General features: G+C 61.7%; 217 protein-coding genes, 1 tRNA gene and 2 pseudogenes (2 of these 220 running past the window's edge). 86 read left to right on the forward strand and 134 right to left on the reverse strand.

Annotated elements, in window-relative coordinates; all coding sequences use genetic code 11:
* Both KI612_RS14560 and KI612_RS14565 read right to left on the reverse strand, forming a co-directional pair.
* Nucleotides 1-124, reverse strand: the start of a protein-coding gene (locus KI612_RS14560; protein WP_226440791.1) for an efflux RND transporter periplasmic adaptor subunit. The gene continues 1094 nt to the left of window position 1, outside the view; 124 of the gene's 1218 nt are visible here — the first part of the coding sequence; it begins with the start codon at nucleotides 122-124; its stop codon lies beyond the left edge, outside the window.
* Nucleotides 121-1521 carry a TolC family protein gene (locus tag KI612_RS14565; RefSeq protein WP_226440792.1) on the reverse strand — a complete coding sequence of 467 codons (1401 nt, stop codon included), beginning with the start codon at nucleotides 1519-1521 and terminating at the stop codon, nucleotides 121-123. The genes KI612_RS14560 and KI612_RS14565 overlap by 4 nt, the downstream gene beginning before the upstream one ends.
* 96 nt (nucleotides 1522-1617) lie before the next feature.
* On the opposite strand from KI612_RS14565, the gene KI612_RS14570 reads away from it, so the two are divergent.
* From KI612_RS14570 to KI612_RS14600, 7 genes are all read left to right on the forward strand, one after another.
* Nucleotides 1618-2661 (forward strand): quinone-dependent dihydroorotate dehydrogenase, encoded by a 1044-nt coding sequence (locus tag KI612_RS14570; protein ID WP_226440793.1) that lies wholly within the window; start codon nucleotides 1618-1620, stop codon nucleotides 2659-2661.
* 72 nt (nucleotides 2662-2733) lie between these two features.
* Nucleotides 2734-3318 carry an electron transport complex subunit RsxA gene (gene rsxA / locus KI612_RS14575; protein ID WP_226440794.1) on the forward strand — a complete coding sequence of 195 codons (585 nt, stop codon included), beginning with the start codon at nucleotides 2734-2736 and terminating at the stop codon, nucleotides 3316-3318.
* The gene (gene rsxB / locus KI612_RS14580) at nucleotides 3318-3878 is read left to right on the forward strand and encodes an electron transport complex subunit RsxB (RefSeq protein ID WP_264180391.1); all 561 of its coding nucleotides are present in this window, start codon (nucleotides 3318-3320) and stop codon (nucleotides 3876-3878) included. The genes rsxA and rsxB overlap by 1 nt, the downstream gene beginning before the upstream one ends.
* Nucleotides 3878-5674, forward strand: a complete 1797-nt coding sequence (rsxC, locus tag KI612_RS14585; RefSeq protein ID WP_226440795.1) for an electron transport complex subunit RsxC — start codon at nucleotides 3878-3880, stop codon at nucleotides 5672-5674. Before rsxB ends, rsxC begins: the two co-directional genes overlap by 1 nt.
* A 69-nt stretch (nucleotides 5675-5743) precedes the next feature.
* Nucleotides 5744-6709 (forward strand): RnfABCDGE type electron transport complex subunit D, encoded by a 966-nt coding sequence (locus tag KI612_RS14590; protein ID WP_404818103.1) that lies wholly within the window; start codon nucleotides 5744-5746, stop codon nucleotides 6707-6709.
* Nucleotides 6706-7368, forward strand: coding sequence for an electron transport complex subunit RsxG (gene rsxG, locus KI612_RS14595; protein WP_226440797.1), 663 nt, complete (start codon nucleotides 6706-6708; stop codon nucleotides 7366-7368). Before KI612_RS14590 ends, rsxG begins: the two co-directional genes overlap by 4 nt.
* A complete protein-coding gene (locus tag KI612_RS14600; protein ID WP_226440798.1) occupies nucleotides 7365-8054 on the forward strand; it encodes an electron transport complex subunit E in 690 nt (229 codons plus the stop codon). Before rsxG ends, KI612_RS14600 begins: the two co-directional genes overlap by 4 nt.
* Before the next feature lie 160 nt (nucleotides 8055-8214).
* Here the strand turns inward: KI612_RS14600 and KI612_RS14605 are convergent, their stop codons facing one another.
* Genes KI612_RS14605 through KI612_RS14615 form a run of 3 tightly spaced genes read right to left on the reverse strand, consistent with a single transcriptional unit; the run spans nucleotide 8215 to nucleotide 12793 of the window.
* Nucleotides 8215-10767 carry an EAL domain-containing protein gene (locus KI612_RS14605; protein WP_226440799.1) on the reverse strand — a complete coding sequence of 851 codons (2553 nt, stop codon included), beginning with the start codon at nucleotides 10765-10767 and terminating at the stop codon, nucleotides 8215-8217.
* The gene (locus KI612_RS14610) at nucleotides 10764-11795 is read right to left on the reverse strand and encodes a cytochrome-c peroxidase (protein WP_226440800.1); all 1032 of its coding nucleotides are present in this window, start codon (nucleotides 11793-11795) and stop codon (nucleotides 10764-10766) included. Before KI612_RS14610 ends, KI612_RS14605 begins: the two co-directional genes overlap by 4 nt.
* A gap of 38 nt (nucleotides 11796-11833) precedes the next feature.
* Entirely contained in the window at nucleotides 11834-12793 is a 960-nt protein-coding gene (locus KI612_RS14615; protein ID WP_226440801.1) for a sensor domain-containing diguanylate cyclase, read from the reverse strand.
* A gap of 90 nt (nucleotides 12794-12883) precedes the next feature.
* On the opposite strand from KI612_RS14615, the gene nth reads away from it, so the two are divergent.
* The 4 genes from nth to KI612_RS14635 are packed head-to-tail and all read left to right on the forward strand — an operon-like array spanning nucleotide 12884 to nucleotide 15666.
* Nucleotides 12884-13516 carry an endonuclease III gene (nth, locus tag KI612_RS14620; protein ID WP_226440802.1) on the forward strand — a complete coding sequence of 211 codons (633 nt, stop codon included), beginning with the start codon at nucleotides 12884-12886 and terminating at the stop codon, nucleotides 13514-13516.
* Nucleotides 13513-14532 carry an FIST C-terminal domain-containing protein gene (locus KI612_RS14625; RefSeq protein WP_226440803.1) on the forward strand — a complete coding sequence of 340 codons (1020 nt, stop codon included), beginning with the start codon at nucleotides 13513-13515 and terminating at the stop codon, nucleotides 14530-14532. The genes nth and KI612_RS14625 overlap by 4 nt, the downstream gene beginning before the upstream one ends.
* On the forward strand, nucleotides 14525-14956 hold the full coding sequence (locus KI612_RS14630; RefSeq protein WP_226444260.1) for a DUF1841 family protein: 432 nt from the start codon (nucleotides 14525-14527) through the stop codon (nucleotides 14954-14956). The genes KI612_RS14625 and KI612_RS14630 overlap by 8 nt, the downstream gene beginning before the upstream one ends.
* 53 nt (nucleotides 14957-15009) lie before the next feature.
* Nucleotides 15010-15666 carry a FecR family protein gene (locus KI612_RS14635; RefSeq protein ID WP_226440804.1) on the forward strand — a complete coding sequence of 219 codons (657 nt, stop codon included), beginning with the start codon at nucleotides 15010-15012 and terminating at the stop codon, nucleotides 15664-15666.
* Here KI612_RS14635 and KI612_RS14640 read toward each other — a convergent pair.
* A complete protein-coding gene (locus tag KI612_RS14640) occupies nucleotides 15663-16436 on the reverse strand; it encodes an oxygen-binding di-iron domain-containing protein (protein WP_226440805.1) in 774 nt (257 codons plus the stop codon). The two genes, KI612_RS14635 and KI612_RS14640, sit on opposite strands and share 4 nt — an antisense overlap.
* A 76-nt stretch (nucleotides 16437-16512) precedes the next feature.
* Nucleotides 16513-18297 carry a GspE/PulE family protein gene (locus KI612_RS14645; protein WP_226440806.1) on the reverse strand — a complete coding sequence of 595 codons (1785 nt, stop codon included), beginning with the start codon at nucleotides 18295-18297 and terminating at the stop codon, nucleotides 16513-16515.
* A 135-nt stretch (nucleotides 18298-18432) separates the two neighbouring features.
* On the opposite strand from KI612_RS14645, the gene KI612_RS14650 reads away from it, so the two are divergent.
* The gene (locus KI612_RS14650; protein WP_226440807.1) at nucleotides 18433-18984 is read left to right on the forward strand and encodes a hypothetical protein; all 552 of its coding nucleotides are present in this window, start codon (nucleotides 18433-18435) and stop codon (nucleotides 18982-18984) included.
* A 66-nt stretch (nucleotides 18985-19050) separates the two neighbouring features.
* On the opposite strand, the gene KI612_RS14655 is transcribed toward KI612_RS14650, so the two are convergent.
* Nucleotides 19051-19272 carry a DUF3820 family protein gene (locus KI612_RS14655; protein ID WP_226440808.1) on the reverse strand — a complete coding sequence of 74 codons (222 nt, stop codon included), beginning with the start codon at nucleotides 19270-19272 and terminating at the stop codon, nucleotides 19051-19053.
* A 50-nt stretch (nucleotides 19273-19322) separates the two neighbouring features.
* On the reverse strand, nucleotides 19323-20075 hold the full coding sequence (locus KI612_RS14660; RefSeq protein ID WP_226440809.1) for a sulfite exporter TauE/SafE family protein: 753 nt from the start codon (nucleotides 20073-20075) through the stop codon (nucleotides 19323-19325).
* 104 nt (nucleotides 20076-20179) lie between these two features.
* Between KI612_RS14660 and KI612_RS14665 the strand changes: the two genes are divergently transcribed.
* The 3 genes from KI612_RS14665 (at nucleotide 20180) to KI612_RS14675 (ending at nucleotide 23468) form a co-directional block, all read left to right on the forward strand.
* Nucleotides 20180-21103 carry a LysR family transcriptional regulator gene (locus tag KI612_RS14665; RefSeq protein WP_226440810.1) on the forward strand — a complete coding sequence of 308 codons (924 nt, stop codon included), beginning with the start codon at nucleotides 20180-20182 and terminating at the stop codon, nucleotides 21101-21103.
* Between the two features lie 67 nt (nucleotides 21104-21170).
* Nucleotides 21171-22403: a DUF2252 domain-containing protein gene (locus KI612_RS14670; RefSeq protein WP_226440811.1), complete on the forward strand. Its 1233-nt coding sequence runs from the start codon at nucleotides 21171-21173 to the stop codon at nucleotides 22401-22403.
* Nucleotides 22404-22508: 105 nt separating this feature from the next.
* Nucleotides 22509-23468, forward strand: a complete 960-nt coding sequence (locus KI612_RS14675; RefSeq protein ID WP_226440812.1) for a cation diffusion facilitator family transporter — start codon at nucleotides 22509-22511, stop codon at nucleotides 23466-23468.
* A gap of 8 nt (nucleotides 23469-23476) precedes the next feature.
* Here the strand turns inward: KI612_RS14675 and KI612_RS14680 are convergent, their stop codons facing one another.
* The 8 genes from KI612_RS14680 to KI612_RS14715 form a co-directional block, all read right to left on the reverse strand.
* A complete protein-coding gene (locus KI612_RS14680) occupies nucleotides 23477-25477 on the reverse strand; it encodes a TonB-dependent receptor plug domain-containing protein (protein WP_226440813.1) in 2001 nt (666 codons plus the stop codon).
* Nucleotides 25468-27459 (reverse strand): ATP-binding protein, encoded by a 1992-nt coding sequence (locus tag KI612_RS14685; RefSeq protein WP_226440814.1) that lies wholly within the window; start codon nucleotides 27457-27459, stop codon nucleotides 25468-25470. Before KI612_RS14685 ends, KI612_RS14680 begins: the two co-directional genes overlap by 10 nt.
* Nucleotides 27456-27962 carry a YfiR family protein gene (locus tag KI612_RS14690; RefSeq protein WP_226440815.1) on the reverse strand — a complete coding sequence of 169 codons (507 nt, stop codon included), beginning with the start codon at nucleotides 27960-27962 and terminating at the stop codon, nucleotides 27456-27458. Before KI612_RS14690 ends, KI612_RS14685 begins: the two co-directional genes overlap by 4 nt.
* A 44-nt stretch (nucleotides 27963-28006) precedes the next feature.
* Nucleotides 28007-30025, reverse strand: a complete 2019-nt coding sequence (locus KI612_RS14695) for a TonB-dependent receptor plug domain-containing protein (RefSeq protein WP_226440816.1) — start codon at nucleotides 30023-30025, stop codon at nucleotides 28007-28009.
* A gap of 236 nt (nucleotides 30026-30261) precedes the next feature.
* Nucleotides 30262-32172 carry a molecular chaperone HtpG gene (gene htpG / locus KI612_RS14700; protein ID WP_226440817.1) on the reverse strand — a complete coding sequence of 637 codons (1911 nt, stop codon included), beginning with the start codon at nucleotides 32170-32172 and terminating at the stop codon, nucleotides 30262-30264.
* Nucleotides 32173-32274: 102 nt separating this feature from the next.
* On the reverse strand, nucleotides 32275-32772 hold the full coding sequence (locus tag KI612_RS14705; protein WP_226440818.1) for an ankyrin repeat domain-containing protein: 498 nt from the start codon (nucleotides 32770-32772) through the stop codon (nucleotides 32275-32277).
* A 117-nt stretch (nucleotides 32773-32889) separates the two neighbouring features.
* The gene (gene greB / locus KI612_RS14710; protein ID WP_226440819.1) at nucleotides 32890-33450 is read right to left on the reverse strand and encodes a transcription elongation factor GreB; all 561 of its coding nucleotides are present in this window, start codon (nucleotides 33448-33450) and stop codon (nucleotides 32890-32892) included.
* Nucleotides 33450-33758: a hypothetical protein gene (locus KI612_RS14715; RefSeq protein ID WP_226440820.1), complete on the reverse strand. Its 309-nt coding sequence runs from the start codon at nucleotides 33756-33758 to the stop codon at nucleotides 33450-33452. The genes greB and KI612_RS14715 overlap by 1 nt, the downstream gene beginning before the upstream one ends.
* A gap of 69 nt (nucleotides 33759-33827) precedes the next feature.
* On the opposite strand from KI612_RS14715, the gene KI612_RS14720 reads away from it, so the two are divergent.
* Nucleotides 33828-34049, forward strand: a complete 222-nt coding sequence (locus tag KI612_RS14720) for a YdcH family protein (RefSeq protein WP_226440821.1) — start codon at nucleotides 33828-33830, stop codon at nucleotides 34047-34049.
* Here KI612_RS14720 and KI612_RS14725 read toward each other — a convergent pair.
* Genes KI612_RS14725 through KI612_RS14735 form a run of 3 tightly spaced genes read right to left on the reverse strand, consistent with a single transcriptional unit; the run spans nucleotide 34046 to nucleotide 35864 of the window.
* Nucleotides 34046-34201 (reverse strand): hypothetical protein, encoded by a 156-nt coding sequence (locus KI612_RS14725; protein WP_226440822.1) that lies wholly within the window; start codon nucleotides 34199-34201, stop codon nucleotides 34046-34048. The genes KI612_RS14720 and KI612_RS14725 overlap by 4 nt on opposite strands.
* A 2-nt stretch (nucleotides 34202-34203) precedes the next feature.
* Nucleotides 34204-35211 (reverse strand): inorganic phosphate transporter, encoded by a 1008-nt coding sequence (locus KI612_RS14730; protein ID WP_226440823.1) that lies wholly within the window; start codon nucleotides 35209-35211, stop codon nucleotides 34204-34206.
* A 14-nt stretch (nucleotides 35212-35225) separates the two neighbouring features.
* Complete coding sequence (locus KI612_RS14735; RefSeq protein ID WP_226440824.1) at nucleotides 35226-35864, reverse strand: DUF47 domain-containing protein; 639 nt, start codon at nucleotides 35862-35864, stop codon at nucleotides 35226-35228.
* A 105-nt stretch (nucleotides 35865-35969) separates the two neighbouring features.
* Here KI612_RS14735 and KI612_RS14740 point away from each other — a divergent pair, with 105 nt between their 5' ends.
* From KI612_RS14740 to KI612_RS14750, 3 genes are read left to right on the forward strand one after another with little or no spacing between them, the layout of a single operon-like run.
* Nucleotides 35970-36302, forward strand: a complete 333-nt coding sequence (locus KI612_RS14740) for a hypothetical protein (protein WP_226440825.1) — start codon at nucleotides 35970-35972, stop codon at nucleotides 36300-36302.
* Between the two features lie 28 nt (nucleotides 36303-36330).
* On the forward strand, nucleotides 36331-37377 hold the full coding sequence (locus KI612_RS14745; protein WP_226440826.1) for an aldo/keto reductase: 1047 nt from the start codon (nucleotides 36331-36333) through the stop codon (nucleotides 37375-37377).
* A complete protein-coding gene (locus tag KI612_RS14750; RefSeq protein WP_226440827.1) occupies nucleotides 37374-38171 on the forward strand; it encodes a ferritin-like domain-containing protein in 798 nt (265 codons plus the stop codon). Before KI612_RS14745 ends, KI612_RS14750 begins: the two co-directional genes overlap by 4 nt.
* Here KI612_RS14750 and KI612_RS14755 read toward each other — a convergent pair.
* Complete coding sequence (locus tag KI612_RS14755; protein WP_226440828.1) at nucleotides 38168-40999, reverse strand: response regulator; 2832 nt, start codon at nucleotides 40997-40999, stop codon at nucleotides 38168-38170. The two genes, KI612_RS14750 and KI612_RS14755, sit on opposite strands and share 4 nt — an antisense overlap.
* 422 nt (nucleotides 41000-41421) lie before the next feature.
* On the opposite strand from KI612_RS14755, the gene KI612_RS14760 reads away from it, so the two are divergent.
* From KI612_RS14760 to KI612_RS14845, 18 genes are all read left to right on the forward strand, one after another.
* Nucleotides 41422-43278, forward strand: coding sequence for a DEAD/DEAH box helicase (locus KI612_RS14760; RefSeq protein ID WP_226440829.1), 1857 nt, complete (start codon nucleotides 41422-41424; stop codon nucleotides 43276-43278).
* A gap of 295 nt (nucleotides 43279-43573) precedes the next feature.
* Entirely contained in the window at nucleotides 43574-44023 is a 450-nt protein-coding gene (locus KI612_RS14765; RefSeq protein ID WP_226440830.1) for a hypothetical protein, read from the forward strand.
* 206 nt (nucleotides 44024-44229) lie between these two features.
* Nucleotides 44230-44961 carry a DUF2325 domain-containing protein gene (locus tag KI612_RS14770; RefSeq protein WP_226440831.1) on the forward strand — a complete coding sequence of 244 codons (732 nt, stop codon included), beginning with the start codon at nucleotides 44230-44232 and terminating at the stop codon, nucleotides 44959-44961.
* 88 nt (nucleotides 44962-45049) lie between these two features.
* On the forward strand, nucleotides 45050-45226 hold the full coding sequence (hemP, locus tag KI612_RS14775) for a hemin uptake protein HemP (protein ID WP_226440832.1): 177 nt from the start codon (nucleotides 45050-45052) through the stop codon (nucleotides 45224-45226).
* Between the two features lie 114 nt (nucleotides 45227-45340).
* Nucleotides 45341-45970, forward strand: coding sequence for an energy transducer TonB (locus KI612_RS14780; protein ID WP_226440833.1), 630 nt, complete (start codon nucleotides 45341-45343; stop codon nucleotides 45968-45970).
* A 1-nt stretch (nucleotide 45971) separates the two neighbouring features.
* The gene (locus KI612_RS19910) at nucleotides 45972-46727 is read left to right on the forward strand and encodes a MotA/TolQ/ExbB proton channel family protein (RefSeq protein WP_319002953.1); all 756 of its coding nucleotides are present in this window, start codon (nucleotides 45972-45974) and stop codon (nucleotides 46725-46727) included.
* 2 nt (nucleotides 46728-46729) lie between these two features.
* Nucleotides 46730-47149 carry an ExbD/TolR family protein gene (locus KI612_RS14790; RefSeq protein WP_226440834.1) on the forward strand — a complete coding sequence of 140 codons (420 nt, stop codon included), beginning with the start codon at nucleotides 46730-46732 and terminating at the stop codon, nucleotides 47147-47149.
* Nucleotides 47150-47278: 129 nt separating this feature from the next.
* Nucleotides 47279-47824: an iron transporter gene (locus KI612_RS14795; protein ID WP_226440835.1), complete on the forward strand. Its 546-nt coding sequence runs from the start codon at nucleotides 47279-47281 to the stop codon at nucleotides 47822-47824.
* 2 nt (nucleotides 47825-47826) lie between these two features.
* A complete protein-coding gene (locus KI612_RS14800; RefSeq protein ID WP_226440836.1) occupies nucleotides 47827-49302 on the forward strand; it encodes a carbohydrate porin in 1476 nt (491 codons plus the stop codon).
* A 9-nt stretch (nucleotides 49303-49311) separates the two neighbouring features.
* The gene (locus tag KI612_RS14805; RefSeq protein ID WP_226440837.1) at nucleotides 49312-49644 is read left to right on the forward strand and encodes a cupredoxin domain-containing protein; all 333 of its coding nucleotides are present in this window, start codon (nucleotides 49312-49314) and stop codon (nucleotides 49642-49644) included.
* Nucleotides 49645-49677: 33 nt separating this feature from the next.
* Nucleotides 49678-50481 carry an FTR1 family iron permease gene (locus KI612_RS14810; RefSeq protein WP_226440838.1) on the forward strand — a complete coding sequence of 268 codons (804 nt, stop codon included), beginning with the start codon at nucleotides 49678-49680 and terminating at the stop codon, nucleotides 50479-50481.
* Entirely contained in the window at nucleotides 50474-51886 is a 1413-nt protein-coding gene (locus tag KI612_RS14815; RefSeq protein WP_226440839.1) for a 4Fe-4S binding protein, read from the forward strand. The genes KI612_RS14810 and KI612_RS14815 overlap by 8 nt, the downstream gene beginning before the upstream one ends.
* A 74-nt stretch (nucleotides 51887-51960) precedes the next feature.
* The gene (gene feoB / locus KI612_RS14820) at nucleotides 51961-53907 is read left to right on the forward strand and encodes a ferrous iron transport protein B (protein ID WP_226440840.1); all 1947 of its coding nucleotides are present in this window, start codon (nucleotides 51961-51963) and stop codon (nucleotides 53905-53907) included.
* Between the two features lie 4 nt (nucleotides 53908-53911).
* Nucleotides 53912-54169 (forward strand): ferrous iron transport protein A, encoded by a 258-nt coding sequence (locus KI612_RS14825; protein ID WP_226440841.1) that lies wholly within the window; start codon nucleotides 53912-53914, stop codon nucleotides 54167-54169.
* Nucleotides 54170-54241: 72 nt separating this feature from the next.
* Nucleotides 54242-54727, forward strand: a complete 486-nt coding sequence (gene bfr, locus KI612_RS14830; RefSeq protein WP_226440842.1) for a bacterioferritin — start codon at nucleotides 54242-54244, stop codon at nucleotides 54725-54727.
* A gap of 9 nt (nucleotides 54728-54736) precedes the next feature.
* Nucleotides 54737-55219 carry a bacterioferritin gene (bfr, locus tag KI612_RS14835; protein WP_226440843.1) on the forward strand — a complete coding sequence of 161 codons (483 nt, stop codon included), beginning with the start codon at nucleotides 54737-54739 and terminating at the stop codon, nucleotides 55217-55219.
* 215 nt (nucleotides 55220-55434) lie between these two features.
* Nucleotides 55435-58017 carry an ATP-binding protein gene (locus KI612_RS14840; protein ID WP_226440844.1) on the forward strand — a complete coding sequence of 861 codons (2583 nt, stop codon included), beginning with the start codon at nucleotides 55435-55437 and terminating at the stop codon, nucleotides 58015-58017.
* An 88-nt stretch (nucleotides 58018-58105) separates the two neighbouring features.
* Nucleotides 58106-59212, forward strand: coding sequence for a YeeE/YedE family protein (locus KI612_RS14845; RefSeq protein ID WP_226440845.1), 1107 nt, complete (start codon nucleotides 58106-58108; stop codon nucleotides 59210-59212).
* Between the two features lie 9 nt (nucleotides 59213-59221).
* Here KI612_RS14845 and KI612_RS14850 read toward each other — a convergent pair whose 3' ends face one another.
* The 9 genes from KI612_RS14850 to KI612_RS14890 form a co-directional block, all read right to left on the reverse strand.
* Nucleotides 59222-59782: a rhodanese-like domain-containing protein gene (locus tag KI612_RS14850; protein WP_226440846.1), complete on the reverse strand. Its 561-nt coding sequence runs from the start codon at nucleotides 59780-59782 to the stop codon at nucleotides 59222-59224.
* A 53-nt stretch (nucleotides 59783-59835) separates the two neighbouring features.
* The gene (gene soxB / locus KI612_RS14855) at nucleotides 59836-61557 is read right to left on the reverse strand and encodes a thiosulfohydrolase SoxB (protein WP_226440847.1); all 1722 of its coding nucleotides are present in this window, start codon (nucleotides 61555-61557) and stop codon (nucleotides 59836-59838) included.
* Between the two features lie 75 nt (nucleotides 61558-61632).
* On the reverse strand, nucleotides 61633-62268 hold the full coding sequence (gene soxX, locus KI612_RS14860) for a sulfur oxidation c-type cytochrome SoxX (RefSeq protein ID WP_226440848.1): 636 nt from the start codon (nucleotides 62266-62268) through the stop codon (nucleotides 61633-61635).
* A gap of 13 nt (nucleotides 62269-62281) precedes the next feature.
* On the reverse strand, nucleotides 62282-63097 hold the full coding sequence (gene soxA, locus KI612_RS14865; RefSeq protein WP_226440849.1) for a sulfur oxidation c-type cytochrome SoxA: 816 nt from the start codon (nucleotides 63095-63097) through the stop codon (nucleotides 62282-62284).
* 69 nt (nucleotides 63098-63166) lie between these two features.
* A complete protein-coding gene (gene soxZ / locus KI612_RS14870; protein ID WP_226440850.1) occupies nucleotides 63167-63478 on the reverse strand; it encodes a thiosulfate oxidation carrier complex protein SoxZ in 312 nt (103 codons plus the stop codon).
* Nucleotides 63479-63629: 151 nt separating this feature from the next.
* A complete protein-coding gene (gene soxY, locus KI612_RS14875) occupies nucleotides 63630-64097 on the reverse strand; it encodes a thiosulfate oxidation carrier protein SoxY (protein ID WP_226440851.1) in 468 nt (155 codons plus the stop codon).
* A gap of 23 nt (nucleotides 64098-64120) precedes the next feature.
* Nucleotides 64121-65167 carry a c-type cytochrome gene (locus tag KI612_RS14880; protein WP_226440852.1) on the reverse strand — a complete coding sequence of 349 codons (1047 nt, stop codon included), beginning with the start codon at nucleotides 65165-65167 and terminating at the stop codon, nucleotides 64121-64123.
* Nucleotides 65151-66497, reverse strand: a complete 1347-nt coding sequence (gene soxC, locus KI612_RS14885) for a sulfite dehydrogenase (protein WP_226440853.1) — start codon at nucleotides 66495-66497, stop codon at nucleotides 65151-65153. Before soxC ends, KI612_RS14880 begins: the two co-directional genes overlap by 17 nt.
* Nucleotides 66498-66527: 30 nt before the next feature.
* A complete protein-coding gene (locus tag KI612_RS14890; protein WP_226440854.1) occupies nucleotides 66528-66863 on the reverse strand; it encodes an ArsR/SmtB family transcription factor in 336 nt (111 codons plus the stop codon).
* Between the two features lie 184 nt (nucleotides 66864-67047).
* Between KI612_RS14890 and KI612_RS14895 the strand changes: the two genes are divergently transcribed.
* A complete protein-coding gene (locus tag KI612_RS14895; RefSeq protein WP_226440855.1) occupies nucleotides 67048-67350 on the forward strand; it encodes a c-type cytochrome in 303 nt (100 codons plus the stop codon).
* A gap of 12 nt (nucleotides 67351-67362) precedes the next feature.
* Nucleotides 67363-68640: an NAD(P)/FAD-dependent oxidoreductase gene (locus KI612_RS14900; protein ID WP_226440856.1), complete on the forward strand. Its 1278-nt coding sequence runs from the start codon at nucleotides 67363-67365 to the stop codon at nucleotides 68638-68640.
* Nucleotides 68641-68705: 65 nt separating this feature from the next.
* On the opposite strand, the gene KI612_RS14905 is transcribed toward KI612_RS14900, so the two are convergent.
* Nucleotides 68706-69323, reverse strand: coding sequence for a c-type cytochrome (locus KI612_RS14905; RefSeq protein ID WP_319002954.1), 618 nt, complete (start codon nucleotides 69321-69323; stop codon nucleotides 68706-68708).
* A 159-nt stretch (nucleotides 69324-69482) separates the two neighbouring features.
* Between KI612_RS14905 and KI612_RS14910 the strand changes: the two genes are divergently transcribed.
* The 4 genes from KI612_RS14910 to KI612_RS14925 all read left to right on the forward strand — a co-directional run bounded on the left by KI612_RS14910 (nucleotide 69483) and on the right by KI612_RS14925 (nucleotide 71672).
* Complete coding sequence (locus tag KI612_RS14910; RefSeq protein ID WP_226440857.1) at nucleotides 69483-70493, forward strand: MBL fold metallo-hydrolase; 1011 nt, start codon at nucleotides 69483-69485, stop codon at nucleotides 70491-70493.
* 43 nt (nucleotides 70494-70536) lie between these two features.
* A complete protein-coding gene (locus tag KI612_RS14915; RefSeq protein WP_226440858.1) occupies nucleotides 70537-70851 on the forward strand; it encodes a cytochrome c in 315 nt (104 codons plus the stop codon).
* Complete coding sequence (locus KI612_RS14920; protein ID WP_226440859.1) at nucleotides 70841-71329, forward strand: thioredoxin domain-containing protein; 489 nt, start codon at nucleotides 70841-70843, stop codon at nucleotides 71327-71329. Before KI612_RS14915 ends, KI612_RS14920 begins: the two co-directional genes overlap by 11 nt.
* A 139-nt stretch (nucleotides 71330-71468) precedes the next feature.
* Nucleotides 71469-71672, forward strand: a complete 204-nt coding sequence (locus KI612_RS14925; protein WP_226440860.1) for a (2Fe-2S)-binding protein — start codon at nucleotides 71469-71471, stop codon at nucleotides 71670-71672.
* Nucleotides 71673-71766: 94 nt separating this feature from the next.
* Here KI612_RS14925 and selD read toward each other — a convergent pair whose 3' ends face one another.
* The 7 genes from selD to hemN form a co-directional block, all read right to left on the reverse strand.
* Nucleotides 71767-72813, reverse strand: a complete 1047-nt coding sequence (gene selD, locus KI612_RS14930) for a selenide, water dikinase SelD (RefSeq protein WP_226440861.1) — start codon at nucleotides 72811-72813, stop codon at nucleotides 71767-71769.
* A gap of 61 nt (nucleotides 72814-72874) precedes the next feature.
* A complete protein-coding gene (locus KI612_RS14935; RefSeq protein WP_404818056.1) occupies nucleotides 72875-73084 on the reverse strand; it encodes a heavy-metal-associated domain-containing protein in 210 nt (69 codons plus the stop codon).
* A complete protein-coding gene (locus KI612_RS14940) occupies nucleotides 73081-74790 on the reverse strand; it encodes a putative bifunctional diguanylate cyclase/phosphodiesterase (RefSeq protein ID WP_226440862.1) in 1710 nt (569 codons plus the stop codon). Before KI612_RS14940 ends, KI612_RS14935 begins: the two co-directional genes overlap by 4 nt.
* Nucleotides 74791-74858: 68 nt before the next feature.
* Nucleotides 74859-77021 (reverse strand): heavy metal translocating P-type ATPase, encoded by a 2163-nt coding sequence (locus KI612_RS14945; RefSeq protein WP_226440863.1) that lies wholly within the window; start codon nucleotides 77019-77021, stop codon nucleotides 74859-74861.
* Complete coding sequence (locus KI612_RS14950) at nucleotides 77018-77449, reverse strand: universal stress protein (protein ID WP_226440864.1); 432 nt, start codon at nucleotides 77447-77449, stop codon at nucleotides 77018-77020. The genes KI612_RS14945 and KI612_RS14950 overlap by 4 nt, the downstream gene beginning before the upstream one ends.
* A gap of 8 nt (nucleotides 77450-77457) precedes the next feature.
* Nucleotides 77458-78129, reverse strand: a complete 672-nt coding sequence (locus KI612_RS14955) for a sulfite exporter TauE/SafE family protein (protein ID WP_226440865.1) — start codon at nucleotides 78127-78129, stop codon at nucleotides 77458-77460.
* 63 nt (nucleotides 78130-78192) lie between these two features.
* A complete protein-coding gene (gene hemN / locus KI612_RS14960) occupies nucleotides 78193-79596 on the reverse strand; it encodes an oxygen-independent coproporphyrinogen III oxidase (protein WP_226440866.1) in 1404 nt (467 codons plus the stop codon).
* 85 nt (nucleotides 79597-79681) lie between these two features.
* Between hemN and fnr the strand changes: the two genes are divergently transcribed.
* Entirely contained in the window at nucleotides 79682-80422 is a 741-nt protein-coding gene (fnr, locus tag KI612_RS14965) for a fumarate/nitrate reduction transcriptional regulator Fnr (protein ID WP_226440867.1), read from the forward strand.
* Between the two features lie 175 nt (nucleotides 80423-80597).
* Nucleotides 80598-82829, forward strand: coding sequence for a TonB-dependent receptor (locus KI612_RS14970; RefSeq protein ID WP_226440868.1), 2232 nt, complete (start codon nucleotides 80598-80600; stop codon nucleotides 82827-82829).
* A 115-nt stretch (nucleotides 82830-82944) separates the two neighbouring features.
* Here the strand turns inward: KI612_RS14970 and KI612_RS14975 are convergent, their stop codons facing one another.
* Together KI612_RS14975 and KI612_RS14980 are read right to left on the reverse strand one after the other, a co-directional pair.
* Nucleotides 82945-83490 (reverse strand): response regulator transcription factor, encoded by a 546-nt coding sequence (locus KI612_RS14975; RefSeq protein WP_226440869.1) that lies wholly within the window; start codon nucleotides 83488-83490, stop codon nucleotides 82945-82947.
* Complete coding sequence (locus KI612_RS14980) at nucleotides 83480-84754, reverse strand: ATP-binding protein (protein WP_226440870.1); 1275 nt, start codon at nucleotides 84752-84754, stop codon at nucleotides 83480-83482. The genes KI612_RS14975 and KI612_RS14980 overlap by 11 nt, the downstream gene beginning before the upstream one ends.
* 153 nt (nucleotides 84755-84907) lie before the next feature.
* On the opposite strand from KI612_RS14980, the gene cydP reads away from it, so the two are divergent.
* Genes cydP through cydX form a run of 5 tightly spaced genes read left to right on the forward strand, consistent with a single transcriptional unit; the run spans nucleotide 84908 to nucleotide 89210 of the window.
* Nucleotides 84908-85267 carry a cytochrome oxidase putative small subunit CydP gene (gene cydP / locus KI612_RS14985; RefSeq protein ID WP_226440871.1) on the forward strand — a complete coding sequence of 120 codons (360 nt, stop codon included), beginning with the start codon at nucleotides 84908-84910 and terminating at the stop codon, nucleotides 85265-85267.
* A gap of 39 nt (nucleotides 85268-85306) precedes the next feature.
* A complete protein-coding gene (locus tag KI612_RS14990; RefSeq protein ID WP_226440294.1) occupies nucleotides 85307-86344 on the forward strand; it encodes an IS630 family transposase in 1038 nt (345 codons plus the stop codon).
* A gap of 30 nt (nucleotides 86345-86374) precedes the next feature.
* Entirely contained in the window at nucleotides 86375-87946 is a 1572-nt protein-coding gene (locus KI612_RS14995; protein ID WP_226440872.1) for a cytochrome ubiquinol oxidase subunit I, read from the forward strand.
* Nucleotides 87947-87956: 10 nt separating this feature from the next.
* Nucleotides 87957-89096, forward strand: coding sequence for a cytochrome d ubiquinol oxidase subunit II (gene cydB / locus KI612_RS15000; protein ID WP_226440873.1), 1140 nt, complete (start codon nucleotides 87957-87959; stop codon nucleotides 89094-89096).
* A gap of 15 nt (nucleotides 89097-89111) precedes the next feature.
* Entirely contained in the window at nucleotides 89112-89210 is a 99-nt protein-coding gene (gene cydX / locus KI612_RS15005) for a cytochrome bd-I oxidase subunit CydX (protein WP_226440874.1), read from the forward strand.
* Between the two features lie 119 nt (nucleotides 89211-89329).
* Here the strand turns inward: cydX and KI612_RS15010 are convergent, their stop codons facing one another.
* From KI612_RS15010 to KI612_RS15020, 3 genes are all read right to left on the reverse strand, one after another.
* Nucleotides 89330-90940 (reverse strand): methyl-accepting chemotaxis protein, encoded by a 1611-nt coding sequence (locus KI612_RS15010; protein ID WP_226440875.1) that lies wholly within the window; start codon nucleotides 90938-90940, stop codon nucleotides 89330-89332.
* Nucleotides 90941-91163: 223 nt separating this feature from the next.
* Nucleotides 91164-91808 carry a response regulator gene (locus KI612_RS15015; RefSeq protein WP_226440876.1) on the reverse strand — a complete coding sequence of 215 codons (645 nt, stop codon included), beginning with the start codon at nucleotides 91806-91808 and terminating at the stop codon, nucleotides 91164-91166.
* Nucleotides 91809-91821: 13 nt separating this feature from the next.
* Entirely contained in the window at nucleotides 91822-93273 is a 1452-nt protein-coding gene (locus tag KI612_RS15020) for a PAS domain-containing sensor histidine kinase (protein ID WP_264180720.1), read from the reverse strand.
* A 412-nt stretch (nucleotides 93274-93685) separates the two neighbouring features.
* On the opposite strand from KI612_RS15020, the gene exaC reads away from it, so the two are divergent.
* The 4 genes from exaC (at nucleotide 93686) to KI612_RS15040 (ending at nucleotide 96876) form a co-directional block, all read left to right on the forward strand.
* A complete protein-coding gene (gene exaC, locus KI612_RS15025; protein ID WP_226440878.1) occupies nucleotides 93686-95206 on the forward strand; it encodes an acetaldehyde dehydrogenase ExaC in 1521 nt (506 codons plus the stop codon).
* 101 nt (nucleotides 95207-95307) lie between these two features.
* On the forward strand, nucleotides 95308-95679 hold the full coding sequence (locus tag KI612_RS15030) for a DUF779 domain-containing protein (protein ID WP_226440879.1): 372 nt from the start codon (nucleotides 95308-95310) through the stop codon (nucleotides 95677-95679).
* 16 nt (nucleotides 95680-95695) lie between these two features.
* Nucleotides 95696-96022, forward strand: coding sequence for a c-type cytochrome (locus KI612_RS15035; protein ID WP_226440880.1), 327 nt, complete (start codon nucleotides 95696-95698; stop codon nucleotides 96020-96022).
* A gap of 422 nt (nucleotides 96023-96444) precedes the next feature.
* Nucleotides 96445-96876, forward strand: coding sequence for a hypothetical protein (locus KI612_RS15040; protein ID WP_226440881.1), 432 nt, complete (start codon nucleotides 96445-96447; stop codon nucleotides 96874-96876).
* A 195-nt stretch (nucleotides 96877-97071) separates the two neighbouring features.
* Here the strand turns inward: KI612_RS15040 and KI612_RS15045 are convergent, their stop codons facing one another.
* Both KI612_RS15045 and KI612_RS15050 read right to left on the reverse strand, forming a co-directional pair.
* Nucleotides 97072-98598, reverse strand: coding sequence for a transposase (locus KI612_RS15045; RefSeq protein ID WP_226440882.1), 1527 nt, complete (start codon nucleotides 98596-98598; stop codon nucleotides 97072-97074).
* A 1279-nt stretch (nucleotides 98599-99877) separates the two neighbouring features.
* A complete protein-coding gene (locus KI612_RS15050) occupies nucleotides 99878-100903 on the reverse strand; it encodes an IS110 family RNA-guided transposase (RefSeq protein WP_226440883.1) in 1026 nt (341 codons plus the stop codon).
* 126 nt (nucleotides 100904-101029) lie between these two features.
* Here KI612_RS15050 and KI612_RS15055 point away from each other — a divergent pair, with 126 nt between their 5' ends.
* From KI612_RS15055 to KI612_RS15065, 3 genes are all read left to right on the forward strand, one after another.
* Nucleotides 101030-101458: a hypothetical protein gene (locus KI612_RS15055; RefSeq protein ID WP_226440884.1), complete on the forward strand. Its 429-nt coding sequence runs from the start codon at nucleotides 101030-101032 to the stop codon at nucleotides 101456-101458.
* 89 nt (nucleotides 101459-101547) lie between these two features.
* On the forward strand, nucleotides 101548-101985 hold the full coding sequence (locus KI612_RS15060; RefSeq protein ID WP_226440885.1) for a T6SS immunity protein Tdi1 domain-containing protein: 438 nt from the start codon (nucleotides 101548-101550) through the stop codon (nucleotides 101983-101985).
* A gap of 318 nt (nucleotides 101986-102303) precedes the next feature.
* Entirely contained in the window at nucleotides 102304-103776 is a 1473-nt protein-coding gene (locus tag KI612_RS15065) for an IS1182 family transposase (RefSeq protein WP_226440886.1), read from the forward strand.
* Nucleotides 103777-103895: 119 nt separating this feature from the next.
* On the opposite strand, the gene KI612_RS15070 is transcribed toward KI612_RS15065, so the two are convergent.
* From KI612_RS15070 to KI612_RS15125, 12 genes and pseudogenes are all read right to left on the reverse strand, one after another.
* On the reverse strand, nucleotides 103896-104759 hold the full coding sequence (locus KI612_RS15070) for an alpha/beta fold hydrolase (RefSeq protein WP_226440887.1): 864 nt from the start codon (nucleotides 104757-104759) through the stop codon (nucleotides 103896-103898).
* Nucleotides 104760-104788: 29 nt separating this feature from the next.
* Nucleotides 104789-105373, reverse strand: a complete 585-nt coding sequence (locus KI612_RS15075) for a hemerythrin domain-containing protein (protein WP_226440888.1) — start codon at nucleotides 105371-105373, stop codon at nucleotides 104789-104791.
* A gap of 19 nt (nucleotides 105374-105392) precedes the next feature.
* Complete coding sequence (locus tag KI612_RS15080) at nucleotides 105393-106139, reverse strand: ABC transporter ATP-binding protein (RefSeq protein ID WP_226440889.1); 747 nt, start codon at nucleotides 106137-106139, stop codon at nucleotides 105393-105395.
* A gap of 216 nt (nucleotides 106140-106355) precedes the next feature.
* Nucleotides 106356-108149 (reverse strand): branched-chain amino acid ABC transporter ATP-binding protein/permease, encoded by a 1794-nt coding sequence (locus KI612_RS15085; protein WP_226444265.1) that lies wholly within the window; start codon nucleotides 108147-108149, stop codon nucleotides 106356-106358.
* A gap of 39 nt (nucleotides 108150-108188) precedes the next feature.
* A pseudogene (locus KI612_RS15090) lies at nucleotides 108189-109217 on the reverse strand (branched-chain amino acid ABC transporter permease); the annotation flags it as partial.
* Nucleotides 109218-109329: 112 nt separating this feature from the next.
* On the reverse strand, nucleotides 109330-110361 hold the full coding sequence (dmpG, locus tag KI612_RS15095) for a 4-hydroxy-2-oxovalerate aldolase (protein WP_226440890.1): 1032 nt from the start codon (nucleotides 110359-110361) through the stop codon (nucleotides 109330-109332).
* Between the two features lie 27 nt (nucleotides 110362-110388).
* Nucleotides 110389-111336, reverse strand: coding sequence for an acetaldehyde dehydrogenase (acetylating) (locus KI612_RS15100; protein ID WP_226440891.1), 948 nt, complete (start codon nucleotides 111334-111336; stop codon nucleotides 110389-110391).
* A gap of 26 nt (nucleotides 111337-111362) precedes the next feature.
* A complete protein-coding gene (mhpD, locus tag KI612_RS15105) occupies nucleotides 111363-112154 on the reverse strand; it encodes a 2-keto-4-pentenoate hydratase (protein WP_226440892.1) in 792 nt (263 codons plus the stop codon).
* A complete protein-coding gene (locus KI612_RS15110; protein WP_226440893.1) occupies nucleotides 112154-113287 on the reverse strand; it encodes an ABC transporter substrate-binding protein in 1134 nt (377 codons plus the stop codon). The genes mhpD and KI612_RS15110 overlap by 1 nt, the downstream gene beginning before the upstream one ends.
* Nucleotides 113288-113319: 32 nt before the next feature.
* On the reverse strand, nucleotides 113320-113871 hold the full coding sequence (locus KI612_RS15115) for a flavin reductase family protein (RefSeq protein WP_226440894.1): 552 nt from the start codon (nucleotides 113869-113871) through the stop codon (nucleotides 113320-113322).
* 7 nt (nucleotides 113872-113878) lie between these two features.
* Nucleotides 113879-115093, reverse strand: a complete 1215-nt coding sequence (locus KI612_RS15120) for an acyl-CoA dehydrogenase family protein (RefSeq protein ID WP_226440895.1) — start codon at nucleotides 115091-115093, stop codon at nucleotides 113879-113881.
* Between the two features lie 51 nt (nucleotides 115094-115144).
* A complete protein-coding gene (locus KI612_RS15125) occupies nucleotides 115145-116083 on the reverse strand; it encodes a 3-carboxyethylcatechol 2,3-dioxygenase (protein WP_226440896.1) in 939 nt (312 codons plus the stop codon).
* Nucleotides 116084-116374: 291 nt separating this feature from the next.
* Here KI612_RS15125 and KI612_RS15130 point away from each other — a divergent pair, with 291 nt between their 5' ends.
* Nucleotides 116375-117226 carry a DNA-binding transcriptional regulator gene (locus KI612_RS15130; protein ID WP_226440897.1) on the forward strand — a complete coding sequence of 284 codons (852 nt, stop codon included), beginning with the start codon at nucleotides 116375-116377 and terminating at the stop codon, nucleotides 117224-117226.
* Here the strand turns inward: KI612_RS15130 and KI612_RS15135 are convergent.
* The gene (locus KI612_RS15135; protein WP_226440898.1) at nucleotides 117216-117902 is read right to left on the reverse strand and encodes a 2-phosphosulfolactate phosphatase; all 687 of its coding nucleotides are present in this window, start codon (nucleotides 117900-117902) and stop codon (nucleotides 117216-117218) included. The two genes, KI612_RS15130 and KI612_RS15135, sit on opposite strands and share 11 nt — an antisense overlap.
* A 168-nt stretch (nucleotides 117903-118070) precedes the next feature.
* Between KI612_RS15135 and KI612_RS15140 the strand changes: the two genes are divergently transcribed.
* The 3 genes from KI612_RS15140 (at nucleotide 118071) to KI612_RS15150 (ending at nucleotide 120123) form a co-directional block, all read left to right on the forward strand.
* The gene (locus KI612_RS15140) at nucleotides 118071-118637 is read left to right on the forward strand and encodes a rhodanese-like domain-containing protein (protein WP_226440899.1); all 567 of its coding nucleotides are present in this window, start codon (nucleotides 118071-118073) and stop codon (nucleotides 118635-118637) included.
* Nucleotides 118638-118915: 278 nt separating this feature from the next.
* Entirely contained in the window at nucleotides 118916-119482 is a 567-nt protein-coding gene (locus KI612_RS15145) for a hypothetical protein (RefSeq protein WP_226440900.1), read from the forward strand.
* Nucleotides 119455-120123, forward strand: coding sequence for a carbonic anhydrase (locus KI612_RS15150; protein WP_226440901.1), 669 nt, complete (start codon nucleotides 119455-119457; stop codon nucleotides 120121-120123). The genes KI612_RS15145 and KI612_RS15150 overlap by 28 nt, the downstream gene beginning before the upstream one ends.
* A 28-nt stretch (nucleotides 120124-120151) precedes the next feature.
* Here the strand turns inward: KI612_RS15150 and KI612_RS15155 are convergent, their stop codons facing one another.
* The 4 genes from KI612_RS15155 to pedF are packed head-to-tail and all read right to left on the reverse strand — an operon-like array spanning nucleotide 120152 to nucleotide 122883.
* Nucleotides 120152-120685, reverse strand: coding sequence for a cytochrome b (locus tag KI612_RS15155; RefSeq protein WP_226440902.1), 534 nt, complete (start codon nucleotides 120683-120685; stop codon nucleotides 120152-120154).
* Nucleotides 120682-121608: a beta-propeller fold lactonase family protein gene (locus KI612_RS15160; RefSeq protein ID WP_226440903.1), complete on the reverse strand. Its 927-nt coding sequence runs from the start codon at nucleotides 121606-121608 to the stop codon at nucleotides 120682-120684. The genes KI612_RS15155 and KI612_RS15160 overlap by 4 nt, the downstream gene beginning before the upstream one ends.
* An 8-nt stretch (nucleotides 121609-121616) precedes the next feature.
* Nucleotides 121617-122465, reverse strand: a complete 849-nt coding sequence (locus KI612_RS15165; protein WP_226440904.1) for a substrate-binding periplasmic protein — start codon at nucleotides 122463-122465, stop codon at nucleotides 121617-121619.
* Nucleotides 122455-122883, reverse strand: a complete 429-nt coding sequence (pedF, locus tag KI612_RS15170; RefSeq protein WP_226440905.1) for a cytochrome c-550 PedF — start codon at nucleotides 122881-122883, stop codon at nucleotides 122455-122457. The genes KI612_RS15165 and pedF overlap by 11 nt, the downstream gene beginning before the upstream one ends.
* Nucleotides 122884-123117: 234 nt before the next feature.
* On the opposite strand from pedF, the gene KI612_RS15175 reads away from it, so the two are divergent.
* Nucleotides 123118-125130, forward strand: a complete 2013-nt coding sequence (locus KI612_RS15175; RefSeq protein ID WP_226440906.1) for a sigma-54-dependent Fis family transcriptional regulator — start codon at nucleotides 123118-123120, stop codon at nucleotides 125128-125130.
* A 21-nt stretch (nucleotides 125131-125151) separates the two neighbouring features.
* Here KI612_RS15175 and KI612_RS15180 read toward each other — a convergent pair whose 3' ends face one another.
* Nucleotides 125152-125652, reverse strand: a complete 501-nt coding sequence (locus KI612_RS15180) for a DUF302 domain-containing protein (RefSeq protein WP_226440907.1) — start codon at nucleotides 125650-125652, stop codon at nucleotides 125152-125154.
* On the reverse strand, nucleotides 125642-127786 hold the full coding sequence (locus tag KI612_RS15185; RefSeq protein ID WP_226440908.1) for a TonB-dependent receptor family protein: 2145 nt from the start codon (nucleotides 127784-127786) through the stop codon (nucleotides 125642-125644). Before KI612_RS15185 ends, KI612_RS15180 begins: the two co-directional genes overlap by 11 nt.
* 256 nt (nucleotides 127787-128042) lie before the next feature.
* Here KI612_RS15185 and KI612_RS15190 point away from each other — a divergent pair, with 256 nt between their 5' ends.
* From KI612_RS15190 to KI612_RS15210, 5 genes are all read left to right on the forward strand, one after another.
* Nucleotides 128043-128495, forward strand: coding sequence for a DUF3465 domain-containing protein (locus tag KI612_RS15190; RefSeq protein ID WP_226440909.1), 453 nt, complete (start codon nucleotides 128043-128045; stop codon nucleotides 128493-128495).
* Nucleotides 128496-128612: 117 nt separating this feature from the next.
* Nucleotides 128613-129137, forward strand: coding sequence for a superoxide dismutase family protein (locus KI612_RS15195; protein ID WP_226440910.1), 525 nt, complete (start codon nucleotides 128613-128615; stop codon nucleotides 129135-129137).
* Nucleotides 129138-129290: 153 nt separating this feature from the next.
* Entirely contained in the window at nucleotides 129291-129617 is a 327-nt protein-coding gene (locus tag KI612_RS15200; RefSeq protein WP_226440911.1) for a thioredoxin family protein, read from the forward strand.
* A 437-nt stretch (nucleotides 129618-130054) separates the two neighbouring features.
* On the forward strand, nucleotides 130055-130891 hold the full coding sequence (locus tag KI612_RS15205; protein WP_226440912.1) for a PhnD/SsuA/transferrin family substrate-binding protein: 837 nt from the start codon (nucleotides 130055-130057) through the stop codon (nucleotides 130889-130891).
* A gap of 20 nt (nucleotides 130892-130911) precedes the next feature.
* Nucleotides 130912-133263, forward strand: coding sequence for a hybrid sensor histidine kinase/response regulator (locus tag KI612_RS15210; RefSeq protein WP_226440913.1), 2352 nt, complete (start codon nucleotides 130912-130914; stop codon nucleotides 133261-133263).
* A gap of 71 nt (nucleotides 133264-133334) precedes the next feature.
* Here KI612_RS15210 and KI612_RS15215 read toward each other — a convergent pair.
* Nucleotides 133335-133508 (reverse strand): annotated as a pseudogene (locus tag KI612_RS15215) (response regulator transcription factor); the annotation flags it as partial.
* A gap of 67 nt (nucleotides 133509-133575) precedes the next feature.
* On the opposite strand from KI612_RS15215, the gene KI612_RS15220 reads away from it, so the two are divergent.
* Nucleotides 133576-134613, forward strand: coding sequence for an IS630 family transposase (locus KI612_RS15220; RefSeq protein ID WP_226440294.1), 1038 nt, complete (start codon nucleotides 133576-133578; stop codon nucleotides 134611-134613).
* A 101-nt stretch (nucleotides 134614-134714) separates the two neighbouring features.
* On the opposite strand, the gene KI612_RS15225 is transcribed toward KI612_RS15220, so the two are convergent.
* The 10 genes from KI612_RS15225 to KI612_RS15270 all read right to left on the reverse strand — a co-directional run bounded on the left by KI612_RS15225 (nucleotide 134715) and on the right by KI612_RS15270 (nucleotide 146737).
* Nucleotides 134715-135974 (reverse strand): VWA domain-containing protein, encoded by a 1260-nt coding sequence (locus KI612_RS15225; protein WP_226440914.1) that lies wholly within the window; start codon nucleotides 135972-135974, stop codon nucleotides 134715-134717.
* 227 nt (nucleotides 135975-136201) lie between these two features.
* On the reverse strand, nucleotides 136202-137743 hold the full coding sequence (locus KI612_RS15230) for an AAA family ATPase (protein ID WP_226440915.1): 1542 nt from the start codon (nucleotides 137741-137743) through the stop codon (nucleotides 136202-136204).
* Between the two features lie 70 nt (nucleotides 137744-137813).
* On the reverse strand, nucleotides 137814-138650 hold the full coding sequence (locus KI612_RS15235; protein ID WP_226440916.1) for an NYN domain-containing protein: 837 nt from the start codon (nucleotides 138648-138650) through the stop codon (nucleotides 137814-137816).
* A 280-nt stretch (nucleotides 138651-138930) separates the two neighbouring features.
* Nucleotides 138931-139863 carry an alpha/beta fold hydrolase gene (locus tag KI612_RS15240; protein ID WP_226440917.1) on the reverse strand — a complete coding sequence of 311 codons (933 nt, stop codon included), beginning with the start codon at nucleotides 139861-139863 and terminating at the stop codon, nucleotides 138931-138933.
* Nucleotides 139864-139865: 2 nt separating this feature from the next.
* Complete coding sequence (locus KI612_RS15245) at nucleotides 139866-140513, reverse strand: response regulator (protein WP_226440918.1); 648 nt, start codon at nucleotides 140511-140513, stop codon at nucleotides 139866-139868.
* Nucleotides 140510-141874, reverse strand: coding sequence for a HAMP domain-containing sensor histidine kinase (locus KI612_RS15250; protein WP_226440919.1), 1365 nt, complete (start codon nucleotides 141872-141874; stop codon nucleotides 140510-140512). Before KI612_RS15250 ends, KI612_RS15245 begins: the two co-directional genes overlap by 4 nt.
* A 2-nt stretch (nucleotides 141875-141876) precedes the next feature.
* A complete protein-coding gene (locus KI612_RS15255; RefSeq protein WP_226440920.1) occupies nucleotides 141877-144180 on the reverse strand; it encodes a TonB-dependent receptor in 2304 nt (767 codons plus the stop codon).
* A complete protein-coding gene (locus KI612_RS15260; protein WP_226440921.1) occupies nucleotides 144177-144944 on the reverse strand; it encodes an energy transducer TonB in 768 nt (255 codons plus the stop codon). The genes KI612_RS15255 and KI612_RS15260 overlap by 4 nt, the downstream gene beginning before the upstream one ends.
* Nucleotides 144945-145022: 78 nt before the next feature.
* Complete coding sequence (locus KI612_RS15265; protein WP_226440922.1) at nucleotides 145023-145961, reverse strand: quinoprotein relay system zinc metallohydrolase 1; 939 nt, start codon at nucleotides 145959-145961, stop codon at nucleotides 145023-145025.
* Complete coding sequence (locus KI612_RS15270) at nucleotides 145958-146737, reverse strand: quinoprotein dehydrogenase-associated SoxYZ-like carrier (protein WP_226440923.1); 780 nt, start codon at nucleotides 146735-146737, stop codon at nucleotides 145958-145960. Before KI612_RS15270 ends, KI612_RS15265 begins: the two co-directional genes overlap by 4 nt.
* A 414-nt stretch (nucleotides 146738-147151) precedes the next feature.
* Here KI612_RS15270 and KI612_RS15275 point away from each other — a divergent pair, with 414 nt between their 5' ends.
* The 3 genes from KI612_RS15275 to KI612_RS15285 all read left to right on the forward strand — a co-directional run bounded on the left by KI612_RS15275 (nucleotide 147152) and on the right by KI612_RS15285 (nucleotide 150764).
* Nucleotides 147152-148936: a PQQ-dependent methanol/ethanol family dehydrogenase gene (locus tag KI612_RS15275; RefSeq protein ID WP_319002956.1), complete on the forward strand. Its 1785-nt coding sequence runs from the start codon at nucleotides 147152-147154 to the stop codon at nucleotides 148934-148936.
* Nucleotides 148937-149182: 246 nt separating this feature from the next.
* Complete coding sequence (locus KI612_RS15280) at nucleotides 149183-149521, forward strand: helix-turn-helix domain-containing protein (protein WP_226440924.1); 339 nt, start codon at nucleotides 149183-149185, stop codon at nucleotides 149519-149521.
* The gene (locus KI612_RS15285; RefSeq protein ID WP_226440925.1) at nucleotides 149502-150764 is read left to right on the forward strand and encodes a type II toxin-antitoxin system HipA family toxin; all 1263 of its coding nucleotides are present in this window, start codon (nucleotides 149502-149504) and stop codon (nucleotides 150762-150764) included. Before KI612_RS15280 ends, KI612_RS15285 begins: the two co-directional genes overlap by 20 nt.
* 75 nt (nucleotides 150765-150839) lie before the next feature.
* On the opposite strand, the gene KI612_RS15290 is transcribed toward KI612_RS15285, so the two are convergent.
* From KI612_RS15290 to KI612_RS15300, 3 genes are all read right to left on the reverse strand, one after another.
* Nucleotides 150840-151301 carry a c-type cytochrome gene (locus tag KI612_RS15290; RefSeq protein ID WP_226440926.1) on the reverse strand — a complete coding sequence of 154 codons (462 nt, stop codon included), beginning with the start codon at nucleotides 151299-151301 and terminating at the stop codon, nucleotides 150840-150842.
* A 5-nt stretch (nucleotides 151302-151306) separates the two neighbouring features.
* The gene (locus KI612_RS15295) at nucleotides 151307-151876 is read right to left on the reverse strand and encodes a pentapeptide repeat-containing protein (RefSeq protein WP_226440927.1); all 570 of its coding nucleotides are present in this window, start codon (nucleotides 151874-151876) and stop codon (nucleotides 151307-151309) included.
* Nucleotides 151877-152000: 124 nt separating this feature from the next.
* On the reverse strand, nucleotides 152001-153869 hold the full coding sequence (locus tag KI612_RS15300; protein ID WP_226440928.1) for a methanol/ethanol family PQQ-dependent dehydrogenase: 1869 nt from the start codon (nucleotides 153867-153869) through the stop codon (nucleotides 152001-152003).
* A gap of 206 nt (nucleotides 153870-154075) precedes the next feature.
* Between KI612_RS15300 and KI612_RS15305 the strand changes: the two genes are divergently transcribed.
* From KI612_RS15305 to KI612_RS15315, 3 genes are read left to right on the forward strand one after another with little or no spacing between them, the layout of a single operon-like run.
* Nucleotides 154076-155359 (forward strand): sensor histidine kinase, encoded by a 1284-nt coding sequence (locus KI612_RS15305; RefSeq protein WP_226440929.1) that lies wholly within the window; start codon nucleotides 154076-154078, stop codon nucleotides 155357-155359.
* A 28-nt stretch (nucleotides 155360-155387) separates the two neighbouring features.
* The gene (locus KI612_RS15310; protein WP_226440930.1) at nucleotides 155388-156035 is read left to right on the forward strand and encodes a response regulator; all 648 of its coding nucleotides are present in this window, start codon (nucleotides 155388-155390) and stop codon (nucleotides 156033-156035) included.
* A 32-nt stretch (nucleotides 156036-156067) separates the two neighbouring features.
* Nucleotides 156068-156919: a cache domain-containing protein gene (locus KI612_RS15315; RefSeq protein WP_226440931.1), complete on the forward strand. Its 852-nt coding sequence runs from the start codon at nucleotides 156068-156070 to the stop codon at nucleotides 156917-156919.
* An 83-nt stretch (nucleotides 156920-157002) separates the two neighbouring features.
* Here KI612_RS15315 and KI612_RS15320 read toward each other — a convergent pair whose 3' ends face one another.
* The 9 genes from KI612_RS15320 to KI612_RS15360 all read right to left on the reverse strand — a co-directional run bounded on the left by KI612_RS15320 (nucleotide 157003) and on the right by KI612_RS15360 (nucleotide 165869).
* Complete coding sequence (locus KI612_RS15320; RefSeq protein ID WP_226440932.1) at nucleotides 157003-158610, reverse strand: methyl-accepting chemotaxis protein; 1608 nt, start codon at nucleotides 158608-158610, stop codon at nucleotides 157003-157005.
* Between the two features lie 127 nt (nucleotides 158611-158737).
* The gene (locus tag KI612_RS15325; RefSeq protein WP_226440933.1) at nucleotides 158738-159118 is read right to left on the reverse strand and encodes a SirB2 family protein; all 381 of its coding nucleotides are present in this window, start codon (nucleotides 159116-159118) and stop codon (nucleotides 158738-158740) included.
* Nucleotides 159115-160410, reverse strand: coding sequence for a hypothetical protein (locus KI612_RS15330; RefSeq protein WP_226440934.1), 1296 nt, complete (start codon nucleotides 160408-160410; stop codon nucleotides 159115-159117). The genes KI612_RS15325 and KI612_RS15330 overlap by 4 nt, the downstream gene beginning before the upstream one ends.
* A gap of 26 nt (nucleotides 160411-160436) precedes the next feature.
* Nucleotides 160437-160676, reverse strand: coding sequence for a DUF2249 domain-containing protein (locus tag KI612_RS15335; RefSeq protein WP_226440935.1), 240 nt, complete (start codon nucleotides 160674-160676; stop codon nucleotides 160437-160439).
* On the reverse strand, nucleotides 160673-161119 hold the full coding sequence (locus KI612_RS15340) for a hemerythrin domain-containing protein (RefSeq protein ID WP_226440936.1): 447 nt from the start codon (nucleotides 161117-161119) through the stop codon (nucleotides 160673-160675). Before KI612_RS15340 ends, KI612_RS15335 begins: the two co-directional genes overlap by 4 nt.
* Nucleotides 161120-161199: 80 nt before the next feature.
* Nucleotides 161200-161940 carry an oxygen-binding di-iron domain-containing protein gene (locus KI612_RS15345; protein WP_226440937.1) on the reverse strand — a complete coding sequence of 247 codons (741 nt, stop codon included), beginning with the start codon at nucleotides 161938-161940 and terminating at the stop codon, nucleotides 161200-161202.
* A 20-nt stretch (nucleotides 161941-161960) separates the two neighbouring features.
* Nucleotides 161961-162581 carry a chemotaxis protein gene (locus tag KI612_RS15350; RefSeq protein WP_226440938.1) on the reverse strand — a complete coding sequence of 207 codons (621 nt, stop codon included), beginning with the start codon at nucleotides 162579-162581 and terminating at the stop codon, nucleotides 161961-161963.
* A gap of 88 nt (nucleotides 162582-162669) precedes the next feature.
* Nucleotides 162670-164418, reverse strand: coding sequence for a PHA/PHB synthase family protein (locus KI612_RS15355; protein WP_226440939.1), 1749 nt, complete (start codon nucleotides 164416-164418; stop codon nucleotides 162670-162672).
* A 41-nt stretch (nucleotides 164419-164459) separates the two neighbouring features.
* Nucleotides 164460-165869: an MBL fold metallo-hydrolase RNA specificity domain-containing protein gene (locus KI612_RS15360; protein ID WP_226440940.1), complete on the reverse strand. Its 1410-nt coding sequence runs from the start codon at nucleotides 165867-165869 to the stop codon at nucleotides 164460-164462.
* 84 nt (nucleotides 165870-165953) lie between these two features.
* Here KI612_RS15360 and KI612_RS15365 point away from each other — a divergent pair, with 84 nt between their 5' ends.
* Both KI612_RS15365 and KI612_RS15370 read left to right on the forward strand, forming a co-directional pair.
* A complete protein-coding gene (locus KI612_RS15365; RefSeq protein WP_226440941.1) occupies nucleotides 165954-166397 on the forward strand; it encodes a universal stress protein in 444 nt (147 codons plus the stop codon).
* Between the two features lie 94 nt (nucleotides 166398-166491).
* On the forward strand, nucleotides 166492-169581 hold the full coding sequence (locus KI612_RS15370) for an ATP-binding protein (protein WP_226440942.1): 3090 nt from the start codon (nucleotides 166492-166494) through the stop codon (nucleotides 169579-169581).
* Nucleotides 169582-169602: 21 nt separating this feature from the next.
* On the opposite strand, the gene KI612_RS15375 is transcribed toward KI612_RS15370, so the two are convergent.
* The 8 genes from KI612_RS15375 to KI612_RS15410 form a co-directional block, all read right to left on the reverse strand.
* The gene (locus tag KI612_RS15375) at nucleotides 169603-169878 is read right to left on the reverse strand and encodes a hypothetical protein (RefSeq protein WP_226440943.1); all 276 of its coding nucleotides are present in this window, start codon (nucleotides 169876-169878) and stop codon (nucleotides 169603-169605) included.
* 439 nt (nucleotides 169879-170317) lie between these two features.
* Nucleotides 170318-170668 carry a DUF3147 family protein gene (locus KI612_RS15380; RefSeq protein WP_226440944.1) on the reverse strand — a complete coding sequence of 117 codons (351 nt, stop codon included), beginning with the start codon at nucleotides 170666-170668 and terminating at the stop codon, nucleotides 170318-170320.
* A 34-nt stretch (nucleotides 170669-170702) separates the two neighbouring features.
* Nucleotides 170703-172037: an ATP-binding protein gene (locus tag KI612_RS15385; RefSeq protein ID WP_226440945.1), complete on the reverse strand. Its 1335-nt coding sequence runs from the start codon at nucleotides 172035-172037 to the stop codon at nucleotides 170703-170705.
* Nucleotides 172034-172759 carry a response regulator gene (locus KI612_RS15390; protein ID WP_226440946.1) on the reverse strand — a complete coding sequence of 242 codons (726 nt, stop codon included), beginning with the start codon at nucleotides 172757-172759 and terminating at the stop codon, nucleotides 172034-172036. Before KI612_RS15390 ends, KI612_RS15385 begins: the two co-directional genes overlap by 4 nt.
* A 10-nt stretch (nucleotides 172760-172769) precedes the next feature.
* The gene (locus tag KI612_RS15395; protein ID WP_226440947.1) at nucleotides 172770-173528 is read right to left on the reverse strand and encodes an ABC transporter ATP-binding protein; all 759 of its coding nucleotides are present in this window, start codon (nucleotides 173526-173528) and stop codon (nucleotides 172770-172772) included.
* Between the two features lies 1 nt (nucleotide 173529).
* Complete coding sequence (locus KI612_RS15400) at nucleotides 173530-174723, reverse strand: ABC transporter permease (protein WP_226440948.1); 1194 nt, start codon at nucleotides 174721-174723, stop codon at nucleotides 173530-173532.
* On the reverse strand, nucleotides 174720-175901 hold the full coding sequence (locus KI612_RS15405; RefSeq protein WP_226440949.1) for an efflux RND transporter periplasmic adaptor subunit: 1182 nt from the start codon (nucleotides 175899-175901) through the stop codon (nucleotides 174720-174722). The genes KI612_RS15400 and KI612_RS15405 overlap by 4 nt, the downstream gene beginning before the upstream one ends.
* Before the next feature lie 31 nt (nucleotides 175902-175932).
* Complete coding sequence (locus tag KI612_RS15410) at nucleotides 175933-176442, reverse strand: cytochrome b (protein ID WP_226440950.1); 510 nt, start codon at nucleotides 176440-176442, stop codon at nucleotides 175933-175935.
* Nucleotides 176443-176641: 199 nt separating this feature from the next.
* Between KI612_RS15410 and KI612_RS15415 the strand changes: the two genes are divergently transcribed.
* On the forward strand, nucleotides 176642-177142 hold the full coding sequence (locus KI612_RS15415) for a Spy/CpxP family protein refolding chaperone (RefSeq protein WP_226440951.1): 501 nt from the start codon (nucleotides 176642-176644) through the stop codon (nucleotides 177140-177142).
* A 498-nt stretch (nucleotides 177143-177640) separates the two neighbouring features.
* The gene (locus tag KI612_RS15420) at nucleotides 177641-177838 is read left to right on the forward strand and encodes a hypothetical protein (protein WP_226440952.1); all 198 of its coding nucleotides are present in this window, start codon (nucleotides 177641-177643) and stop codon (nucleotides 177836-177838) included.
* Nucleotides 177839-177889: 51 nt separating this feature from the next.
* Here KI612_RS15420 and KI612_RS15425 read toward each other — a convergent pair whose 3' ends face one another.
* From KI612_RS15425 to KI612_RS15470, 10 genes are all read right to left on the reverse strand, one after another.
* Entirely contained in the window at nucleotides 177890-179023 is a 1134-nt protein-coding gene (locus tag KI612_RS15425; protein ID WP_226440953.1) for an ABC transporter permease, read from the reverse strand.
* Between the two features lie 2 nt (nucleotides 179024-179025).
* Nucleotides 179026-181815 carry a ribosome-associated ATPase/putative transporter RbbA gene (rbbA, locus tag KI612_RS15430; RefSeq protein ID WP_226440954.1) on the reverse strand — a complete coding sequence of 930 codons (2790 nt, stop codon included), beginning with the start codon at nucleotides 181813-181815 and terminating at the stop codon, nucleotides 179026-179028.
* Between the two features lie 6 nt (nucleotides 181816-181821).
* Nucleotides 181822-182808: an HlyD family secretion protein gene (locus KI612_RS15435; RefSeq protein WP_226440955.1), complete on the reverse strand. Its 987-nt coding sequence runs from the start codon at nucleotides 182806-182808 to the stop codon at nucleotides 181822-181824.
* Between the two features lie 113 nt (nucleotides 182809-182921).
* Nucleotides 182922-183446: a hypothetical protein gene (locus KI612_RS15440; RefSeq protein ID WP_226440956.1), complete on the reverse strand. Its 525-nt coding sequence runs from the start codon at nucleotides 183444-183446 to the stop codon at nucleotides 182922-182924.
* On the reverse strand, nucleotides 183443-184012 hold the full coding sequence (locus KI612_RS15445) for a hydrogenase maturation protease (RefSeq protein WP_226440957.1): 570 nt from the start codon (nucleotides 184010-184012) through the stop codon (nucleotides 183443-183445). Before KI612_RS15445 ends, KI612_RS15440 begins: the two co-directional genes overlap by 4 nt.
* Nucleotides 184009-185472, reverse strand: a complete 1464-nt coding sequence (locus tag KI612_RS15450; protein ID WP_226440958.1) for a Ni/Fe hydrogenase subunit alpha — start codon at nucleotides 185470-185472, stop codon at nucleotides 184009-184011. The genes KI612_RS15445 and KI612_RS15450 overlap by 4 nt, the downstream gene beginning before the upstream one ends.
* 13 nt (nucleotides 185473-185485) lie before the next feature.
* On the reverse strand, nucleotides 185486-186037 hold the full coding sequence (locus KI612_RS15455; protein ID WP_226440959.1) for an NADH-quinone oxidoreductase subunit B family protein: 552 nt from the start codon (nucleotides 186035-186037) through the stop codon (nucleotides 185486-185488).
* A gap of 1 nt (nucleotide 186038) precedes the next feature.
* Nucleotides 186039-186833, reverse strand: coding sequence for a 2Fe-2S iron-sulfur cluster-binding protein (locus KI612_RS15460; RefSeq protein WP_226440960.1), 795 nt, complete (start codon nucleotides 186831-186833; stop codon nucleotides 186039-186041).
* Nucleotides 186834-186835: 2 nt separating this feature from the next.
* Entirely contained in the window at nucleotides 186836-188632 is a 1797-nt protein-coding gene (locus tag KI612_RS15465) for an NADH-ubiquinone oxidoreductase-F iron-sulfur binding region domain-containing protein (protein ID WP_226440961.1), read from the reverse strand.
* A gap of 70 nt (nucleotides 188633-188702) precedes the next feature.
* Entirely contained in the window at nucleotides 188703-188891 is a 189-nt protein-coding gene (locus tag KI612_RS15470; RefSeq protein ID WP_226440962.1) for a hypothetical protein, read from the reverse strand.
* On the opposite strand from KI612_RS15470, the gene fabI reads away from it, so the two are divergent.
* The 6 genes from fabI (at nucleotide 188890) to KI612_RS15500 (ending at nucleotide 196757) form a co-directional block, all read left to right on the forward strand.
* Nucleotides 188890-189693, forward strand: a complete 804-nt coding sequence (gene fabI, locus KI612_RS15475) for an enoyl-ACP reductase FabI (RefSeq protein WP_226440963.1) — start codon at nucleotides 188890-188892, stop codon at nucleotides 189691-189693. The two genes, KI612_RS15470 and fabI, sit on opposite strands and share 2 nt — an antisense overlap.
* A gap of 89 nt (nucleotides 189694-189782) precedes the next feature.
* On the forward strand, nucleotides 189783-190361 hold the full coding sequence (locus KI612_RS15480) for a hypothetical protein (RefSeq protein ID WP_226440964.1): 579 nt from the start codon (nucleotides 189783-189785) through the stop codon (nucleotides 190359-190361).
* Between the two features lie 52 nt (nucleotides 190362-190413).
* A complete protein-coding gene (locus tag KI612_RS15485) occupies nucleotides 190414-190902 on the forward strand; it encodes a hypothetical protein (protein ID WP_226440965.1) in 489 nt (162 codons plus the stop codon).
* A gap of 145 nt (nucleotides 190903-191047) precedes the next feature.
* The gene (locus tag KI612_RS15490; protein ID WP_226440966.1) at nucleotides 191048-192466 is read left to right on the forward strand and encodes a bifunctional enoyl-CoA hydratase/phosphate acetyltransferase; all 1419 of its coding nucleotides are present in this window, start codon (nucleotides 191048-191050) and stop codon (nucleotides 192464-192466) included.
* 1 nt (nucleotide 192467) lies between these two features.
* Nucleotides 192468-193643 carry an acetate/propionate family kinase gene (locus KI612_RS15495; protein ID WP_226440967.1) on the forward strand — a complete coding sequence of 392 codons (1176 nt, stop codon included), beginning with the start codon at nucleotides 192468-192470 and terminating at the stop codon, nucleotides 193641-193643.
* A gap of 231 nt (nucleotides 193644-193874) precedes the next feature.
* The gene (locus KI612_RS15500) at nucleotides 193875-196757 is read left to right on the forward strand and encodes an adenosylcobalamin-dependent ribonucleoside-diphosphate reductase (protein WP_404818104.1); all 2883 of its coding nucleotides are present in this window, start codon (nucleotides 193875-193877) and stop codon (nucleotides 196755-196757) included.
* A gap of 123 nt (nucleotides 196758-196880) precedes the next feature.
* On the opposite strand, the gene KI612_RS15505 is transcribed toward KI612_RS15500, so the two are convergent.
* From KI612_RS15505 to rlmE, 22 genes are all read right to left on the reverse strand, one after another.
* Entirely contained in the window at nucleotides 196881-197423 is a 543-nt protein-coding gene (locus tag KI612_RS15505) for an NUDIX domain-containing protein (protein ID WP_226440969.1), read from the reverse strand.
* Nucleotides 197424-197487: 64 nt separating this feature from the next.
* Nucleotides 197488-198966, reverse strand: coding sequence for an NADH-quinone oxidoreductase subunit NuoN (gene nuoN, locus KI612_RS15510; RefSeq protein WP_226440970.1), 1479 nt, complete (start codon nucleotides 198964-198966; stop codon nucleotides 197488-197490).
* A 12-nt stretch (nucleotides 198967-198978) separates the two neighbouring features.
* Nucleotides 198979-200460: an NADH-quinone oxidoreductase subunit M gene (locus KI612_RS15515; protein ID WP_226440971.1), complete on the reverse strand. Its 1482-nt coding sequence runs from the start codon at nucleotides 200458-200460 to the stop codon at nucleotides 198979-198981.
* A gap of 31 nt (nucleotides 200461-200491) precedes the next feature.
* The gene (gene nuoL / locus KI612_RS15520) at nucleotides 200492-202573 is read right to left on the reverse strand and encodes an NADH-quinone oxidoreductase subunit L (protein ID WP_226440972.1); all 2082 of its coding nucleotides are present in this window, start codon (nucleotides 202571-202573) and stop codon (nucleotides 200492-200494) included.
* A gap of 2 nt (nucleotides 202574-202575) precedes the next feature.
* Complete coding sequence (nuoK, locus tag KI612_RS15525) at nucleotides 202576-202887, reverse strand: NADH-quinone oxidoreductase subunit NuoK (protein WP_203467144.1); 312 nt, start codon at nucleotides 202885-202887, stop codon at nucleotides 202576-202578.
* A gap of 14 nt (nucleotides 202888-202901) precedes the next feature.
* Nucleotides 202902-203498, reverse strand: coding sequence for an NADH-quinone oxidoreductase subunit J (locus KI612_RS15530; RefSeq protein WP_226440973.1), 597 nt, complete (start codon nucleotides 203496-203498; stop codon nucleotides 202902-202904).
* A 12-nt stretch (nucleotides 203499-203510) separates the two neighbouring features.
* Nucleotides 203511-203999, reverse strand: a complete 489-nt coding sequence (nuoI, locus tag KI612_RS15535) for an NADH-quinone oxidoreductase subunit NuoI (RefSeq protein ID WP_226440974.1) — start codon at nucleotides 203997-203999, stop codon at nucleotides 203511-203513.
* A 10-nt stretch (nucleotides 204000-204009) separates the two neighbouring features.
* Nucleotides 204010-205059: an NADH-quinone oxidoreductase subunit NuoH gene (gene nuoH / locus KI612_RS15540; protein ID WP_226440975.1), complete on the reverse strand. Its 1050-nt coding sequence runs from the start codon at nucleotides 205057-205059 to the stop codon at nucleotides 204010-204012.
* Complete coding sequence (nuoG, locus tag KI612_RS15545) at nucleotides 205060-207390, reverse strand: NADH-quinone oxidoreductase subunit NuoG (protein ID WP_226440976.1); 2331 nt, start codon at nucleotides 207388-207390, stop codon at nucleotides 205060-205062.
* Nucleotides 207391-207441: 51 nt separating this feature from the next.
* Nucleotides 207442-208770 carry an NADH-quinone oxidoreductase subunit NuoF gene (gene nuoF, locus KI612_RS15550; protein ID WP_226440977.1) on the reverse strand — a complete coding sequence of 443 codons (1329 nt, stop codon included), beginning with the start codon at nucleotides 208768-208770 and terminating at the stop codon, nucleotides 207442-207444.
* Nucleotides 208770-209243 (reverse strand): NADH-quinone oxidoreductase subunit NuoE, encoded by a 474-nt coding sequence (nuoE, locus tag KI612_RS15555; protein WP_226440978.1) that lies wholly within the window; start codon nucleotides 209241-209243, stop codon nucleotides 208770-208772. Before nuoE ends, nuoF begins: the two co-directional genes overlap by 1 nt.
* On the reverse strand, nucleotides 209243-210496 hold the full coding sequence (locus tag KI612_RS15560) for an NADH-quinone oxidoreductase subunit D (protein ID WP_226440979.1): 1254 nt from the start codon (nucleotides 210494-210496) through the stop codon (nucleotides 209243-209245). Before KI612_RS15560 ends, nuoE begins: the two co-directional genes overlap by 1 nt.
* Complete coding sequence (locus KI612_RS15565; RefSeq protein ID WP_226440980.1) at nucleotides 210489-211094, reverse strand: NADH-quinone oxidoreductase subunit C; 606 nt, start codon at nucleotides 211092-211094, stop codon at nucleotides 210489-210491. Before KI612_RS15565 ends, KI612_RS15560 begins: the two co-directional genes overlap by 8 nt.
* 18 nt (nucleotides 211095-211112) lie before the next feature.
* Complete coding sequence (locus KI612_RS15570; protein ID WP_226440981.1) at nucleotides 211113-211589, reverse strand: NuoB/complex I 20 kDa subunit family protein; 477 nt, start codon at nucleotides 211587-211589, stop codon at nucleotides 211113-211115.
* 3 nt (nucleotides 211590-211592) lie between these two features.
* Nucleotides 211593-211964, reverse strand: a complete 372-nt coding sequence (gene ndhC / locus KI612_RS15575; protein ID WP_226440982.1) for an NADH-quinone oxidoreductase subunit A — start codon at nucleotides 211962-211964, stop codon at nucleotides 211593-211595.
* A gap of 64 nt (nucleotides 211965-212028) precedes the next feature.
* A tRNA-Leu gene (locus KI612_RS15580) sits at nucleotides 212029-212113 on the reverse strand.
* A 52-nt stretch (nucleotides 212114-212165) separates the two neighbouring features.
* Entirely contained in the window at nucleotides 212166-212537 is a 372-nt protein-coding gene (secG, locus tag KI612_RS15585; RefSeq protein ID WP_404818057.1) for a preprotein translocase subunit SecG, read from the reverse strand.
* An 11-nt stretch (nucleotides 212538-212548) separates the two neighbouring features.
* A complete protein-coding gene (gene tpiA, locus KI612_RS15590) occupies nucleotides 212549-213298 on the reverse strand; it encodes a triose-phosphate isomerase (protein WP_226440984.1) in 750 nt (249 codons plus the stop codon).
* A gap of 76 nt (nucleotides 213299-213374) precedes the next feature.
* Entirely contained in the window at nucleotides 213375-214733 is a 1359-nt protein-coding gene (gene glmM, locus KI612_RS15595) for a phosphoglucosamine mutase (RefSeq protein WP_226440985.1), read from the reverse strand.
* The gene (gene folP, locus KI612_RS15600) at nucleotides 214726-215565 is read right to left on the reverse strand and encodes a dihydropteroate synthase (RefSeq protein ID WP_226440986.1); all 840 of its coding nucleotides are present in this window, start codon (nucleotides 215563-215565) and stop codon (nucleotides 214726-214728) included. Before folP ends, glmM begins: the two co-directional genes overlap by 8 nt.
* Before the next feature lie 56 nt (nucleotides 215566-215621).
* Nucleotides 215622-217502 (reverse strand): ATP-dependent zinc metalloprotease FtsH, encoded by a 1881-nt coding sequence (gene ftsH, locus KI612_RS15605; protein WP_319002957.1) that lies wholly within the window; start codon nucleotides 217500-217502, stop codon nucleotides 215622-215624.
* A 55-nt stretch (nucleotides 217503-217557) separates the two neighbouring features.
* The gene (rlmE, locus tag KI612_RS15610; protein WP_226440987.1) at nucleotides 217558-218175 is read right to left on the reverse strand and encodes a 23S rRNA (uridine(2552)-2'-O)-methyltransferase RlmE; all 618 of its coding nucleotides are present in this window, start codon (nucleotides 218173-218175) and stop codon (nucleotides 217558-217560) included.
* A gap of 31 nt (nucleotides 218176-218206) precedes the next feature.
* Here rlmE and KI612_RS15615 point away from each other — a divergent pair, with 31 nt between their 5' ends.
* The gene (locus KI612_RS15615) at nucleotides 218207-218569 is read left to right on the forward strand and encodes a YhbY family RNA-binding protein (protein ID WP_226440988.1); all 363 of its coding nucleotides are present in this window, start codon (nucleotides 218207-218209) and stop codon (nucleotides 218567-218569) included.
* Here the strand turns inward: KI612_RS15615 and KI612_RS15620 are convergent, their stop codons facing one another.
* The 7 genes from KI612_RS15620 to KI612_RS15650 form a co-directional block, all read right to left on the reverse strand.
* Nucleotides 218570-219031 (reverse strand): DUF4149 domain-containing protein, encoded by a 462-nt coding sequence (locus KI612_RS15620; RefSeq protein WP_226440989.1) that lies wholly within the window; start codon nucleotides 219029-219031, stop codon nucleotides 218570-218572.
* 3 nt (nucleotides 219032-219034) lie between these two features.
* The gene (gene greA / locus KI612_RS15625) at nucleotides 219035-219511 is read right to left on the reverse strand and encodes a transcription elongation factor GreA (RefSeq protein ID WP_226440990.1); all 477 of its coding nucleotides are present in this window, start codon (nucleotides 219509-219511) and stop codon (nucleotides 219035-219037) included.
* Nucleotides 219512-219580: 69 nt separating this feature from the next.
* Entirely contained in the window at nucleotides 219581-222787 is a 3207-nt protein-coding gene (carB, locus tag KI612_RS15630; protein ID WP_226440991.1) for a carbamoyl-phosphate synthase large subunit, read from the reverse strand.
* Nucleotides 222788-222808: 21 nt separating this feature from the next.
* Complete coding sequence (gene carA / locus KI612_RS15635) at nucleotides 222809-223957, reverse strand: glutamine-hydrolyzing carbamoyl-phosphate synthase small subunit (protein WP_226444270.1); 1149 nt, start codon at nucleotides 223955-223957, stop codon at nucleotides 222809-222811.
* A gap of 124 nt (nucleotides 223958-224081) precedes the next feature.
* Entirely contained in the window at nucleotides 224082-226634 is a 2553-nt protein-coding gene (locus KI612_RS15640; RefSeq protein ID WP_226440992.1) for a PAS domain-containing hybrid sensor histidine kinase/response regulator, read from the reverse strand.
* A gap of 5 nt (nucleotides 226635-226639) precedes the next feature.
* Nucleotides 226640-227446, reverse strand: coding sequence for a 4-hydroxy-tetrahydrodipicolinate reductase (gene dapB / locus KI612_RS15645; RefSeq protein ID WP_226440993.1), 807 nt, complete (start codon nucleotides 227444-227446; stop codon nucleotides 226640-226642).
* A 3-nt stretch (nucleotides 227447-227449) separates the two neighbouring features.
* Complete coding sequence (locus KI612_RS15650) at nucleotides 227450-227932, reverse strand: outer membrane protein assembly factor BamE (protein WP_226440994.1); 483 nt, start codon at nucleotides 227930-227932, stop codon at nucleotides 227450-227452.
* Nucleotides 227933-228027: 95 nt separating this feature from the next.
* Here KI612_RS15650 and fur point away from each other — a divergent pair, with 95 nt between their 5' ends.
* Nucleotides 228028-228207 carry the beginning of a ferric iron uptake transcriptional regulator gene (gene fur, locus KI612_RS15655; protein WP_226440995.1) on the forward strand. 264 nt of this gene lie beyond the right edge of the window, so the window shows 180 of its 444 coding nt (coding positions 1-180); the start codon lies at nucleotides 228028-228030; its stop codon lies off the right edge, out of view.

Consider the following 228207-nt stretch of genomic DNA (forward strand, 5'->3'; position numbering starts at 1 on the left):
CCGTGCCGAGCTTGTAGCGCTGCTCCGGGTTCTGCGCCGCGCGCTGGTTGGCGTACCAGATGCCGCCGCCGATCAGGCCGGCCAGCACGGTGGTCGCGAGGATGATCTTGCCGATACGTTTCATGGTCTTCCTTCAACTGCCGCCGAACCTTGCAGCAGCGTGTAATCCAGGGCGCCCATGGCTTGTGCCAGGGAAGCGCGATAAACATTCCAGTCCAGCGTCGCCTGGATGCGTTGCAGACGGGCGCTGGCCAGCGCGCTCTGCGCCGTCAGCAGGTCGAGCACGGTGCCGACGCCGGCCTTGTAGCGGCCAAGCGCGACGCGTTCCGACTGCTCGGCACTGGCGACCAGATCGCTCGTGGTGAGCAGGCTCTGCGTCGCCGTGGTCAGGCTCTGGTAGGCCTTCCAGACATCGAGCGCGATCTGCGCATTGAGGCGGTCACGCTGTGCCGCCCGGGCGTCGGCCTGGGCCGCCGCCGAACGCACGCTGTAGGTGGTCTGGAAACCGGTGAATAAAGGCACGTTGACCGTCAGGCCGATGTTGCCGCCCTGCGTCACGACGCCGCCGACGTCCTGCCAGGTCGGGCCGGTCGCCAGGCTCACGGTCGGCCGGCCGAGCGCACGCGCGTAGCCGACATTGGCCTCGGCGGCGCGGAACTGCGCCTCGGCCGCCTTGAGATCGGGACGGCGGGCGCGCGCCTCGGCGATCAGCGCGTCGACATCCTTCTGGAAGGCCGTTTCCGGCGCCAGGGCAGGCAGCGCGGCGAGAACGATTTTCTGTTGCGCATCGAAACCGAGCGCATTGGCCAGCGCGCCCTGCGCATTGCGCGCGTCGCCCTCGGCCCGGATGCGGTTGAGGGTGGCCTGCGCCAGGGCCGTCTTCGCCTGCAGGCGGTCGGCCGGGGTGCCGGCACCCACCTGGTAACGCGAGTCGGCCGCCTTGAAGGCTTCGCTGGCGGCACGCTCGGCCTCGCCGGCGGAAAACACCGCCGCCTGCGTCGCCTGCGCCGTGTAGTAGGTCTGCAACGCGGCGAGGAAGAGGCTTTGCACCGTCGCGTCCTGCGTTGCCAGCGCGGCGTTGAGCAACTGGCGGGCGTAATCGACATTGGCCGAACGCTGGCCGAAATCGAAAAGCAGCCAGGACAGGGTCAGGGCAGCGGAATTCTGGTTGTAGTCGCGCGCCTCGGTAAAAATCCGGCTGGCGCTCGCCTTGCCCGTGACACCCGGCAGCCAGGCTGACTGCGCGACGCCGAGCTGCGCCGCCTGGGCGCGGCTGTTGGCCCATATTTCGCGCGTCTGCGGATTGTTGCAAAGCGCCAGATCGACCGCGTCGATGGCAGCCAGCGCCGTCGCCGGCAGATCAGTCGCGCAAGGCGCGCCGCCGACCCGGCCGGCCAGCATCGGCGAAGGCTTGAGCGGCAACAAGGCATCGGTTGCAAACGGATCATCCAGCCCTGCCGCCGATGCCGGCGTGGCAAGAGAAAGCAGGAAGGCAGGCAGCAGAAGGGGAATGAATCGCATGCCGGCCAGTTTACCTCCCCTTGCGCCATAAAATCTGTTTCCGTTTGTTTCCGTACGCTGCCGCCAAGCCACCGCCTTGCGGTAAAATCGCGGGCTATGCTCTATCCCATCCTGCGCAAATTCTTTTTCTCCCTCGACGCCGAAACCGCTCACGGTATCGGCATGAGCGGCATCTCCTTCCTCGGCGCCACCGGCCTGTCCGGGCTGCTTGCCAAACCGGTCGCCGCCGATCCGGTCGAAGTCATGGGCCTCAAGTTTCCCAACCGGGTCGGCCTCGCCGCCGGACTGGACAAGAACGGCGACTACATCGACGGCCTGGCAGCACTGGGCTTCGGTTCCATCGAAATCGGCACGATCACGCCACGGCCGCAGGACGGCAACCCGAAACCGCGCATGTTCCGCGTCCCGGAGGCGCAGGGCATCATCAACCGCATGGGCTTCAACAATGCCGGCGTCGACAAGCTGCTCGCCAATGTACGCGCCGCCGAATTCCCGAAAAAGGGCGGCATCCTCGGCATCAACATCGGCAAGAACGCCACGACGCCGATCGACCAGGCCGCCAACGACTACCTGATCTGCCTGGAAAAGGTTTACAACGACGCCAGCTACATCACCGTCAATATCTCCTCGCCGAACACCAAGAACCTGCGCGAACTGCAGAAGGATGACGCCCTAGACGACCTGCTGGCGCAACTCAAGGCGAAGCAGGAGCAACTGGTGCAGAACTACGGCAAATATGTGCCGATGGCGCTGAAAATCGCGCCCGATCTCGATGATGTCCAGATCACCGCGATTGCCGATGCGCTGCGCCGGCACCGCATGGACGGCGTGATCGCCACCAACACCACGTTGTCGCGCGAAGGCGTCGAAAACCTGCCGAACGGCAACGAAACCGGCGGCCTTTCCGGCGCGCCGGTCTTCAAGAAGTCGACCGAAGTACTCAGAAAGCTCTCAGTCGCGCTGGCCGGCGAACTGCCGATCATCGGCGTCGGCGGCATCCTGAGCGGCCAGGACGCCGTCGCCAAGATCGAGGCCGGTGCCAGCCTGGTCCAGGTGTACAGCGGTTTTATCTATCGCGGACCGGAGCTGGTCAGCGAAACGGCGGCTGCCCTGGCCAGACTTCAGAAGAAATCCTTATAAGACCCTGCCCGGCACGCGGTTGTCCGCGCGCCGGCAAAGCCCGATAATGCGTGCTTCACGCCCAGAAAAATCATGAGCCACTACCTATTCATCCTCGTCGGCGCGGTGCTGGTCAACAACGTCGTCCTGGTGAAAATCCTCGGCCTCTGCCCCTTCATGGGCGTTTCCAAGAAACTGGAAACCGCTTACGGCATGGGCGCCGCGACCACTTTCGTGCTGACCGTGGCGACCGGTGCCAGCTACATCATCGATCACTTCCTGCTCATGCCTTTCGGGCTGGAATATCTGCGCACGCTGTCCTTCATCGTCACCATCGCCGCCATCGTCCAGCTGACCGAAATGGTCATCGCCAAGACCTCGCCGGCCCTGCAGCAGACGCTGGGCATCTACCTGCCGCTGATCACCACCAACTGCGCCGTGCTCGGCGTGCCGCTGATCAACATCTCGAACGGCTACAACTTCGTCGATTCGCTGCTCTTCGGTGCCGGCAGCGCCGTCGGCTTCTCGCTGGTGCTGATTCTCTTCGCCGGCATCCGCGAACGCATTGAAGGCGCCGATGTGCCCATCCACTTCCGTGGCGTTGCCATCGCCATGGTCACCGCCGGCCTGATGGCGCTCGCTTTCATGGGCTTCGCCGGCCTGGACAAGTACCAATAATGGACATCCTGCTCGCCATCGCCATCATGGCCCTCGGCGCCGTCGTGCTCGGCGCCCTGCTCGGCTTTGCCTCGATCAAGTTCAAGGTCGAGGGCGACCCGCTGATCGAGAAGATCGAAGCCATCCTGCCGCAGACCCAGTGCGGCCAGTGCGGCTACCCGGGCTGCAAGCCCTACGCCGAAGCCATCGCCAATGGCGATGAAATCAACAAGTGCCCGCCGGGCGGCACGGAAGGCGTGCAGCGCCTGGCCGACCTGCTCGGCCGCGAGGTCAAGCCGCTCGACGCCGAGGAAAAGCCGAAGTCGGTCGCCATCATCGACGAGAACACCTGCATCGGCTGCACGCTGTGCATCCAGGCCTGCCCGGTCGACGCCATTGTCGGTGCCGCCAAGCAGATGCATACCATCATCGCGCCACTGTGTACCGGCTGCGAACTCTGCCTGCCGCCCTGCCCGGTCGAATGCATCCGGATCGAGCCGATCGGCGAAAACATCGACAACTGGAAGTGGAAATATCCGGTCGTTGAAATCAAGGCTGCGGCCACCCAAAAGGCCGCCTGATGCTGATGAACCTGTTCAAATTCAAGGGTGGCGTCAAGCCGCCGACCAACAAGACGCAATCCGTGACCCTGCCGATTGCCCAGGCGCCCTTGCCTTCGCGCCTCGTCGTGCCGCTCCACCAGAGCATTGGTGGCGTGCCGCAACCGGTCGTCCAGGCTGGCGACAAGGTCCTGAAAGGCCAGCTGATCGGTGAGGCCGACGGCTGGATCTCGGCCGCCGTGCACGCCCCGACCTCGGGCACCGTACTCGAAGTCGCGATGCATGTGCAGCCGCACCCGTCCGGCCTCGACGCCATGTGCGTCGTCATCGAGCCGGATGGCAAGGATGAATGGATTGCGCACCAACCCTTCGACTACGCCAACGCCGCCCCCGAGGCAGTGCGCGAATACCTGCAGCAGTCGGGCGTGGTCGGCCTGGGCGGTGCGGTGTTCCCGACCCACGGCAAGCTGACACCGTCGAAAACCGTGCCGATGGAAGAGCTGGTCATCAACGGCGCCGAGTGCGAGCCTTTCATCACCTGCGACGACCTGCTGATGCGCGAACGCGCCGAGGAAGTCGTGCGCGGCATCGGCATTTTCCGCGACCTGCTGCAACCGAAGAAGGTGCTGATCGGCATCGAGGACAACAAGCCGGAAGCCGCCGCCGCGATGCGCGCAGCGGTCGACGCGCTGGGCGAGGCATTTTTGGTCGTGCCGGTGCCGACGCTGTATCCGGCGGGCGGCGCCAAGCAGCTGATCCGCGTCCTGACCGGCAAGGAAGTCCCGGCCAGCAAGCGCTCGACCGATCTCGGCGTGCAGTGTTTCAACGTCGCCACCGCCTACACCGCCTGGCGCGCCATTGCGTACGGCGAGCCGGTCGTCTCGCGCCTGGTCACGCTGTCCGGCAACGTGCATGCGCCGCGCAATTACGAAGTGCTGATCGGCACACCGATGGGCGAACTGCTGCAACTCGCGCAGCCGCACCCGGACACCGACGGCATCGTCATGGGCGGCCCGATGATGGGTTTCCTGGTACCCGACGCCAAGGTCCCGGTGGTCAAGGCGACCAACTGCCTAATCGCGCATTCCGACCGGATTTTCCCGCCCAAGGCGCCGGAAATGCCGTGCATCCGCTGCGGCGCCTGTGCCCAGGCCTGCCCGCACGAACTGCAACCCTTCGAGATGTATTGGTTCTCGCGCGCCAAGAACTTCGGCAAGACGCAGGAATATCACATCTTCGACTGCATCGAATGTGGTTGCTGCTCCTTCGTCTGCCCGTCGCGCATTCCGCTCGTCCAGTATTTCCGTTTCGCGAAGAGCGAGATCTGGGCGCGCGAACGCGAGAAGAAGGCGGCCGACACCGCCAAGGAGCGTTTCGAATTCAAGCAGCTACGCGAAGAACGCGAAAAAGCGGAAAAGGCCGAGAAGCTGGCCAAGGCCGCCGCTGCCCAGGCCGCCAAGAAAGCCGCGGAAGCGGCCGCTGCTGCCGCAGCCGAAAGCACGCCCCCGGCCGCTGCGACGGCACCGGCCGGCGAAACCGCGCCGTCGGCTGACGCCACCCCGACCGTCGCGGTCGACGCCGCCCAGGAGGCCAAAAAGGCCGCCATCGCCGCTGCCATGGCCCGTGCCAAGGCGCAGCGCGAAGCCGCCCAGCCCAGGAACACCGAAGCCGTAAGCACCGAACAGCAGCAGGCGATGGACGAAATCGAGTCGCGCCGGCTAGCAGCAACGGCAGGGTCGGGGATCGAGGATCGAGGATCGAGCGACCCCGAGCCCGCCTCCGAGCCCCAGCCCCGCCCACTCGATCCTAACAACTAATTCCTGGATCCTAAAAAAGTGTTCCCTCCCGCCCCCTATCTGCTCAAGGACGTCAGCGTCAGCCAGGTCATGACCCAGGTCTGCATCGCGCTGGTCCCGGGCATTGCCGCCTATGCCTGGCTGGTTGGCCCGGCCATCCTGGTCCAGATCGTCATTGCCTCGCTTGCCGCCTTGCTCGCCGAAGCACTGATGCTGCGCATCCAGGGCAAGCCGCTGGCGATGTTCCTGTCGGACGGTTCGGCCGTCGTCACCGCCTGGCTGATCGCCCTCGCCTTCCCGCCGCTCGCGCCGTGGTGGCTGGTCGTTACCGGCACGGTGTTCGCCATCGTCGTCGCCAAGCAACTCTATGGCGGCCTCGGACAGAATCCGTTCAACCCGGCGATGATCGCCTTCGCCGTCTGCATCGTCGCCTTCCCGGCCCTGATGTCGCAGTGGCCGAGCGTCGGCCTGCAACTCTCGCTGGTCGACCAGATGAACGTCATCCTCGGCTTCATGCCGCGCGTCGACGCCCTGTCCGGTGCGACGCCGCTCGATGCCATGAAAACAGCCCTCAAGCTTGGCGAAGGTTCGGTTGACGTCGCCCACCTGCTGGCCAACCAGGACATCTACAGCAACTTCGCCGGGCGCGGCTGGGAATGGGTCGCCGTCGGCTACCTGGCGGGCGGCCTCTGGCTGTTCCAGCGCAAGCTGATCACCTGGCATGTGCCGACCGCCTTCATCGGCGCCCTGGTCGCGATTTCCGGTGCACTCTGGCTGTACAACCCGGCCCAGTTCGCCAGCCCGCTCTTCCACCTGTTCTCGGGTGCCGCCATGCTCGGCGCCTTCTTCATCGCCACCGACCCGGTATCGGGCTGCACGACGCCGCGCGGCAAACTGATCTTCGGCGCCGGCTGCGGCCTGCTCGCCTATATCATCCGCGTCTTCGGCGGCTATCCGGACGGCGTTGCCTTTGCCGTGCTGCTGATGAACCTGAGTGCGCCGGTCATCGATCTGCTCACCCAGCCGCCCATCTTCGGCATGAAGGACAAGGCATGAGCACCGTCAAGCAATTCTCCGCCACCGGCATGGCCGTGCGTACGGCCGCCATCCTGTTCATTTTCGTGATCGTTTTCACCGGCCTGCTTTCCGGCGCCTACCTGTGGACCAAGCCGGCGATCGAGGCGTCGGCGGCCGAAGAAAAGATGAAACTGGCCGACGAAGTCCTGCCGCGCAGCGAGTACGACAATGCGCTGCTCGCCGATGCGCTGACCCTGCCGCCGACGCCGGAACTCGGCCTGGCCGATCCGACGACGCTGTACCGCGCCCGTCTCGGCAAACAACCGGTTGCCCTGGTCTTTGAAGCCGTCGCGCCGGACGGCTATGCCGGCAAGGTGCGGCTGATCATCGCGGTGCGTGCCGATGGCCGCGTCGCTGGCGTGCGCGTCACGCAGCACAAGGAAACACCGGGTCTGGGCGATTACGTCGAGATCAAGAAGGACAAGAACAAGGCCCGGCCGTGGATCACCCAGTTCAACGGCATGGCGCTGGCGACAGCGGTCGACCGTGACTGGAAGGTCAAAAAGGACGGCGGCAGCATCGATTACTACGCCGGCGCCACGGTCACCCCGCGCGCCGTCGCCAAAGCCGTACTCAAGGCCGTCAAATGGGCCGAAGCCAACCGCGACCAACTGTTCGCCGAGGGAGCCGCCAAATGATCACGCGTGAAGAATTCAAGACCATCGCCGGCAACGGCATCTGGAAACAGAACACCTCGATCGCCCAGATCCTTGGCCTCTGCCCGCTGCTGGCAGTCACGACCAATGCGGTCAATGGCATCATGCTGTCGCTGGCCACCATCCTGGTCATGGCGATTTCCAATCTGGCGGTCGCTTCGCTGCGCAATTTCATTCCGCACGAAATCCGCATCCCGGTCTTCATCCTGATCGTCGCCGCACTGGTCACCGTCGTCGACCTGCTGTTCAACGCCAACCTGCATGAGCTTTACCTGGTGCTCGGCATCTTCATCCCGCTGATCGTCACCAACTGCATCGTGCTTGCCCGTGTCGAAGCTTTCGCCGCCAAGAATCCGCCGCTGCAATCGACCTTCGACGGCATCTTCATGGGCGTCGGCATGCTGTGGACACTGGCCCTGCTCGGTGCCATGCGCGAATTCATCGGCAACGGCACCATCCTCGGCGGTATCGACATGGTGTTTTCCGGCCTGCAGCCGATCCAGGTGCTGCCGGAAAACTACCCCGGCTTCCTGCTCGCCCTGCTGCCTCCCGGCGCCTTCATCCTGCTCGGCTGCATGATTGCCTGGAAAAACTGGATGAATGCCCGTGCCGCCGCCCGTGCCCAGGCCAAGCCGCCCGCCCCGGTCGCTACTGCTGGCTGCTGCTAGAACGACGCGCCAGGAATCAGGGCGGGCCAGCGCAAGCCGCTGCTTCCGGCGTCGCCTTGGTCTCCCTCCCCTGAAAAGGGGAGGGCTGGGGAGGGGTTCAGGACCAGGCGAAGCGATGCCGATGCCCGAACAATGAGCATTCAAAGATCGCCGACAGCGTCTAGGACGCCGCAGCCAGCAAGCTCTGGATTTGCCCCGCGGCTTGCGGTCGACCGTACAAAAAGCCCTGAAACTGGTCGCAACCATGTGCCAACAGATAATCGCGCTGCACCTCGGTTTCTACCCCTTCGGCAATCACTGACAGATCGAGTTCGTGCGCCATCGCAATCATGGCCGCCACCAGCTTGACGGTGCCACCCGGTGCGCCGATTTCACAGACGAAGGAGCGGTCGATTTTCAGTGACTGCACCGGAAACTGATTGAGATAGCTGAGCGACGAGTAACCGGTGCCGAAGTCGTCGATCGCCACATCGACCCGCATGCCGTGCAGGGCATGCAGCACCCGCGCCGCATTGCCGGCATTGCGCATGAGCAGCGACTCGGTCAGTTCAAGCGCCAGCATCTCGGGCGGCAATTGGTGACGCTGCAAGGCATCAGCCACCAGGGTCGGCACATCCTGCTGCGCAAACTGGTGCGCCGACAGATTGACGGCCACGGGGACTGCCTGCAAACCGGCATCGAGCCAGGCGCGCTGTTGCCGGCAGACTTCGTCCAGCGCCCACTCGCCCATGGCGCAGATCAGACCGCTTTCTTCGGCAAGCGGGATGAAGCGGGTCGGCGGAATCAAGCCGTGTTCGGGATGCTGCCAGCGCATCAGCGCCTCGACCCCGATCAGGCGACCACTCTGCGCCTCGACCTTGGGCTGGTAGAACATCGTCAGCTCCTTGCGCTCCAGCGCACCGCGCAAATCATTCTCGAGCAGCAGTTCACCGAGCGAAGTCTTGTTGGCGCCGGCCGAATAGAAGCGCGCCGTATTGCGACCTTCCTCCTTGGCCCGGTACATCGCCGCATCGGCCTTGCGCAGCAGTTCGGAAACACTCTGCCCGTCCCCCGGCCAGAGCGCGATGCCGGCACTGCCGGTCACGGTCAGGGCGTGGCCGGCAAGCAGATAGGGCTGACCGAGCACGGTCAGCAACTTGTGCGCAACATGCATGGCGTACTGCAATTGCTCGACCTCGGGCAGCACGACGACGAACTCGTCGCCGCCCAGACGCGACAGCGTATCGGTTTCACGCAACACGCCGAGACCGCGCCCGGCTGCCTGGATCAGCAGGTTGTCGCCAACCTCGTGCCCGAGGGTGTCGTTGATGTTCTTGAAGCGGTCGAGATCAACGAAGATGACCGCAACCTGCAGATCGGCCCGGCGCGACTTGGCGATCGCCTGGGCAATCCGGTCTTCGAGCAGAATCCGGTTGGGCAGTCCGGTCAGCGCATCATGGTGCGCGAGGTGATGGATGCGCGCCTCGTTTTCCTTGCGCTCGGAAATATCGGTGAAGATGCCGATATAGTTGCTCGCCTTCCCGGCGGCATCGCGCACCGCCGCGACCGACAGCCATTCCGGGTAGATGCCGCCATCCTTGCGGCGATTCCAGATTTCGCCATGCCACTGTCCGCGCTTGAGCAGCTCCGACCACATCTGGCGGTAGTACTCACGCCCCTGCCGCCCCGAGTTGAGCAGGGCGGGGGTCTTGCCGAGCACCTCGTCCGCGCGGTAACCGGTAATCTGGCAAAAAGCAGGGTTGACCGCGAGGATTTTCGATTCGGCATCGGTAATCGTCATCCCCTCGGCAGCGCTGGTAAACACCTGGGCATACAGGCGCAGCCCTTCCTCGGCCTGGCGCTGCGCCTCATAACGCTGCAACAGATCACGCCGGTCACGGTTGATCCGTTCAATGGCATACATCACGTAGAGCACCAGCAGCATCGAGACGGCATAGAGCAATTGCCGGTAATAGCCGGCGAGTCGTTGCGAGGCCTCGTGGCCGTCGGTGTAGAGCCGGGTCAGCTCCTCGCTCAGGCGAGCCGTCGGCGAATTCATGATGCGAAAAGCCAGGCGGTCAACTTCCGGACGCCGCCCGATGATCACCCGCGCGTGCACCAGCAGGTGCGCCGGCGACAATTCGCCGAATGCCGGCAGCTCCAGCTTCTGGATGCGGGCAAGCTCCTGCTTCAGTTTATCGACATCCTCGCGCTCCGGCCCCTGGCCGAAAGTCAGCACGGAACGGACAAAATGATCAAGTTCAGGCGGTCGACCGGCGCCGAGCTTCTCCAGATAGGTCTCGGCAGCCAGCGGAAAGTAATGCAGCGAATTGCGCAGGACGGAGTTGCTGCGCTGGAACTGGTCGATGTCCTCTTCCTTGAGCTGTTGTGCGGCACGCAATTCAGCGAGCTTGCTGTTCAGTTGCGGCAGGTCATCCGCCGGCACCCAGGCCGGGAAACGCCCGATAGTCGGCTGTTCACTGCGGATTTCCTGAACCAGCCGGACCAGCGGATCGTAGTTGTGCATCAGGTCGGAATAGCTGCCGAGCACGGCGACATTGAGTTCGACATCGGCCTGCTGCACACGGCGCAGCGACTGCATGTAGGCATAGTGGCCTTCCGGCGAGACTTCGCCGGCGCGCAGGAAAAGCCAGGTCAGCAGGGCAATCAGGGCAACGAAGCCCAGACTCAGCCCGAGCCACAATCCACAGCGGCAACGCCTGATCAGCTTCATTTGAGCAGGACTCCCTGCCACTCGCCATTCAGCGTCCCGAGGAAGGCAACGAGCGCTTCGACGTCCTGATCCGACAGCTCACGCCCGAGCTGGTAACGCCCCATGATCCTGACCGCCTTGTCCAGCGTTGTCGCCGAACCATCATGAAAATACGGCGCGGTCAGCGCGACGTTGCGCAGGCTGGGCACCTTGAAGACATGTCGATCCTCTTCGCGCTGCGTGACGTTGTAACGGCCAAAATCGCTCTCGGTGAGTGGTCGACCGCTGAAGTAGTCACCCAGCACGCCAAACTTCTGGTACATGTTGCCGCCGATGAGCGCCCCCTGATGGCAGCTGACACAACCGAGCTCGCGAAAGCGCCGGTAGCCCTCGATCTCCAGCCCGGTCAGCACTTCGCGGTGCCCCTGCAAGTAGCGGTCGAAGCGGGAATTGACGGTGACCAGCGAACGTTCGAAAGTGGCGATCGCATCGGCAAGATTGGCGGCCGTCAGGCCATCCGGATAGGCCAGGGTGAATTCCCTGACGAACGCCCCATCCTGGCCGAGCCGGGCCAGCACATCGCTCCAGTTGCTGCCCATCTCGATCGGATTATGGATCGGACCGGCCGCCTGCTCTTCGAGGCTGGCAGCACGTCCGTCCCAGAACAGGACGAAGCTCAGGCCACTGTTGAATACCGTTGGCGTATTGATGCTGCCGACCGCACCACCGATGCCCAGCGCAAAACGCCGGCCATCGGCACCGCCGCGCGTGTAGTCGTGGCAGGAAGCGCAGGCCACCGTGTTGTCGCCCGACAGGCGCTTGTCTTCGAACAGGCGCCGCCCCAGCGCAACCCGCTCAGCCGGCAAGTCCGGAACCTGCAAAGGCAGGATAGGCCGGGTCGTGTCCAGATTGGCCAGCGAAATGCTGCTCGACGGCCGCACCGGCAATCCGGCAGGGGAATCCCAAGGCGAGCTATACCAGATGACGCCCCCCAGACCGGAAAGCAGCAGCACGATGAGCAAAAACCGGTGAAGCGACGAGAGTTTCATGCCCCCATTATCCTTGAAGCCATCCCCTGTAGCCAGAATCAGGTAGCCAGAACTACCCGGTTTCGCCCCTGCGCCTTGGCCACGTAACAGGCCGCATCAGCCCGGTTGATCAAGGCATTTTCACTCTCCTCGCCCCGGTATTCTGCCACCCCGATACTAACCGTACACACCGCCTGATCACCCGGCGCGTTTCTGCCCGCAATGGACAAACGCAAGCGCTCGGCGAGCAACACTGCGGCCTCCTGCCCAACCTCGGGCAGGAGAACGACAAATTCCTCGCCACCATAACGGAAGGCCAGGTCCGAAGCGCGCAGGGACAGACTGATCAGGCGCGCCAGTGTCTGCAGCACGAGATCGCCCTCAAGATGCCCGCGGCTGTCGTTGATCTTTTTGAAATGATCACAATCGATGACCAGCAGCGACAGTGGCCGTCCATGCCGGGCACACCGGCCGATTTCCCCCGGCAGGCACTGGTGCAGGCGACGCCGGTTGAACAGGCCGGTCAGCGGATCGGTCACGCTGAGCAGGCGGTAGCGCTCTTCGCTCTCGCGCAGGGCATCCTCGGCACGATGGCGCTCGGTGACGTCCTGCAAGGTCTCGATGGCACCGATCAATTCGCCGCTGGCATTACGCAAGGGCGCTGCCGTGAAATACAACCAGCGCCCCCCTTCACCGCAGGCCGGGAAAAAGTCCTCGGCCTCGAAAGCCCCATCGATCAAGGCCGAACGCCTGAATTTGCCATGATAAAACTCGTCGACCGTTCCTTCGAGCGCATCGCTGACAATGAGGTCGGCCATGATCGGGCGCGGCTGCGGATAGAAGGCACGCCATTGCTCGGTACGACCGATCATTTCTGCGGCCGGCACGCCGGTCAGCACCGCACAGGCGCGATTCCAGTGCGTCACCCGGTGCTGCGCATCGATAACGATGCTGGCAACCGGATTCCCCTCTACAATCTGGGAGAGGATGAGATTATCACCGGGGATTGTCGTCGCCACAGGAACGCCATCCTTCTCTGTCGGTTAGAATGTTTTTGATCAATATCCGCCTTTAGTCATAGTCTGACAATCCTGCAGCGCAGCAATTCCGTGAATAAAGCCCAAACCGAAACCTTTTACGCCCGCCTCGCCGCCAGCAATCCGGCACCGACCACCGAGCTGCATTACAGCAGCCCGTTCCAGTTGCTGATTGCCGTCATCCTGTCGGCCCAGGCCACCGATGTCGGCGTCAACAAGGCGACGGCCCGGCTTTTCCCGGTCGCACCGACGCCGGACAAGATGGCCGCGCTCGGTATCGAAGGCCTGACCGAGTACATCAAGACCATCGGCCTGTTCCGGACCAAGGCGAAGAACGTCATCAACACCTGCCATATCCTGCTCGAACAGCATGCCGGTGAAGTGCCGCAGGAGCGCGCCGCCCTCGAAGCCCTGCCCGGCGTCGGCCGCAAGACCGCCAACGTCGTGCTCAATACCGCCTTCGGGCAGCCGACCATCGCCGTGGACACGCACATCTTCCGGCTTGGCAATCGCACCGGCCTCGCCCCCGGCAAGACCGTGCTCGATGTCGAACAGAAACTGCTGCGTGTCACCCCCGAGCAATTCAAGAAGGACGCACATCACTGGCTGATCCTGCATGGTCGCTATGTCTGCAAGGCGCGCAAGCCGGAATGCGGCATCTGCGTCGTCGCCGACCTGTGCCGCTTCAAGGGCAAGAGCACATGAAAGCCGGCAGCGGTCTGGCCCGAGGCCCGCGCCCGGCCCCCGAGCTGGCGGCAGAAGCCGTGCAACAGGCGCTGGCCGCGGCCGGACTGGAACGGACGGCCAGCGTTTGCCTGTTCCTGACCCGCGACTTCATTCGCCATGCCCAGCCGGCCGTACTCGCTGCCGCCCGCGCCGCCGGCTCGCTGCAGGTTTTCGGCTGCACGGCGAATGGCCTGTTTACCGAAAATGGCTGGCTGCTCGACCAGGCGGGCGCCGCTGCCCTGGTTTTCGCCAATCCAGCGTCGGGTGGCGATGCCGATGTACCGCTCATTTCCTTCAGCGGCCAGGGCGGCCTGCACTTTGACTGGCAAACGCCCCCCTCCCGCGCCGGCCTGTTCGACAGCGACGCGGCAGTCTGGTCGCATGCCCGCGTTGCCGAAGACGGCCGCGCCACAACCCGTCTCACCGGCTTGCACAGCCACCTCGCGCTATCGAGCGGACTGCGCCTGCTCAGCCAGCCACATGCGGTCACCGCCAGCCGCGGCCTCGATCTCTGCCAACTGGCCGGCCAGAACGCCGGCGACAGCCTGTTGCGCAGCTTGCCGGCCGAATTGCGCGAACATCCTCCATTGCACCAGATCGTCGCACTGCGTCAGCGAAACGAACCCGGCCTCGGCATTCTTGCGCTCAATGCCGATGCCTCGTTGACCCTGACCGAAGCACTCCAGGAAGGCGAAAAAATCAGCTGGGCGATCCGCCAGCCGATGGCGGCCGAACAGGACATGCGCGAGGTGCTCGGCGCAGCGGTCGACACCGGCTGCAAGCCTGATTTCGCGCTGATGTTTTCCTGCATCGGGCGCGGTCCGCTGTTTTACGGCAACGATGACCGCGACCTCCTTGCCTTCCGCGAACAGTTTCCCGGCACGCCGCTGCTCGGCGCCTACGGCAGCGGCCAGATCGCACCGACCGGCAATGGCAACCGCCTGTTCCAGAATTCCGCCATCACCCTACTATTTGCAGGTACCCATGCTGTTTAATCCCTCCCGTGAGCAAGTCCGCCGCTTTTTCTGCGATGCCTGGAAGAAACACCAGGAACGCCTGCCGCTGGTCGGCGCCGAAGTCGCTGCCGCCGATCTTGCCGCGCGCCACCCGGAGTACCATGCCCTGCTCAGCGACAGCGAAGGCGCCCTGGAGCAGGAATGGACGCCGGAAGACGGCCAGATGAACCCCTTCCTGCACCTGTCGCTGCACCTCGCCATCCACGAACAGGTCAGCATCGACCAGCCGCCCGGCATCCGCGCCGCTTTCGAGACACTGCGCATCCGTCTCGATCCGCATGCCGCCGAACACGTGCTGCTCGAATGCCTGGGCGAAACCATCTGGCAGGCGCAGCGTCAGGGCGGACAAATGGATGCGCTGGCCTACGTCGACGCGGTGCGCCGCAAATCGACGCCGTTTTAACCACCATGGATGCAAAGGCTGGCCCTTGGGCCGACCGCAGGAAAGGGGAGAAAATGCAACGCCGCCAACTACTCAAGCGCCTGGCCATGCTGGCCGTAGCCGAACGACTGGGCAGCCTGCGTGCCGCCTGGGCCGCCGGCATCTCCCCGGCCACGCCCGGCCTGCAACGCTTCAGCGGCCAGGTCACGGTCAATGGTCAGCCGGCCAAGGCTGGCATGCCAATCAACCCCGGCGACACGATTGCCACCGGCCCCGGCAGCGAAGCCATCTATGTCATCGGCAAGGATGCCTACCTGCAGCGCGACCGCTCGGTGGTCAGCATCAGTGGCGATGTGCTGAAGGCCGGCCTGCGCGTGATTACCGGCAAACTGCTCGCGGTGTTCGGCAAGGGCGACAAGCGCATCGAAACCGCTACCGCTACCATCGGCATTCGCGGCACCGGCTGCTATATCGAGAGCGCGCCCGACAAGGTGTATTTCTGCCTGTGCTACGGCAAGGCGGACATTGCCTCGCTACACGATCCGGCCCATGTGGAAAGCATCGAAACCCGTTACCACGACCACCCGGTTTATCTGCATGCCAATGGCAGCCAGATGATGGTGCCGGCGACCGTCATCAATCACACCGACAATGAGCTCTACCTGCTGGAAAGTCTGGTTGGCCGGGTCCCGCCCTTCTACGGCCAGGCCCAGCCCTACTCCCAGGCTTAAGCGGGAATCGTGTAGTTGTTCTGGGTCATCAGGTCGACACCGCATTCCAGCGTCTCGACCCAGGTGATGAAGTCATTCACCACATTCTTGCCGACAAAACGCGAGCCGTGCTGCGGCACGATCTGCTCGATGTCGAGCTGACGCACCATGTTGCCCCAGAAGCGGCCGATCTTGCGCGACACGATGTAGCGCCGGTGAAAGCCTTCCATGTACTTGATGTGGCTGTCGAAATCGGTCACCGGCTGGGCAGCCTGTTCATGCGGCACCAGCGAGGCACCAAGGTCGCCCGAGAAGAGGATCTTGGAAACCGGATCGTAAAACTGGAAGTTGCCTTCGGCATGCAGGAAGTGGGCCGGCAGCGCGATGATCTTGCACTGGCCGAGCGGAATCCGGACGCCCTGGTCGGGAATGCCGATGATCCGGTCGGAAACGTCCTTGCCCGTCGTGAAGTGCGGCACGAAACGTGTCCACAGGCTGGAGATCAGGACCTTGCAGTGCGAGGCGACGAACCACTTGTTCACCGAGGCAATGATGTCCGGATCGGGGTGCGAGGCGAGGATGTAATCGAGATCCTTGGACGAGAAGTATTGCTGCATGTCCATCAGCAGGCCGCCGTAGGTCATGTTGCCGCCCGGATCGATCAAGGCGCCGTGACCGTGGTCGGCAATCAGGAACTGATTGCACTGGACCGCACCGGCGGCCGAGTCATCGACCAGATCGTAAAACGCATGCACGATGTGCTTGCCATCGTTGAACAGCTCGACTGCCATAAACCCCCCCATTTGCAAGCAGGTATTATCGCCATACTGTTACTGTTTGACTACTGCCAGTGTCGCTTTCTTGTAACTAAGTGTCATCAGCCGGCGGTGCCACCTTGATGATTTCTTCCAGCGAGGTGACCCCCTGCGCCACTTTCAGGGCACCAGAAATGCGCAAGGGGCGCATGCCTTCGCGGTAAGCCTGTTCACGTATCTTGGCGATTTCCATCCCGGGCTTGATCATGCGCCGCACTTCCTGCGAATTGAGCAGGATTTCATAGAGCCCGACCCGGCCGCTGTAGCCGGTCATCCGGCATTCGAGGCAGCCGACCGGCTGATGCACATGCGTCGGCTCGGCCGACTTCCACGGCGCCACCAGGCCGCGCCAGGCGCTGCGCTGCTCATCACTGAGCGGCACCTGTTTCTTGCAGTGCGGACAGAGCGTACGCACCAGGCGCTGCGCCATGACCCCAAGCAGGGTCGAATTGATCAGGTAGGGCGGCACGCCGAGATCGAGCAGACGCGTAATCGCCGACGGCGCATCGTTGGTGTGCAGCGTCGAGAGCACGAGGTGACCGGTCAACGCTGCCTGGATGGCCATTTCCGCCGTTTCCAGGTCGCGGATTTCGCCAATCATCACGATGTCCGGATCCTGCCGCATCAAGGCGCGCACGCCGTCGGCAAAGCCGAGTTCGATGCCGTGATTGACCTGCATCTGGTTGAAGGCGCCCTCGACCATTTCGATCGGATCCTCGATCGTGCACACGTTCACTTCCGGCGTCGCCAGTTGCTTGAGGGTCGTGTACAGCGTCGTCGTCTTGCCCGAACCGGTCGGGCCGGTGACCAGGATGATACCGTTCGGCGCCGCCGTCATCTGCTTCCAGCGGGTCTGATCCTCCTCCGAGAAACCGAGCGAGCGGAAATCGCGGACCAGCACTTCCGGATCGAAAATGCGCATCACCAGCTTTTCGCCAAAGGCCGTGGGCAAAGTAGACAAACGCAATTCGACTTCCTGGCCGGACGGCGTGCGCGTCTTGACGCGACCGTCCTGCGGCCGCCGCTTCTCGATCACGTCCATGCGGCCGAGCAGCTTGATGCGACTGGTCATCGCGTTCATGACCGTCATCGGAATCTGGTACACCTGCTGCAGCACGCCGTCGATGCGGAAACGCACGATACCGATGTCGCGCCGCGGCTCGATGTGGATATCGGAAGCACGCTGATCGAAGGCGTACTGCCACAGCCAGTCGACGATATGCACGATGTGCTGGTCGTTGGCGTCGTACTGGCGGTTGCCCTTGCCGAGTTCGACAAGCTGTTCGAAGCTCGACAGCCCGGATGTGATCTCGCCCTTGGCGGCGGCCTTCTTGACCGACTTGGCGAGACTGAAGAATTCGACTAGATAGCGCGAGATGTCATCCGGATTCGCCATGACACGGCGGATTTCCTTGCGCAGGATGGGCTTGAGCTCTTCAACCCACTCCTTGACGAAGGGTTCGGCGGTGGCGACAACGATTTCCCGCGTCGTCACCTGCACCGGCAGGATGCCGAAACGTGCCGCGTAGGCGCTGGACATCACTTCGGCGACGCCGGTGAAGTCGATTTTCAACGGATCGATATGCAGGTAATCCAGGCCGCAGCGCCCGGCCAGCCATTCGGTCAGCACTTCCAGCGAGAGCAGCCGTGGCTCCTTGGTGCTGCGCCATTTCTGGTCGGCGATGACGACCAGCGGGTGAACGCGGGCGCCGTGCAGGCGGCGTTCGACTTTCAGCGCCTCGGCCGGCCCCGCCTCGACCAGACCATCCATCACCATCATGTCGAGCACCTCGGAGAGGGCCAGACGATGCTCGTGGGCAAATGCAGTTGTATTCATGGCGGGCAATATAACGCGACTCGTAAAGCTTTGTAAGCGAGCCGCGATCTGTTTGCATTCATTTACAAGCCGGCCGAACCGGCCGCCGCCGCTTGCCTACAATCAAGCCATCACCACCGCACAAGGAGTCGCACCATGAAAACCCGTCTGTTCGTGATCGCCAGCTCGCTGATCGCCTCTCTGCTCGCCATGCCCGCCATGGCCCAGTCGACGCCCGCGCCGGCCGCCGCCGAGAACAGCATCTCCGCTGCGCCGGCCGGCCCCGGCATGATGGGTCAGGGCGCCCGGCAGAACCGGGCACGGCCACCACGCGACTGCCAGCAATCGCCCAATCCGGCTGCCTGCAACGCCCAGCGCGAAGCCCGCAGCAAGGCCATGGAAGCCTGCAAGGACAGCGCCGGTCCGCAACGCCGCGCCTGCATGCGCGAACAGCGGGCGAACTTCGATTGCAGCAAGAGTGCCAACCCGCAGCAATGCGAAGCCCACAAGGCAGCAGCCAAGGCCTGTCAGGGCCAGAGTGGGCCGGCGGCAAGACGCTGCATGCAGGAAAAGATGCCACCGGTCGACTGCAGCAAGTCGCCCAATCCGCAACGTTGCGAACAGCATCAGAAGGCGCGTGAAGTCTGCAAGGACAAGCTCGGCCCCGACCACAAGAGCTGCTTGCGCGAACAATTCAAGACGAAATAAACCCGCTGCTTGCGGCAAGGCAATTTGGCCTGTTCCAGACGGTCGACCGTCCGGAACAGGCCATTTTCATTCGCGTCGTTTGCTACGCAGCGGCGTCAGCAGATAGGACAGGCCGTTGTGGTCGATTTCCTGCATCAGTGCCAGCAGGCGACCGATTTCACCGGGCGGAAAGCCTTCGCGTGCAAACCAGTTGAGGTAGTTGCCGGGCAGGTCGGCGATCAGCTTGCCGGCATGCTTGCCGAAAGGCATCGTGCGCGTCACCAGCAGGAGCAGGTCTTCGGGTTGCATGGCAGGAGCGGCGAAAGAGAGCGGGCCGCCATTGTGCCAAAAAGTTCGCCTCAGCCGTGCACGATCATCCAGCCGCCGGTCGCCAGCAGCATCAGCGAAAATGCCGCCCGCAACCTGCGTTCGGGCAGGCGATGCGCCAGACGTACGCCGAGCGACACGGTCAAGGCACCGCCGGCGGCAAGCAGGACGCCGGTTTGCCAGTCGACCAGGCCGGCCTGCGAAAAGGTGAACAAGGCCACCGCCGAGCTCGGCGTTACCAGTGCCAGCGCGTAGCCCTGGGCGAGTGCCTGGCTCTGCCGGAAAAACCCGACCAGGATGGGCGGCACGATCATGCCGCCGCCGATACTGATCAAGCCCTGGCAGGAACCGCCGATCAGGCCGACCAGCGGAATCAGCTTTTCGGGCAGCGCCAGTTGCCAGCGACCGCGCCCGGCGCGCATCTGCCACAGGCTGTGCAGCGCCAGCCAAAGCAGGAAGGCCCCGAAATAGCGGCGCAACTGGGCGGAAGCGAGATTGCTCGCGTAATGCGCGAGCAGCGCCGTGGCCGTCACTGCACACAAGACCAGCAAGGCAGTGCGCAGGCGCGGCAGCGGCTGGCGCTGGCTGTAACGCCACAGCGCAATCGCCAGATTGGGCACCATCATGACCAGCGCCGTCCCCTGTGCCAGCTTCTGGTCCATGCCGAAGAGGCCGGTCAGCACCGGAATGGCGATGATGCCGCCGCCAATGCCGAAGACTCCGCCGGCAAAACCGAGTGCGGCACCAAGCGCGACAGGAATGAGAAAGGCCAGTACGAGGCTCATGGTCCAACCCGAAATCAATGAGCAGCCATCTTACTGCTTTGAAAAAAACGACCAATGGCGCCGGATTCACTTTATTCTTGCGTCAAACACAACAATCAAAAGCCATGTCCGACGATCTCGCCTTCTTCCCCCTCCTTGTCCAGCACGGCAGCCTGGCCCGCGCTGCGCGCGAACTCGGTTTGAGCCCGGCTGCCGTCAGTCGCCGCCTGAGTCAGCTGGAACAGCGTCTCGGCGTGCGCCTGCTGGCGCGCACCACGCGGCGCATGAGCCTGACGCCGGAAGGCGAGCTTTACCTGAGCGAAAGCCGGCGCATCCTCGGCGAAATCGAAACCCTGGAACAGGCGCTCAGCCTGACCCGGGCCGAGCCGCGCGGCCTGCTGCGCATCCACGCCACCTTCGGCTTCGGTCGCCGCCAGCTGGGACCGGCCGTTTCCGAATTCGCCCGCCGCCACCCGGCCATCGATATCCAGTTGCTGCTCACTGACCAGCCGATGATGCCCGGCGACCAGAATTTCGACATCGCCATCCGCTTTGGCGAGCCGCCCGACGCGCGCCTGCTCGCGCGCAAGCTCGCCACCAACCATCGCGTGCTCTGCGCCGCGCCGTCCTACCTGGCGCAACGCAGCTTGCCGACCAGCCCGGAGGATCTGGCCGGGCACGACTGCATCGTCATCCGCGAAGGTGATGCCGCCTTCGGTACCTGGACGCTGTGCGCCGGCAAGCAATGCCGCAAGGTCAAGGTGCGCGGCAAATTCAGCACCAACCACGGCGAGGTTGCCGCCGACTGGGCGCTGGCCGGCCACGGCATCCTGCTGCGCTCCCTCTGGGATATTGCCGGCGACCTGCGCGATGGCCGCCTGATCCGCGTCCTGCCCGACTGGTCGGGCAGCCCGGCCGACATCTACGCCCTCTACCCGCAGCGCCTGCACCTGTCAGCCAAGGTGCGCGTCTTCCTCGATTTTCTCGACGCGCATTTCGCCGCCTACCGCAATCCGCCGGACAATGCCGCCGCAGTGGCCTGGCGATGAGACCGACAACAGACAATTGTCACGACTTCGGCGTATGGTTTGCCTCTTCGATGCCCAAGCCGATGCCATGACCCAAACCTCCACCCTGTCTGCTGCCGAGATCATCGCCGGCCTGCGCGCCACCAACGCCGGGCGCAACCCGGAACTGCTGGCGATGAAATACGCCAGGATGCAGCAAAGCCCGTTCGTCTTCCTGCGCGGCGCCTGCCACTTGTTCTACGCCGCCCTGCCCGACACGGCGCTGTTCCGCCAGGCACCGCTGACCTGGGCCTGTGGCGATCTGCACTTCGAGAATTTCGGCAGCTACAAGGGCGACAACCGGCAGGTCTATTTCGACATCAACGACTACGACGAAGGCGCCCTCGCCCCCGCCAGCTGGGATCTCGTCCGGCTGCTGAGCAGCATCCGCTGCGGCGCCGACGATCTGAAACTCACGCCCGCAGCGGCAAAACAGGTCAGCCGTGACTGCCTCGACGCCTATTGCCGCGCGCTCGGCCGCGGCAAGCCGCGCTGGGTCGAGCGGGAAACGGCGAGCGGCATGATCAGCGAGCTGTTTGCAAAATTGCAGAACCAGAAGCGGGCCGATTTTCTCGACAAACGCACCACGCTCAAGGGCAAGCATCGCCAGCTCAAGCTCGACGGCATCAAGGCGCTGCCGGCATCGGCGGCAGAGCGGAAAAAGGTCGAACACTTCATGCAGCAGTTTGCCGCCACCCGGAGCACGCCGGAGTTTTTCGAGGTCATCGATGTCGCCCGCCGCATTGCCGGCACCGGCAGCCTCGGCGTCGAACGCTATGTCGTGCTGATCGAAGGCAAGGGCTCGCCGGACAGCAACTACCTGCTCGACATCAAGGAGGCGCGGCCTTCATCGCTGAGCGCACCGCTCGCCGACCGCGGCATCAAGCAACCGGACTGGCCCGATGCAGCCGGCCGGATCGCGACGATCCAGCAGCGCCTGCAGGCGATCGACCACGCCTTCCTGCAGGCCGTGAGTCTGGCCGGACAGGCCTGCATCCTGCGCGACCTGCAACCGAGCGAAGACCGGGTTGCCATCACCGCCTGGGGGAAAAAGCTGGAGAACCTGAGTGAAGTCGTGGCCAGCATGGGCGAAATACTCGCCTGGGACCAACTGCGGGCCGCCGGACGTTCAGGCTCGGCCAATGCCGATGCCCTGATCGCCTTTGCCGCCCGCGCCGACTGGCAAAACGAAATGCTGGCCGCTGCCGAGGAAATGAACCGGCAGAATCAGGCGCAATGGGAAATCTTCGGCAAAGCCCTGACGGATGGCCAACTGGCTTGATGGACACGACTCTGGCCGCTTAAAATGCGGCGCCGCATGACGCAACCATGCCTCCGGCCGTGCCTTCTGTACTCGCCAGGCACTACGATGGATACGCTATAGAACATGAACGATCTCCAGAACATGGCCGAGCTCGACAACGACGAAGAGACGCCGGAACGCGAGCGGGCCAGCAAGCGCTCGACCTGGATCAGCGTCGTCGTCAATGTCTTTCTGACCCTGAGCCAGGTCATTGCCGGTTTCATTTCCGGTTCACAAGGCCTGATCGCCGACGGTATCCACTCGCTGTCCGACCTGGTCGCCGATTTCGTCGTGCTGCTCGCCATCCACCACAGCAAGAAGGAAGCCGACGACGACCACCATTACGGTCACCAGCGCTATGAAAATGCCGCTTCGCTGGTCCTCGGCAGCCTGCTCCTGGCGGTCGGCGGCGGCATGATCTGGGCCGCGGCGCACAAGCTGCAGACCCCGGAAAGCATCCCGACCGTGCATGTCATCGCCTTGTGGGTTGCGCTTGGCGCCCTGCTTGCCAAGGAACTGCTCTTTCGCTACATGCTGGCGGTGGCCGAGCGCGTGCGTTCCAGCATGCTCGTCGCCAATGCCTGGCATGCGCGCTCCGATGCCGCTTCGTCGCTGGTCGTCGCGCTCGGCATCGGCGGCAACCTGCTCGGTTTCCCACTGCTCGACCCGATTGCCGCACTGATCGTCGGCTTCATGGTCGCGCGCATGGGCTGGACTTTCACCTGGAACGCCCTGCACGACCTGACCGACCGCGCCGCCACCGAGGAACAGGTGGCCGGCATCGCTGCCGAAATCCTCGCCACGCCCGGCGTTCTCGGCCTGCACGACCTGAAGACGCGCAAGACGGGCGACATGATCCTGGCCGACGTACATCTCGAAATCGACGGCCAGCTGACCGTCACCGAAGGCCACGACATCGCTCATCGGGCCCGCCTCAATGTGATGGCGCGGCATCCGGTGCTCTACCTGATGACGCACGTCGACCCGGCTCCGGGAACGGCAAAAAACAGCGAATTTGAAGCGTCGACCGCTAGCCGGGCCTGAGCGCCCGCTTAAAAGCGGACAGTCAATTTCAGCCGGAAACTGCGTCCCAGTTGCGGCATGCGGTCGCGCTCGCCGGCCAGCGTCGTTTCCAGCGCCACCGGATCGGCGTAGCGGTGATCGAACAGGTTGTAGATGCCGAGCGAGGCATCCCAGGCCTGGCCGAGCGGGCGATAACTCAGGTTGAGATTGGCGATGCCGTACGCAGGCACCCAGCTATCGTCCTTGCCGGTTCGCCGGCGACTGAGCATCTGCCCTTCCAGACCGGCCAGCCAGCCGCTCGCACCCAGAGGCAGCGCCAGATTGGCATGCAGGACATGGCGCGGCACATTTTCCAGGGCGCCGTCGCTCAAGCGCATCTGCTGCAAGGTGTAGCCGGCCCGCAACTGGGCATTGCCCGGCCAGCGCTGCTGGAACTCCAGTTCCAGGCCGCGCCCGTCGATCGCGGGGTAATTGACATACTGCCCGCTGCTCGCGGCAATACCGACCAGATCCTGGACGCGGAAAAAATACAGCGAACTGCTGAACCGGCTGTGCGGGCCCAGCCGCTGATCCCACGAGAACTCCAGGGAACGCATGCGTTCCGGTTGCAATTCGGGATTGCCAACGGCAAAGGTCGCCGGCCGGTAATACTTCTGGTACACGGTCGGGTCGCTGAAAGCCGTGGCGTAAAGCATCTTGAAAATGCCGCCGCGTTCGTTCTGATGTACCAGCCCGAGGCGCGGACTCCAGTGCGCGGCGGTCGTCGAGGACTTGTCGAGGCGCGTGCCGAGGGTCAGATAGGTCGCCGCACCGACGAGTATTTCGTCCTGCAGATAAAGGCTGCCCTGCTCGCTCTGGCGGCGATCATTCAGGCAGGCTTGCGTACCGACGCCAAAACAGCCGTAGCCCTGATCGTCGTTGATCTGATCCTGCCGCACGTTCGCCTTGTACTCGATCCCGGCAATCCAGCGATGCCCTTGCCAGGCGGTACTCAGCAAGCGGCTTTCCCAGCCCCACCACTGGCCGGTAGCACGATCGCGGTTGAGCACCCGCGGCGGATAGTCGTAAGGGAAATCGCCCTTGTATTCGTACTGCCCGGCGTAGAGACGCGCATGCAGGGAGGTCGCGCGGCTGATCTGCCAGTCCTTGCCGACTTCGGCCAGCGTGTAGTTGTCGGCTTCCCGGTGAGCGCCATCATTGAACAGGGTTTCGAAGGAGCCGGTCGGTACCGAGCGGTCACGTACCGAGTGAATCAGCGTTGCCCGCCAGTCCTCGCTGCGGTAGCGCAAGAAAAACTTGCCGGAATTTTCACCGCCCACCCCGCGCAGCGTCGCGTCATAGCCCGCCGCGGCATTTTCGGGCAAATCCAGAGGTCGACCGCTGACACTGCTCCCGGTATAGGAGAGCAGGAAATCACCGCCCGATTCGCTGCGTTTTCCCCAGCTGATCCGTCCTTCGCCAGCCCGGCCGCTGCCGGCACTGGCTGACACTTCCATTCCCTGCAGGCTGCTGCCGGCCCGGGTGACGACATTGATCACGCCCAGCGCCGAGTCGCCACCATAAACCGAGGCACTCGGCCCGCGGATGACATCGATTTGTTCGATCAAATCGATGTCGACCGGAAAGGCACTATCCACACTGGCACTGCCGTAGATATTTTCATTGACGGCAATGCCATCGACCAGCAACTGCATCCGGTTACGGTAATCACCAGGTGCCGCAATGCCACGCACGCCAACGTAGGCATAGGTGTGATCATTGCTCACGGTGTAGCCGTTCAGGCTGCGCAAGGCATCGGCCAGGGTGCGCCAGCCAAAGGCACGAATATCGGCACGCGTCAGCGTGGAAACCGCAGAAGGCGTGAATTCGGCGCTAACGGCAAATTTCGGAGTCTGGATGACTGGCATCTGCAGCAGTTCCTCGAACGGCAAGTCGACCAGATCCTCAGACTGCGCCCAGGCCGGCCCGCCCCCGCCCAGTAATGCAAGGATGCAGGCCGAAGGCAGCAAGCGACGATGTTTCAGCTGCAAACGGCCGTTCCTTCCATCCCGGCCTTTTCCTGCCGCCCGACACGCAACCATTTGAGCAGCGTGGCATAAAGCACCGCAGGATCAACCGGCTTGGCAACGAAGTCATTCATGCCGGCATCCATGCACACCGCCTGATCCTCAAGGAAGGCGTTGGCGGTCATCGCGATGATCGGCAGCGTGGCGCAACCTGGCAGGCCGCGAATCCGGCGGGTTGCGGCAACGCCATCCATTTCCGGCATCATCATGTCCATCAGGATCAGATCGTAGGTACCGGCCTTGACCATTTCGACCGCCTGCACACCGTCTTCGGCCACGTCGACAGCAAAGCCGATTGGCTGCTGCAGCAACTCAAGCGCCACTTCCTGATTCACCCAGTCATCTTCGGCCAGCAAGATGCGGGCATCGGCAAACTCGCTGCGCAGCAGTTGCTCGGCATCCGCGCCAGCCACAGGCGGCAAGCTCGTCTCGCGCGGCAGATCGGGCAGCACCGGCAGGCGAATCGCAAACGAGAAGACGCTGCCGACCCCCGGCGTACTCGTCACCAGCACCGTCCCGCCCATCAATTGCACCAGACGCTGACAAATTGGCAAACCGAGGCCGGTGCCACCAAACTTTCGCGTCATCGAGCCATCGGCTTGCTCGAAGGGATTGAAAATCTTCTGCAGCGCCTCCGGTTGTATGCCTATCCCGGTATCGCGCACGGAAAAACCGACCAGAACCTCGCCGGCAAACTCTTCCTGAAGGCGGATCGAGAGCACGATACTGCCACGCTCGGTAAACTTGATCGCATTGCTGACCAAATTGAGCAATATCTGCTGCAGACGCAGGGGGTCGCCCAGCAACTGGCGCCTCGCCAGACGCGGATCGACATCGTGGGTGAGTTGTAGCGCCGCAGCTTCCGCCTTCGAAACGATAAGACTGTCGAGATTGGACAGCAACGCTTCGATCGAGAATGGTGTCCGCTCAATGACCATCCGTTCGGCATCGATTTTCGACAAGTCGAGAATGTCGTTGAGCAGACTCAGCAAATGATTGGCCGCATTGGAAATCTTGCCCAGCTTGTCGAGTTGTCCGGCATCCTGATTACTGCGACCGAGCATGTAGGACAGGCCGATGATCGCATTCATCGGCGTACGCAATTCGTGACTCATGTTGGCGAGGAAGGTGCTCTTGGCACGATTGGCCGCTTCGGCCCCCTCCTTGGCCACGGATAGGGCCAGGGTGCGTTGCTGGACAGTCTCCTCGAGATGTTCGCGGTACTTGGCCAACTCCTCATGCCGATCGGCAATTTCGCCCAGCATGGTGTTGAAGGCATCGGCCAGCTGACCGATTTCGTCATCCGAGTACTTGTCTGCCCGCTTCGAGTAATCCTTGGATTCGGCAACCCGTCGCGCCGTTTCGGTCAACGAACCGAGCGCCGCCAGCAAGGAAACCTGCATGCGTTTGGCAATCAGGAAGGCGACGGCAAAGGCGGCGAACAAGCCGACCAGGAAGAGCAATGCACTCCAGCCGATTTCCTGCCAGACCCTGCCCAGACTAGCGGTCAACGCGACCGAACCGATGATGCCGTCGCGCGTACGGATCGGCACGACCACGGTGATTGACGAAAAATCGCGGTATGCCGTCGGCTCCTCATGAATCCGTTCGCCCAGCCTGACCTGCTCGATTGCCTGACCACCATTGCGATCGAAGGAATAGCTGAACGTGTCACGCAATCCCAGCAGGCGGGCCGCCTGGATATCCGGGTGCTGCTGCAGCGAGCTGAACAGGCGCTCGGCACCACGCATGTCCTGAAACTCGACAACTGCCGATGCGTTGAAGGCAATCACTTCTGCCATCGAAAACAGCTCGTCCTGCTTGCTTTCCCGCCGCTGCTCGACCTCCAGCCCGATCGACATCAGGAAGGTCAACAGCAGCCCCACCCCGACCGAAGTCGCGATAATCAGTGCCAGACGATGGCGGATGGTCTTGATCTGCATCATTTCGTCGCTCCGACCACTACCCGGGCCAAGCGCATCAATTGCGAACTGGGCTTCAGGCCGGCTGCACCGACGGCCACCACATTGATATCGAACTGCAAGCGTCCCTCGGCCCTGACCAGGGCGATGGCGCCACCATGACGTGTAAATATCTCGGCATCGCTGACTGTCAGTACCGGCAAGCGCTCAACCCAGCGCAGGACGGCACCGTAGCGCGCCTCTTCGCTATCGGGAATGAACAACAGCTGACAATCGCCCATCTGGTCCGGCCCGGTAACCCGCCGTATGCGCAACTCGCGTCCGGCAATGCTGCGCGCCTCGTAAGGCGCCAGATAGCCACCGAGGGTATCACGGCCGAACAGGCAGATCGTTGCCGTCGGAGTCGCTTCCGGCCAATCGACATACTTCAGGAAATTGACCAGATAGGCCGCCTTTAGCTGGCTCTCGTTGTTGGCCTGGGCGCAAGCATGGCTCCACGGCTGCAAGGCCAGGAGAAGCGGTAGCAACAGACGCCAGGAAAGAGAATGCCAACGGGCTGCCATATGTCCGGTCAGAACTTCCAGCGAGTGGAAAGAAATACCGAGGGACCGACCTTGACCGGCACCGAAGCGACATAGTCGGAGACATATTCAATGCGACTGGGGCCGATCAGATTGCGGCCGCTCAGCACCAGCTCAAGATCCTTGCCAATTTTCTGGGCATAACGCAAATCGAGCGTCAAATAGCCCGAAACCTTAGTCAGGTCGGTATAGGGCGCATTGATCCGCTGGTAACCACCGGAGGCACGCAACCAGGCATCAAATTGCCGGTCCGGCGCAATATTCCACTGCGAGCGAAGCGAGCCATGATGATGCGGCGTGCTCTGTTCGGTATGCTTGCTATCGGCCTGAACGGCTGCATCGGCGGCTTCATCCATCTGGATCCGCGTCCATGCATAGGACAACTGCAGACGCCAGACCGGCAATACCTGCCAGTCGGCACTCAGTTCGGCGCCACTAACCCAGCCGGCCGAGCAGTTGCAGATATTGACGTTCTGAATGACGGTCGGAAAGCCGCTGGCATCAACCGCCCCCAGCGTAGACGAAATACGGTCACTGTAACGGTAGCGGTAAACCGAGGCATCGACATTGAAACCGGACGACAACTGGGTGCGATAGCCCAGTTCAAGACCTTCCATCTTTTCCGCCCGGAGCGTCCGTGTATCGGGAATGACGCGGGTAAACACAGAGGGCATCCCGGGCTGGAAATTGGTCAGCATCGTGACATTGTTTTCACCCTGCGACGGCATGCGCGGCGCCCGCGCATATTTGGCCCACAGTGTATCAACCCGTGACGGCGTCCAGATCAGCGTCGCACTGGGCGCGAAAGTACTGCCCCCGATGTTGGTATTGTCCCAGCGCACGCCAAGCCCCAGCTGGAGTTTTTCGGGAATCAGCGTCCAGTCATCCTGAACGAAGATCCCGCTGGTACGCTGCGCGACATCGTAATTGCGCAGGGAAATCAGGCTGCCTGGCGTCTGTGCGCTGCTCGACGACGTGCGGTGACTAATGCCCCAGAGCAGGTCATGGGCAGCAAAGGTATAACGCCCCTGATAATCGAGATCATAGGTTTTGCGCTCTTCGCGGAAATACTTTTCGAGCTCGATTGACGACGAGTTCAGCGAAAGCTGCAGCGACGACTCGATACCTGCCGCGGTCAGCCAGCGGTAGCGACCGGCCAGAACCTGACTGGCATCGGATTGCCGACTGTTTTCGGCAAGCACGCCGCCCGGCAGAGCCGGCACCCGGATCAGATCGCCCAGCACGGAACGCGTCGCATTGAACCACACTGCCAGATCGCTGCCACCACCCAGCCGGTGGTCGAGACGCATGTCGAGGAGACTGCTCTCCTGGTGATCCTCACTGTCAGCCCCCGTCGCAAACTGCTTCGAAGGCTCGGCATGACGCCCCTGAACGGAAGCCCGCCAGGTCGTGTTTTCATCAAGCACGCCGCCATAGCGACCATACAGACCGAGCTTGCCCTGGGTTCCTATGGTCGTTTCGACAAAGCCACCGGACTGCTGTGCCGAGTGCTTGCTGATGATGTTGATCACGCCATTGACCGCGTTGACGCCCCAGATCGCTGCGCCGGGACCGCGAATGACTTCGATACGCTCGATATCGTTGAGCGCGATGACATCGTGCTCCCACATCACCCCGGAAAAGGTCTGGTGATAGATGCTGCGGCCATCGACCAACACCTGCAGCTTGTTGGCAAAACGGCCGTTGAAGCCGCGCGCCGTCACCGCATAGCGGCCATTGTCGATCTGCGCCACCTCGATACCGGGCACCATGCGCAAGACGTCGGGCAATGCGAGCGCACCGGAACGGGCAACATCATCCGACGAGATGACAAAAGCGGCAGCCGGCACACTGGCCAGGTTCTGCGTCTTGCGCGCAACCGAGGTGATCTCGGTTTTGGTCAGGTCTTCGAGACTGAGTTCCTCGACCACATCAGCGCACCACCCCTGTGTCGCGCCCCCGATCTGGAATGCCACCAGCAGCGCGGCATGCTTGAATATTTTGTTCATCGCTGTTCCATGCGGAGCGAAGACCAACTCCGAGAAATACCGCTTTTTATGTACTGCCGATATTGCGACGGGCAATGCAATTGCGCAAGTAAAAATATGAAAAAGGTCATAACCAGGGCTTCCCATGTTGCCTTCTTTGCAATAGAAAAGGCCGCCGGAATATCCGGCGGCCTTTTCTGCCCTGAACGGGCGTTGACCGTACAGCGCGGCCCTGGCGGACCGTCGCCGCGCGCCCCTTACTTGCCCGAGAGAGCCATCATCAGGTCATTGATGCGCTTGACGAAACCGGCCGGATCGTCGAGTTGACCGCCTTCGGCGAGCGCGGCCTGTTCGAACAGCAGGGCCGCCCAGTCGTCGAAACGGGCTTCTTCGTATTTCAGGCGCTGCACGACGACGTGCTGCGGATTGATTTCGAGAATCGGCTTGGCATTCGGCATCTGCTGCCCGGCCGCCTTCATCAGGCGGGCCAGGTTGCCGGACGGATCGTGCTCGTCGGCGACCAGGCAGGACGGCGAATCGGTCAGGCGGTGCGTGACGCGCACGTCCTTGACCTTGTCGCCGAGCGAAGCCTTGACCTTCTCGATCAGCTCCTTGTACTCGTCGGCGGCCTTTTCGGCTTCCTTCTTCTCTTCCTCGTCGTCCAGCTTGCCGAGATCGAGGCCGCCCTTGGCGACCGACTGCAAAGCCTTGCCGTCGAACTCGGTGAGGTGACCGACCACCCACTCATCGACACGATCCGACAGCAGCAGCACTTCGATGCCCTTCTTGCGGAAGATTTCGAGATGCGGGCTGTTCTTGGCGGCGTTGAAGGTGTCGGCCGTGACGTAGTAGATCTTTTCCTGACCTTCCTTCATGCGGCCGATGTAGTCGGCAAGCGACACGGTCTGCTCGGCGGTGTCGGCATGCGTCGAGGCGAAGCGCAGCAGGCCGGCGATCTTTTCCTTGTTGGCGTGGTCTTCGCCGACGCCTTCCTTGAGCACGTTGCCGAAGGCGCCCCAGAAGGTGGCGTATTTTTCCTTGTCGTTCTCGGCGAGATCCTCGAGCATACCGAGCACCTTGCGCGTGCAGCCGCTGCGGATGCCGTCGATGTCCTTGCTCTGCTGCAGGATTTCACGCGAGACGTTGAGCGGCAGGTCGGCCGAGTCGACGATACCGCGCACGAAGCGCATGTAGAGCGGCATCAGCTGTTCGGCATCGTCCATGATGAAGACGCGGCGCACGTAGAGCTTGATGCCGTGGCGGGCGTTGCGATCCCACAGGTCGAACGGGGCGCGCGCCGGGATGTAGAGCAGCTGCGTGTATTCCTGCTTGCCTTCGACGCGGGCGTGGGTCCAGGCCAGCGGATCTTCGAAGTCATGCGCGACGTGCTTGTAGAACTCCTTGTACTGCTCGTCGGTGATGTCGGACTTGCCGCGCACCCACAGCGCATTCGCCTGGTTGACGGTTTCGTCTTCGCCAGTCGCGACCTGCTCGCCCTTTTCCTGGTTCCACTCTTCCTTTTCCATGACGATGGGCAGGGTGATGTGGTCGGAATACTTGCGGATGATGGATTTGAGCTTCCAGCCGCCGAGGAATTCGTCCTCGCCTTCGCGCAGGTGCAGCGTGACGTCGGTACCGCGCGTCGCCTTTTCGACCATCTCGACGGTGTAATCGCCCTCGCCGCCCGATTCCCAGCACACGGCCTGGTTGGCTTCGAGGCCGGCGCGGCGCGAAACCACGGTGACCTTGTCGGCGATGATGAAGGAAGAATAGAAACCGACACCGAACTGGCCGATCAGGTGCGCATCCTTGGCCTGGTCGCCGGTCAGCGCGGTGAAGAATTCCTTGGTGCCGGACTTGGCGATGGTGCCGAGGTGGGCGACCGCCTCATCGCGCGACAGGCCGATGCCGTTGTCGGAAATGGTGATGGTGCGTGCGGCCTTGTCGAAGGAGACGCGGATCTTCAGATCGCTGTCGTCACCGTACAGGGCGCTGTTGTTGAGCGCTTCGAAGCGCAGCTTGTCGCAGGCGTCGGAGGCGTTGGACACCAGCTCGCGCAGGAAAATCTCCTTGTTGCTGTACAAGGAGTGGATCATCAGTTGCAGCAGTTGTTTTACTTCAGCCTGGAATCCCAGGGTTTCGCGATTTGCAGTTGCGGACTCGGACATGCTTGAACTCCCAATCAAACCAAATAGGTCAGCGGGAGATGGGGGCTGCTAGAGGGAATTCAAGAGGCCGGCGAAAAAACGCCGAAAACGGGCGTCGACCGCTCAGCGCATGTCTTGCGCGGCGCGCAGGGCATCGGCTTCGAGCACCATGGTATCGGTGCCGACACAGCGCAGCATTTCGATTTCCTCGACCACCGGATGCTCGGCACTGTGGCCGGCCGGTGCGGCACGCAGACCGGCGCGCTGCGCCACCCATTGCGCCAGGATGATTTCCTGCTCGCTCAGACCGCATTCCATGCCGGCCGGCAATTCGGCGCCGAGTTCGAGCAGGGTGCGCACGACTTCCGTGCGCTTGCCGCGGATCGCCATGTTGAGCGGCGAAGTCGGCAGGGCGTTGTCGTCCAGATTGACCTTGGCGCCACGCGCGACGAGCTCGCGCACGATCTCGGGCAAGCCCATGAAACAGGCAATCCCCATCGGCAAGCCGGGATCGCCCTGGCCGTCATGCAGTTCGACGCCGGCCCCGGCATCAAGCGCGGCCTTGACCTTGCTCAGCCGGCCGGTACGAATTGCCGCAATCAGTGTAAGTTGCCCGCTCATCAAATGCCCTGTACTGGAAAAATCTTCACTGCCGCCGATTGTAAACCTGCTGCCGGCGGTGCTGCGTCAGATCGACGTAAAGTCCTGTGAAGGAATGTAGCCTGTACGACCAGGCAATCAGGTGATGGTTTCATAAACCACTTCGATGATATCGAGTTCCCGCACCCCGAGCGGACTCTGGAAACGCACGCTGTCGCCCTCACGCGCCTTGATCAGCGCCCGCGCCAGCGGCGAAATCCAGCTGATGCGCCCCTTGGCAACATCCATCTCGTCCACACCGACAATGGTGTAGGTATTCTCGACACCGTCAGCATCGGCCACGGTAACCCGCGCCCCGAAGAAAATCTGGTCGTTGTCGCCCTGGCGCAAGGGATCGACAACTTCCGCATTTTCCAGGCGCTTGGTCAGGAAGCGGATGCGCCGGTCGATCTCGCGCAGGCGCCGCTTGCCGTAGATATAGTCGCCATTTTCCGAACGATCACCGTTCGATGCTGCCCAGGCGACAACTTCGACGACATGCGGCCGCTCGCGCTTGACCAGGTGTTCCAGCTCATCCTTCTGGCGCTGATGCCCGGCCGGCGAAATGTAGTTGCGCGTCCCGGCCGGCAGTTTCAGCGAAGGGGAAAGCCCTTCCTCGTCATCATCGCCATCGCTTTCCCGGACAAACGCCTTGTTCATCAATAACCGATGCTGTAATGCTCGACGTCGACGCGGATCAGGTCGCGCCCGAGGATGGCGGCGGTGTAGCGGACAAACTGCTCGGCCCAGGTGCCACGATCGCGGAAACGTCCTTCGCCGGCATACTTGGCGACGCTGAGAATGCGGTCCACAGCGAGGATCTTGCCGGTCGGCGTTGCCACGTCACATTCGAGCACCGTGAACTCGTGATCGAACCATTTGCGCGCGTCATCCGCCGCTGCCACACCATTGACCTTGAAATCGTACTGATTGTCCTTGCCGAACGAAACGATGACCAGTTGTTGCATTCCTCTCTCCTCTTGTGTGTTCTTCAGGTTATTCTAGCAAAACATAGTATGCCGTCAGGAGACATCCGCATGTCGAATCAACCGCTGAGTGACGAAGAGTTTTGCAGCATTCGCACCCAGTTGCATGAACTGCAGGTGGAACATCGCGACCTCGATCTGGTGATCGTTCATCTGATCGAAAATCCGCCACCTGACGACCTGCTGATCCGTCGCCTGAAAAAACGCAAACTGGCGTTGAAGGACCGCATCATACTGCTCGAGGGAATGCTGGTACCGGATATTCCGGCTTAATTACCGGCGCTGTCCTTTTCCGGCGAAATGCGGAAGAAGATCCAGTAAACCCCGCCTATGGCCCCGGCAACGGCAATTTCCCACAGGAAGGGAAATTGCCAGACCAGGCCAGCCAGGACTACCAGCAACAGCAGGTAAGCGAGAACTTTCAAGTTCAGAGGATCAGGCGGCCGACGTACCAGGCGATGGCGGCCATCAGGGCGCTGCACGGGATGGTCAGGATCCACGCCCAGACGATGCCGCCGGCCACACCCCAGCGCACCCGACGGGCACCACGCGTCGAGCCGACGCCGGCAATCGCGCCGGTAATCGTGTGCGTCGTGGACACCGGCACACCCAGCGCCGTCGCCATGAACAGGGTAATGGCGCCACCGCTGTTGGCACAGAAGCCGCGCGGCTGGTTGAGCTTGGTGATGCGGTTGCCCATGGTCTTGACGATGCGCCAGCCACCGAACATTGTCCCCAACCCCATGGCCGAATAGCACGAGAAGACGACCCAGCTCGGAATGTGGTCATGCGAAGTCGACATGCCGGCGGCGATCAGCAGCATCCAGATGATGCCTATCGTCTTCTGGGCGTCGTTACCGCCATGCCCCAGGCTGTAGGCTGCCGCGGAAAGCAGCTGGAAGCGGCGAAAATACTTGTCCACCTTGCGTGGTGCCATATCGCGGCAAATCCACGAAACGATCACCATCAAGGCGCCGCCAATCAGGAAGCCAAGGAGTGGCGCGATGAAGATGAAGGCAATGATTTTGAGCACGCCGGAAGAGATCAGGCCGCCGATCCCGGCCTTGGCGATCGCCGCACCGACCAGGCCGCCGACCAGGGCATGCGAGGAAGACGAGGGAATGCCGTAATACCAGGTGATGATGTTCCAGATGATGGCGCCGACCAGCGCTCCGAAAATGATGTAGTGGTCGACGATGCTCGGATCGATGGTGCCTTTGCCTATCGTGCCGGCCACCTTCAGTTCGAACAGGAAATAAGCGAGAAAATTGAAGGCTGCGGCCCAGATCACCGCCTGATGCGGCTTGAGGACGCGCGTCGAAACAATGGTGGCAATCGAATTTGCCGCATCGTGAAAGCCGTTCATGAAATCGAACAGCAGGGCCACGACCACCAGGGTGACGACGACCCCGAAACTGATTTGTACGGTATCCATACCGAGCTGCCCGCTCAGGAGTTTTCGAGAACGATGGCCTCAATCGTGCCGGCAACGTCCTTGCAACGATCACTGACCGATTCAAGGATTTCGTAGATTTCCTTGAGCTTGACGACCTGGCGCACATCCGGCTCCTCGCGGAAGAGCTTGGACATGGCCTCGCGCAACATGCGGTCGGCGTCCGACTCAAGATGGTCGATTTCGTGACAGATACGCAGGATTTCCGGCGCATTGTCCATGCTGTGCAGCAGTTTGACGACGGCCTGCACACGGCTGCAGCACTGCTCGGTCACACCGGCCAGCAGGCGCGCCTCGGGCGGAACGCTATGTACGTCATACAGGGAAACCGACTCGGCGACGTCCTGGATGATGTCGAGAATGTCGTCCATGCCATTGATCAGCTGATGGATCTCGTCGCGATCGAAAGGGGTGATGAACGAAGTATGCAGCTGGGCCAGCGTGCTGTGCGTGATTTCATCGGCCTGGCGCTCGATGTTGTCGATGTCTTCAGCGTGCTTGCCAGCTTGCTCCGGGACTTCAACCAGAGCGTCGATCAGGCCGGAAAGTGCCTTGCCGCCTTGCACGATCAGCTCCGCATGGGCATTGAAAAGATCGAAATACTTGCCCTCTTTGGGCATCAGCCGTCCGAACATGACAATCCTGTTAAGTAATTATTACAGGCCGGCATTCTAGCACGCGGCACCTGCCAACCCGAGGGCAACAGCGCATTTGCACGAGGCTTGCCGCTAAAATGCGGCATGATTTGCCACACACTGCCTGCCGATGCCTTCGGCGACCACTTCGAACTCTCGGCGCTACCGCTGCCGCGACCAGCCGACGGTTACGCCGTGCAGCGCCTCGACACCGACACCCTGCTCGACCGCGCCAGCGGCCGTTTCCTGCCCGTACGCAATCCCGAATTGCAGGCGCTGTTCACCAGTTTCGCCGCTGCCCATGCCGCAGCTACCGCCTGGGTACTCGCCAACTGCGCGAACCCTGTCGAGCATCAGCTGGCCATCGTACCGGCCGGCTTCGACCCCGTTCTGCAGCGCCATGTGCTGATCTACGGCGTGCTCTGCGGTCAACCCTGATTTTCGTGCCATTTTCCGGAGAATGACCATGTCCCCGTTTACCACCCGCCCCCTCGGCCGCAGCGACCTGCTCGTCCCCGACGTCTGCCTCGGCACGATGACCTTCGGTGAGCAGACCGGCGAAGCCGACGCACACGCCCAGCTCGACTACGCGCTGGCCGCCGGCGTCAATTTCATTGATACCGCCGAAATGTATGCCGTGCCGGCCCGCCCGGAAACCAGCGGCGCTTCGGAGAAAATCGTCGGCCGCTGGCTGGCCCGGCAGCAGCGCGACAAGGTCATTGTCGCTACCAAGGTGGCCGGCCCGGCGCGCAGCATGAGCTGGATCCGCAACGGCCCGCTCGCCCTCGACCGCGCCAATATCCGCGCCGCCATCGAAGGCTCGCTGCGCCGCCTGCAGACCGATTACATCGACCTTTACCAACTGCACTGGCCGGAGCGCAACCAGCCGATGTTCGGCCAGTGGCAGTTCGACCCGGCCGGCGAACGCGGCGCCACGCCGATCCGCGAGCAGCTCGAAGCGCTTGCCGAGCTGGTCCGCGAAGGCAAGATCCGCCAGATCGGCGTTTCCAACGAACACCCGTGGGGCATCATGCAATTCACCCGGCTCGCCGACGAACTCGGCCTGCCGCACATCGTCGCGACGCAAAATGCCTACCACCTGATGAACCGTGTCTTCGAAACCGGCCTGACCGAGGTTTGCCACCGCGAACAGGTCGGCCTGCTCGCCTACTCGCCGCTCGCCTTCGGCCACCTCAGCGGCAAATATCTCGACAACCCGGCGGCCAGCGGTCGACTCACGCAATGGCCGGCTTTTGGCCAGCGCTACACCAAGCCGAACGTCATCCCGGCCGTCACCGCCTACGTCGAACTGGCCCGCCGCCACGGCCTGACGCCGACGCAGCTGGCGCTCGGCTTCGTGCGTTCGCGCTGGTTCGTCGCCAGCACCATCATCGGCGCCTCGTCGCTGGAGCAACTCAAGGAAACCCTGCCGGCGACGCAGACGCCGATTTCCGCCGAACTGCTCGGCGAAATCGACGCCATCCACCTGCGCTACACCAACCCGGCACCATGAGCGCTTCCTTATATGCAGCCTTGGCCACGGCGCTGGCCGCGACGGAAATCGACGAAAAAATCGCGTTGACCGTACAGCTCGCCGCCGACTGGCAGGCCGGCCGCCTCGACTGGCTGGATGCCGGCCCGGTCGAACTCGTTTGCGGCCGACCGGCCAAACCGGAACTGGTACCGCCGCTGCGCGCCCCGCAGCGCAACACGAAAAGCCCGGAAGGCCGCGCCCGCCTGCTGCACGCCATCGTGCATATCGAATTCACGGCGATCAATCTGGCGCTCGACCATGCTGCCCGCTTCCGCGGCCTGCCGCAGCAGTATTACGCCGACTGGATCGGCGTCGCCGCCGAAGAGGCCGGGCACTTCAATCTGCTGCGCCAGCGCCTGCGCGAACTCGGCCACGACTACGGCGACTTTCCGGCGCATGCCGGGCTCTGGCACATGGCAGAAAAAACCACCGGTGACGTGCTCGCCCGCATGGCGCTGGTGCCGCGCCTGCTCGAAGCGCGCGGCCTGGACGCGACACCGCCTATCCAGCGCAAGCTGGAAGCGGCCGGCGACGAGACATCGGCCCGCCTGCTCGATACCATCCTGCGCGACGAAATCGGCCACGTCGGCCTCGGCGACCAGTGGTTCCGCCATCTTTGCAAGGAACGCGGACTCGAACCGGAAATCACTTATCGGCAGCTGTTGACCGATCTGGAAGCGCCCTGGCCACAGGCACCGCTCAACGAAGCGGCACGCCTCGCCGCCGGCTTCAGTTCAGAAGAATTGAGCGCACTACTCGCCGCCCGCCCTTAACGCGGCGGCAACCACTGCAGGAGTGCCGCGAACAGCAGATCCGGATTGACCGGCTTGGCGACGTGCGCGTTCATCCCCGCCGCGAAGCAGAGTTCGACATCCTCGCCAAAGGCATTGGCAGTCAACGCGAGGATCGGTACCGCTTCATAGCCGGGCAGCTGACGAATGCGACGGGTCGCTTCCGGACCGTCCATCACCGGCATCTGCATGTCCATCAAAATCAGATCGAAATGTTGCTTCTGGACGATGTCGACCGCCTGGGCGCCATCGACCGCAATTTCAAAGGCCAGATTGACACTTGCCAGCAACTCGATCGCCACCTCGCGATTGATCTCGTTGTCCTCGACCACCAGTACGCGCTGGCCGGCATACCCGGCGATCAAGCGTCGCTCGACCTCACCCTCCTCTGTGGCAGACGGCGAAGAGCCGGTCCCGGCAAGATGACGCAGACTCTCGTAAAGCACGCTGGCTGAAACCGGCTTGGCAAGCACAGCCTGGAATCCGGCCTGCTTCCAGCACTCGCCATCGAGCTGATTGTCGTAGGCGGTCACCAGCAGATGCGCCGGACGATGGCGCAGCGGCATGCAGGCCAGCGCCTGCGCCGCGGCAATGCCATCCATGCCGGGCATGCGCCAGTCAAACAGCACGGTGAAAAACGGATCACCCGCGCAATCGGCTTCCTCGATCATCTGCAAGGCCTGCGCCCCGCCGTCCGCCTGGGCAACCCGCAGCGCCATCCGTTGCAGGAGATCGCTCAACACCTGACGCGCCTCGGCATGATCATCAACCACCAGCACCCGCTTGCCGGCCAGGGAAGCCAGGGGCAACTGCGCCACCGACCCGTCGGCAGCACGCCCGAGCCGGGCGGTAAACCAGAACACGCTGCCTTTGCCCGGCGTGCTGTCGACACCGATCTCGCCTCCCATCATCGCCACCAGCCGCCGGCTGATCGCCAGCCCCAGACCGGTGCCGCCATATTTGCGCGTCGTCGAACTGTCGGCCTGCTCGAAGGCAGAAAAAAGGCGCGGAATCGCCGCCGGATCGATTCCGATACCGGTATCGCGCACCTCGAAGCGCGCCAGGACGTAATCGCCATTCTCTTCGACCACATCGCCCCGCACGACAACCGAGCCATGCTCGGTGAACTTCACGGCATTGCCGGCAAAATTGATCAGGATCTGCCCCAGACGCAACTGGTCGCCCTGAAATACGCCCGCCAGCGCAGGCGCCAGATCACAGACCAGCTCCAGGCCCTTGGCGCTGGCGCGCTCGACCACCATGCCGGCAACCGACGCAAACACCTTTTGCATCTCGAAGCTGCTGTATTCAAGATGCAGATGGCCGGCCTCGATCTTGGAAATATCGAGAATGTCGTTGATCACCGACAACAGATGGTGGGCGGCATCGCTGATCTTGCGCAAACGCTCGACCTGGGTGGCATCACTCAATTCCTTCTGCAACAGATGCGTCAGCCCGACTATGGCATTCATCGGCGTCCGGATCTCGTGACTCATGTTGGCAAGAAAAGCGCTTTTCGAACGACTGGCCTGCTCGGCGATGTCGCGCGCCAGAGCCAGCGCATCGTTGGCATCTGCCAGGTCACGGGTGCGCTGCCCGACTTTCTGATCGAGTTCTTCGGCCCAGTGACGCAGCGCCGAGGTTTGCTCGCCTATCGTGTCGAGCAGGCTGTCAAAAAGCTGGGCAAGGCGCACCAATTCATCATCACCCGGCAAAGCGCCAATGCGGGCATCGGCATTGCCTGCGCCGACGGCACGCATGGCCTGCTCGATACGCCCGAGCGGATTCAGGACACTGCGTGCCAGGCGCCACGAAATCCAGGTTGCCAAAGCCGAGACAACAATCAGCGAGGTCAGCAATATGCCCAAGGCCCACCAGCGAAACGACTCGAAAGGCGCCTCCGGAATGCCGACATAGAGCATCCCGACCCGCTGGCCGGAAAAATCGAGTAGCGGCTCATACGCGGTAAGCGCCCAGTGATCGACCACGAAAGCCCGCTGCACCCAGGTTTCGCCACGATCAAAGACGGCCTCCTTGACCTGCTGCGAGACGCGGGTTCCGACTGCGCGTTCGCCATTCGTCTGACGCACACTGGTCGCAATCCGCACATCACCGAGAAACAGCGTCACCGTGCCACGCACCCCGAGTTGGCGCAAACCACCCGCCGTGATGGTTTCAGTCAATTCATCGACAAATGTTTCGCCGCGGTTCAACAACCGGCCACCGACCACGGTCGCGATCACTTTCCCGGACTCGTCACGCATCGGCGCTGCCGCAACGAGCACCAGACCACGCGCCTCATCCTTGCGTTCGCTCGGTGCCGCCATCGGCGTCGCCAGCAAATCGAGATGTGCACGGCCCGGCAAATCGGCAGAAAGCATGGCCAGCTGCTCGGCCGGCAATACTTCCAGCCCCACGTCGGCCCTGGCCTCCCGCTCGACATGACGCAAGACACTCAGACTGGCGTAGGGCGTGCCGGCCGCGGAGCCGTCGCCGGCTGCCAGCACCTTGCCCTGGGTATCGAGAATGGCGAGAAAGTCGAAGCGGACATTTTCCTGGCGAGAAGCCAGCACCTCGTCCAGCCCGACATCGGTCGCCTCGGCCCGCACCAGACGACGCATCCTTCGCGAGTCAGCCAGACTGCGCGTCATGGTCAGTGCTTCGACCTCGACGTGCGCAAGCTGACTGTGCGCCATCGCCAGGTCCCCAACCACCTTGTGGGTCAGAAAGCGATCGAAATAGGCATTGCCGAACACCAGCAGGATGCCCCCCAGCACCGGTGCCGCGAGCAGGGGCAAGAAGGCAAGCACCCACAAGCGCCACCTCAGCGACACAGGCCGAAAGCGTCCAGCTACGGTCAACTTCCTTGCAATTGCAAAAATGGTGCTCTTCCCTCGGTTCCTTCCCGCTGCCAAATCGCTGGAAAGTTATTTTATGCTGACAGAAATGATGCGCCGAAGCGCTCAAATAGGCAATTAGCGGTCGACTGTGGAAACTAGCCATTTCCGAGCGAGCCAAAATAGAGTAAACTAATAATATCAATGCGTTGATCCATTGCCCGCAGGGCCCCCGAGCAGCTACCGCTTCATCCCTCGTTTGCAGTTCACTTACAGGTCGCACCATTGAATCGCCCCCTAGGCATAGCTGCGTCAGGGGAACTCAGGCCGCCCGACCATCGGGCATACACGCCGCAAGCCAATAAAAGCAAGCAGCGGCGTCGAAAGGAAACAGCATGACATCACCCGCTGAAAGCTTTGCCGATCTCGGCTTAAGCCCCACGCTACTCCAGACACTGATCGAAATCGGCTACGAAACCCCGTCGCCCATCCAGGCCCAGTGCATTCCCATCCTGCTCGAAGGTCACGACCTGATCGGCATGGCCCAGACCGGCACCGGCAAGACCGCTGCCTTCGCCCTGCCGCTGATGGAACAGATCGACGTCAAGTTGATGAAGCCGCAGGCGCTGATCCTGACCCCGACGCGCGAACTGGCCATCCAGGTTGCCGAGGCGCTGCAAAGCTACGCCAAGAACCTGCCCGGCTTCCACGTCCTGCCGATCTACGGCGGCCAGAGCTACACCATCCAGCTCAAGCAACTGTCGCGCGGCGCCCACGTCATCGTCGGCACGCCGGGTCGCGTCATGGACCACCTCGAGCGCAAGACGCTCAACCTCGACAACCTGAAGACCATGGTTCTCGACGAAGCCGACGAAATGCTGCGCATGGGCTTCATCGACGACGTCGAATGGATTCTCGAACGCACCCCGGAAAAGCACCAGACCGCACTGTTCTCGGCCACCATGCCGGAACAGATTCGCCGCGTCGCCCAGAAATACCTGGTCGAACCGCGCGAAATCAAGATCAAGTCGGCCACTGCCACCGTCGCCGCCATCCGTCAGGTGTACTGGCAGGTTTCCGGCATGCACAAGCTGGATGCCCTGACCCGCATCCTCGAAGTTGAAGAAGACTTCGACGCCGCCATCATCTTCGTGCGCACCAAGACCGCGACCGTCGAACTGGCTGACAAGCTCTCCGCCCGCGGTTATGCCGCTGCCGCCCTGAACGGCGACCTCAACCAGCAGATGCGCGAACGCGTCATCGAGCAGTTGAAGTCCGGCGCCCTGGACATCGTCATCGCTACCGACGTTGCCGCCCGCGGCATCGACGTGCCGCGCGTCAGCCACGTCGTGAACTACGACATCCCGTACGACACCGAAGCCTATGTGCACCGCATCGGTCGTACCGGCCGTGCCGGCCGCACCGGCAACGCCATCCTGTTCGTCGCCCCGCGTGAAATCCGCATGCTGCGCACGATCGAGCGCGCCACCCGTTCGCCGATCGCACCGCTGACGTTGCCGAGCCGCGCCGACGTCACCAACAAGCGCGTTACCGACTTCAAGCAAAAGGTCGTTGAAGTGCTCAATGCCGAAGGCCTCGATTTCTTCTCGAACATCGTCTCGCAAATTGCTGAAGAGCAGAATGTCGGCGCCGAAGAAGTGGCTGCCGCACTGGCCATGATGGCCCAGGAAGGCAAGCCGCTGCAGATCGCCGGTGAAGATCCGCGTCCGGCCCCGGCCCCTGCTTTCGACAACCGTGACAGCCGCGCCCGTCCGGGCAGCTTTGGCGAGCGCGACCGTGCGCCGCGTCCGCAAGGTGACCGTCCGCGCTTTGAAGACCGTGGCGACAAGCCGCGCTTCGAGGATCGCGGCGAGCGGCCGCGCCGCGAAGAACGCCCGACCCGCTCGGCACCGAGCGGCGACATGGTGCGTTACCGCATCGATGTGGGTCGCGACCATGGCGTCCAGGTCAAGGACATCGTCGGCGCCATCGCCAACGAAGCCGGTATCGAAAGCCGCTTCATCGGCCGCATCGCACTGTACGACGAGTCGAGCACCGTTGAACTGCCGGCCGGCATGCCCGCCGAAGCGTCCAACGCATTGAAGCGCACCCGCGTCCGCGGCGTGCCGATCAACCTGCGTCAGGACGAAGGTCGGACGGACGGTGGCTTCAGCGGCGAACGCAAGTTCGACGGTGAGCGCAAGTTCGATGGTGACCGCAGCAAGTTCAAGAAAAAGCCCGGCACGTACTGATCTTCAAACGCCCTACCCAGAAAAAGCCACGGCCCGCGCCGTGGCTTTTTTGTTTTCTCCGGCGACAAACCTGCCTTGCGAGCAGCGCAAGCAAAAACCCAATTCGCATCAATAACAATAATTCTTGTTTACATCAAGAAATAGCACGTCTATGATGAGAACCATTATCAACAACCTGGACGAAATACGTGGCAGACGCCGTATCCATGATGTCTGCAGACCTCATTCTCCAGCATTTCCCAACCCGCTGTTCATACCAATCACCACCGTCCGAGCCAGAAAAGAGAGGTATCGCATGCTTGCACCACTAAAGAATCGCGCCCTGCTTGAACGCGATCAGGCCGGCCCCCAAACCGACCTGAGCTACCTGACACCGGCTGATCGTCAGTATCTGCAGCATCTTGAGGCAGAAAACGAATCGTTCCGGCTCGCTCTACGCCAGGCCCGGCGCAGCCAGCGTCGCAGCGCCAGCCTGGCGGCTCGCCAGGTCGTCGCCCAACTCAACGAAATCAACCGCCTTGCCGACCTCAATTCGCACCTGAAAAAACGGCTGGAAGCCTTCGAGTCCGGCCAGGTCATCATTGAACTGGGGCGCAAACTCGTTGAACTGAGCGAAGCCAACGACTCCTTGAACACGACCGCACAACGTGTCTGGTTTCTTGAAAAGACCATCTGCGCCGCCCATGCCGAATGTGAACGCCTTTATCGCGAACGTGACGAAGCCAGGTTCGCCGGTCACGGCTAAGAAGAAATCTCATCCCGTAACAGCCAGCCAACCGGAAGCCCGGCCAGCCAGCGATATTCTCGCCAGGAGCCGACATGCCCGGAGCCGCCAAAACCTCGCTCGCCGCAAGCAACGCGACGCGCACCGCCCCCTCCACCCCAGCCTCTGGGCAAAAAAGGCCGCCCGGACAGGTCGACCGTAGCCGACCACCCAACGAAGTCTTGACCTTGAACGCCCTGCTGCGCGACAACGCGCAATTGCGCCGGCAATTGCATACCGCACTTGCCGAGAACGAAGCTCAACGCGCCGAGAAATCGCGGGAAACCGCCCGACTCGGCGAACGCGTCACCGAGTTGCGGGCCGAGCTGGCCGGACACGAAGCGGCGGCTGCCAAGCTGGCCGGCCAGTTGCACACCCTGCAGCAAAGCCTGCCCGACCTCCGGGAGCGTCAGATCCTGGCCCGCCGAGCGACCGACGCCGAGGCACGCGCCAACGCCTTGAGCGCACGCCTGGCAGAACAGGAATCAGCGGCCGAGCACTGGCGACGACGTTACCTGAGCGCCCAAAAACAGCTCGCATTGGCGCCGGAACAGATCCCCGGGCTGCCAGCAGCTGACGATGAAGCGACAGCTCTGACCGGCAAGTGCATTCTCTGCATCGGCACGCACAGCAGCGCAACCGAAGCCTACCGCGGCATCGTCGAAGGACGCGGCGGCCGTTTTCTGCAACAGCATGCCGAGCAGCTTGAAAACCCGAAGGACATCGCCGCCGCGCTGAGCTCTGCCGATCTCGTCATCTGCCAGGCCGACAGCATCAGCCGCCAAGATTGCCGGCGGTTGCACGCCCAGTGTCGGCAAAGCGACACGCCATGCATTTTTCTTCAGAAGCCAGGCCCTGCCGGCTTTGGCCGCATCGTCAGCGCCGCCTTTGCGCCAGGCGAACGCATCACGCTACGCTAAAGCCACACCCTGATCATGGACAAGTTGTTGACATCGATTCTCAATTACCGAATAATAAGATCCATTCTCGTTTGCATTCGGAACCACGATGAACACCTTGTCCAAGACTCCGCCCTCCCCGCCCCAGGCTGAAAGCAGCGATAACCGCCCACGCCTCGAAAGCGAGCAGATCCTGCGCGGCAGCAACACGGCCGAAATCGAGCATGCCGGGCAGCGTTACCTGCTGCGGGTAACCCGCGAAAACAAGCTGATCCTGACCAAATAAGCCTCTCCGTTGTAAACCTCTCGTTCCCGTAGCCAGCAAGCTTACCGCCAGCGAGCCAAGGGTTTTTTCCCGCAAGGCGGCTGGTTCAACCTGAAAAACGCCATGAGTTACGTCTTGTCACGCCCTTCCCCTTTCCAGCGCAGCGGTCTGCTCGGTGTCGTCATTGGCCTGCATGTCGGCATCTTTTTGCTGATTCTGGCAGCCAAAACGATCGCGCCGCAGATCATGGAAATGCCACTCGTGGTCGACCTGCTGCAGGCCCCGGAAATGGAAAAGCCGCCAGAGGCCAAACCGCTGCCGGTCGTCAAGCCGCAACCGGTCAAGCAACGCCCGACCCCCACCCCGAAAACACCAACCCCGGCCATCGAGACGACGACCAGCACGGTCGCCGCGCCAAGCGCCCCGGCCGTCGCCGCCCCTGATCCCAAACCGGCACCCGCCGCACCCGCCGCCGAGCCGGTCAGCCAGGCCCGCTTCGATGCCGACTACCTGCGCAACCCGGCCCCGGCCTATCCGCCGCTGGCGCGCCGCATGGGCGAGGAAGGCAAGGTCATCCTGCGCGTTTCGGTCAATCCGCAAGGCACCGCCGACAGCGTCGAGATCAGGACCTCGTCGGGCAGCCCGCGCCTCGACGAAGCCGCCCAGAAAACCGTACGCAACTGGAAATTCATACCGGCCAAGCGTGGCGATGCCGCCATTCAGAGCTGGGTCCTGGTCCCCATTATTTTCAAATTGGAGCAATAACATGCAGGAAACCCTCCCTGATACCGCCGCCAACGCCTTTGGCTTCGCCCATCTGTGGGCGAGCGGCGACCTCATCTCGCACAGTGTCGCGATCATCCTCGCCCTGATGTCGATTGCCAGCTGGTACCTGATCCTGGCCAAGGCCTGGGACTGGTGGACGGTACGCCGCGCCGCCCGTGCCGTCGGCAAGTTCTGGACAGCCACCAGCTTTGCCGAAGGCATCGAACGCCTGCGTGAAGCCGGCAGCGAAAGCCCCTACGCCCAACTTGCCGAACAGGCCAATTGCTGCAACCACGAATGCGAAGCCGTTACCGGCCGCCTCGCCTCGCGCTTCGACCCGGCCGAACAGATGGAACGCGCCCTGCGCCAGCAACTGTCGAGCACCCAGGCAAGCATGGAAAACGGCCTGACCCTGCTCGCCACGACCGGCGCCACCGCGCCCTTCGTCGGCCTGTTCGGCACGGTGTGGGGCATTTACCACGCCCTGGTCGCGATCGGCCTGTCCGGCCAGGCCGCCCTGGAAAAGGTCGCCGGCCCGGTTGGCGAGGCGCTGATCATGACCGCCGCCGGCCTCGCCGTCGCGCTGCCCGCGGTCTTTGCCTACAACGCCTTTGCCCGCGCCAACCGCGTCATCCTGGCCGACCTCGACGCCTTTGCGCACGACCTGCATGCCTTCTTTACGGTCGGCAAGCCCTTCGTCGCCAACAGCGCCCAGATCCACCCGATGCGCGCCCGCGCTGCCGCCGAGGTCGCGTAATCATGGCCATGGGCAGCTTCAACGCGCAGAACCACCAGGCACCGACGGCGGAAATCAACATGACGCCGCTGGTCGACGTGATGCTGGTCCTGCTCATCATCTTCATCATCACCGCACCGCTCATGACGCATTCGGTCAAGGTCGAGCTGCCGCGCGCCTCGAGCACGCCGACGCCGGAAAAACCGATGACGTTGCAAGTCGCGATCAACGCCGACAACGCCGTTTTTGTCGGTTCCGAGGCGGTCGACCGGTCGGCGCTCGAACAGAAGTTCCGCGACGCCGTCGCCCAGGATGCCAATGTCGAGATGCACCTCAAGGCCGACAAGGCGACGCGTTACGAGTCGGTCGCCGAAACGATGAGCGCCGCGCGGCGCGCCGGCCTGACCAAGATCGGCTTCGTCACCCAGCCCGGAAACGAATAGCCCGAAAAACCCTTTCTTACCCTTCGCAATTTCAAACCATCCCTCAAGCCAGCCAGCCAGAACGCCAGCCAGCCCTCCCGGGAAGCCAGCTTAATGGTCAGCCAGCCAGAGACACTCAGGAGTCCTGTCATGCTGTCCCCGAAACACATCCTCTCTGCCCTGCTGCTGTCCGCTGCCCTGGCTACCCCGGCCCTTGCCCTCGAATACCCGATCGGCGTGCCGCAACAGCGCGCCGGCATGGAAATCGCCGCCGTCTATCTGCAACCGGTCGAAATGGAACCGGAAGGCATGATGAAGAAGGCGACCGACTCCGACATCCACCTCGAGGCCGACATCCACGCCCTGGCCAACAACCCGAATGGTTTCGAGGAAGGCGCCTGGATGCCTTACCTCATGGTCAAGTTCGAAGTCTCCAAGATCGGCGGCGACTACAAGGTAGCCGGTGATTTCATGCCGATGGTCGCCAACGATGGCCCGCACTACGGCGACAACGTCAAACTCGCCGGTCCGGGCAAGTACAAGGTGAAGTACACCATCCTGCCGCCGTCGGCCAACCCGCACGCCCATTTCGGCCGCCATACCGACCGCGCCACCGGCGTGCGCCCGTGGTTCAAGCCCTTTGAAGTCGAGTACGAATTCACCTACGTCGGCATCGGCAAAAAAGGCGGGTACTAAGCATGAAACTGAGCCAATTGTCTGCCGCGCTGGTCGCGGCAGGGCTAGCCCTGCCCGCCTTCGCCGCGCCCGATAGCGCGACCCTGCAAAAACTGCTCGAGCGCATGGAAAAGCTGGAAGCGCGCAACGCCGAGCTGGAAAAAAAGGTCAAGACCCTCGAAGGCGAGAGCGAAGAAATCGCCAAGGGCCTCGACAGCCCGCGCCTGTCGCAGTACGAGCCGGAACTGACGGTACGCCTCAAGGCCGTTGAAAAGGACGCGCTGGAAATGAAGAAGGCCGCCCGGATCGCCGAAGGCCTCGAAGGGATCAAGGTCAGCGCTTCGCTGGCCACGGTCGGCCAGCATGCGAGCGGCCTGCCGCAAGGCATCGAGAACGGCAGCAGCCAGCTCAATTACCGCGCCGACGTCTCGGTCGAACTGCCGCTCGCCCCGGTCGGCGACATCGAGCACAAGCTGTTCGCCCATCTGCGCATGGGCCAGGGTCTGGGCCTGAACTCGGCCTTCTCGAATCTCGGCTTTTTCTCGAGTGCACCGAATGCGCTGGCCTTCCGCGCCTCCGGCGCCAGCCCGGACGACTCGGTAACCATCCTCGGCCAGGCCTGGTACCAGGCCGCGATCCCGCTGCCCTTCCTCGGCTTCAAGCCGTATTCGCGCGAAACGCTGGAACTGACCTTCGGCAAGATGGACATTTTCGGCTTCTTCGACCAGAACGCTGCCGCCGGCGACGAATCGAAGCAGTTCCTCAATTCCGTCTTCGTGCATAACCCGATGCTCGATGCGGCCGGCGAAGTCGGTGTCGATGCCAACGGCTTCCAGCCCGGTTTCGTCGCCTCCTACCTGAACTACGTCGACAAGACCCAACCCTGGCGCCTGTCGATCGGCCTGTTCGGCGCCGGCGACAAGGGTGCCAACTACCAGCGTAGTCTGTCTTCACCGCTGCTCATGGTGCAGGCCGAAAAGCAGTTGAAATTGTTTGGCGGCCTGACCGGCAATTACCGCATCTATGGCTGGAACCGCAAGGAAGGCGTCGATTTCGACGGCGTCACGACCAGCAAGCACACCGGTATCGGCGCCTCGGTCGACCAACGCATCGGCGACGGCGTGCGGGTCTTTGCCCGTTACGGCAAGCTGGTCAATGGCGAACTGCCGTTCAACCAGGCGGCTACGGCCGGCGCCGAATTCTCGGGCAGCTACTGGGGCCGCGGCGCCGACGCCATCGGCATTGCCGGCGCCTGGCTGCAAGCGGGTAAGGGCTATCGCAACAGCACGGCGACCGCCTACTACGACAACGACAACCTGTTGCCGGCCTACAGTTTCACGCCGAAGGGGGCCGAAAAGGTCGTCGAAATCTACTACCGCTACCGCCTGTCGCCGCAGTTCGAACTCTCGCCAGACTTCCAGTACGTCAGCAACGGCGGCGGCAATGCCGACGCCAAGTCGGTCAAGGTCTTCGCCTTGCGCGCCAATATTGCCTACTAAGGAAACACGATGAAACACGCTCTCCATTCCGTGGTTTTTGCCCTTTTTCTCGCGTCGACCGCTGCGCTGGCCGACGACATGCCCACGTACAAGCTGCTCATGAAGGATGGGCGTTTCTATCCGGAAACGCTGGAAGTGCCCGCCCTGACCCGCTTTCGCCTGGAAGTCAAAAACGAGGGACCGGGCGCCACGGAATTCGAGAGTCTCGAATTGAAGAAGGAACTGGTGCTCGCTCCCGGCGTGACGCGCAACCTGGTTTTCTATCCGATGAAGCCCGGCACCTACAAGTTCTTCGACGACTTCCACCCGGAAACCGGCCAGGGCCGGATCGTCGCCAAGTAAATCGACCAACAAGACAACACAACGGAGTTCAGCATGGGTAACGCCTTTTTCGTGGTCTGGCGGGAAAGCCTGGAAGCTTTCCTGATCGCCGGCATCCTCTACGCCTGGCTGAAAGCCAACGACGACAGCGGCAGTGGCCGCCGCGCCCTCTTTCTCGGGCTGGCCGCCGGTGCCGGGCTGGCCATGCTGCTCGGCTGGGCGCTGCTGACCGTCCAGGACGAACTGACCGGCGAAGCCCTCGACATGTTCCAGACGGCGACGCTCTTCGTCGCGGCCGGCCTGATCACCCAGATGGTGCTCTGGATGCGCAAACACGGGCGGCAGATGAAGGCCAGGCTGCATGCCGATCTCGCCGCCGCGGCCGAAAAATCGGGGCATCTCGGCGTCGCCGTCGTCGCTGCGCTGGCGGTGGCCCGCGAAGGCGCCGAAACGGTGATCTTCCTCTACGGCATGGCCCAGGAAGGCGACCTGAATGCGCTCCTGCTCGGCGCCCTCGCCGGCTTTGCCGGGGCCGGCGCCACCGCCTGGCTGGCCGCCAAGAGCCTGGCCCGCCTGAACATCGGCCTGCTCCTGCGCCTCTCTTCGATCCTGTTGCTGATCCTCGCCTCGGCCCTGCTCATTGCCGCCATCGACCGCCTGCTCGGCGCCGGCTGGCTGCCGCCGCTGCTCGACCCGGTCTGGGACAGTTCAGCCCTGCTCGACGACGGCACCAAGGCCGGCAAGCTGATTGCCGACTTCTCCGGCTACCGCGCCCGCCCGGCGCTGACTTCGCTGATCGCCTGGGCAAGCTACTGGGGCGTCGTCATCTTCGTCTGGCGGAGAAGCGGCCGTGGTTGAACATGCCATCGCTTTCCATGCCAGCCGGCCAACGCCGGACCAACCGGCCGCCAGCGGTCGACTCGCAAAAATCGGCCTTTTCCTGCGCCGTCACCGCAAGCTGATCATCAGCGTGCAGTGGCTCATCGTCGTACTCTACGCGGCAATGGTGATCATCCCGGCCTTTTTGCCACTGCCGCCGGAAGACGCGCATATCTGGGACAACCTCCGGCTGTTTGCGCAATTCTGTTTCTGGGGCCTGTGGTGGCCGGGCGTGATGATCGCCACGGTGACCATGGGCCGCGTCTGGTGCGGCCTGTTCTGCCCGGAAGGCGCCATTTCCGAATGGGTCAGCCAGTATGGCCGGGGCAAGGCGCTGCCGCGCTGGCTCAAATGGACCGGCTGGCCCTTCGTCGCCTTCGTGCTGACCACGGTTTACGGCCAACTGGTCAGCGTCTACGAATATCCGCAGGCGGCGTTGCTGGTGCTCGGCGGTTCGACCATCGCCGCCATCGTCATCGGCCTTCTCTACGGCCGCGAAAAGCGCATCTGGTGCCGCTACCTGTGCCCGGCCTCCGGCGTCTTCGCCGTGCTGGCCAAGATCGCGCCGGTACACTACAAGGTTGACCGCGAGGCATGGGATCGTTACCAGGGCGATTTCGAGCCGGTCAATTGCGCCCCGCTGCTCGACGTCCGGCGCATGACCAGCGCCTCCGAATGCCACGGCTGCGGGCGCTGCGCCGGCCAGCGCGATGCCGTCACCTTCTCGGCCCGCTCGCCCTTCGCCGAAGTCCTCGACCTCGACGCGCCGGCCCGCACGCCGGATGCACTAACCCTCGTCTACGGCGTGCTCGGCGTCGCCACTGCCGCCTTCCAGTGGACACTCAGCCCCTGGCTGCTCGCCATCAAGCTGGCCGCCGCCGACTGGCTGGTCGAACACGACCATTTCGCCCTGCTCGACAACGACGTGCCCTGGTGGCTGCTGACGCATTACCCGGAAGCCAGCGACATGTTCACCTGGCTGGACGGCGCACTGGTCCTCGGCTACCTGCTCATCGGCGGTTTCCTGCTCGGCAGTGCGCTGCTCGTCGGCCCGGCGCTCGCCGCCCGGTTGCTCAAAACGCCGGTACTGAGCTGGCAACGCTTCGTCCTCGCGCTGACCCCGCTCGCGGCCGCCAGCGTCATTCTCGGTCTGTCGATGCTCACTGTGACCCATCTCAAGGCCGAGCATTTCTGGCTGGGCTGGTTGCCGTATTTCCGCATCAGCCTGCTCAGCGCCGGCTGCCTCGGCAGCCTGTGGCTGGCCTTGGGCTTGGTCCGCAAAGCGACAGCCGGCTTCCCGAAAAGCACACTTGCCTTCATTGCCATGTTGCTGCCGGCCGGCCTGATGGCAACGGTATGGACGCTGGTTTTCTTCATCTGGTGAGGATTACGGCGTAAAGTGGCGGTCGACCGGGGAAACCCCCGGTTGGCCGCCCCAACCTGAATGTCTCCGCAAACGTGAATACTTCTCTTTCGCCCGCCAACGCCATCCTGCTCGTCGGCCATCCCAACGTCGGCAAATCGGTCCTTTTTCACCGGTTGACCGGTGCCTACGTCAATGTTTCCAACTACCCGGGAACCACCGTCGAAGTCACCCGTGCCAATACCCGCTTCGATCGCGCAGCCGTGCTCCTCGACACCCCGGGCGTACTTGCCCTGCCCTCGCGCAGCGATGACGAACGGGCGACGATGCGCGCCCTGCTGCACGAGAACTCGCGCTGCCTGGTCCAGGTCGGCGACGCCAAGAACCTGCGTCGCACCCTGACCCTGACCGCACTGCTCGCCGAACTCGGCGTGCCCATGGTGCTGGCGCTTAACATGCACGACGAAGCCGCCGCGCGTGGCGTGACCGTCGACATCTCCGCACTTTCCGAAGAACTCGGCATCCCGGTCCTCGCCACCGTGGCCACCGGCGGCGAAGGCATCGGCGAACTGACCGGCAGCCTGGCCAATGCCCGCAAGCCGCAAGCCCTGTTGCGCTACGACGCCGATTTCGAAGCCGAAATCGCCGCCATGGCCGACTCCATCACGCGCCTTGCCCCGCACCCCAAACTGGCTGCCCGCGGCCTGGCCATTCTTTTCCTCGGCGGCGACTCGGCCGTTGCCGACTGGCTCAGGGAAGCCGCCGGCGAACATTTCGCCGAACTCGAACAACGCTGTCGCGCAGCCGCCGAACGTACCGACGGCGATCTGCCGACCCTGCTCGCCCGCGAACGTACCGAAGCGGCCGACGCGCTCGCCGCCAGCGTCATCCAGCGCGCCGTCAGGAGCAGCCCGCTGCTGTCGCAGCGCCTCGGCCAGTACGTCGTGCATCCGGTCTGGGGCGTGCCCATCCTGCTCGGCGTGCTCTACGCCGTTTACCAGTTCGTCGGCGTTTTTGGCGCAACCACGCTGGTCGGTCTGCTCGAGGAGGACCTTTTCGAAGGCATCCTCAACCCGGCCTTCACCAACTTCGTCAATGCGACGGTCAGCCAGGCCTGGCTCTCCGATTTGCTGGTCGGCCAGTACGGTTTATGGACCATGGGCATGACCTACGCGCTGGCGCTGATCCTGCCCATCGTCACCACCTTCTTTTTCGCCTTCGGCGTCCTTGAGGATTCCGGCTACCTGCCGCGCCTGACCGTGATTGCCAACCGGCTGTTCGCGCTGATCGGCCTCAACGGCCGTGCCGTGCTGCCGATGGTGCTGGGTCTGGGCTGCGTCACCATGGCGACGCTGACCACGCGCATCCTGCATTCGCCGCGCGAACGCATGATCACCATCTTTCTGCTCGCGCTGGCCATTCCCTGTTCGGCCCAGTTGGGCGTCGTGCTCGGCATGCTCGGCGGCGTCTCCTTTACCGCCGTGCTGGTCTGGGCGCTGGCCATGGTTGCCATCCTGCTGCTCTCCGGCTTCCTTGCCGCCAAGCTGATCCCCGGCCGGCGCATCCCGCTGGTCACCGAACTGCCGCCGATGCGCCTGCCGATCATCGGCAACGTACTGAAGAAAACCGGGGGCCGCCTGAAGTGGTATCTGCTCGAAGTCATCCCGCTCTTCCTGCTCGGCACCTTCATCATGTATGCGCTGGACAAGAGCGGCGGCCTGCCGGCCATCATCGAAGCCGGCGAACCGCTGGTTTCCGGCTGGCTCGGCCTGCCGAAAGAGGCTTCGGCCGCTTTCGTGATGGGTTTCCTGCGCCGCGACTTCGGGGCCACCGGCCTGTTCGCCATGGCGCACACGCTGAGTCCGATCCAGGCGGTGGTCGGCATGATCACCATCACCCTGTTCGTTCCCTGCTTCGCCAGTCTGATGATGATGGTCAAGGAACAGGGAGCAAAAGTCGCGCTCGGCATGGTCGCCGTCATCGTCCCCTTCGCCTTCTTCGTCGGCGGCCTGTTCAACATCCTCCTGCATGCTGTCTGGTAAGCCCATGAGTCCGAAACACGAAGCCCGCCTGCCCCTCGCCTTCATCACGCCGGGTAGTGAAGTCCGCCTGGTTGCCCTGGGCGACGAGATCGACCCGCTTCAGCGCGAACAGCTGACCGCCTACGGCCTGGCTGAAAGCCGGCCGATTCGGGTGCTGCAACAGAAGCCGATGACCGTCATTCTCGCCGACGAAGTGGAACTCGCCCTGGAACATGCTGTCGCACGCTACATCTGGGTGGAAAAGGACGCCTCACCAGACTAGAATGGCCGCTCAGGCAAGCCAGCCGATATCCGCCAGCCAGCCGCCAGCTTCCAACGAACTCCGGAGAATGCAATGAAGGGCGACAAGAAAATCATCGACATCCTGAATGACCTGCTGGCCGGCGAACTGACCGCCGTCGATCAGTACCTGATCCACGGCGAAATGTATGCTGACATGGGACTGGGCCAACTGGCCGAAAAATCCATTCACGAATCTGACCACGAACGCCAGCACGCCCGCGCGATCATCCAGCGCATCCTCTTCCTCGAAGGCAAGCCGGACCTTTCCAGACGCGATGCCCTGAAAATCGGCAAAAACGTGCCGGAAATGCTCAAATCCGACCTCAACGTCGAGTACAAGGTTGACGGCGAACTCAAGAAAGCCATCGCCGCCTGTGAAAAGGCCCAGGACTACGTGACCCGCGACATGCTGGCCGTGCAGCTCGAGGACACCGAGATGGATCACGCCTATTTCCTCGAAAAACAATTGAAGCTGATCGAACTGGTCGGCCTCCAGAATTACCAGCAGAGCCAGATGGGCTCGGGCACCCCGGCTTAAGGAGCAGGCATGAAAGGCGACAAGAAAGTCATCGAAGCCCTGAACAAGGTGCTGAAGAACGAGCTGACCTCGATCAACCAGTATTTCCTGCATGCCCGCATGTTCCGCAACTGGGGCCTGGAAAAACTCAACGACTACCAGTACAAGCAGTCAATCCGCGTCATGAAGGAAGCCGACGAAATCATCGAACGCGTTCTTTTCCTCGAGGGCCTGCCCAATCTGCAGAATCTCGGCAAGCTGCTGATCGGCGAAAACGTGGTCGAATGCCTGGCCGGCGACCTCAAGTACGAGCGTGAAATCCAGCGCCCGCTGCTGATCGAGGCCATCGCCCTGTGCGAAGAACTGCAGGATTACGTCAGCCGCGACCTGCTTGAGGACCTGCTCGAACACTGCGAGGAAGCGATTGACTGGCTGGAAACGCAACAGACGCTGATCAAGGATGTCACCCTGCCGAATTATCTGCAGGCCCATATGGAGCCGGGTGGCGACTAAGCATCCGACCAAGTTTCAGTTCAAGCCGCAGCATCGACTGCGGCTTTTTTTCGCCCGAAAACCGCATGTCATGCACTGAACGGGAAGCGGTGGCAAGACAACGGAAAATACCTGCAAACAGGTAGATTCGAGTGGAGTAGAATCACGCGAAAAGTACAGGGGATGCGACACAGCCAGTGTCGCGATGACAAGAAAACAGCACCGGACCCGGACTCGTGAGTCTCGCCACAACGCTCTCCAAGCATTTGCAAACCTTGCTGGTTGTGGGCCTCGTTTTCTCTAACATCCTCGTCTTCGCCCTGTCTGGATTCTCGCTGCAGCAAAGCCGGCAGCAACACCAGTTGCGCGCCGAAGACCTGACCCGCAATATCGCCAGCGCACTCGATCTCAATTTATCCGGCAGCATCGACCGGATCGACCTGTCCCTGCGTACCGTCGCCGACGAACTTGAGCGTCAGCTGGCCGGCAAGGGCATCGATGAAGCAGCGATGAATGCCTTTCTCGCCCGCCAGGAAGAGCGTTTACCGATAACCGAAGCCTTTCGTGTCGCCAACGCAGATGGACAGGTCATCCTCGGCAAGGGGGTCAGCAAGGCAAACCCCGTCAGCTGGGCTGACCGCGACTATTTCATTTATCACCGCGACCATGCGGATCGCCGACTGCAGATTTCCAAGCCGCGCCTGGGGCGCGTCGCCAAGCAATATATCGTCGGCTTCGCCCAACGCTACAACTATCCGGATGGACGCTTTGCCGGCGTCATCTCGGCCCCCGTAGCGGTCGACCATTTTTTGCAGCTGATTTCCCAGTTCAAGATCGGCGACGGTGGCACGATTTCATTGCGTGATATCGATCTCGGCCTGATCACAAGGATTCCGGCCATTCCCGACAAGCCGGCCGGCCAGATCGGCAACAAGGTCATCGCCCCCGAATTCCAGCGTCTCGCCGAATCAGGCACGACACAGGCCACCTTTCACACCCAGGCCAGCGGCGACGGCCATCAGCGCATTGTCACCTTCCGTCGCCTCGACAAGGTGCCGATGCTGGCCATTATCGGCATCGACAAAGAGGAGTACCTGACGGAATGGATGAGCGAGGTTTATCAAACCTCCGCCATCGCCGCCAGTTTCCTTCTGCTTTCGCTCGCATTGGGCGGTTTGGCCTTGCATTTCCTCAAACGCACAACGCGTGAGAGCCGGCGCAACCAGCTTTATCTGCAACGCGCCAGCGACGGCATTCACATCCTCGACAGAAAGCTTCGCCTGATCGAAGCAAATGACCGCTTCTGCCAGATGCTCGGCTACAGGCGGGATGAACTGATCGGGACCAGCGTCACCCTGTGGGATGCCCAATGGCCGGAAAGCATCCTGCAGGAAAAAATATGGCAGGGACTATCCCCGGATTCAACACCGATCACGCTGGAAACTCGCCACCGACAGAGAAACGGCGACGTCATCGACGTCGAAGTGAATATGAGCCGGTTCACTGTGGACGGTGAAAGCTATCTGTATGCCGCAGCACGCGACATCAGCAAGCGCAAGGCTGATGAAAGCGAACTGGAACGGCATCGCCACCATCTCGAAGAACTGGTGACCGAACGGACCGAGCAACTTGCCGCCGCCAAGGAGGCGGCAGAAACCGCGAGCATTGCCAAGAGCGCCTTCCTCGCCAACATGTCGCACGAAATCCGGACGCCGCTCAATGCCATCACCGGCATGGCCCATCTGATCCGCCGGGCCGGACTTTCGGAAGAACAAGCCCAACGTCTGGGCAAACTCGAGGCTGCAAGCACTCATCTGCTCGACATCATCAATGCCATCCTCGACATTTCCAAGATCGAAGCCGGGAAATTTATTCTGGAAGAAACGGCCGTCCGGGTCGAAAGCCTGCTCGGCAATGTCACCTCGATGCTGCACGAACGCGCCCAGGCCAAGCGTCTATACCTGCGCACGGCGACCCATGACCTGCCGCATCATCTGCTCGGTGACCCAACCCGCCTGCAGCAGGCCCTGCTCAACTTCGCCAGCAATGCCATCAAGTTCACCGATCACGGCGGCGTCAGCATCAAGGTCAGCCTGACCGAAGAAGATGCGGACAGCGCCCTGCTCCGTTTCGAGGTCAGCGACACCGGCATCGGCATCGCGCCCGACATTCTGCCCAAGCTGTTCTCGACCTTCGAACAAGCCGACAATACGACCACTCGCAAATATGGCGGCACTGGCCTGGGCCTCGCCATCACCCGCAAACTCGCCCGCCTGATGGGCGGCGATGCTGGCGCCAGCAGCATACCCGGCGAGGGCAGTACCTTCTGGTTCACCGCCCGCCTGAAAAAGAGCCACGCCGTCACCGCCTCCGGCGAGTTCTCCGAACCCGAAATGGCCGAGGAGCATCTCAAACGGGATTACGCCGGCTGCCGTGTCCTGCTTGCCGAAGACGAACCAATCAACCGCGAGATCACCCTGATGATGCTCGACGAAACCGGCCTGCTCATCGATATTGCCGAAGATGGTTCCGTCGCCGTCGATCTGGCCCGCGTCCACCACTATGACCTGATCCTGATGGACATGCAGATGCCCAACATGGACGGTCTGGAAGCCACGCGGCGCATTCGTGCCCTGCCCGAAAATGCGACAACCCCGATCCTGGCGATGACGGCCAATGCCTTTGCCGAAGACAAGGCACGCTGCTTTGCGGCCGGCATGAACGAGTTCATTGCCAAGCCGGTCAACCCGGAAGAACTCTTCGCCACCATGCTGACCTGGCTGGCCCGCAGCGACGCGCCTATGCGGCACAACTGCTAAACTCCAAACCTGCCGGCTACACTGACTCGGTGCAGCAAACGGAATCAGGTCGTGTCAGCCGGTCGACTATCCAAACGGAACGAAATTCATGAATCTTGAGAGCCTGATCGAATTTTTTGGCGAGAAAACCAGCATCGCGCTGGCCGGTCTGCTGATCGGTCTGTTCTTCGGCATCTTCGCCCAGCGTTCGAAATTCTGCATGCGTTCCGCCGTCGTCGAGTTCTGGAATCGCCAGGGTACGGCCAAGCTTGCCGTCTGGCTTTTCGCCTTTTCGGCGGCGGTCATCGGCACCCAGCTTTGCATCACGCTGGGCTGGCTTGACGTCAGCCAGGCACGCCAGCTCGCAGCAGCCGGCAGCCTTTCCGGGGCCATCATCGGCGGCTTGTTGTTCGGCATCGGCATGATCCTCGCCCGTGGCTGTTCCAGCCGCATGCTGGTGCTGGCCGCCAACGGCAACCTGCGCGCCCTGCTCACCGGGCTGATCTTTGCCGTCGCCGCGCAGGCTTCGCTGAACGGCCTGCTCTCACCTGTGCGCACCTGGCTGTCCGGCTTGTGGACCATAGAAGGCGGAGCCAGCCGCGATCTGCTGGCCACGACCCACCTCGGGCACAACGGCGGCATCGTCTTCGGTCTGGTCTGGCTGGCTGCCGCCATTGTTTTTGCCCGCCGTGCCGGGATCAGCCGCCGCGAGTGGCTGTGCGGCAGCGGCGTCGGCCTGAGCATCGCGCTGGCCTGGCTGACCACGCACCTGATCGGCAGCCAGTCCTTCGAAATCGTTCCGGTACAAAGCCTGAGTTTCACCGGTCCGTCCGCCGACATGCTGATGCTGGTCTTGTCACCGCCCGGCCAGCCCTGGGATTTCGATATCGGTCTGGTGCCCGGCGTCGTCCTCGGCTCCTTCCTGGCGGCCTTGTGGGGCGGCGAGTTGAAACTCGAAGGATTCCAGGATGGCCGCAGCATGCGGCGCTATATCGCCGGCGCAATCTGCATGGGCTTCGGCGGCATGCTGGCTGGCGGCTGTGCCGTCGGGGCCGGCGTCTCCGGCGCCGCGATCTTCGCCCTGACCGCCTGGCTGGCATTGGCCGGCATGTGGCTGGGCGGCGGCCTGGCCAATGCGCTCATCGACCGCCCGCAACTGCAAGAAAAAACGGCCACACCCGAAACAGGCATGGCCGATGCGGCAGTACAGCCCTGAGCCGGAAGCTCAGCGCGGGAAATACATCTTTGCCCGGTCGAGTTTGTAAGTCCACGGCAAATTGGCGTTTTTCCAGCCGTTGACCGCGCGCTGGCCGGATTTCGCACCATCCTTCGCCAGGTCGCCCTCGAAGCCTTCGGCAATGCCATAAACCCTGCTGTAACCCGCCATCTGCAAACGATCCTGCGCTTTCGAACTACGATCGCCGGAGCGGCAGATCAGGATGATCGTCGCATCCTTGCCCAGATTCATCTCCTTGAGACGACGCTCCAGCTCGGGCACAAACTCCTGGTTCGGCTCAAGCTTGTACATCGCCCGCTTGTCGTCCCAGTCGCTCATCAACTCCTGATGTTCGACATACGGAACCAGCGCATCGGCATCCCCCGGCCAGCCGACATACATCGCCTCGGCCCGGGTGCGAATATCGAAGAAGGCAACGCCCTTCGGATTCGCTTTCTTCATGTCGTAAGCCTGCTGCGGCGTCAGGTAGAGCACCAGCTTGCTCTTTTTGACTTCCGGCAACTTGTCCCAATCGACACTGCCCGGCGCCCAGTCGGCGGCGAGAGCCATGCTTGAGACCGCAAAAAGGCCAACGAGCAGTCCCTGTCTGAGCAAGCCTCGCATCATGCAATCCCCGGATTGCCGGCCGCGCCTTTCAGCGTCGGCAGATTGAGATTGACCGGCTTGACCGTCTTGATGTCGCGCAGATACTTGGCGACCACATCCCAGATCGGTTCGCCGGCATTCTTCGCCTCTTCGGAAACCGGCGCCCAGCCGGCAACCTTGTAGGTCTTGGCCGGATCGATCAGCTTGCCCTTGAGCATCATGTTCTGGATACGGCTACCCATTTTCGCAGTCGGATCGCAGGTCCATTGCAGGCCGCCGACACGCACCATGTCGCCGCCCTGCTGATAGTACGGATCGGGGTTGAACAGGTTGTCGCAGACGTCTTCGAGCACCGTCTTGATCATCTCGCCGCTCATGTTGCTCACCGTCGTCCACGGATAGGTGATCGCCGTCTGGTCGAGCACGTGTTCCATCAGGATCGGCTGTCCCGGCAGCAGCGAGGTGCCCCAGCGGAAGCCCGGCGAGAAGGCGATTTCGGCATCCTTGACCTTGAGCAGCGAGTCGAGGATGAGCTGGTCGAAAGTACCGTTGAAGTTGCCACGGCGATAGAGCAGGCCCTCAGTGACGGCCAGCTTTTCGTTGAGCTTGGACAGGTAGGGCGCGCGTGCCTTGTCGATCAGCGCCTGCATGTCGCGGTCGGCCGGCAGCAGGTTGGCGAAGACGGGCAGCAGCTTGTAGCGGTAATCGGCAATCTTGCCGTTCTTGACGTCGAAATCGAGCACGCCAAGGTATTTGCCGTTCGAGCCGGCATTGGTGACCAGCGTCTGGCCGCCGGCGTTCTTGACGACGACCGGGGCCGGCATGCCGTCATGGGTGTGGCCACCGAGGATGGCGTCGATGCCCTTGATGCGCGAAGCCATCTTCAAATCGACGTCCATGCCGTTGTGCGAGAGCACGACGACGACCTGCGCCCCGGCAGCGCGGGCTTCGTCGACGGTCTTCTGCATGTTCTCTTCCTGGATGCCGAAGCTCCAGTTCGGCGTCTGCCAGCGCGGGTTGGCGATCGGCGTATAGGGGAAGGCCTGGCCGATGATGGCCACCGGCACGCCATTCATGTTCTTCATGACGAAGGGCTTGAAGACGGCGTCGCCGAAGTCGGTGGTCTTGACGTTCTGGGCAACGATGTCGATGTGGCCGGCGAAGTCCTTTTCCTCGATTTCCTTGACGCGAGCCTCGCCGTAGGTCGATTCCCAGTGCAGGGTCATGACATTGACGCCGAGCGCCTTGCAGGCATCGACCATGTCCTGCGCATTGCTCCACAGCGCCGTGCCGGACCCCTGCCAGGTGTCGCCGCCGTCAAGCAGCAGCGCACCGGGACGATTGGCTTTCATGCGCTTGACCAGCGTCGCCAGGTGGGCAAAGCCGCCGACCTTGCCGTAGGTCTCGGCGGCTTTTTCGAAATTCAGATAGGTGTAGGCGTGCGCCTCGATGCTGTTCGGCTTGAAGCCGAAATGCTTCAACAGCTTGTCACCGACCAGGTGCGGCACCTTGCCGAACTGGTCGCCGAAGCCGAGATTGACGTTCGGCTCGCGGAAATAGATGGGCAGCAACTGGGCATGGCAGTCGGTGATGTGGAGCAGGCTGACATTGCCGAATTTCGGCAGGTCGTACAGCTTGGCAGCGCCCTTCTCAGCCAGGGCAAAATCACTGTGCAGGCTCATGCCACCCGCAGCAGCGACGGCCATGACCTGCAAAAACTCGCGACGATTCATGCTCATGTTGTGTTCCTTGAATTTTGTTTTACGACGTAAAAAATGCCCGGCCGGGTCACCGGCCGGGCCAATCACGCAAACTCAGTCCTTGTTGACCGGCGATTCCGGATCGATCAGGAAGGCCACGATATGGGTGATCTGCTCCGGCGTCAGCCAGCTGTGCAGCCCGAAACGCGGCATATTGGTACAGGCGGTGAAGGCATTCGAGTTGTAGATCTTGTCGTAGGTGTACTTGATGATCTCTTCCGAATTGCCGCGGACCTTGCCGAACTGCTGCAGGCTGGGGCCGATCGTGCCGTAGGCCAGTTCCTTCTTGGCGAGTTGGTGACAGGCGTAGCAGTTGCCGCCACGTACGCGCCCGGCCGGATCCGGCTGGATGAAGCCGATGTGGCCGCCGGTACCGACCGCGGCCAGCTTCTCGCCTTCCTTCCAGTCGCCGATCAGCTTGCCGTCAACCGGATAGCGGATGGTCGCGGCGTTCAGCTTTTCCAGCTTTTCGCCAATCTTGCGCGGCGGGTTGTCGCGGTAGATACCGCAGGTTTTCATCGTTTCGTCCTGGTCCAGACGCTTCATCCAGTATTTCGGATTCTCGGCCTTGAACGAACTGCGGAACATCTGTTCGGCCTCGCCGGCAAACTTGCCGCCGGGTGCTTCGGCCAGGGCAGCAAAGGAGAGCGTAGCGGTCAACGCAGAAAAAAGGGCAATTTTCAGTTTCATGGTCATCCCCTTTTCAGCGCTTGATTCCCGGCGTTTCCATGACGGTGCCGGTCGCAGTTTTTTGCAGGTAGGTTTCGAGGGCGATCACCGAATCCGCGAGATACTCCGGCTCCGGCCAGCGCGCCTGGCGCATGCAGTCGATCAGGCGGCGCTGCATGGTCCACACCGCGCCTTGCGACACCCGGTAGGACGGCCAGGTCTTCATCGCCGTACCGGCGCCGTCCTTGGTCGTCAGGTTGCCCAGGTCCTGCAGGCGGATGCGTTTGCCTTCCTGGCCGTGACAGATGGCGCAGGAGAAATCCTGCGGCCCGGAACGGCGATAGAAGATGTATTCGCCCATCTTCGCCATCTTCGCTTCGGCCGGATGCGTCGCCGGCACGTTGATCGGCTTGCCGTTCGACTTGGCGCCGATGAAGGTGACCAGGGCCTCGATATCGGACTCCTTGCCCGGCTTCGAATACCACTGCTTGGTCACCTCGGCCTGCGTGAAACCTTGCAGCGTGACCATGCAATGCACGAGGCGGGACTCGACGTCCATCACCTTGTTGGTGTCCTTGAAGTATTTCGGCAACTGGGCGTAAGCGCCATCGAGCTTGCCTGGCCCGAGGCCGAGGTCGCACTGCTCCAGCGAAGCATTCTTCGGACCGCGCTTTTCGCTCCACAGGCTTTCGCCCTTGACTTCGAGCAGGTCGGCAGGATTGCCGTCGGCCAGCGCCTCACGGTACTTGGCCAGTTCGTCGGCGACCTTGCTGTCCTGGGCGAACAGCGGGCCGGCAAATGTTGCGGCAACGGCGAGCGCGGCCAGCGATTGAATCGAGCGATGAATCATTTCATCTCCTCCGGGGAAAGACGGCCGGCAGCATCCGGTCTACGCCATCTGGCTGCCGTTTTGCAAAAATCAGGCGACAACCGTTTCGTCGCTACGCGTATCGCCCTTGTTGTCCTTCCAGCTGACAACGATCTTGTCGCCCTTGGCGCCGCCCTTGAACTTGAAGGCCAGGTACGGGTTCTTCGAGACGGACGGACCAAACTCGCTGTTCAGCACGACCTTGTCATTGTGCTTGGCGACCAGTTCGGTAATGAACCAGGCCGGCACGACAGCACCAGCCGCATCCTTGCGCTGACCGGTTTCCATTTCGTGGCTGACCAGCACTTTGACTTCGGTAACGCCGTCCTTGTTGGCGGCGCGGATTTTCATCGGATTGCCCATGTTTCTATCTCCTAAATTCAGTAAGTGTCAAAAACGGGAAACGAAGCGTAGCGAGCGATGACAGGACGAGGCGCGTTTGCGAGACAGTGCAATCTGCACGGCGAGCAAGCGCAACGAAGTCATGTCGAGCGCAGTAGCTTCGGCCTCGTTTTTAGCCGCCGCAGCCGCCCAGGGTGACCTTGATTTCCTTGGTCGCCATGAAGAACTTGCCGTCCGACTTGACCAGCGCGTACACGTTCGAGGTCTGGCCCATCTTGACGCGGGTCTGGACGTTGGCTTCGGTGCCTTCCGGCAGCATGAAGCTGGCGGCCAGTGCGTTCGGGTTCTTTTCGATCAGGATGGCGACCATCGTCACGTTGGGCAGCGAGGAAGCCACGCCAACCGGCACGACGGCGCCGTTTTCGGCGATGTCCGGACCGGTGACCTGGACGTCCTTGCTGTCGACATGGGCGGTGGCACCGAGCGCCTTCAGCGTGTCGGCCATGCTCTTGGCGTCAAAGGCGTTCTTGTTCCAGTCGGCCAGGGCCATGCCCGGGGTGATGATGCCGGCAGCGGCGAGAACGGTCAGGAGCGCGGCTCCCGAACCGGTTTTGAGTACAGTGCGACGTTGCTTGTTCATGGTATCTCCTCTGTGAAAATCGATTATTTCGCGCCGGACAGAATCCACTTGACCAGTGTCTTCGTGTCCTCGTCCTTGACATGTGCGTTCGGCGGCATCGGGATCGAACCCCAGACGCCCTGCCCACCCGCCTTGACCTTGGCGACCAGACGGTCTTCCGCATCGGTCTGGCCCTGGTAGCGGGCCTGCACCTCGGCATAGCCGGGGCCGACGATCTTGCTCTTCATGCCGTGACAGGCCATGCAGCCGCTCTTCGTGGCCAGTTCCAGCGTGCCGGCCTCGGCCGCCTTCTTGGCAGCTTCCGGACCGAGCGTGCGGGTGCCGCGGACCGGGCCGAAGCTGCGGTTCTGGTCAGCCAGCTCGCCATGCGCGGTGCGGGCGTATTCCGGCAAGGTCGAGCCGACCAGCACTTCCGGCTTGCAGTTCTTCATGCAGGCCTTGTTTGCCGTATCCGGCTTGCCGCCGTTGCCGATGCCGCCCTTCTTGGCCGAAGCCCCCGGCCACATGCCGTGGTCGGTGGTCATGCCGTTGCGGTTGGGCAGCAATTTCTGGACATCGCCGATGTTCTTGTCGGAAAGGACAAAGTCGGCCGGCACGATTTCCTGCAGATTGAGCAGGTAGGCGAGGATGGCAAAGACGTCATCCGGCTTCAGCGACTTCGGCGAGGTCCAGGGCATGGCGCGCTGGATGTAGTCGAACACCGTCGAAATCGTCGCCACCTTGGTAAAGGTCGTGCGCTGCGGCAGTTCGCCGGAAGACAGGCCCTTGACGCGGCCGGCCTTGATATCGTCTTTGGTCGTACCGCCAGCGAGCGGCGTGAAGACTTCATTCGATTCGCCGAAGGAGCCGTGACAGGATGCGCACTTTTCCTCGAACAGTTCCTGGCCGCGATCAACCGAACCCGAACCCTTGGGCAAGCCCTTGAAATCGGGACGCACGTCGATGTCCCAGGCCTTCACTTCGGCCGCGGTGGCCGGACGACCGACGCCACCGTAGTTGTCGAAGGCCAGCGCAGCGGTCGACGCGCCGGCGAGGGCCAAAACGAGAATGGATTTATAGAACCTGGACATTGCTGACCTCCCCGCTCTCGGCCACTTTCCAGGACTGGATGGCATTGTTGTGATAGATCGATTTGGTACCGCGCACCGCGCGCAACTGGCCGTAGCTCGGCTGGACAAAGCCGGTTTCGTCGATGGCGCGCGACTGCAGGATGGCCGGACTGCCGTCCCACACCCAGTTGGTGTTGAAACGGGTCAGCGCCTTGTTCTGGATCGGTCCTTCGAGACGCGCCGTCTGCCAGTTGATGCCGCCGTCGAAGGAGACATCGACCTGCTTGATGCGGCCACGACCGGACCAGGCGAGGCCGGAGACGTTGTAGAAACCCTTGTCGAGCAGCGTCTGGCCGCCGGACGGCGTGGTGATCACCGACTTGGCTTCCTGGATCGAGCTGTACTGGCGATGCAGACCGCTCGGCAGGAGGTCGATGTAATGCACCGCTTCATCCTTGGTGGCATAAGGCTTGTCGCCGACTTCGATGCGGCGCAGCCACTTGACCCAGGACACGCCCTGGACGCCGGGTACGACGAGGCGCAGCGGATAGCCGTTTTCCGGGCGCAGCATTTCGCCGTTCTGGCCGTAGGCGACGAACACTTCGCCGGATTCGACCATTTCCATCGGAATGGTGCGCGTCATCGAGGAGCCATCGGCGCCTTCGGCCAGCACATAGCGGGCCTTCTTGTAATCGACGCCGCAATCTTCCAGCAGCAGCTTGAGCGGCACGCCGGTGAATTCGGAACAGGACAGCATGCCGTGCGTGTATTGCACGGTCGGCACGGCCACGTTGCCCCACTCCAGACCGGTGTTCGCACCGCATTCGATGAAGTGGATGCGCGACACGGACGGCAGGCGCATCAGCTCGTCCAGCGTATAGACCTTGGCCTTCTTGAGCAGGGAATCATCCGAACCATTGACCATCAGGCGATGCTTGGACGGATCGATGTCGTGCCAGCCCTGGTGATGCCGCTCAAAATGCAGGCCGGACGGCGTGATGATGCCGAACAGGCCTTGCAACGGGCAAAACGACACCGAGGCGCCACCAACGCGGGCCAGACCGGGCGATTCGCGACGCAGCAACTGGCTTTCGTATTTCGACGGCATGCCGTACGGGTTGGTCGCCACGGGTTGGCCGAGCGAGGTCGTCCAGGCCGGGTTTTCGAGAATGTTCGGATCACCTTCGGCAGCACGTGCTGCCAGTGGTGCAGCGATGGCTGCGCCGGCGGCCAGGAAACTCTTGCGCAAAAAATCGCGCCGTCCCGCGCCAACGGCCTTGACCTGATCTTCCGACAGGAAGTTTTCCGGAGCGGGCCGTAGACGCCCCGGTTGTTTTGTTTTATCGACCATAGAAATGAGTCCCCTCCAGAGTATTGAATTTCAGCTAAGACAATGCGCTGCCACCAAATCGTTTTGTCCGACGATGTCGCGACTGGCCACCGCAATGCTGACGGTGCGGCAGATATCGACAAAATTGGGATCCACAACGCGATACAGGATGGAAGTTCCTTCGCGCCGGCGGTCCACCACCCCCGCCCGGTACAAGATGTTCAAGTGACGTGAGGTATTGGCCTGGGTCAAGCCCACCCTCTCGACCACCTCGTTGACCGATCTCTCTTCAAGACAGAGAACCGAGAGAATGCGCAAACGCGTCGGATCCGAGAGCAGACCGAAGTAATGCGCTACCTGGTTGAACACCTGAATTGTCTCGTCCATGTCGTTTTTTTGATCTAGATCAGTAAACAATGTATTACTGCATACTTATATAGTCAACTGCTAATATTGTTGCGATGCAGCATGCAATTTCCGGCAAACGCCTATAACCTAGCTCCCCATGCCGCGACAAAAAATGCAACATAACGGCGGCATGAACTCAACATCACTCAGAGGAGATGTCCTAATGAAGCTGCTCACCGTCATCGCAGCCGCCGGTCTGGTTGCATCAACCAGCGCCATTGCTGCCGACCCCCACCTCGCCCGCAACCTGGCTGCCACCTGCGCCAACTGTCACGGCACCAACGGCCACGCCGTCAAGGGCTCGGGCATGGACTCGCTGGCCGGCATGGAAAAGGCCAAGACCCTGCAAAAGCTGGCCGACTTCAAGAGCGGCGACAAGCCGGCGTCGATCATGCACCAGATCACCAAGGGCTACACCGACGAGCAGCTCGACCTGATCGCCGGCTATTTCGCCGCACAAAAATAAGGGGACAAGACCATGCTGCTCATGAAAAGACGTGATTTCCTCAAGACCGGTGCGGCGGCCGGCGCGCTGGCTTCCCTCTATGGCTGTGCCGGCGGCAACAAGGCCGGCGGCCATGTCGTCGTGGTCGGCGGCGGCTATGGTGGTGCCACCGTCGCCAAGTACCTGCGCATGTGGAGCGAAGGCGCTGTCCAGGTAACGCTGATCGAACGCAATCCGACCTTCATCTCCTGCCCGATTTCCAACCTGGTCATCGGCGGCACCAAGACCATGGAAGACATCACCGTCAGCTACGACGGCCTGAAGAACAAATGGGGCGTGCGCGTCATCCAGGACGACGTCGTAGCGGTCGACGCCGCAAAAAGGACGATTTCCCTGAAAGCCGGCGGTGCGATGAGCTATGACCGCCTGGTCCTGTCGCCGGGGGTCGATTTCATGTTCGACCAGATCGGCGGCCTCGACAATGCCGATGCCCAGGGCAAGATCCTGCACGCCTGGAAGGCCGGTGCACAGACCGTTGCACTGAGAAAGCAACTGGAAGACATGAAGGATGGCGGCACCTACGCCATTTCCATCCCCAAGGCACCCTACCGCTGCCCGCCCGGACCCTACGAGCGCGCCTGCCTGGTGGCCGACTACTTCAAGAAGAACAAGCCGAAATCCAAGGTCGTCATCCTCGACGCCAACGAAGACGTGATGTCGAAGAAGGCGCTGTTCACCAAGGCCTGGGGCGATCTCTACAAGGGCATGATCGAGTACCGCAACAACAGCGAGGTCAAGGAAGTCGATGTCGCCAGCAAGACCGCCATGCTCGAGTTCGACAAGTTCAAGGCCGACGTGCTGAACATCATCCCGCCGCACCGGGCCGGCAACATCGCCGCCAGCGCCGGCCTCAAGCTGATCAACAACCGCTGGGTTGACGTCAACTGGCTGTCGATGGAATCGACCAGCACGCCGGGCGTGCATGTGCTCGGCGATGCCGTCTTCCCGGCGCCGACCATGCCGAAGTCGGGCCACATGGCGAACCAGCACGGCAAGCTCGCCGCAGCCGCCATCCTCAACCTGCTCGCCGGCCAGGAACCGAACCCGGCCCCGGTCGTGATGAACACCTGCTACAGCTTCGTCGATAGCAAGAATGTCATCCACGTCTCGTCCATCCACCAGTACGACGCAGCCACCAAGCTCGTCCAGCCGGTCAAGGGTGCGGGCGGCGTCTCGGCGGCGCGCAATGAACTGGAAGGCAAGGTCGCCCTCGGCTGGGCCAAGAACATCTGGGCCGACATGCTGGCCTGAGATTTCAGCAGCAACCAAGACAAAAGGCCGCATTTGCGGCCTTTTGTCTTTCCGGAACGCGACCCTCAGTCGAGGGTTGCGATGTACTCGGCAACGGCGTGGGTTTCCAGCTCGGAGAGCTTGGAGGCGACGGTGTGCATCACCGCGTTGTCGTTGGTCCGCTCGCGCTTGTTGAACTGCTTGAGCTGGTCCTCGATGTAGCGCGGATGCTGGCCGGCCAGACGCGGCAGTTGCGGCGAGCCGTAGCCCTTGGCGCCATGGCAGCTGGCACAGGAAGGCAGGCCGGAGAACTGGTTGCCGCGGTTGAAAACATACTTGCCGACTGCGACCAGTTCGGCATCGCGCATGCTGCGCGCGGCTGCCGGCTTGCTCTCGAAGAAGGCGCCGAGCGCCTTCATCTCGGCCGTGGTCAGTTCCTCGGACTGCGGTTTCATGGTGTCGCTCTTGCGCTTGCCACTCTTGAAATCGCCGAGCTGCTTGGCGATGTATTCCGAATGTTGCCCGGCCAGGCGCGGAAAGACCGGACTCGCCGACTCGCCTTCCAGACCATGACACAGGAAGCAGCGCCCGGAAACGATTTCCTCGGCACGCGCCAGATCGGCGGCGGCATCCGCCTGTACCGTTGCGCTGAACAGGGCGAGCAAGGCGCCACCAACCAGCAGAAGACTCTTTTTGTCTGTCAATTCACCACCCCTTTTTTAACTGTACACGACACGTTTATTATTAAATAATAATTCGCTTACACTTGCCTTTCAATTTAAAAGGAACCAGCCCCTCTCCGACAACCTCCGAGAAAAGACTGGTCTGAATCACACCATGGAAAAACCATTCGGGAGACACCGATGAACCGCCGCCGCTTTCTACAGAGCACCACCGCCTTTACGCTGCTGAGCGCCGCCGAGTTTGCCCCCTGGCAAACAATCAGCGCCTTCGCCAAAGAAATGGACGAATTCGTGCGTGGACCGGCAGTCAAGGATCATCCGCTGCGCCAGGTCTCGAAGCATGTCTGGATGATCTTCTCGCCGGACGGTTTCCCGACCCCGGAAAACCAGGGCATGATGTGCAACATCACCTTCGTGAATACCGCCAAAGGCCTGATCGTCGTCGACTCCGGCGCCTCGGTGCAGATTGGCGAAATGGCCATCCGGCAGATCAAGAAGGCGTTCAAGAAACCGGTGATTGCGATCATCAACACGCATTATCACGGCGATCACTGGCTCGGCAATCATGCCTACGTCGACGCCTATGGCAAGGACCTGCCGATCTACTCGCACCCGGGCACGATCAAGGCCATCGAGGGCATCCAGGGCAACATGTGGCGCACGCTGATGGAACAATGGACCAACCAGGCAACGCTCGGCACCCGTGTCGTACCGCCGCGCCTGCCGCTCGAGGACGGCGCCGAGCTCAAGTTCGGCGATGTCACGCTGCGCATCCACCAGTACGGCACCGTGCACACGCCCTTCGATCTCTGCGTCGAGGTCGTCGAGGACGGCGTCACGCTGCTCGGCGATGTGGCGATGGACCGGCGCATTGCCAACATGGACGACGGCTCCTATCTCGGCACGCTGAAGGCCTACGCGGCCCTGGAAAAGACCGGCAGCACGCTGTGGCTGCCCGGCCATGGCGAGCCGGGCCCGAATGTCCTGAGCTGGAACCGCGAACTGTTCGAAGGCATTTACCGCCCCTGCGAACAAGCCATTCGCGACGGCCTCGGGCTGGAAGAAGCCAAGGCGCTGGTGCTCAAGGACAGTCGTGTCGCCAGTCGGGCGCGCGACACAAAGGGCTTCGAGACCAATATCGGAAAATACGTCAGCCTCGCCTATCTTGAAGCCGAAGCTGCCGGTTTTTGAGCATTTTCCAGCGTCGACCGCTGGCTGACACAAGGAGTTTTCCATGCGCCATTTCATCACTGCCTGCCTCGCCCTGCTCAGCACTCAGGTCATGGCCAGCGAGCCCTGGGCCAAGGAAGTCGACCACAAGGCCGCCAAGGAACTGCACGAAAAAGCCTGCACCGGCTGCCACACGAAAATGTATGGCGGCGACGGCAGCAAGATCTACACGCGCGACGGACGCATGCTCTCCACCAAGCTGGAGATCCTGCAGCGCGTCGCCTCCTGCAACTCGACCATGAACGCCGGCTGGTTCCCCGAAGAGGAAGGCCATGTCGCCGCCTGGCTCAACAAGCACTATTACCGCTTTGAAAACTGACCACACCCCGCTGCATCGCCTGCTAGCGGCCGCCCTGCTCGCCCTGCCGGCGCTGGTTTTTGCCCAGAATAACGCGTTGACCGCCGCCAGCGACCTGCGCGCCGAAGCCGAACAGGCGGCCCGCCACGGCAACCCGCTGATCGTCATGTACAGCCGCGCCGACTGCCGCTTCTGCGAGGCCATCCGCCGCGATTACCTGAAACCGCTGGCCAACGACCCGCAGCGCAAGGCACAGCTGCTGGTACGCCAGATCAACCAGGACAGCGATGCGCCAATGACCGGCTTTCGCGGCGAAGCGACGACGCACGCCCGCCTCGCCGCCAGCGAAAAGATCAAGCTGGTGCCGGTCGTCGCCTTCTACGGTCCGAACGGTCGACGCCTGGCCGAACCGATCATCGGCGTGCGCCTGCCGGACTTCTATCAGGGCTATCTCGATGACGCCATCGAGCAATCGCGCCAGGCATTGAAGAAACCCTGAAAAAGGCATTTCCTGACGCGTCGACCGCTGCGCATGACGGGCGCAAAAAAGACTGTGATTGTTGTTGACAGTGATTCTCATCTGTATAAAATGAGAATTATTCCTGTTTAACCAAACAATCCAGTTTGCGGAGAACACCATGTATGTCTGTGTCTGCCAGGCCGTAACCGACCGCCAGATTCGCGAAGCCGCCGAAGGTGGCGCGCGGACCTTGAAAGACCTGCGCCGCGATCTCGGCGTGACGCGCGACTGCGGCCGCTGCGCCTCCTGCGCCCGCGAATGCCTGCGTGAAGCACACGCCGGCGAAGACAAGCCTGGCAATACGCCGCGCCTCGCCGCCTGAGGCCTGGCAAACAAGGCGCTGACTCGCCACTGGCGGCGCCAGCGGTCAACCGCCTAAAAAACGCATTTTTGCCCGCCGAATACCGCCCAGCGACTCAGGCGACCGTAATTCCCGGCTCACCCTCACCCAGCTCGCCGATCACCGAAACATGGCTGAAGCCTTGTTGCAGGAAGATCGACAGCACTTCGGTCACCGTGTCCGGCGTACAGGCAACGAGCAGGCCGCCCGAGGTCTGCGGATCGGTCAGCAAGGCACGCTCGGCATCGCCCAGATGCGCCGCCAATTGGACACCGGCCCCATAGCTCGTCCAGTTGCGCCCGGAAGCGCCGGTGATATTGCCCTGTTGCGCAAACTCCATGGCCTTGGGCAACAAGGGCACATCGGCAAAATTCAGTCCGGCATGCAGGCCGCTTCCCTTGCAGACTTCCATCAAGTGCCCGAGCAGGCCGAAGCCGGTGACATCGGTCACGGCATGCACGCCATCAAGACAAGCCAGCACCGGTCCCGGCGTATTGAGCTGGGTGGTGCTTTCGAGCATGGACTCATACTCGCTGTCGGAAAGCCCGTCCTTTTTCAGCGCCGCGCTGTACACGCCGACCCCGAGCGCCTTGCCGAGGATCAGCTTGTCGCCCGGCCGGGCCGTTGAATTGCGCTTGAGATGTGCGGGATTGACCAGGCCGATGACAACCAGGCCGTAAATCGGCTCGACCGAATCGATGGTGTGACCGCCGGCAATCGGAATGCCCGCCGCGCGGCAGACCGCCGCCCCGCCTTCGAGAATGCGACCTATCGTTTCTTCCGGCAACACCTTGACCGGCATGCCGACCAGGGCGAGCGCGAAGAGCGGCGTGCCACCCATGGCATAGACGTCGGAAATCGCGTTGGTCGCGGCAATCCGTCCGAAGTCATGCGGATCATCGACAATCGGCATGAAGAAATCGGTGGTCGCGACAATCGCCTGTTGACCGTTGATCTGATAGACCGCGGCGTCGTCGCTGGTTTCGGTGCCGACCAGCAGTTGCGCCGGGATGATGCCCGGCGTGGTGTTGGCCAGTATCCGTTGCAGCACGTCCGGCGCAATCTTGCAGCCGCAACCGCCGCCGTGCGACAGCCGGGTGAGTTTGATTTCGGATTCTGGCACGCCTGTTTCTCCCTGACTTCTATGCGGCAACAACATTCAATATCTGTATCCGGACACCGGATTACTCGGCGTCGAAGCCGGCATCTTCAATCGCATCGAGCAGCGCGGCACGGCTGACCACCTGCGGATCGAAGACCACCGTCGCCGCTGCGGCCTCCAGCGACACTTCGGCGGAAGCGACACCGGCCAGCGCGCCCAGCACGCCACCAATATTCTTGACACAACCCTGGCAGCTCATGCCACCGATCTTGATCTGCGTAGTTTCCATCATGCTTCCTTGTTCAAAAATGGTTGTTCGGCGAGCAGGCCGGCGATCGCATCGGCCGGCAAGGCACGGCTGAAATGAAAACCCTGCGCCATGTCGCAACCCATCTGGCGCAACAGGGCAAGCTGCTCGGCATTTTCCACCCCTTCGGCAAGCACGGTCAGGCGCAGGTTGCGCCCCATGCTGACGATGGTCGAGGCAATCGCCCGGTCATCCGAATCGACTTCCAGATCATTGATGAAAGAGCGGTCGATTTTCAGTTTACCGACCGGGAAGCGCTTCAGGTAGGCGAGCGAAGAATAACCGGTACCGAAGTCATCGAGCGACAACTCGACGCCCATCCGGTGCAGCGCCGAAAGCGTGCCGAGATTGATGTCGGCCTCGTACATCACGGTACGTTCGGTGACTTCCAGCTCAAGCCGCCCTGCCTCCAGGCCGGAGGTGGCGAGCGCGCCGGCGACGACGGCGACAAAGCCGGCCTGGCGGAACTGCACGGGCGCCACGTTCACCGCCATGGTGATCGGCGGCAAGCCCGCTTCGCACCAGGCCTGCGCCTGGCGACAGGCTTCGCACAGCACCCAGTCGCCAATCGGATTGATCAGGCCGGTCTCTTCGGCGACGTGGATGAAACGATCCGGCATGATCATGCCGAGATCCGGATGCTTCCAGCGAATCAGCGCCTCGACGCCGATGATCAGGCCGCTCTGCAGATTGACCAGGGGCTGGTAATAGAGCACGAACTCGTTCTGGTTCAGCGCACGCCGCAGGTTGCTTTCCATCAGCAGGCGTTCCAGCGTCGCCGTATTCATCTCGCTGGCGTAGAACTGGAAGGTATTGCGCCCGACTTCCTTGGCCCGGTACATCGCCGCATCGGCATTCTTGAGCAGGGTCTCGAGATCCTTGCCGTCCTGCGGATAGATGCTGATGCCGAGTGACGGGGTGATGGTCAGCTCATGCCCGCCGACCACGAAAGGCGTCACGCAGACATCGAGCAGACGCCGTGCAACCTCGGCCGCGGCCGCCGCGTGGATGCCGGGCAGGGCGAAAATGAATTCGTCGCCCCCGAGGCGGGCCAGCGTATCGATGCGCCGCACGGCCGCCGACAGGCGTCCGGAAACCTCGCACAACAAGTCGTCGCCGACACTGTGGCCGAGCGAGTCGTTGATCCGCTTGAAATGGTCGAGATCGAGAAAGATCAGCGCGATTTCACCCTCGTCGCGCTCGGCGGCAGCCAGCAACTGGGCAAAGCGGTCGCGCAGCAGACGCCGGTTGGGCAGACCGGTCAACGGATCAAAATCGGCCAATTCGCGGATTCTGCGCTCGGCCGCTTTCTGCGCCGAGAGATCGAGCAGGGTACCGACCGAAGCCGGCCGTCCGCCATAAGACGATGGCGAACCAAGGATCTGCACAGGAAAGGTCGAGCCATCCTGATGCACGGCCGTCAGCTCGTAATTGTGGCCGCTGACGCCCGCGGCACGCAGCTGCATCTGGTCGAGAACGAAGGGGTGCTGCTCGGGAATGATCAGGTCGAGCGGCCCCTTGCGGTCGACCAGCTCTTCGGCCGTAAAACCGAACAGGCGCAGGAAACAGGGATTGACGTATTTGAACAGGCGGTCCTGCACAACAAAGATGCCGACCTGTGCAGCGTCCATGGTCGCCAGGAAGTGGGCTTCCTGCTCAGCCAGAAGATTGGCAGCAGTATCTTCCGTCACTAGCAACGGCTCCTGCACACGCCCCCCGCCTGCAACGGTCATCGAAACTCCTGCTCCCCTTTTGCCTGTTATTTTCCCGGCCGCCAGCGTTTCAACAGCAGCGAGTTCGACACCACGGATACCGAACTCATCGCCATCGCAGCCCCTGCTACGACCGGATTGAGAAATCCCAGTGCAGCCAGTGGAATTCCCGCCACATTGTAGATGAATGCGAAGAAAAGGTTTTGCCGGATTTTGCCCAGCGTCGCAGCAGAAAGAGAGATGGCATCAGCGACGCCGTTCAGGTCGCTGCGAATCAATGTCAGGTCGGCCGCCTCGATCGCCGCATCGGAACCGGCACCAATCGCGAAGCTGACATCGGCAGCGGCCAGCGCCGGCGCGTCGTTGATGCCGTCACCGACCATCGCCACCAGTGCGCCGCCAGCCTTCAACTCGGCCAGCGCCGCGGCTTTCTCGCCGGGCAGGATGCCGGCCCGGAATTCGGCAATCCCGGCTTCGGCTGCAATGGCAGATGCTGTAACAATATTATCGCCCGTCAGCATCACCACCCGGATACCGCGTTCACGCAAGCGACGCACCGCCGCCTGAGAAGTCGGGCGCAAGGCATCGGCAATGGCAAAGATCGCCAGCAACTGTTCGCCGCCAAACATGGCCACGACTGTCTTGCCGGATTGTTGCAGATGCTGAATCCGGGCATCGTCAGCAATCCCGAACCAGGCTGGCGCCCCCAGACGCAGGATCTGGCCGTCTACGCTGCCACTGACGCCAAAACCCGGATGCGCCTTGAAATCGACACATTGTGGCAAGTCGACCGCCTGGCAGCGCGCCAGGATCGCCCGTGCCAGCGGATGCTCGGAACCCTGCTCAAGCGCCGCGGCCAGGCGCAGCACTTCCGCCTCGCTGCCCTGCATGACCTGCAGATCAACCACCTGCGGCTCGCCCAGGGTCAGCGTGCCGGTCTTGTCGAGCGCCAGCACCGTGATCCGTTCGGCACGCTCGAGCGCTTCGGCGTTCCGGACCAGAATGCCGGCCCGCGCCCCCTGCCCGGTACCGACCATGATCGCGGTCGGCGTCGCCAGCCCGAGCGCACAGGGACAGGCAATGACCAGCACCGCCACGGCGTTGACCAGCGCTTCGGCAAAATCGGCCGAATACCACCACCAGCCGGCAAAAGTCAGCAATGCAATCGAACACACCACCGGCACAAAGATCGCCGAAATCCGGTCGGCCAGACGCTGCACCGGCGCTTTCGACCCCTGTGCCTCGCCGACCAGCCGGATGATGCCGGCGAGCAGGGTCTGCTCGCCAACCCCGGTCGCCCGGCAGCGCAAGGCGCCCTGGCCGTTCGCCGTCGCCGCGAAGACGCGGTCACCGGTCGACTTGCCGACCGGCATGCTTTCGCCGGTGAGCATGGCTTCATTGACGCTGGAATCGCCATCCACCACTTCGCCATCGACCGGCACGCTCTCGCCCGGTCGTACCATGAAGATATCGCCCGGCATCAGCGCATCGACCGGCATTTCGACCCATTGCCCGTCGCGCTCGACGCGCGCCGTTTTCGGCTGCAGGCGGATCAGCGCCTCGATCGCCTCCGAGGTATGCGCCTTGGCCCGCGCCTCAAGCAACTTGCCAAGCAGGACCAGGGTGATGACCGCCGCGCCGCCCTCGAAATAGACGTGCTGATCAAGACCGAACAGCGTGACCACGGCGGAAAAGCCCCAGGCCATGCTGGTGCCGAGCGCGACCAGCACATCCATGTTGGCCCCGCCGCCACGCAGGGCCTTGAAAGCGCCGGCGTAGAAACGCCAACCGATCCAGAACTGGACCGGCGTCGCCAGCAGGAACTGCAGCCAGCGCGGCAATTCATTGTGCTGACCGTGTTCGCCGAACATGAAGAACATCTGCCCGACCAAGGGCAGACTCAAGGCAACGGCAATCTGGAACTGGCGGATTTCGTGGCGGTAGACACGCTGTTTTTCGGCTTTTTCCCGTGCCCGGGTCTGCCCATCGACAAGTGCCGCAGAAAAGCCCGCCTTCGCCACTGCAGCGACCACCGCCGCTTCGTCGGCCGCTCCGGCCAGACGAATGCGCGCTCTTTCAGCCGCCAGATTGACGTTGGCCTGCATGCCAGGCTGGCGATTGAGTACCTTTTCCAGGCGCGCCGAACAGGCGGCACAGGTCATGCCGCCAATCGAAAACTCGACGACCCGCCCACTCTCCGGTTCGTTCATTTGACCAGCAAGACCGGACAAGGCGCCAGATGCAGGACGCGCGCCGCAACCGAACCGGTCAACACGCCAGCCAGCGCACTTTGCCCATGCGTCCCCATGATGATCAGGTCACAGGCCAGTTCAGTGGCAACGTGGGCAATCACTTCAGCCGGCTGCCCGACGTGGATGTGGGTGGTATGAAAACGCCCGGCCGCATCCAGCTTCTTTTGCGCTTCGAGCAGGCTGGCCTGCCCTTCTTCGAGGTAATAGCCATGCAGGGTGTCCTTGCCGATATGGGCCTGCACACGGCCGATCGGAATCGGCGGATGCACATGCAGCAAATGCACCTCGGGCACCTCGGCAAACCAGGCGGCGTGGGCCAGCAGATGATCGACCGCGCGCAGCGAACAGGCCGAACCATCAACCGGCAGAAGAATTTTAATTGTCATCGTGCATCCTAAATCCAGTGCAGCAAGCGCATCAGGCCAAGCAAGCCATACAGACCGAAACCCAGAACCAGCAGCCCGGAAAACAGGCGGACCGCAGGCCGGCGAACAAACTCGTTCAGCCTTGCCAGCACGATGCCTGCGAGCAGCAGATTTGGCAAGGTTCCCAGACCGAAAGCCAGCATCAGCAAGGCACCGCGCCCGGCCGAGCCGGCCGTCAGGGCACTGGCCAGGGCGCTATAGACCAGACCACAGGGCAACCAGCCCCACAGCAAACCAAGCGGGAAAGCCTGCTGCACACTGCGCGCCGGCAGAAAACGACGCGTCAGGGGCTGCAGCAAACGCCACAGGTGCTGACCGAAACGTTCGGTAAAGGCCAGGGTACTGGTCACCCCCAGCAGATAAAAGCCGAGTGCAACCAGCATCAGGTTGGCAAGAAAATAGAGCACCAGGCGGATCGGCACCTGGCCCTCGAGGCCCAGACTGGCTGCACCGAGCGCACCGGCAACGGCACCGGCGATGACATAGGAGAGGATGCGCCCGGCGTTATAGGCAAGGTGCATCGACCAACGCGCCGGCGCGCCCATCGACAGGGCGCCGACAATGCCGCCACACATGCCGACACAGTGCGTGCCGCCAAGCAGGCCGACCAGGAACAATGCGAGAAAGCCGGAATCAGGCATGAAAAAACGGGGGAGACATCATAGGCGGCAGTTTAACCCGCCGCCTTGAAGCCGGCACCCCGTTCAGATCACTTTCGAGTAGCGCTTGCGCTGCCGATCGGCACGCAGATAGCGGTCGAAGACCATGGAAATGACACGCACCAGCATGCGCCCCGGCGGCAGAACGGTAATCCAGTCGCGCTCGATCTTGAGCAGGCCACCGCGCTCCATCTCGCGCATTTCCTCGATCTCGTCGGCAAAGTACTTGTGGAAATCAATCAGGTGCGAGCTTTCGATCGACTCGATGGACAGTTCGAAATGACACATCAGGGCCTGGATGATCGAACGGCGCAGGATGTCGTCAGCGGTCAGCTCAATGCCGCGGAAGACCGGCAGCAGATCGGCATCGAGGCGGTCGTAATACTCTTCCGCCGTCTTGACGTTCTGGCTGTAGGTCGGCCCGACCTTGCTGATCGACGAAATACCGAAAGACAGCATGTCGCAATCGGCGTAGGTCGAATAGCCCTGGAAGTTCCGGTGCAGGCGACCTTGGCGCTGGGCCACCGCGAGTTCGTCGTCCGGCTTGGCGAAGTGATCCATGCCGATATAGACATAACCGGCTTCGGTCAGCTTCTTGATCGCCAGCGCCAGGATCTGCAGCTTGGTATCGGCCGACGGCAGGTCGGCGTCGTTGATCCGGCGCTGCGGCTTGAACAGGCTGGGCATGTGCGCATAGTTGTAGATCGACAGGCGTTCCGGATCCATCGCCAGAACACGTTCCAGGGTCCGGTTGAAACCCATCACCGACTGGTGCGGCAAACCGTAGATCAGGTCGATCGAAATCGACTTGAAACCGTTGGCACGCGCATCGCGGATCACGTTGTAGGTTTCTTCTTCGCTCTGGACGCGATTCACCGCAACCTGGACCTTCTCGTCGAAGTCCTGGACACCGACACTCATCCGGTTGAAACCAAGTTCGCCAAGCAATGCAACGGTTGCCGTATCGACCTTGCGCGGATCGACTTCAATCGAATATTCGCCGCCTTCAAGCAGCTTGAAATGCTTCTTCGTTTCCCCCATCAACTGGCGCATCTCGTCGTGCGACAGGAAGGTCGGCGTACCACCACCCCAATGCAGCTGGATGACCTCGTGCTCACCATCACGGCCTTCCAGGCAGGCAGCCTGCATGTCCAGCTCCTTGGCCAGGTACTTGAGGTACTTGCCGCTACGCGCATGATCCTTGGTGATGATCTTGTTGCAGGCGCAGTAGTAACAGATGGTGTTGCAGAAAGGGATGTGGAAGTATAATGACAAGGGTCGGCTGATTGCGCCGATGTTGCGTTTGCCCAGCCACAGTTTGGCTGCGTCCGAATCGAAAGCCTCAACGAATCGGTCCGCTGTCGGGTACGATGTATAGCGGGGGCCGTTCACATCGAAGCGGCGAATGATCTGAGGATCGAAGACGAGGTTTTCAGTTGCGAAATTCATTAAACATACCGGCAAATTTTGATTGGATTATGTTGCGGCGCTGCACAATTTCCGTTGACTTGGATCAAGCGAACGCAGGTTGATAATGCCCCAAAACACGGCCATTCAGGAAATTTCCCTCTCCGTCATCAAGACGGCATGTTCGAACTGCAACTTGCGCGAACTATGCCTCCCGTTCGGGCTCAGTCTTGATGAACTCGAGCGCCTCGACGATCTCATTTCGACCCGGCGCCGGATCAAGCGCGGCGACCACCTTTATCGTGCCGGCGAGGCCTTCGACTCGATCTACGCGATCCGCAGCGGCTTTTTCAAGACCGATGTGCTGCTCGAGGATGGTCGCGACCAGGTAACCGGCTTCCAGATGGCCGGCGAACTGCTTGGTCTGGATGGCATCAGCACCGAATTTCACACCTGCAACGCAATCGCTCTCGAAGACAGCGAAATCTGCTCGATCCCCTTCTCCCGCCTGGAAACCCTGTCGCGCGAAATCCACAATCTGCAGCACCATTTCCACAAGGTGATGAGCCGCGAAATCGTGCGCGACCACGGCGTCATGATGCTGCTCGGCACGATGCGCGCCGAAGAACGCCTTGCTGCCTTCCTGCTCAACCTGTCGCAGCGTTTCACGGCCCGTGGCTTCTCGCATGCCGAGTTCTACCTGCGCATGACGCGCGAGGAAATCGGCAGCTATCTCGGCCTCAAGCTGGAAACCGTATCGCGCGCCTTCTCGCGCTTCCAGGAAGAAGGCTACATCGCCGTGCAGCAGAAACACATCCGCATACTTGATGTAAATGGCCTCAAGGCCCTGATGAATCACCAGCGCTGAGTCAGCGGCAAGCATCACCGTCGCAGCAGCAAAACCGCAGAAACTCTGCTGATCAGTCGCCAGGCCTCCCCCCGCAAAAGAAAATTGCCGATGTCATCTGCGGCAATATGCCGCATTCCTGTGCGCAATCAACTCTAAGAGAATCCGCCGGTTAAAAATATAACCGGGGAAATCCATGCTCTTGCGCATCCATCCATTAGCCGCCGCCATGGCGCTCGCCTTTTCATCGGCTGCCTTCAGCCAGACTGCACCCGATACCGCCAATCCGGACCAGGTCATGGACAATGTTCTGGTACGCGCCAGCCGCACTGACGGCATCGATGCGCAATCCGGCTCGGTCAGCAATGAACAGGTTCGCGCCCAGCGTCCGGCGACCAGCGATACCGCGACCCTGCTCAAGGACATCCCCGGCGTCAGCCTGAACAGTGCCGGCGGCGTTTCCAGCCTGCCCGCCATCCACGGCCTGGCCGACGACCGCCTGCGCATCAAGGTGGACGGCATGGACCTGATCTCGGCCTGCGCCAATCACATGAACTCGCCGCTCTCCTACATCGACCCGAGCAATGTAGAACAGATCAAGGTATATACCGGCATCACCCCGGTCAGCGTCGGTGGCGACAGCATCGGTGGCAGCATCATCGTCAAGTCGCGCGAACCGCGCTTCGCCAGGGCCGGCGAAGGCCTGCTGACAAGCGGCGAACTCGGGACTTTCTATCGCTCGAACGGCAATGCCTGGGGCGTCAATGCCGCGGCGACGATTGCCAACGAGAACCTGAGCATCAGTTACAACGGCTCGACTGCCGAGTCCGGCAACTACAGCTCGGCCAAGGATTTCAAGCCGGATGGCATGACCACGGTCGGCAAACCCAACCTGGCCCGCAACGAAGTCGGTTCCTCGGCCTACAAGACCGAGAACCATGCGCTCGGCTTTGCCCTGCGTCACGAAAACCACCTGCTTGATCTCCGCCTCGGTTACCAATACATCCCCTACCAGGGCTATCCCAACCAGCGCATGGACATGACCGAGAATCGCAGCACCCAGATCAACCTGCGCTACACCGGCCTGTTTGACTGGGGCAAGCTCGAAACCCGCGTCTACAACGAGGAAACCCGCCACAAGATGGACTTTGGCGACGACAAACGCTTCCTTTACCCGAATGGGGCCGAAGGCATGCCGATGGACACCCGCGGCAACAATACCGGCCTCCAGGTCAAGGCCGACATCGCCCTCGCCGGCAAGGACTTGTTGCGGGTTGGCGGCGAGTTGCAGCGCTACCGCCTCGACGACTGGTGGGAACCGTCCGGCACCGGCGGCATGGCACCGAACACCTTCTGGAACATCAACAGCGGTCAACGTGACCGGTTTGACGTTTTTGGCGAATGGGAAGCCAACTGGACAACCCAGTGGAAAACCCAGATCGGCGCACGCAGCAGCACCGTGCGCATGGATACCGGCGAAGTCCAAGGCTACAACACCACGATGGCGGCTTACCTGGCCGAATCGACCGCATTCAACCAGGCCGACCGCAAACGCACCGACAACAATTTCGACCTCAGCCTGCTCGCCCGCTACACGGCAAATGACAATCAGAGCTTCGAAGGCGGCTACTCCCGCAAGACCCGCTCGCCCAATCTTTACGAGCGCTACAGCTGGTCGACCGGCGGCATGGCGATGCGCATGGTCAACATGGCCGGCGACGGCAACGGCTATGTCGGCAACCTCGAACTCAAGCCGGAAGTCGCGCACACCCTCAGCCTGACTGCCGACTGGCACGATGCCGGCAAACAGGAGTGGGGCGTCAAGATCACGCCGTTCTACACCTATGTCGAAAACTACATCGATGCCGAGTTGTGCACCACCGCCAACTGCAACGCTGCGAACGCGACGGCCGGCTTCCGTTATCTGCGCTTCGTGAACCAGGATGCCCGCCTGTTCGGGGTCGACATCTCGGGCTACTTCCCGCTCGCCAAAACCCGCGACTACGGCGACTTCACGCTGCGCGGCCTGATCGGCTACGTCGATGGCAAGAACCGCGAAACCGGCGACAACCTCTACAACGTCATGCCGCTCAACGCCAAGCTGGCGATCGACCAGCGCAAGGGCAACTGGAGCAATACGATCGAAGGCCAGCTGGTCGGCGCCAAGGATCGCGTCTCGGAAGTCCGCAACGAGCTCAAGACGGGCAGCTACGCCTTGCTCAACCTGCGCAGCAGCTACCAGTGGAACAACATCCGCTTCGACATCGGTCTGGAAAATGCGCTGAACAAGCAATACTCGCTGGCACTGGGCGGCGCCTACGTCGGCCAGGGTTCGACCATGATGGGCACCAATGCGACGACGCCCTACGGCATTGCCGTCCCCGGCATGGGCCGCTCGCTCTACGTCGGAATGAACGTCAAGTTCTGATCCCGACCCTGCGCAAGGCAACCAGAAATCCCCGGGCAAGCCCCGGGGATTTTTCATTGCGGCAGGCAAAAACCGGGTTTTCAGGCGGTCGACCGCCTGGAAACCGGCAAAATGCTCAAATCGGGATTTGCGGGCGCTTCTTTGCCAGCTTGCGTTGCAAGGTACGGCGATGCATCTTGAGGGCGCGCGCGGTGGCGGCGATATTGCCGCCATGTTCGCCCAGGGTGTGCTGGATGTACTCCCACTCCAGGTGCTGCACGGTCATCCGGTCCTCGGCCGGCACTTCCGGGATCTCGATACGGTCATCGAGCAGCGCCCTGACGATGGTCGCGACATTGGCCGGTTTGGGCAGATACTGCGCCGCCCCCAGCTTGAGTGCGCCAACCGCAGTCTGAATGCTGGCATAGCCGGTCAGGACAACGATACGCGCCGCCGGGACGATCTCCAGCAGGGGCTGGATCAGGTTGAGGCCGGACTGGCCAGCCAGATTGAGGTCGAGCAGGATGTACTCCGGATCCTGCTGGCGGCAAACCTCCAGACTTTCCGCAACGCCTGCCGCAGTCCGCACGGCAAATCCCTGGCGCGTCAGCGAGCGCCCCAATACTTCTCGAAAACTCTCGTCATCATCGATGACCAGCAACGGCCTTGCATCATGGCTCACGCCTGTCCTCCCGAATATCACTGCATGGAACAAAAACCCGCGCACGGGTACCACCAGAGCTGAGCGCGGCAAGCTCCAGCCTGCCGCCGCGACGCTCCAGCGCCGCCCGCGCCAGCAACAAACCAATCCCCATGCCGGTCGGCGAAACGATGGGCAGGCCACGCGCAAAAGCCAACAAGGCCGCCGGCAAAATCCCGCTGCCATCATCGTCGACCGTCAAAACCAGCATGCCCTGTTCCAGGCCGGCCTTGAGCGCAATCTGTGAAGCCCCCGCCTTGAACGCGTTATCGAGCAAATTCGCCAGGGCGCGCTCGACGGCCAGATCGAACGCCAGCACCTTGCGCTCCAGCCCGGGCGAAATCTCGCTGACCAGGGTCGCCGCCGGATTCAGTGCCAGCCAGGCCCCGAGCACGTTTCGCAACCACTGCCCGGCATTCAGTTCGGCCGACTGCGACAGCCCTCTGGGCTGACCGGCGCGCTGCGCCAGTTGCGTCAAGGCCTGTTTGCACACCTCGATCTGACGCTGCATCAAACTCAAGTCAGGACGCAATGCCGGAGAAACCGTAGCGTCCGCGAGCAACTCATCGACCAGCACGTTCAAGGTTGCCAGCGGCGTACTCAATTCATGCGCAGCCCCCGCCGCCAGGCTGCCCATCGAAATCAGCCAGTCGTTGCGTATCGCCTGCTCACGCGCCGCGGCCAGCTCGGCATCGCGTTCGCGCACGGCCTGCGTGATCTGCAGAATGAACCAGATGACAACAACCGCAGAAACCACATAAACCATCCACATGCCGAGCAGATGCAACTGGGTTGCCGTCTGTGCATCGCGGATCGCCAGGGGCTGGTAAAAGCGCCACAGGAAGCTGTAGGCCAGGATGGCGGCCAGTCCCAGCAACCAGGCCTGGAGACGATTCAGTACGCAGGCCCCGATCGCAACCAGCGGCAGAAAGACCGAAATCAGCGGGTTGGTCGCCCCGCCCGACAGATAGACATAGCCGCCCCAGGCGGTCAGGTCGAGAGAAAGCTGGACCATCGGCGAGAACAGCGGCACCTCTTCGAAATTGCCGGTATTGAAAACAACCGCAGCATGCAGGCAGGCATTGATGCAGCCGACGACCGTGGCAAATGCCAGCAGGCGCGGCAGCAATTCGGCAGACCCCAGCAGGTTGGGACTGACCAGCGCCGCAATGAACATTGCCAGAACGGAAAGCCAGCGCAGGTTGATCAGGCGCACCTGGGTGAACTGGGTCAGCGAAGTAATCACGAGGCCGGTGCCGAAAAAAAGAAGCCCCGCGAGCGGGGCCTGAAATAGAGAGGTATCCGTCTGAACGAATCACTTGCTGCGCACTATAGGGAGTACTGCCGCTGCCGGGAAGTGACCGATTGTCGCGCCCCCGCGTCGGGTATCAGCGACAACTTGCCGCGCGACATCGGGTCACTTCCCGACCTCTTGCCGCCTGCGCAGAATCCCGGCGTCCGCGCTTTTCCAGGCCAGGACAAACCTCCTTGGGAGAGTCCTCGCCAGAGGCTCTCCCGCTTCATCAGAAAACAATCGCACGGGGGATATATGGGGCAATGCAATGACGGACGCTGGCGAAAAAACCACAGGCACTCGCGGCTGGGTCGTCACCTCGTTTTTCTGGTGATTCTCAAGATCGTGCTGCTCTTCGGTCTCTGGTACGCATTGATCAAGCCGCACAAGGTCAAGATCGACAGCGACCGTGCCGCAGCACATATCGCCACGCCGTCCAATCAAATCAATCAGGGAGAATATTAACCTGGCAAATAGATAGGGCGTTTATGTTATGATATTTGCATGGATAAAGAAGATGCCCGCAAGCTCAGGCCAGAGCAACAAAAGGAGAAGCGCAAGATAGCGCTTCGCATGCGAATGAACGGACGCGAATTTGCCGAGATTGGATTAGCGGTCGGAGTACATTCCCGTACGGTCCAATATTGGTGGTCGCGCTACCAGGCAGAAGGCCTCAAGTCGGCGGTAGAAGGCGGCAAAAGAGGCACGGAGATTGGTGAGCGACGCACACTCAGCGTGGAACAGGAGTGGGCAGTGCAGCAGTTGATCAGCGAGAAAATGCCTGACCAACTCAAGCTTTCCTTCGCGCTCTGGACACGGGCAGCAGTTCAGGAGTTGATCCATCGTCGTTTCAAGATCGACATGCCGATTCGGACGGTCGGTGAGTATCTCAAGCGCTGGGGTTTTACACCGCAGAAGCCGTTGAAGCGGGCCTATGAGCAGAAACCTGAATTGGTGGAGGCTTGGCTCAAGGAGAGTTACCCACGCATCGCCCGGCGCGCCAAGGACGAAGGGGCGGAGATTCACTGGGGTGACGAAACGGGCATCCGTAGCGATTGCCAACATGGCCGGAGCTATGCGCCAGCGGGAAAAACACCTGTTCAAAGGGTGCCCGGCAGCCGGTTTGCCACGAACATGATCTCCACGGTCACCAACCAGGGGAAAGTGCGCTTCATGCTCTATCGGGAAACGATGACGGCCACTGTCCTGATTCGATTCCTTGCACGCCTGGTTCGTGATGCTGGACGCAAAGTGTTTTTGATTCTCGACAACCTGCGAGTGCATCACAGCAACAAGGTTCGGGACTGGTTGGAAAAACATACCGAGCACATTGAGTTGTTCTTCTTGCCCGCCTACGCCCCGGAACTCAATCCGGACGAGTATCTGAATTGCGACCTGAAGGCCTTGGTTCATGGCGGAAAGCCTGCCAGGAATCGGGATGAACTGGAATCAAAGGTGCGAGGTGCAATGATGAAAATACAGAATCGCCCAAAACGGGTTATGTCCTATTTTAGACACCGAAAAATCCAATATGCCGCGTAATGAACCTATTGGATTGCCGGGTTAATAGTCATGATCGACTCAACGGTCGTCGACCTGTCGCGCCTGCAGTTCGCGGCCACCGCCTTTTACCACTTCTTGTTCGTGCCGCTGACACTGGGCCTGTCTTTCCTGCTCGCCATCATGGAGACGGTCTACGTCATGAGCGGCAAGGAAATCTACCGCGACATGACCAAGTTCTGGGGCAAGCTGTTCGGGATCAACTTCGCGCTCGGCGTCACGACGGGCATCACCATGGAGTTCCAGTTCGGCACCAACTGGGCCTACTACTCGCACTACGTCGGCGACATTTTCGGGGCACCGCTGGCCATCGAAGGCTTGATGGCCTTCTTCCTCGAATCGACCTTCATCGGCCTGTTCTTCTTCGGCTGGGACAAGCTGTCGAAGCGGCGGCACCTGCTGATCACCTACCTGACAGCGATCGGCTCGAATCTCTCGGCCGTCTGGATCCTGATCGCCAACGGCTGGATGCAGAATCCGGTCGGCTCGGAATTCAGTTACGTGACGATGCGCATGGAAATGACCTCGTTTGCCGATCTGCTGTTCAACCCGGCCGCCCAGGCCAAGTTCGTGCATACCGTGTCGGCCGGCTACGTCACTGGCGCGATCTTCGTGCTCGGGATCAGCGCCTGGTACCTGCTCAAAGGCATCCATGTCGAGTTCGCCCGCCGTTCCTTCCGCATCGCCGCCGCGTTCGGCTTTGCCGCCGCCTGCTCGGTGATCGTGCTCGGCGACGAATCCGGCTACGCCGTGACCGAACACCAGCAGACCAAGCTCGCCGCCATGGAAGGCATGTGGAAAACCGAGGCGGCACCCGCTCCTTTCACGCTGTTCGCCATTCCCGATGATGCACAGCGCACCAACCACGCCGAAGTCAAGATTCCCTACGCCCTGGGCCTGATCGCGACGCGTTCGACCGACAAGGTGCTGCCCGGCATCGAAGAACTCGAAGCGCAAGCGGCCGTCCGCATCAAGAGCGGCATCATCGCCGTCAAGGCGCTTGAGCAGTTGCGCGCCAAGACGGCGGATGCCGCCACCAGGGCCGACTTCGAGGCGCACAAGGCCAATCTCGGCTACGGTCTGCTGCTCAAGAAATACAGCGCCGATGTCGCCCTGGCGACGCCGGAAATGATCGCCAAGGCAGCACGGGAAACCATTCCCAAGGTAGCGCCGATGTTCTGGACCTTCCGTCTCATGGTCGTGCTCGGCTTCGCCATGCTCGCGCTGATCGGCCTCGCCTTCTGGTACTCGATGCACGACACCTTCCAGAACAAGCGCTGGTTGCTGCGCTGGGCGTTGTGGTTCATTCCGGCCCCGTGGATTGCCTGCGAAATGGGCTGGTTCGTTGCCGAATACGGTCGTCAGCCCTGGACCATCTTCGGCGTCCTGCCCACCCACCTGTCCACCTCGGCGCTGACCGCGGGCAGTCTGTACGGTTCGCTGGCCGGCTTCATGTTCTTCTATACCGGCCTGCTCGTCGTCGAGCTTTACCTGATGTTCAAGTACGCCCGGCTCGGCCCGGCCAGCCTCGGCACCGGCCGCTACGAAGGCGAATCCGCGCCGGCCCTGAATCCTGCTCAGTGAGGAACATGCAATGCTTGATTACGTAACCCTGAAACTCATCTGGTGGCTGCTGGTCGGCGTTCTGCTGCTCGGCTTCGCCGTGATGGACGGCCACGACATGGGCGTCGGCACACTGCTCCCCTTCGTCGGCAAGAACGACGTCGAACGCCGCGTCATCATCAACACCGTCGGCCCGCACTGGGACGGCAACCAGGTCTGGCTGATCACCGGCGGCGGCGCCATTTTCGCCGCCTGGCCACTGGTCTATGCCACCGCCTTCTCCGGCTTCTACTGGGCGATGCTGGCCGTGCTCTGGGCCTTGTTTTTCCGCCCGGTCGGCTTCGACTACCGCTCCAAGGTCAACAATCCGACCTGGCGAGCCGCCTGGGACTGGGGCCTGTTCGTCGGCGGATCGGTACCGGCGCTGATTTTCGGCGTCGCTTTCGGCAACCTGCTGCAGGGCGTCCCCTTCCATTTCGAAGACAACCTGATGCCGATCTATACCGGCAGCTTCTGGGCGCTGCTCAATCCCTTCGCCCTGCTCGCCGGCGTCGTCAGTCTGAGCATGCTCACCTTCCACGGCGCCAACTACCTCATGGTGCGCACCGAAGGCGCGGTCTATCAGCGAGCGAAACTGGCCTCCGGCATTTTCGGCAGCCTCATGCTGCTCGCCTTTGCCGGGGCCGGCGTCTGGGTCACGCTGGGAATTTCGGGCTATGTCATCAGTTCACCGGTAGACGCCGGCGCGCTGCCCAATCCCCTCGACAAGACGGTAGTTGTCCAGGCCGGTGCCTGGCTGGGCAACTTTACCGCCCATCCGCTGCTCTGGCTGGTTCCCGGCGCCGGCTTCGGCGGCGGCATCGCCGGTCTGCTCTTCGCCCGCCGCGACAAACCGGTGTTCGCCTTCGTCGGCAGCGCCATCGCCGAACTGGGCGTGATCGGCACCGCCGGCGTGGCGATGTTCCCCTTCATCATGCCGTCCTCGTCCGATCCGCGCTCCAGCCTGACCGTCTGGGACAGCGTTTCCAGCCACCTGACCTTGTCGGTGATGTTCTGGGCGGCACTGATTTTCACGCCCATCGTCATCGCCTACACCGGCTGGGCCTACAAGATGATGGCCGGCAAGATCACCAACGGCTTCATCGAAGCCAACGACCGTTCCGCTTACTAAACGAGGAGATGAACAATGTGGTATTTCACCTGGGTACTGGGTCTGGGCTTCGCGCTGCTGCTCGCCGTCGTCAATGCGCTGTGGTTTGAAGCGCAGGAGTCGGCAAAGAACTGAGCGCAGTCGGAAGATCCAGTTCCAACATAATGAAAAATCCGGCCCAGGGCCGGATTTTTCATGGCTTCAGCAAAAACCATCTTTTTCAGCGGTCGACCGCTGAAAAACCGGCAAAATGCTCAGAAGCGGAAGCGCGAAACGCTGTTCTTCAGACTGACCGCAACACTTTCCAGCTGATGCGCAGTTTCGGACACCGAGGCGACGGCACTGGAGTTCTCTTCCGACATCTGGGCAATGGCTTCGACATTGCGTGACAATTCGACCGAAGCGGCGCGCTGCTCGCGCAGCGCATCGGAAATGCCGGCGATCGAACTCTGCACGGTTTCCGAAGACGAACGTATCCCCTGCATCGAACCGCTCGCACGCTCGGCACTGGCGACCACGTCATTGACCACCTGACGGCTGCTTTGCATGCTTTGCACAGCCTGAATCGCATCGCCCTGGATACCGGAAATCATCGCGGTGATCTCGCGTACCGACTGCGTCGTGCGCTCGGCCAGCTTGCGGACTTCATCGGCCACCACGGCAAAGCCGCGACCCTGCTCACCGGCCCGGGCAGCTTCGATGGCAGCATTGAGCGCCAGCAGGTTGGTCTGGTCGGCGACGTCGCGAATGACCACGGTAATGTTGCCGATCTTCTGCACCTGTTCCGAGAGCGACTGGATCTGGCCGGCCGTTTCATCGACCCGATGCGCGACATCAACCACCTGCTGCGAGGCCTGGTCGACATCGTGCGCGCCGGAAACCGCCATTTCCTCGGCACTGCGTGCCCGTTCGCTGGCATCGTCGGCACTGCTGCCGACGTGATCGATACTGACGGTCAGCTCCTCGACCGCTGCAGCAGCCGAAGAAGTCGATTGCGACTGGTTCTCGCTGCTGATCGCCACCTGGTGGGCAGCCGAAGAAACCTGGCTGGCCGAAGCCTGCACGGTGTTGGCCTGCGCGACGATATCGCGGATGGTACTGGCCAGATCGGCACGCATTTTTTCCAGCGACTGCAGCAGGCGACCGATTTCGTCATCGCCGGTTTCGCTGCTCGCCGACTGGCTCAGATCACCAGCTGCAATACGCTCGGCCAGCTGGTTGGCCTTTTCCACACGCGCCACCAGGCTGCGCACGATCGCCAGGCCAAGCGCAGCCATGACGGCCAATGCCAGCAAGGTGATGACGACGGCGATCCAGTCAGCCCGGCTCTTGGCTGCCTCCCCCTCTGCCGCCGACTTCTTGCCAAGGTCATCATTGAACTTCATGTGCGCCACCAGCGCATCATTCAGTTTCATGGCCACTCCCGCCGCGTTCTTCAGATCGGCGATCGCCTCTTCCTTCTTGTTCTGGCGGGAAATCGCGAGAGTCCGCTCGACATCGGCGTTGTATTCGACAAACAGGGCACGATCAACCTCGAGCAGGCGCTTGTCCTCATCATCAGTGAGGAATTTCTCGTATTCACGCAGCACCTTGTCGGTCTTGTCGCGCGCCTCCTGGATGGTCTTTTCCACTTCCGCCATCGTCTTCGCATCGTTGCTCAAGACATGGCGATAAACACGGATGCGGATGCGGCTGAAATCCAGCATCACCTCGTTGAGGATGACAATGCTGGGCACGACATTAACGCTGTTGAAATTGGTTGCTTCGAATACCCGGTTCATCTGCTGATGATTGATCCCGGCCATTAGCAGCAGCGCCACGATGGATGTGATAACCAGAATGGCCAGACGTTTGGCTATGCTCATGAATTTTCCCCTGTTTTTTTTCGCGCACCGAACTGCGGACCGACCGCAGCCATTCACAGGTCATTGCAAGAAAAAACAAATTGCCAATTCAGGAAGATGCGGCCGCTTTTTCAGGTTAAACCTGCGCTTGTGCGCCCCAAGATAGTCGCAACGCATCAGCAAGACAATTGCCGCTAATAACTAGCGGCGCTATACATTTATATGTAGTCAACTGCACAAAAATTCAGTTCGCATGCAAACCTTCGCGGATGGCATAGCGGGTCAGCTCGGCGGTCGACATCAGGCCCAGCTTCTTTTTCAGATTGCTGCGATGCACGCTGACCGTACCGATCGCCACCCCCAGCGCGCTGGCGATCTCGGCCGAACGCTTGCCGGCGGCGATCAGGCGCAGGACATCCTGCTCGCGCTTGCCCAGCACCGTCACCGGCGGCGTCACACCGGGCTGGCAGGCGGCAAGCCGGTTCAGCATGCAGTCGGCAACCTCGGCGGAAAGGAAAAGCCGGCCGCCGGCAACCGCATGAATCGCCATGATCAGTTCGTCGGCACCGGACGACTTGAGCACGTAGCCGAGTGCCCCGGCCTTGAGCATTTCATCGATGAACAAACGATCGGAATAACCCGACAAGGCGACCACGGCCAGACCGGGATAATCACGTGCGACGCGCCGGGCGACCTCGACACCGCTCATGTCGGGCAGGGCAATATCGAGGACCAGCACATCCAGCGGCAGCGTTGCCAGGAGCGCCAGGGACTCGGCCCCGCTCCCGCCCTCGGCGACGACCTCGATCCCCGGCTCCGCAGCCAGGGCAATCCGCAGCACATCGCGAAACATCCGGTGATCATCAACCAGGGCAATCCTTATCCCCATAGCATTCTCCATTTCATTTATTGGCACTCGCCAGCAAAGGCATCCTGAGCAAAACCTTCATGCCGGCACCGGCGCCACTTTCCATCACCATGCTGCCGCCCAGATAGGCCAGGCGCTCGCGTATGCTGAGCAAGCCGAAGCCGCTACTGGCAAAGCGCATATCGGCTGCTGCAGCCAGCATGCCGACCCCCTTGTCCTCAACCACGATGGACAGCGTGCCGGCGGCGTAATTCAGGCTGACCCTGGCGCAGGGCGTTCCGGCATGTTTGAAGACATTGAACAGCAGTTCCCGGACGCCCCGGAACAGGATGCTTTCCTGGGCCGGTGAAAGTTCGACGCCGGCAGGCAAATCATCCACCTGGCAGTCAAGTTGCAGAGCATAGTGGTTTTGCATTTCACCGCACAACCAGCGCAGAGCGGCCGGCAGGCCAAGATTGCGCAAGACATGCGGCGTCAGTTGCGAAGTCAGCGAACGCACCTGGCGGCTGGCATCGGCAAGCAGCGCATCAAGCTCCACGACGGATTCCCGTTGCTCGGGCGACAGCGATTTGGCCAGGGTATCGAGCTTGATCTTTGCCACATGCAGCAATTGCCCGAGTTCGTCGTGCAGGTCGCGGGCAATCGCAAGGCGCTCGCGCTCTTCGGAAAGCGTCGCCTCGATGGCCAGATTGCGCAATTGCTCGGTCCGCTCGACAACCCGCTGCTCCATCTCCTCATGTGTCCGGCGCAAGGCGCCTTCCGCATTCTTGCGATCCGTGATGTCGCGACCAATTGACTGGACTTCGAGCAGTTGACCGTCCGGCCCATAAAAACCGCGATTGACGAACTGCATCCAGCGTAATTCACCAGTTCCCGAATAAACGCGGTTCTCGATGGTCACCAGCGGCTTATCCGGGCTCATTTCCGCCAATTGCGACTCGATCATGGGCAGATCGGCGGCAAATACCACCGGCTGCCAGCGCTGGCCCAGCAACTCGCTCTCGGTCTTGCCGAAGAAACGGCAATAGACCTCGTTGACGAAGACAAAGCGCCCATCCCGGCTGAAGCGGCTGATCAGCTCCGTCTGATCCATCAGCACGGCACGGTAACGCGCCTCGCTGGCCTGGTAGGCCGCTTCGATTTCCTTGATCGGCGTCACGTCGGAAACCAGCACGTAAAAGCCCAGCACCTCACCATCCACGACGTCGGGAATGTAGTGCGCGAAGGAATGGCGCTGGCGCGTCGCATCGTCGGGATCCGGAATCACCCGCTCGAAAATCTGCTCCTCGCCGCGCAGTGCTGCCTCGATGAACGGCAGGTTCAAGCGATAACGCTCCTCGCCGATCACATCGCGGATATGCATGCCCGGCAACACCTTCGGATCGATGCCAAACCAGGTTTGATAGGCGTTATTGCCGAAACAGTTGCGCAAATTGCGATCCCAGTAACCGATCATGGCCGGCACATGATCAAGGATGGCGCGCATGTCGTGCTCGTGTTGCCGCTGCGGTGCTGTGCTTGGCAAAACGGAGGAAGTAGTAGGTCTGGCGGTCGACATCGAGAAAAGCCGTGAATCCGATTTTTTATTATGCGCCATATTGGACAGGATCCGCTAAGCGAAGTTTCGTGCCGCCCCGAATGCTCTGATTCGCGGCCGCCCGAGGCGCTTGCTCCATTACGGAACACTTGCTGAGCCGCTGAGCAGCAACGGATCAGACCGGGCATCGGGAAAAAACCGGCCAACCGCCCTCCACCACTGATTAATAAGCTTTTTTCGGCAAACGACCGGGCCTGGCACGCCGGTTGCGAACTATCTGGCACGAGACAAGGCTGAGCAACTTGCAGTCGTTCAGCCGGATCGGCCCGTACCGCAACCCAATCAAAAACTGGAGACAACCATGATTTATGCAGCCCCCGGCGCCGCTGGTGCCAAGATCAGCTACAAGGCCCAATACGACAACTTCATCGGCGGCAAATGGGTCGCCCCGGTCAAGGGTCAATATTTCGACGTCGTGACCCCGGTCAACGGCAAGGTTTACACCAAGGCAGCCCAGTCGACCGCTGAAGACATCGAACTGGCTCTGGATGCCGCGCACGCTGCCTTCCCGAAATGGGGCAAGACCGATGCCGCCACCCGCTCCAACATCCTGCTCAAGATCGCCGACCGTCTCGAACAGAACCTCGAACTGCTCGCCTACGCCGAGACCGTAGACAACGGCAAGCCGATCCGCGAAACCCTCGCTGCCGACATCCCGCTCGCCGTCGACCACTTCCGTTACTTCGCCGGCTGCCTGCGCTCGCAGGAAGGCGGCATCTCGGAAATCGACGAAAACACCATGGCTTACCACATCCATGAGCCGCTCGGCGTCGTCGGCCAGATCATCCCCTGGAACTTCCCTATCCTGATGGCGGCCTGGAAACTGGCCCCGGCCATCGGCGCCGGCAACTGCGTCGTTCTCAAGCCGGCCGAATCGACCCCGATCTCCATCCTGGTCCTCGCCGAACTGATCGCCGACATCCTGCCGCCGGGCGTGCTCAACATCGTCAACGGCTTCGGTCGCGATGCCGGCATGCCGCTCGCCACCAGCAAGCGCATCGCCAAGATCGCCTTCACCGGCTCCACCGTCACCGGCCGCGTCATCGCCCAGGCCGCTGCCAACAACCTGATTCCGGCCACGCTGGAACTGGGTGGCAAGTCGCCCAACATCTTCTTCGCCGACATCATGGACAAGGATGACGGTTTCCTCGACAAGGCCATCGAAGGCATGGTGCTGTTCGCCTTCAACCAGGGCGAAGTCTGTACCTGCCCGAGCCGCGCCCTGATCCAGGAATCGATCTACGACAAGTTCATCGAACGCGTCCTCAAGCGCGTTGCCGCCATCAAGCAAGGCAGCCCGCTCGACACCGACACCATGATGGGTGCCCAGGCATCGCTGATCCAGATGGAAAAGATCCAGTCCTACCTCAAGCTCGGCAAGGAAGAAGGCGCCGAATGCCTGATTGGCGGCGAACGCGCCCACCTCGGCGGCGACATCGAAGGCGGTTACTACATCCAGCCGACCCTGTTCAAGGGCCACAACAAGATGCGCATCTTCCAGGAAGAAATCTTCGGGCCGGTTCTGGCCGTGACCACCTTCAAGGACGAAGCCGAAGCCCTGGCCATCGCCAACGACACCGTCTATGGCCTTGGCGCCGGCGTCTGGAGCCGTAACGGCAATGTCGCCTACCGCATGGGTCGCGCCATCCAGGCCGGCCGCGTGTGGACCAACTGCTACCACGCCTACCCGGCGCACGCAGCCTTCGGCGGCTACAAGGAATCTGGCATCGGTCGCGAAACCCACAAGGTCATGCTCGACCACTATCAACAGACGAAGAACCTGCTGGTCAGCTATGCCGAACAAAAGTTGGGCTTTTTCTAACCGCGCAACGCTGCATCTCCTCCACTAGCCCAGTTGCGGGCAACTCTTCGGGGGCGGGCAACCGCCCCCTTTTTTCAGACACCGGTTTTCGGGAAATTCACATGGTCGACCGCGTCATCGCCACCCCGGCAACGCTCGAACTGATCGAGCTCCTGAAGCAGCAATACGGCCCGGCACTGATGTTCCACCAGTCCGGCGGCTGCTGTGACAACAGCTCGCCCAACTGCTACCTGCCAACCGACCTGAGCATCGGCCCCTACGACATCCAGCTCGGCCACATCGGCGACGTGCCGTTCTACATCAGCGCCTCCCAGTACGAATACTGGAAACACTCGCAACTGATCATCGACGTCATCGCAGGCCACGGCGGCACCTTCTCGCTCGAAGGCAACACCGGCAAGTCCTTTCTCACCCGCTCGCGCCTGTTCAGCGATGCGGAATGGGCCGAACTGCAGGCCGCCGGCGTCGTTTAACCATCGGAAAACATCCATGCACAAACAACTATTCACCCTCATTCTGAGCGGCGCCCTGCTCGCCGGCACCAGCGCGGCCCAGGCGGTCGACGGCGAAAATATCGTCAAAAAGGCCCGCTGCGTTGCCTGCCACGCCGTCGACGTCAAACGCGTCGGCCCCGCCTACAAGGACGTCGCCGCCAAATACCACGGCGACAAGAGCGCCCCCGGCAAACTGTTCGACAAGGTCCGCCACGGCGGCAGCGGCAACTGGGGCGAGATCCCGATGACCCCGCACGGCGCCGACAAGATCAGCGACGAAGACCTGAAAACAGCCATCCAGTGGGTGCTGTCGCTGCACTGAGCAAGTGTTGCAGGCCTGACCAGGGGAGAACAGCAACCCCGAGATAATGGCGAAAAGCCAACGCAGGCAAAAAGACCAGGGCCGCGCCAAAAGCGCGGCCCTTGGGCTGTTTACCGGTGGGGTTTATTGGTGTTTTGCGACGCCAGGAATCCACAGCCCAAAGCAAAACTTGGGGAGGCTGACCCAAAGCCGACATCAAGATGGCATTAGCCACAAAATGACAAACGCGTTCATTGCAGGCAGAATCGGGAAAAAGGAGATGCAAGCATGCCGTGTTTGACCGCCATCTATTCTCGTAAACACCGTTCGAAATCAGCCGAAAGCCTCGTAGGGCCTTATATCCGAAGAGCCGCGTTATCCAGCGTATACGGCGCCCTGCCAGCGTATACGTCAAAAACGCCGTCTACTTCACGTTGGGCGTCATGAATACGTCCCCGCTCTTTTCCGTACTCGACAGCGATGAACTCAACGCTCTCCTTCGTGCGCTGCTTCAAGCGAAATTTCGTCCCAGCCTGCCGGACACTGACCTCTCCACCAGCAGTTTTGTTGTCGCAATGATTGAACGCGCCCTAGAAGCACAGAGAGAGGTTGCACTCGCATTGGGCAATGCAACGATGCTTGCCAATCTTGAAACATGGCAAAAGGCCGAAGAAAACCCGCTGTACCTTTCCGCCGCGCGGGAAAGGTTGCAAGAATGCCCAGCCAACGTCTGGCTCCGGTGGTCGAACGAAGAGCGCCTTTACTACGTACGGCAAGTTCTGAGCCCGCTTCATGCGGAGCAACCAGTATTGGAAGAACTTCTAAATTCGATGCCTGCAGCCCAACCCATCAATCCACCGGACGCTGCGCGATGAAGCCGCGCAGCGTCCGGTGATATCAAACGTTGACGCTGTAGAAAAACCCTTTTCCAGCCCGATTTCCGGCAAAAAAATGGCGCAGGTTTTCTTTGCGCCTTTTTGCTTTTTCATGCATTTGAACTGGTCAACCGCTGCGCCCTCCTGTCGGGGATGGCGGCAACCGCCTGGCAGGGAGATTCCTTCTCTTGTTGCCTACTGCCCGAACCCGTGATGCGCCAGTTTCTCGATGTTGTGCACCAGGCAATACAGCTTCCATTGCGTGTCGACCTTCTTGCGCCCGCGTAGCGTGAACCGATCCAGCCGCTTGTTGTGCCGCAGGTTGCCAAACACCGGCTCGACCGTGGCAAACCTCCTCCCGTAACGGGCTTTGCCTTCTTCGCTGTCGATGGCCCGCTTCATCCGGTCGGTGTGGCTTTCTTCGGTTGTATTGGCTTTGCCGCGGAAGAAAGCAACCTGCCGAACCTGGGTCTTCTCCGGCGTGCGCAGGCATTTGGCGCGTTGTTCGCAGGGTAGGCAATCGCGCAGGGTGCCGCTGTATTTCGTGGCGAGGCGGCCGTTGTGGATGCAGTTCGTGCCGTTGCGGTAGAGCTGCTTGCCGGCTGGACAGCTACAAATACCAGTGGCCGGATCGAGCGTGAAGTCCTGCGGCCGGTAACGTTTGGCGGCTTTCTTCGGGTGCGCCTTGTCGTAGAGCGGATCAGGCTTCTGCTTGTGTTTGCCCTGGTCCTTGAAGCGTTCGTCGCGTTGGCGCATGCCGTTGTCGGCAATCAGGGCGTTGATGTTCTCTTTGGCCAGTTCCTTGAGGTTGCGTTCTGAGTGGTAGCCGGCATCGGCCGTGTAGAGCGTATCCGGGGTGGCCTGGGCTTGCGTGGCGCGCACGACCGGCAGCAGCAGTTCCTGTTCCGAACCCGTGCCATGGGCTTGCGCTTCGATAATGACCTGATTTTTGGCGTCGACCGCTGCCACGCCAGTAAAGCCTTGTATGACGCCTTTGCCGGTCGCCATCTTGGCGCTGTCCGGATCGGTGCGGTTGCTCTTCCTGATGGCGCCTTTGCTGCCTTTGCGATCCTTCGGGTGATCGGCCAGCCACTGGCGCAGTTCGGCGGCTTCACGCCCCAGGCTTTCGGCCTTTTGCCGGCATTTCTCGGCAAGGTCGGGTTCGACGGGCAGGCTGTCATTTGCGCGGTGGCGCTCAAGCATCTTCCTGGCAGCGGCTTCGAGTTTGTCGGCTTGATGGGCGAAGTCAGCGCGCGTGCCGCTTCTGGCTTTGGAGGCGTTGCTTGGCAGTTTGACGCCGTCAATGGCGAACATCTCCCGGCCGATCAGGCCTTGCCGGTCGCAGAGGTAAAGCACCTGGGCGAAGAGTTGGGCGACTTCCTCGTCGAGGCTGGAGACGAAGGCGGCCAGCGTCGTAAAGTGCGGCGCGGAGTCGCCGCTGAGAGCGATGAAAGTGACGTGTTCGCGGCACAGCCGCTCGATGCCCCGGCTGCTCACCACACCCTGAGCGTAGGCACAGAGAATGACCTTGAGCAGCATCCCCGGCGGGTAGGCGCAGGCACCGCTTTGGTCATTGCGGTAACGGGTGTCGAAGAGGGAAAGGTCGAATTCGTGCTCAAGCAGGTGATGCACGGCATGTTCGAAACTGCCCGGCAGGAGTTGCTTCTCCAGATCCACCGCCAGGAACCTCGGGCTGGTGTCGATTGCTTTGTAGCGGGCCATGGCCTTCTCCTGAACTCGTCTTCAGGTTGGAGCCTTGTTATTCCATATGGTTCACGGCACGATGCGGGTATGGATACTATTTTTCTACAGCTTCGTTAGAGATTGCCCTTCCGCCGACGGGGCACTATTTCGTATGTCGGCACAAAATCACAAGGAGAATGCCATGCGTAACTTAATTCGGAAGGTGCTGGAGATGTGGAAGTGCAAGTGTGGTGCAGAGTGGCCGGACGATAAAAACTTCTGCATGTACTGCGACCGCGAAAAGCCTATTCGCTAGAATATTTCCGCGCACTGGGGTGGATGACTCACCCGTCTGCCCTCGGTGCCTAACGAATATAGGGAGCGTTGTGTGAGCATTGATCTGACAATAAAGATGGTAGCCGATGTGTTTGGGATTAGGCAGTCTGACTGGAATTCATTATTCCAGCGGAGGCCGTGCCCTTACTACTTTTACTACAAACAAGAGTCTGATCTTCGTACCGAATTGAGACGGTATGCAGAAATTCACGACAAAGATTGCAAATGGAATTTCAATGATATTGGTTACCACACGTACGATTCTGGCTTCTTCGGAAAAACGTACTACGTTTCGTGTCGCAATTGCTCTAAGGGGCACATTTCGGGAAACATTACTGCTGAAATTGCCAGAATAAAGATACTCAAAGAAAGTGCCGACCCAGCCAACCCAAAGGAAGGGTTCTTTTCTACGGAAGTGCTTGAAGAGCAGTATGTCCTCTGGTCTATCCGACTAGACATGAAGTGCAACAGGTGCGACAAACATACTGTGTGGCATGGTCTACAGAATACTGACTCCGAATCTCATTGGGGATTTTCGAACTTTGATTCGTCGTTTGCGAAGTGCAAGTAACGGCAATCCCTAACCTTGCGTTCGAGGCGACCTGCGCGAAAAACCGCGCAGGCGCCTCAACTTTACTACAAGGGCTTCCCCATTCTCCGCAAGCGTTCTGAAGTTTTATCGTTTCATTCCTGATCCCGTTTTCCTGCTGTTCATCGAGTCACTGTCGTGTCGGTGCGAGAAGGTGAAGGACTGCGGTACTACAACCGGTCATGTTGGACTTTTGCCCGGACCCTGATGAAAGACGCGCGCGGGGGCCTCATTCGTTAGCCGGGAGTCACTGGCCTCCCCTGGAGTTAATCAGGCTCTCCCCGCGCGGGTCCAACCCGCTTCACATCAACGCTGCAGTGCTTCGCTGGGCTTGGGCCGCCAGCGAACGGCCGATGATTCCTTTCTGTTTTTCCCTATAGACGCTTTTGCTGTTCAGGCGGTCTCTTCGATGAGTCGGAAATCCTCGCCGTAGTGCAATGCCGCCCAGGCCAGGCGCAGGTTCTTGGCGGCAATGGCGACCGCCGCTTTCCAGTAACCCCGTCGTTCGACCAGCGCTCTCGCCCAGCGACTGAACCGGTCCTGCTTCTCGCCCAGTCCGGCGAGGACGGATCGGGCACCCATGACGAGCAGGCTGCGCAGGTAGGCGTCGCCCGCCTTGGTGATTCGGCCCAGCCGCGCTTTGCCACCACTGCTGTATTGGCCGGGAACGAGTCCGGCCCAGGCAGCGAGTTGCCGACCGTTCTTGAAGTCGTGGCCGCCGCCCAGGCTGGCAACCAGGGCGCTGGCCGTGGTCGGGCCGATGCCGGGGAGTTGCATGAGTTGCCGGCTGCGTTGGTCTTGTTTGGCGGCTTGGGCAATGGCTTTGTCGTACTCGTCGATGCGTTCGTTGAGCCGATCAGCATGTACGAGCAGGTCCCCGACACAGCGGTTGGCCCAGCCGGGAAGTTCTTCAAGGTGGGCACCGATTTCCCGGCGCAGGCGTTCAACTTTCTGCGGCAGCACAATGCCGAACTCGCTGATCAGGCCGCGCAAGCGGTTGTAGAGCGCCGTGCGTTCTTCGATGAAGCCTTGCCGGGTGCGGTGCAGGCAGAGGATGGCTTGCTGGTCGACGTCCTTGACCGGCACGAAACGCATGTTGGGCCGGGTGACGGCTTCGCAGATGGCAGCGGCATCGGCGGCGTCGTTCTTGCCGCGCTTGCCGCTCATCCGGTACGGCGCCACGAACTTCGGTGCCATCAGTTTGACGGTGTGGCCGAAGCGGCTGAATTCTCTTGCCCAGTAGTGGGCACCAGAGCAGGCTTCCATGCCGATCAGGCAGGGTGGCAGATTGGCGACCGTCTCCAGCAATTGACCGCGCGCGACCTTGGGCTTGATGAAAACCGCCTTGCCGCTCTGGTCAACGCCATGCAAAGCGAATACATTCTTGGCGAGATCGATGCCTACGGTGACAATATTCATGGACTTCCCCTTTCGAACGAATGATTTGGTGTGGAAACTTAATCATGGCAGCAACTGCTGCCGGCGGCTTCCGCCGCTAGTTCGGGACGGGGAAGTCCCTTTCATTCGTTATGCACTAAGAGCCACATGATCGAAATCGAGTTTGAAAGCCCGACGGAATCGCTTTGCAAGTGCTGCGGAAATACTACGGTGCGGCTGACGCGCTTCGTCTATCGTGATGGCGACGCTCATGCTGTCTACTATGCCCAGTACACACCGCAGCACGAAGAAAAACGGCTAAGTGGCATTATTGGCTTAGGCGAATGGGGAGAGGATGGCACACCAGACGGCAGGCTCGCGTTTCCTTTTCAGATATGGATTGACGAAGACAGCTTCAAGGTCGGCCTTGTTGATGCGGAGGCTTCTCCGTGGTCTCACCTTAGGTTTCTTGGGCGAATTCTTGATCGAGAGGAAGCGCTAGAGCATGAGTGGATCAATGAGGTGTTTCACATAACCGACCACATGGTTACTGATGATAAAGAAATCATGAGCTATTTCGGAACGCAAGGTGCGTAAAGCGCATAACCCTAGGCTCAAATTCGCTCCCTCCGGTCGCTGGGACGCGCCTGCGGCGCGCCCCTTGGCTGCACGTTGGGCGTCATCACATGAGCCTCGTTGAAGACATTCGCCAGTATTGGGGCTGGGTCGGCATCGAGCCCCTGGATGTCGTCGGTGAAAACGACTTCGGCAATCTCATTATCAAAGACGAAGACGGAAAGTACTGGCGCCTGTGCCCAGAAGACTGCTACTGCAAAGTCATTGCCACCAATCGCGCTGAGCTCGACGCGCTTTCGACCGACCAAGAATTCCTTCACGACTGGTATATGAGTGCGCTCGTTTCCCTCGCAATTGATCAGTGCGGTCCATTGGTGGATGGAAGGAAGTATTGCCTCAAGACTCCTGGGATCTTGGGTGGCGCGTACGGCGGGGACAATCTCGCTACTGCTCCTCAGGTTGAACTCGTGCGCTTTTCCGGTGACGTGGCTCGCCAGATCGAGGAGTTGCCCGATGGCGCGCAAATCAAGCTGAGGATAATCGAATGACGCCCAACCCTTCCGTTCGCTCCGGCCTTCGGCCTCCGCCGGCCGGTTACGTCGAACGTTCATGAGCGTCCGCTTTGAAAACTCTGCAACGGCAGCAATGGGCACACACCAGACATCCCCCCATCCCAACCGAATCCGATAAAAATAGCCACTAGCTAGCCAGCCAAACCCTCCTGGCCAATTTCCCAAAACCGGCCTTTCTGACCGGTCGACCGTCCAGAACAACACAAAACCAAAAAATACGCCGCCCAAGGGCGGCGACAGACCGCTGACAAAGCCTCCAAGCGATTGGGGGCTTTATTTTTTTATAATGCAGGCATGCTCAAGCCTGCCTACCCTGCCCAAACGGAACTGGAGATGGTGACGTTGGAGCAATTGGTCCCGAAAGACCACTTGCTCCGGCTGCTCGACCAGCACATCCGGTTTGATTTCATTCGTGAAGCGACCCAGCACCTGTATTGCGAGAACAATGGCCGACCGGCGATTGATCCGGTGGTGTTGTTCAAGATGCTGTTCATTGGCTACCTGTTCGGGATTCGCTCCGAGCGACGGCTGGTGAAGGAAATCGAGGTCAATGTGGCTTACCGCTGGTTTCTCGGCTTTCGGCTGACGGACAAAGTGCCGGATGCCTCGACGCTGTCGCAGAATCGGCGTCGCCGCTTTGTCGGGACGGACATTGAGCAACGCATCTTTGACGGGATTGTCGAGCAAGCCATTGAGCACAAGCTGATTGGCGGGCGGGTGCTTTACACGGACAGCACGCATCTGAAGGCGAATGCCAACAAACGGCACTTCGAGGTGCATCAGGTCGAGCAAACGCCGGCGGCCTATTTGGCCGAGCTGGATGCAGCCATCGAAGCGGATCGTGCCGCCGCGGGCAAGAAGCCGCTCAAGCGTGATGACGATGATTCGACACCGCCACTGAAGGAGGTCAAGGTCAGCACGGTCGATCCCGACGCAGGTTTCATGGCCCGCGACAACAAGCCGACCGGCTTCTTCTATCTGGATCACCGGACTGTCGATGGCGTGCATGCCCTGATCGTCGATACCCATGTCACGCCGGGCAATGTCCATGACAGCCAGCCCTATCTGGCCCGCCTGGACCGGGTCATGGAGCGCTTTGATCTGGCCGTGGGCGCCGTCGGGCTCGATGCCGGGTATTTCACCCCGCAAGTCTGCAAGGGCATTCTCGAGCGGGCACTGTTCGGGGTGATGGGCTACAAGCGACCCACACACCGCGATGGCTATTTCTACAAGCGGGACTATCTCTACGATGCGGTCCAGGACTGCTACCGCTGCCCGGCCGGGGAGGTTCTGCCGTACCGGACGACCAACCGGCTGGGCTATCGGGAATATGCCTCGAATCCCGCCCGTTGCGCTGATTGTGGCGTGCGCGGGCAGTGCACGCAGAGCCGGAATCATCAGAAGCTCGTGACCCGGCATCTCTGGGAAGGTTTCAAGGAAGCGATCAACGCCAATCGCCTGAGCGACCTGGGCAAACGGCTGTACGCCCGGCGCAAGGAAACAGTGGAGCGCAGCTTTGCCGATGCCAAGGAGTTGCACGGCCACCGTTACGCCCGCTTCCGCGGCTTGGCCAAGGTGCAAGCGCAGTGCCTGCTCTCGGCGGCCTGTCAGAACATGAAGAAGATGGCCCTGTTGCTGGCCCGCAAGGCGGCAGCCTTATTGGCCAAAATCCTCGGGCAGGCCCTGTTTGCGGCCGACTTCGCCCGCAATTACCTGCCGATGGCGCTCCACCACGAGAATTCCAGAATCCGCCTTGTTTCGGCCTGAATCCGAAAAACGCCCGAATTCCAAAACAGAAAAACAAAACCCCCGAAAAATCGGGGGTTCGTCAGCAGTCTGACGCCGCCCAAGGGCGGCGAAAGGTATCGCAGAGACGAAAGCGCCGCTCAATCCTGCAGGAAGTCGCGCACCATGCGGTTGAACTTGGCGGCGTGTTCCCACTGGGCCCAGTGGCCGCAACGGTTGAAGATGTGCAGTTCGGCGTTGGGCATGCCCCAGAGCAGGCGCAGGCCGATGTCCATGGGGACGAAGCGGTCGTCGCGCCCCCAGATGATCAGGGTCGGGGCGGTGACTTCGCCGAGGCGCGGGCCGTAGTCGGTGAATTGTTTCGGGTTGGCGGCGAAGCTCTTGACGAAGTTTTCCAGGTGGTCGCGCCGCGCCAGCATGTTGTCGAGGCGGGCCTGGTAGAGCTCTTCGGTCAGGCTGCTGCTGTCGAAGACGAAGACGGCCATCATCTTCTTGAGGTTCTCGATGCTCGGCTCGCGGTAGAGGGCCTGGATCAGCTTGATGCCTTCGGTCGGCATCGGCACGAACTGGCTGGGACCGCCGGTGCCGCCGCCCATCAGGACGAGCTTGCCGACGCGGCTGGGGTTGGCGAGCGCGAAGGCGACGGCGGAGTGGCCGCCCATCGAGTTGCCGATGACGTGCACACGGTCGAGCTTCAATTCATCGAGCAGGCCCTTCAGCGCCCGGGCATTGAGGTCGGAGCGCGAGCCGGTGCACACGATGGGATCGCTCTTGCTCCAGCCCGGGCAGTCCATCAGGATGACGCGGTAGCCGGCGGCGACGAGCGGCTCGAGGTTGCGGTTGAAATTGGCCCAGCCGCTGGCGCCGGGGCCAGAGCCGTGCAACATGACCACCGTCTCGGCGCCGCTGCCGCAGTCGTTGTAGTGCAGTTGCAGGTCGAGATCGCCTTCCTTGATGCGGGCGAAACGGCTGCTGGCGGCTTCGCTCAGGGGTGCTGTGCTCATGGGTGTTCCTTTCTTGATATGGGGTGGGGTCAGTTGCCGAACGGGCGCGGGCCGAAGCCGATCGGCGCCGGGGCGCAATCGACCAGGCGCGAGAAAAGCGTGGAAAAATTCTCTTCGTTGCCGTCCTTGCCCGACTTGGCGGCCATCTCGGCGCGGAAGGCCTGATCCAGCTCAGTCCAGTCGGCGGGCGTCAGGTGGCTGCGCAGCAGGGGCAGGACGACTTCTTCCTCGAGCAGCATGTGCTCGCGGTAGAACTCGGCATAGGTTTCGAAGGCAGCGGCAAACTCGTTGAAACGGCCGGCATCGGCAACGTAAGCAGCGAGCGCCTGTTCCAGCGCCGCCATGCGCTGCGGCGCGGCGGCGTGCTGCTGGCCGAGCTTGACCAGCGCCTCGGCACCTTCGGCGGTGCGCTGCGGCAAGCGGCGAAAAAGCAGGTCTTCCTTCGGGTGATGGCGCTTCTCGGCATAGGCATCGAGGTAATGCACCATGGCCTGGAAGAGCGCCAGGTCGGGCGCCAGCTTGCCGGCGGCGACCTCCTTGAGCATGAAACGGACGGCATGCAGGATGGCGGCCAGCGACTGATGTTCCTCGCCGATGATGTGTAGTGCTTCCATGTCTATTCTCCAATCGCCGTCAGGTCGACAGCAGTTCCTGGTGCTTGCTCGCCAGGCCGAGATAGCTCTCGATGACGCGCGGGTCGTTGCGCAGCATTTCGGCCTCGCCCAGCATCTTGACCGCGCCGTTTTCCAGCACGTAGGCGTAGTCGGCCACCTGCAGCGCGGCGCGCGCATTCTGCTCGACGAGCAGGATGGAGACGCCGCGCCGGCGCAGTTCCGAGATGATGCGGAAGATCTCGCGCACGATCAGCGGTGCGAGGCCAAGGCTGGGTTCGTCGAGCATCAACAGCTTGGGCTTGGCCATCAGCGCGCGGCCGACCGCCAGCATCTGGCGCTCGCCGCCCGACATCGTGCCGGCCTGCTGCAGCCGGCGCTCCTTCAGGCGCGGGAAGAGCGCATAGACCTCCTCCATCGTCTGCCGGTGATCGCGATGGCCGTGCCGGTCGCGCTGAAAGGCACCGAGCAGCAGGTTGTCCTCGATGCTCATCGTGCCGAACAGCTCGCGCTTTTCCGGCACCAGATTCATGCCGCGCACGACCATGCGCTCGACTTCCGGCACCTGTTCGATGCTGCCGTCGAACGCCACCTGCCCGGAAGACGGCAGCAGGCCCATGATCGCCGACAGGGTCGTCGTCTTGCCGGCGCCGTTCGGGCCGATCACGGTGACGATCTTGCCCTCGCCCACTTCCAGGCTGATCTTGCTGACCGCCTCGACCTTGCCGTAGGCGACCGAGAGGTCTTTCACTTCGAGTACGTTGGCCATTTCGCCGCCTCCTTGAGCACAATCATGTTTTGACCGCCATCCGGTCGGCGGCCGACAGCATTCGCGGCCGGGCGCATCCCCACGCTGCGGGGCCCCTGCTTCCTGCTCATGCCGTCGCCTCCTTGTCCGCTGCCTGATTTCCAACGCCATCCGGTCGGCGACTGGCGACATTCGCGGCCGGGCGCATCCCCGCGCTGCGGGGCCCCTGCTTCCTGCTCATGCCGCCACCCCTCCCAGATAAGCTTCAAGCACCGCCGGATCCTTCTGGATTTCTTCCGGCAGGCCTTCGGCGATCTTTTCGCCGAATTCCATGACCACGACGCGGTCGACCAGGCTCATGACGAAATCCATGTCGTGCTCGACGATGAGCACCGCCATGCCTTCCGACTTGAGGCGCTTGAGCAGTTCGGCGAGCGCCTGCTTTTCCTTGAAGCGCAGGCCGGCGGCCGGCTCGTCGAGAAGCAGCAGGCAGGGGTCGGAAGCCAAAGCCCGCGCGATTTCGAGAATGCGCTGCTGGCCGAGTGCCAGGCTGCCGGCTTCGACATGCATGAACTCGCCGAGCCCAACCCTTTCGACCTGGATCGCCGCTTCGCGCAGGAGGCGCGCCTCTTCAACGCGATCCAGACGCCAGGCTGCCGGCAAGACACCCTTGCTGCCGCGCCGATGCGCCCCGATCGCGACGTTTTCGAGAACGCTCATGTTGGGCAGCAGGCGGACATGCTGGAAGGTCCGGCTCATGCCGAGCGCGGCGATTTCGCGCGAGCTGTGGCCGGCCACCGGCTGGCCGCGGAACAGCACTTCGCCGGAAGTCGGCGTATCGACGCCGGAGAGCTGGTTGAACATCGTGCTCTTGCCGGCGCCATTCGGGCCGATCAGCGCCAGGATCTCGCCGGCTTCGACGTGCAGGCTCATGTTGTTGTTGGCCACCAGACCGCCGAACTTGCGCGTCACCGCCTTGGCTTCGAGAATCACTTCGCCGTACGGCGGCTGCACCTTTTTCGGCAAGGCCTCGGCATTCTCGTCAATCACCTTGGCGTCGATGCGCACCGGCAACAGGCGGGCGAGCAGCGGCCACAGGCCGTCGCGTGCCCGATGCAGCAGGACGATCATGAACAGGCCGAAGACGATGGTTTCGTAATTGCCGGCCGAACCGAACAGCTTGGGCAGGATGTCGCCCAACCACTGCTTGAGCACAGTGATCACCCCGGCCCCGACCAGCGCGCCCCAGACCTGCCCGGCGCCACCGACGACGGCCATGAACAGGTATTCGATGCCGATGTGCAGGCCGAACGGCGTCGGGTTCACGAAGCGCTGCAGGTGGGCATAGAGCCAGCCGGCGGCGCAGGCGTGCAGGGCAGCGATGACGAAGATCACCATGCGCGCCCGCGAGGTATCGACGCCCATCGCCTCGGCCATCACCACGCCGCCCTTGAGGGCGCGGATGGCGCGGCCTTCGCGCGAATCGAGCAGGTTCTTGGTGGTGAACAGCGCCGCCAGCACGAAAGCCCAGACCAGATAGTAGTAAGCGCGGTTGTCGAGCAGTTCGAAGCCGAAGACATTGATCGCCGGCAGATTGGAAAGGCCGGCGTGGCCGCCGAGGAATTCCATGTTGCCGAACAGGAAGAACAGGCTGATGCCCCAGGCCATGGTGCCGAGCGGCAGGTAATGCCCGGACAGCTTGAGCGTCACCGAACCGATGATCACCGCCACCGTCGCCGTCAGCAGCAGACCGATGAGCAGTGCCGCCCAGGGCGAACCGCCGGCGAAGCCGAGCCACGCCGGCAACTCCGCCGAGGTGCTGAGCCAGGCCGTGGTGTACGCACCGAGCCCGACGAAGGCCGCCTGCCCGAAGGAGGTCAGGCCGCCGACGCCGGTCAGCAGCACCAGGCCGAGCGCGACCAGGGCCGAAAGGCCGACATAGTTGAGCAGCGTGACGTAGAACTCGGGCAGGACCAGCGGTGCACCGGCCAGAATGAGCAGAAATGCCGTCAGCACGAAACGCGGGCTGATCCAGCCGTCGCGCCGCGCCGTCGTCACGACCTGCGCCGTTTCCTCTTCCTCGACATGGTGGGTCTTCCAGGACAGCCAGACCAGCACCGGAATGATCAGCGTGAATACCAGCACATCCTTGAAGGCACTGGCCCAGAACGAGGAGAAGGATTCGAGCAGGCCGACCACGATGGCGCCGGCGGCGGCGAGCGGATAACTGGCCAGGCCGCCGATGATCGCCGCGACGAAGCCCTTGAGGCCGATCAGGAAGCCGCTGTCGTAATAGATCGTGGTCAGCGGCGCCACCAGCAGGCCGGACAGCGTGCCGATCAGGGCCGCGAAAAAGAAGGTGCGGCGACCGGCCAGGGCTGGCGAGATGCCCATCAGACGGGCGCCGTTGCGGTTGATGGCGGTGGCGCGCAGGGCCTTGCCGGCCAGCGTGCGGTCGAAATACAGGTAGAGACCGACGATCAGCAGCAAGGAAACCGCCAGCACGACCAGGGTATGGCCGCCGACCAGCAAGGAACCGAGCTCGACCTGCGCCTCGCTGAAGGGCAGCGTGCGCGAGCCTTCCGGCCCGAAGACGAGCAGCCCGAGCCCGACCATCAGCAGATGCAGGGCGACCGAGATGATCAGCAGCACCAGCACCGGCGCCTCGGCGACCGGCTGGAAGGCGACGCGATAAAGCATCGGCCCGAGCGGCACGACGATGGCCAGGGTGAGTACCACCTTGAGCAGTTGCGGCAGCTCGGCGAGCGGCAGCACCCAGAGCAGCGCCGCCAGGGCGAGCGGATAGGCGAGATTCCACAGCAGCGAGCCGCCGAGCTGGCGGCGTCCGGGCCGACTGGCCAGGATATCGGCACCCAGGGTCAGCACACCGGCCCCGAGCAGCAGCCAGACAGTGCCCGGATAACGGCCGCTTTCGAGCAGCGCCATGGTCAGGGCGCCCCAGGCGAGGAATTCGCCCTGGGGAATGAAGATGATCCGGGTGACGGCAAACACCAGGACCAGCGCCAGGGCCAGCAAGGCATAGACGGCACCGTTGGTGATACCGTCCTGCGCCAGCAATGCGAAGATTTGAACATCCATGCGGAAGAACTCCAGTGCAAACGCTGCGCTTGTGCGATGACAAAGCGCAGCGGTCGACGATCAGGACAGGGCAAAAACCGGGACGGGCCGCAAAGCGCCCGCCCCGGCCCGGTCAAACGGTCAGTCCGCGCTCGCGCGCCAGGGTGATCGCGGTGTCCTCGATCATGTCTTCCTGGCCGCCGACCATGCCGCGCCGGCCCAGTTCGACGAGAATCTCGCGCGCCGAAATGCCGTATTTCTGCTCGGCCCGCTTGGCAAACAGCAGGAAGGAGGAATAGACGCCGGCATAGCCCAGGGTCAGCGAATCGCGGTCGATGCGGATGACGTGATCCATGATCGGCACGACGCGGTCTTCGGCGACATCGCTGATCTTGAAGGTGTCGACACCGGTGTCGATGCCCATGCGGTCGCACACGGCGATGAACACTTCCATCGGCGTATTGCCCGCGCCGGCGCCGAGGCCGGCGGCGGCCGCATCGATGCGGTTGGCACCGGCTTCGACCGCGGCGATCGAGTTGGCGACGCCCATCGCCATGTTGTGGTGGCCGTGGAAGCCGAGCTCGGTTTCCGGCTTGAGCGCGGCACGCACCGCACTCAGACGCACCTTGACGTCATCCGGCAGCATGTAGCCGGCCGAATCGGTAACGTAGATGCAGTTGGCGCCGTAGCCTTCCATCAGGCGGGCCTGTTCCACCAGCTTTTCCGGGCTGGCCATGTGCGCCATCATCAGGAAGCCGACGGTATCCATGTCCAGCTTGCGCGCCATCTTGATGTGCTGCTCGGAGACGTCGGCCTCGGTGCAGTGCGTCGCGACGCGGATGGTATGGACGCCGAGATCGTGCGCCATTTTCAGGTGATCGACGGTACCGATGCCGGGCAGCAGCAGCGCCGAGATCTTGGCATTCTTCATTTTCGGGATCACCGCACCGAGATATTCTGCGTCGGTATGCGCCGGAAAACCGTAGTTGACCGACGAGCCGCCCAAGCCGTCGCCATGGGTCACCTCGATCAGCGGCACGCCGGCTTCGTCGAGGCCGGTGGCGATGTCGATCATCTGGGCCAGCGACATCAGGTGGCGCTTCGGGTGCATGCCGTCACGCAGGGTCATGTCGTGGACGGTTACTTTCTTGCCTTTGAGATTCATCTTTTTCTCCTGGGGTTCGTGCAGCGCTCAGTGCGCGCCGCAACCGGCAGTCTTGGCGACGCCGGCCGTCGCGGTCGGCGCGAGAACCAGGCGCCCGGCGAGGATTTCCTCGGCGAACATTTCGGCGGTGCGCGCACCGGCGGCGGTCATGATGTCGAGATTGCCGGCATAGGTCGGCAGGAAGTCGCCCAGGCCCTGCACCTCGAGAAAGACCGAGACGCGCTTGCCGTCGAAGACCGGGCCATTGACCAGGCGATAGCCGGGCACGTACTTCTGGACTTCCTTGATCATGGCGTGGATGGATTCGGTGATTTTGGCCTGATCCGGGGTGTCGACCGTCAGGCAATGCACGGTGTCGCGCATGATGAGCGGCGGCTCGGCCGGGTTGATGATGATGATCGCCTTGCCCTGCTCGGCGCCGCCGACCTTCTCGATGGCACCCGAGGTGGTGCGGGTGAATTCGTCGATGTTCTTGCGCGTGCCCGGCCCGGCGCTCTTCGAGCTGATCGTGGCGACGATTTCGCCGTAGCCGACCTTCTGCACGCGGGAAATCGCGGCGACCATCGGAATGGTCGCCTGCCCGCCGCAAGTCACCATGTTCACGTTCATCGCGCCCTGCCCGACCAGTTCCTTGAGATTGACCGGCGGCACGCAGAACGGGCCGATCGCGGCCGGCGTCAGGTCGATCATCAGCACGCCGAGGGCGTTCAGCTTGCGCGTGTTTTCGGCATGCACGTAGGCCGAGGTGGCGTCGAAGGCGATCTGCACTTCATCGGCCAGCACATGCGGCAGCAGGCCGTCGACACCGTCGGCGGTGACTTTCAGTCCCATCTCGGCAGCACGCTTGAGGCCTTCCGATTCCGGGTCGATGCCGACCATCCAGACCGGCTCGAGCACCGGGCTGCGTTGCAGCTTGTAGAGCAGATCGGTGCCGATGTTGCCGGGCCCGATCAGCGCGCATTTGATTTTTTTCATGGGGTTTCTCCGTGGGGAATGAAGGTTCAGGCGAACAGCGCGCTGACCGTGCCGAGGCCGGCGATGCGCACGTCGTAGCGGCTGGGCTCGCTGACGGCGACCATCGGCCCGAGGGCGCCGGTCAGGATGATGTCGCCGGCAAGCAACGGGCGACCGCAACGCACCATCACGTCGGCCAGCCAGATCGCTGCATTGAGCGGGCTGCCCAGGCAGGCGCGACCGTTGCCGCGCGAGACGATCTCGTCGCCGCGGCGCATTTCCATGGCGCAGTCGGTGATGTCGAAATCGCTCAATTTGCGCGGTTGACCGCCCAGCACGAACAGGCCGCTCGAGGCGTTGTCGGCCACCGTATCGACGAAGCGGATGTTCCACTTCTCGATGCGGCTATCGACGATCTCGATCGCCGGCACGGCGTATTCGGTAGCGCCGATCAGATCGGCGTAGGTATGGCGTTCGTGCGTCAGGTCACGGCCGATCACCAGCGCAATTTCGGCTTCGACCTTGGGCTGGATCAGGCGCGAAAGCGCCACCGGCTCGCCATCACCCACCGCCATGTCGGCAAACAGCATGCCGAAATCCGGTTGATCGACGCCGAGCTGCGCCTGCACGGCGAGCGAGGTCAGGCCGATCTTGCGGCCGACCAGACGGCGGCCTTCCGCCAGCCAGGCTTTGGTATTGACCTCCTGGACGGCGTAGGCGGCGTTTGCATCGGACAACTGCAGGCGCTCGCGCAAGGGCGCAATCGGCCGGCCGCTGACCGCCGCCCCTTTCAGCAGGGCGGCAGCGGCTTCCGTACTGAGCATTTGATCGGCGCCCATTACTTGACCAGTTTCCAGTGATTGTTCTCGACCTTGATCAGGACGATGGCAGCGGCGTCATAACCGGCGTGATCGGTCGCCGACATGCTGTACACGCCATTGGTACCGACCAGCTTGCTGCTCTTTTCGATACCGTCACGCAGCGCGGCGCGGAATTCCGGCGTACCCGGCTTGGTCTTGGCCTTGAGCGCGGCGTTGATGCCGTTCTGGGCGAGCAGCCAGGCATCCCACGAGGCGCCGGCGAAGGTCGAGCGCGAATCCGGGCCGTTCTTGGCTTCCAGCTCCTTGACGAAGGCGACGGCGTTCTTCTTGGCCGGATGGCTGTCCGGCAGTTGTTCGGCAACCAGCACCGGGCCGACCGGGATCAGCGCGCCTTCGACATTCTTGCCGCCGACGCGCAGGAATTCCTTGCTCGTCACGCCGTGCGACTGATAAATGCGGCCCTTGAAGCCGCGCTCGCGCAGCGTGATCTGCGGCATCGCGGCCGGCGTGCCGGAAGCGCCGACGAAGACGACATCGGGCTTGGCAGCGAGGACTTTCAGCACCTGCGCCTGGACGCTCGGATCGGCGCGACCGTAGCGCTCGCTGGCGACGATCTGCAGCTTGCCTTCGCTGGCCTTGGTCAGCGCCTTCAAAAGCAGTTCGCCCCAGGAATCGGAGAAGCCGATGAAGCCGACCGTCTTGGCGCCATTTTCCAGCATGTCGGCGACGATACGATTGACCATCAGGTCGGCCGACGGCTCGCTGCGGAAGATGTAGCCGCGCTTGTCGCCGGACACGTCGAGCGGCGCCACCGAAACCATCGGCGTTTTTTCGCCGTTGGCGACATCGGCGATAGCGACGGCGGTGCTGATCAGGTTGGGGCCGAGAATGGCGTCGACCTTGTCTTCGGAAATCAGCTTGCGCGCATTCTTGACGGCATTGGTCGGGTCGGTGCCGTCGTCGAGCAGGATGTAATTGACCTTCTCGCCGCCGACGCTGGCCGGAAACATCGCGACCGCCTTGCGCGTTTCGGCGCCGAGGGCAGCGGCCGGACCGGTCAACGAGGCGATGACGCCGATATTGATGTCGGCAAACGCCGGGGTGGCGGCCAGGGCGGCAATGCACAGGCTCAGGATCTTGTTCGGTTTCATTGTTATGTCTCCTCGATGGGGTAGCAAAATCGTTATTGCGGAATGCGGCGGAAGGCGCCGTTCAGGTAGATCAGCGCTTCGCCGTCGTTGCGCTCGCAGGTGGCGAGCACTTCGCAGAGAAAGGCGTGGTGGGTGCTTTCGTCGAACACCTTGATGACGCGGCAGTCGAAATTGGCCAGGCTGCCGTCCAGCGTCGGCGCGCCGGTTGCCAGCTCGCGCCAGCGGCCGTGCTCGAAGCGGGCCTCGCCATGGACTTCCTTGAGCATGCCGGCGAAAACCTTGGCGATCTCTTCCTGATCGCCGGCCAGCACATTGACGCAGAGCGCGCCGCTGTTCAGGATGACGTCGCTGGCAGCGACGTTCTTGTTGACGAAGACGACCAGCCGGGGAGGATCGGCGGTCACCGAGCAGACCGCGGTGGCAGTCAGGCCGGCGCGCGTCTCGCCGTCACGGGCGGTGATGATGGTGACGCCGACGGCAAAGTGGCGCATGCCGTAGCGGTGCTCTTCCGACGTGACCGGCGGCAAGGCAGCCAGCCGGGCGTTCGGCGTCCAGTCGAGCAGTTGGTTGATGTCCTGGCTCATGCCCGCCTCACTGGTACTGGGTGGTCGCGGCCGGCTTGGCGCCGAACGGATTGGGTTGCGGCAGCGGATTGCCGAGCAGGTGGCCGCCGAGCAGGTCGCCGATGTTGTCCTGGTTCTGCGTGATGTGATTGGCACCGACCAGGATGTCGCGCATCTGGCGCTGCATCGGGCAGTTCATCCAGACACCGCGGGTCGAGGTCTTCTTGAAAATCATGTGTGCCGCCTCGAAACACTCGCCGCCGGTGAACTGGTTGGTCGCAAAATGGCGGACCCGGATGTCGAGCGGCACCATCTGGCCCTTCGAAGCGAAAGTCCAGGCTTCCTCGGTGTTCTGGATGACGCGCGATGCGGCACCGATGATCTTGGCGTAGGCCTCGCCCAGCTTGCCCTTGATGAAGGGGTCGTTCACCGCGGCACCGACCGCCTGGTTGAGGTTCTGACGCGGCACCATGTGCTCGACGTAGAGATCGACCATGCCGCGCGCCATGCCGATGATGACCGACGACACCGCGGCGTAGAAGACGTAGAAGAAGGGCATCTTGTAGAGATTCTCGACGCCGCCGTGCGAATGCTCGTCGTAGGCGCCGATCGCGTGACTGCGGTAGTCAGGAACGAAGACGTCCTTGATGATCAGCTTCTTGGAACCGGTGCCGGCCAGGCCAACGACGAACCAGTCATCGACGATCGCGAAATCGCTGCGCTGCACCCAGAAGGAACGGAAGACCAGTTCACCGTTTTCCTCGACGCGGCCACCGACAAAGGCGCCGCCGGCAGCGTGGTCGCAGCCGCTGGAAGTCAGCCATTCGCCGTTCAGCTTGTAGCCGCCCTCGATCTTGGAAACCGTACCGAAGGGCGCGTAGGAAGAAGAAACGAGCTTGCTGTTGTCTTCGCCCCACAGTTCGTCACCGACGCTGGCCGGCAGCAGGCCCACTTCAAACGGATGCACGCCGAGCACCATGACGTTCCAGGCGCTGGACGGGCAACCGCGCGCCAGTTCCATGAGCACCTTGTTGAGCACGTTGGGGTTCATTTCGTAACCGCCCCAGCGCTTGGGCTGGAGGATCTTGAAGAAGCCGGCGTCCTTGAAGGCCTGGATGACTTCCTTGGAAACCATGCGGTTCTTTTCGCAATCGGCGGCCTGGGCGCGCAGCATGGGAATCATGTCGTGGGCGCGCTGGACGATTTCAGCTTCGCTCGGGATCAGGGTTTCGGTCATGTTCATGTGTTTACATCTCCAAAGGTGTGATGCATCGGTGTGGTGGCGAGCGACGGATCAGGCCTGCTCGGCGCTGAGCACGCCGTAGCCGGCAATCCATTCGTTGATCGGGCGGTAGTAGTCCTGGCGGGCGGTGTAGCTGCCGGCGGCGGCGAGCGCGGCGAAGGCGGCGACCCAGGTGCGGATTTCGTGGGTCGAACGACCGGCGGCGCGGGAAATCTCCTCAATGGAGAAATCGTCGATTTCGGCCAGTCGACCGTCCTGGAGCAGCTGCATGAAGGCCAGGTCCCAGTCGGCGTTGAGCGGCGTCAGCTCGCAGTCCGGCGTGCCGAAGATCTTGCCGGTGGCGATGGTGCGGGCCTGGCGGGCGGCGCGGAATTCCGGCGTCGGGTTGCGCCCGGCGATCAGGAAATTGGCAATTTCCTCCGGTGCACCGGCGAGCAGCGGCACCGGCGGTTCGTGCGATAGGCCGCCGGTGCCGAGGATCAGCACGCGCTTGTCGAGTTTGGCAATGAACTTGCCGACCGCTTCGCCGAGCTTGCGCACCCGGCGGTAAGGACCGAACGGCGGCGCCACCGAATTGATGATGATGGGAATCACCGGGTAGCGCGTCAGGCTGCCGGTCATTTCTTCCAGCGTCTGCGTACAGCCGTGGTCGACCTGCAGGCGGTGCGAGATGGCGATATCGACATCGCTGTCGAGAATGAACTTGGCCATTTCCAGGGCCAGATCCTTGTCGACCGACAGCGGTCCGAGCTGGGTCTGGTAATCGCCGACCGAGTCGGCCGCCGTGGCGATCACGAACGGCGGCATCAGATCGTAGAACAGGCCGTTGTAGTGATCCGGCGCGAAGACGACAATCAGCTCCGGGTCGAAGGCTTCGACTTCGGCGCGCGCCTTGGCGAGAATCTCATCAACCTCGCGGACGACATCGGCGCCGGGGTCGTTGAGGCCGCGTAACGGCGTGTGCGACAGGCATTTCAACTTGATGCTCATGCATGCTCCTTGCTGACTTCAGGCAAGCCGCTCCCGTCGGGAGGGCTTGCCTTCCCGCGTGTTACGGCCAGATTGTGGGTAGGGAAATAAGCTCGACCGGCAGAACTAGCGGTCTTGCGCCGGCGCCTGGCCGGTATCCATGTCGCGATTGATCATTCTTGTCTCCAGCTTGTTTTATTTGGTGAGGCCATTCTAGGGAGACGCAAGCGCCGAAGAAAATTTATCTCCGGATTGTGCACAATATGCACAACATTGTTTTTACAATGACTTTTATTTGAAAATGGAACAAAAATGCGACCATCAAGCGGTGCAAGCTATCGCCATGTCCAGGGTTTGAGCCGCGGCCTGGCCATTCTGCATGCGATCAACCTGTCGGCCGACGGCTGGGCCAGCATCGCCGAGCTGAGCGCCAAGACCGGCCTGCACCGCACCACCGTGCGCCGTCTGCTCGAAACCCTGCAGGCCGAAGGCTATGTCCGGCGCAGCGCCTCCGACGACAGCTACCGCCTGAACCAGAAGATCCGCCAGCTCAGCGACGGCTTTACCGACGACGAATGGATTTCCGAAATCGCCAACCCGGTGCTCGGCGAATTGCTGCAAAAAGTGGTCTGGCCTTCCGACCTGTGCACCCTCGACGGCGACAACATGCTGGTCCGTGAAACAACGCACCGCTTCAGCCCGCTCTCCTTCCACCGCGCGATGATCCGCCAGCGCATGCCCGTTCTATTCACCTCGGCCGGGCGCGCCTACCTCGCCTTCTGCGGCGAAGAGGAAAGGCGCGAAGTGCTGCATCTGCTGGTCGCCGGCAATGACGAACAGGCCAATTTCGCGCGCAACCGCGTGCTCGTCGAACAATTGCTGGAAAAAGTCCGCCGCCAGGGCTACGCCGCCAACGAAGGCGAATGGGGGCAGCAGAGCAAGATCGCGGCGATCGCCATGCCGGTCCGCCACAAGGGGCAAGTGCTGGCCAGCATCAACGTGGTCTTTCTGAAAAAGGCGATGCCGGTGACCGAAGCCGCCGCGCGCTATCTCGAACCGCTGACCGCAGCGGTCCGCAAAATCGAAAGTCGGCTGGAAGAGCGCGACACCGGGAAAATCGTGCTGCCCGAGCCACTGCCGGGCGCCAGAAACATCAGCGAATGACCAGATGCTCGCCGTCGTGCAGCACCGGCATGGCAAAGTCGAAACGATCGACCTCGGCGCAGAGATCGAGATCGGCCAGCGGCAGGTTGGGCCAGGTACCGGCCGTGAAGCGACGGCCGAAATCAGAGTTGCGCACCCGCTCGGCAAAAACGTCAGTTTCCACCGGTTGACCGCACAACAAGGCCTCGATGTAGTCAGCGCAGGCGATGTCCTCGTCACCATCGCGATCCACCCATTCGCCGGTGATCACGAAACAGACCTCCTCCGCCCCGGCGGCGCGGATCGCCTCCGCCGTCGCCCGCGCACAAACCAGGCTCGCCGCGTAGAGCCGGCGTGCCTGGCGGTAACGCTGCAGGCCGCGCACGCCAGCCGCCGTACTCATCACCACCGGCTGGCCGCGCAGATCGACCGGCAACAGGGCCGCTGGCGAATTGCCGAAATCGAAACCGGGCACCGGGTCGCCGCCGCCAACCGCACCCACCGAGCGCGCCCCGGCGATGCGTCCGGCCAGCACCTGTGCCGCAGCAACGCCCTCGACCGGATAGATCGCCGCCGCCCCGTTGGCCAGCGCCACCGCCGCCGTCGTGAACGAGCGCAGCACGTCGATGACGACCACCGTGTCAGCGACGTCAGCCTGGTTTTGCAAGCGGTTCAGGAAAATCCGGGAAAATTTCATGGTCGACCGATAGACGCTGAGATGCAAAGTCTCAGCATACCGTCAGGCCCGGCGCGAGGGAAAGCCCTCCCGGGCACGCGCCGGTTTGCTGCCACCAGTATTGCCAATTTAGAATATTCACGACCGCTTATGTGGCGGCACTTATACCTATAACTGGAGGAGCAACCAATGATCAAGAAACTACTCGCCGCCGCGGCGATTCTCGCCGTCTCGACCGGCGTCATGGCACAGGAAAAGGAGCTGCTGCGCATCATCGGCGAAGACAAGCAGTTCGTCGTGCAAACCAGGAACGGCCCCTTCGTCATCACCCGCACGATGACGCCCTGCGCCAAGAACAAGGGCTGGCTGCAGCCGCTGATTCCGGTGCCCGGCGTGCATCCGGTCACCGAAATCGAAATGTTGCATGCCATGAACGACAAGGATGCACTGATCGTCGACATGCGCGAGCCGGACGACCGCATCAAGGGCACCATCCCCAACTCCTACCACATTCCCTACACCCTGGTTTCCGGCCGCATGGACGAACTCGGCTGCAGCAAGGCCGGCGGCAAGTGGGACTGCAGCAAGGCCAAGAAGGTCTACGCCTTCTGCAACGGCCCGGTCTGCCCGCAAAGCCCGACCGCAATCAACGCCATGGTGCGTGACGGCTTCCCGGTCGACAAGATTTACTACTACCGCGGCGGCATGCTGGACTGGGATGCGCTCGGTTTCCCCATCGTCAAGGACGAATTCTGATCTGACCCTCAACAGATCGGCAAAAAGCGGCTACGGCCGCTTTTTTTGTGCCTTCTTTTCCGGGAGTGATACGCCGCCACGCCGGGGCAAGGACCGCCAGGCTGCCGTCCGGCAACTTGCCATGCATTAGCCAGACTTAAGCATCACATCAAAAAGCATTGCCCCACGCCCCTTGCTGCCTGGGTAGACTGGCCTTGTCTCCTCCTCCTCTCCTTCGGAGTGAGTTTAGCCCGCCGCGTGCGGGCTTCTTTTTGCTTCATGGTTGCACAACATTGCATTTGAACGATTTGGCCGCGCCACAAGGAGCGGCATGGCAGCGCAGTTTCATCGCTTTCGCCGGCGCCGGCATCCGGCATCCCTCCGAGCTGATGCGTGTCAGCGATGACGAGGCCGCCAGCCTGCTTGCGCGCCTGGCCGGGCTGGCCTGGCAAGCGCCGTTGACCGATCTGGGTCGCTATACGATCTGCCAGGCAACGACCGGCTACAGCAGCGCGCTGTTCCGGGACGAGCGCATCGTCGGTTTCTATCACGGCTCGTATTTGTGGATCGCCGCCCGGCAGCGCGGCGCCGGCTTGTCGATTCCGCTGATCCTGGCGGCGGCGCAACAACGCGGCGGTGGCTGCCTGCCGCCCGGCGTCGTGCAGCAGGGTTACAGCCGGGCCGGTCTGGCTGCCCACCGTGCGGCGCACCACAGCGCCATCAAGTCGGCGCAGGCGCAAGGTCTGGCCGTGCCGCCGGCAGTCCTGGCCGAGCTTTCCACCCGGCCGCCTGGCAGAAACAGTCCATTTCTACCGCAACCATCACAGGAACTTGGCACATGCAAAAAATCATCGACGGCTTTCTGAACTTCCAGCAGAACGTCTTTCCCGAACACAGCGAACTCTTCCAGCGCCTGGCCACAGCGCAGAGTCCAAGTGCCCTGTTCGTCACCTGCTCGGACAGCCGGGTCGTGCCCGAACTGCTCACCCAGCAGGACCCGGGCGATCTTTTCGTGATCCGCAACGCCGGCAACATCGTGCCCAGCTACGGGCCGGAACCGGGCGGCGTCTCCGCCTCGGTCGAATACGCGGTGGCCGTGCTCAAGGTCAGCGACATCGTCATCTGCGGCCACTCCGATTGCGGCGCGATGGGCGCCATCGCCACTGGCCAGTGCCTGACTCACCTGCCGGCCGTGGCGCACTGGCTGCGCTACGCCGATTCGGCCAGGGTCGTGATCAACGCCCGCCAGCACGCGACGCCGCAGGCGCGCATGGATGCACTGGTGCGCGAAAACGTCATCGCCCAGCTCGCCAACATCCGCACCCACCCGGCCGTCGCGCTGGCGCTCGAGCAAGGCCGGCTCAACCTGCACGGCTGGGTGTACGACATCGCCAGCGGCTCGATCGACGCCCTCGACGGCAACAGCCGCCGTTTCGTCCCGCTCGCCGCCAATCCGCAGACCTGCGCCCTGGAAACCAAGGGCAAAAGCGCCCCCTGGGCGCCCTGAACCCACTGCTCCAAAGCGGAGCAATTGTTCAGTTTTTGAACAGTCGACCGGGCAACATGCGTTGCAGCGTGCCGTCACGCAACCAGGCATGCTTGAGTGCACCGGCGACATGCAGCGCGATCAGCCCGCCGCCGCCCCAGACAACGGCAAAATGCAGCAGCTTGAAGGCGCCGTTCAGGCCCTCGTCCGGCCAGCCGGCTTTGGCCAGCTCGATGCCGAAGAACTTGATGGCGTAAGGCGTGAATGACGAGGCCAGGTAACCGGCCAGCGGCGCGACGAACATGAACAGGTAGAGCCCGTGGTGTACCGCCGTCGCCAGCTGCTCCTCCCAGCCATTGCCGAGCGCGGCCGGCGGCCGGTGCGTACGCCGCCAGGCAAGGCGCACGACGACCAGCAGCCAGGCGAGCAGGCCGAGCGACTTGTGCAGGCTGTAGGCCGCGCTGCGCTCCGCCCCCTTGGGCAGTTCGGTCATGCTCAGACCGAGCCAGAGCAGCCAGACGATGAGCCCGGCCATCAGCCAGTGGAGCAGCATCGCCGGCCAGGTATAACGCTTGGTATTCATTGAATGGCCACTCCCCAGGGCAGTTCGCCGACTTCAATATCGGCCAGTTTTTTCAGGTTGACCGCATCGATTACGGTGACGCTGCCGGAACGCCCGTTGGCGACGTAGAGCTTGCTGCCATCCGGCGTGATCGCCATGTTCCAGGGGCGTTTGCCGACCTCGATCGTGGCCAGCACGGCATGGCTGGCAACGTCGATCGCCATCACGCTCGGGTCGCGTCCGTTCGAGACGAAAACGCGCTTGCCCAACGGGTCGACCGCAATCCCGTTGGGAAACTGGCCGGCCGTGATTTCAGCCAGCACGCTACGCCGGGCGACATCGATCACATAGACCTTGCCGGCCAGTTCGCTGGCCACGTAGGCGCGGCTGCCATCGGGCAGGAAACCGATGCCGCGCGGCCGTTTACCGACCGGAATGCTGCCCACCTGCTTCTGCTTGGCAACGTCGATCACATCGACCTGCTCGGCCTCTTCGGCACTGACGTAAAGCCAGCGCCCGTCCGGGCTGAACACCGTGTGCTCGGGGTTTTTGCCGGCCACCTTGATGCGCGCCAGTTCCTTGCCCTGCGGTGCCGAAAGCAGCACGACGGCGTTGTCGTCCTCGACCGCGACCGCCAGCCGCCGGCCATCCGCCGACAGGCTGACGCCTTCCGGCGAGGCACCGACCGGCACGCTCTTGAGCAGCTTGCCGCTGGCCAGATCGACAATCAGCAAACTGGCCGTTGTCGCGTCGGTCAGGTAAAGATGCTCCTTGCCGGCCGCAATGCCGCGCGGCCGCTGGCCGACGACGATGTCGGCGAGGCGGGCATCAGTCGTCGTATCGATGACGCTGACGCTGGCCGACTTCTCGTTCGGCACATAGGCAAGCGGTCCGGCCAGGGCGAGACTGGAACAGGCGAGCAACAAGAGGGCAGAAAGGCGCATGTTCATTCTCAGACCGGCTGGTAGGAAATGCCGTGGCGGCGGAAGATGGCGGCGACCGTGCCGTCCGCCTTCAACTCGCCGAGCGCCTGCGCGATGGCCTCGGCCAGTTCGCGCTCTTCCGCCTTGACGGCCATGCCGAGCGGCCAGCCATCAACCTTCAATTCGGCGAATTTCGGCAGGTCGACCGCGACGCGATCCTCCGGACGCAAGGCCGCTTCCAGCTCGGCACGCGTTGCGAGCACCGCCGACACCTGACCGCTGCGCAAGGCCGCGGCGGCTTCGCCAACGGTGCGGAAATGCACGACGTTCTCGCGCAGGCGACCGTTCAGCGCGCTCAACAGGAAGGAGTCGGCGAGCGATGCCGTTTCGACGGCGATCTTCTCGCGCGTGAAGATTTCCAGCGCCACCGCCGCCGAGCCGGCCAGGGCCGGGACACGCTGCGGGTTGCGCGCCAGGGCCAGGCTTTCGCGGTGATAGGCGCCGAAGATGCGTACCTTGTCGTTGGCGCGGGCGAGGTATTCGTCCACCGGCACATGCATCATCACGTCGGCCGGCTGGGTACCAAGGTAATGCCCCTTCCAGACCATGTTGCGCAGGTCGTCGTTCATGTCTTCGTCGGCGTTGTAGCCGACCACTTCGGCGCTCAGGCCGAGCTTGCCGGCAATGGCGCGCGCCAGATCGGCATCGATGCCCTTGCCGCCGGCCATGGCGTAAGGCGGGAAATCGTTATAGACGGCAACACGCAGGCGGCCGCGCTGGCGGATCGCGGCCAGGCCGTCACCGGCAACCGCCGGCAGGACGGCGGCGAAGGGCAGCAGGGCAAGGCCCTGCAGCAGGCGGCGGCGATTATTCTTCATGGACGGATTCCAGCCAGGTGCGGATCGCCCACATCGCTTCCTGGCTCAGCGTGCCTTCGAACGGCGGCATGTAAACCCGGCCATCGCGCACCGAGCCCTTGCGGATGCGCTGCAGGAAGATTTCGTCGCCTTCATCGCCCTGCGGCAGGTAGCGCAGGTCGGGCGCGATGCCGCCGGAGACGGCGCCAAGGCCGTGGCAGCGGGCACAATTCTGGTTGAAGGCGGAATCTCCGATGCGCGTTGCGGTCTTATCCTTGCGGTACGGGTTGGCCGGCAGGAAATCGGCGCCGAGATTCTTCAGGCCGGTGGTGTCGACCGCCTGCGGCACGACGTCGCCGTGGGCGAAGACCTGGGCTGCGGCAGTACCGAGAATGAGCGCGGCGGCAAGCGCGGCGAGGTGGCGGGCGGAATGTTTCACATTGTCTCCTTGGTTAGGTTCGGGTTGCAGCTTTTGTGCAGCACGTTCTGCAAGCCCTGTGCCAGGCCGCCCGTGAAGTCATGAATGCAAGTAAACACGGCAGATCGGGGTGTATTGGCATACCATTTGCTGAGAGTTGCACAGCAGTGCTCGATACATTGCTTAGAAAAAGTGCAGGTGTTACTTTTTGCAACAACACAAAAATAAAAATCGTCCGACCAAACCGGAGGAGAGATGGAGACTTTTCAATTGCTGGCCGAGACACACGGTCAGCGCCTGCAACAGGCACGTCAGCTGTTTTTCGACCAGGATCGTCGCCCCGACGGCCTGCTCGACCCGATGATCGTGCGTTCCTGGGAACGCTGCCGCCGCTTCGGCCTTGGCGACGCGAGCTATCGCCCGCCCGGCGAGTCGCTCGACCGCATTGCGCTGAAGACCGAGCAGGACCGCAACCGTTACCTGCTGCTGCAGGGCCGGCCGATCATGGAGCACGTCTACGAGCAGATCCGCGAATCGGGCAGCATGGTCATCCTGGCTGACGCCAACGGCCTGCTCCTTGAAACCGTCGGCGATGCCGATTTCGTCAGCCGCGCCGACCGCGTCGCGCTGCTTGCCGGCGCTTCGTGGGATGAAAACCTGCGCGGCACCAATGCGATCGGCACCGCACTCTCGGAAGAAAGCGCCGTTTCCGTCTTCGGCGGCGAGCACTTCCTCGAACACAACAGCTTCCTGACCTGCTGCGCCAGCCCGATCTTCGGGCCGGACGGCCGGCTGATCGGCGTCCTCGACATTTCCGGCGACTACCGCAGCCAGCAGCGCCACACGCTCGGTCTGGTCCGGCTGTCCTCGGCCATCGTCGAAAAGCGCCTGTTCGAGTCGGTGCACGCCCGCGACATCCTGGTCTGCTTCCACAGCCGCGCCGACTTCCTCGGCAGCCCGAAGGAAGGCCTCGCGGCCGTCTCGCCGGACGGCCAGGTACTGGCCATCAACCGCAACGGCACCGAACTGCTCGGCATTCGCCAGGTCGATGCGGTCAACCGCGATTTTTCCATGGTTTTCGAAAGCAGCCTGGCCGGGCTGGTCGACCGCCTGCGGCATCAGCCACAGGGCACGATCGAAATTCGGGCGAACGGGCGCAGCCTGCATGTCCAGTTGCGCGGCCAGTTGCCGCCGATGGCCGTGGCCGGTCGCGTCTTCGACGAAGCGCCGCTGCAGCGCCCGGCGCCCCGCCGGCCGGATGCTGCCGAACCGGCCAAGGCGGCCACTCCGGCCAAGCCGCCGCTGACCCTGGATACGCTGAACACCGGCGACCTGCGCCTGCAGGCGGCGATCGACCGCGCCCGGCGCATCCTCGGGCGCGACATCCCGATCCTGATCCAGGGCGAATCCGGAGCCGGCAAGGAGATGTTCGCCAAGGCCTTCCACAACAGCGGGCCGCGCGCCGACGCACCGTTCGTCGCGCTCAACTGCGCCTCGATTCCGGAAACCCTGATCGAGTCGGAACTCTTCGGCTATCAGGGCGGCGCCTTCACCGGCGCGCGCAAGGAAGGCGCGCCGGGCAAGATCCTGCAGGCGCACGGTGGCACCCTCTTCCTCGATGAAATCGGCGACATGCCGCTCAACCTGCAGGCGCGGCTGTTGCGCGTGCTGCAGGAGCGCTGCGTGACGCCGCTCGGCAGCACGCGGGCCATCCAGGTCGACATCTCGCTGGTCTGCGCGACGCACCGCAAGCTGCGCGAGGAAGTGGCGCGCGGCGGCTTCCGCGAGGATCTCTACTACCGCCTGAACGGCATGTCGGTGACCCTGCCTTCGCTGCGCGAACGCACCGACATCCGCAGCATGGTCGCCAAGCTGGCCGCCGCCGAAGCCGGCCCGCGCGAGACGCCGGTGCGTTTCTCGGAAGGCGCAATGCAGGCAATCGAGGCCTATGCCTGGCCGGGCAACATCCGCCAGTTGTTCAACGCGATCCGCGTCGCCATCGCGCTGCTCGACGAGGGCGAAACGCTGATCACCGAAACGCATCTGCCGGAGGAGCTGTTCGAAGCCCCGATCGGCATGGCGCCGGCGGCCAGCGTGAAAGCCGCGCATGACCCGTGGGCGGCGGCGCCGCTCGACGGCAATCTCGAAGAAATGGGCCGCCAGGTCGCGCTGCGCACGCTCGAAGCCGCCGGTGGCAACATCTCGGCGGCGGCGCGCCAGCTCGGCATCAGTCGCAACACGCTGTACCGCAAGCTGGGCCGCATGTAGAAAAACCGGCGGGCGCGACGTTTACCGTCCGCCCGCCGCGCCACTGCGGCGCTTGAGCGTGGCGCCGACCTGATCGGCCAATTTGTGCAGCAGACGCGCGGCAGCGCGATGCCCGGCGGTCGACGGTCCGGGAACACGAAAAACCAGCATCGCCCGCCCCGGCTGTCCGACTTTTTCATAAATCGCCAGCGACAACGGACAAAAAGCAATCTGCGCCGGGTCCTCTTCCAGCATCTGCCAGGCCAGCACGCTGCTGCAAAACTGCACGATCTCGGCCTCGGCGAACGGGCTGCCGCTCTTGCCCAGCGTCGTCGCCGTGCGTTGCAGCATGCGGTTGAAGGGAATCACCGCCGCGACGACCAGGCCTTCCGCCTCGATGCTTTCGACCAGCACTTCATGCACCGTCGCGAAATCGGCCGGCGGCAAAATGCGCTTTTCCAGCGCGTCGACCGCCTGGGCCGGTACCGTAACAGCTGCCGCCAGAATCAGGCTGCAGCCCAGCCGGATCAGCCTAGAACGCATAGCGGGCACTCACCCCGGCCAGCCAGTTGCGGCCCGGCGCCGCTTCGTAATAGCGCTGGCTGCTGTCGCCGACGATCACCGAACCGACGTACTGGCGGTCGAAGATGTTGTTGAGGCGGGCAAAGGTCGAGACCTTGAGCGGCCCGAAAGTGCGTTCAATACCGGCGCGCAGATTGGCGATGGCGTAGGCCGGCGCCGCCGTGTCACTGTTGGTGTCCTCGACATAAACCTTGCTGCGCGCGATGCCTTCGATGGCGGCATGGAAGCCGCTCGCCGCATGCTTCCAGGCCAGCTCGCCGTACAGCGTCTGCGCCGCGACGCCGGGCAGGCGGTTGCCGGCGCTGACGTTCTTGGTGACCGCCGGCGTACCGCTCTGGAAGGTAAACGCCTCGTCGTAACGCGCGTCCAGCCAGGTATAGGCGAGACGGCTGCTCAAATTGCCCGTCCAGCGACTGTCGACCGCCAGCTCGAGGCCCTGGCGCGTGGTCGGGCCGGCATTCTGGTAGGCGGTGCGGCCGCCAGTGCTGGAGAGGACGACCAGCTCGTTGTCGGTCTTGACCTGGAACAGCGCCAGGTCGAGGCGGCTGTTGCCGAGCATGGCCTTGAGACCGGTCTCGAAATGCGTGCTGTTCGACGGTTTGAGGCCAAGGTTCAAGGAACCGCCACCACTTGAGTAGAACATCTCGTTGAAGGTCGGCGCTTCGAAACCGCGCGCCGCGCTGGCGTAGAGATTGACCGTGTCGCTCAGGCGATAGAGCGCGGCCAGGGTCGGCGTCGTCTTGTCGTAGCTGACCGAACCGCTGTCGTCGCCGTTGCTCAAATAGCTGTCGCTGACCTTGAAGGCGAGGTGGCTGTGACGCACACCGCCACTGAAAGTCCAGTTCTCGCCCTGCCATTCGGCCTGCACATACTGGTCGAAACTGGCGACGCGATCCTCTTCCTTGCGGCGCAACGTACCCTTGACGCCGCAAACGTTGGCGACGCAGTTGGCCGGTGCGCCGGTGCCGATGTAGTTGTTGTAGCCGCGCCGGTCGTCGGTCGATTGCTCGTAGTCGGTGCCGACCGTGGTCGTCAGGCGGCCACCGGCGACGTCGAAGCGGCCGATCCAGCGTGCCGACATGCCGCCGAAGGTCCGGTCGAAATCGATCACGCCGCCCGAGTGCGCCGGGTTGGACTGGGCACCGACCGGAATCGACTGATATTGGATGGTCGACCGCTGGCCGGCATAAACCGAAAGCTGCAGCGTGTGCTCACCGAAACGGTGCTCGTAATTGAGGCCGCCCTGCGCGTGGTCGATGCTCTTGCGCGTATCGAAGGCGAGCGCCGGGGAGTAGCCGCGCGTCGCATCCCAGGCCGTGCCTTTCGGATTGCTCTTGTATTCGCCCCACTGCACGCCCTGCGGGTCGTCCGCCGTCTGGTGGAAACTGCTCGCGATGAAGGTCAGCTTGCCGTCCTGGCTTGGCCGGAAAGTCAGCTTGACCAGGCTCTGCTCGCGCTCGGCCGAGCTGTGCTCGCGGTAGCCGTCGGTCGCGAAGCGCGAGGTGTCGAGCACGTAGCCGATGCCGCCGACCTCGCCCTGGGCGCTGACATCGGCCTTCCAGGTGCCGTAGCTGCCGGCGGAAAAGCTCGTTTCGATGCTCGGCGCGCCCTTGCCATCCGGCGTGAACAACTGGATGACGCCGCCGGCATGGTTGCCGTAGATCGCCGAGAGCGGCCCGCGCATGACTTCGATGCGCTCGGCGCGGTCGAGGTTGAAGGTTGCCGCCTGGCCCTGGCCGTCCGGCATCGACGCCGGGATGCCGTCGGCGACGAGGCGGATGCCGCGCACGCCGAAGGCCGAACGGGCGCCGAAACCGCGCGAGGAAATCTGCAGATCCTGCGCGTAGTTCTGGCGGTTCTGCACATTGATCCCGGGCACCCCGGCCAGCGCCTCGGAAACATTGACCCGCGCCTGGTCGGCGCCGATTTTGCCGGCATCGACAACGTCGACCGCCGCCGGCAGATCGAAACTGCTGTGCTCGACCCGGCTGCCTGTGACCACCACCGAATCGAGCGTCAGCTCGGCATCGGCGATGGCGTAACAGGGAAAGGCGGCAGCCAGGAGAAGAACGAGGCGTTTGGGCACAGGGTTCATGATGTTTCGCTCGGTGAAATCGTCAGCAGCCCGGCATCGCATCCGGACAGGCGCGACCCATGCCGCCCCCGGAAGCAATTGTCAGCGCAGACAAAAAACCGGGCCTCCGGGCTTTCGCGAAAGAGGACTAGCGAAAATCATGAGATCGCGCGAAAAAAGGCGGCACCCGTCAGCCAAAAAAATCCACTCGACATAAAACGCAGCGCTACGTATGCTCCGCCACCGCATATTTCGACCTATCACGCCAAGCGACGCCATGAAAAAACTCATCCTGATCGCCGTCATCCTGTTTGCCGGCTACTCCTACTTCACCAAGCCACATGGCCAATTGCCATATGCCGCCTCCGCCAGCACGCAAAGCCAGGCAGTTGGTCACACCGATGACGAAATCGCCAGCGCCTTTGCCGGCCGCAGAAGCAATGTACAGGTCTCCGGCCAGGGCGTGGTTGCCAGATTGCTGCCCGACGACAACAGCGGCAGCCGGCATCAGAAATTCATTCTCCGTCTGGCCGGCGGCCAGACACTGCTGGTCGCACACAACATCGACATCGCGCCGCGCGTCAGCGGCCTGAGCGAGGGCGAGCAGATCGAATTCAACGGGGTTTACGAGTGGAACGAGAAAGGCGGCGTGCTGCACTGGACACACCGCGATCCGAATGGAAGGCACACCGCCGGCTGGCTGAAGCACCGCGGCCAGACCTACCAGTAAGCTCAAGCGATCAGCATTTTTTTGCTGCACAGGGGGAACGTTTCCGCGCCATCCCTGTCATCCCATATGAATTTTCCTGCCGCATCCGTGGACGGGAACTCATATCGGGAGACAAGCATGAAATCTCGCAACAAGTTGGTCCTGGGCACGCTGGCGGCTGCTGTGCTGGCAGGTTGTTCCAGCATGGAGATGGCGACGCCACCGGCTGCAGTCGCTGCGCTGGAAGCGAAGTCAGGCAGCACGGTTAGCGGCAAGGTCAGCTTTTTCGGCATGACCAACGGGGTCCGGGTCGAGGCGCAGGTCAGCGGCCTGACGCCGGGCGAGCACGGCTTTCATGTGCATGAGGCCGGCGACTGTTCGGCGCCTGATGCGAGCAGCGCCAAGGGCCATTTCAACCCGGCGGCGACGGCGCACGGCAGTCATGCCGCGGCCGAACATCACGGTGGCGACATGCCCAACCTGGTCGCCAATGCCCAGGGCGAGGCCAGCTATCGTGTCGAGCTGAAGGGCGTCGCCCTCGGCGGCCCGAACGGCATCGTCGGGCGCAGCGTGGTGGTGCATGCCGACCCGGACGACTACAAGTCGCAACCGGCCGGCAACTCCGGCAAGCGCATTGCCTGCGGCCGGATCACCGGACGCTGAGACAGGACGGGCGGATCCGGCAGCGGCCGCCCCGCTCCCATTGGCTGGCGCCAGGCTGAATTTGCCGTCTTTTTAGCGGTCGACCGTTCCAGCCAGCCGATTTTGCGGCAATCTTGCCGCCGGCCGCCTCTGCTCAACCCATGGAAAGATTCGATGCATCCCACCCCCGACTACAACCCGCAAGCCCCCGAACGCAGTGAGATCGATGCCCTGCCCGGCCCGACCCTGCTCGAATTCGGCGCCAACTGGTGCGGCCACTGCCAGGCTGCGCAGGCACCGCTGCATGCAGCACTGGCCGGATACGCCGCCCTGCGCCACCTGAAAATCGAAGACGGCCCGGGGCGCGCCCTCGGCCGCTCCTTCCGCGTCAAATTGTGGCCGACGCTGGTCTTTCTGCAGGACGGCCGGGAAGTTGCCCGCCTGGTTCGGCCAACCGCAGAGGCGCCGATCGTCGAAGGACTGGCCAGTCTGCACGCCTGAGAGGCTGTTCACGATCTTCCGAAAGTCATGAAGCCGGGCTGCAGCTTTATTTGATACGCCAGTAAAACCCCTCCCGACCTCCCCTTGACAGGGGAGGAGCACCCCAAATCGCGCATGGACAAACTCCCTCCCCTGACAAGGGGAGGGCTGGGGATAAGCAGAGACTTAGCCGCCGTAGTTTGGCGGCTTAGTCGGTTGCTTAGTAGTTTCATCAGGGGTTTGAATGACAAGCGAAAAATCATGAACAGCTTCTTAGCATTTTTGCCTTTTCCGGACGGTCGACCGCTGCGCAAGGGCAAATTCCGGATCGCCAGCGTGCCGCACCGCCAGTGACGCAACAAAAGCCGATCAGCCGATGAAAAGGGCTATTTCGAGGTAGCGCACTCCCCGGCTTTGTTCCAATATAAGGAAAAGGTAAAAAACAATCAGGGGGAGCCATGTTCAATCGACGCCGTTTTCTCGAATGTTCGCTGACCATTGCCGCGCTGGGCTGCCAGCTGCCGGCATTCGCCGCCGGCAAGGCCCTGCGTCTGGGCACCCTGCCCGTCGTCTCGACGCGCACTGCCTACGAAATGTACCGGCCGCTGCTGGAGTTTCTTGAAAGGAACCTGGCGCTGCCGGCCACCCAGCTCGAAACGCCGCCCAATTTCAAGACCATGTACCAGCGGATCCAGGAAAACGGCTTTGACCTCCTGATCAGTCCGCCGCACATTGCCCGCCTGGCCCAGAAACGTCTGGGCTGGCAGCCGCTGGTGATGTTCCAGCCGGAGCATCAGGCTGTCCTGCTTGTCAGGGAAGATAACGGCCCGACCAGTATCGAGGCATTGCGTGGCGGCACCATCGCCGTGCTCGACAACAGCGCTCTGGTCGCGATGATCATAATGGAAGCCCTGGCCCAAAAGGGCCTGCTGATGAGCCGGGATTTCAAGGTCATCGAAACGCGCAGCTATGAAAGCAGCCAGATTGCCGTCAAGCAGGGCGTGGCGCAGGCCATGGTCTTCCGCAGCCAGGGTTTCATCGACCCGAATGTGCGCGACAACTTCCGTGTCTTGTTCGACGCCGGGGTACTGCCCGGCTACGTGATGATTGCCGCGCCCGCGACGAGCAAGGCGCAAGTTCAGAAGTTGCGGACGCAACTCCTCGCCTTTGGCAAGACGGAAGCTGCCCGGCCATTCATGGAAAAACTCGGCTACGACTCGATCAGCGGGGCAAGCGAAGAAGCCATGCGCCGCCTCGACCCCTACCTCGAAGCCACCGAAGCCAGACTCAAATAAACCCATCCGGCACCAGCAGCATGTGGAAACTCTCCCTGCGCACGAAGTTGATCCTGGGCGCGGTGCTCATCCAGAGCGCCGTGTTCACGCTGGTCGTCTTCAACGCCAGCCGGATTGCCCAGAACATCCTCAAGGAACAGGTCAGGGTTCGGGTCGAGAGCATCCAGCCGCTGCTCAACGCAGCCATTGCCGGTCCGCTCGCCCAGCATGACTATGCGACACTGAACGGCATCCTGCTCGACCTGCGCGCCGCGCATGCCGTCGAGCACATCAAGGTTGCCGACCTCGACGGCATCATCGTCGGCAAGACTGGCGAAGCCAAGGCCGACGAACGCTACCGGCTCGATGGCGGTCTCGATGAGTCCGGACTGGACGGACATGTCGAAACCGAGATGCCGCTGACGATCAATGAGCAGGCAGTCGGCAAGCTCACGTTCGGCGTTTCGATCGGTTTCCTGCAGGCGGCGCGGGCATCCCTGGCCAGCCAGAACGGCTTGATCGCCCTGGCCGGACTTGTCGTTGCCAGTATCCTGTTGGCGCTGTACAGCTGGTGGCTGACCCGCGACCTGGTTCGCCTGCGCCTGGCTGCCGAACGCATAGGCCGCGGCGAGTACGGCATCGAAACGGGTATCGCGTCCGTCGAACATGATGAAATCTCCCTGCTGGCGCAATCCTTCGACCTGATGAGTCGGCAGATCCGGGACAGCCACGCCGGGCTGTTCCGGGAAATCGAGGAGCGCAAACGGGCGGAACTGCTGTTGCGCGAGAGCGAGCAGCATTTCCGCACCCTCGCCGACGGCGGCTCGACGCTGATCTGGACCTCCGGCCTGGACAAGCTGTGCAACTATTTCAACCAGCCCTGGCTGCGCTTCACCGGCCGGACGCTGGAGCAGGAGCTTGGCAACGGCTGGACGGAAGGCCTGCATCCCGACGATTTCGCACATTGTCTGGACGTGTACGTGACTTCCTTCGAGCAGCAACAGCCGTTCAGCATGGAATACCGGATACGCCATGCCGATGGCCGCTATCGCTGGATCCGCGATGACGGCAATCCGCGTTACGACAGTGACGGACGCTTCATCGGCTATATCGGCTATTGCGTCGACATCACCGCGCAGAAGGCGAATGCCGCTGAACTCGAGAAACACCGGCACCATCTCGAAGCCCTGGTCGAGGAACGTACCTCGGCCCTGGTCATCGCCAAGGACGCCGCAGAAGCGGCAAACCGCGCCAAGGGAACCTTCCTGGCCAACATGAGCCACGAACTGCGCACGCCGATGAACGCCATCATGGGCATGACCGAGTTGCTGCTGCGGCGGATTACCGACCCCCGGCAGGTCGACCAGCTGGGCAAGCTGAAGCAGGCCTCGGCGCATCTGCTTTCGGTGATCAATGACATCCTCGACATCTCGAAGATCGAAGCCGAGCACCTCAAACTGGAAGAAACCCGCTTCCGCTTCGGCAGCGTCCTCGAGAACCTGGGCAGCATGCTCGGCCACAAGGCCGAAGAAAAAGGCCTCGTCCTTGCCATCGACCTGCCCCCGGCGATTGCCGCCCTGCCCCTGATTGGCGATCCGCTGCGTCTGGGCCAGGTACTGCTCAATCTGGTCGGCAATGCCGTCAAATTCACGAGCGAAGGCACGATCAGCCTGGGCATCAGCAAACAGGCGGAGACGCCCGAAACCGTGCTGTTGCGTTGCGCGGTGCAGGACACCGGGGTCGGCATCTCGGCGGCGGACCAGAAGCGCCTGTTCACCGCCTTCGAGCAGGGCGACGCATCGATGACCCGCAAATACGGCGGCACCGGCCTCGGGCTGGCCATCTGCAAGCGCCTGATCGAAAGCATGGGCGGCGAAATCGGCCTCGAAAGCACGGTCGGCGTGGGCAGCACCTTCTGGTTTACCGTGCTCCTGAAAAAGGCAAGCGACGGCAGCGCGCCCGCAGCATCCGGCCTTGAACCAAGCGCTGCAGCCAGACTCCGGCAACACCATGCCGGGGCGCGCATCCTGCTGGTCGAGGATGAGCCGATCAACCAGGAGGTATCACGCGAATTGCTCGAAGATGCCGGACTGCAGGTCGAACTGGCCGAAGACGGCAGCGTGGCGGTCAAGCTGGCAGAAGAGAAGCCCTACGACCTGATCCTGATGGACATGCAGATGCCGACAATGAACGGAGTCGATGCCACCCGCCTGATCCGCCGCCTGCCCGGCCACACCGGCACCCCCATCCTGGCGATGACAGCCAATGCCTTCGACGAGGACAGGCAGGTCTGCCTGGCAGCCGGCATGAACGACCATATCGGCAAGCCGGTCGACCCGGAAAAACTCTATGAAACCTTGCTGCACTGGCTGAGCACGCCGCCAGCCACGTAGAAATCACCTGTTTTCAGCGGTCGACCGCTGAAAACCAGCACTTTTCCCGCTGCTCTCCCGACCCGCCCGACTCAGGCCTCAAGCAGCCCGTTGCGCAGGGCAACCAGCGTCAGTTCGCTGGCGTTGCTGACATTGAGCTTCTGCTTGATGTGATAGAGATGCGTGCCGACCGTGCTCGGCCTGAGGCAGAAACTCGCCGCCACGTCATTCACCGAGAGCCCTTCGGCGAGTTTCAGGAAGACGGCGTCAGAAAGACTACTCCTGTCATATTAACCTGGCAAATAGATAGGGCGTTTATGTTATGATATTTGCATGGATAAAGAAGATGCCCGCAAGCTCAGGCCAGAGCAACAAAAGGAGAAGCGCAAGATAGCGCTTCGCATGCGAATGAACGGACGCGAATTTGCCGAGATTGGATTAGCGGTCGGAGTACATTCCCGTACGGTCCAATATTGGTGGTCGCGCTACCAGGCAGAAGGCCTCAAGTCGGCGGTAGAAGGCGGCAAAAGAGGCACGGAGATTGGTGAGCGACGCACACTCAGCGTGGAACAGGAGTGGGCAGTGCAGCAGTTGATCAGCGAGAAAATGCCTGACCAACTCAAGCTTTCCTTCGCGCTCTGGACACGGGCAGCAGTTCAGGAGTTGATCCATCGTCGTTTCAAGATCGACATGCCGATTCGGACGGTCGGTGAGTATCTCAAGCGCTGGGGTTTTACACCGCAGAAGCCGTTGAAGCGGGCCTATGAGCAGAAACCTGAATTGGTGGAGGCTTGGCTCAAGGAGAGTTACCCACGCATCGCCCGGCGCGCCAAGGACGAAGGGGCGGAGATTCACTGGGGTGACGAAACGGGCATCCGTAGCGATTGCCAACATGGCCGGAGCTATGCGCCAGCGGGAAAAACACCTGTTCAAAGGGTGCCCGGCAGCCGGTTTGCCACGAACATGATCTCCACGGTCACCAACCAGGGGAAAGTGCGCTTCATGCTCTATCGGGAAACGATGACGGCCACTGTCCTGATTCGATTCCTTGCACGCCTGGTTCGTGATGCTGGACGCAAAGTGTTTTTGATTCTCGACAACCTGCGAGTGCATCACAGCAACAAGGTTCGGGACTGGTTGGAAAAACATACCGAGCACATTGAGTTGTTCTTCTTGCCCGCCTACGCCCCGGAACTCAATCCGGACGAGTATCTGAATTGCGACCTGAAGGCCTTGGTTCATGGCGGAAAGCCTGCCAGGAATCGGGATGAACTGGAATCAAAGGTGCGAGGTGCAATGATGAAAATACAGAATCGCCCAAAACGGGTTATGTCCTATTTTAGACACCGAAAAATCCAATATGCCGCGTAATGAACCTATTGGATTGCCGGGTTAATAAAACTGGCGGATGACCAATGCGTGCAATTCGGCCAAAGCAGACATCAAGACAATCTGAAAATTGTGACGGCTATCTAATGATTAGCTGGCGCTTGTACATTCAGATTTCGTTCGAAACAAACAATTTCATGAATTTGACTGCTGCTCGGTTCAAATACCCATTCGTTGTCAAAAAGGTCTCTCAGACGTTGTGTCATGTAGCAATTTCCCACAACTAATGAGTGAAATCTGTTGCCAGCAAGGCGTTGTTTTTTTATACGGGTAAGCAGGTTATCTGATAGGCCAGACATAATAAAATCCGACACAACAAGCAGATCAGCATTTTTGTATGCATCAACTTCCATGGTATCCAAGGCATGCACAATCGCAGGGGCAACATCAGTACCACCATGAAATGACATCTTTAGAAAACCCAGTAGAGCTTCCATACCGGGTTTGGCACTCAAATCCAGTGTGTAGATACTGGTTGAAAAAGTGATCAAGTAACAAGGGCGCTTTTGATCACTAGCCTTTGCTGCAAGGTAAAGAGCGACAGCCTTGGCAACTGTTTCCGGCATGCCATTCATTGATCCACTAGTGTCAATGCAAATGACCATCGGTCCTTGCATTTCGGCTTGCTTAACTGCTCGCTCTTCTTCCGTTTCCTCATGTCTGTGAATGCTCTGAATCCCTTGCATGTCGAAGCACATTAAGCGGGATTCAACAAACTTTAGATCGAATAATATGGAGGTGTCCGGGTCAGCAAGAAGTGCCAGTTCTGCCGGTAATAAATTTTCAAGATCTCGCCCAAGCCTGATACCGACAATCTCCTCCCTTGAATTGATATCAGGCAGGGTGGCTTTGACGGGGGCTACCGAAGTGATACGTTCTATTGATTCCGATAGTTCGATTTGCCTCATTTTTCCTAGGAGCTCGCAAAGTGCTCGGACACCTTTATCTTCCGCGAGGTATTTGGCCCAACGCTCGAATTGCTGAATATCCTGTGCGGTCAAGTTTCCTCTGGAAAGATCAAGCAAAATCCCTGTGTCTAGGCCTAGGTCGCTAAGCCGCTCCTTTAGCGTCTGCAGTAAATCCAATAGTCGGCTTATTTCCGTCAAGAGTGCCGCACGGCGTGCGGCGATTTCTCGCAGCTCCCATTCTGAACGAGCTTGATCCAGTCGTTTCTGCCATTCAGTACCCAATAGCCGGGCGCTAATGGCGATGTCGCCAGCACCCTTTGTAGCTGTCGTAGTTTCTGGTGAGCTCGATTTGAATTGATTTCGCCAGAATGATTCGTTAGCAGGATGGCCAGTTTCCTTGCAGAAAGCAACGTAATGATCCGTTGCCTTGCTCAACTCAACTTCGGAAATCGGGGGCCTTTCTAGGCGTTCTTTCCACTGAAGAAAGGATCGTTCTTGCGATAAGAATGGAGTGTCCTTAGCTAGAACGGTATTCGTTTCTAATTCCCATCTCCTGATGAGATCATCGACGTGATTACGGAAGGCTGGAGCGCAATCGAGTAGCGATGAGTAAGACGATTGGACTTCAGTGCTGATAATTTCTGATGCAGCGGAAACAGGGCTTACCGACATAGTTCTTCAAGCCGCTCGCAATCCTTGATACGAACCTTCAGGCGTTCAATCTGTTCTGAGATACCAGAAATGGCTAGGTTTGTCTTTTCTGCTGGTACAAAAAGCGATGCGAGCTTTGATTCCATCTCAGAAAAGCGTTTCGTTACTATTTTCAACGCTGATTGAAGCTGGGATTTGATGTCCGATACGGAACTGGACAGCGAAGATATGAGGCGTTCGTTGATGCCGTCCTTTTTGTCTCCTTTGTGATATAGGACATCAGGTTTGTACTTCATTGCTTCATTTATTCGCGTATAGCGGACACTGCAGACGCCTTGTCCATCAAATTCGCAATCTACATCCCGAAATTCATTGCCGTGCTGATCTAGCGGCTTAAATTTTCCCCCAGACTTCAATTTCTCATATGGAATGTATATTTGCTTCCCTTGGTTGTAGTAGTTCCAGTCGCGGAAATTTGGTGTGACTTTGAAAAAGTCTTTACCCCGAAGGCTTTCTGTTTTGTACACGTCAGAAGAGTGAAATAGCTCTTTGTTTATTTCGTTATCCAATTCGTCTTTTTTTCGGTCTAGCTCCGCTAAGCTGATGTCAACACCTATCCCCGATTGCTTCACCGCATCCGCGACAAGTTGATTCACCTTTTGGTAATTATTTTCGTGCGTCCACAGGCAGTGTTGTAACAGTAGCGCGTCGCTATGGTTGGTTTCGATCCGTCCGTTGAAGAAGGCCGCAGCCTTCATCAACATCGCAGCGCGCTGCCAGCGTCTATCAGATACGTAAACCGCAGTCGATGGCTCTAGTTCAGCCAATTTTTCTCGAATCAAATGGATAATTGTCAGAGTTTCAGTCGATAGTCTGACTAGGTGAATTTGCTGTTGCCATGCACTCCATTCGTCAGGGGTGACGCGAATGTTTTCGGGAACTTTGGCATCAGACGAACTGGGCTCGCTATTTATCAGCGTCTCAAAATGATGAACTTCGGCGATGGGTAAAACCATCTGACGCACGATGAAACGATCATATAGCGCCTCAAGTCCTTGGTTCGTTTCCGGTGTTTCATTTGACGCTGCAAGCAATGCCTTGAGCGGTACAGACTCGATCGTTTCACCATTCTTGAATGTTCGCTCGTTGAGCAGCGTCAAAAGAGTATTCAGAATTGCGGGACTGGATTTCCAAATCTCATCCAGGAAGGCAAAGTCTGCTTTTGGTAGATAGGAATCTGTCTTCCGGACATAGCGATCCTCCTTGAGCGCACTGATCGAGACTGGGCCGAATACTTCCTCCGGCGTACTGAATCGATTCATCAAATACTCAAAGTAGGTCGGTTTTTGAAATGCACATGCAATGCGCCGGGAGATCAGGCTCTTCGCAGTTCCTGGCGGACCATACAGAAAAGTGTTTTGACCACAGAGGGCAGCCAGAAGCGAAACAGCAATTACTTCTTCTCGTTCGTACATACCTGCACTGATCGCCTTGATCAGATGGTCAATCCGATTTTTTAAGGCAGTTGCATCCGTTAGTTTGTTGTTTTTCATATGGTTTTTCGCTAGTTGCCGTTCGGCTTCATTCAAAACATCAATTACGACTGAAGCCCACTTGCTTTGATTACTTTGCCCGGAGGTAGAGTTGTTTTTGGGTCTGTCCGCCAGGTGGTAAGCGCTCCTCGGTAACGAACAAATCTGCCTTTGCCTTTACGAGGTCGGACAATTTCTTAAAGCCGTATACCCGAGAGTCGAAGTCAGGCTGGAGCTTCGTCAGATAGCTGCCAAATGTTCCCATATGAGCCCAGCCACTCTCATCGGAGGATTGCTCGAGGGCTGAAAGGACAAATTCCTTCGGAAAAACAGGTGGTGTTACCACCGCTGGACTAGCTTTGCTTTCTACCGCAGGAGCTGCATCAGATTTCGTTGGTGCCACCTCTGGCTCTGAAGTAGGTCGGCGCAGGACTTCCGTGAGAATGAATTTATTGCAAGCATTACGAAAAGCGTCTGGGGTTTTTTGCTCGCCAAAACCTAAGACGAGTAGTCCTTCTTCGCGAATTCGAGTGGCTAGGCCGGTAAAGTCGCTATCACTGGTAATGAGGCAGAATCCGTCCAAACGCCGCGTATAGAGCAAATCCATTGCGTCGATAATGAGAGTGCTGTCAGTCGCATTTTTCCCGGTTGTGTAGGCGAACTGTTGAACTGGCTTAATCGCATATTTCTGAAGAACCTTTTTCCAGGATGAGCTATTCGGAGAGGTGAAATCACCATAAATCCGCTTGACCGAAGCCTCACCAAAGCGTGCGACTTCGCCTAGTATTCCTTCAATTACAGCGGCTTGTGCGTTATCGGCGTCAATGAGCACCGCTAGTCGAAGAGTGGGTTCTTCGGATTCAATCTTTGCTACGAGTCGTGGGGAAACCATTGCAGCACCTGAAGTGACCAGTGAAGACGAAATCATAGTGCATACGCACCTGGATTTTCACGGTGCATTTGACACATTCAGGAGGTTCGCCGCTCAGACTAGGCTCGATAGAAAAAAACGACAGATTTCGGAGCCACTGCGGACCTATGCTGCATAAGCACCGAAAGTCAGCTAATGCCGAACTGCTGCAAATGAGTAACTCAGTCGAATGACCGCTCCAATTAGATCCCAGCCACGAAACCGTTGAGCAATTCAGCGGCTCCCCAGCCAAAACCGCCCGCCCCCAGCGGTCGACCATCCAAAATCGCCGTTTTCCCTAGCCCGCCACGCACTCGGCGACCCAGCCCAGAGCCTTGCTGCAGGCGCGGGTGATGGGCGGGGAGTAGCCGTGGCCGGCGCCGGCGACGGGTAGCCAGGTGGCTTCAGGCCAGGCGCGGTAGAGCGTGCGGGCGATGTTGGGGGAGCAGACCGGGTCGGCGGTGCCGTGCACGATGGCGGCGGGGATGTGGCGGATGCGGTCAATGCCGTCGAGCAGGCGGCCGGGCGCGATGAAACAGTCGTGCAGCAGGTAGTGCAGGCGAACGCGGGCCTGCGCGACTTGCGCGGCGTCGGGCGGCGCGGCGAGCGGCGGCACGCCGTGCTGTGCCCTTTCGTAATCGAGCCAGGCGCGCACCGCGGCAGCGGCGGCCTGCGGCTCGGGGCCGAGGATGCGGCGGGCGTAGGCGGCGAGCAGGTCGTCCTGCTCGGCAGCCGGCATGGCGGCGGCAAAGGCGGCCCAGCCGGCGGGTGGCGTGGCGTTGCTGCCCTGGACGTAGGCGGCGATTTCGCTACGCGAGCCGAGAAAGACGCCCTGCAGGACAAGGCCCTGCACGCGCTCCGGAAAGAGTTGGGCATAGGCCAGCGCCAGCAGGCTGCCCCAGCCGCCGCCGAAGACGATCCAGGCCGAGAGGCCGAGCGCCTCGCGCACGTAGTCGAGATCGGCGACCAGGTCGGGCGTCGTGTTCGCCTGCAGTGCGCCGTGAGGCTGGCTATGGCCGCAACCGCGCGGGTCGGGCAGGATGGCGTGAAAGCGCTGCGGATCGAAAAGCTGGCTCAGTTGCGGCGCGCAGCCGGTGCCCGGACCGCCCGGCAAAAACAGCACCGGCAGGCCGTCGACCGCGGCGCATTCCTCGACGTACACGACATGGCCATCGCCGACCGCCATCTGGCGGGCACAATGTGTCTGGCGGGCGGCAAGCTGCCTGTTCAATCTCAGGCCTCAAGCAAGCCGTTGCGCAGGGCAACCAGCGTCAGTTCGCTGGCGTTGCTGACATTGAGCTTCTGCTTGATGTGATAGAGATGCGTGCCGACCGTGCTCGGGCTGAGGCAGAAGCTGGCCGCCACGTCATTCACCGAGCGCCCTTCGGCGAGCTTCATGAACACCGCCAGTTCCTTCTCGGTCAGCGTGTCGACCGGGTTGTCGGAACCGGCGAGCTGGGCCAGTGCGACGGTCTGCGCCAGCGCCGGGTCGAGGTAGCGGCGACCGCCGGCAACCTGGCCGACGGCGCGCAGGAACTCCTCCGGCTCGGCGCGTTTGCACAGGTAGCCGCGCGCCCCGAGGCGCAGGGCGCGTACCGGCACGATGTCGTCGTGATGCGCCGAGAGCATCAGCACCTGCGCCTTCGCCTCCCAGGCGAGCAGGCGTTCGAGCGCGGCGAGGCCGCCGATGCCGGGCATCGAGACATCCATGACGACGAGGTCGGGCTGTACTTCGGCAAAACTGCGCAGCGCCGATTCGCCGTCGGCGCATTCGGCGACGACCTCGGCGCCGGCGCCTTCGAGCAGCAGGCGAAAGCCGAGCCGGACGATCGAGTGGTCATCGGCGAGCAGGACGCGGACGCCCTTGAGTGCTGGATTCATGCGGTTTCCTCCAGGGAAAGCGAGAGCGGCAGGCAGGCTTCGAGGGCGAAGCCGCCCGCGGCCCGGTTGTTGAGTACGAGTTTTCCGCCGAGCAGCGCGATGCGCTCGGCCATACCGGTCAAGCCGAGACCGCTGCCAGCCTGGGCCGACCGGCTGCCGCGGCCACGGCCGTTGTCACGCAGGGCGATCTGCAGGACATCGCCCTGGCGCCGGATGTCGAGTTCGACGCGGCTGGCGCCAGCATGCCGGGCAACATTGGTCAGGCCTTCCTGGACGATGCGCAACACGGTCTGTTCGACGACTTCGCCGAGCGCGCCATCGCCCGGTGCGACGCTGCTGCGCAGTTCGATGTCTTCATGCTGCAGTTGCCAGGCGAGCAGGCTGCGTTCGAGGCGCGCCGCCAGGCTGCCGCTGGCGGGCGGACGCAGGCGATGCAGGATGCCGCGCACACCTTCCTGCATCTCGCCGGTCACCGCGACGATGCCCTGCGCCGGCGCATGCAGCGCCGGCTGCTCGGCGCTGCGCTGGACGATGGCGCCGGCCAGGGCGCGCACGGCGGTGATGCCTTGCGCCAGCTCGTCGTGCAGTTCGCGGGCGATGGCGCGGCGCTCCTCGTCGAGCCGGGCCTGCAGATGTTCGCCGACTTCGCGCTCGGTTTCGAGCCGGACATTGCTGTCGACCGCTGCCGCCAGCCGGTCGGCCATGCCGTTGAAGGCGCGCGACAGGCGACCGAGTTCGGGCGTCGCGAAGACCGGCAGGCGGGTATCGAAACGCCCGGCGCCGGTCCGGTCGAGCGCCTGCATGACCTGGGCGAGCGGGCGCAGGGCGCGGTCGAGGGCGCGCCGCGTCGCGAAGAAGAGCAGGCCGAGCAGCGCCAGCGCCCAGCCGCTCATCGCCAGCAGCTCGTCCCAGGCATCGAGCAGGGAGCGCGAGGCGTCCGGCGTCAGCAGCAGTTGCAGTTCGCCGACGGCCAGCCGGCGCGGCGCCAGCTCGGGTTCGAGCACGGCGGCAAACGCTGCCGGCACGCTGCGTCCGGCCTTGTAGGTCGGTGGCGGCGACTTGTAGAGACGCGTACCGTCGGCAGCAAAAACCTCCAGCGCATTGGCGCGGATGCGGCCGAGCGGACGGACCATGCCGAGCATGCGCGCTTCCAGTTCGACCGCCGGCACGCCCTGCATTTCGGCACTGAGCGCGGTCAGCCATTGCAGCGAAACGCGGTTGGCGGCTTCGACTTCTTCGTGGATCGCCTCGCGTGCGCCGTGCAGCCAGAGGCCGGCCAGCACCAGCAGCAGGCTGGCGGCAAAGCCGGTCAGGACGAGGCTGATGCGGGTGTGCAGACTGGCCGGGCGCAGGCGACGCATGTTCAGCTCCCGAAGGCGACGCGCAGGCCGAGCCAGGCGGCGCGCGGCGCGCCCGGCGCGACGAAGGTTTCACGCCGCCAGTTGGCCGAATCGATCTGGAAGGCACCGCCGGCAAACGGGTTCTCGGCGAGCGCCCCTGCCGTCGCATAGCGCTTGTCGAAAACGTTGTTGAGCTTGGCGAACAGCTGCCAGCCGCCGCCCAGGCGCACTTCGGCATTCAGGTTGAGGATGGCGTAGCCGGGAATCTTGCCGGCGCCGTCGTAGGTGCGCGTCGTGCCGAGACTGTCGGTGTACGTGCCGGCCTGGTGCTGGTTGTTTTCGTTGCCGCGCGCGTACTGGCTGGAAAAGGCCTGGATATCGCCGCCGACGCGCAGCCAGTCGGTCGACTGCCAGGAAAGGCCGATTTTCAGGCTGTGCGCCGGCAAACCGGGCAGGCGGTCGCCCTTCTTCACGTAGATTTCGTCGTCCTGGCCGCCGCCCGTGCATTCCGGCGCCGTGCCACGCGTGCTGTTGTTCTCGGCCAGGATACAGGCGGCGGACTGGAAGGTGGCGTGCAGCCAGCTGTAATTGGCAAACCAGTGGACGCTGCGCCGGCGGCCGTTGATGCCGAGTTCCAGCCCCTGGCGCTGCGTCTTGCCGAAGTTGGTGAAATAGCCGGCGCTGGTCGAGGTGCCGACGAAGAGGATGTCGTTGGACGAAACAGTACGGTAGACGCCGGCATTCCACTCGATATTGCCGGCCAGCCGGCCGCGCAGCCCGGCTTCGACGGTGCGCGCAATGACCTGCTTGAGATAGGGATCGGCCGCCATCGAGTTGGGCAGGGTGCATGGATTGGCCGGATCGGCGCAGCCCAGTTCGATCGGCGTCGGGATGCGGTTGCCCTGGCTGAAGCCGGCGTAGGCATTGAGCGCCGTCGCCGCCTGCCAGCTGATGCCGAGCGCCGGGTTGAGGCTGCGGTAGGAATGGTTGCCGTCGAGATTGGGCGCCACCGGGTTGAGTTCGTCCTGCGTCGTGACCCGGCTCTGGTTGTAGCGCAGCGACGCGGTCAGATGCAGATCGGGCTGCAGGCGGATGGTGTCGGTGGCGAACAGGCTGGCCGTGCGCGTCATGCCGCGCAGACGGTTCTCCTCTTCGGCCGGCGCCAGGTTCGACACATCGCGCGTCGCATCGATGACGCCGAGTTCCTGCGTCTGCTGGAAACGCATGCGGGCATGGTCGTAGGAGACGCCGAGGGTCAGTTGCTGCCGCTCGCTGCTCAGGTTCCACTGCACGGCACCGCCGCTGCCGAACTGGCGGGTACGGGTGCGGTTGTAGGCGCCGGATTCCTGGTTGGAGACGCCGTCGAAAACGCCGTCCTCGAATTCGTCGTTGACGTCGCCGTTCAAGGTGCGCGTCTGGTTGTGGCGGACATAGACATTGCCCGACAGGCTCTGCGTATCGCTCAACCACAGGCGGCCGGTGAGCGCGAGCTGGGTCAGGTCGTTGCGCGTGCGATCCGGGTGCGTGAACACCTGAGCGCGGCGCTCGGCCCACATCGATTCGGGCAACAGGCCGTTGCCGGTCATTCGGGTCAGGGCGCGGCTCAGGCTGAGGTCGGCCTCGCCGGCGGCGCCGCGCACGGAGAGCTTGGCGAACAGGTTTTTCGCATCCGACTTCGAGTGATCGCGCCAGCCGTCCTCGCGGAACCAGTCGCCGCCGACATACCAGCCCAGCGTGCCGTCGTTGCCGCCGTGCTCAAGCTCGAGATTGCTGCGCCCGAAGCTGCCGCCGGACAGTTCCATCTTGCTGCCCGGCTGGCTGAAACCGCTCTTGGTCCGGATGGAGAGCGCGCCGCCCAGCGTGTTCAGGCCGAACAGCGGGTTCGAGCCGGGCATCAGTTCCATGCCGGCAATCGCCGAATGTGGCAGCAATTCCCAGTTCACCGTGTCGCCGAAGGGCTCGTTGACGCGCACGCCGTCGACATAGACCGACAGGCCCTGCGCCGTGCCGAGCAGCGGCGAGGCGGTGAAGCCGCGGTAATTGAGATCGACCTGGAAGGGATTGCCCTGGATCTCGTTCACGTTGACGCTGGGCAACTGGCGCGCCATGAACTCTGGCAGGTTGAGGCTTTCCTGTTCTTCGAGCTGGCGGCTGCCGACCGACTGCACATTGGCCGGCACCTGCCAGCGCGGAATGCCGAGGCCGGCCAGCGGCGAGTTGCCGATCACCTCGACGGTGGCGGTTTCGATCAGGTTTTCGGCGGCCAGGGCCGGGCCGAAAGCAGCGGCCAGCGCGAGGCCGAGGGCGGATTTGGGGATTTGTCTCATGTTGTTTTTTTGAGTTTGTAATTGACCGGGACCAGCACCTGAATCTCGTTGCCTTCCAGCGCCGCCGGCAGCGCCGGCAGGCCGGACAGCTCTCCGACCATGGCCAGCGCGTGCTGATCGAGAATGCCGTAGCCGCTCGAACGCTCGACTTCGATATGCAGCAGGTTGCCCTTGCGCGCCACGGTCAGGCGCAGACGGACCTCGCCCTCCCAGCCGCGCAGGGCGGCGACGCGCGGATATTCCTGGTGGCGCGCGAACAGTTCGGCGAGCTGGCGACGGTAGGCGGCGAGCAGATCGGCCTGCGCCGGTGCAGCCGCAGCGGTCGACGCCGGCAAAACGGCATTTTCCGCAGCGGGCCGGGCGCTGGCGGCAGCGGGCACGACAGGAGCGGCTGCGACGGGAACAGCGGCCGGCGCGACAGGCGGTGCAGGCACACGCACCGGATCGGCCGGCCCGGCAGCCACCAGGACGCGCGCAGCCGCCTTCGGCTGCGGGCGCGGCGCAGGCTGCCGGACCTCTTGGGGGAGCGCGCCGGGCGCGGCTCCGGATGGGGTGGCGGCCATGGGCCGCAAGCTGGCGACGATGGGAGGCAACTCGAATGCCAGCGGCCGGCGCGGCGCCTGCGTCCAGGCGAGCAGGCCGGCATGCAGGGCAAGCGAGGCGAGCAAAATGGCCAGCAATTTACGGTCGACCGCCGGGAAATGCTCAAAACCTGACGGAAAGCCAAGCACCGGGGAAACGGTTCGCGATTTATTGCTGCTCATGCAAACCCCTCCCCAGCCCTCCCCTTTTCAGGGGAGGGAGCCCAAACCGATGGGCATACAAGGATAGGCGGCAGCTTTTCAGTGCGCATGCGGCAGGGCCTCGATTTCGGCGGCCGGGAAGAGATGCCCGACCGAGCGCCGGTATTCGCTGGCGCCCTGCGCCATGCCGGCAAATTCGGCGGGCAGCGGTCGGGCCAGCACTTCGTTCATGTCGAGACCGGCAGCGGCGGCCTCGCGCATGGCGCTCTGCAGCCAGGTCAGCCAGGCGCGCGTCTGGCGGATCGGCGCCGCATCGCGCGCCACGGCGCCATGGCCGGGGACCAGCGCGACGAAGCCGGGTTCGCGCGTGAGTGCTTCGAGTTGGTCGAGCGCCTGCAGCCAGTGCGCGACGTCGGCGTGCGGCGTGGTCGGGGCGCGGCCATTGAAGACCAGGTCGCCGGCGAACAAAACGCCGCTTTTTTCGTCGTAGACCGCCAGATCGGCGCCGGTGTGGCCGTTCAGCGCGATCAGGCGCAGGCGGCGCCCGGCGACCTCGAGCGGGCCGGCGCCCAGACTGCGCGTCGGCACGACGACCTCGGTGCCGCGCATCCAGTCGCCGCTCATCCGGAACAGGTTCTCGGCAAAGGCGTTGCCGTCGGCGGCGATGCCCTGCGCGGTGGCCGGCAAGGCGGCGAGCGGCAGGTCGGCAAAGGCCTGGTTGCCGAGGAAATGATCGGGGTGATGGTGGGTGTTGATGGCGAAGACGGGCGGCAGCGGCGTGACGGCGGCAATCGCCTGGCGCATCTGGCGGCCGTAGCGCAGCGAGGGCCCGGTATCGATGACGATGACGCCGGCCGGCCCGACGATGAAAGCGGTATTGACGATATTGCCGCCGTTGACCGTATCGAAATCCTCGGTCCGGCCGATGAAGGCGTACACGTCGGACGCCACGGCCTGCGCCTTGAGCGCGTAGTCGTAGCCGGCGGCGCCGGCGGGCGCCACGGCAAGAATCAGGAGAGCGGCGAGCAGGCGTTTCATGGGGCGATGCGCGCTTCGAAGCGATTGCCGTTGTTGTCGCGCCCGGCGCTGATCACGGTCTGCCCGGCGACGCCCGGTTGCAACGTGAATACCGGGTTTTCGGCGACCGGCTCGAAGGTGCGCAGGCGCATCAGGCGATGACCGGCTTCGTCGCGAAACTCGATTTCTTCCAGATGAAAGGCCGGCGTGCCGGCGACCAGACCGGTGTCCATCGGATGCACGATGCGCAGGCGCAGACGGCTGGCGTTGGGGCCTTCCGACCATTGCCGGCCGCTCACCTGGTTGAGGCTGGCCTGCCAGTCAGGCGTCGCCTTGCCGGCGGCCGGCGCGGTGCAGCCGCCGCCGACGGTATTCACCCAGGTGCCGCCGACATGCCAGACGCCATCAGCGGTGCGTGCCGCGGCGCGCACCGGCGTCGATTGCTGCAGCTTGACGCGAAAGCCGAGCAGCGCGGCGGCGCTTTCCGGGTAGAAGCGCAGCACTTCGACAATGGGATTGAAATCGGCGAAGACGACCACCTCGACAACGCCGGGCAGACCGCTCGCATCGACGGTGACCGGCACCTGCATGGGGTTTTCGGCGGTGGACGGGGCGATCACCTTGATGCGCGGATCGAACAGCACCGGCGCGTCGGCCAGGAAGCTGCGCCGCATGTCTTCCCAGCGTGCCGAGGCGAGCGGGTCGCCCTGCTCGCGCAAGGCCGCCGCGTCGGCCGGCGACATCAGCGCCGCCAGCGCCAGTGCCGCCACACTCAGGGGGTAGTTGATCTGTGCCATGCCTGTCTCGCTCCTCTTGCCCTTGCGGGTCTCTATGGCGGGAATGTCTGCAAGCGGCGTGCCAATCAGCAAGGAGAAGGCGCGACGGGCCGCCAGCCGGGGCAAAAACGATTTATCGCCTTTTCCGGCGGTCGACCGCTGCGCGGCTGATTGCGCAAGTTTGGAACAGTTGCCCTCATTTGCAGCAATCGCCCTGCTCCGCCGGGCGGCCAGCGGTCGACCGCCAAAAATCGGCAAAAACGCCCGCCACCGCGGCCTGGCAAGGCGCACGCCGGGCAATGGCACGCGCCTTGCAATCCGGGCCAGCAGTCAGCGAATCGTTCCAGGGAAAGGGAAGGCATTCGCCGGCAGGTCATGCCGAACGCGGCCGCAGGGCGGTCGTTCGGCGCCTATGAATAATCAAGGAGACAATCCATGCACATTTGTAAATCCCCACGGCAGCGCAGCCTTGCCCTGGCCCTGGCCGCCTCGCTGGCGATCGCCGGCAGCCCGGCCCTGGCCACGGTGACCGATGCCGACATCGTGAACGACGCGAAGACCACCGGCGACGTCGTCAGCTTCGGCCTCGGCACCCAGGGCCAGCGCTTCAGCCCATCCACGCAGATCAATACCAAGACGGTCAAGAACCTGGTTCCGGCCTGGTCGATGTCCTTCGGCGGCGAGAAACAGCGCGGCCAGGAGTCGCAGCCGGTCGTCCATAACGGCAAGATGTTCGTCACCGCGTCGTACAGCCGCCTGTTTGCGGTCGACGTCAAGACCGGCAAGAAATTGTGGAAATACGAGCATCGCCTGCCCGACGGCATCATGCCCTGCTGCGACGTGATCAACCGCGGCGCCGCGCTGTACGGCGACCTCGTCTATTTCGCGACGCTCGACGCGCAACTGGTCGCCCTCAACCAGAACACCGGCAAGGTCGTCTGGAAGGAAAAGCTCGGCGATTACGCCGCCGGCTACTCCGCCACCGCCGCGCCCATCGTCGCCAAGGGCAAGCTGATCACCGGCGTTTCCGGTGGCGAGTTCGGCGTTGTCGGCCGCATCGACGCACGCGACCCGCTGACCGGCAAGCTGCTGTGGACGCGCCCGACCGTCGAAGGTCACATGGGCTATGCCTGGGACAAGGACGGCAACAAGCTCGAGAACGGCATTTCCGGCACCACCAACGCGACCTGGGAAGGCGACCTGTGGAAGACCGGCGGCGCTGCCACCTGGAACGGCGCCACCTACGATCCGGAAACCAACCTGATCTTCGCCGGCACCGGCAACCCGGCCCCGTGGAACAGCCACCTGCGCCCCGGCGACAACCTGTTCTCGTCCTCGACCGTGGCGATCGACGCCGACACCGGCAAGATCGTCTGGCACTTCCAGAGCACGCCGCACGACGGCTGGGACTTCGATGGCGTGAACGAGTTCATCTCCTTCGACTTCAAGGACCCGAAGACCGGCAAGATCGTCAAGGCCGGCGCCAAGGCCGACCGCAACGGCTTCTTCTTCGTCAACGACCGGACCAACGGCAAGCTGCTCGGCGCCCATCCCTTCGTCAGGAAGATCACCTGGGCCACCGGCTTCAACCTGGAAACCGGCCGTCCGAACTACATCGAGGAAGGCCGCCCGGGCAACCCGGCGGACGAAGCCGATGGCAAGAAGGGCAAGGTCGTCTTCTCGGCCCCGTCCTTCCTCGGCGGCAAGAACCAGCAGCAGATGGCCTACAGCCCGCAGACCGGCCTCTTCTACGTGCCGGCCAACGAGTGGTCGATGGACATCTGGAACGAACCGGTCGCCTATAAAAAGGGCGCCGCCTACCTCGGCGCCGGCTTCACGATCAAGGCCATCCACGACGACTACATCGGCGTGCTGCGCGCCATGGACCCGGCGACCGGCAAGATCGTCTGGGAAAACAAGAACTACGCGCCGCTCTGGGGCGGTGTGCTGACCACGGCCGGCGGCCTGGTCTTCTACGGGACGCCGGAAGGCTTCCTGAAGGCACTCGACGCCAAGACCGGCCAGGAACTGTGGTCCTTCCAGACCGGCACCGGCATCGTTGCCCCGCCGATCAGCTGGGAACAGGACGGCGTGCAGATGATCGCCGTCACCACCGGCTGGGGCGGCGCCGTGCCGCTCTGGGGCGGCGACGTCGCCAAGCGCGTGAACTTCCTGGAACAAGGCGGTTCGGTCTGGGTGTTCAAGCTGCACAAGAACTGAGTTTTGCCACCTGACGCGGGGGCAGATGCCCCTGCCGACAACGGCGTACCGGCGCAAGCGGGTACGCCGTTTTTGCGTGCTGGCGGGGCGTCGACCGCTGGCGCTCACTCGCACGCATGGAACCGCTGTTTTCGCTACGCGCAGCAAACCCGGCTGACCGGAGATGGGATGGTGGAAAGCGGGTACACAAACCCAACATAGCTGATAGACTGACCACTAAATAACTTAATCGCCAGTTTATTAACCATGCCACGCTCGACCAACAGTATCAATGCCCTGCCGCCCGAAGCGCTTGCGATGTTGAAAGACCTCGGCCTGCGCCTGCGCGCCAGGCGTCTTGCCGGGAACATGACGCTGGAACAGGCGGCCGAGCGCTTGCTCTGCTCGCCGACCACCTATCGCGCGCTGGAAAGCGGCAAGCCGACGGTCAGCCTGGGTTTGCTGGCGCATGCCCTGTGGCTGTTCGGGCGCCATGAAGACATCGAGCAACTCAGCCCGCTCGACATCGGCATGCTCGGCAACAAGCGTAGCCAGCGGGCACGCCCGAGCAGCAAAGGAATCGGCAATGACGAACGGGATTTCTGAAAGCACGCTGTACGTCGGTCTTTACCTGCCGGGGGAAGAGTCACCGACGACGGCGGCCCTGCTCAAGCTCGAACGCAACAACCTGCAGGAAAGCGGCCATCTGGCTTACGGCCTGGGCTATCTCGAACGCCCTGCTGCGCTGGCCCTGAATCCGCTGCACCTGCCTTTGCAACGCGACACTTTCCGTCTGCCGGCACGTCTGCTGCGCGACGGCGGCGCCTTGCCGCTGAGCATCAAGGATGCCTTACCCGACGCCTGGGGACTGCGCGTACTCGCCAATGAACTCGGTGGCCGCCTGCCGAGCGAGCGCGAACAGCTGTTGCTGACCAACGAGGATCGCATTGGCGCCATGGTTTTTTCCGCAAGCCGGGAGATGCCGCCGCCGGCCGAACTGCCGCACCACGAACTGGCGCAACTGGCCGATGCCGTCCGCCGCCTGCAATACGACATGGAAATCCCGCCCCCGCTCAAGCGCCTGCTGCTGCGCGGCGGCAGCCTGGGCGGCGCCCGCCCCAAGGCGTCGTTTACACACGAGCATGCCTTGTGGCTGGCCAAGTTTCCGGCTGCCGGCGATCCACTCGACATTCAGACGCTCGAAGCCACCGCCCTCGGCCTCGCCATGCGCTGTGGCATCCAGGTACCGCAGTTCATGACCCTGCCGGTCGGGCGCGGCGAAACGGCCTTTCTTTCGCGGCGTTTCGACCGCTTTGGCCAGGATGCGCAGCAGCGCCTGCATTACCTGTCGGCCAGCGCCCTGCTCGATATTCCCTATGAATCGAGCGCCGGCAGCTACGTCGAGTTCGCCCGCGTCATCCGTCGCCTCAGCTTGCGGCCGGGCGCCGACTTGAAGGAACTGTTTCGCCGCATGCTCTTCAACCTGCTGATCGACAACACCGACGACCATCTGAAAAACCACGGCATGCTTTGGGCCGGACAAGACCGTTACGTTTTGTCGCCGGCCTTCGACGTCGTCCCGCAACTGACCAATCTCGGCTACCAGATGCTGTCGATCGATGGCACAACGCAGGAATCGAGTCTGGCGCTGGCGGTCCAGTCGGCGGCGCATTTCGATCTTTCGGCCGATCAGGCCAGCGCGCTGATCAGGGAAATGGCCGGCATCGTTTACGGCCAGTGGTGGCTGCATGCCAAGCTGAACGAGGTGCCGGATGCGTTGCGCAAGCGCCTGCAAAGCTGTTTTGAGCGGCAAAAGGAAATCATCGGGGCCGGCAAGTTCGCTTACTGAAGGGATCGGACAGCAAGCAGCAAGAAGGCGGATTTACCTGATTTTTGCCTGTTTTTTCTTGTCGACCGCAGGACATCATTCGCGCCCTCGGCTCGCCTGCGCCTCGATGAAGGTCTGGATGGCCCAGGCCAGTTCCTGTTTGAGCACGCCCTGCCAGGGTGGCATGTGGGTGACGCCGACGATGACCTTGCCGTAGCGCACCGACTTGGCGAACCAGGCGTCGTTGTCGCGCATGCAGGCGGCGTTCAGTTCGGCGTCGTCGATCCGCCGACAGTAGCGGTTGATCTGGCGCAGGTCGGGGGCCGGTGCCGCATTGGTCGCCGCATCGGCGCCGTGACAGCGGGCGCAGGCCTGGTTGTAGGCGGCCCGCCCGACGCTGACGGCGGCCGGCTGGCCGCGGTAGGGATTGGCTTCGAGCCAGGTTTCGCCGAGCGGCGCCAGACCATCCGGCGCAACGTCGGGAGCGACGGCGACTTCGTTGGCATGGATGGCGGCACTGAACAGCACCGCACAAAACAGGGGAAAAAGTTTGCGCATGGGTCTCACCAGTCGGTCGGACAGGCGCGGCAGCCTGTGAAATCGGCATCCTGGAATACCGTGTAGCGGCGGTAGCTGCCGGAAAGATCGGCACCCTGGAAGTTGACCGTGAAGAACTTGCTTTCCTGCAGGTTGGTGTCGACCAGGCGGGCGCCGATGAACCAGGCGAAATTGGCCTTGGCCGCCTCGAGGTTGGCGCCGCTCAGGTCGGCATTGGAGAAATCGGTCCGGAAGAGGCGGGCGAATTCGAGATCGGCACCGACCAGGCGGGCGCCGCGAAAAGTTGCGGTCGGCGCGCTGACCTTGTTGAGACGGGCCGCCGTCAGGTCGGCGCCGTCGAGATTGGCGCCAGCCAGGTTGGCGCCGCGCAGATCGGCACGCGCCAGCTGGGCTCCGCGCAGGTCGGCCCCGGCCAGGTTCTTGCCGGCCAGGTTGGCGTGGCGCAGGTCGGCACCGGCGCAGCGGGCGTGCGGCCAGATGCCGCAACCGTTGATCACCGTCGGCGCGAAAGGCTCGGCAGCCTGGCTAGCGGTCGACACGAAAAAAAGGGCAAAAATCAGGGAACGCAGTGTCATTGCAGAATCATCCATTGCCGGCCAGGCCCCCGACCCGACCGCCGACACCCCATGCCGGTGCCGGCGGCCATCGCCAACTGCCGCAGGGAGACGGCAGCTGCTTGGGCCGGAAGACTGCGCCGTGCTAGCGCTTGAGCGATTTAGGCAGCTTGAAGACCCACATCGAGCCGCCCTGCGTCACCTGCTTGGTCAGGTCGGCGAGGTCGCCGCCCCAGAGCGGCACGGCGCCGCCGTAGCCGGACTGGATGCCGACGAACTGCTCGCCGTCCATTTCCCAGGTGATCGGCACCGAGACCACGCCGGAGCCGGTCTGGAACTTCCACAGCTCCTTGCCGTTCTTGGCATCGAAGGCCTTGACGTAGCCGTCCGAAGTACCGGTGAACACGAGACCGCCGGCGGTGGTCATGGTGCCGGCCCAGAGCGGGAATTTCTCCTTGTGCTCCCAGGCGATCTTGCCGGTTTTCGGATCCAGCGCGCGCAGCGTGCCGACGTGGTCGTCGAACAGCTTCTTGATGCGGAAACCCTGGCCGAGGTAGGCCGAACCGGCCTTGTAGGTCAGCTTTTCCGTCCAGTAGTCCATCGCCCAGTGGTTGGCGGGAATGTAGAACAGCTCGGTCTGCGGGCTGTAGCTCATCGGCATCCAGTTGGTGCCGCCCAGGAATGGCGGCGAGACGAACACCGAATCGCCCTTCTCGGCGCCTTCCTTGGGCAGCGGCGGCCGGTTGCCCTTCTCGATCGGCCGGCCGGTCTTGAGATCGAAACCGGAAGCCCAGGTAATGCCTTCGACGAAGGGCCAGGCACCGATCAGCGCCGTCGGCTTGTTCGGGTAGCCGGCACCGCTGGTCAGCTTCTCGCGGTCGGTGACGAAGAAGAACCCGTTGCGGTCGGCGTGCGCCGAAGCCTTGACCGGCTTGCCGGTCTTCGGATCCTTGTATTCAAAGAGGACGACCGAGTTGTTGCCGGAGAAGTCCCAGGCATCGTTCGGGGTGTGCTGGAAGAAGCCCTTCAACTCGCCGGTGCTGGCATCGACATAGGCCTGGCCGGAGGTGAACAGGCTGTCCCAGTTGCGCGGATCGTCGCCTTCCTTGGTGCGGTGCCAGGTGTTCCACGGGGCCGGGTTGCCGGCGCCGATCACCACCATGTTCTTTTCGACGTCGTAGCTGGCCGTCTGCCAGGGCGCGCCGCCGCCGTGGTTCCAGGCGTCGACGAGCTTGCCCTCCTTGTCGCGCGGCCAGGACGGCGCTTCCTTGTCGCCGGTCGGGGTCGATTCCTTGCCGTTCAGGCGGCCCATGTGGCCTTCGACCATCGGCCGTGCCCAGACTTCCTCGCCGGTATCCGGATCGCGCGCGAACAACCAGCCGACGACGCCGAATTCGTCACCCGACGAACCATGCACCAGCAGCACCTTGCCGCTCTTCTCGTCCTTGACCACGAAGGGCGCGCCGGTCATCGTGTAACCGACCTTGTGATCGCCGAATTTCTTGCGCCAGGCGACCTTGCCGGTGTCCTTGTCGAGCGCGACGATGCTCGCATCGAGCGTGCCGAAGTAGATCTTGTTGCCGTAGATGGCGGCGCCGCGATTGACCACGTCGCAGCACGGACGGATGTCGTCGGGCAGGCGGGCTTCATATTCCCAGAGGCGTTTGCCGGTACGGGCGTCGATCGCGAAAATGCGCGAATACGACGCGGTGACGTAGATCACGCCGTCGTGCACCAAGGCCTGCGCTTCCTGGCCACGCTGTTTTTCGCCGCCGAAGGAGAAACTCCAGGCCGGCACCAGATGCTCGACGTTTTTGGTATTGACCTTGCTCAGCGGGCTGAAGCGCTGCGCCTTGAGGCCGAGACCGTAGGACAGCACGTCGCCGGTCGTCTTGTCGTCATTGAGGATGTCTTCCCAGCTCACCGTCTTGCCGGCCTGGGCCGGAGCGCAGAAGCAGGCGGCGAGCAGTGCGGCGAGCAGGGTCGGGCGGGGGTTGAAGCGGTTCGGTTTCATGTTTTCCTTTGTCTCCTGGATGATTTTCTTGCGTCCCCGTCGGTCGGGCCGGCCTGGCTTGGGCAGCAGGCGAGCCGAGTATTCATCCGGCGCGGGCCGCCCGTCTCGGGAGAAGCTCACCGGCAAACCGGGAAATCTTCCCGGTCATCCGGGCCGCCGGTATGAAACCTGCTGTAGGACAGGCAACCTCATTCCGGAGTCTGGCAATGGATCTGCGCAAACGCCTGCTGCAAACACTCGGTGCCCTGCTCGGCGGCCTGCTGGTGGTTGCCCTGGCGATCAACCTGTATTCCCTGCGCAGCGACATCTCCACCGAAACCGCGGCCTCGGCCCGCCTCGCCCATCTGCTCGGCGCCGTCGCCGCGCTCGACCCGGCCCTGCCCGCCGCCGCGGCCGAAGCGCAGCTACGTGCGCTTGCCGCCGACGCCGCCTTGCGCCACCTCAATATCGCCTTCGACGCGGCCGCCCTGCCCGCCCCCGAGCACGGTGGCCTGGCCGGGCTACTTGCGCCGACGGCATCGGCCGCAGTCGAGCACGTCGTGCTCGGCACGCGCACGCTGCATATCGCGCCCAACCCGGCCTCGGAAATCGACGAGCGCCTGGGTGACAGTGTTCGACTATTGATCACCCTGCTGCTCTTTTCTGGAGCAACCCTGCTGCTGGCCTGGTGGTCGGCACACCGGGCGCTGAGTCCGGTACGCGAACTGGAGGCCGGACTGAAACGGCTGGCCGACGGCGATGCCGATCCCGCCCTGCCCGCCTTCCGGCTCCACGAATTCCGCCGCGTCGCCGGTGCCATCGAGGCGCTGGCTGCCGCGCTCAAGGCATCGCGCGCTGCCCGGCGCGACCTGGCGCACCAGTTGATTCGCGTCCAGGAAGAGGAGCGCCGGACTTTGGCAAGGGATTTGCATGACGAGATGGGGCAGACGCTGACCGCCTTGAACGTGACAGCGGCGCATCTTGAACGCCATGCAGGGCAACTCTCACCGCTCAAGGTTGCCGCCTGTGCCGGCGAGTTGCGCCGCGACCTGCGTCAGGGTGGCAGCCAGTTGCGCCAGATGCTCAAGTCGCTGCGCCCGCACGGGCTGGATGCCGGCGGTCTGGGCGGTGCCTTGCGTGAACTGGTGGACGCCTGGCAGGCGCGCAGCACCGGCATCCATTTTCACCTGCACCTGCCGGGCGAGCTGCCGGCGCTCTCCGACGAGGCGGCGCTGGCGCTCTACCGGGTGGTGCAGGAGGCGTTGACCAACGTCGTCCGGCACAGCGGCGCGCGCTTCTGTGCGGTCGGACTGGTGGCGGTCGACGGCGAAATCCGGGCCGAAATCGTCGATGACGGTTGCGGCCTGCCGGACAGCGTCCGTCCCGGTCGCGGCGGCCTGCTCGGCATGGCCGAACGGCTCGAGATGGTGGGCGGACGCTGGCTGGCGAGCAATGAGAAAACTGGCGGATTGCGCCTCTGCGCAGTCCTGCCGCTGGCAGTACCGGGGTAGGACACCGTAGAACAACAAGGAGACAAACATGATACGCATCGCCCTGATCGACGACCACGCCGTGGTCCGCACCGGCTATCGCCGGCTGCTCGACGCCGAACCCGGCCTGCAGGTGGTCGGCGAGGCCGCCAGCGCCGACGAGGCGAACGCGCTGGCGCTGCGCTGCCGGCCCGATGTCGCGCTGGTCGACCTGAGCCTGAAAGGCAGCAGCGGCATCGAGGCGATCCGCGGCATGCTGGCCCGCCTGCCGGCCCTGCGCATACTCGTGCTGTCGATGCACGACAGCGCCGGGCACGTCACGCAGGCGCTGAAAAGCGGCGCGCACGGCTATCTGACCAAATATTGCGAACCGGAGGACGTGATCGCCGGCATCCGCCGCGTCGCCACCGGTAAACGCGTCTTTTCGCCCGAAATTGCCGAGATCCTGGCGCGCGAGGCGATCGACGGCGACGCCCCGCTCAAGCAGCTGACGCCGCGCGAATTCGAGGTCCTGCGCCTGCTCGCGCACGGCGAGCCGGCCAGCGTGATCGCCAGTTCGATGCATTTGAGCCCGAAGACGGTGCTCAACTATCTTTCGCTGATCCGGCAGAAGCTCGATACCGACAGCGACTTCAAGCTGCTTCACCTGGCCGCCCGGCACGGCCTGGTCGATATTCGCCAGGGCATCGGCGCCTGAAATACCCAAACCAACGTTACGGAGACCTAGCAATGCACAAGAAACCCACCCTCGGCCTGGCCGGCATCGTCCTGCTCGCTGCCAGCACCCTGGCCACGGCCGGCGAACACGCGACGCCGCGCGAGGCCCGCGCCCTCTTCGACCAGGCGGTCAAACACCTGCAGGCGAACGGCCCGGACAAGGCCTGGCCGGCCTTCAACGAACGCAAGGGGCCGTTCGTGCGCAAGGACCTCTATGTCTATGTGATCGACCGCCAGGGCACCTACGTTGCCAACGGCGCCGCCCCGGACAGCCTGATCGGCCTCAAGGTGCTCGATACGGTCGACGCCGCCGGCAGCCCGATTTTCCGCCAGATGATCGCGGTCACCGACAAGCAGCCGGAAGCGCGCATCCGCTACGTCTGGCTCAACCGCAAGAGCAACCATGTCGAACCCAAGGTCGCCTGGCTGCATCGCGAGGGCGACTACATCCTCGGCGTCGGCTACTACGCGCCGCGGTCGACCGCCGACGATGCCCGCAAACTGCTCGACGCGGCCAGCGCCGAGGTGCGCAAGTCAGGCATCCGCAGCGCTGCCGGCAAGTTCAACGACACACGCGGCAGCTTCGTACGCGACGATCTCTATGTCTTCGCCGTCAATCTGGAGAGCGGCAAGTTCGAGGCGCACGGCATGAACCCGAAATGGGTCGGCACCGATGCCAGCGACCTGCACGATGTCGAAGGACATCCGCTGATCCGCGAAATGATCGACCTGGCCCGGAGCAAGGGCGAAGGCACGGTCGATTACGTCTGGCGCAACCCGGTGACCAATGCGGTCGAGAAAAAGCGCACTTTCATCCGCCGCGAAAACGGCAGCCTGATCGGCGTCGGCTTCTACAGCGAGTAATTCGGGCAAAAAAACGCCCGCTCCATCAGAAGCGGGCGCTATCAGGGAACATCCGGCCCCCCGACCGGGTGTTCGGCACGCGCTCAGACCCGATACTGGGCCACGACCCGATGCATTTCCTCGGCCAGACCAGCGAGTTCGCCGGCGGTGTCGGAGGTCGCACTCGATGCCGAGCTGTTTTCTTCCGACATCTGGGCAATATGTTCGACCTGCTGCGCGATGCTGGTGCTCGCCATGCTCTGCTCGCGGATCGCATCGCTGATGTCGCCGACCATGTCGACCGCCTGGCGCGAACTGCTGCCGATTGCCTGGATCGCCACATTGGCCTGCTCGGCACTGCTGACGCCGGCTTCGACCTTGTCCACCACCTGGCGGATACCCTGCACGGCAGACTGGGCACTGGTCTGCATTTCGGCAATGGTCTTGCCGATTTCCTGGGTCGATTGCGTCGTCCGCTCGGCCAGCTTGCGCACTTCGTCGGCAACCACCGCAAAACCGCGCCCCTGCTCGCCGGCCCGCGCCGCTTCAATCGCGGCATTGAGCGCCAGCAGGTTGGTCTGGTCGGCCACTTCCTTGATCACCGCCACAACATGGCTGATGCGCTCGCTCTGCTGTTCGAGGCAGGCAATCTGATCGGCGGCGCTGCGCACGGTTTCGGCAATGCCGTTGATGCCGCTGACGGTCTGACCGATGATCGCCTCACCGCGTTGCGCCTGCTCGCCGGACGACAGCGACAATTCATTGGCTTCACGGGCGCGGTCGGCAACGTGGTTGATGCTGACCGTCATTTCCTCGACCGTTGCCGCCATGCTGGAAGCCGCTTCGCTCTGCTGCGACGAGGCAATCGACATCTGGGTCGAAGAGGTTGCCACCCGGTTGGCCGCCGAATTCACTGCTGTCGTATGCCGGGAGATTTCCTTCAGGCTGCCCTGCAGGCGATCGAGCAGGCGGTTGAAGGCGCCGGCCGCCTTGGCCACTTCGTCTTCACCCTTGACCGGCAGACGGCCGGTAAAGTCGAGCGAGCTTTCGATACGCGTAAAGATGTCGGCCATGCCGCCCAACGACGAGGTGACATGGCTGTAGAGCAGGAAGCCCATCGTCCCGGTCAGCGCCATGGCAAGCAGGATGACCAGCGTTGAAACGATCTTGCCGCTCGAATAGGCATCGGTCGCCTTCTGCACTTCAATTTCGGCCAGATCTTCGTTGTACTTGGCATGCGCCTCGATGTTCTCGCTGATCTTCTTCGAGATTTCACCGGCCGGCCCCATGCCGGCCTTGGCCTTGTCGGGCTGGCCAGCCTTGGTCGCCGCCAGAGCGACGTCAAGCAGCGGAATGTAATCCTTTACCAAAGCACGGGTCGTGTCGAGGTACTGCTTGTCCTTGTCGTCGCTGAGCAGCTTTTCATAGTCGCGAATATGCTGATCAATCTCCTGCTTGGCGGCTTCAATCCGCTTTTCGTAGGTCGGGCGCTGTTCTTCACTGCTGACCAGAAAGCCGAGCACGGCAACCCGCAAGCGCAGGAAGCTGCTGTCCATGCTGGCCACCTTGCGTATGCTCGGAATCGAATTCTCATGGGCATAAGCCAGATTGTCATTGATCGAGCCCATCTGGCGCAGACCGAACAAACCAACCACGATCAGCCCGGCAACAGCCACCAGAATCAATATGGCCAGGCGTTTGGCAATAGTCATTTTTTCTCTCTCCCCCAATTAACGCAACATATTACTTTGCGCATACTAAACTGGGTTCAGAAGAAAAACGAGTCATTGCGCGCGCCAGCCAGGCAAGCGCCGAAATAATTGTCCGGAACGCCCCCGGCTACAGCCAGGGCAGGACTTGCCGGGTCAGGGCGACGCTGACAATGTAGGCATAGGCGAGTACCGCCAGGAAAAGGAACAGGATGCGCCCGTTTCTGTGCCTGCAGCGCTTGAGCGCCAGCGCGCCGCAGACGATATAGACGAGCAGGCCGCCCAGTTTGGCGCTCAGCCAGTCCTGCGCCAGCGGATACTGGCCGCTAGTCCAGGCCAGCCAGAGGGCGCTGCCAAGCAAGAGACTGTCGAGCAGATGCGGCAGGCGCCGGGTCAGACGCGCCTGCAACAGCGGCGAGGAACGCAGCATCCAGAAGCCGCGCAAGGCAAAGCCGAGGCCGCTCAGCACGACACAGCCGACATGCAGGTATTTGACCGCGAGATAACTCATGCCGCCAGTTTCTCGCGGATCACGGCGCCATGCTGCCGGTAACGCTGCAGCGCCGCCAGCAGATTGAAAGCCAGCCCGCCGCTGGCCAGCATCAGCGCCAGCCCGGCTGGCCGGGCCAGCCACTCGGGAAGGACGACCGCAGCGAGCAACAATACGACAGCCAGCAACCAGGCCTGCATTTGGCGCTGCATGGCGAGGTCGGGCAGGATGCGGTTCATGTTGGGCGCCGGCAGCTTGCCCTGCCCCTGGTTCTGCAAATGCAACCAGGCGAGAAAAGGCACGATCTTGTAGAGCATGCCGATGATGAAAGGCAGAAAGCCGCCGGCGAGCAGCAGAATCCCGAAAAACAGGGTCCAGCCGGGCAACTCGGCAAGTTTGGGCGCGAGCGCAGCGGTCAACAGCATGCAAAGGGCAAAAATGCTCGCGACCAGACCGAGTTGCCAGTAACGATACGTTGCATCGGCGCGCGCCCGCCGCCGCTGTCCTTGCAAACGCAGGGTCAGGCCGGCAAAGGCCAGCCCGGCCAGCGCCAGCGCGACCTGCGCCAGGCGGACCAGCCAGGGCAGCGCGAGCCCCACGGCCAGACTCCATAACAGCAGCAGGACAATGATCAGCAACGGGAACAACCAGCCCGGCCGCGCCGGATAACCCGGCGTCAGCTGGAACATCGGCACCACGACATAGGCCACGGCGGCCAGCAAGACACCGGCCCAGCCGGCCAGGCCCCAGCCGGCATGCAGATCGGTCAGTTCCGGCAGGGGCAAGGCCCAGCCGCGCGCCATGGCCAGCGCCAGCACGATACCGAGGGCGACTACGGTCAACAGGCCAAAAAGTGCCAATTTCAGACCGCGTATGGTCGGGCTGGTCGACGGCACGCCGAACAGGGCGCGCCCGGCGGCAAGCAGGAAGACGAGTACGCTGATGCCGAGCAGCCCGGCGCCGATTTCGAGCAGCAGCGGTTGTCCGAAATAAAACCCGGCCGCCAGCAACAGGGTGCCGCCGCTCAGACCGGGATGAACGATGGCAGCCACGTGCAGCGGCTGCGCCAGGTTGGCGCCGGCAACCACCGGCAGGATCTGGATCAGCGCGCCCAACATCACCTGCAGCATGAAGCCGATGGTGATCAGGTGCGTCGCCGCCAGTGTCGCCGGCAACCAGCGCGAGGCAAACAGGTCGGCCCCGTCGATCAGCAGCAGCAAGCCGGCAAGCAGGGCGAACAGCGGTGCGGTGATGAAGAAGCGCAGCGGCGCGGCAAAGGGCGGCGCGTTTTCGAAGGAGAGCAATGCCTGCATGGAAAAAAGCCGCTCGTTTCGGCCGTTCAGCGTGAAATCAGGATTTCGAAAGTACCGTCGGGCAACAGTTCGGTGCGGTAGGCATGCCCGTTCCGGGTCAGGACCTGGTAGAGCGGATGCGGCTCGCGGTAGAGCAGGAGCAGCATCTTTTCGCCCGGCTGCAAGGTATCGAGCATTTCCATGGTGTGCACGAATGGCTCCGGCGGCTCCATGAAGCGGGCGTCGACGACATGTGGCGTTTTGGCGTGCAGCGGGGCCTCACTCATGCCAGGGCAAGGTCGCTGTTCAGGCGTTCGAGCACGGCCGGCAGCTCGCCCGGCAAATGCTGGTCGCACATCGGGTAGAGGATGTTCTCTTCCTTCATGTTGTGCTGCTGCATCATGATGACCAGGGTTTCGGCCACGCCGAGATAGTCGTCGGCATTGCCGGCCGCCAGGGCTGCGCTCGCCTCGTCAAGCAGGGTACGCATCTGGGCGTGCTCGAGGCGCATGACCTGGGTCGGCCCCATGCTCATGCCGGTCTTCGCCTCGAAAGTCGGGAACAGCGTCTTTTCCTCGGCATCGAAATGCGCCAGCATCGCCTGCCGGAAGCAGGCAAAGGCCGCGGCGGCCGTGCTCGTCTTGTGATCGGCCATCGCCTCTTCGGCAACGGCGAAAAGATCGTCGCAATGGCGGTGATCGTCGGTCATCAGGCTGCGGATAGTGGTCATGGCGGGCTCGCTGCGTTGGGGAAGCCCATTGTCCGAACTGGCTTCCCGCAGATCTTTGACTGCGATCAAATCCGCGAAAATCAGGCGCTGACGATACCGACCTGCAACTCGTCAAACCAGTTGATGAAGCGCGCGACATCCGCCCCCTGATAGATCGCGCCGTGCTGCGGACAGAGCATGTCGATGTCCATCTGCGACACCCGTTCGCACCAGCGCCGCTTGGCTTCGTTCGAGCCCATCCAGCGCCGGTGAAAACCTTCGGCATGCCGGATGTGACGGTCGAAATCCTCGACGAACAGACCAGTCTCGCCCGCCGGCAGCAGCGCCGCGCCGACATCGCCGGAAAACATCACCTTGGCGATCTTGTCGTAGAGATTGAAGTTGCCGGAGGAATGCAGGTAATGCGCCGGCACCGCCTGCAGGATCAGGCCTTCGAGCGAGATTTCGGAACCCTGGTCGGGAATCGAGACAAACGTGTCGGCAGTACCGCCGAAGTGCGGGATGAAACTGCTCCACAGCCAGCTGATATGGCAGCGCATGCCCGGATTGAATTCCAGCCAGAGCGCCAGCGACGAGCAGATATCCGGATCCTGGTGCGAAGCGAAGATGCCGGCCAGCGCCGTCGGATCGAACTCGGCGGAAAGCGCCGAAAAGACCGCCGGGAAAATCTCGGCCCCGCCCGGATCAACCAGCAGGCCGCGCCCGCCGTTGGTCACCAGATATTCGTTGGTATCGACGATGTAGTCCGGCTTGGCCGGATCGCGCACGATCGCCACCCACTTGTGATTGCCGTCCTGAAAAATGGTTTTTGTCGTTTTCATTGTTTTCTCCCCCTCCCGCTTCAGTTGCCGGTAAAAAACGCCGAGCGGCGCAGAGCTTCGAGCGAGAGATGGATTTCCTCGACGATGTTGTCGAACTCGCCCGACACCTGTGCCAGGGGCACGGCAAACCCCTGCCCGTAGGCGGCTTCGATTTTGGCCGATTTGGCGAGTACACCGCCCAGCTCGACCATGCGGAAAGCATCTTCCATGGCCAGCTTGAGCTGCCGGCGCAGACTGGCCAGTTGCGCCTCGTGCTTCTCGCTCTTGCCTTGCCGGCGGGCCAGGATGGCGGTCAACGCATCCTGTGGCGCCAATTTGCCGGCATCAATCAACAGGCGTGTGAAGCGCATATCCTGCAGCATCACCGACACCTCGTTGACGCAGGCGTAGACCAGTTTGGTCAGCGTATCCATGCAGGTTCGCAGATCCTGCGAGAAAACCCGGAACTCATTGGAAAGCACGCCAAAACCGCGCGCTGAAGTCCCCGCCCGCTTGGCAAGGAAAATGGCGTTGAGCGCCATGATGTTGATCTTGAAGGAAACCCCGACGACCCGCTTGATCTCTTCATTGATGCGGACGATGCGCAACAGGTCGTCACCCGCCTGCGGCCCTTGCTCGATTGTCGTCGGAAAATTCGTCATTGCAGGCACCATGGGGGTTTCCAGCCAGCGGCTACTGTATCAATTCAGGCCGCTGGTGGATAGCCCACACTGCTGCAGGGGGATGGTGCTATTTCTCCAGCACGTAGGTACCGGGTGCGTCGGCCAGCGCCGGGAACTTGCGGTTGACGACCGGATAGGCGTCGACCAGATTGCCGGTACGCTCGCCCAGCCACTGCGTCCAGTCTTCCCACCAGGTGCCTGGCCGCTTCTCGGCACGTTCCTGCCAGTGTTCCCAGTGCTCGTTGCGTTCCGGCTCGGCGATCCAGTAGGCGCGCTTCGGCGGATTGGCCGGCGGATTGACGATGCCGAGAATGTGGCCGGAAGTCGACAACACAAAGCGCACCGGCGCCTTGACGTTGACGTACTTGCGAATGCGGTAGCACTGCTTCCACGGTGCGATGTGGTCGTCCTCCGCGGTCACCGCGTAGAGCGGCTGGACGATGCGGTCGAGATCGATGCTTTCACCGGCGATGGTCAACTTGTCGCGCTTGATAAGGTTGTTTTCGAGATACATCTCGTGCAGGTAATAGGAATGCATGGCCTGCGGCATGCGCGTCGAATCGACGTTCCAGAACAATACGTCGAACGGCGGCAGCTTCTCGCCAAGCAGGTAGCTGTTCACCCAGTAGGACCAGATCAGGCTGTTCGAACGCAGCAGGCGGAAGGAGGTCGCCATCTCGTTACCGTCGAGATAACCCTTTTTCGCCATCGACTCTTCGAGTGCCCCGATGCAGGCCTCATCGATGAAGACATCGATGTCACCCGGATGCGAGAAATCGGTCAGCGTCGTAAACAGCGTCCAGTGCGCAACCGGCACCTTGTCGGCACCAAAACGCTTGTTGGCCCAGGCCATGTAGGTCGACACCAGCGTACCGCCGATGCAGTAACCGACCAGATGCACCTGCGGCACCTTGCAGAATTCGCAGGCAACGCGCACCGCTTCATTGACGCCTTCGAGCAGGTAATCATCGAGACGGACATCGGCCAGTTCGGGGCCGGGATTCTTCCAGCTCGTGATGAACACCGAGAAGCCCTGATCGGTCAGATATTTGACCAGACTCTTCTTGGGGTTCAGGTCGAGGATGTAGAACTTGTTGATCCACGGCGTCGTGATGACGATGGGCATCGCCCGCACCTTGTCGGTGGTCGGCGCGTAGTGGATCAGTTCGACCAGGCGGTTGCGGAAAACCACCTTGCCCGGCGTCGTCGCCAGATCCTTGCCGACCGTGAAGGCATCGGGCTCGACCATCTGGATGTTCTTGGCCTTGGCATCGCGCTGGAAATTCTCCCAGCCCAGCTTCAGGCTTTCGCCATTGGTTTCGACGCAACGCTGCATCGCCACCGGATTCAGCCAGAAGAAATTGGTCGGCGCCACCATGTTCAGCCATTCGCGCAACCAGAACGCAGCACGGCGCCGCTCCTTGTCGGACATGCCCGGCGTCTCGAAATACATGTCCTGCAACCGGTGGGTGAACGCCAGGTACCACTCCTTGATAATGTCCCAGGAGGCCGACTCGGTCCACAACGGATTGGCAAAACGGGCATCATCGCCGTGCGGCGTAACCACGTCGGTCGAAGACTGGCCCATGGCGCGCCGCGTAACGTGCGCCTGCAACGCGAAAAGATCGCCGGACAAGGCGTTGACCGCCCGCGTCAGCTCCTGCGGATGCATCATCCAGGCCATCTGGGCGTTGAGCAGGGAAGTCGTGACGCCATAGGGATCGAAAGCGTTGCTGACCGCCTTGCCGACCGACTCGAGGGGACTCAGGCTGCTGATATCGACACTGTTGTGACATGAGGACGAATTACCGGACATGGTGCTTACCTCTTCCTGAATGCTTAATGACTAGAGAGTCATCATATTACGACGAACTCGCCGGGCTGTGGCAGATGCACCTCCGGCCAGCCCAGTTTTTCTTCGATGGCGGCCGCCAGGGCGGTGCTGGCTCCGGCTTCGCCATGCACGACGAAGGTCTTGCCCGGCGGCGCGCGAAAGCCGCCCAGCCAGCCCAGCAAGGCACCCTGATCGGCATGCGCCGACAAGCCGCCGACGGTGTAGATGCGCGCCCGCACCGGCACCGGCTGACCGAAGATATGGACCAGGCGAGCCCCGTCGACCAGGCGCCGACCCAGCGTGCCAGCGGCCTGGAAGCCGGTGATAAGGATGCTGCATTCGCTGCGCGGCAGGTTTTCACGCAGGTGATACTTGATTCGTCCGGCTTCGCACATGCCGCTCGCTGAAACGATCACCGCCCCCTGGCGGACGTCGTTGAGCGCCTTCGACGCCTCGACATCGCCGACGAACTGGATGCGCATCTTGTTCGGATGCCCTTCCTGCCAGGCAATCAGTTCGCGCGTTTCCGGATCAAGCAGATCCTGATGCGCCATGGTGATCTGCGTCGCCTTGCTCGCCATCGGCGAATCGACATAGACCTTGAGCGGCGCCAGGCGCTTGCGGCGGATCAGGTCAGCCAACATGTAGAGCAGCTCCTGCGTGCGCCCGACGGCAAAGGCGGGAATGATCAGGTTGCCGTGCGCGGCACGGGTGCGCTCGAAGGCCTCGACAATTTCATCTTCGGTTTCCTGCAGCGAACGATGCGAACGATTGCCGTAGGTCGACTCGACGAGCAGGACATCGGCAACCAGCGGCTGTTCCGGATCGCACAACACCGGCCGGTCGGGCATGCCAAGATCGCCGGAGAAAACCAGGCGGCGTGGCCGGCCTTCACCACTGACCGTAACCTCAAGCAATGCCGAACCGAGAATGTGGCCGGCATCGCGAAAGCGGACCGAAACGTTTTCTGCCGGATTGAAGCTTTCGCCATAGTTGACCGGTTTCAATTGCTCGAGCACGGCCTGCGCCTGCATCACCGAATAGAGCGGCGCCGGAATGCCGCGCTCGGTCGCACCGCGCCGGTGCCGATGGCGCAGTTGCCACTCGGCTTCCTTTTCCTGGATATGGGCGCTGTCCGGCAAGAGCACTTCGAGCAGATCGATACTGGCCGGTGTCGTGTAGATCGGCCCCTTGAAACCGAGCATGGCCAGGCGCGGCAGCAGGCCGGAATGATCGATGTGGGCATGCGTGAGAAGCACGAAATCGATGTCGCGCACATCAAAGCCGAAGTTCAGGGCCCGCAGGTTCTTGCTGCGCGCCTCCGGACCGCCCTGGAACATGCCGCAATCGACGAGAAAACGCGTATCTCCCGCCTCCAGGAGATAGCAGGAACCGGTCACTTCACCGGCGGCACCCAAGAAACCGAGTCGCATGTTTTATTTCCTCCTGACTTGGCGTAGCATGAACCTCAACCAGGCTGAATGCAACGCTGGCACTACGTTTCAGGAGATAGACCCATGTTCAAGCACATTCTCGTTCCCACTGATGGTTCCGAACTTTCCCGCGCCACGGCCGCCCGAGCCGTGTCCTTTGCCGGCGAAACCGGCGCCCGCGTCACCATCTTCTTCGCCAAGCCGGAATACCCGATCGCCTACTTCGGCGAAGGCGCCCTGATCGACCCGACCACGCCGGAAAAATTCGCCGAACTGGCCGAACAGCAGGCTGCCGAATATCTCGGCGAAGTCCAGAAGCTGTGCGCCGATGCCGGCGTCGAATGCAGCACGGTTTCCGCCACCAGCGACATTCCCTACGAAGCGATCATCTCGGCCGCCGAAACCGCCGGCTGCGATCTGATCTTCATGGCGTCGCACGGTCGACGCGGCATCAGCGGCTTTTTGCTGGGCAGCGAAACCAACAAGGTCCTGACCCATTCCAAGATCCCGGTACTGGTGTACCGCTAGGCCACTCCGTCGCGCAGCAAGTCGCCATCCCCTCGCGCCGGTCTTGCCCTGGCAATGACCGGCTTTCGGCTGTTCTCGTACCAAAGCCATCGACATGGGCGCCCCTGAAACTGTTTCCGCCTTTCGCTTCCAGCGCCAGATACTGCTTCCGGTCGGTCTCGTGCTGCTGGTATTGGTCGTCGTGTTCGCGCAACTTTTCAGCAGGCACCTGCAGCGGCAGGAAATGCAGGCGACCGAAGCCAGTGCCCAGCTCGTACGCACCGCATGGGAAAACATGCAGGTCGACAGCACACGGCAACTGGCCTGGTTTACCGACGAGGCGGCACGCGACAAGACCCTGATTGCCGCCATGCAGCGTGGCGACCGCGCTGCCCTGCTCGCCGCAACACAGGACAAGCTGCAGCAGTTGCGCCAGGAATTCGGCATCAGCCACTGGTATTTCATTGCGCCGGATGGCCACATCCTGTTGCGCGTGCACGAACCGGCAGTGGCCGGCGACCTGGTCAAGCGCAAGACCTTCCGCGAGGCATCAAGCAACGACCAGCCGGCCAGCGGCCTCGAACTCGGCATGACCGCCACCTACACGCTGCGCCACGTCAAACCCTGGCATGTCGACGGCGAACTGATCGGCTACATCGAAATGGGCACCGAGGTGGACTGGTTCGCCAACATGATTCACAAGCTGCTCAAGCTTGAAGTCATGACCGCCGTGCACAAGGCACAGACCAGTGAAAAAGCCTTCCAGACCGGCAAGCATGCCCTGGGCTTCAGCGGCGAGTGGAATGCCTACCCTGAGTTCGCCGTGCTCAACCAGAGCCTGGACAAGATCCCGGCCGGCCTGATCGCACCGTGGGAGCAGGCCGTCGCCGGTCACGACCCGGGCGTTGTCGAGATCAGGGATGCCGACAAAATCTGGCTGAGCCGCATCCTGACCCTGGAAGATTACAACCAGCAACCGGTGGTTTCCATCGCCATCCTGCGCGACGTCAGCAGCAGCCGGCAAGCCAGCCGCCAACAGTTGCTGTTGCTGGTAATTGGTTCCAGCCTGCTCGCCGCCCTGCTCTTTCTTGCCCTGTCGCGACGCCTGCAGCGCGTCGAAAACCGCCTGCTCGAAGCGCATGCGTCGCTGGCCGCCGATGAACAACGCTTTCACGATATTTTCTCGACCAGCGCCGGCTGGTGGTTCTGGGAAATGGATGCGGAACTGCGCTTCTCATTCTTTTCGGACAGCGCCAAGGCCATACTCGGCATCGATACCGGCAAGATACTGGGCAAGACGCGCCGGGACATCCTCGCATCGGTCGACCCGCGCGATCTGGCCGAAATGGATCGCCACATTGCCGAACTTGAAGCCCATCGGCCCTTCCACCAGTTCGAGTACCGCATGCAACGCGCGGATGGTGCCCTGTGCTGGCTCAGCCTGAGCGGTGTTCCGGTCTTTGACCGGCACGGCAACTTCGCCGGCTACCGCGGCGCGGCGTCGGACATCACGGAAAAGAAACGGCATGAAGAAGACGAGCACGACGCTCGCGAAGGTGCCGAAACCAAATTTGCCATCGCCAGCATCCTGCAGGACACGGCGCGCCCGCTGCACGAGCGCTTCAACGAATCGCTCGCTGCCATTTTTGCGATGCGCGGCCTGAGCGTCGAAAAAAAGGGCGGCGTCTTCCTGCGCCAGCAGGATGCGGAGCAACTCAGCCTATGCACCTCGCTTGGCACCTTCTCGCCCGAATTTCTTGCCGGCGAACAACACGTACCGCTGGGGCACTGCCTGTGCGGACGGGCTGCCGAATCGGGCGAGATCATCATCTCAGATGGCAACCAGAGCGACCCGGCACACGAAAACAGCTGGCCGCCAGCCGGCAACCACGGCCATTACATCGTACCTCTGCAGCTGGCCCAGGAATGCCTCGGCGTCCTGTTCCTCTACACCCTACCCAACCCGCCACACTCGGCAGTACGCCTGGATACGCTGCGCCAGATCGGCCAGCTCTTCGCGCTGGCGATTGCCAATGACCGCACTCTGGCTGCCCGCAAGGAGGCATCCGAGCGGGCCGAAGCGGCAAGCCGGGCCAAGAGCGAGTTTCTTGCCAACATGAGTCACGAAATCCGCACGCCGATGAACGGCGTGATCGGCATGACCGACCTGCTGCTCGACACCGCGCTCGATCCCGAACAGAAGGAATATGCCCAGATCGTCCGCAACAGCGCCGGTTCGCTGCTGACCATCATCAACGACATTCTCGATTTCTCGAAAATCGAAGCCGGCAAGCTCGACATCGAGCACATCGATTTCAATCTCGAGGAAATGCTGGCCCAGACCTGCCTGCTGCCCGGCATCAAGGCCAGGGAAAAAGGCCTGCAATTCATTTACGTGCCGCAAGCCGGCCTGCCCGGGCGGCTGCGCGGCGATGCCGGCCGTATCCGCCAGGTGCTGACCAACCTGCTCGGCAATGCGATCAAATTCACCAGCTTCGGCTCGGTCCGGCTGCGGGTCGCTTCGCTCGGCCGCAGCAATGACAGGATTCGTCTGCGCTTTACGGTCCACGATACCGGCATCGGCATTTCCAGGGAGCAGATTGGCGAATTGTTCACCCCGTTCTCGCAGGCCGACAACTCGACAACCCGCCGCTTTGGCGGCACCGGGCTTGGCCTCTCGATTTCGAAGCAACTGGTCGAACTGATGCACGGCGAAATCGGCGTCAACAGCAAGCCGGGCAAAGGCTCGAGCTTCTGGTTCGAACTGCCGCTGGAAATCAGCGCCCAGGCAGTCAGCGAGACGGCTGTTGTCGATGAAGACCTGCCGCCGCAACGCATCCTGCTGGTCGAAGACAACCTGGTGAACCAGAAAGTCGCCGAAGGCATCCTCTCCCGCCTCGGCCATCTCGTCGAAGTCGTCGGCAATGGCCAACTGGCGCTCGAAGCCCTCGGACGCAGCAACTACGACCTGGTCTTGATGGATTGCCAGATGCCGGTCATGGACGGCTTCACCGCCACCCAGCGCCTGCGCACCTCAAGCACGGTCATCAACCCGGCCATTCCGGTCATCGCGATGACCGCCCATGCCATGCAGGGCGACCGCGAACAATGCCTCGCCGCCGGCATGAACGACTACATCGCCAAGCCGATCAGCGAAAAGGAAATCCGCGCCGCCCTGGCACGAGCCATGGCCGGCATGCACTGAGCACACGCCGACCTTGGCCGGTCACGCTGACATGCCAGGCTGCAGCAGCGCCATCACTTCGGGCTGGACACGCTCGAGTTCGGCGAGGACATCCTCAGGCACCCGGTCGTTCTCGACGAAGTTTTCAGCGTCGGTTGCCGAAGAGCGCGGCGCGGCATCCTCAAGGAGAAAATCGAACTCCTTGTCCAGACTGATCGTAAACAACCAGTCGGTCTTTCCATCCAGATTGATGCGAACGACCACATCCCGATAGTCCGCTGCGTCATTGGCAACAGCAACCTGAGTCTTCTTGGCCATGATGGCATCCTCCCGCCCGATGGGCATAGCGTGAGAACCGAGTTTACCCGAGCCCGGCGGAAACGATTGTGACCAGGCGAAATCGGCTTTAGGAGCCGATGGTCAGCAATGTTCCGGGACGTCGTCCGAATAGCAGCTTGACTGTGCAGATTCAACCAGTGAAAGCTGCCGGTGGTCTTCAAAATACAAATGGCCGGCGCTGGTGACAGACCGGCCATTTGTATTTGAGAGCGGTAACTGTTTGCCTGCGTCGGGTAAGGCCTTGCCACAAAAAAAGTGATTTCGACGATTGCCTTCCCTCTACCCCCAAAAGCCTACAGCTAATCAAAAGAGCGACATCGTTGTCATCACTTACGTCATCACGAACTCTAAATAGAAACTTGAGAAGAAGTTCTGACTCCAGCAAACAATGGTCGGCTACCCTTTGCGGGCATACTCTCTACAGACCAACACCTATTCGGCGGAGCAGCGGTAGCAATAACAGGTAACAACCGGTGGTTGCAGTAACTGACAGCCCAAGACTTAACCAGAAATCAATGCCATGTTTCAGAAGTACCGGAAGAAGTAGGAATAACAACAGCGATGGAATGACCAACCAGAAAACTTGACTGGATAGTTCGGCAATTTCGAGCGGTCTCGCTCCTTCGACGTAGAGCCAGACGAACGCAAGCAGCGAAGTTAGCGGTAACGATGCTAACAATGCGGCAAAACCTGATGATCGTTTCGCAACTTCCGATATGGCAACGATGATCAGGGCTGAAACAATGATTTTTGTGGCGTAATAGGACATGGCCTCGGAAGTTTAGCCCCAACATCTAGCAGGATCACTCACCAGATGGCTTTGGATACCCACTGGTATTCCCCTGGGGCAAGGAGAATATTGCCCGCAAGCCTCCGCCTGAACGATTTTCCAAAACGACATCCCCACCGTGACCCCGGGCAATCTGTCTGACGATGGCCAGCCCCAATCCCACACCGCCCGTTTCACGACTGCGTGACGACTCCAGTCGATAAAAAGGCTCGAAAACCCGCTCCAGTTCACTCCCTGGCAGTCCAGGACCAGCGTCGTCGATAGTGATCCGCAAGTATCCGCCGTCCTGAACCGCCTCGACACTTACCTCGCTTCCGTACTTCAATCCGTTGTCAATCAGGTTGCCAATGGCGCGGCGCAAGGCCTGCGGTCGACCTTCCAGGCGCAAAGATTCCGGCGCTTGCAGGCGAATGCTCTCGCCGATGTCGGCGTAGTCGTCCACCATGCTTTCCAGCAATGCGGTCAGGTCCAGGCGCTGGATGGCTTCATCGACCGCTTTGCCGTGAAGAAAATCGAGTGCGCTGCCAAGCATGCCTTGCATTTCGTCCAGGTCGTGGACAAATCGCTCGCGAAGATTGGGGTCTTCAAGCATTTCACTGCGCAAACGCAAGCGCGTTACCGGAGTTTTCAGATCGTGAGAAACGGCGGCCAGAAAACGCTCCCTTTCTTCGATGCTGCTCCGGATGTGCTGTTGCATGGAATTGAATGCCTGCGCCGCAGCGCGAACTTCCAGCGGACCGCTCTCTGGCAACGGTGGACTCTTCAGATCATCGCCCAGGGCACGCGCCGCCTTGGCCAGATCCGTCAGAGGTCGTACGGTCATGCGAACAGCAAGCCAGACCAGGATGAAGATCAAGAGCAACATCAGGCCAAGCGTCATGAAGTGATGCAGGGGTAAGTCGATGATTTCCTGGGGGGCTTGCCCGCGAATGCGCAGCCAGTCACCCGCGCTCAGTTTCAGGTAGAGATCGAAAGAGAATACCCCTGGCCGGGGAGTGACCACGGGTTTCAAAGTGACCGTCAAGCCCAGCGCCTCGCGGACTCGGCGCAGGAACTCGTTTTCCACACCATCATTTTCCGGCGTGATTGGCGAGCTGGATTCAATGCTCAGTTGCTGGCGCGGGGAACTGAGCAATTGGGCAAGTCGCGGGTGCTCCAGGGCTGGCTGGCTATCGATGGCGCGATACACCGCCGCGACACGCTGGGCGAACTCGGCATTGATCGTCGTGCCGATCATCCGCTGGCGCTCGGCCATGTTCATGGCGGCGCCAATCAGTTGTGCCAGGATGAGTCCGCCGGCCATCAGGAGTATGAGACGGCCGAACAGGGAGCGCGGCAGCAATCTCACGCCTCGCTCTCCACCGATGCCGCCAGCACATAGCCTTCGCCGCGCACGGTCTTGATCAGCACCGGTTCCCGGCTGTCATCGCGCAGACGCTTGCGCAGCCGGCCGACCAGCACATCGATGCTACGATCGAACAGAATGGCCTCGCGGCCATTGGCCAGTTCCAGCAACTGCTCGCGGGCCAGCACGCGCTGTGGGTGATCGAGAAAGACCCGTAGCAGACGATATTCCGCACCCGAGAGCGGCACCACCAGTCCATCCGCAGCGGTGACATTGCGTGTCACCACATCGAGTGTCCAGCCGGCGAAGCGCAGGGAGTGCGCCTTGTCGGTTTCCATATTGGGTGGCAGTGCCTGGGCACGGCGCACGATGCTCTTGATCCGGGCGAGCAGTTCGCGCGGGTTGAAGGGTTTGGCGAGGTAGTCGTCGGCACCCATTTCCAGGCCGATGATGCGATCCACTTCATCGCCGCGTGCGGTCAGCATCAGGACGGGCAGGTTGGTCTTGCTGCGCAATTCACGGCACAGCGTCAAACCGTCTTCGCCCGGCAGCATCAGGTCGAGAATGACCAGATCAATGCGGTTGGCCTCCAGCACACGGCGCATGGCCTTGCCATCGCCGACCGCAGTGACGCGGTAGTCGGCCTGTTCCAGATAGTCGGTCAGCAGATGGCGGATTTCCTTGTCGTCGTCGACGATCAGCAAATGTTCTCGATTGGCACTCATGGCAAATAGACTACCTGATCTTTATTCCGGTTTCTTCGGGGATTTCACGACCTTCGCCGGCCTCTTCTTCGGTGCGCCCATCGCGGATGTGATAGATGCGCTTGAAGGTCGGGATGATTTTTTCGTCATGGGTGACAACGATGATCGCCGCGCCGTAGCGTTGCGCCATCTGGTTGAGGATGCGCATGACGGCGAGGGCGCGGGTTGAATCGAGCGGCGCGGTTGGCTCATCGGCCAGGATAACCGGCGGCTGATTGACCAGCGAACGGGCAATTGCGACGCGTTGCTGTTCGCCGCCGGAGAGCATGTTGACTCGCACGTCGGCGCGGTGGCCGACATCGAGCGCCTCAATCAGTTCACGCGCCCGAAGCCGGGCTTCGTTGTTAGGCACGCCGGCCAGCATGGGCAACAGCGCCACGTTGTCAGTGACATCGAGAAAGGGAATCAGGTAAGGCGCCTGAAAGATAAAGCCAATGCGATCACGGCGCAGGGCGCGCAGGTCCTTGATCTGCCAGCCGCCGGTCTTGCCGTCGAAAATGCTTTCGCCGCCCAGTTCAATCTGGCCGTCGGTCGGTTCGATCACCGCACCCAGACACTTGAGCAGCGTGCTCTTGCCGGAACCGCTGGGGCCGACCAGACCAACCACTTCGCCACGCTGGATAGTCATATCGACGCCACGCAGGGCGTGCACCGCCGTGCTGCCGCTGCCGTAGGTTTTGGTCAGGCCGCTGAGGCGAATGGCAGCGGAGTCGTTGTTGTTTGTCGTCATCTCAACCACCAATCGCATCGGCAGGATCGACACGCAAGGCAGCGCGAATTGCCAGCACACTGGCCAACGAGCAAACCACCAGCGTGACGATCAGTCCACGCACGGCATCGCCCGATTCAAGCAGCACGGTCTTGGGGAAAAACGGCGCCCATAAGGTGGCGGACACCTGCCCTACGGTGTAACCGATCAAGCCGAGGGCGATGGCTTGTTGCAGGATCATCATGGCAATGCTGCTGTCGCGGGCGCCGATCAGTTTGAGGACGGCAATTTCGCGCTGCTTGTTGAGAGTCATGGTGTAGATGATGAAAGCGACGATGGCGGCGCTGACGATGGCGAGAATGACGAGGAACATGCCGATCTGCTTGGCCGACGTGGCAATCAGCTTGGCAACGAGGATGTCTTCCATATCGGCACGCGTCCAGGCGGTGAGATGCTTCCAGCGGCCGATCTCAGCCTTGACTTCATCGGCCGGGTAGCCGGGAACGAGGCGGATCAGCACGGCATTGACGTTGTGGCTGGTGGCCTGGCTGGCCAGCACGGCATCGAGCAGGCCGGGCACGCCTGGGCGATTGAGCGCTGGGTTGGCGGCGGTGCGGGCGCGCTCGGCGACCAGGCTGTCGTTATCCTTGAGAAACTGGACTTCCTGCGCATCCTTGAGCGGGATGAACAGCATCGGGTCGCCGGAGGACGATTTGGCGTTGCGCGTGAGACCCACCACGCGGTAATCATGACGGCGAATGTTGACGTTATCGCCGACGCTCAAGCCGGTTGCCTGATCGGCCACGGCTTCGTAATGACTGTTGAGCAAGGGGCGTCCGCTGACGATTTGCGCCGGTTCGCCCAGCGCGCCAGGTTCGATACCGGCCAACATGACGCGCACGTCCTGACCTTTAACCGGCACCTGCATGGTCAGGTAAGCGACGTTGGCGGCTTCAGCAACGCCGGGTAAAACGGCGAGGGTACGATAGAGGTCATCGCGAATCGACGAGGGTTCAGCCCATGGACCCAGGGTATCTTTTTGCACCACCCAAAGGTCTGCCCCCGAGGCGGCAATGACCGCCTTGCCGTCCGACACCATGCCGCGATAAACGCCGGCCATGGTCAACGTGACGCCGATCAGCAGCCCGAGGCCGATGCCGGTGAACACGAAACGCCCGAGATGATGGCCAATGTCGCGGCCAGCAAGATTGATCATGGGCGCGCTCCAGCATCACTACTGACGCGCAAACGGTCGCCCTCAAGCAGTGGCTTGGATTTTTGCGTCACCACTTGCGCGCCCTCAGCAATCCCATCGAGGATTTCAACCGCATTTTCGGTGTGAATTCCGACGTTGACCGTAACAAACCGGGCGCGTCCATCTTCCACCGTAAATACCCCGGTTTGCCCGTTCTGCCTGACCAAGGCAGCCGGCGGCAGGGTCAGGGCATTGCTGCGTGCCGGCAAGGTGAGCGTGACTTCGGCCATTTCGTTGAGCGTCAGGCCCACGGGCGGCTGATCGAAAGCCACCATGACCAGACGCTCCTCGGTCACTGCATCGGACAACTGCTCGATGCGCGCCAGTTTGCCGCTGAAACGCTCACCCGGACGGCTGCGCAGCTTGATATTGGCCGGCAGGCCAAGCGCCAGGCCGGCCGAGCGCCCTTGATCGATACGCACACGCAGCCAGAGGGAGTCTTTTTCGGCCAGACGCAACACCGCTTGCCCGGCCACCGCCGTACTGCCCGGTTCAACATCGCGAGAAATCACCAGCCCGGCCACCGGTGCAATAAGTCGGGTATTGGCCAACTGCTTTTCCAAGGCTGCGGCTTCCGCATTCAGGCGGGCGGCATCGGCGTTGGAAACGCCAATATTGGCCAGACTGGCCTGCAATGCGGCGTCCGCAGCACGGGCTTCGTGCCCCTTGCTGCGCTCGGCTTCGGTGCTGACAAAACCGCGCTCGCGCAGCGCGGCATACCGCCTAGCGCTGGCGTCGGCCGTCGCCTTGCGGCTCTCCGCTTCCTGCGCCTGCGCCTGACTGGCAGCGATGGAGGATTTGGCACGCAGCATGGACTGGCGGCTGGCGCGCAGGCGTTCGTGCAGATCGACCGGGTCCATCTCGGCGAGCAGCGTGCCGGCCTCGACCTGGGCGCCTTGTTCGACATGAACTTTGGCGACCCGCCCGGCAACTGTCGGGCCGACGAGAATGTTACGCCGTGCTTCGACGACGCCGATCCCGAACAGCGTCGGTTTCAGTTCGCCGCGCACGACTCTGGCCGTGCTGACCTGAACGGCACCCGGGCCACCGCCGCGCAGCATCATGACGGCGATGCCGGCAATGAGAACGAGCGCCACCAGAGCAATGGTCTGTTTGCGACCAACAGAAAACTTTTTCATCAAGGCGCCCGCTATTGAAGGAGATTGCGGTTTATCGGCTACCCAAACGCATCCGTGACAGCAGCCCGTCCTTGACGATGAACTGGTGCCATAACGCGGCAAGGATGTGCAATGCAATCAGGCCCATGGCCAGACGGGAAGCCAGTCCATGAATCTTGCGAGGGGTGAATTGTTTAAAGTCTTCCGGCAAAACGCCGCTGCCGATGACCGCATCAAACGTACCGCTTTGCAGGCTGAGCATGACGCCGCTGAATACCAGCAGAAGAATGATCAGATTGAGGGCCATGTGTCCGGCCAGAGCCAGCTTGTGGCCGGCAAGGGCAGGCGGTGCCGGGAAGCGGCGGCGCATGATGATGCGGCTGATGACGAGCAGCCCGGCCAGTCCCCCAAGCAACATGTGAATGCGCAAGTTGCCGATTTTGGCAGCGGTATTTGGCAAATCAGCCAGCACCAGCGTGCCTGTAACGAGCAGGAAGGCGATCAGCGCAGCAGCCAGCCAGTGAATGGCGACCTGGGGCTTGGTGTAACGAAAGGCTTGCATGGAAATCTCCCGAAAGTTGGTGTGAGCCTATTTTCGGGATTGCCTGGCGGGCTGTCCTGGGGACTTGGTAACACAGTGTGTCAAATCCGGTGTTGTCACTGTGGCTTACCAAAAGCCCCCTTTCCGGACATAACTGGCTTACATCTGGCGCTCAGACTTCGTCTTGCCATGTGGCAATTACTTATCGCAGGAGACTTCCATGAAAAACTCTATTCGCAATCTGATTCTTGCCGGTGTGACCGGTGTTTCCCTGATCTCCGCCTCCGTCGCGTTGGCCGGTGGCCCCGGCGGTTGCGGTGGTGGCAATTTTGGCCCGGGTTACTCGAATCACGGCCCGGGCATGATGATGGGGCATGGCTGGGGTGGCCCGCGCCATGGCGCTTTCTCACCCGAGGAAATGGCCGGCAATCAACTGGAATGGCTCAAAAAAACTCTGAAGCTGCAACCGGATCAGGAAAAACCTTGGAATGCATTTTCGGCTGCAGTGGAAACCCAGGCCAAACGGATGGGCGAGATGTATGACGAGAACCCCGGTGCCGCCAAAACGATGCCCGAGCGTATGGACCTGGCCAGCAAATTCGCCAAGGAACGTGAACATAGCTTTGACGAGGTCAGCAAGGCCATGAAGGGTTTGTATGAGGTGCTGACACCCGATCAACGCAAGGTGCTGGACCGTCGCGGGCCCTGGATGCGGGGTTGAGTTCTTTTGATGGGTTTTGGCCCAGGAATGCTTGAGTGGTGCGTTCCTGGGCGTGCCATGGCTTATCGTATGGTTGCCCAGCTATTTCAAAACGCTGATGTGAGTTCCGCGTATGTCAGCAATGAGGTCCCTGTTGTGGTCTGGAAAGAACTGTTCCGACTTCACTTTGGGCCGGGTGCCGTCCTGCGTCGATGATGCAAGTGACCATTGACTCCCATCCGCGGCGGAGTGACAGGTAACTGGGGCTTTGCCGCCCGAGTCTGACCGCAGAACCAAGATCCGCCAAGGCCGACACCCCGCCAATCTCTTATCACATTTTACGACCGCCCCCCTTATACCAGCCCCAATGCCATGACCGCCGTCTCTGGTCACAGTCCCCTCCTCCAGCAAACCGCAACACAAAAAACTTCCCTCCCCACAACAACGGAACTTCCCGGCTCAAACTCAGTCAATTTTTTTGCAGGCAGTCTGCATATCCCCAACCCTGGAGTACCCAACATGGCCAAACCCGCAACAGGTATCTGGAAATCCGGCAGCGGTTTCCCCGAAGTCACGGTTCGTGCAGTCAAGGAATACACCGATGCCGAGGGCTATTTCCTCGCAGCGGTCGACATTGCCGGGGAGCCGGAAAGCATTGAGCTTGATCCCGAGGAATGGGACATCTTCGTCAAGGCCAACGCGCTCACGCCGGCCTGAGCGCAACTTGTTCGAGGATATGGGGAGGACAGGCAAGCTGTCCTCCCTTTTTCATACCTGCGTCTGCGTCACCGATTTGCGGAAGCGGAACAGCGCCAGGTTGAAGAAGGCCGCGCCCACGCCGGTCATGGCCAGCAGATCCTGCCAGATGACCGAGAAGCCGGCGCCGCGATACAGAATGCCCTGCGCCAGACGCACGAAATAGGTGGTCGGCGCCGCCAGCATGATGTCCTGCACCAGTTGCGGCATGCTCTCGCGCGGCGTGACACCGCCGGACAGCATCAGCAGCGGGATGATGCAGAGAATGATCAGCAGGCCGAACTGCGGCATCGAGCGGGCCAGCGTGCTGAGGAAGATGCCGATCGAGGCCGCGGCGAACAGGTAGCAGGTCGCCGCCGCCAGGAAAAGCGGCACCGAACCGGCAATCGGCACCTTGAGCACCATCTGTACCATGACGATCAGCCCGAAGCTGGCGCCGAGCAGCACCGCGAGGCCGTTCGCCCAGATCTTGGCGAGCATGATCTCGAAAGGCGTCAGCGGCATCACCAGCAGGTGTTCGAGGGTGCCGTGCTCGCGCTCGCGGATGAAGGCGGCGCCGACCAGGATGATGGTCAGCATGGTGACGTTGTTGATCACTTCCATGACGCCGCCGAACCAGACGCCGGTCAGGTTCGGGTTGAAGCGCACCCGGGTGCTCAGCGTGATCGGGGTCTGCGTGCTGTTGCGGGTGCCGGTCAGGTATTCGTTGACCTCGCCAAGCGCGATGCTCTTGATGTAGGTCGAGCCGATGAAGGCCTGGCTCATGATGGTCGCGTCGATATTGAGCTGCACGTCCGGCTTGCGGCCGGCCTGCACGTCGCGCTGGAAATTGGCCGGGATGATCAGCGTGAAGTTGTAGCGCCCGGAATCCATGCCCTGGTCGAGTTCGGCCAGGGTCGCCTGGTACGGTGGACTGAAATAAGGCGGGTAAAACGCATCGACGATGCGCCGCGACAAGGGCGACTGGTCTTCATCGACCACCGCCACCGGCGCGTTGCGCAACTCCAGCGAAGCGCCGGTCGCCGCCGTGTAGATGGCGCCGGAGAAGGCCCAGGCGATCAGAATCAGCAGCACCTTGTCGGCGCCCAGGCTTTTCAGCTCCTTCAAGCCGAGGCGGTAGATGTTGCTCCAGGTGACCCAGCGCATGGCTATTTCTCCTGCTTTCTGAGCAGCGCCACCGAAAGCAGCGTCAGCGCCGGAATGAAACAGGCCAGGCCGATGAATTGCGGCACCAGGTCGGCAAAGCCGAGCGCCTTGGTGAAGGTACCGCGACTGATGATCAGGAAGTAGCTGGCCGGGAAGAACTGGCCGATCCAGTAGCTGGCGCCCTGCAGCGCCGCCACCGGCGTGGTCAGCCCGGAAAAGCTGACGGTGGGCAGGATGGTCAGGATCGCGGTGCCGAACAGCGCGGCAATCTGCGTGCTGGTGAAGGTCGAGATGAGCAGGCCGAAGCCGGTGGTCGTGATGACGTAAAGGAAGGCGCCGCAGGCAAGGGCAAGCAGACTGCCCTTGATCGGCACATGGAACATCAGCTGCGACTGGATGATCAGCAGCACGAAGCTGATCAGCGCGACGACGATGTAGGGCAACTGCTTGCCGAGCAGGAATTCGAGGCGCGTCACCGGCGTCACATAGAGATTGGTGATCGAGCCGAGTTCCTTCTCGCGCACGACGCCGAGCGCCATCAGGATGGCCGGGATGAAGATCAGCAGGATCGGGATCACCGCCGGCACCATCGCGAAGATGCTCTTGAAATCCTGGTTGTAGCGGTAGCGCGCCACGATATTGGCCGGATAGCCGCTGCTGACGCCGGTTTTCTCGCGGATGACCTGCTGCACGTAATCGAGGTGCAGGCCCTGCACGTAACCGCGCACCGTTTCGCCGCGATACGGCATGGCGCCGTCGATCCAGACGCCGACTTCCGGCCAGTGGCTGCGTCGCAGGTCGCGCCCGAAATGAACGGGAATATCGACCGCCAGCGCCAGTTCACCGTTTTTCATGCGGCTATCGAGTTCGGCATCGTCGAGGATGGCCGGCTGCTCGATGAAATAGCGCGAGCCGGCAATGTTCTGGATATAGGCGCGGCTCTCCGGCGACTGGTCGCGGTCGAGCACGGCGAAGCGCAGACCCTCGACGTCGAGCGAGATGCCAAAGCCGAGCACGCTCATCAGCAGGACCGAGCCGAGCAGCGCGAACGCCAGGCGGATCGGGTCGCGGCGCAGCTCCAGCGCTTCGCGGTAGGCATAGCCGAGCAGACGGCGCAGGCTGAAGAAGCTCGTTGCGGCGGCCGAACGCGGCGCGGGCTCGTTGGCTGGCGCGCTGGCGATGGCGGCCGGAGCCGGACGGTCGACCGCCGTTTTTGCCTGTTTTTCCGGGTTGACCGCTGCGCTCGCTTCTTCCAGGTAACTGATGAAGGCCTCTTCCAGCGTCGCCTTGCCGCGCTGCTCGCACAGCGCCGCCGGCGTGTCGCTGGCCAGCACCTTGCCGGCATGCATCAGCGAGATACGGTCGCAACGCGCCGCCTCATTCATGAAATGCGTCGAAATGAAGATGGTGACGCCCTGTTGCCGGGACAGTTCGACCAGCAGCTCCCAGAACTCGTCGCGCGCGATCGGATCGACGCCGGAGGTCGGCTCGTCGAGGATCAGCAGCTTCGGTTCATGCACCACGGCGACGGCGAGCGACAGGCGCTGGCGGATGCCGAGCGGCAGTTCGGCAGCGGCCTGGTCGGCGTAGATATCCAGCCCGAAACGCTGCATCAGCTCGGCAATGCGCGGGGCGCGCCGGGCGTCGGGCAGATGGAAGAGACGGGCGTGCAGGTCGAGATTGGCGCGCACGGTCAACTCGCCGTAGAGCGAAAAACCCTGCGACATGTAGCCGACCTGCTTGCGCGTTTCCAGGTCACGCGCATCGACCGTGCGTCCGAACAGTTTCGCCTCGCCCTCGGTCGGCGGCAGCAGACCGGTCAACATCTTCATGGTCGTCGTCTTGCCGCAGCCGTTCGAACCGAGGAAGCCGAAAATCTCGCCCGGCGCGATCTTGAAGCTGACCCGGTCGACCGCCGTAAAATCGCCAAAACGCTGCGACAGCCCGTCCGCCTCGATGGCAAAACTGCCGTCGTCGGCCGGCCGCGGCGGGATGACCAGTTCGTGGTGGGTCTGCCGGCGCGCTTCCGGCAGCAACTGGATGAAGGCGCCATCGAGCGTCGTCTGCCCGGTCTGCGCCAGCAGTTCGGCCGGCGTGCCGGCGCCGATCACGCGGCCGGCATCCATCGCCACCAGCCAGTCGAAACGCTGGGCTTCTTCCATGTAGGCGGTGGCGACCAGCACGCTCATGCCCGGCCGGCGCGCCCGGATGGAATCGATCAGCTCCCAGAACTGGCGCCGCGACAAGGGATCGACGCCGGTCGTCGGCTCGTCGAGGATGAGCAGGTCGGGATCGTGGATCAGCGCGCAACACAGGCCGAGCTTCTGCTTCATGCCGCCCGACAGCTTGGCCGCCGGGCGTTCACGAAATGGCGTCAGGCCGGTGCTTTCGAGTAGTTCGGCAATGCGCGTGGCGCGTTCTTTTTTGCCCTGGCCGAACAGTCGACCGAAGAAATCGACATTCTCGAAGACCGACAGCGTCGGGTAGAGATTCTTGCCCAGGCCCTGCGGCATGTAGGCGATGCGCGGCTGCACCGAAGCGCGGAAACGCCGCTCGCCGATGTCGCCGCCCAGCACCTCGACCTTGCCCGCCTGGATCTGGCGGGCGCCGGAAACCAGGGCGAGCAGCGAGGACTTGCCGACGCCGTCCGGCCCGATCAGGCCGACCATGCAACCGGCCGGCAACGCAACATCGACGTTATCGAGGGCGACCGCGCTGGCATAGCGCTGGCTGACCGCGCTCAGGCGAACGACGGCAGAGCCGGCGGCGGGCGGCGTGACGGCCGCATTCATCGCAGCCTACTTTCCGCTACCCGGCAGTTCGGCCGGCCAGGGCTGGCTGGCATCGATCCGCACATAGCCGATGCCCGGCATGCCGGCCTTGGCCAGGTCGCGATGCGTCGCCAGCCAGGCCGGATCGGCCTTGAGCTTGATGCGGAACATCAGCTTTTCGCGTTCGCTGCTGGTTTCGACTTCGCGCGGCGTGAATTGGGCCTTCGGCGCAACAAAACTGACCGTCGCCGGTATCGGCTGGCCGGGCAGCGCATCGAGCAGGATGCGCGCTTCGCTGTTCAAGGCCACCTGCCCGGCTTTCGCGGTCGGCAGATAGATGGTCATGTACATGTCGGTCAGGTCGAGCAGGGTCAGCGCCTTGCCGCCCGCGGCCAGCACTTCGCCCGGCTCGGCCAGACGGTAGAGGACGCGGCCGCTGATCGGCGCCTTGAGCGCCGTATCGTCGACATTGACCTTGAGGCTCTCGGCTTTGGCCACCGCCGCAGCGACGGCCGCATCGGCTTCGGCAACCCGGCTTCTGGCCTGGGAAAGACCGGCCCGCGCGCCCTGCACGCCGGTCACATCCTTGTCCAGCGTGGCGCCGGACAGAAAGCCGCGTGCCACCAGCTCCTGCGAGCGTTGCAGGGTCTTGCCGGCGAGCTTCGCATCGCTGGCCGACTTTTCCACCCCGGCCTGAGTTTCATTGACCGCCTGCCTGGCCTGCAATGCCTGCGCTTCGGCGGCACGCAACTGGGCCTGCAGGTCGGCCGCATCAATGCGCCCGACGACGCTACCCGCCTCGACCATGTCGCCCTCGCGCGGCGTCAGAAGGCTCAGCCGGCCGGCAATCTTGGTGGCGACATCAACCTCGATCGCTTCCAGACGGCCGTTGCCACTCGCCAGACCGGGCGGCAAGCCAGTCGGGCGCTGTTGATAGAGGTAGAAGGCGGCGGCAGCGGTCAACACTGCGAGAAGGGCAAAAACCAGAATTTTGCCAAGACGAGAACGGTTCATGTGGCACCCGATCGGTTACTGACCAGACGGTCATTAGTTGTTCCGATTATAGGCGCGTGACCTCGCAGGGAGAAGGCTTTTCGCCGAAAAAACCGTCCCGGAACCAGTCGCGATCAGCGACTGCAGTAAGGCGAAATATTGCTCCGCCCCTGCAGTTCCGGGCGCTGGTAGGTGGTGCGGACGATGCCGGTACGGCCATCGAACAGGACGTCAAAGCGGGCCAACCGGTTCCAGTCGTCGCAGAACAGCCATTCCCAGACCAGTTCGTCGCGCGCCTCGAAATAAGCCGTCCATCCCGGGTTGGAGGGGCCGAGCAGGCGCAGGATGTCCTGCTGGTCATGCTTGCCGGGCTGGATGCGCGCGAAATGCGGCATGTCGAGGACGTTCTCGATGCGGATCAGACGCCCGTCCGGCGCGAAAAACGCCATGAAGGTATGCACGCCGGCCGGCCCGCGCGGAAAAGCGAGTTGCCGGCTGCCATCGGCATCCTGCCAGCGCAGCGCCGGCGGCCCCATGCTGGCGACCACATCATCGATGGTCGCAACGCCCGGCTGCAAGCCGCGCCCGGCATAACCGGCACAGGCGGCAAGCAACAAAGAAACGAGAAGAAGACAGGTCCGGCGGAGCGTGGTGATCAAGGGGCGGGTGATGGGCTGGCGGTCGACGCTGCCATTCTGGCAGAAACCGCCGCCATGTTGCCGCCTGTTTCCGCCCGCGCCGACCAGGCGGACACTTGCGGCTCCCGGCACAGTTCGCAGAGCAAGGCAAAAGCCGCCTCGACATGCGCCAGCGCTGCGGTGCCCGGCTCGGCGCCGAGTGCGAACTGCTCGCCACGCACGCACAGCACGAAAGACGGCGGCGGCTCGCCGCCTTCGACCTGGCGATAGACCTGCAACACCGATTCCGGCGGCAGGGCATGCGAGGTGTGCATGATGCCTTCGGCGGCCGCAACCGGACTGAAGATGTAGGGCCCCGGCGTGTTGTCGCCGGCATCGATGAACAGAGCCAGGCGCCGGCCTTTCAGATCGAGCGCGTGCTCAATCTGCAGCTGGAAGTCTTCATAAAGATCGAACTCGCCGGCCAGACCTTGATTTTCGAGCCATTCACTCAGTCGACCGTAAAGCAGTGGCCCGATCGCATCATCGCCGCGGCTGGGATTGCCGATGGCGATGACGACGACCGGTGGGACAGCGGCGAGACTCATCCCTTGCTCAGCGAGCTGATCACCTGCCCGGCCGGATCGACCAGCTCGACGGTCATCGGCATCTTGCCCAGCGCATGCGTCGCGCAGGACAGACAGGGATCGTAAGCACGGATGGCGCACTCGATGTGATTGAGCAGGCCTTCGGTGATCACCCGCCCGTCGAGATACTGGCGCGCAACGGTGCGGACCGCCTCGTTCATCGCCTGGTTGTTGTTGGTCGTGGACACGATCAGGTTGCAGTAGGTGACCAGATCGTCGTCATCGACGCGGTAATGGTGGAACAGCGTGCCGCGCGGCGCCTCGATGACGCCGACCGCTTCGTGCCGGCGCGGTCCCTTGTCGGCCATCAGGTCGAGACCGAGAATCTCGGGATCGTTGAGCAGGTCGCGAATCATTTCGGCGGCATGCACGACTTCGATCAGGCGCGCCCAGTGATACATCAGGGTGCCATGCACCGGCTTGCCGCCGCCGAGCGCCATCATCGCCTGGCGTTCAGCCTCGGCGAGCGGCGTGGACAGGAAGCTGGCGGCCTGCACCCGGCCGAGCGGGCCGACCTTGTACCAGCCGTTTTCTGCCCCCAGGCTCTTGATGTGCGGGAACTTCATGTAGCTCCACGGCTTGATCTCTTCCTCCAGCACCTGCTGGTAGGTGGCGTAATCGACCTGGTCGAAAATGGTGCCGCCATCGGCGTCGACCGCACGCAGCGCGCCATGGTAGAAATCGAGCGCGCCATCGGGCCGGACCAGGCCCATCATGTTCGAACGGAACTCGCCGAAGACGTTGTAGAAGCCGGGATTGGTCTCGTGCAACTGCTTGACCATATGCACGGCGCCGAGCGACCAGGCGATCATCTGCTCGATGTCCTTGGCCATTTCGTCGCGTTCGGCCAGGCTCAGCGCCTTGTTCATGCCGCCGGGGATGGCGCCGGTGCCATGCACGCGCTTGCCGGCGACGTGACGGATCACTTCCTGGCCATATTTGCGCAGCAGCACGCCCTGCTTGGCGATTTCCGGATGATCGAGGGCGACGCCGACGATGTTGCGCCGGGTGAAGTCGCTGTCGAAGCCGAGCAAGATGTCGGGCGAGGCGAGATGGAAGAAATGCACGGCGTGCGACTGCACCATCTGGCCGTAATGCATCAGGCGGCGCAGCTTTTCGGCCGTCGGCGTGAGTGGACCGTAGCCGGCGATCTGGTCCATCGCCTTGACTGCGGCGAGCTGGTGGCTGACCGGGCAGATGCCGCACAGGCGCTGCACGGTGACCGGCACTTCCCAGTACGGACGGCCTTCGATGAAGGTTTCAAAGCCGCGGAACTCGACGATGTGCAGGCGCACCTGATGCACCTTGTTGTTTTCGTCGAGCAGCAGCGTCACTTTGCCGTGACCTTCAACCCGCGTTACCGGGTCGATCGCTATCCGGCGCAGGTTTTCGGGATGGGCAGCGGTTTCCAGAGCAAACATGGGGACTCCGATTTCAGTCAAATTTGAGCAGCGGGTGCTCGATCCGGGGCGTGCGCCCGGTCAGCAGGTCGGTCAGGAACTTCCAGATGGTGTCGCCGGAGGGCGGACAACCGGGCAGGAAGTAATCGACACGGACGATTTCATTGATCGGGTAGACCTTGTCGAGCAGCAGCGGCAGTTCCGGATCGTTCGGCACCTGCACCACGCCGTCGGCGTTGCGATAGACCTGGGTCAGGCACTTGTTGACATCGACGTTGTTGCGCTGCGCCGGCAGGCCGCCATTGACGGCGCAGGCACCGAGGGCGACCAGCACCTTGCAGTTCGCGCGCAACTCGCGCAGCACGTGGACATTCTCGGCATTGCAGACGCCGCCTTCGACCAGGCCGATGTCGCACGGCCCGCAATGTTTGATGTCGGTGATCGGCGAGCGGTCGAACTCGACCAGATGCGCCAGTTCCAGCAGGCGCTCGTCGATGTCGAGCAGGGACATGTGGCAGCCGAAGCAGCCGGACAGCGAGGTCGTCGCCACCCGCAGCTTGCGCGGCAATTGATGCGGGGCATTCATATCAGACACCCTCCTTTTCCGGCATTTTCGGGGCGTCGACCGCCACCGGCTTGATCGGGATGTGACGGCGGGCCAGGTATTCGACCTGGTGGCCGATGGTCGCGTCGTCGAACTGGCGCTGGCCGATCGGCACGCTGTAGCCGATGCGCTTGTGCAGAATGGCACCGACCGGGCAGATCTGCGCCGCCGCGTCATCGGCGGTCAGGGCGCTGTCCTTGAGCAGGCCGGTCGGCGAATTGACGACGACCTGCGAGTCGGCTCCGCGCCCGGCGAGCATGAAAACGTTCTTGCCGTCGATGTCGCGGCTGGCACGCACACAGAGTTCGCACATGATGCAGCGGTTGAGATCGAGCCAGATGTCCGGATGCGAGGCATCGACCGTGCGCTTCGGGAAAAAGTGCCGGAAGTGCGGTGCAACCATTTCGAGATCGTAGGCCAGCGCCTGCAACTGGCAGTTGCCGCTCTTCTCGCAGCCCGGGCAGAAATGATCGCCCTCGACAAAGAGCATCTGCAGGAGCACGCGGCGCCGGTCGTTGAGGGCCGGCGTGTCATTCTCGACTTCCAGACCGGGCAAGGCCTTGGCCGTGCAGGCCGAGCCGTTGCGGCCGTTGACCGTCACCGTACACAACTTGCAGCTGCCGTGCGGCTTGAGATCGGGGTGATGACACAGGTGCGGGATATAGACCCCGGCCTCGAGTGCCGCCTGCAGGATGGTCTGGCCGGGTTTGAAGGGAATGCGCCGACCGTCGATCGAGAACATGTTGGCGCTGTCGAATCCGCTGTTGTAATCGCTCATGCTTAAGCTCCCTGATCGAGGTGGGCAAGGGCATCGTCCCGTCCGGTAATCGCCCGCCCCTTGGCCAGCGCGGCATCGAGATCGAAGGCTGGCATGAAGTCGGTCTGTGCCAGCCGGCGCTCATAGGCCGGCCGGAATTTCTGCACGGTATCGGCCACCGCATTGCCGGCCGTCTGGCCGAGACCACAATGGCTGCTCGCCTTCATCACCGCCTGCACACGCAGCAGTTCGTTCATTTCGTACTGGGTGCCACGCCCGTCGGCAATCTTGTCCATGAGATCGCTGAGCAGAGCCGTGCCGGTCCGGCAGGGCGTGCAGAAGCCGCAGGACTCATGGCGGAAGAAATGGGCAAAATTGCGCGCCACTTCAAAGAGGTCACGCTGCGTGTCGAAAATCATGAAGGAACCGGCAGTCGGTACATCCTCGAAGGCAATCCGCCGGCCGAACTCGCGCTCGGACAGGCAAACGCCGGAAGCGCCGCTGACCTGCACCGCCATTGCCTCGCTGGCGCCGCAATCTTCGAGGATCTGCGCAATGCGCACACCGAAGGCGTATTCATAAAGGCCGGGCCGCTCGCAATCGCCCGCCACTGAAATGATCTTGGTACCGGTCGATTGCTTGGTGCCGATCGCCTCGTACCAGGCACCGCCATGAATGGCAATTTCGGTCGCCTTGCACAGGGTTTCGACGTTATTGACCACGGTCGGCTGGTTCATGTAGCCGCAAGTCACCGGGAAAGGCGGGCGGACCCGCGGCTTGCCGGCCTTGCCTTCGAGCGACTCGATCAGTGCCGACTCCTCGCCGCAGATGTAGGCACCGGCTCCAAGATGGATCTCGATATCGAAATCGAAACCCTTGTCACCGGCAATGTCCTTGCCCAACAGGTTCTGCGCCCGCATTTCGGCGAGGAAGGCTTCGAGCTGCGGCCGCAGGTAACGGTATTCGGCGCGCAGGTAGAGCAGGCCCAACCGGGCGCCGACCGTGTAGCCGGCAATGATCATCCCCTCGAAAACCCGTCCCGCGTACGACTGCAGCAGCACGCGATCCTTGAAGGTGCCCGGCTCGCCTTCATCGGCATTGCAGACGATGTAGCGCTGTTCGCCCGGCGCCTGGCGGCAGGCCTCCCATTTGATCGCCGTCGTGAAGCCGGCGCCGCCGCGGCCGCGCAGATTGGCGGCACGCATTTCAGCCAGCATGCCATCGCGACCACGGGTAATCGCGGCACGGATCGCGTGCCCCGGCTCATGCGGCGTACCGAGCAGCATGTCGGCACGGTGAATATTGTCCTCGACGACAAAAAACTCGGGCGGCCAGTCGGCAAGCGGTACTTCGTTCCTGACCAGGACACAGATCTCATCGACGCGCTGTGGCGTCATCCGGGTAATGGCCAGCTCATTGACCAGGATGGCCGGCCCCTGATCGCACATGCCCGTACAGGAGGTCAGATCGACACTGACCAGGCCATCGGCGGAAACCTGACCGGCGGCCAGACCGAAATTGGCCAGCATCTGTTCGAACAGCGCCTGGTTGCCGAGCATGCGATCGGTAATGTTGTCGGAAAACAGGATCCGGTAGCGACCGCGGTTCTCGCTATAGAGAAAGGCATAGAAATCGCGCGTGCTACGCACCTGCGCATAGGAAATCTTGAGTTCCTCGGCGAGCAGGACAAGTGTGTCGTCCGACAGATAGTCGAGCACATCCTGCACGTCGCGCAGTATTTGGAGCAGGCGATCGGGTCGCCGCTGATGCCGCAGTAAAACAGGTTCAACGAGACGGGAAAATTCCGAAACTTCAGACATGGCTGCAATTCCTGGACGGTAAGAATCGCGTAACAATAATAAGCTTCACTGCGACGAATATTGCGCTGGATCAACAATTGTTTCGGAAACGTATCCGGTTGAATTTGCGAAATAATCCCTTAATCAACCAAAGGCCATTTTTGTGCCACAATAATGCTGCACCGCCGCATTCGCTCCGGCTTAACGATTCGGCAAAGAGCAGTTTTTGGTGCTGCAATGCACAACAAACAAAGCCCGTCCAGGAAAGGTAGAACAGCATGACCACGATCTCCGAACAAAATTCGACCGCTACTGCCCTCTTGCCGCTCGCCGGCAAAAAAGGCCTGATTACCGGTGTCGCCAATGACAAGTCGATCGCCTTTGCCGTCGCCAAGGCGATCCGTGCTCTGGGCGGCGAAATTGCCCTGACCTACCAGAATGACAAGACTGCCAAATACACCCAGCCGCTGGCGGAAGCCATTGGTGCCAAGCTGTTCCTGAAGCTCGACGTGACCGAGGAAGGCAGCCTTGAAGCCGCCATCAAGCAGTGTGGCGACGAATTCGGCGAGATCGACTTTGCCATTCACTCGATGGCCTTCTGCAATGGCGACGACCTGCATGGCCGCGTCATCGACACCACCGAAGCCGGTTTCGACTCGGCGATGAACATTTCCTGCCACAGCTTCCTGCGCATGGCCAAGGCGGTCGAGCCGCTGATGGCACATGGCGGTTCGCTGATCACCATGTCCTACCTCGGTGCCGAACGCGTCGTCCGCAACTATGGCGTCATGGGCATCATCAAGGCGGCGCTTGAATCGGCTGTCCGCTACATGGCCTACGATCTCGGCCCCAAAGGCATTCGCGTTTTCGCCGTGTCGCCCGGCCCGATCATGACCCGTGCCGCCTCCGGCATTGCCCACTTCGACAAGCTGCTCGAATCCGATGCCGACAAGGCACCGCTCGGCCGCACCGTCACCATCGACGAAGTCGGCGCACTGACGGCCTTCCTGTGCACCTCGGGCTCGTCGGGCATGACCGGCCAGACGATCTTCGTCGACGCCGGCGCCCACATCGTCGCCTGAGCCAGCTCGGCACAAGTTAGCGCAAGGCGCAGCCCGTCTGCGTCTTGCGGTATGCTTCCGGTGTCTGGGACAACCTGGTGGAGCCGCCTATGGAAACCAACTGCGACCTGATCATCCCCGATCCGGTACCTGATCACCCGTTGCTGAATGGCCGCAAGGAGATCGGACGCGGCGAAAACACCATTGTCGTAGACGGCGACATCGTCGATGGCCAGGAACGCGTCTTCAAGATTCTTTCCTCACCGACCGACTATGCCTATTACACGGCGGAAGACCGCCCGACCGGCCGGCACTTTCCCGTTGTCTATGCCGACCACGGCACGGCCGGGCGCTCCAGCCGCGGCTTTCCCTTCCATATCGTCGAAGTCGAAAAACTCTACCCGCTGCCCGGTGGCGGCGATGCCGCTGAAGTGGCAACCAAGATCTCGACCTCCTATTTCGATGCCTGCGTGATGTGGCGCAACCTGGCCCAGGACATGGGCCGCATTGCCCTGCATCACCTTGTCGTCACGCCGATGGGCTGGACCGAAACGGTCCGCGACTCACTCAAGGCACTGGAAGACTTCTCGAGTGAATATGGCGCCCTGCCCGACCTCATCAAGTCCGACAACCTGATGATGCGCAAGGACGGCACGCTGGTCTTTTCCGACCCGGTCTTCATGGAATGACGCGCAACGGTCGACCTTCAATTTCAGCCCATTTTCCCGCCGGCATCCGCACATGACCATCAATCACGTTTGTTACGCTTCGCGCGAGCTCGCCGAGTCGCTCGCCGGCAATCCGTACATGGCAGTGATCTCGATCACCGATCCCGGCACGCCGGATGCAAAACTCGACCCGATGTTCCAGCACGTATTGCGCCTGTCGTTCTACGATGCCGTCCCGGCCGATGAATACCTGCCCGCTCCCATTCCCGGCATGTTCGACTATCCGATCGCGCGCCGCATCAGCAACTTCGTCGGCGAATTGCATAGCGCGCCATTCGAGATCTCGATGATGGTGCACTGCGAATACGGCGTCAGCCGCTCGGCGGCGGTTGCCCTTTTTGTCGAAGCCTTTTCCGGCGCCCCGCTGGCCGCCCGCGAATTCACCTATGAGGCGAACCAGTGGGTAATCGACCAGCTCTCGCAATTGCACCCGGAATTGCTGATCGAGGCGCCGCCCAAAACCCTGGCCCACGATCGCCGTACGGCGCCACGCGCTGCCTGAGCGGATAGCCGGCAACCAATCAGGAATCGCGTCAGGCAGCCCATGACAAAACTCACCGGCGCAATTGTTTGCTGCACTGCAACACCCTATACTGGAGCGCTGCCGGCAGACATTCGGAAAACCGCTTTTTTTGGGAAACAAGAGCATGCATGAGAGCCACGAACAACGTTATCTCGTCAATCGCACCTACGATGAAATCCGCATTGGCGATGCATCCAGCCTGACCCGCACCCTGCGTCCGGAAGACGTCAAGCTTTTTGCCATTCTGACCGGCGACATCAACCCGAGCATCGTCGATCCGCAATATTCCGAAAGCGGCATGTTCCGCGAGGTGATTGCCCACGGCATGTGGAGCGGCTCGCTGATCTCGACCGTACTCGGCACCCAGTTTCCCGGTCCGGGCACCATTCTGGTCGATCAGGCACTGCATTTCGCACGCCCGGTGACGATCGGCGACACGATCACGATCACTGTCACCGCCAAACAGAAGTTCGATCACAACCGGCATGTCATTTTCGACTGCGTGTGCACCAATCAGGAAGGCCTGCAAGTCGTGCGCGGCACGGCCGAAGTGCTGGCCCCGGCGGAAAAGGTCACGCACATGCAGGCCGTGCATATGCCGGAAATCCGCATCGACGACAAATACGAGCGCTATACCCAGCTGCTGTCCCGGGTCAAGGGCCTGGAACCGATCCCGACCGCGGTCGCTCACCCCTGTGACCGGGAATCACTGAAAGGTCCGGTCATTGCCTTCCAGGCCGGCATCATCGAACCCATCCTGGTCGGCCCCGAGTCAAAGATTCGCTCGGTTGCCGAAGAATTCGGCATCGACCTGCACGGCATCCGCATCGTCAACGCGGCGCACAGCCACGACTCGGCGGCCATCGCCGTCTCGCTGGTCCGTACCGGCGATGCCGAAGCCCTGATGAAGGGCAGTCTGCACACCGACGAACTGATGGGCGAGGTGGTTTCCCGAGCCAACGGCTTGCGCACCTCGCGCCGGATCAGCCACGTTTTCGTCATGGACGTGCCGACCTACCACCGGCCGCTGCTGATCACCGATGCGGCAATCAATATCGCGCCGACCCTGGAAGAAAAGGTCGACATCATCCAGAACGCCATCGAACTGGCGCACATCATCGGCATCCCGGAACCAAAGGTCGCCATCCTGTCGGCGGTCGAGACGGTCAACCCGAAAATCCAGTCCACTCTGGACGCCGCCGCCCTGTGCAAGATGGCCGACCGCGGCCAGATTCGCGGCGGCATCCTGGATGGCCCGCTTGCCTTCGACAATGCCGTTTCCATCGTCGCCGCCAAGACCAAGGGCATCAAGTCCGCGGTTGCCGGCCACGCCGAAATCCTCGTCGTGCCCGATCTCGAATCCGGCAACATGGTTGCCAAGCAGCTCGAATATCTCGCCAACGCCCTGACTGCCGGCATCGTGCTCGGCACCCGGGTCCCCATAGTGCTGACCAGCCGCGCTGACTCGGCCGAAACCCGCACGGCTTCATGCGTCATCGCCGCATTGATTGCCCACGCCAACCGCAACAAAGGAAACGCCTGACATGCAACAGGGTATTCTCACCATCAACGCCGGCTCTTCGTCGATCAAGTTCGCACTCTTCCCGCTTGCCCATCCCATCCTGTCGGTCGCGGAAGTCTCGGGCCAGATTGACGGCATCGGTGCCGAAGACACCAAGCTGGTTGCCAAGAACCGCGCCGGCAAGCTGATCGCCGAGGAATCGCTGGGCAAGGTCAATCACGACCAGTCCTTCGACGCCCTGCTCAACTGGTTTACCGCCAGCCACCAGAACTGGGAAATCGTCGCCGTCGGCCACCGCGTCGTGCATGGCGGCGAGCACTATTCAAAGCCGATCGTCGTCACGCCGCATGTGCTCACCCGGCTGACCAGTTATTTCCCGCTTGCGCCGCTGCACCAGCCGCACAACGTTGCCGGCATTCTCGCGCTGCAGGCCTTGCTGCCCGAAGTGCCGCAGATCGCCTGCTTCGACACCGCCTTCCATCGCAGCCAGCCCGACGTCGCCCAGATCTTCGGCCTGCCCCGCTCGATCACCGCCGAAGGCGTCAGGCGCTACGGCTTTCACGGCCTGTCCTACGAGTACATCGCGCGCGCCCTGCCGCAGCATTCGCGGCGGGCCGACGGCCGCGTCGTTGTCGCCCACCTCGGCAACGGCGCCAGCATGGCGGCCATGGTCAATCGCAAGTGCGTCGCCACGACGCTCGGCTTTTCGACCATCGACGGCCTGGTGATGGGTACCCGCTGCGGCAACCTCGACCCCGGCGTCATCCTGCACCTGATGGAAACCAAGGGCCTCAGCGTCAAGGACATGACCAAGATGCTCTACAAGGAATCCGGTCTGCTTGGCGTTTCCGGCATCTCGCAGGACATGCGCACCCTGCTCTCTTCCGACAAGCCGGAAGCCGAGGAAGCGGTTAACCTGTTCTGCTACCGAATTGCCCGCGAGCTTGGCTCGCTGGTTGCAGCGGCTGGCGGTATCGATGCCCTGGTATTCACCGGCGGCATCGGCGAACACGCCGCGGAAGTCCGTCGCCGCGTCTGTCTGCTGTCGGAGTGGCTGGGCATCCGCGTCAATCCGGAAGCCAACGCCCGTCACGATCTGAATATTGCCGCCGGCACCAGCAGTGTCGACGTGCTGGTCATTCCGACCAACGAAGAGTGGATGATGGCGCATCACGCACAGACCCTGCTCGCCCTTTAACAAAAATATTTTCACCGCAAGCCCCGGTCGCGAAAGCCGCCGGGGCTTTGTTTTTTCGGGCTTTTCAGCAGCATGACAAGGGGGTTGCATGACCGGCACAGAACCCCGTATCTAGTCAACGGATTGTATTGACCTACTAGATATAGTAGATTGTTGGTCATTCAAAAAATCAACAAACCAATCAATGCACACAATGCTGAGGAGCAAAAATTGAGCCCAGTCGCCGAACAACTGTCACTGACCGACATTCCAGCCGCACCCGAATTCGCCCCGCTCGCCGAGCAGGAAATCTCGGCTGAAGTCCTGATCGAGAAGTACGCCAAAGGCAAGGAAACCAACGTTCACGACGTTCGTCGTCGCGTCGCCTACGCCCTGGCCCAGATCGAGCCGGAAAAGGATCGCGCGCACTGGGAGTCGAAGTTCCTGTGGGCCCAGGAAAACGGTTTCATCCCGGCCGGCCGCATCAATTCCGCCGCCGGTACCGATCTGCAGGCAACCCTGATCAACTGCTTCGTGCAACCGGTCGGCGATTCCATCGTCGAAAACACCGACGGCAAGCCGGGCATCTACACCGCCCTCGCCCAGGCCGCGGAAACCATGCGCCGCGGTGGCGGCGTCGGCTACGACTTCTCCTCGATCCGGCCGCAGGGCGCCCGCGTCAAGGGCACCCAGTCGCGCGCCTCCGGCCCGGTGTCGTACATGCGCGTCTTCGACCGCTCCTGCGAAACCGTCGAGTCCGCCGGCGCCCGCCGTGGTGCCCAGATGGGCGTGCTGCGTTGCGATCATCCGGATATCGAGGAATTCATCCACGCCAAGGACAAGGGCGACCTGACCAACTTCAATATCTCGATCGGCGTCACCGATGCCTTCATGGAAGCGGTCGACTGCGATGGCGACGTCGAATTGACCCATCGCGCCGAACCGAATGGCGACATGAAGTCCTCCGGCGCCTTCCAGCGTGAAGATGGCCTGTGGGTCTATCGCAAGGTACGCACCCGCGATCTGTGGGACCAGGTCATGAAGTCGACCTACGACCACGCCGAACCGGGCATCCTGTTCCTCGATCGCATGAACAAGGACAACAACCTCAATTACTGCGAAGTCATCGAGGCAACCAACCCCTGTGCCGAACAGCCGCTACCGCCGTATGGCTGCTGCTGCCTGGGTTCGATCAATCTGACCCTGTTCGTGCGTCACCCGTTCTCCGAACAGGCCGCGTTCGATTTCGACGAATTCGCCGAGGTCTGCCGCGTCTCGACCCGCATGCTCGACAACGTGCTCGATGCCACGCACTGGCCGCTTGAGCGCCAGCAGCAGGAAGCCGCCAACAAGCGTCGCGTCGGTCTCGGCTTCACTGGCCTGGGCGATGCGCTGGCCATGCTGCGCCTGCGCTACGACAAGCCGGAAGCCCGTGCCATGGCCACCCGCATCACCGAGCACATGCGCGATTCCGCCTACCTGTACTCGGTCGAACTGGCCAAGGAACGCGGCGCCTTCCCGCTGTTCAATGCCGAACTGTATCTGTCCGGTGGCAACTTCGCGTCCCGCCTGCCGGGCGACGTCAAGGCCGAGATCCGCAAGCACGGCCTGCGCAATTCGCACCTGCTGTCGATCGCCCCGACCGGCACCATTTCGCTGGCCTTCGCCGACAACGCATCGAACGGTATCGAGCCGCCTTTCTCCTGGACCTACAGCCGCAAGAAGCGCATGCCGGACGGCACGCTGAAAGAGTACTCGGTTGAGGATTACGCCTGGCGCTTGTACAAGCACCTTGGCGGCGATGTCAGCAAGCTGCCCGAGTACTTCGTCACCGCCCTGGAAATCTCGGCTGCCGCGCACAAGGACATGGTTGCTGCCGTTGCGCCGCATATCGACACCGCCATCTCGAAAACGGTCAACGTACCGGGCGACTACCCCTACGAAGACTTCCAGGATCTCTACATGAGCGCCTGGAAATCCGGCCTCAAGGGTCTGGCTACCTATCGTCCGAACAGCATCCTGGGTTCCGTTCTCTCCGTCACGCCGGAGCCGAGCAAGGCCGAAGCCGCTGCTGCCGCCGATGCCAAGTCGCCACAGGATTTCGTCTCCGACGCCAACCGTCGCCTGTCGATCAAGAACCTGCCGGCACCGGTGCTCTCCAGCCTGCGCTGGCCGGGCCGCCCGAACCTGCCGGAAGGCAACCTGTGCTGGACCTACATGCTTGACTCGCCGATCGGCAAGTTTGCGCTGTTCGTCGGCCACGTCGAACCGGAAGGCCGTGCCTGGCCGTTCGAAGTCTGGGCCAACGGCCCGGCCGAACCGCGTGGCTTGGGTGCCGTTGCCAAGACCCTGTCGATGGACATGCGCGCCAACGATCACGGCTGGCTGGAAATGAAACTGGATGCCCTGGCCAAGACGCCGGGCGACTCCTTCGAACTGCCGATGCCGCCGCATGGCGAACGCAAGCGCGTGCCGTCGGTCGTCTCGGCAATGGCCCAGATCATCCGCTGGCGTTGCGAACAGCTCGGCGCCTTCAAGCATGACGGCCCGACGCCGGTGAAGGATGCCCTGTTCAGCGCCAAGGAACCGAAGACCGGCACCGACGGCACGCTGTCCTGGACGGTCGACGTGACCAATCCCTCAAGCGGCGAAGACTTCGTGCTCGGCCTCAAGGAAATCACGCTGCCGGATGGCGTCACCCGCCCCTACTCGATGTGGCTGGCCGGCAACTACCCGCGCGCCCTCGACGGCCTGTGCAAGCTGCTGTCGCTCGACATGCGCGTGCTCGACCCGGCCTGGATCGGCATGAAGCTGCGCAAGCTGCTCGACTACCCGGAACCGCTCGGCGACTTCATGGCCTTCGTACCGGGTTCGCGCAAGCAGCAGACCTATCCGTCCACGGTCGCCTACATCGCCAACCTGATCATCCATCGCTACTCGATGCTCGGCATCCTCGATGACAAGGGCTTCCCGCTCCAGCAGATGGGCATCCTTGAAGCGCCGGAAGACAGTTCCAGCAACAAGGTGCTGCCGACGCAGGGCAAGCTCTGTGGCGAGTGCGGCAACCACACGATGATCCGCAAGGATGGCTGTGACTTCTGTACAGCCTGCGGCGCAGTCGGAACCTGCGGCTGAGTTCAGGCTGCAACAAAGAAAACGCCCCGGAAAACCGGGGCGTTTTGCATTTCTGGGCAGGAAAACCTGAATCCGGAATTCAGCCTTTTCCAGCGGTCGACCGCTGGAAAAGGCCATTTTTGCTCAGGGCTTGTCCAGCCAGAACAAGGAGGTGATGGTCTTGGCGTCGGTGATCCGGCCATCCCAGACCGCCTGCTTGGCATCCGCAGGAGAGAGTTCGACGACCTCCAGGAACTCGTTGTGATCGAGTTCCTGCGCGCCGGCCGGATGCAGGCCGCGCGCCGCGAAAATCTCGATGCGCTCGTCTGAGTAGCCGATGCAGGGATGCATCACGCCGAGGTATTCCCAGTCGCTCGCTTCATAGCCGGTTTCCTCGCGCAATTCGCGGCGGGCAGTATCGAGGATCGCTTCGCCCGGGTCGATCTTGCCAGCCGGCAACTCGAGGAAAACCCGACGCAGCGGATAGCGGAACTGGCGCTCGAACAACAGATTGCCGTTGGGCAGGAAGGCCAGGATGACGACGGCGCCGGGATGCACGATGTATTCGCGCACCGACTCCTTGCCGTCGGGCAGGCGCACAGAGTCCTTGCGAACATTGAGTAGGCAGCCCTTGAAGACGCTTTCCGACGTGATCTCGGATTCAATCAGGTGACTATCATGCGACATGTAACGACTCCACAAAGTAAAACGCCCCGACAAGCGGGGCGTTCAATTCAGATCCGGATGCTAATCAGAGCGAGCGCAGCAGTGCATAGGCACACAGCGACATGATCATCTGCGGGAAGATCCCGAAGCCGGCGACTGCCAGACCATTGACCGAAACCAGGATCTTCATGTCCAGACCGGCTGCAATCGGCGTTTCGTCGGCGGGTGCATCGAAATACATCAGCTTGACCACACGCAGGTAATAGAAGGCACCGATCAGCGAGAACAGCACCGCAACGATGGCCAGCCACATGTAACCGGCTGCCACGACGGCCTGCAATACCGAGAACTTGGCAAAGAAACCGACGAAGAACGGCACACCTGCCATCGAGAACATCAGCATCAGCATGACACCGGCGAACCACGGGCTGCGCTTGTTGAGCCCCTTGAAATCATCGAGATTGTCGGCCTCGAAACCGGCACGCGACATCAGCAGGATCATGCCGAAGGTGCCGGCCGACATCATCACGTAGGCGATGACGTAGAACATGGCAGAACTGTAGGCATTGAGCGCATAGCGCGCATCGCCGCTGACCACGCCGGTAGTGATGCCGAGCAGCATGAAGCCCATGTGCGAAATCGCGGAATAGGCCAGCATGCGCTTCAGATTGGTCTGGGCAATGGCGGCGAGATTACCGATTGCCATGGACAGCACGGAAAGGATGATCAGCATCATCTGCCAATCGGCAGCCATGGTGATCAGGCCGTTGACCAGCAGGCGCATGACGATGGCGAAGGCAGCCAGCTTCGGGGCGGAACCGATGAACAGCGTAACCGAGGTCGGGGCGCCATGATAGACGTCGGGAATCCACATGTGGAAGGGCACCACGCCAAGCTTGAAGGCCAGGCCGGAAACCAGGAACACCAGGCCAAAGACGAGGACGCTCTTGTTGACACCACCGCTCAGCAAACGCTCGCCGACACCGGTGATTTCGAGCGTACCGGTGGCGCCGTAAATCATCGACATGCCATAGAGCAGAAGGCCGGAAGCCAGGGCGCCAAGCACGAAATACTTCATCGCAGCTTCGGTCGAAGTCACAGAGTCGCGATTCATCGCCACCATCGCATAGAGCGACAGGGAGAGCAGTTCAAGACCGAGATAGATGGTCAGGAAATGATTTGCGGAAATCATCACCATCATGCCCAGCGTGGCGAACAGCGTCAGTACGTAGTATTCGCCCTTGTTCATGGTCGGGCGTTCGATGATGTAACCACGCGAGTAGAACATCACGACGATGACCGTCATGTACAGGAAGAGCTTCAGCAGGTCGGACATCAGGTCGTCGACAAACATGTTGCTGAAGGTATAGACGATCTCGCCGGTACTGCTTCCGAACTGGAGCAGCGCGCAGCCGACCAGGGTCAGCTGGGTCAGCACGAAGGTCACCGTACGACGGCTATCCTTGACCAGCAGGTCGATCATCAAAATGGCCAAGGCCATGACCGCCAGGAAAATTTCCGGAGCGGCAGGCAGGAGATCGGGAACAACGAAATTGTCGAACATGTCGGCTACCGTTTAGTGAATCTTGCTGATGTTGACGTGATTCAGCAGCTCGTTGACCGAAGCGTGCATGACTTCCGTGAAGGGTTGCGGATAGAGGCCCATACCCAGCGTGCAGAGGGCAAGCACGCCAAGAATGGCAAACTCGCGCTTGTTGATATCGCTCATCTCGGCCACGTGGTGGTTGGCAACATCGCCGAAGACCACGCGCTTGTACATCCACAAGGTGTAGGCAGCGCCGACGATCAGCGAGCTGGCGGCAGCGAAGGCAACCCAGAAATTGAGTTTGACGGCACCCAGAATGATCATGAATTCGCCGATGAAGCCAGAGGTAGCCGGCAAACCGGCGTTGGCCATCGAGAACAGCATGAACAGGGCAGCGAACTTGGGCATGGTATTGACCACACCGCCGTAATCGGCAATTTGCCGGCTATGCACGCGGTCATACATGACGCCGATACAGAAGAACATGGCGCCCGACACGAAACCGTGGGAAACCATCTGAACCAGAGCGCCTTCGATACCGATCGCGCTGAACAGGAAGAAACCCAGGGTGACGAAGCCCATGTGGGCAATCGACGAATAGGCAACCAGCTTCTTCATGTCGGACTGAACCAGCGCGACAAAACCGATATAAACCACGGCAATCAGCGAAAGGCCGATAACCAGGCTGGACAATTCATGCGACGCATCCGGTGCGATCGGCAGCGAGAACCGCAGGAAGCCATACGCACCAAGCTTCAGCGCAATCGCAGCCAGCACGATGGAACCGCCGGTCGGCGCTTCGACGTGGGCATCCGGCAACCAGGTATGCACCGGCCACATCGGAACCTTGACCGCGAAGGAAATCATGAAGGCAAGGAAAATCCAGATCTGCGGACCGAGTTGCAGCGGCAGCTTGTGCCATTCGAGAATCGAGAAACTGCCACCGGACTGGATGAACAGATACATCAGGGCGATCAGCAGAAGCAGCGAGCCGAACAGGGTGTAGAGGAAGAACTTGAAAGCGGCATAAACCCGGTTCGGGCCACCCCAGATACCGATGATCAGGTAGAGCGGAATCAGCGAGGCTTCGAAGAAGACATAGAACAGCACGCCGTCGAGCGAGGTGAAGATGCCGTTCATCAAGCCGGACATGATCAGGAAAGCTGCGTTGTACTGGGCAACCTTGTTCTGGATCACTTCCCAGCCTGCCGCCACCACAATGATCGTGATGAAGGCATTGAGCAGGACGAAGAGCATCGAGATGCCGTCAACCCCGAGGTGGTAATTGATGTTGAAGCGGGGAATCCAGGTCTGCAGTTCGACGAACTGCATGCCGCCATTGGCAACATCAAAACCGGTCCACAACGGGATCGTAACCAGAAAGCCGGCAACAGCGACCAGCAGCGCAGTGGCACGCGCCTTGGAGTCATCGCCCAGACGGCCGGCGACAAGCACGCCAAAGCCGCCGAAAATCGGGATCCAGATGGCAAGTGAGAGCAGGTAATTCGACATGTTTTTCCTTGGTACTCTGCGGGCTCTACGATCAGGCGCGGGTAATCCACAGGGTCATCAGCACAAATACGCCGATGATCATGGTGAAAGCATAGTGATAGACATAACCGGTCTGGAACAGACGGGTTACCGACGAAATCAATCCGACCAGGCGGGCAGAACCATTGACGATCATGCCGTCGATGATCGCCACATCGCCAACACGCCAGAAGGTCTTGCCCAGCAGACGCGCACCACCGGCGAAAACGACTTCGTTAATCTTGTCGAAGTAGTACTTGTTTTCAAACAGCGTATTGATTGCCGAGAAGCGACGCTGAATCGCTGCCGGAATATCCGGACGCTTCATGTAGAAGAACCAGGAGAGGGCGACGCCGGCGAAAGCCAGGATGAAGGGCAGGCTGGTGAAAGCATGCGTAGCCATGCCGAATGCGTCGTGGAAGTGCTCGTGGAAGTGCTCAGCCAGGTGTTCCATGGCCGGATGCGCTTCGTTATCGACAAAGATCACGCCCTTGAAGTATTCGCCGTAGAGCATCGGCTCGATGGCAAAGAAACCGATGGCAAGCGACGGAATGGCCAGCAGGACGAGCGGCAACGTAACCACCCACGGCGTTTCGTGCGGTTTCTGACCCGGGGCCAGACCGTGATGTTCGTGGGCATCGTGGGCATCGTCGTGATCGCCATGGGCATCATGGCCATGGGCGTCGGCGTCATGGGCGGCATGATGATCGCCGTGATGGGCATCCGCCTTGCCGAAACGTTCTTCACCGTGGAATACGAGGAAGTACATCCGGAAAGAGTAGAAAGCAGTCACGAAAACGCCTGCCAGCACGGCAAAGTACGCGAAGCCGGCACCCGGGATGTGCGACAGTTCAACCGCTTCGATGATCGAGTCCTTCGAATAGAAGCCGGACAGGAAGGGCGTACCGATCAGGGCCAACGAACCAACAAGCGAAGTCAGCCAAGTAATCGGCATGTACTTGCGCAGACCGCCCATGTTGCGGATGTCCTGATCGTGGTGCATACCGATGATCACGGAGCCAGCAGCAAGGAACAGCAAGGCCTTGAAGAAAGCGTGCGTCATCAGATGGAAGATGGCGACCGAGTAGGCGGAAGCACCAAGTGCGACCGTCATGTAACCAAGCTGCGACAGCGTCGAGTAGGCGACAACGCGCTTGATGTCGTTCTGGATGATGCCGAGGAAACCCATGAACAGCGCGGTAATTGCACCGATGATCAGGACAAATGACAGCGCCGTGGTGGAGAGTTCAAACAGCGGCGACATGCGCGACACCATGAAGATACCGGCCGTCACCATGGTTGCAGCGTGGATCAGTGCGGAAATCGGGGTCGGGCCTTCCATCGAGTCGGGCAGCCAGACATGCAGCGGAACCTGGGCCGACTTGCCCATGGCGCCGATGAACAGGCAGATACAGGTGACGCTGAGCAGCGACCACTCGGCCGAACCCCAGATGTTGATCGTCTTGGTGGCCAGCTCGGGGGCCTTGGCGAATACGGTAGCGTAGTCGAGCGAACCGAAGTGGGCCAGGACCAGACCGATGCCGAGAATGAAGCCGAAGTCGCCGACGCGATTGACCAGGAAGGCCTTCATGTTGGCAAAGATGGCCGTCGGACGGGTGTACCAGAAACCGATCAGCAGGTAGGAAACCAGACCGACCGCTTCCCAGCCGAAGAAGAGCTGCATGAAATTGTTGCTCATCACCAGCATCAGCATGGAGAAGGTGAACAACGAGATGTAGCTGAAGAAGCGGTTGTAACCGGGATCTTCCTGCATGTAGCCGATGGTGTAGATATGCACCATCAGCGAGACGAAGGTGACGACCAGCATCATCGTGGTGGTCAGCGTGTCGATCAGGAAACCGACTTCGAACTTGTAATCTCCGGTCGTCAGCCAGGTATAAACCGGGCCGTTGAAGGTGTGGCCGGCCTGGACGTCCTGGAAGATCATCAGGGACAGGATGAAAGCGACGCCCACCCCGGCGATGGTGACGGTATGCGCCAGCCAGCGCGGAATCACGCGACAGAAAAGGCCGGCAATCATCGCGCCGAACAACGGCGCAAGCGGGACGAGCAGGTAAAGTTTCTGCATTTCCATGGTTAACCCTTCAGGCTGTCCAGGTCATCCACATGGATGCTCTTGAGGTTGCGGAACAGCACGATCAGTATGGCGAGGCCAATGGCGGATTCGGCTGCGGCGACAGTCAGAATGAAAAAGACGAAGATCTGGCCGGACAAGTCCTGCAGGTAGTGCGAAAAGGCCACGAAATTCATGTTGACCGCCAGGAGCATCAATTCGATGGCCATCAGCAACACCAGCAGGTTCTTCCGGTTGAGGAAGATGCCGACAACGCTGATCGCGAAGAGGATCGCGCCCAGAATCAGGAAATGCGAGAGTGACAGAGTTAGCATGGTCTTCCCGGGGTTCAGTCTTTTTCAACCGGCATCTGCAGCACGCGGACGCGATCCTTCGCCTTGACGAAGACCTGCTGATTCGGGTTGGTGTACTTGGTCTTCTTGGGACCACGGTAGGTCAGAACAATCGCTGCAATCATGCCGACGAGCAGCACGATGGAAGCGAGTTCAAACGGATAGACATATTCGCTGAACATCAGCGCGCCAATACTCTTGGTATTGGAGATGCCGGCCGGCACCAAGGCCTCGGCAGCGGGAACCTGGAAGTATTTGCTGCCCAGCACCAGGCCCATCTCGAGGACCATCAGCAGGCCGAGGATGGCGCCCAGCGGCAGGTAGCTCCAGAAGCCCTGACGGATGCGATCCATGTTGATGTCGAGCATCATCACGACAAACAGGAAGAGCACCATGACCGCGCCGACGTAGACGAGGATGATGGCGATGGCCAGAAATTCGGCCTGCAGCAAAGCCCAGATACCGCCACAGGTAAAGAAGGCGAGAATCAGGTGCAAGGCTGCGTGGACCGGATTACGGGCGGTAATCACGCGCAGGCTGGCGACGATGAGTATCGCCGACAGGAAGAAGAAGACCAGAGTCTGAAAATCCATCACGTGTTCCCGTTATCGGTAGGAAGCATCAAGGGCACGGTCCTTGGCGATCTGATCTTCATAACGATCGCCATTGGCCAGCAACATCTGCTTCGTGTAGTACAGGTCACCACGCTTCTCGCCGTGGTACTCGAAAACGCGGGTCTCGACGACCGCATCGACCGGACAGGCTTCCTCGCAGAAGCCGCAGAAAATGCACTTGGTCAGATCGATGTCGTAACGCGTCGTACGGCGCGAACCATCGTCACGCGGTTCAGCTTCGATGGTGATCGCCATCGCCGGACAGATCGCTTCGCACAGCTTGCAGGCGATACAACGCTCTTCCCCATTCGGGTAGCGGCGCAGGGCGTGCAGACCGCGGAAACGGAAGCTCTGCGGCGTTTTTTCCTCGGGATATTGAACGGTGATCTTGCGGGCAAAGAAATACTTGCCAGTCACCGCCATACCTTTCAACAGCTCCTTGAGGAGCAGGCTGTTGAAGATTTCCTTCATCGAACCCATCAGTCTCTCCTCACTTCCAGATATTCAGCGGGGACATCATCCAGCATCCCACGACAACGAGCCAAACCAGGCAAACCGGCACGAACACTTTCCAGCCCAGACGCATCAGCTGGTCGTAGCGATAACGCGGGAAGGTGGCACGGAACCAGAGGAACAGGAAGAGAATCGCAGCAACCTTGGCAAACAGCCAGAGAATGCCATCCGGCAGGAAACCGACCGGCGACAACCAACCGCCAAGGAACATGATCGAAGTCAGGGTGGAGACCAGAATCATGTTGCCGTATTCAGCAAGGAAGAACACCGCGAAAGCCATGCCCGAATATTCAACGTGGAAACCGGCGACGATTTCCGATTCGCCTTCGCAAACGTCGAACGGCGCGCGATTGGTTTCAGCAACCCCGGAGATCAGGTAAACCAGGAACATCGGGAACAGCGGCAACCAGTTCCAGGAAAGGAAACCCAGGCCCCACTCGGCAAAACGACCATGTTCCTGCGCATGCACGATGCTGACCAGGTTAAGGCTGTTCGACACCATCAGCACACAGATCAGCGCAAAGCCCATCGAGATTTCGTAGGAAACCATCTGGGCTGCCGCACGCATGGCACCAAGGAAAGCGTACTTGGAGTTCGACGCCCAGCCCGACAGGATGATGCCGTAGACGCCCATCGAGGTGATGGCCATGATGTAAAGCAGGCTGGCATCGATATTGGCAAGCACCAGCGTATCGGTGAAGGGCACGACGGCCCAGGCAGCGAGAGCAGGCGCGATGGCCAGCATCGGCGCGATGATGAAGATTGCCTTGTTGGCACCGCTCGGCACCACGATTTCCTTCATCAACAGCTTCAGACCGTCGGCGATCGGCTGGATCAAGCCCCAAGGACCAACCCGGTTCGGACCGATACGAACCTGCATGTAACCGATCACCTTGCGTTCTGCCCAGGTCAGATAGGCAATGCTGAGCATCAGCGGCGCAACGATCAGGACGATCTTGAGCAACGTCCACACGGCAGGCCAGGCACCACCAAAGATACCCAGACCGAAATTCATCAGTGCGTCCATTTATGCACGCTCCACGGTAATCAGGCCAAACATCTCGCCAAGACTGGCGGTCGAGGCATGCGCCGCGGCAACACGGATGCAACCGAGCGGTACATTGTTGTCTGCCTTGGCGGTCAGGACGGCCTCGCCGTTGCCTTGCTTCAGGCGAACCGGCGATCCGGCTGCCAGACCAAGCTGCGCCAGGGTTTGTTCGTTGATGCGGGCGCTAGGTGCGACACCATCAGCAGTCTGTTGCAACGCCGGCGAACGACGAGCCATCGGATCGGCAAAATTGATCGGCACATCGGCAATGCGCTGCAGGCCTTCGACAGCGGACGGCAGTTGAATTGCGACGCCGTTCAAACCATTGTCGAGGTTGGCGACAAACTCGGCATCCTTGCCAAGCACTTCGTCACGCACCGCTTCGCTGGATTCGTAAGCAAAACCATCCAGGGTCAGGACGTTGCCGAGAACACGCAACAGCTTCCAGGCCGGACGGGCATCGCCGCGAGCCTTGACGACGCCATTGAAACTCTGGACACGACCTTCGATATTCACGAAGGTACCTGCCGTTTCGGTATAAGGCGCAATCGGCAGGATCACATCGGCGTATTCGAGGGCAAGATCATTCTTGAAAGCCGAAGCGAAGACGACCAGGCTGGCCTGCTTCAACGCAGCAAACGCAACTTGCGGGTTCGCATAATCGAATTCCGGTTCGATGCCGAGCAGGAAGTAGGCCTTGCGCGGCTGTTCGAACATCTGACGTGCATTCGCACCGGATGGCAGGGCCCAGCCAGCATGACCACCAACGACGTTGGCGGCTTCACCAAGGAAGCCGACGGTGGCACCGGTCAACTTGCCGAGTTCAAGCGCCAAGGCATGCAACTGGGTGGCTTGTGCCGACTGCGTCGCAACATTGCCGAGGAAGACTGCGCGCTTTTCGCCTTCAAGAAGGCTCTGTGCGATCTTCTTGCTGGTTTCGCAAACAGCGACGCCTTCCAGACCGGCCGGAACGGCTGTGCCCTTGAGTTCGGCAGCAGCTTTGACCACGGCAGCCAGCGACTGCGCCAGTTGCGCGGGGGCAACCGTGAGGTTGGCGTGCAACTGGATCAGTTGATCGTCGGAAGTCACCGACAACAGGCTGACCTTGGTAAATTTCTTGGCGGCCTGACGCAGGCGCTGGGCGATCAGCGGATGATCCTTGCGCAGGAAGGAACCGACAACAAGGGCTGCATCGAGATCCTTGATTTCGGCCAGTTTGAGACCCAGCCACGGCGTACCGGCACGCTTGAAATCGGTAGCAAAGTCAATCTGACGCGGGCGGAAATCAACGTTACCGCTACCCAGCCCCTTGAAGACCTTGCCGAGCAGATACATTTCTTCCAGCGTTGAAGCCGGCGAGGCCAGCGCAGCAATGGCATCGCCGCCGTGATTGCGGGCGACATCCTTGAGGCCATGCGCGACATAATCGAGGGCGACATTCCAGTCGACTTCGCGCCACTCGCCGCCCTGCTTGACCATCGGCTTGGTAAGACGCTGATCGGAATTCAGGGATTGGTACGAGAAACGCTCCTTGTCGGAGATCCAGCATTCATTGACCGCTTCGTTTTCGCGCGGCAGGACACGCATCACACTGTCATGCTTGACCTGGACAACCAGATTGGCACCAACCGAGTCGTGCGGACTGACCGACTTGCGGCGCTGCAATTCCCACGAACGTGCGGTGTAGCGGAAAGGCTTGGAAGTCAGGGCGCCGACCGGACAGAGATCGATCATATTGCCCGACAATTCGGAGTCGACCGTACGACCAAGGAAGGTCGTGATCTCGGAATGCATGTTGCGATTGGCCATGCCAAGCTCCATGATCCCGGCAACTTCCTGGCCAAAGCGAACGCAGCGGGTGCAGTGAATGCAGCGGCTCATCTCTTCCATGGAGATCAGCGGCCCGACATTCTTGTGGAACACCACGTGTTTTTCTTCGGTATACCGGCTCTTCATCGGACCGTAACCGACCGACATATCCTGCAGCTGACATTCGCCGCCCTGATCGCAGATCGGGCAATCCAGCGGATGGTTGATGAGCAGGAATTCCATCACCCCCTTCTGTGCCTTGACGGCCAGTTCGGAGTGGGTAAACACCTTCATGCCATTGGTCACCGGCGTTGCACAGGCAGGCAGCGGCTTCGGTGCCTTTTCCACCTGCACCAGACACATGCGGCAGTTGGCGGCAATCGATAATTTTTTGTGGTAGCAGAAATGCGGAATGTAAACCCCAACCTGCTGCGCGGCGTCCATCACCGTGCTGCCGTCAGGCACTTGCGCTTTCTTGCCGTCGATCTCGATTTCTAGCATGTCGCTACCTTGTAGCCAGTTCTTTCGTATCTATCGCTTGGAAGGCAGGGCTTAAGCCGCTACCTTGTGAAAACCACTACCCGCCCACTGCACATCCTTGGGCACCAGACAGGTCTTGTGCTCGATGTGGTATTCGAACTCGCTGCGGAAATGCTTCAGGAAACTCTGCACCGGGAAGGCTGCAGCGTCACCGAGCGCACAAATGGTGCGACCGGAGATATTTCCGAGAACACTACCCAGCAAGTCGAGGTCTTCGGGTTTGCCCAGACCGTTTTCGATCCGGTGAATAATCTTGTACATCCAGGCCGTACCTTCACGACAAGGCGTACATTGTCCGCAGGATTCCTCGTGGTAGAAGAATGACAGTCGCTCCAGCGCCTTGACCATGCAGACCGTCTCGTCCATGACGATTACGGCGCCCGAACCGAGCATGGAACCGCCCTTGCTGATCGAGTCGTAATCCATGGTGCAGTCCATGATCACGTCAGCCGGCATGATCGGCGCCGAAGAGCCGCCGGGAATGACTGCCTTCAGCTTCCGTCCGCCACGCATACCGCCGCACATTTCGAGCAGTGTCGAAAACGGCGTACCGAGCGGAATTTCGTAGTTGCCCGGACGGTTGACATGGCCAGAGACCGAAAAAAGCTTGGTCCCACCGTTGTTAGGCTTGCCCAGATTGAGAAACTCCTCGCCGCCCATCTTCAAGATGAAGGGAATGGAGGCGAATGTCTCTGTATTGTTGATCGTCGTCGGCTTGCCATAAAGACCGAAGGAAGCCGGGAACGGCGGCTTGAAGCGCGGTTGCCCCTTCTTGCCTTCGATCGATTCGAGCAGCGCGGTTTCCTCGCCACAGATGTAGGCGCCGTAGCCATGATGGGCAAACAGCTCGAAGCTGAATTCCGAACCGAGGATCTTCTGGCCGATAAAACCAGCTGCGCGAGCTTCGTCGAGCGCCGCTTCGAAACGCTGGTAAATTTCCCAGATTTCGCCATGAACATAGTTGTAGCCGCGGGTTGCGCCCATCGCGTAGGCAGCAATGGCCATACCTTCAATCACCGCGTGCGGGTTGTAGGCCATGATGTCGCGGTCCTTGAAAGTACCGGGCTCACCTTCGTCGGTATTGCAGACGATGTATTTGTCGCCGGGGAAGGAGCGCGGCATGAAGGACCACTTCAGGCCGGTCGGGAAGCCGGCGCCGCCACGACCGCGCAAAACCGACTTCTTGACCTCAGCGATGACATCTTCCTGTGACAGCTTGTCAGCAAGGATGCGGCGCAATTGCGAATAGCCGCCGCGCGCCACGTAATCCTGAAGGCGCCAAGTCTTGTCGCCATCCAGGCCTTCCATCAAGACGCCGTTGATCGAACCGAGCATCGCCATTATTTGAGCTCCTCGAGCAGCTTGTCGATCTGTTCCGGTTGCATGTGGCTGCACATCGAGCGGTTGTTCACGATGAAGACCGGTGCGTCGCCACAGGCGCCCATGCACTCGCCCTCTTTCAGTGTGAATTTGCCGTCGGCTGTCGTTTCGCCGTAGCCGATACCAAGCTTCTTCTGCACGTATTCGCCGGCATGGTAGCCGCCGGACAGCGCGCAGGGCAGGTTAGTACAGATAGTGATCTTGTACTTGCCGACCGGCTTGAGGTCGTACATGTTGTAAAAGGAAGCCACTTCGTAAGCCGCCATCGGGGGCATACCAAGATAAACGGCAACGGCCTCGATCACTTCGGGAGGCAGCCAGCCCTTTTCTTCCTGGGCGTGCGCGAGACAGGCCATGACCGCCGATTGCTTCTGCTCGGCGGGGTACTTGGCGACTTCGCGCGCAAATTTCTGTAGGGTTTCAGCGGAAAACATCAGCGGTCGATCTCGCCAAAAACAATATCCTGGGAACCGATAATCGTAACGACGTCGGCAAGCATGTGGCCTCTGGACATTTCATCCATACCAGCCAGATGGACATAGCCCGGGGCACGAATCTTCATCCGGTAGGGCTTGTTGGCCCCATCGGAAATGAAGTAAATGCCGAACTCGCCCTTCGGGTGTTCTACAGCGGAATACGCCTCGCCAGCCGGAACATGAATACCCTCGGTAAAAAGCTTGAAATGGTGAATCAGCTCTTCCATGTTGGACTTCATGCCTTCGCGCGAAGGCGGTGCAACCTTGTGATTCTCGGTGATGACCGGACCGGGGTTGGCACGTAGCCAGGCAATACATTGCTTGATGATCTTGTTCGACTGGAGCATTTCCTCCATACGAACCAGATAACGGTCATAACTGTCGCCATTGACGCCGACTGGCACATCGAAATCGACCTTGTCGTAGGCGGCGTAGGGCTGCTTCTTGCGCAAATCCCAAGCGATGCCGGAACCGCGCAACATGGCTCCCGTAAAGCCCATCTGCTTTGCACGCTCGGGCGTTACCACGCCGACATTGACCAGACGCTGCTTCCAGATCCGGTTGTCGGTCAGCAGCGTGTGATACTCGCTATGATAGGTCGGGAAGCGGTTGGTAAAGTCTTCGAGGAAATCAAGGAGTGAACCGCTGCGATTCTCGTTGAGCTCCCCCGCCTTCTTGGCACTGGTCCAAGTCGAGGCTTCATACTGCGGCATGCGATCCGGCAAATCGCGGTACACACCGCCCGGACGGTAATAAGCAGCATGCAGGCGCGCCCCCGAAACAGCCTCGTAGGCATCCATCAGATCTTCGCGCTCACGGAAGGTATAAAGCGCCATGGTCATCGCACCAACGTCGAGTGCGTGACAACCGATCCACAAGAGGTGATTCAGGATACGGGTGACTTCGTCAAACATGGTGCGGATGTACTTGCCACGCTCCGGGACTTCAATACCGAGCAACTTCTCGGTCGCCAAGCAGTAAGCATGCTCGTTGCACATCATCGACACGTAGTCGAGACGATCCATGTAGGGAACGGACTGCACCCAGGTACGGGTTTCAGCCAACTTTTCGGTTGCGCGATGCAACAAACCAATATGCGGATCGGCACGCTGAACGACTTCGCCATCAAGCTCAAGCACCAGACGCAGCACACCGTGCGCCGCCGGGTGTTGCGGTCCGAAGTTCAGGGTGAAATTACGGATGTCAGCCATGGGCGGTATCCCCGAAAGTATCTTCGCGCACGATGCGCGGGGTGTTTTCGCGCGGCTCGATGGTCACCGGCTGATAAATTACACGCGCCTGATCCGGGTCGTAACGCATTTCGACATGACCCGAAATAGGGAAATCCTTGCGGAAGGGATGACCGATAAAACCGTAATCAGTCAGAATGCGCCGCAAATCGTCGTGACCAACGAAAGCAATCCCGTACAGATCGAAGGCTTCGCGCTCAAACCAGTTAACACTGGTCCAGACCCCGGTTATCGAGGCGACCGCCGGAAAATCATCATCTTCGGCAAAAACACGAACCCGCAAACGCCAGTTATTGGCAAGCGAGAGCAGATGCGACACAGCGGCAAAACGCTTGCCCTGCCAAGCCCCATCACCATAAGTGGAGTAATCGACGCCACACAGATCGATCAACTCTTCAAAGCCCAATTCGGCCTCGTCGCGCAGCGTCTGCATTACGGAAAGATAATCGGCAGCGGCAACCTCAATGGTCACCTCACCCAAAGCAAGCTTAAGCGACAAAATCTTGTCACCGAAGTGCTTCTGTAAGTTCTGGCTAAGCGTTTCCAGCTTGGCGGACATAGTGATCAGCCTTGGCAATTAACGGGCGATGGTATTGGTACGACGAATCTTGTTTTGCAGCTGAATAATGCCGTACAACAAGGCCTCTGCCGTCGGGGGACAACCAGGTACATAAATATCAACCGGCACAATCCGGTCACAGCCACGCACCACGGAATACGAGTAATGATAATAGCCACCACCATTGGCACAGGAGCCCATGGAGATGACCCAGCGCGGCTCCGCCATTTGGTCATAGACCTTGCGCAAGGCCGGCGCCATCTTGTTGGTCAGGGTTCCAGCAACAATCATCACATCAGACTGGCGCGGACTGGGGCGAAACACAACACCGAAACGATCCAGATCGTAACGAGCGCAACCCGCATGAATCATCTCGACCGCACAGCAAGCCAGACCAAAAGTCATCGGCCACATCGAGCCGGTACGCATGTAATTGATCAGCTTGTCAGCCGTCGTGGTGACAAAACCCTCTTGGAGAATTCCCTCAATGGACATGCTTTATTCCCATTCCAGCGCACCCTTGGCCCAGGCATAAACATAGCCAACGACCAGAATGGCGACAAAAACCAGCATTTCGATGAAACCGAACAACTTGATTGATTCGGTCGCGACGATATCCTTGAAAATCGTCGCCCAAGGGAAGAGGAAAGCGATTTCCAGATCAAACAAGATGAAAAGAATGGCTATCAGGTAGTAGCGCACATCAAACTTCATGCGCGCATCTTCGAAAGCCTCAAAGCCGCACTCGTAGGGAGATAGCTTCTCCGGATCAGGCCTGCTTGGAGCAAGCACAAAACCCATCGCAACAGGCAGAACACCCACTGCAACACCCACCAGAACGAACATCAGGATTGGAAAGTAGTTTTCCATGACCCGCCGCCAATATTCAGTTTCTTGTAAGAAACAGCAAACCTTTCGGTCACTGCCCATTTATTGGTGCCGACGGCGAGACTCGAACTCGCACAGCTTGCGCCACTACCCCCTCAAGATAGCGTGTCTACCAATTTCACCACGTCGGCACTGCACTTCAAACCCGACCAGCGAGGAATTCTGCCGGACGGGCCATATCACTTACTTGGGTACGTCTTTCGCCTTGGAACCCGCATCAGCAGACGCTGCCGAAGAATCCCCCACGGCCTGAACCGGCTGCGAAACCGGCTGCGATTGTACCGTTTCTTCCATCACACTACCAGTCGTTTTTGGCTTGCTGGAAGCAACATAAGCCAACGCCAGACTGGTAACAAAAAAGACCGCGGCCAGAACGCCAGTCGTCCGACTAAGAAAATTAGCCGAGCCCGACGAACCAAACAGACTACCCGATGCGCCACTACCAAAAGCAGCCCCCATGTCGGCACCCTTACCATGCTGCATCAGCACCAGACCAATAATGGCCAGCGCAACCAGAATGTGCACCGTCAAAACAACAGAGAAGAACCAGTTCATTTCACCGCCCATCAATTTGCCGCATGGCAAATCGCAAGAAAATCATCCGCCACCAACGCCGCCCCACCGATCAAACCACCATCGATATTGGGCTGCGCAAACAATTCCATCGCATTCTGCGGCTTGACACTACCACCATAAAGAATGCGCAAACCCTCAGCAACCACCGAATCAAGCTCGGCAAACTGCCGACGTATCGCCGCATGCACGACCTCTGCCTGAACAGGAGAAGCTGTCATACCCGTACCAATTGCCCAGACCGGCTCGTAAGCAACAACCATGCGGGAAAAACTCGCAACACCCACACAATCAATCACCGCTCGCAACTGCCGGGCAACCACAGCAAGCGTCTCTCCAGCCTCACGCTCCGCCAGAGTCTCGCCAACACAAAGCACCGGCCACATCCCTGCCGCCAGAACAGCCTTGCACTTGGCCGCCACCAAAAGATCGCCTTCACCATACAAGGCACGCCGTTCGGAATGCCCGACAATGACAAAGGAGCAACCCAATTCAGCCAACATGGGAGCCGAAACCTCACCCGTGAAAGCCCCTGCAGCATGCTCGCTTACGTTTTGCGCGCCAAGCGCCAATCGCGAACCAGCCAGCCGCTCCGCCACCTGAAACAAATACGGGAAAGGCACACAGACAAGCACATCACAAGCCAAACTCGGCAAACTCTCAACAATCCGGTCAAGCAAAGCCGAATTCGCCTGAAGACCACCGTGCATCTTCCAGTTCCCGGCAACAAGCTTTTTCCGCATAGATCAGTCAGCCTCGGTTGGCAAAAACCTTCGGATTATAGCTGCCAGCGCGAATCAGGGTCAAGGCAACACACCCTCAAGAGGGATGTACCGACTCACGAACCACCCCTGCCAGCTCTTCCGCCGCAGCCATTACCAACTCGGCATCCTCTCCCTCAACCATGACGCGCAGCAATGACTCGGTACCTGAAGCCCGCAACAAAACCCGCCCTTTCCCGGCCATGCGCCGCTCAACCTCGACCAGCGCAGATTGAATGGCAGGATCGTCACGCCATGGAAAACCTTTGACGATAGGGACATTAATCAGCTTCTGCGGATAAAGCTCCAGACCAGCCAGCAGCTCCCGCAACCCCCCCCCCGCCTCACGCAAGGCGGCAAGCACTTGCAGCGCAGCCACGGTACCGTCGCCAGTCGTATGCCTGTCCATCGCGAGAATATGACCGGAGTTCTCGCCGCCGTATAGCCAACCACGTTCGTTGAGCATTTCAACAACGTAACGATCACCAACCGCAGCCCTTCCGAAAGGTATCCCCATTTTCTCCAGCGCATGTTCGAGCGCCAGATTCGTCATCAAAGTGCCGGCAACGCCGCTGACCTTGCCATGCCGCGCCCGATTACACACGATGGCATAGAGCAACTGATCACCGTCATACAGACGACCAGCGGCATCAACCATCTGAATCCGGTCAGCATCCCCGTCAAGGGCGACACCAAGATCGGCACGCTGGGCCAGCACGGCATCACACAATGCCTTCGGTGCGGTCGCGCCAAAGCCATCGTTGATATTCAAGCCATTGGGCTGCACCCCGATGCGAACCACTTCTGCACCAAGTTCGTGAAACACATCCGGAGCCGTGTGGTAGGCAGCACCATGCGCGCAATCAACAACAATTTTCAGACCCCGCAAGTCAAGGTCATTGGGGAAGGTGCTCTTGCAGAACTCGATGTAACGCCCGCGCGCATCATCGATACGCCGCGCCCGACCGAGATCGGCAGGCGCCACACTGGTCATCGGCTGATCAATCGCCGCCTCGATCGCGTGCTCGATAGCATCCGGCAACTTGGTTCCCTGCGCCGAGAAAAACTTAATCCCGTTATCGTAGTATGGGTTATGCGAGGCCGAAATAACGATACCCGCCTGCAACCGAAGGGCGCGAGTCAGATAGGCAACCGCAGGAGTCGGCATCGGCCCGACCAGGCAAACGTCAACACCAGCCGCGGCAAAACCGGCCTCCAGGGCTGATTCGAGCATATAGCCGGAGAGCCGGGTATCCTTGCCAATCAGCACGGAAGGACGCTCGCCACTTGGCATCTTGGCACTCTCCGCCAACACCTTGCCAGCCGCATAGCCAAGACGCATAACAAAATCGGGCGTAATCGGCGAAACACCAACCCGACCACGAATGCCATCGGTTCCAAAATATTTTCTAGACATTTTCTTCTCCCTGTTCAACGGCCGCGAGCACCGACAACGCATCCCGCGTAGCAGCCACATCATGCACGCGCAATATTCTCACACCCTTTTGCGCCGCCAGCATTGCCGCAGCCACACTTGCCACTTGACGCTCCCCAACCGGACGTCCGGTGATCTCACCCAACATGGTTTTGCGCGAAACCCCGACCAGCAGCGGACAAGCCTGGGCCGCCATAGCGGTCAACCCACGAAAAAGGGCCAAATTGTGCGCCAGCGTTTTACCAAAACCGAAACCAGGATCAAGCACGATACGATCGGCCTCGATGCCCGCCTCAAGACAGCGCGCAAGCTGCTGCTCCAGATACATGCCAACCTCGGCCACCACATCGACATACTCAGGCGCCTGCTGCATCGTACCCGGCTCACCCCGCATGTGCATGACACACACCGCGCAATCGCTATCACTTACCGCCGCGAGCGCTTCCGGATGCCGCAAGCCCGAAATATCATTGATCATCGTTGCACCGGCAGCCAACGCCGCCCGCATCACCGCCGGTTTGTAGGTATCCACCGAAATCGGCACTCCCCAGTCGGCAATGCGCTCCAGCAAGGGCAACAAGCGACGCAGTTCTTCCGCCTCCGGCGTCGGAATGGCGCCTGGACGCGAGGACTCGGCACCGATATCGAGAATATCCGCCCCCGCCTCGAGTTGATACCTGGCATGATCAACCGCCCTCTCCAGATCACCAACCAGACCATCGCTGGAAAACGAATCCGGCGTCAGATTGACTATCCCCATGATCAGGGGACGCTCCAGGGATAGCCGAAAATGGCCGCAATGCAAAATTGACATGACTAAAAATGGAAAAGCCGGGAGCAAGCCCCCGGCTGTATCAACGAATCAGAAACTCAGACTGCAGCTGCTGCACTCGGCTCGGCGCCGGCAGAGTCGTCCGGCGTCGAAGAGCGCGGCTTCATCTGGGTCGGTTTGGGCGGGCGTGGCGGCTTGCCATTCATGATGTCGTCAATCTGCTCGGCATCAATGGTTTCCCACTCCAGCAAGGCCTTTGTCATGGCCTCAACCTTGTCGCGGTTCTCTTCCAGAATCTTGCGGGCCAAGGCGTACTGCTCGTCAATGATGCGACGAATTTCGGCATCAACCTTCTGCATGGTCGCCTCGGAAACATTCTTGTGCTGCGTTACCGAACGACCAAGGAAAACCTCACCATCATTTTCGCCGTACACCATCACGCCGAGATCGGACATGCCGTAGCGGGTAACCATGTCGCGCGCCATCGCAGTTGCCCGTTCGAAATCGTTCGAAGCCCCGGTCGTCATCTGGTCCATGAACAACTCTTCAGCGATCCGGCCGCCAAACAGCACGGCGATACGACTCATCAGATACTGACGATCATAAGCATAGCGATCCTGCTCCGGCAACTGCATGGTCAAACCAAGCGCGCGACCCCGCGGAATGATCGTGACCTTGTGCACCGGATCCGACTTCGGCATGACCTTGGCGACCACGGCATGACCGGACTCGTGGTAAGCCGTATTCATTTTCTCTTCCTCGGACATCACCATGCTGCGACGCTCGGCGCCCATCATGATCTTGTCCTTGGCCTTTTCGAAATCATCCATATCCACCAGGCGCTTGTTGCCGCGCGCCGCGAACAGGGCAGCTTCATTGACCAGGTTGGCCAGATCGGCACCGGAGAAACCGGGCGTACCACGCGCGATGATATCGGCCTTGACGTCGCCGGAAATCGGCACCTTGCGCATATGCACCTTGAGGATTTCTTCGCGGCCGCGGATATCCGGCAGCGGCACGACAACCTGACGGTCGAAACGCCCCGGACGCAGCAGCGCCGGATCAAGAATATCCGGACGATTGGTCGCGGCAATGACGATGATGCCGGTATGACCTTCAAAACCGTCCATTTCGACCAGCAACTGATTCAGAGTCTGTTCGCGCTCGTCGTTACCGCCGCCAAGGCCGGCGCCACGATGGCGGCCAACCGCATCGATTTCATCGATGAAGATGATGCACGGCGCGTGCTTCTTGGCATTTTCGAACATGTCGCGAACACGGGCCGCGCCGACGCCGACAAACATTTCGACGAAATCGGAACCGGAAATGCTGAAGAACGGCACCTTGGCTTCACCGGCGATCGCCTTGGCAAGCAGGGTCTTGCCTGTCCCCGGATTACCGACCATCAGCACGCCTTTGGGAATACGGCCGCCGAGCTTCTGGAACTTCGAAGGATCACGCAGAAAATCGACGATTTCCTGAACCTCTTCCTTCGCCTCGTCGCAACCGGCGACGTCAGCAAAGGTAATGACATTGGTCGACTCGTCCATCATGCGTGCCTTCGACTTGCCGAAGGAGAAGGCCCCGCCCTTGCCACCCCCCTGCATCTGGCGCATGAAAAACACCCAGACACCGATCAGCAGCAACATCGGGAACCAGCTGACGAACAGGTTCATCAGGAAGGAAGGTTCTTCTTCCGGCTTGGCCTCGATCTTGACACCACTCTTCAGCAGATCGGAAACCAGCCAAAGATCGGGCGGCGCGTACGACGTGATGCGCTTGCCGTCATTGGTCGTCGCCTTCAGCGTGCGGCCCTCCATGACCACCTTGCTGATCCGCCCCTGCTTCACCTCTTCGATGAACTGGGAGTATTCGACGGCCCCCGTCGCAACCTGACGGCTATTGAACTGATTGAACACCGTCATCAGCACCAGACCGATGACGAGCCAGATTGCGAGGTTTTTGAACATGTTGTTCAAGCTTGCTCTCCTTCGACGGCGTCGAACGACAAAAACGCCATTTTATACACAACTATCAGCGCAACACACGACCGAGCAAATAAAGCTCGGCACTGCGATCGCGCGAGGCATCGGGTTTACGGACCACAACCGTCTTGAAAGCCTCGCGCATGGCGCGAAGAAAACTTTCATAATCCGTTCCCTGGAACACTTTGACCAGAAAAGCGCCATCCGGTTTCAAATGGGCCTTGGAAAATTCCAGACCCAACTCGGCCAGATACATGATCCGCGCCTGATCGACGAGGGGCACTCCCGACATGTTGGGTGCCATGTCGGACATTACAAGCCCCACCCGACGCCCATCAAGTTTTTCTTCGAGTTGCCTGAGCACGTCGTCTTCACGAAAGTCGCCCTGAATGAACTCGACGCGATGGATGGGTTCCATCTCGAGCAGATCGAGCGCAACCACCATGCCGCTCTCGCCGATCCGCTTGGCCGCGACCTGCGACCAGCCGCCGGGGGTCGCTCCCAGGTCGACAACAACCTCGCCGGCATGCAGCAATTTGTCCTTGTCGTCCATCTCCATCAACTTGAAAGCGGCTCGCGAACGCCAGCCTTCCTTCTTGGCAAGCTGCACATACGTGTCGTTGACATGCTCGCGCATCCAAGCTTTGCTGGTCCTGGTTCTCTTCATTCGGTAAAATGCCGTTTTTGAAAGGTTTACTATGCTGCAATTATCGTCCATCGAGCGCCGCGAACTGCGCGCCCGTGCCCACAACCTGAATCCCGTCGTCTCCATTGCCGAAAATGGCCTCACCGAGGCTGTTCTCAAGGAAATCGACGTCAACCTCACGGCACACGAACTGATCAAGATCCGCGTTTATGGCGACAGCCGTGAAAACCGCCTCGCCTATCTTGAACAGATCTGCGCCGAACTGGGCGCTGCCGCCGTTCAACATATTGGCAAGCTGCTTATCGTATACCGTCCGGCTCCGGCTGGCAGCGCTGCCGCCAAAGCCGCCAAGCCTGCACCGGCCCGCCGCCCGGCAGCCGCACCACGCAAAAGCAAGCGCGCCTTCCAAGGCTGATCACTTCAGCCCGCGACTGCTCCACAGCACCAGCCACAGCCCCAGCAAACTCTGCAACAGATAGAGAATGCTGGAAATGCCGTGCCAGGCAACAAAGCGGTCGCGCAGCACACTCTCCATGACTTCACGCGGCATGGCATCCGCCTTGAGTTGAACCATCAGGGGTTGAATGCCGAACTGACTGGCCGCCGTCATCAGCGCCATCCCGACAACGATCCAGAACAGCGCACTTTTGCAGGCCCGCAGACCACTCCGGGAAATCATCAGGAGCAGCAGACCGGCCGCACTCGCCAAGCCGACCCAGCCGATCAGCGCAAACAGTTTGCCGGCAATCACACCGGCCAGCTGACGATCACCCAGGCTGGCAAACAATACCGGGGCCACCATGTAGCCGATGGCCCACAGACCACCGACCCACAGCGTAATCAAAAAAAGATAAAGCGCTTCGGAAAGCTTGCGCACGAATTATTCGTAACGAACGTCAATCACTTCATATTCACGGATGCCGCCCGGCGCCTGCACCTGGGCGATATCGCCAACATACTTGCCGATCAGGGCGCGCGCCATCGGTGAATTCACCGAGATCTTGCGCAACTTGATGTCGGCCTCGTCTTCACCGACGATCTGATAGGTCGCCGCAACCCCGGAGTCCTGGTCCTCGATATCGATCGTCGCGCCAAAAACGCAACGACCATCGGCATCGAGCAGCTTCGGATCAATGATCTGGGCGTTCGATAGCTTGCCTTCCACCTCCTGGATACGCCCTTCGACGAAACCCTGGCGCTCCTTGGCGGCATCGTACTCGGCATTTTCGGAAAGATCGCCATGCGAACGCGCTTCCGCAATCGCGGCGATTACCGAAGGACGCTCCACCGTCTTCAGACGATGCAGTTCTTCGCGCAATTTTTCGGCACCGGCCACGGTCAACGGGATTTTATTCATCATTTATTCCAGCAAAAGCAAAACCGCCGGCGCCCACTAAGGGGACCACCCGGCGGTTTCGGGTTTGTCTCAGTGCAGCTGCTGGTGCAGTGCCTGAATCGGATACACCACCAATTCACCCAGATTGCGGATGCCCTCGGCTGCCGCCTCGGCACCCCAGATCGTCGTGTACATCGTAACCCGGGCCTGCAGGCCGGAGGTACGGATGTTACGCGAGTCATTCACAGCCTGGCGCTTTTCTTCAACCGTATTGATGATCAGGGCAATCTCGTTGTTCTTGATCATATCCACGATGTGCGGACGACCTTCGGTGAACTTGTTGACCTGCTGCACCGGCAAACCGGCCGCTTCAATGGCATGCGCCGTACCGCGCGTCGCCACGATGTGGAAACCGGCTTCGACCAGATGGCGGGCGATCTCGATTGCCTTGGCCTTGTCGCTGTCCTTGACCGACATGAAGACGCGACCGCTGGTCGGCAGCTTGACGCTGGCGGCGAGCTGCGACTTGACGAAGGCTTCGGCAAAGGTCACGCCGACGCCCATCACTTCACCGGTCGACTTCATTTCCGGGCCCAAAATGGTATCGACACCGGGGAACTTGACGAAGGGGAAAACAGCTTCCTTGACCGAGAAATACGGCGGGATGACTTCGGCGGTTACACCCTGATCTTTCAGGCTACGGCCAGCCATGCAGCGGGCAGCGATCTTGGCCAGTTGCAGACCGGTCGCCTTGGAGACGAAGGGCACCGTACGCGAGGCGCGCGGATTGACTTCCAGCACGTAGACATCGTTGTCCTTGATCGCGAACTGCACGTTCATCAGACCGCAGACGTTGAGCGCCTTGGCCATCAGCTTGGTCTGGCGGCGCAGTTCGTCCTGCACGGCAGCCGACAGCGAATACGGCGGCAGCGAGCAAGCCGAGTCACCGGAGTGCACACCAGCTTGTTCGATGTGCTCCATGACGCCACCGATGATGACTTCATTGCCATCGGAGAGGGCATCAACGTCGCATTCGACGGCATCGTTCAGGAAGCGGTCGAGGAGCACCGGCGAATCGTGCGAAACCTTGACGGCTTCACGCATGTAGCGCTCGAGATCCTTCTGCTCATGGACGATTTCCATGGCGCGTCCGCCCAGCACGTAGGACGGACGGACAACCAGCGGATAGCCGATTTCGGCCGCCAGACGCAGCGCGTCTTCTTCGGTGCGCGCCGTGCGGTTGGGCGGCTGCTTGAGACCGAGGTCGTGCAGCAGCTTCTGGAAGCGTTCGCGGTCTTCGGCGATGTCGATCGATTCCGGCGTCGTACCGATGATCGGCACGCCATTGGCTTCGAGGGCCAGCGCGAGTTTGAGCGGGGTCTGACCACCGTACTGGACGATGACGCCGACCGGCTTTTCGATGGCGACGATTTCCAGCACATCTTCCAGCGTCAGCGGCTCGAAATACAGGCGATCCGAGGTGTCGTAGTCGGTCGACACGGTTTCCGGATTGCAATTGACCATGATCGTTTCGTAACCGTCTTCGCGCATTGCCATCGCGGCATGCACGCAGCAGTAGTCGAATTCGATACCCTGGCCGATGCGGTTCGGACCGCCGCCCAGCACCATGATCTTCTTCTTGTCGGTCGGATTGGCCTCGCACTCGTCCTCGTAGGTCGAGTACATGTAGGCGGTATCGGTCGAAAATTCAGCGGCGCAGGTATCGACACGCTTGTACACCGGGCGCACGTTCAGTTCATGGCGACGGGCGCGGAACTCGGACTCGCTGGTTTTCAGCAGATAAGCCAGGCGGCGGTCGGCGAAACCCTTGCGCTTGAGGAAACGCAGTTCCTCAGCGGTCAACGAGGCCAGATCGCGCTTTTCCACTTCCAGCTCGAGATCGACGATTTCCTTGATCTGGACGAGGAACCACGGATCGATCTTGGTCAGTTCGAAAACCTTTTCGACCGACATGCCGACGCCGAAGGCATCGGCGACGTACCACAGGCGATCCGGCGTCGGCCGGGCCAGTTGTTCGTCGATGGTTTCCGGATCAACCGATTTCAGGTTGAAACCGTCAACGCCGACTTCCAGACCGCGCAAGGCTTTCTGCAGCGACTCCTGGAAGGTGCGACCAATCGCCATGACTTCACCGACCGACTTCATCTGCGTGGTCAGCGTGTTGTCGGCCTGCGGGAATTTCTCGAAGGCGAAACGCGGCACCTTGGTGACAACGTAGTCGATCGACGGCTCGAACGAAGCCGGGGTCTTGCCGCCGGTGATGTCGTTCGACAGCTCGTCCAGCGTGTAGCCGACCGACAGCTTGGCGGCGATCTTGGCGATCGGGAAGCCGGTCGCCTTGGAAGCCAGCGCCGACGAACGCGAAACGCGCGGGTTCATCTCGATGACGATCATGCGACCGTCCTTCGGGTTGATCGAGAACTGCACGTTCGAACCGCCGGTATCGACACCGATCTCGCGCAGCACGGCGATCGAGGCATTACGCAGGATCTGGTATTCCTTGTCGGTCAGCGTCTGGGCCGGCGCAACGGTGATCGAGTCACCGGTATGCACGCCCATCGGATCAAGGTTTTCGATCGAGCAGATGATGATGCAGTTGTCCGCCTTGTCGCGGACCACTTCCATCTCGTATTCCTTCCAGCCGAGCAACGACTCTTCGATCAGCAGCTCGTTGGTCGGCGAGGCTTCGAGACCGCGCTTGCAGATGGTCTCGAACTCTTCCATGTTGTAGGCGATACCACCACCCGTACCACCCAGCGTGAAGGACGGCCGGATGATGGTCGGGAAGCCGATCACGGCCTGCACCTGGTAAGCCTCTTCCATGCTGTGCGCGGTGGCCGACTTGGCGGAACCGAGACCGATCTTGGTCATCGCGTCCTTGAACTTCTGGCGATCCTCGGCCTTGTCGATGGCTTCCTTGGAAGCACCGATCAGTTCGACGCCGAATTTCTCGAGCACGCCTTCGCGGTCGAGATCGAGCGCGCAATTCAGTGCGGTCTGACCGCCCATGGTCGGCAGCAGCGCGTCCGGACGTTCCTTTTCGATGATCTTGGCCACAACCTGCCAGGTGATCGGCTCGATGTAGGTGACGTCGGCCATTTCCGGATCGGTCATGATCGTCGCCGGGTTGGAATTCACCAGGATGACCTTGTAACCCTCTTCGCGCAGGGCCTTGCAGGCCTGGGCGCCGGAGTAGTCGAATTCGCAGGCCTGACCGATGATGATCGGGCCGGCGCCAATAATCAAAACACTTTTTATGTCTGTACGTTTCGGCATCTTTATCTCTCTCTGTGCCGCTTATTGCGCGTTGTTGAGCGCGGCAACGCCACGCGTCATGGTGTCAAGGAAGCGATCGAACAGGTAAGCCACGTCGTGCGGACCGGGACTGGCTTCCGGGTGCCCCTGGAAGGAGAAAGCCGGCACATCGGTGCGGGCGATGCCTTGCAGGGAACCGTCAAACAGCGAGACGTGCGTGGCACGCAGGTTTTTCGGCAAAGAATCGGCGTCGACCGCAAAGCCGTGGTTCTGGCTGGTGATCAGCACCTGGCCGGTATCCACATCCTTGACCGGGTGGTTGGCACCGTGGTGACCGAACTTCATCTTCAGCGTTTTGGCGCCGGAAGCCAGGGCCAGCAACTGATGGCCGAGACAGATACCAAAAGTCGGAATGCCACGCTCAAGGAACTCGCGAATCGCCGCAATGGCGTAATCGCAAGGCTCCGGATCACCGGGACCGTTCGACAGGAAGACACCGTCCGGATTCAGTGCCAGGACATCGGCCGCCGGCGTCTGGGCCGGCACGACAGTGAGCTTGACGCCGCGCTGGGCGAGCATGCGCAGGATGTTCTTCTTGACGCCGAAGTCGTAGGCAACGACATGGAATTTCGGCGCCGGACCTTGCTGATAACCTTGCAGCGTCCATTCGCCTTCGGTCCAGGCGTAGCTTTCCTTGGCGGAAACCACCTTGGCCAGATCCATGCCGGCCAGACCAGGGAAAGCCTTGGCCAGTGCCTGCGCCTTGGACTCGTCGATTTCGCCGGCCAGAATGCAGCCAGCCTGGGCGCCCTTTTCGCGGAGGATGCGGGTCAGCTTGCGCGTATCGATACCGGCAATGGCAACGATGCCGTGCTTTTTCAGATAGGACGACAGGTCGTCCTGGGTACGCCAGTTCGACGCAACCAGCGGCAGATCACGAATGACCAGACCGGCAGCGTAATTGGCGTTGGACTCGAAGTCCTCCGCATTGCAACCGGTGTTGCCGATATGCGGGTAGGTCAGCGTGACGATCTGGCGGCAATAGGAAGGATCGGTAAGGATTTCCTGATAACCGGACATGGCGGTGTTGAACACCACTTCGCCACTGGTAACACCATCAGCGCCGATGGACTGGCCCTTGAATACCGTTCCGTCGGCGAGGGCGAGAATGGCGGGTATGAATGAGGGCAGCAATGACACGACCGGCTCTCCTAAAATTTCTATTTATTCATGTGCCAAGCGGGAAGGCTCGCGCCCTCCCGCTTGTGCTTTTTAACCTTCCTATTTTAGCCGAAAAGTAGCTTTTCAGGCAAATTCAAGGGATTACACGAGTTCTCACATAGTCCTCAAGGAGCGGTCGCAGGCAGGTCATTTCTTCGGCGAGGCCGGCGAAAATCAGCTGACAGTTCGGCCAATCAACGCTTTCGACCGACATTGCCGCCTGCTCGAGATCCATCGCCCGCCGCCGCGCCGACTCGGCATGGAACATGGCAAGCAGGCTCTTCAGGGTGTGCGCATGCATGCGCAACTCGTGCGCATTGGCCGCCTGTACCGCTGCACTGACTCTGGAAACATGCTCATCCCATTCGGCAACCAGCATGCCGGCCATGGTTGCAAACAAATCCGCATCACCGATATCGCGCAGGGCGCTGCGCAGATCAAGCTGCACGCCAGCGACAACCTCAGGCGCCGCCACCGGTGCCTCAAGCACATCACCGGCCTGACCGGAGGCTCTGGCCAGGGCTGCGTACAGCATGTCCGAACGCAAGGGCTTGGCGACATAGTCATTCATGCCCGCCTCAAGGCAGCGATCACGGTCGCTGGACATCACATTGGCGGTCATCGCGACGATATAGACCGGCTTGAAAGCGTGCGAAACCACCCAACTGCGCCGCATTTCACGCGAGCGGATCGCCTCCGTGGCCTCGATACCGCCCATCACCGGCATCTGCATGTCCATCAGAATGACGTCAAAATGCTTCTCGTCAAACTGCTCGACTGCCTCGGCGCCATTATTGGCGACCACCACACGGTGCGACTTCTGCTGGAGCAAACGCAGCGCCAACTCCTGATTGACCGGATTATCCTCAACCAGCAGCACATTCAGGACGCGGCCTTCTTCCTCTTTGCCAAGCTCGGTATTGAAATCGACCAGAGCGAAATCACCGGCATCCGCAGAACTCTTGCTCGCAAGCTGCAGTGCATCCAGCACATCCCCCGGGCCGAGCGGCTTGACCAGGTGCGCAGAAACACCGAGCTCGCGCAGACGTGCCATATCCTGCCGCTGATTCTCGGTCGTCAGCATCATCAGCAGCCTTTCCGGACGCCCCGCCTGACTCCAGCTTTCCGCCAAAGCCAGGCCAACCGGGGCCGCCATGCCGGCGTCTGCAAAAACGTAGTCAAAAGGAAAGTCGACCGAACGGGAGCGCTCAATCGCATCAAGAGCAGCCCCCGCATCCGCCAGCAAGGAAACCTGCATACCCTGCGCTTCGAGCAACTGCACGAGATAACGCCCGGCAACCGGATTATCCTCGACAACCAGCACCCGCTTGCCCTTGAAGCGACCGTCAGGTGCAACCGAAGCCGGCGCTGCGGTTTCAACGCCAAGCCGGGCCGTAAAGAAGAAGGTCGACCCCTTCCCTTGTTTGCTTTCCAGCCAGATCCTGCCATCCATCAACTGGACAAGACGCGCCGAAATGGCCAAGCCCAGCCCGGTTCCGCCAAAACGCCGGGTCGTCGATACATCCGCTTGCGAGAAAGCTTCGAAAATTGCCTGCTGCTTGTCCAGCGGAACGCCAATCCCGGTATCGCGAATGGCAAAGCGCAGGAAAACCGAACCGCTCGTCGCCTGCTCGACCCCCACGACCAGAACGACTTCGCCCTTTTCGGTAAATTTGATGGCATTGCCGATCAGGTTGATGATGACCTGACGCAGACGGTTCGGATCACCGACCACGCGCAACGGCACTTCCGGCCGCACATCGACGATCAGCTCCAGGCCCTTCTTGTGCGCGCTGACCGCCAGCACGCGAGCCGCTTCGAGAACGATATCCTGCGCCGAAAACGCCAGCGACTCGAACTGCATCTTCCCGGCCTCGATCTTGGAAAAATCGAGGATGTCATTGACGATGACCAGCAAGGCTTCGGCAGACGATTTGACCGTTTTCAGATAATGCCGCTGCTCGGCATCTAGCTCGGTATCGAGCGCCAGCTCGGTCATGCCGATGATGCCATTCATCGGCGTACGAATTTCGTGGCTCATGTTGGCCAGGAAGGAACCGCGCGCCTTGTTGGCTGCCTCGGCCGTTTCCTTGGCGGCAATCAGCGCCGCCTCGGCATCCTTCACCGCGCTGATGTCGCGCAGCAGGACCAGCATGCGGATCGGCTCACCCGCCGGATCACGCGCCGCCACCGCGCCGCGCACCAGCAACCAGCGCCATTCGCCACTTTTCGCCCGGAGACGGCATTCGGCCTGGAAATAGCGCTCCTTGCTCCGGGTGTGCGCGGCAATCCGGGTCTGCAACTCGCGCAGGTCCTCCGGATGCAGCAGTTTCTGCCACTGGGAAATCGAGTTTTCCAGCTCGTCGACCGTATAGCCGAGCAATTCCTTCCACTGCCGGCCAGACTCGATATTGCCGCTGCGCAGATTCCAGTCGGTCAGCGCATCGCCGGACAGCAAGGCCTGCCAGTTATTCAGCCCGGCATAGGCGCTATAGGCCGAATCAACCAGCCCGACCAGTTTTTCAACCCCCTGGGCCAGCGCATTTTGCTCACCACCACCGGCATCGCCAATCAACTGCCTTAATTGCGGCTCACCTTCGCCGCCGAAGACTTCCTGTAACTGACGTGCCAGCAGACGTGATTTCATGGCGGCTAACGCAAACCGAGCACATCCTGCATGTCGAACAGGCCGTTCTTGCGACCGGCAATGAAGCGCGCCGCACGCAGGCTGCCCTGGGCGTAAGGCATGCGGCTGCTCGCCTTGTGCGTGATTTCAACGCGCTCGCCGAGACCGCAAAACATCACCGTATGGTCGCCGACGATATCGCCACCGCGCACCGTGGCAAAGCCGATGGTCGACGGATCGCGCTCGCCGGTCACGCCTTCGCGACCATAAACCGCGCACTCGGCGAGATCGCGACCGAGCGCCGAGGCCACCACCTCACCCATGCGCAGCGCCGTACCGGACGGTGCGTCGACCTTGAGGCGGTGATGCGCCTCAACGATCTCGATGTCGTAACCCTGATTCAGGATACGTGCGGCTTCGTCGAGCAACTTGAAGACCAGATTGACGCCGACCGCCATGTTGGCGGCGAAGACAACGGGAATATCCTGTGCGGCCGCGGCAATCGCCGCCTTGCCTTCGGCATCGAAGCCGGTCGTGCCGATGATCATGCCGACCCCGGCCTTGCGGCACAGTGCGAGATGCTCGAGCGTACCTTCCGGGCGCGTGAAATCGATCAGACAGTCGATATTCTTGAGGCCGGCTGCCACATCGTCGATGACCACGACGTCGCATGCCATGCCGACCAGCTCACCCGCTGTCTTGCCGACTTCCGGACTGCCCGGCAGGCCGAACGCGGCCCCCAGCACCACCCGCTCATCCTTGAGCGTCGATTCGATCAACATGCGGCCCATGCGGCCGCCGGCACCGACGATACCAATACGCGTTGCACTCATTGCTTAAAATCCCATTGCGTTCATGAAGCGCCGGTAGAGACTCGGCGGCTCGCGCGGCGGCAACGGCACATCGGCCGCATCGCCCGAAATCGAACCGAGATCAACCAGCCGTGACTTGTTCTGCGGCGTCGTCAGGTCCTCGACCGAGGCCACCTCGACATCGCCGGCAACGCGCTCGAGGCGGCCGGCAGCATCGAAAAAGACGACAAACTTGCGCTCATCGACCCGACCCGTCTGACCATTCTGGTAGCGATAGACGTAATCCCAGCGCTGCTGGTGGAAGATGTCGGTGATCATCGGCGAACCGAGCAGGAAGCGAACCTGCTCGCGGGTCTGCCCCGGCTTGAGCTGGGCGACCATTTCCTGGGTCAGCACATTGCCCTGCTGGATGTCGATCTTGTATTCGTTAATGAAGGCCGGCTTGTAGGTACAAGCGGTCAGAAGCGTGCAAAAGGCTGCAACGAGCAGTAGCGGGTAACGAGGCATGCGGCTTTCCGGAGTTTCTCAAACACCTTTGAAGCGGTATATCATACCCGAAATACCCTCCGGCCCTGCCGCAACACATTCTGGAAATTTTACCGATGAGCGATCCCCAAAGCCTCAAGAACATGGGCCTGAAAGCCACCTTTCCGCGCCTCAAGATTCTTGAGCTTTTCGAGAGAACCACGGTGCGGCACATGACGGCGGAAGACGTCTATCGCATGCTCATCGCCGAAAACATGGACATCGGGCTGGCCACCGTCTACCGCGTCCTGACCCAG

It is taken from the genome of Quatrionicoccus australiensis (genome assembly GCF_020510525.1).
GTDB lineage: Bacteria > Pseudomonadota > Gammaproteobacteria > Burkholderiales > Rhodocyclaceae > Azonexus > Azonexus australiensis_B.

Bases quoted from the DNA above. Each gene is read 5' to 3' on its own strand.
- rlmE (WP_226440987.1), bottom strand. From the start codon at position 218,175: ATGAAGAGAACCAGGACCAGCAAAGCTTGGATGCGCGAGCATGTCAAC.
- glmM (WP_226440985.1), bottom strand. From the start codon at position 214,733: ATGTCTAGAAAATATTTTGGAACCGATGGCATTCGTGGTCGGGTTGGT.
- KI612_RS14825 (WP_226440841.1), top strand. From the start codon at position 53,912: ATGAGTCCGAAACACGAAGCCCGCCTGCCCCTCGCCTTCATCACGCCG.
- bfr (WP_226440843.1), top strand. From the start codon at position 54,737: ATGAAAGGCGACAAGAAAGTCATCGAAGCCCTGAACAAGGTGCTGAAG.
- KI612_RS15285 (WP_226440925.1), top strand. From the start codon at position 149,502: ATGACGAACGGGATTTCTGAAAGCACGCTGTACGTCGGTCTTTACCTG.
- KI612_RS15185 (WP_226440908.1), bottom strand. From the start codon at position 127,786: ATGAACCCTGTGCCCAAACGCCTCGTTCTTCTCCTGGCTGCCGCCTTT.
- KI612_RS15275 (WP_319002956.1), top strand. From the start codon at position 147,152: ATGCACATTTGTAAATCCCCACGGCAGCGCAGCCTTGCCCTGGCCCTG.
- KI612_RS15160 (WP_226440903.1), bottom strand. From the start codon at position 121,608: ATGCGCCTTTCTGCCCTCTTGTTGCTCGCCTGTTCCAGTCTCGCCCTG.
- nuoL (WP_226440972.1), bottom strand. From the start codon at position 202,573: ATGGAAATGCAGAAACTTTACCTGCTCGTCCCGCTTGCGCCGTTGTTC.
- KI612_RS14605 (WP_226440799.1), bottom strand. From the start codon at position 10,767: ATGAAGCTGATCAGGCGTTGCCGCTGTGGATTGTGGCTCGGGCTGAGT.
- soxB (WP_226440847.1), bottom strand. From the start codon at position 61,557: ATGAGCATGAATCGTCGCGAGTTTTTGCAGGTCATGGCCGTCGCTGCT.
- KI612_RS15235 (WP_226440916.1), bottom strand. From the start codon at position 138,650: ATGATTTCGTCTTCACTGGTCACTTCAGGTGCTGCAATGGTTTCCCCA.
- KI612_RS15400 (WP_226440948.1), bottom strand. From the start codon at position 174,723: ATGATCAATCTTGCTGGCCGCGACATTGGCCATCATCTCGGGCGTTTC.
- KI612_RS15080 (WP_226440889.1), bottom strand. From the start codon at position 106,139: ATGGCCAACGTACTCGAAGTGAAAGACCTCTCGGTCGCCTACGGCAAG.
- KI612_RS15060 (WP_226440885.1), top strand. From the start codon at position 101,548: ATGAGCCTCGTTGAAGACATTCGCCAGTATTGGGGCTGGGTCGGCATC.
- KI612_RS19910 (WP_319002953.1), top strand. From the start codon at position 45,972: ATGCAGGAAACCCTCCCTGATACCGCCGCCAACGCCTTTGGCTTCGCC.
- KI612_RS15565 (WP_226440980.1), bottom strand. From the start codon at position 211,094: ATGTCCGCCAAGCTGGAAACGCTTAGCCAGAACTTACAGAAGCACTTC.
- KI612_RS15395 (WP_226440947.1), bottom strand. From the start codon at position 173,528: ATGACGACAAACAACAACGACTCCGCTGCCATTCGCCTCAGCGGCCTG.
- rbbA (WP_226440954.1), bottom strand. From the start codon at position 181,815: ATGAATGCGGCCGTCACGCCGCCCGCCGCCGGCTCTGCCGTCGTTCGC.
- KI612_RS15045 (WP_226440882.1), bottom strand. From the start codon at position 98,598: ATGGCCCGCTACAAAGCAATCGACACCAGCCCGAGGTTCCTGGCGGTG.
- hemN (WP_226440866.1), bottom strand. From the start codon at position 79,596: ATGAATTTCGCAACTGAAAACCTCGTCTTCGATCCTCAGATCATTCGC.
- KI612_RS15075 (WP_226440888.1), bottom strand. From the start codon at position 105,373: ATGGAAGCACTACACATCATCGGCGAGGAACATCAGTCGCTGGCCGCC.
- KI612_RS15210 (WP_226440913.1), top strand. From the start codon at position 130,912: ATGTGGAAACTCTCCCTGCGCACGAAGTTGATCCTGGGCGCGGTGCTC.
- KI612_RS14740 (WP_226440825.1), top strand. From the start codon at position 35,970: ATGATTTGCCACACACTGCCTGCCGATGCCTTCGGCGACCACTTCGAA.
- KI612_RS15340 (WP_226440936.1), bottom strand. From the start codon at position 161,119: ATGACCACTATCCGCAGCCTGATGACCGACGATCACCGCCATTGCGAC.
- KI612_RS14955 (WP_226440865.1), bottom strand. From the start codon at position 78,129: ATGCCTGATTCCGGCTTTCTCGCATTGTTCCTGGTCGGCCTGCTTGGC.
- KI612_RS15370 (WP_226440942.1), top strand. From the start codon at position 166,492: ATGGGCGCCCCTGAAACTGTTTCCGCCTTTCGCTTCCAGCGCCAGATA.
- KI612_RS15560 (WP_226440979.1), bottom strand. From the start codon at position 210,496: ATGGCTGACATCCGTAATTTCACCCTGAACTTCGGACCGCAACACCCG.
- KI612_RS15190 (WP_226440909.1), top strand. From the start codon at position 128,043: ATGAAAAAACTCATCCTGATCGCCGTCATCCTGTTTGCCGGCTACTCC.
- KI612_RS15165 (WP_226440904.1), bottom strand. From the start codon at position 122,465: ATGAAGAATAATCGCCGCCGCCTGCTGCAGGGCCTTGCCCTGCTGCCC.
- hemP (WP_226440832.1), top strand. From the start codon at position 45,050: ATGAACACCTTGTCCAAGACTCCGCCCTCCCCGCCCCAGGCTGAAAGC.
- KI612_RS15425 (WP_226440953.1), bottom strand. From the start codon at position 179,023: ATGCGCTGGGTCACCTGGAGCAACATCTACCGCCTCGGCTTGAAGGAG.
- fabI (WP_226440963.1), top strand. From the start codon at position 188,890: ATGACCACGATCTCCGAACAAAATTCGACCGCTACTGCCCTCTTGCCG.
- KI612_RS15255 (WP_226440920.1), bottom strand. From the start codon at position 144,180: ATGAGACAAATCCCCAAATCCGCCCTCGGCCTCGCGCTGGCCGCTGCT.
- KI612_RS15120 (WP_226440895.1), bottom strand. From the start codon at position 115,093: ATGAACATGACCGAAACCCTGATCCCGAGCGAAGCTGAAATCGTCCAG.
- KI612_RS15450 (WP_226440958.1), bottom strand. From the start codon at position 185,472: ATGTTTGCTCTGGAAACCGCTGCCCATCCCGAAAACCTGCGCCGGATA.
- greB (WP_226440819.1), bottom strand. From the start codon at position 33,450: ATGAACAAGGCGTTTGTCCGGGAAAGCGATGGCGATGATGACGAGGAA.
- KI612_RS15265 (WP_226440922.1), bottom strand. From the start codon at position 145,961: ATGAAACGCCTGCTCGCCGCTCTCCTGATTCTTGCCGTGGCGCCCGCC.
- KI612_RS15250 (WP_226440919.1), bottom strand. From the start codon at position 141,874: ATGCGTCGCCTGCGCCCGGCCAGTCTGCACACCCGCATCAGCCTCGTC.
- KI612_RS15350 (WP_226440938.1), bottom strand. From the start codon at position 162,581: ATGACGAATTTTCCGACGACAATCGAGCAAGGGCCGCAGGCGGGTGAC.
- KI612_RS15455 (WP_226440959.1), bottom strand. From the start codon at position 186,037: ATGAATGCCCCGCATCAATTGCCGCGCAAGCTGCGGGTGGCGACGACC.
- KI612_RS14745 (WP_226440826.1), top strand. From the start codon at position 36,331: ATGTCCCCGTTTACCACCCGCCCCCTCGGCCGCAGCGACCTGCTCGTC.
- KI612_RS15530 (WP_226440973.1), bottom strand. From the start codon at position 203,498: ATGGATTTTCAGACTCTGGTCTTCTTCTTCCTGTCGGCGATACTCATC.
- KI612_RS15405 (WP_226440949.1), bottom strand. From the start codon at position 175,901: ATGAAAAAGTTTTCTGTTGGTCGCAAACAGACCATTGCTCTGGTGGCG.
- KI612_RS15205 (WP_226440912.1), top strand. From the start codon at position 130,055: ATGTTCAATCGACGCCGTTTTCTCGAATGTTCGCTGACCATTGCCGCG.
- KI612_RS14665 (WP_226440810.1), top strand. From the start codon at position 20,180: ATGTCCGACGATCTCGCCTTCTTCCCCCTCCTTGTCCAGCACGGCAGC.
- KI612_RS14685 (WP_226440814.1), bottom strand. From the start codon at position 27,459: ATGATGCAGATCAAGACCATCCGCCATCGTCTGGCACTGATTATCGCG.
- KI612_RS15030 (WP_226440879.1), top strand. From the start codon at position 95,308: ATGGTCGACCGCGTCATCGCCACCCCGGCAACGCTCGAACTGATCGAG.
- nuoG (WP_226440976.1), bottom strand. From the start codon at position 207,390: ATGCTAGAAATCGAGATCGACGGCAAGAAAGCGCAAGTGCCTGACGGC.
- soxY (WP_226440851.1), bottom strand. From the start codon at position 64,097: ATGAACAAGCAACGTCGCACTGTACTCAAAACCGGTTCGGGAGCCGCG.
- tpiA (WP_226440984.1), bottom strand. From the start codon at position 213,298: ATGCGGAAAAAGCTTGTTGCCGGGAACTGGAAGATGCACGGTGGTCTT.
- secG (WP_404818057.1), bottom strand. From the start codon at position 212,537: ATGAACTGGTTCTTCTCTGTTGTTTTGACGGTGCACATTCTGGTTGCG.
- KI612_RS15485 (WP_226440965.1), top strand. From the start codon at position 190,414: ATGACCATCAATCACGTTTGTTACGCTTCGCGCGAGCTCGCCGAGTCG.
- KI612_RS14655 (WP_226440808.1), bottom strand. From the start codon at position 19,272: ATGCAACCCGAAGACCTGCTCCTGCTGGTGACGCGCACGATGCCTTTC.
- cydB (WP_226440873.1), top strand. From the start codon at position 87,957: ATGCTTGATTACGTAACCCTGAAACTCATCTGGTGGCTGCTGGTCGGC.
- mhpD (WP_226440892.1), bottom strand. From the start codon at position 112,154: ATGGGCGCCGATCAAATGCTCAGTACGGAAGCCGCTGCCGCCCTGCTG.
- KI612_RS14890 (WP_226440854.1), bottom strand. From the start codon at position 66,863: ATGGACGAGACAATTCAGGTGTTCAACCAGGTAGCGCATTACTTCGGT.
- KI612_RS15175 (WP_226440906.1), top strand. From the start codon at position 123,118: ATGGAGACTTTTCAATTGCTGGCCGAGACACACGGTCAGCGCCTGCAA.
- KI612_RS15505 (WP_226440969.1), bottom strand. From the start codon at position 197,423: ATGTCGCATGATAGTCACCTGATTGAATCCGAGATCACGTCGGAAAGC.
- soxA (WP_226440849.1), bottom strand. From the start codon at position 63,097: ATGATTCATCGCTCGATTCAATCGCTGGCCGCGCTCGCCGTTGCCGCA.
- KI612_RS15135 (WP_226440898.1), bottom strand. From the start codon at position 117,902: ATGAAATTTTCCCGGATTTTCCTGAACCGCTTGCAAAACCAGGCTGAC.
- KI612_RS15180 (WP_226440907.1), bottom strand. From the start codon at position 125,652: ATGCGTTCTAGGCTGATCCGGCTGGGCTGCAGCCTGATTCTGGCGGCA.
- KI612_RS14695 (WP_226440816.1), bottom strand. From the start codon at position 30,025: ATGAACAAAATATTCAAGCATGCCGCGCTGCTGGTGGCATTCCAGATC.
- KI612_RS15470 (WP_226440962.1), bottom strand. From the start codon at position 188,891: ATGCTGTTCTACCTTTCCTGGACGGGCTTTGTTTGTTGTGCATTGCAG.
- KI612_RS15035 (WP_226440880.1), top strand. From the start codon at position 95,696: ATGCACAAACAACTATTCACCCTCATTCTGAGCGGCGCCCTGCTCGCC.
- KI612_RS15155 (WP_226440902.1), bottom strand. From the start codon at position 120,685: ATGAATACCAAGCGTTATACCTGGCCGGCGATGCTGCTCCACTGGCTG.
- KI612_RS14925 (WP_226440860.1), top strand. From the start codon at position 71,469: ATGTATGTCTGTGTCTGCCAGGCCGTAACCGACCGCCAGATTCGCGAA.
- carB (WP_226440991.1), bottom strand. From the start codon at position 222,787: ATGCCGAAACGTACAGACATAAAAAGTGTTTTGATTATTGGCGCCGGC.
- KI612_RS15140 (WP_226440899.1), top strand. From the start codon at position 118,071: ATGATCAAGAAACTACTCGCCGCCGCGGCGATTCTCGCCGTCTCGACC.
- nuoF (WP_226440977.1), bottom strand. From the start codon at position 208,770: ATGGCGATGCTCGGTTCGATCAACGGCGTCTTGATGGAAGGCCTGGAT.
- KI612_RS15195 (WP_226440910.1), top strand. From the start codon at position 128,613: ATGAAATCTCGCAACAAGTTGGTCCTGGGCACGCTGGCGGCTGCTGTG.
- KI612_RS15295 (WP_226440927.1), bottom strand. From the start codon at position 151,876: ATGACACTGCGTTCCCTGATTTTTGCCCTTTTTTTCGTGTCGACCGCT.
- KI612_RS15345 (WP_226440937.1), bottom strand. From the start codon at position 161,940: ATGAAAACGACAAAAACCATTTTTCAGGACGGCAATCACAAGTGGGTG.
- KI612_RS15010 (WP_226440875.1), bottom strand. From the start codon at position 90,940: ATGAGCATAGCCAAACGTCTGGCCATTCTGGTTATCACATCCATCGTG.
- KI612_RS14895 (WP_226440855.1), top strand. From the start codon at position 67,048: ATGAAGCTGCTCACCGTCATCGCAGCCGCCGGTCTGGTTGCATCAACC.
- KI612_RS15310 (WP_226440930.1), top strand. From the start codon at position 155,388: ATGATACGCATCGCCCTGATCGACGACCACGCCGTGGTCCGCACCGGC.
- KI612_RS15300 (WP_226440928.1), bottom strand. From the start codon at position 153,869: ATGAAACCGAACCGCTTCAACCCCCGCCCGACCCTGCTCGCCGCACTG.
- KI612_RS14720 (WP_226440821.1), top strand. From the start codon at position 33,828: ATGTCGAATCAACCGCTGAGTGACGAAGAGTTTTGCAGCATTCGCACC.
- nuoI (WP_226440974.1), bottom strand. From the start codon at position 203,999: ATGGGTTCGATGAAGGAAATCTTCAACAGCCTGCTCCTCAAGGAGCTG.
- soxX (WP_226440848.1), bottom strand. From the start codon at position 62,268: ATGAAACTGAAAATTGCCCTTTTTTCTGCGTTGACCGCTACGCTCTCC.
- KI612_RS15115 (WP_226440894.1), bottom strand. From the start codon at position 113,871: ATGAGCCAGGACATCAACCAACTGCTCGACTGGACGCCGAACGCCCGG.
- KI612_RS14590 (WP_404818103.1), top strand. From the start codon at position 5,744: ATGACCCAGGTCTGCATCGCGCTGGTCCCGGGCATTGCCGCCTATGCC.
- KI612_RS15465 (WP_226440961.1), bottom strand. From the start codon at position 188,632: ATGTCTGAAGTTTCGGAATTTTCCCGTCTCGTTGAACCTGTTTTACTG.
- KI612_RS15320 (WP_226440932.1), bottom strand. From the start codon at position 158,610: ATGACTATTGCCAAACGCCTGGCCATATTGATTCTGGTGGCTGTTGCC.
- KI612_RS15495 (WP_226440967.1), top strand. From the start codon at position 192,468: ATGCAACAGGGTATTCTCACCATCAACGCCGGCTCTTCGTCGATCAAG.
- KI612_RS14950 (WP_226440864.1), bottom strand. From the start codon at position 77,449: ATGACAATTAAAATTCTTCTGCCGGTTGATGGTTCGGCCTGTTCGCTG.
- KI612_RS14880 (WP_226440852.1), bottom strand. From the start codon at position 65,167: ATGTCCAGGTTCTATAAATCCATTCTCGTTTTGGCCCTCGCCGGCGCG.
- KI612_RS15305 (WP_226440929.1), top strand. From the start codon at position 154,076: ATGGATCTGCGCAAACGCCTGCTGCAAACACTCGGTGCCCTGCTCGGC.
- KI612_RS14910 (WP_226440857.1), top strand. From the start codon at position 69,483: ATGAACCGCCGCCGCTTTCTACAGAGCACCACCGCCTTTACGCTGCTG.
- KI612_RS14810 (WP_226440838.1), top strand. From the start codon at position 49,678: ATGGGTAACGCCTTTTTCGTGGTCTGGCGGGAAAGCCTGGAAGCTTTC.
- KI612_RS15040 (WP_226440881.1), top strand. From the start codon at position 96,445: ATGAATACGTCCCCGCTCTTTTCCGTACTCGACAGCGATGAACTCAAC.
- KI612_RS15200 (WP_226440911.1), top strand. From the start codon at position 129,291: ATGCATCCCACCCCCGACTACAACCCGCAAGCCCCCGAACGCAGTGAG.
- KI612_RS15420 (WP_226440952.1), top strand. From the start codon at position 177,641: ATGGCCAAACCCGCAACAGGTATCTGGAAATCCGGCAGCGGTTTCCCC.
- KI612_RS15490 (WP_226440966.1), top strand. From the start codon at position 191,048: ATGCATGAGAGCCACGAACAACGTTATCTCGTCAATCGCACCTACGAT.
- KI612_RS14805 (WP_226440837.1), top strand. From the start codon at position 49,312: ATGAAACACGCTCTCCATTCCGTGGTTTTTGCCCTTTTTCTCGCGTCG.
- KI612_RS15410 (WP_226440950.1), bottom strand. From the start codon at position 176,442: ATGCAAGCCTTTCGTTACACCAAGCCCCAGGTCGCCATTCACTGGCTG.
- KI612_RS14900 (WP_226440856.1), top strand. From the start codon at position 67,363: ATGCTGCTCATGAAAAGACGTGATTTCCTCAAGACCGGTGCGGCGGCC.
- KI612_RS14675 (WP_226440812.1), top strand. From the start codon at position 22,509: ATGAACGATCTCCAGAACATGGCCGAGCTCGACAACGACGAAGAGACG.
- KI612_RS15220 (WP_226440294.1), top strand. From the start codon at position 133,576: ATGGATAAAGAAGATGCCCGCAAGCTCAGGCCAGAGCAACAAAAGGAG.
- rsxC (WP_226440795.1), top strand. From the start codon at position 3,878: ATGCTGATGAACCTGTTCAAATTCAAGGGTGGCGTCAAGCCGCCGACC.
- KI612_RS15055 (WP_226440884.1), top strand. From the start codon at position 101,030: ATGATCGAAATCGAGTTTGAAAGCCCGACGGAATCGCTTTGCAAGTGC.
- dapB (WP_226440993.1), bottom strand. From the start codon at position 227,446: ATGAGTGCAACGCGTATTGGTATCGTCGGTGCCGGCGGCCGCATGGGC.
- KI612_RS14990 (WP_226440294.1), top strand. From the start codon at position 85,307: ATGGATAAAGAAGATGCCCGCAAGCTCAGGCCAGAGCAACAAAAGGAG.
- KI612_RS15615 (WP_226440988.1), top strand. From the start codon at position 218,207: ATGCTGCAATTATCGTCCATCGAGCGCCGCGAACTGCGCGCCCGTGCC.
- KI612_RS14600 (WP_226440798.1), top strand. From the start codon at position 7,365: ATGATCACGCGTGAAGAATTCAAGACCATCGCCGGCAACGGCATCTGG.
- KI612_RS14850 (WP_226440846.1), bottom strand. From the start codon at position 59,782: ATGGCTCTCGCCGCCGACTGGGCGCCGGGCAGTGTCGATTGGGACAAG.
- KI612_RS15365 (WP_226440941.1), top strand. From the start codon at position 165,954: ATGTTCAAGCACATTCTCGTTCCCACTGATGGTTCCGAACTTTCCCGC.
- KI612_RS15015 (WP_226440876.1), bottom strand. From the start codon at position 91,808: ATGGGGATAAGGATTGCCCTGGTTGATGATCACCGGATGTTTCGCGAT.
- KI612_RS14660 (WP_226440809.1), bottom strand. From the start codon at position 20,075: ATGAGCCTCGTACTGGCCTTTCTCATTCCTGTCGCGCTTGGTGCCGCA.
- KI612_RS15515 (WP_226440971.1), bottom strand. From the start codon at position 200,460: ATGTCGAATTACCTGCTCTCACTTGCCATCTGGATCCCGATTTTCGGC.
- KI612_RS15280 (WP_226440924.1), top strand. From the start codon at position 149,183: ATGCCACGCTCGACCAACAGTATCAATGCCCTGCCGCCCGAAGCGCTT.
- KI612_RS14730 (WP_226440823.1), bottom strand. From the start codon at position 35,211: ATGGATACCGTACAAATCAGTTTCGGGGTCGTCGTCACCCTGGTGGTC.
- KI612_RS14625 (WP_226440803.1), top strand. From the start codon at position 13,513: ATGAAAGCCGGCAGCGGTCTGGCCCGAGGCCCGCGCCCGGCCCCCGAG.
- KI612_RS14995 (WP_226440872.1), top strand. From the start codon at position 86,375: ATGATCGACTCAACGGTCGTCGACCTGTCGCGCCTGCAGTTCGCGGCC.
- soxC (WP_226440853.1), bottom strand. From the start codon at position 66,497: ATGGTCGATAAAACAAAACAACCGGGGCGTCTACGGCCCGCTCCGGAA.
- nuoK (WP_203467144.1), bottom strand. From the start codon at position 202,887: ATGCTAACTCTGTCACTCTCGCATTTCCTGATTCTGGGCGCGATCCTC.
- folP (WP_226440986.1), bottom strand. From the start codon at position 215,565: ATGTCAATTTTGCATTGCGGCCATTTTCGGCTATCCCTGGAGCGTCCC.
- KI612_RS14795 (WP_226440835.1), top strand. From the start codon at position 47,279: ATGCTGTCCCCGAAACACATCCTCTCTGCCCTGCTGCTGTCCGCTGCC.
- KI612_RS15065 (WP_226440886.1), top strand. From the start codon at position 102,304: ATGCTCAAGCCTGCCTACCCTGCCCAAACGGAACTGGAGATGGTGACG.
- KI612_RS15415 (WP_226440951.1), top strand. From the start codon at position 176,642: ATGAAAAACTCTATTCGCAATCTGATTCTTGCCGGTGTGACCGGTGTT.
- rsxA (WP_226440794.1), top strand. From the start codon at position 2,734: ATGAGCCACTACCTATTCATCCTCGTCGGCGCGGTGCTGGTCAACAAC.
- bfr (WP_226440842.1), top strand. From the start codon at position 54,242: ATGAAGGGCGACAAGAAAATCATCGACATCCTGAATGACCTGCTGGCC.
- exaC (WP_226440878.1), top strand. From the start codon at position 93,686: ATGATTTATGCAGCCCCCGGCGCCGCTGGTGCCAAGATCAGCTACAAG.
- KI612_RS14640 (WP_226440805.1), bottom strand. From the start codon at position 16,436: ATGGCAGTCGAGCTGTTCAACGATGGCAAGCACATCGTGCATGCGTTT.
- KI612_RS14635 (WP_226440804.1), top strand. From the start codon at position 15,010: ATGCAACGCCGCCAACTACTCAAGCGCCTGGCCATGCTGGCCGTAGCC.
- KI612_RS15100 (WP_226440891.1), bottom strand. From the start codon at position 111,336: ATGAAAAAAATCAAATGCGCGCTGATCGGGCCCGGCAACATCGGCACC.
- fnr (WP_226440867.1), top strand. From the start codon at position 79,682: ATGCCCCAAAACACGGCCATTCAGGAAATTTCCCTCTCCGTCATCAAG.
- rsxB (WP_264180391.1), top strand. From the start codon at position 3,318: ATGGACATCCTGCTCGCCATCGCCATCATGGCCCTCGGCGCCGTCGTG.
- greA (WP_226440990.1), bottom strand. From the start codon at position 219,511: ATGAATAAAATCCCGTTGACCGTGGCCGGTGCCGAAAAATTGCGCGAA.
- htpG (WP_226440817.1), bottom strand. From the start codon at position 32,172: ATGTCCGAGTCCGCAACTGCAAATCGCGAAACCCTGGGATTCCAGGCT.
- KI612_RS14670 (WP_226440811.1), top strand. From the start codon at position 21,171: ATGACCCAAACCTCCACCCTGTCTGCTGCCGAGATCATCGCCGGCCTG.
- KI612_RS15640 (WP_226440992.1), bottom strand. From the start codon at position 226,634: ATGAAATCACGTCTGCTGGCACGTCAGTTACAGGAAGTCTTCGGCGGC.
- KI612_RS14935 (WP_404818056.1), bottom strand. From the start codon at position 73,084: ATGATGGAAACTACGCAGATCAAGATCGGTGGCATGAGCTGCCAGGGT.
- KI612_RS14715 (WP_226440820.1), bottom strand. From the start codon at position 33,758: ATGCAACAACTGGTCATCGTTTCGTTCGGCAAGGACAATCAGTACGAT.
- KI612_RS15375 (WP_226440943.1), bottom strand. From the start codon at position 169,878: ATGGCCAAGAAGACTCAGGTTGCTGTTGCCAATGACGCAGCGGACTAT.
- KI612_RS15130 (WP_226440897.1), top strand. From the start codon at position 116,375: ATGCGACCATCAAGCGGTGCAAGCTATCGCCATGTCCAGGGTTTGAGC.
- KI612_RS14760 (WP_226440829.1), top strand. From the start codon at position 41,422: ATGACATCACCCGCTGAAAGCTTTGCCGATCTCGGCTTAAGCCCCACG.
- nuoE (WP_226440978.1), bottom strand. From the start codon at position 209,243: ATGTTTTCCGCTGAAACCCTACAGAAATTTGCGCGCGAAGTCGCCAAG.
- KI612_RS14915 (WP_226440858.1), top strand. From the start codon at position 70,537: ATGCGCCATTTCATCACTGCCTGCCTCGCCCTGCTCAGCACTCAGGTC.
- KI612_RS14800 (WP_226440836.1), top strand. From the start codon at position 47,827: ATGAAACTGAGCCAATTGTCTGCCGCGCTGGTCGCGGCAGGGCTAGCC.
- nuoH (WP_226440975.1), bottom strand. From the start codon at position 205,059: ATGGACGCACTGATGAATTTCGGTCTGGGTATCTTTGGTGGTGCCTGG.
- KI612_RS14705 (WP_226440818.1), bottom strand. From the start codon at position 32,772: ATGAGCGGGCAACTTACACTGATTGCGGCAATTCGTACCGGCCGGCTG.
- KI612_RS15460 (WP_226440960.1), bottom strand. From the start codon at position 186,833: ATGAGCGATTACAACAGCGGATTCGACAGCGCCAACATGTTCTCGATC.
- KI612_RS14845 (WP_226440845.1), top strand. From the start codon at position 58,106: ATGAATCTTGAGAGCCTGATCGAATTTTTTGGCGAGAAAACCAGCATC.
- KI612_RS15020 (WP_264180720.1), bottom strand. From the start codon at position 93,273: ATGCGCGCCATCCTTGATCATGTGCCGGCCATGATCGGTTACTGGGAT.
- KI612_RS15570 (WP_226440981.1), bottom strand. From the start codon at position 211,589: ATGTCCATTGAGGGAATTCTCCAAGAGGGTTTTGTCACCACGACGGCT.
- KI612_RS14610 (WP_226440800.1), bottom strand. From the start codon at position 11,795: ATGAAACTCTCGTCGCTTCACCGGTTTTTGCTCATCGTGCTGCTGCTT.
- KI612_RS14735 (WP_226440824.1), bottom strand. From the start codon at position 35,864: ATGTTCGGACGGCTGATGCCCAAAGAGGGCAAGTATTTCGATCTTTTC.
- KI612_RS14645 (WP_226440806.1), bottom strand. From the start codon at position 18,297: ATGAATACAACTGCATTTGCCCACGAGCATCGTCTGGCCCTCTCCGAG.
- KI612_RS14565 (WP_226440792.1), bottom strand. From the start codon at position 1,521: ATGCGATTCATTCCCCTTCTGCTGCCTGCCTTCCTGCTTTCTCTTGCC.
- KI612_RS15380 (WP_226440944.1), bottom strand. From the start codon at position 170,668: ATGTCCTATTACGCCACAAAAATCATTGTTTCAGCCCTGATCATCGTT.
- KI612_RS14970 (WP_226440868.1), top strand. From the start codon at position 80,598: ATGCTCTTGCGCATCCATCCATTAGCCGCCGCCATGGCGCTCGCCTTT.
- KI612_RS14650 (WP_226440807.1), top strand. From the start codon at position 18,433: ATGAAAACCCGTCTGTTCGTGATCGCCAGCTCGCTGATCGCCTCTCTG.
- KI612_RS14570 (WP_226440793.1), top strand. From the start codon at position 1,618: ATGCTCTATCCCATCCTGCGCAAATTCTTTTTCTCCCTCGACGCCGAA.
- KI612_RS15650 (WP_226440994.1), bottom strand. From the start codon at position 227,932: ATGCCTCGTTACCCGCTACTGCTCGTTGCAGCCTTTTGCACGCTTCTG.
- KI612_RS15390 (WP_226440946.1), bottom strand. From the start codon at position 172,759: ATGAGTGCCAATCGAGAACATTTGCTGATCGTCGACGACGACAAGGAA.
- KI612_RS15125 (WP_226440896.1), bottom strand. From the start codon at position 116,083: ATGAGCATCAAGTTGAAATGCCTGTCGCACACGCCGTTACGCGGCCTC.
- KI612_RS15260 (WP_226440921.1), bottom strand. From the start codon at position 144,944: ATGAGCAGCAATAAATCGCGAACCGTTTCCCCGGTGCTTGGCTTTCCG.
- KI612_RS15435 (WP_226440955.1), bottom strand. From the start codon at position 182,808: ATGAACCGTTCTCGTCTTGGCAAAATTCTGGTTTTTGCCCTTCTCGCA.
- KI612_RS14765 (WP_226440830.1), top strand. From the start codon at position 43,574: ATGCTTGCACCACTAAAGAATCGCGCCCTGCTTGAACGCGATCAGGCC.
- dmpG (WP_226440890.1), bottom strand. From the start codon at position 110,361: ATGAATCTCAAAGGCAAGAAAGTAACCGTCCACGACATGACCCTGCGT.
- KI612_RS15335 (WP_226440935.1), bottom strand. From the start codon at position 160,676: ATGAGTGAGGCCCCGCTGCACGCCAAAACGCCACATGTCGTCGACGCC.
- KI612_RS14790 (WP_226440834.1), top strand. From the start codon at position 46,730: ATGGCCATGGGCAGCTTCAACGCGCAGAACCACCAGGCACCGACGGCG.
- soxZ (WP_226440850.1), bottom strand. From the start codon at position 63,478: ATGGGCAATCCGATGAAAATCCGCGCCGCCAACAAGGACGGCGTTACC.
- KI612_RS15110 (WP_226440893.1), bottom strand. From the start codon at position 113,287: ATGAAACCGAACAAGATCCTGAGCCTGTGCATTGCCGCCCTGGCCGCC.
- KI612_RS14945 (WP_226440863.1), bottom strand. From the start codon at position 77,021: ATGAACGAACCGGAGAGTGGGCGGGTCGTCGAGTTTTCGATTGGCGGC.
- KI612_RS15330 (WP_226440934.1), bottom strand. From the start codon at position 160,410: ATGCAGGCATTGCTCTCCTTCGAAAACGCGCCGCCCTTTGCCGCGCCG.
- KI612_RS15445 (WP_226440957.1), bottom strand. From the start codon at position 184,012: ATGAGTCTCGCCGCTGTCCCACCGGTCGTCGTCATCGCCATCGGCAAT.
- KI612_RS15050 (WP_226440883.1), bottom strand. From the start codon at position 100,903: ATGAATATTGTCACCGTAGGCATCGATCTCGCCAAGAATGTATTCGCT.
- KI612_RS15355 (WP_226440939.1), bottom strand. From the start codon at position 164,418: ATGTCCGGTAATTCGTCCTCATGTCACAACAGTGTCGATATCAGCAGC.
- rsxG (WP_226440797.1), top strand. From the start codon at position 6,706: ATGAGCACCGTCAAGCAATTCTCCGCCACCGGCATGGCCGTGCGTACG.
- KI612_RS15360 (WP_226440940.1), bottom strand. From the start codon at position 165,869: ATGCGACTCGGTTTCTTGGGTGCCGCCGGTGAAGTGACCGGTTCCTGC.
- cydX (WP_226440874.1), top strand. From the start codon at position 89,112: ATGTGGTATTTCACCTGGGTACTGGGTCTGGGCTTCGCGCTGCTGCTC.
- KI612_RS15270 (WP_226440923.1), bottom strand. From the start codon at position 146,737: ATGGCACAGATCAACTACCCCCTGAGTGTGGCGGCACTGGCGCTGGCG.
- ndhC (WP_226440982.1), bottom strand. From the start codon at position 211,964: ATGGAAAACTACTTTCCAATCCTGATGTTCGTTCTGGTGGGTGTTGCA.
- KI612_RS15150 (WP_226440901.1), top strand. From the start codon at position 119,455: ATGCAAAAAATCATCGACGGCTTTCTGAACTTCCAGCAGAACGTCTTT.
- KI612_RS14750 (WP_226440827.1), top strand. From the start codon at position 37,374: ATGAGCGCTTCCTTATATGCAGCCTTGGCCACGGCGCTGGCCGCGACG.
- KI612_RS15245 (WP_226440918.1), bottom strand. From the start codon at position 140,513: ATGAATCCAGCACTCAAGGGCGTCCGCGTCCTGCTCGCCGATGACCAC.
- KI612_RS15480 (WP_226440964.1), top strand. From the start codon at position 189,783: ATGGAAACCAACTGCGACCTGATCATCCCCGATCCGGTACCTGATCAC.
- KI612_RS15290 (WP_226440926.1), bottom strand. From the start codon at position 151,301: ATGCGCAAACTTTTTCCCCTGTTTTGTGCGGTGCTGTTCAGTGCCGCC.
- nuoN (WP_226440970.1), bottom strand. From the start codon at position 198,966: ATGTTCGACAATTTCGTTGTTCCCGATCTCCTGCCTGCCGCTCCGGAA.
- KI612_RS15070 (WP_226440887.1), bottom strand. From the start codon at position 104,759: ATGAGCACAGCACCCCTGAGCGAAGCCGCCAGCAGCCGTTTCGCCCGC.
- KI612_RS15230 (WP_226440915.1), bottom strand. From the start codon at position 137,743: ATGAAAAACAACAAACTAACGGATGCAACTGCCTTAAAAAATCGGATT.
- KI612_RS15315 (WP_226440931.1), top strand. From the start codon at position 156,068: ATGCACAAGAAACCCACCCTCGGCCTGGCCGGCATCGTCCTGCTCGCT.
- KI612_RS15325 (WP_226440933.1), bottom strand. From the start codon at position 159,118: ATGAGTTATCTCGCGGTCAAATACCTGCATGTCGGCTGTGTCGTGCTG.